The 224,061-nt window shown below is 70.2% G+C and carries 214 protein-coding genes, 1 tRNA gene and 1 pseudogene (2 of these 216 only partly in view); 105 read left to right on the top strand and 111 right to left on the bottom strand.

Going from position 1 to position 224,061, the window contains the following annotated elements; genetic code table 11:
* The 6 genes from AC07PU_RS03655 to AC07PU_RS03630 all read right to left on the bottom strand — a co-directional run.
* Positions 1-126, bottom strand: partial view of a cytochrome c biogenesis protein DipZ gene (locus AC07PU_RS03655; protein ID WP_495315302.1) — the 5' portion only. Its footprint begins 1,695 nt before the window's first position; the window shows 126 of its 1,821 coding nt (coding positions 1-126); its start codon is at positions 124-126; the stop codon falls past the left edge of the window.
* 30 nt (positions 127-156) lie between these two features.
* A complete protein-coding gene (gene msrB / locus AC07PU_RS03650) occupies positions 157-669 on the bottom strand; it encodes a peptide-methionine (R)-S-oxide reductase MsrB (protein WP_495315300.1) in 513 nt (170 codons plus the stop codon).
* Positions 670-847: 178 nt separating this feature from the next.
* Positions 848-1,672, bottom strand: a complete 825-nt coding sequence (locus tag AC07PU_RS03645; RefSeq protein ID WP_495315298.1) for an anti-sigma factor family protein — start codon at positions 1,670-1,672, stop codon at positions 848-850.
* The gene (locus tag AC07PU_RS03640; RefSeq protein WP_495315296.1) at positions 1,669-2,232 is read right to left on the bottom strand and encodes an RNA polymerase sigma factor; all 564 of its coding nucleotides are present in this window, start codon (positions 2,230-2,232) and stop codon (positions 1,669-1,671) included. The genes AC07PU_RS03645 and AC07PU_RS03640 overlap by 4 nt, the downstream gene beginning before the upstream one ends.
* A gap of 43 nt (positions 2,233-2,275) precedes the next feature.
* Complete coding sequence (locus tag AC07PU_RS03635) at positions 2,276-3,766, bottom strand: YncE family protein (protein ID WP_495315294.1); 1,491 nt, start codon at positions 3,764-3,766, stop codon at positions 2,276-2,278.
* Between the two features lie 44 nt (positions 3,767-3,810).
* On the bottom strand, positions 3,811-4,146 hold the full coding sequence (locus AC07PU_RS03630) for a DUF305 domain-containing protein (RefSeq protein WP_495315808.1): 336 nt from the start codon (positions 4,144-4,146) through the stop codon (positions 3,811-3,813).
* Positions 4,147-4,490: 344 nt separating this feature from the next.
* On the opposite strand from AC07PU_RS03630, the gene msrA reads away from it, so the two are divergent.
* Positions 4,491-5,243: a peptide-methionine (S)-S-oxide reductase MsrA gene (msrA, locus tag AC07PU_RS03625; protein WP_495315293.1), complete on the top strand. Its 753-nt coding sequence runs from the start codon at positions 4,491-4,493 to the stop codon at positions 5,241-5,243.
* Positions 5,244-5,279: 36 nt separating this feature from the next.
* Here msrA and cuyB read toward each other — a convergent pair whose 3' ends face one another.
* From cuyB to AC07PU_RS03575, 10 genes are all read right to left on the bottom strand, one after another.
* Positions 5,280-6,026: a cysteate racemase gene (cuyB, locus tag AC07PU_RS03620; RefSeq protein WP_495315291.1), complete on the bottom strand. Its 747-nt coding sequence runs from the start codon at positions 6,024-6,026 to the stop codon at positions 5,280-5,282.
* Positions 6,023-6,712 carry an aspartate/glutamate racemase family protein gene (locus AC07PU_RS03615; RefSeq protein ID WP_495315289.1) on the bottom strand — a complete coding sequence of 230 codons (690 nt, stop codon included), beginning with the start codon at positions 6,710-6,712 and terminating at the stop codon, positions 6,023-6,025. Before AC07PU_RS03615 ends, cuyB begins: the two co-directional genes overlap by 4 nt.
* Positions 6,709-8,220: a dihydropyrimidinase gene (hydA, locus tag AC07PU_RS03610; RefSeq protein WP_495315287.1), complete on the bottom strand. Its 1,512-nt coding sequence runs from the start codon at positions 8,218-8,220 to the stop codon at positions 6,709-6,711. Before hydA ends, AC07PU_RS03615 begins: the two co-directional genes overlap by 4 nt.
* A gap of 20 nt (positions 8,221-8,240) precedes the next feature.
* Positions 8,241-9,176: an N-carbamoyl-D-amino-acid hydrolase gene (locus tag AC07PU_RS03605; RefSeq protein ID WP_208507618.1), complete on the bottom strand. Its 936-nt coding sequence runs from the start codon at positions 9,174-9,176 to the stop codon at positions 8,241-8,243.
* Between the two features lie 45 nt (positions 9,177-9,221).
* The gene (locus tag AC07PU_RS03600; protein ID WP_495315285.1) at positions 9,222-9,908 is read right to left on the bottom strand and encodes an amino acid ABC transporter permease; all 687 of its coding nucleotides are present in this window, start codon (positions 9,906-9,908) and stop codon (positions 9,222-9,224) included.
* 21 nt (positions 9,909-9,929) lie between these two features.
* Positions 9,930-10,610 (bottom strand): amino acid ABC transporter permease, encoded by a 681-nt coding sequence (locus tag AC07PU_RS03595; RefSeq protein WP_093349652.1) that lies wholly within the window; start codon positions 10,608-10,610, stop codon positions 9,930-9,932.
* A gap of 21 nt (positions 10,611-10,631) precedes the next feature.
* Positions 10,632-11,381: an amino acid ABC transporter ATP-binding protein gene (locus tag AC07PU_RS03590; protein WP_093349649.1), complete on the bottom strand. Its 750-nt coding sequence runs from the start codon at positions 11,379-11,381 to the stop codon at positions 10,632-10,634.
* Between the two features lie 52 nt (positions 11,382-11,433).
* Positions 11,434-12,285, bottom strand: coding sequence for a transporter substrate-binding domain-containing protein (locus AC07PU_RS03585; RefSeq protein WP_296782369.1), 852 nt, complete (start codon positions 12,283-12,285; stop codon positions 11,434-11,436).
* 266 nt (positions 12,286-12,551) lie between these two features.
* A complete protein-coding gene (locus tag AC07PU_RS03580; protein WP_093349644.1) occupies positions 12,552-13,466 on the bottom strand; it encodes a LysR family transcriptional regulator in 915 nt (304 codons plus the stop codon).
* A gap of 55 nt (positions 13,467-13,521) precedes the next feature.
* On the bottom strand, positions 13,522-14,163 hold the full coding sequence (locus AC07PU_RS03575; RefSeq protein WP_093349641.1) for a GntR family transcriptional regulator: 642 nt from the start codon (positions 14,161-14,163) through the stop codon (positions 13,522-13,524).
* A gap of 499 nt (positions 14,164-14,662) precedes the next feature.
* Here AC07PU_RS03575 and AC07PU_RS03570 point away from each other — a divergent pair, with 499 nt between their 5' ends.
* The 14 genes from AC07PU_RS03570 (at position 14,663) to AC07PU_RS03505 (ending at position 26,907) form a co-directional block, all read left to right on the top strand.
* Positions 14,663-15,613 carry a TauD/TfdA family dioxygenase gene (locus AC07PU_RS03570; RefSeq protein ID WP_281077003.1) on the top strand — a complete coding sequence of 317 codons (951 nt, stop codon included), beginning with the start codon at positions 14,663-14,665 and terminating at the stop codon, positions 15,611-15,613.
* 134 nt (positions 15,614-15,747) lie between these two features.
* Positions 15,748-16,707: a Bug family tripartite tricarboxylate transporter substrate binding protein gene (locus AC07PU_RS03565; protein WP_495315282.1), complete on the top strand. Its 960-nt coding sequence runs from the start codon at positions 15,748-15,750 to the stop codon at positions 16,705-16,707.
* 73 nt (positions 16,708-16,780) lie between these two features.
* The gene (locus AC07PU_RS03560; RefSeq protein ID WP_495315280.1) at positions 16,781-17,656 is read left to right on the top strand and encodes an ABC transporter substrate-binding protein; all 876 of its coding nucleotides are present in this window, start codon (positions 16,781-16,783) and stop codon (positions 17,654-17,656) included.
* Between the two features lie 15 nt (positions 17,657-17,671).
* Positions 17,672-18,811 carry an amino acid ABC transporter permease gene (locus AC07PU_RS03555; protein WP_495315278.1) on the top strand — a complete coding sequence of 380 codons (1,140 nt, stop codon included), beginning with the start codon at positions 17,672-17,674 and terminating at the stop codon, positions 18,809-18,811.
* A 15-nt stretch (positions 18,812-18,826) separates the two neighbouring features.
* A complete protein-coding gene (locus tag AC07PU_RS03550; protein WP_296782379.1) occupies positions 18,827-19,570 on the top strand; it encodes an amino acid ABC transporter ATP-binding protein in 744 nt (247 codons plus the stop codon).
* 63 nt (positions 19,571-19,633) lie between these two features.
* Positions 19,634-20,353: a histidine utilization transcriptional repressor HutC gene (hutC, locus tag AC07PU_RS03545; protein ID WP_296782525.1), complete on the top strand. Its 720-nt coding sequence runs from the start codon at positions 19,634-19,636 to the stop codon at positions 20,351-20,353.
* Positions 20,354-20,376: 23 nt separating this feature from the next.
* On the top strand, positions 20,377-21,147 hold the full coding sequence (locus AC07PU_RS03540) for an AraC family transcriptional regulator (protein WP_490876079.1): 771 nt from the start codon (positions 20,377-20,379) through the stop codon (positions 21,145-21,147).
* Between the two features lie 33 nt (positions 21,148-21,180).
* Positions 21,181-21,978, top strand: a complete 798-nt coding sequence (locus tag AC07PU_RS03535) for an NAD(P)H-dependent oxidoreductase (protein WP_495315275.1) — start codon at positions 21,181-21,183, stop codon at positions 21,976-21,978.
* Positions 21,979-22,000: 22 nt separating this feature from the next.
* Positions 22,001-23,176: an NAD(P)/FAD-dependent oxidoreductase gene (locus AC07PU_RS03530; protein ID WP_495315273.1), complete on the top strand. Its 1,176-nt coding sequence runs from the start codon at positions 22,001-22,003 to the stop codon at positions 23,174-23,176.
* A 13-nt stretch (positions 23,177-23,189) separates the two neighbouring features.
* Complete coding sequence (locus tag AC07PU_RS03525) at positions 23,190-23,963, top strand: SDR family NAD(P)-dependent oxidoreductase (RefSeq protein ID WP_495315271.1); 774 nt, start codon at positions 23,190-23,192, stop codon at positions 23,961-23,963.
* A 3-nt stretch (positions 23,964-23,966) separates the two neighbouring features.
* Complete coding sequence (locus AC07PU_RS03520; RefSeq protein ID WP_093349617.1) at positions 23,967-24,419, top strand: VOC family protein; 453 nt, start codon at positions 23,967-23,969, stop codon at positions 24,417-24,419.
* A 16-nt stretch (positions 24,420-24,435) separates the two neighbouring features.
* Entirely contained in the window at positions 24,436-25,200 is a 765-nt protein-coding gene (locus AC07PU_RS03515; protein WP_495315268.1) for a LamB/YcsF family protein, read from the top strand.
* A gap of 8 nt (positions 25,201-25,208) precedes the next feature.
* Positions 25,209-25,910, top strand: a complete 702-nt coding sequence (locus AC07PU_RS03510; protein ID WP_495315266.1) for a 5-oxoprolinase subunit B family protein — start codon at positions 25,209-25,211, stop codon at positions 25,908-25,910.
* Positions 25,903-26,907, top strand: coding sequence for a 5-oxoprolinase subunit C family protein (locus AC07PU_RS03505; RefSeq protein ID WP_495315264.1), 1,005 nt, complete (start codon positions 25,903-25,905; stop codon positions 26,905-26,907). The genes AC07PU_RS03510 and AC07PU_RS03505 overlap by 8 nt, the downstream gene beginning before the upstream one ends.
* A gap of 6 nt (positions 26,908-26,913) precedes the next feature.
* On the opposite strand, the gene AC07PU_RS03500 is transcribed toward AC07PU_RS03505, so the two are convergent.
* Entirely contained in the window at positions 26,914-27,846 is a 933-nt protein-coding gene (locus AC07PU_RS03500) for a LysR family transcriptional regulator (protein WP_431514093.1), read from the bottom strand.
* A 109-nt stretch (positions 27,847-27,955) separates the two neighbouring features.
* Between AC07PU_RS03500 and AC07PU_RS03495 the strand changes: the two genes are divergently transcribed.
* Genes AC07PU_RS03495 through AC07PU_RS03485 form a run of 3 tightly spaced genes read left to right on the top strand, consistent with a single transcriptional unit; the run spans position 27,956 to position 30,577 of the window.
* Complete coding sequence (locus tag AC07PU_RS03495) at positions 27,956-28,492, top strand: thiamine pyrophosphate-binding protein (protein WP_093349604.1); 537 nt, start codon at positions 27,956-27,958, stop codon at positions 28,490-28,492.
* On the top strand, positions 28,492-29,088 hold the full coding sequence (locus AC07PU_RS03490; RefSeq protein WP_495315261.1) for a thiamine pyrophosphate-dependent enzyme: 597 nt from the start codon (positions 28,492-28,494) through the stop codon (positions 29,086-29,088). The genes AC07PU_RS03495 and AC07PU_RS03490 overlap by 1 nt, the downstream gene beginning before the upstream one ends.
* A 10-nt stretch (positions 29,089-29,098) precedes the next feature.
* Positions 29,099-30,577, top strand: coding sequence for an aldehyde dehydrogenase (locus AC07PU_RS03485; RefSeq protein ID WP_495315259.1), 1,479 nt, complete (start codon positions 29,099-29,101; stop codon positions 30,575-30,577).
* 12 nt (positions 30,578-30,589) lie between these two features.
* Here the strand turns inward: AC07PU_RS03485 and AC07PU_RS03480 are convergent, their stop codons facing one another.
* Positions 30,590-31,849, bottom strand: coding sequence for a putative Na+/H+ antiporter (locus tag AC07PU_RS03480; protein WP_495315257.1), 1,260 nt, complete (start codon positions 31,847-31,849; stop codon positions 30,590-30,592).
* Positions 31,850-32,130: 281 nt separating this feature from the next.
* Here AC07PU_RS03480 and AC07PU_RS03475 point away from each other — a divergent pair, with 281 nt between their 5' ends.
* The 5 genes from AC07PU_RS03475 (at position 32,131) to AC07PU_RS03455 (ending at position 47,639) form a co-directional block, all read left to right on the top strand.
* Positions 32,131-32,778, top strand: coding sequence for a secretin and TonB N-terminal domain-containing protein (locus AC07PU_RS03475; protein WP_495315255.1), 648 nt, complete (start codon positions 32,131-32,133; stop codon positions 32,776-32,778).
* On the top strand, positions 32,775-33,317 hold the full coding sequence (locus AC07PU_RS03470; RefSeq protein ID WP_495315253.1) for an RNA polymerase sigma factor: 543 nt from the start codon (positions 32,775-32,777) through the stop codon (positions 33,315-33,317). The genes AC07PU_RS03475 and AC07PU_RS03470 overlap by 4 nt, the downstream gene beginning before the upstream one ends.
* A gap of 36 nt (positions 33,318-33,353) precedes the next feature.
* Positions 33,354-34,355: a FecR family protein gene (locus AC07PU_RS03465; RefSeq protein WP_495315251.1), complete on the top strand. Its 1,002-nt coding sequence runs from the start codon at positions 33,354-33,356 to the stop codon at positions 34,353-34,355.
* Positions 34,356-34,494: 139 nt separating this feature from the next.
* A complete protein-coding gene (locus AC07PU_RS03460; protein ID WP_495315249.1) occupies positions 34,495-47,076 on the top strand; it encodes a filamentous hemagglutinin family protein in 12,582 nt (4,193 codons plus the stop codon).
* A gap of 14 nt (positions 47,077-47,090) precedes the next feature.
* Positions 47,091-47,639, top strand: coding sequence for an RNA polymerase sigma factor (locus AC07PU_RS03455; RefSeq protein ID WP_495315247.1), 549 nt, complete (start codon positions 47,091-47,093; stop codon positions 47,637-47,639).
* Between the two features lie 3 nt (positions 47,640-47,642).
* Here the strand turns inward: AC07PU_RS03455 and AC07PU_RS03450 are convergent, their stop codons facing one another.
* A complete protein-coding gene (locus tag AC07PU_RS03450) occupies positions 47,643-48,515 on the bottom strand; it encodes an SDR family oxidoreductase (RefSeq protein WP_495315245.1) in 873 nt (290 codons plus the stop codon).
* Positions 48,516-48,559: 44 nt separating this feature from the next.
* Positions 48,560-49,054, bottom strand: a complete 495-nt coding sequence (locus AC07PU_RS03445; protein WP_495315243.1) for a low affinity iron permease family protein — start codon at positions 49,052-49,054, stop codon at positions 48,560-48,562.
* 298 nt (positions 49,055-49,352) lie between these two features.
* Between AC07PU_RS03445 and AC07PU_RS03440 the strand changes: the two genes are divergently transcribed.
* Positions 49,353-49,610, top strand: coding sequence for a DUF2934 domain-containing protein (locus AC07PU_RS03440; protein WP_177239467.1), 258 nt, complete (start codon positions 49,353-49,355; stop codon positions 49,608-49,610).
* A gap of 81 nt (positions 49,611-49,691) precedes the next feature.
* Positions 49,692-49,901: a DUF3606 domain-containing protein gene (locus AC07PU_RS03435; protein WP_093349572.1), complete on the top strand. Its 210-nt coding sequence runs from the start codon at positions 49,692-49,694 to the stop codon at positions 49,899-49,901.
* A 21-nt stretch (positions 49,902-49,922) separates the two neighbouring features.
* Here the strand turns inward: AC07PU_RS03435 and AC07PU_RS03430 are convergent, their stop codons facing one another.
* From AC07PU_RS03430 to AC07PU_RS03415, 4 genes are all read right to left on the bottom strand, one after another.
* Positions 49,923-52,217: an FdhF/YdeP family oxidoreductase gene (locus AC07PU_RS03430; protein ID WP_495315240.1), complete on the bottom strand. Its 2,295-nt coding sequence runs from the start codon at positions 52,215-52,217 to the stop codon at positions 49,923-49,925.
* A gap of 67 nt (positions 52,218-52,284) precedes the next feature.
* Positions 52,285-52,467 carry a DUF3606 domain-containing protein gene (locus tag AC07PU_RS03425; RefSeq protein WP_093349567.1) on the bottom strand — a complete coding sequence of 61 codons (183 nt, stop codon included), beginning with the start codon at positions 52,465-52,467 and terminating at the stop codon, positions 52,285-52,287.
* 51 nt (positions 52,468-52,518) lie between these two features.
* A complete protein-coding gene (locus tag AC07PU_RS03420; RefSeq protein WP_093349564.1) occupies positions 52,519-52,725 on the bottom strand; it encodes a hypothetical protein in 207 nt (68 codons plus the stop codon).
* 2 nt (positions 52,726-52,727) lie between these two features.
* Positions 52,728-53,195 (bottom strand): ferritin-like domain-containing protein, encoded by a 468-nt coding sequence (locus tag AC07PU_RS03415; protein WP_093349562.1) that lies wholly within the window; start codon positions 53,193-53,195, stop codon positions 52,728-52,730.
* 236 nt (positions 53,196-53,431) lie between these two features.
* Between AC07PU_RS03415 and AC07PU_RS03410 the strand changes: the two genes are divergently transcribed.
* Positions 53,432-53,809: a hypothetical protein gene (locus AC07PU_RS03410; RefSeq protein WP_495315236.1), complete on the top strand. Its 378-nt coding sequence runs from the start codon at positions 53,432-53,434 to the stop codon at positions 53,807-53,809.
* Between the two features lie 55 nt (positions 53,810-53,864).
* The gene (locus AC07PU_RS03405; RefSeq protein ID WP_208513436.1) at positions 53,865-54,083 is read left to right on the top strand and encodes a hypothetical protein; all 219 of its coding nucleotides are present in this window, start codon (positions 53,865-53,867) and stop codon (positions 54,081-54,083) included.
* A 37-nt stretch (positions 54,084-54,120) separates the two neighbouring features.
* On the opposite strand, the gene AC07PU_RS03400 is transcribed toward AC07PU_RS03405, so the two are convergent.
* The 3 genes from AC07PU_RS03400 to AC07PU_RS03390 all read right to left on the bottom strand — a co-directional run bounded on the left by AC07PU_RS03400 (position 54,121) and on the right by AC07PU_RS03390 (position 56,573).
* Positions 54,121-54,609: a hemerythrin domain-containing protein gene (locus AC07PU_RS03400; RefSeq protein ID WP_495315233.1), complete on the bottom strand. Its 489-nt coding sequence runs from the start codon at positions 54,607-54,609 to the stop codon at positions 54,121-54,123.
* Positions 54,610-54,726: 117 nt separating this feature from the next.
* Positions 54,727-55,491: a meso-2,3-butanediol dehydrogenase gene (budC, locus tag AC07PU_RS03395; protein ID WP_495315232.1), complete on the bottom strand. Its 765-nt coding sequence runs from the start codon at positions 55,489-55,491 to the stop codon at positions 54,727-54,729.
* A gap of 131 nt (positions 55,492-55,622) precedes the next feature.
* On the bottom strand, positions 55,623-56,573 hold the full coding sequence (locus tag AC07PU_RS03390) for a LysR family transcriptional regulator (protein WP_208513439.1): 951 nt from the start codon (positions 56,571-56,573) through the stop codon (positions 55,623-55,625).
* Between the two features lie 103 nt (positions 56,574-56,676).
* On the opposite strand from AC07PU_RS03390, the gene AC07PU_RS03385 reads away from it, so the two are divergent.
* On the top strand, positions 56,677-57,051 hold the full coding sequence (locus tag AC07PU_RS03385) for a nuclear transport factor 2 family protein (RefSeq protein WP_495315230.1): 375 nt from the start codon (positions 56,677-56,679) through the stop codon (positions 57,049-57,051).
* Between the two features lie 22 nt (positions 57,052-57,073).
* Here the strand turns inward: AC07PU_RS03385 and AC07PU_RS03380 are convergent, their stop codons facing one another.
* Positions 57,074-58,021 carry a GlxA family transcriptional regulator gene (locus AC07PU_RS03380; RefSeq protein WP_495315227.1) on the bottom strand — a complete coding sequence of 316 codons (948 nt, stop codon included), beginning with the start codon at positions 58,019-58,021 and terminating at the stop codon, positions 57,074-57,076.
* Between the two features lie 137 nt (positions 58,022-58,158).
* On the opposite strand from AC07PU_RS03380, the gene AC07PU_RS03375 reads away from it, so the two are divergent.
* Both AC07PU_RS03375 and AC07PU_RS03370 read left to right on the top strand, forming a co-directional pair.
* Positions 58,159-58,992, top strand: coding sequence for an isocitrate lyase/PEP mutase family protein (locus AC07PU_RS03375; RefSeq protein WP_495315225.1), 834 nt, complete (start codon positions 58,159-58,161; stop codon positions 58,990-58,992).
* Between the two features lie 10 nt (positions 58,993-59,002).
* Positions 59,003-60,187, top strand: coding sequence for an MFS transporter (locus AC07PU_RS03370; protein ID WP_495315223.1), 1,185 nt, complete (start codon positions 59,003-59,005; stop codon positions 60,185-60,187).
* Here AC07PU_RS03370 and AC07PU_RS03365 read toward each other — a convergent pair.
* Positions 60,182-61,099, bottom strand: a complete 918-nt coding sequence (locus tag AC07PU_RS03365; RefSeq protein ID WP_495315221.1) for a DMT family transporter — start codon at positions 61,097-61,099, stop codon at positions 60,182-60,184. The genes AC07PU_RS03370 and AC07PU_RS03365 overlap by 6 nt on opposite strands.
* Positions 61,100-61,267: 168 nt before the next feature.
* Between AC07PU_RS03365 and AC07PU_RS03360 the strand changes: the two genes are divergently transcribed.
* Complete coding sequence (locus tag AC07PU_RS03360; protein WP_495315219.1) at positions 61,268-62,986, top strand: thiamine pyrophosphate-dependent enzyme; 1,719 nt, start codon at positions 61,268-61,270, stop codon at positions 62,984-62,986.
* A gap of 14 nt (positions 62,987-63,000) precedes the next feature.
* Complete coding sequence (locus tag AC07PU_RS03355) at positions 63,001-63,723, top strand: MgtC/SapB family protein (RefSeq protein ID WP_431514642.1); 723 nt, start codon at positions 63,001-63,003, stop codon at positions 63,721-63,723.
* A 15-nt stretch (positions 63,724-63,738) separates the two neighbouring features.
* Here AC07PU_RS03355 and AC07PU_RS03350 read toward each other — a convergent pair whose 3' ends face one another.
* Positions 63,739-68,112, bottom strand: a complete 4,374-nt coding sequence (locus AC07PU_RS03350) for a DEAD/DEAH box helicase (RefSeq protein ID WP_495315217.1) — start codon at positions 68,110-68,112, stop codon at positions 63,739-63,741.
* A 155-nt stretch (positions 68,113-68,267) separates the two neighbouring features.
* Positions 68,268-69,179 carry a LysR family transcriptional regulator gene (locus AC07PU_RS03345; protein WP_495315215.1) on the bottom strand — a complete coding sequence of 304 codons (912 nt, stop codon included), beginning with the start codon at positions 69,177-69,179 and terminating at the stop codon, positions 68,268-68,270.
* Between the two features lie 85 nt (positions 69,180-69,264).
* Here AC07PU_RS03345 and AC07PU_RS03340 point away from each other — a divergent pair, with 85 nt between their 5' ends.
* Entirely contained in the window at positions 69,265-70,041 is a 777-nt protein-coding gene (locus AC07PU_RS03340) for an SDR family oxidoreductase (RefSeq protein ID WP_495315213.1), read from the top strand.
* Positions 70,034-70,432 carry a GlcG/HbpS family heme-binding protein gene (locus AC07PU_RS03335; protein ID WP_495315211.1) on the top strand — a complete coding sequence of 133 codons (399 nt, stop codon included), beginning with the start codon at positions 70,034-70,036 and terminating at the stop codon, positions 70,430-70,432. The genes AC07PU_RS03340 and AC07PU_RS03335 overlap by 8 nt, the downstream gene beginning before the upstream one ends.
* Positions 70,433-70,471: 39 nt before the next feature.
* Here the strand turns inward: AC07PU_RS03335 and AC07PU_RS03330 are convergent, their stop codons facing one another.
* On the bottom strand, positions 70,472-71,356 hold the full coding sequence (locus tag AC07PU_RS03330) for a LysR family transcriptional regulator (RefSeq protein WP_495315805.1): 885 nt from the start codon (positions 71,354-71,356) through the stop codon (positions 70,472-70,474).
* Between the two features lie 154 nt (positions 71,357-71,510).
* On the opposite strand from AC07PU_RS03330, the gene AC07PU_RS03325 reads away from it, so the two are divergent.
* Positions 71,511-71,954: a VOC family protein gene (locus tag AC07PU_RS03325; protein WP_495315209.1), complete on the top strand. Its 444-nt coding sequence runs from the start codon at positions 71,511-71,513 to the stop codon at positions 71,952-71,954.
* 74 nt (positions 71,955-72,028) lie between these two features.
* Here the strand turns inward: AC07PU_RS03325 and AC07PU_RS03320 are convergent.
* Positions 72,029-72,105 (bottom strand) — tRNA-Arg (locus AC07PU_RS03320).
* A gap of 101 nt (positions 72,106-72,206) precedes the next feature.
* Entirely contained in the window at positions 72,207-72,821 is a 615-nt protein-coding gene (locus AC07PU_RS03315) for a TetR/AcrR family transcriptional regulator (protein WP_495315207.1), read from the bottom strand.
* A gap of 149 nt (positions 72,822-72,970) precedes the next feature.
* Here AC07PU_RS03315 and AC07PU_RS03310 point away from each other — a divergent pair, with 149 nt between their 5' ends.
* The 10 genes and pseudogenes from AC07PU_RS03310 to AC07PU_RS03265 all read left to right on the top strand — a co-directional run bounded on the left by AC07PU_RS03310 (position 72,971) and on the right by AC07PU_RS03265 (position 82,485).
* On the top strand, positions 72,971-73,729 hold the full coding sequence (locus AC07PU_RS03310; protein ID WP_495315205.1) for an SDR family NAD(P)-dependent oxidoreductase: 759 nt from the start codon (positions 72,971-72,973) through the stop codon (positions 73,727-73,729).
* A gap of 54 nt (positions 73,730-73,783) precedes the next feature.
* Positions 73,784-74,776: an SDR family NAD(P)-dependent oxidoreductase gene (locus AC07PU_RS03305; protein ID WP_495315803.1), complete on the top strand. Its 993-nt coding sequence runs from the start codon at positions 73,784-73,786 to the stop codon at positions 74,774-74,776.
* Between the two features lie 61 nt (positions 74,777-74,837).
* A pseudogene (locus tag AC07PU_RS03300) lies at positions 74,838-75,035 on the top strand (tyrosine-type recombinase/integrase); the annotation flags it as partial.
* Between the two features lie 184 nt (positions 75,036-75,219).
* The gene (locus tag AC07PU_RS03295) at positions 75,220-76,404 is read left to right on the top strand and encodes an acyl-CoA dehydrogenase family protein (protein WP_495315203.1); all 1,185 of its coding nucleotides are present in this window, start codon (positions 75,220-75,222) and stop codon (positions 76,402-76,404) included.
* Positions 76,405-76,410: 6 nt separating this feature from the next.
* Positions 76,411-77,544 (top strand): acyl-CoA dehydrogenase family protein, encoded by a 1,134-nt coding sequence (locus AC07PU_RS03290; protein WP_495315201.1) that lies wholly within the window; start codon positions 76,411-76,413, stop codon positions 77,542-77,544.
* Entirely contained in the window at positions 77,541-78,437 is an 897-nt protein-coding gene (locus tag AC07PU_RS03285) for an enoyl-CoA hydratase-related protein (RefSeq protein WP_495315199.1), read from the top strand. The genes AC07PU_RS03290 and AC07PU_RS03285 overlap by 4 nt, the downstream gene beginning before the upstream one ends.
* The gene (locus AC07PU_RS03280; protein ID WP_495315197.1) at positions 78,434-79,957 is read left to right on the top strand and encodes an acyl-CoA synthetase; all 1,524 of its coding nucleotides are present in this window, start codon (positions 78,434-78,436) and stop codon (positions 79,955-79,957) included. The genes AC07PU_RS03285 and AC07PU_RS03280 overlap by 4 nt, the downstream gene beginning before the upstream one ends.
* A 1-nt stretch (position 79,958) precedes the next feature.
* Positions 79,959-80,963, top strand: coding sequence for a phosphotransferase family protein (locus tag AC07PU_RS03275; RefSeq protein WP_495315195.1), 1,005 nt, complete (start codon positions 79,959-79,961; stop codon positions 80,961-80,963).
* 17 nt (positions 80,964-80,980) lie between these two features.
* Complete coding sequence (locus AC07PU_RS03270; protein WP_495315193.1) at positions 80,981-81,349, top strand: DUF6285 domain-containing protein; 369 nt, start codon at positions 80,981-80,983, stop codon at positions 81,347-81,349.
* The gene (locus AC07PU_RS03265; RefSeq protein ID WP_495315191.1) at positions 81,346-82,485 is read left to right on the top strand and encodes an acyl-CoA dehydrogenase family protein; all 1,140 of its coding nucleotides are present in this window, start codon (positions 81,346-81,348) and stop codon (positions 82,483-82,485) included. Before AC07PU_RS03270 ends, AC07PU_RS03265 begins: the two co-directional genes overlap by 4 nt.
* A gap of 37 nt (positions 82,486-82,522) precedes the next feature.
* On the opposite strand, the gene AC07PU_RS03260 is transcribed toward AC07PU_RS03265, so the two are convergent.
* From AC07PU_RS03260 to AC07PU_RS03230, 7 genes are read right to left on the bottom strand one after another with little or no spacing between them, the layout of a single operon-like run.
* The gene (locus tag AC07PU_RS03260) at positions 82,523-83,659 is read right to left on the bottom strand and encodes an acyl-CoA dehydrogenase family protein (protein WP_495315189.1); all 1,137 of its coding nucleotides are present in this window, start codon (positions 83,657-83,659) and stop codon (positions 82,523-82,525) included.
* Between the two features lie 28 nt (positions 83,660-83,687).
* Complete coding sequence (locus AC07PU_RS03255; protein ID WP_495315188.1) at positions 83,688-84,686, bottom strand: NADPH:quinone oxidoreductase family protein; 999 nt, start codon at positions 84,684-84,686, stop codon at positions 83,688-83,690.
* The gene (locus AC07PU_RS03250) at positions 84,683-85,549 is read right to left on the bottom strand and encodes a MaoC/PaaZ C-terminal domain-containing protein (RefSeq protein WP_495315186.1); all 867 of its coding nucleotides are present in this window, start codon (positions 85,547-85,549) and stop codon (positions 84,683-84,685) included. Before AC07PU_RS03250 ends, AC07PU_RS03255 begins: the two co-directional genes overlap by 4 nt.
* Positions 85,550-85,596: 47 nt before the next feature.
* A complete protein-coding gene (locus AC07PU_RS03245) occupies positions 85,597-86,388 on the bottom strand; it encodes an enoyl-CoA hydratase/isomerase family protein (RefSeq protein WP_495315184.1) in 792 nt (263 codons plus the stop codon).
* Positions 86,385-87,422 carry a DUF7064 domain-containing protein gene (locus AC07PU_RS03240; RefSeq protein WP_495315182.1) on the bottom strand — a complete coding sequence of 346 codons (1,038 nt, stop codon included), beginning with the start codon at positions 87,420-87,422 and terminating at the stop codon, positions 86,385-86,387. The genes AC07PU_RS03245 and AC07PU_RS03240 overlap by 4 nt, the downstream gene beginning before the upstream one ends.
* A 14-nt stretch (positions 87,423-87,436) precedes the next feature.
* Complete coding sequence (locus AC07PU_RS03235) at positions 87,437-88,210, bottom strand: SDR family NAD(P)-dependent oxidoreductase (protein WP_495315180.1); 774 nt, start codon at positions 88,208-88,210, stop codon at positions 87,437-87,439.
* Positions 88,211-88,269: 59 nt separating this feature from the next.
* Positions 88,270-89,934, bottom strand: a complete 1,665-nt coding sequence (locus tag AC07PU_RS03230) for a long-chain-fatty-acid--CoA ligase (RefSeq protein ID WP_495315178.1) — start codon at positions 89,932-89,934, stop codon at positions 88,270-88,272.
* Positions 89,935-90,125: 191 nt separating this feature from the next.
* On the opposite strand from AC07PU_RS03230, the gene AC07PU_RS03225 reads away from it, so the two are divergent.
* On the top strand, positions 90,126-91,295 hold the full coding sequence (locus AC07PU_RS03225; RefSeq protein ID WP_208513464.1) for a thiolase family protein: 1,170 nt from the start codon (positions 90,126-90,128) through the stop codon (positions 91,293-91,295).
* 2 nt (positions 91,296-91,297) lie between these two features.
* Positions 91,298-91,696, top strand: a complete 399-nt coding sequence (locus AC07PU_RS03220; RefSeq protein ID WP_495315175.1) for a Zn-ribbon domain-containing OB-fold protein — start codon at positions 91,298-91,300, stop codon at positions 91,694-91,696.
* A gap of 62 nt (positions 91,697-91,758) precedes the next feature.
* On the opposite strand, the gene AC07PU_RS03215 is transcribed toward AC07PU_RS03220, so the two are convergent.
* The 7 genes from AC07PU_RS03215 to AC07PU_RS03185 all read right to left on the bottom strand — a co-directional run bounded on the left by AC07PU_RS03215 (position 91,759) and on the right by AC07PU_RS03185 (position 97,692).
* Positions 91,759-92,277, bottom strand: coding sequence for a GNAT family N-acetyltransferase (locus tag AC07PU_RS03215; protein ID WP_495315173.1), 519 nt, complete (start codon positions 92,275-92,277; stop codon positions 91,759-91,761).
* Positions 92,278-92,574, bottom strand: coding sequence for a type II toxin-antitoxin system TacA family antitoxin (locus tag AC07PU_RS03210; protein WP_093349396.1), 297 nt, complete (start codon positions 92,572-92,574; stop codon positions 92,278-92,280). It abuts the gene before it with no gap.
* A 112-nt stretch (positions 92,575-92,686) separates the two neighbouring features.
* Positions 92,687-93,727: a Bug family tripartite tricarboxylate transporter substrate binding protein gene (locus AC07PU_RS03205; RefSeq protein WP_495315171.1), complete on the bottom strand. Its 1,041-nt coding sequence runs from the start codon at positions 93,725-93,727 to the stop codon at positions 92,687-92,689.
* A 26-nt stretch (positions 93,728-93,753) separates the two neighbouring features.
* Positions 93,754-94,965: a CaiB/BaiF CoA transferase family protein gene (locus AC07PU_RS03200; protein WP_495315169.1), complete on the bottom strand. Its 1,212-nt coding sequence runs from the start codon at positions 94,963-94,965 to the stop codon at positions 93,754-93,756.
* Positions 94,958-95,854 (bottom strand): CoA transferase subunit A, encoded by an 897-nt coding sequence (locus AC07PU_RS03195; RefSeq protein ID WP_495315167.1) that lies wholly within the window; start codon positions 95,852-95,854, stop codon positions 94,958-94,960. The genes AC07PU_RS03200 and AC07PU_RS03195 overlap by 8 nt, the downstream gene beginning before the upstream one ends.
* An 11-nt stretch (positions 95,855-95,865) precedes the next feature.
* Positions 95,866-96,687 carry a CoA-transferase subunit beta gene (locus tag AC07PU_RS03190; RefSeq protein WP_208508779.1) on the bottom strand — a complete coding sequence of 274 codons (822 nt, stop codon included), beginning with the start codon at positions 96,685-96,687 and terminating at the stop codon, positions 95,866-95,868.
* A 138-nt stretch (positions 96,688-96,825) separates the two neighbouring features.
* Entirely contained in the window at positions 96,826-97,692 is an 867-nt protein-coding gene (locus AC07PU_RS03185) for a FadR/GntR family transcriptional regulator (protein ID WP_495315165.1), read from the bottom strand.
* Positions 97,693-97,857: 165 nt separating this feature from the next.
* Here AC07PU_RS03185 and AC07PU_RS03180 point away from each other — a divergent pair, with 165 nt between their 5' ends.
* Positions 97,858-100,107, top strand: coding sequence for an acyl-CoA dehydrogenase family protein (locus AC07PU_RS03180; RefSeq protein WP_495315163.1), 2,250 nt, complete (start codon positions 97,858-97,860; stop codon positions 100,105-100,107).
* A 22-nt stretch (positions 100,108-100,129) separates the two neighbouring features.
* Here the strand turns inward: AC07PU_RS03180 and AC07PU_RS03175 are convergent, their stop codons facing one another.
* The gene (locus tag AC07PU_RS03175; protein ID WP_296782475.1) at positions 100,130-100,858 is read right to left on the bottom strand and encodes a FadR/GntR family transcriptional regulator; all 729 of its coding nucleotides are present in this window, start codon (positions 100,856-100,858) and stop codon (positions 100,130-100,132) included.
* Between the two features lie 160 nt (positions 100,859-101,018).
* On the opposite strand from AC07PU_RS03175, the gene AC07PU_RS03170 reads away from it, so the two are divergent.
* The 3 genes from AC07PU_RS03170 to AC07PU_RS03160 all read left to right on the top strand — a co-directional run bounded on the left by AC07PU_RS03170 (position 101,019) and on the right by AC07PU_RS03160 (position 104,990).
* Entirely contained in the window at positions 101,019-102,002 is a 984-nt protein-coding gene (locus tag AC07PU_RS03170) for a Bug family tripartite tricarboxylate transporter substrate binding protein (RefSeq protein WP_398493122.1), read from the top strand.
* Between the two features lie 45 nt (positions 102,003-102,047).
* Positions 102,048-103,223: a PDDEXK nuclease domain-containing protein gene (locus AC07PU_RS03165; protein ID WP_495315160.1), complete on the top strand. Its 1,176-nt coding sequence runs from the start codon at positions 102,048-102,050 to the stop codon at positions 103,221-103,223.
* A 159-nt stretch (positions 103,224-103,382) separates the two neighbouring features.
* Positions 103,383-104,990, top strand: coding sequence for an MFS transporter (locus tag AC07PU_RS03160; RefSeq protein WP_495315158.1), 1,608 nt, complete (start codon positions 103,383-103,385; stop codon positions 104,988-104,990).
* 24 nt (positions 104,991-105,014) lie between these two features.
* Here the strand turns inward: AC07PU_RS03160 and AC07PU_RS03155 are convergent, their stop codons facing one another.
* Entirely contained in the window at positions 105,015-105,716 is a 702-nt protein-coding gene (locus AC07PU_RS03155; RefSeq protein ID WP_495315156.1) for a nitroreductase, read from the bottom strand.
* 252 nt (positions 105,717-105,968) lie between these two features.
* Between AC07PU_RS03155 and AC07PU_RS03150 the strand changes: the two genes are divergently transcribed.
* From AC07PU_RS03150 to AC07PU_RS03110, 9 genes are read left to right on the top strand one after another with little or no spacing between them, the layout of a single operon-like run.
* Positions 105,969-107,288: a Rieske 2Fe-2S domain-containing protein gene (locus AC07PU_RS03150; RefSeq protein WP_209539590.1), complete on the top strand. Its 1,320-nt coding sequence runs from the start codon at positions 105,969-105,971 to the stop codon at positions 107,286-107,288.
* Complete coding sequence (locus AC07PU_RS03145) at positions 107,285-108,256, top strand: PDR/VanB family oxidoreductase (RefSeq protein ID WP_495315153.1); 972 nt, start codon at positions 107,285-107,287, stop codon at positions 108,254-108,256. The genes AC07PU_RS03150 and AC07PU_RS03145 overlap by 4 nt, the downstream gene beginning before the upstream one ends.
* A gap of 16 nt (positions 108,257-108,272) precedes the next feature.
* A complete protein-coding gene (locus AC07PU_RS03140; RefSeq protein WP_495315151.1) occupies positions 108,273-109,022 on the top strand; it encodes a FadR/GntR family transcriptional regulator in 750 nt (249 codons plus the stop codon).
* 31 nt (positions 109,023-109,053) lie between these two features.
* Entirely contained in the window at positions 109,054-110,034 is a 981-nt protein-coding gene (locus AC07PU_RS03135; RefSeq protein ID WP_495315149.1) for a Bug family tripartite tricarboxylate transporter substrate binding protein, read from the top strand.
* 11 nt (positions 110,035-110,045) lie between these two features.
* A complete protein-coding gene (locus AC07PU_RS03130; protein ID WP_495315147.1) occupies positions 110,046-111,338 on the top strand; it encodes a CaiB/BaiF CoA transferase family protein in 1,293 nt (430 codons plus the stop codon).
* Positions 111,335-112,516, top strand: a complete 1,182-nt coding sequence (locus AC07PU_RS03125; RefSeq protein ID WP_495315145.1) for a thiolase C-terminal domain-containing protein — start codon at positions 111,335-111,337, stop codon at positions 112,514-112,516. Before AC07PU_RS03130 ends, AC07PU_RS03125 begins: the two co-directional genes overlap by 4 nt.
* Positions 112,513-112,968, top strand: coding sequence for a Zn-ribbon domain-containing OB-fold protein (locus AC07PU_RS03120; RefSeq protein ID WP_495315143.1), 456 nt, complete (start codon positions 112,513-112,515; stop codon positions 112,966-112,968). The genes AC07PU_RS03125 and AC07PU_RS03120 overlap by 4 nt, the downstream gene beginning before the upstream one ends.
* Positions 112,961-114,709, top strand: a complete 1,749-nt coding sequence (locus AC07PU_RS03115) for an FAD-dependent oxidoreductase (RefSeq protein WP_495315141.1) — start codon at positions 112,961-112,963, stop codon at positions 114,707-114,709. Before AC07PU_RS03120 ends, AC07PU_RS03115 begins: the two co-directional genes overlap by 8 nt.
* A complete protein-coding gene (locus tag AC07PU_RS03110; protein ID WP_495315139.1) occupies positions 114,706-115,815 on the top strand; it encodes a CaiB/BaiF CoA transferase family protein in 1,110 nt (369 codons plus the stop codon). The genes AC07PU_RS03115 and AC07PU_RS03110 overlap by 4 nt, the downstream gene beginning before the upstream one ends.
* A gap of 15 nt (positions 115,816-115,830) precedes the next feature.
* Here AC07PU_RS03110 and AC07PU_RS03105 read toward each other — a convergent pair whose 3' ends face one another.
* From AC07PU_RS03105 to AC07PU_RS03095, 3 genes are read right to left on the bottom strand one after another with little or no spacing between them, the layout of a single operon-like run.
* Entirely contained in the window at positions 115,831-116,466 is a 636-nt protein-coding gene (locus tag AC07PU_RS03105) for an aspartate/glutamate racemase family protein (RefSeq protein WP_495315137.1), read from the bottom strand.
* Positions 116,463-117,368, bottom strand: coding sequence for a polysaccharide deacetylase family protein (locus AC07PU_RS03100; protein WP_495315135.1), 906 nt, complete (start codon positions 117,366-117,368; stop codon positions 116,463-116,465). Before AC07PU_RS03100 ends, AC07PU_RS03105 begins: the two co-directional genes overlap by 4 nt.
* Entirely contained in the window at positions 117,365-118,675 is a 1,311-nt protein-coding gene (locus AC07PU_RS03095) for an MFS transporter (protein ID WP_296782499.1), read from the bottom strand. The genes AC07PU_RS03100 and AC07PU_RS03095 overlap by 4 nt, the downstream gene beginning before the upstream one ends.
* An 89-nt stretch (positions 118,676-118,764) precedes the next feature.
* On the opposite strand from AC07PU_RS03095, the gene AC07PU_RS03090 reads away from it, so the two are divergent.
* The 3 genes from AC07PU_RS03090 to AC07PU_RS03080 all read left to right on the top strand — a co-directional run bounded on the left by AC07PU_RS03090 (position 118,765) and on the right by AC07PU_RS03080 (position 120,528).
* Positions 118,765-119,697, top strand: coding sequence for a LysR family transcriptional regulator (locus tag AC07PU_RS03090; RefSeq protein ID WP_495315132.1), 933 nt, complete (start codon positions 118,765-118,767; stop codon positions 119,695-119,697).
* Between the two features lie 113 nt (positions 119,698-119,810).
* Entirely contained in the window at positions 119,811-120,083 is a 273-nt protein-coding gene (locus AC07PU_RS03085) for a hypothetical protein (protein ID WP_495315130.1), read from the top strand.
* Between the two features lie 4 nt (positions 120,084-120,087).
* Positions 120,088-120,528, top strand: a complete 441-nt coding sequence (locus AC07PU_RS03080) for a hypothetical protein (RefSeq protein ID WP_495315128.1) — start codon at positions 120,088-120,090, stop codon at positions 120,526-120,528.
* Between the two features lie 24 nt (positions 120,529-120,552).
* On the opposite strand, the gene AC07PU_RS03075 is transcribed toward AC07PU_RS03080, so the two are convergent.
* The 11 genes from AC07PU_RS03075 to AC07PU_RS03025 all read right to left on the bottom strand — a co-directional run bounded on the left by AC07PU_RS03075 (position 120,553) and on the right by AC07PU_RS03025 (position 131,932).
* Positions 120,553-121,524 (bottom strand): tripartite tricarboxylate transporter substrate binding protein, encoded by a 972-nt coding sequence (locus tag AC07PU_RS03075; RefSeq protein ID WP_093349327.1) that lies wholly within the window; start codon positions 121,522-121,524, stop codon positions 120,553-120,555.
* Between the two features lie 109 nt (positions 121,525-121,633).
* Positions 121,634-122,569 carry a LysR substrate-binding domain-containing protein gene (locus tag AC07PU_RS03070; RefSeq protein WP_495315125.1) on the bottom strand — a complete coding sequence of 312 codons (936 nt, stop codon included), beginning with the start codon at positions 122,567-122,569 and terminating at the stop codon, positions 121,634-121,636.
* A 66-nt stretch (positions 122,570-122,635) separates the two neighbouring features.
* The gene (locus tag AC07PU_RS03065; protein WP_495315123.1) at positions 122,636-123,847 is read right to left on the bottom strand and encodes a CaiB/BaiF CoA transferase family protein; all 1,212 of its coding nucleotides are present in this window, start codon (positions 123,845-123,847) and stop codon (positions 122,636-122,638) included.
* A 46-nt stretch (positions 123,848-123,893) separates the two neighbouring features.
* Positions 123,894-124,700 (bottom strand): enoyl-CoA hydratase-related protein, encoded by an 807-nt coding sequence (locus tag AC07PU_RS03060; RefSeq protein WP_495315121.1) that lies wholly within the window; start codon positions 124,698-124,700, stop codon positions 123,894-123,896.
* Positions 124,701-124,805: 105 nt separating this feature from the next.
* Positions 124,806-125,783 (bottom strand): branched-chain amino acid ABC transporter permease, encoded by a 978-nt coding sequence (locus tag AC07PU_RS03055; RefSeq protein WP_495315119.1) that lies wholly within the window; start codon positions 125,781-125,783, stop codon positions 124,806-124,808.
* Between the two features lie 10 nt (positions 125,784-125,793).
* Complete coding sequence (locus tag AC07PU_RS03050; protein WP_203207150.1) at positions 125,794-126,681, bottom strand: branched-chain amino acid ABC transporter permease; 888 nt, start codon at positions 126,679-126,681, stop codon at positions 125,794-125,796.
* A gap of 4 nt (positions 126,682-126,685) precedes the next feature.
* The gene (locus tag AC07PU_RS03045) at positions 126,686-127,393 is read right to left on the bottom strand and encodes an ABC transporter ATP-binding protein (protein WP_495315116.1); all 708 of its coding nucleotides are present in this window, start codon (positions 127,391-127,393) and stop codon (positions 126,686-126,688) included.
* Positions 127,393-128,172 (bottom strand): ABC transporter ATP-binding protein, encoded by a 780-nt coding sequence (locus tag AC07PU_RS03040; RefSeq protein WP_422098975.1) that lies wholly within the window; start codon positions 128,170-128,172, stop codon positions 127,393-127,395. The genes AC07PU_RS03045 and AC07PU_RS03040 overlap by 1 nt, the downstream gene beginning before the upstream one ends.
* Positions 128,173-128,254: 82 nt before the next feature.
* Positions 128,255-129,460, bottom strand: a complete 1,206-nt coding sequence (locus AC07PU_RS03035) for an ABC transporter substrate-binding protein (protein WP_093352225.1) — start codon at positions 129,458-129,460, stop codon at positions 128,255-128,257.
* Between the two features lie 107 nt (positions 129,461-129,567).
* Positions 129,568-130,512: an NAD(P)-dependent oxidoreductase gene (locus tag AC07PU_RS03030; RefSeq protein WP_495315801.1), complete on the bottom strand. Its 945-nt coding sequence runs from the start codon at positions 130,510-130,512 to the stop codon at positions 129,568-129,570.
* Positions 130,508-131,932 carry an aldehyde dehydrogenase family protein gene (locus tag AC07PU_RS03025; protein ID WP_495315799.1) on the bottom strand — a complete coding sequence of 475 codons (1,425 nt, stop codon included), beginning with the start codon at positions 131,930-131,932 and terminating at the stop codon, positions 130,508-130,510. Before AC07PU_RS03025 ends, AC07PU_RS03030 begins: the two co-directional genes overlap by 5 nt.
* Before the next feature lie 146 nt (positions 131,933-132,078).
* Between AC07PU_RS03025 and AC07PU_RS03020 the strand changes: the two genes are divergently transcribed.
* On the top strand, positions 132,079-133,032 hold the full coding sequence (locus tag AC07PU_RS03020) for a LysR family transcriptional regulator (RefSeq protein WP_495315113.1): 954 nt from the start codon (positions 132,079-132,081) through the stop codon (positions 133,030-133,032).
* A gap of 27 nt (positions 133,033-133,059) precedes the next feature.
* Here AC07PU_RS03020 and AC07PU_RS03015 read toward each other — a convergent pair whose 3' ends face one another.
* From AC07PU_RS03015 to AC07PU_RS02995, 5 genes are all read right to left on the bottom strand, one after another.
* The gene (locus tag AC07PU_RS03015) at positions 133,060-133,458 is read right to left on the bottom strand and encodes a cupin domain-containing protein (RefSeq protein WP_495315111.1); all 399 of its coding nucleotides are present in this window, start codon (positions 133,456-133,458) and stop codon (positions 133,060-133,062) included.
* 40 nt (positions 133,459-133,498) lie between these two features.
* Positions 133,499-134,401, bottom strand: a complete 903-nt coding sequence (locus tag AC07PU_RS03010) for an ABC transporter permease (protein ID WP_431514162.1) — start codon at positions 134,399-134,401, stop codon at positions 133,499-133,501.
* Positions 134,391-135,200, bottom strand: a complete 810-nt coding sequence (locus AC07PU_RS03005) for an ABC transporter ATP-binding protein (RefSeq protein ID WP_495315109.1) — start codon at positions 135,198-135,200, stop codon at positions 134,391-134,393. Before AC07PU_RS03005 ends, AC07PU_RS03010 begins: the two co-directional genes overlap by 11 nt.
* Positions 135,197-136,279 (bottom strand): ABC transporter substrate-binding protein, encoded by a 1,083-nt coding sequence (locus AC07PU_RS03000; RefSeq protein WP_495315107.1) that lies wholly within the window; start codon positions 136,277-136,279, stop codon positions 135,197-135,199. The genes AC07PU_RS03005 and AC07PU_RS03000 overlap by 4 nt, the downstream gene beginning before the upstream one ends.
* A 147-nt stretch (positions 136,280-136,426) precedes the next feature.
* Positions 136,427-137,329, bottom strand: a complete 903-nt coding sequence (locus AC07PU_RS02995) for a LysR substrate-binding domain-containing protein (protein WP_495315105.1) — start codon at positions 137,327-137,329, stop codon at positions 136,427-136,429.
* Between the two features lie 108 nt (positions 137,330-137,437).
* Here AC07PU_RS02995 and AC07PU_RS02990 point away from each other — a divergent pair, with 108 nt between their 5' ends.
* A complete protein-coding gene (locus AC07PU_RS02990; protein ID WP_431514166.1) occupies positions 137,438-138,061 on the top strand; it encodes a helix-turn-helix domain-containing protein in 624 nt (207 codons plus the stop codon).
* Positions 138,062-138,090: 29 nt separating this feature from the next.
* Here the strand turns inward: AC07PU_RS02990 and AC07PU_RS02985 are convergent, their stop codons facing one another.
* Positions 138,091-138,879 (bottom strand): SDR family oxidoreductase, encoded by a 789-nt coding sequence (locus tag AC07PU_RS02985; RefSeq protein WP_495315103.1) that lies wholly within the window; start codon positions 138,877-138,879, stop codon positions 138,091-138,093.
* Positions 138,880-139,075: 196 nt separating this feature from the next.
* Between AC07PU_RS02985 and AC07PU_RS02980 the strand changes: the two genes are divergently transcribed.
* The 7 genes from AC07PU_RS02980 to AC07PU_RS02950 all read left to right on the top strand — a co-directional run bounded on the left by AC07PU_RS02980 (position 139,076) and on the right by AC07PU_RS02950 (position 145,760).
* The gene (locus AC07PU_RS02980; RefSeq protein WP_495315101.1) at positions 139,076-140,047 is read left to right on the top strand and encodes a Bug family tripartite tricarboxylate transporter substrate binding protein; all 972 of its coding nucleotides are present in this window, start codon (positions 139,076-139,078) and stop codon (positions 140,045-140,047) included.
* 32 nt (positions 140,048-140,079) lie between these two features.
* Positions 140,080-140,883, top strand: a complete 804-nt coding sequence (locus AC07PU_RS02975) for an aldolase (RefSeq protein WP_208513091.1) — start codon at positions 140,080-140,082, stop codon at positions 140,881-140,883.
* On the top strand, positions 140,880-141,671 hold the full coding sequence (locus tag AC07PU_RS02970; protein WP_495315099.1) for a hydroxypyruvate isomerase family protein: 792 nt from the start codon (positions 140,880-140,882) through the stop codon (positions 141,669-141,671). Before AC07PU_RS02975 ends, AC07PU_RS02970 begins: the two co-directional genes overlap by 4 nt.
* 85 nt (positions 141,672-141,756) lie before the next feature.
* Complete coding sequence (locus AC07PU_RS02965; RefSeq protein ID WP_495315097.1) at positions 141,757-142,578, top strand: isocitrate lyase/PEP mutase family protein; 822 nt, start codon at positions 141,757-141,759, stop codon at positions 142,576-142,578.
* 205 nt (positions 142,579-142,783) lie between these two features.
* Positions 142,784-143,002, top strand: coding sequence for a hemin uptake protein HemP (hemP, locus tag AC07PU_RS02960; protein ID WP_495315797.1), 219 nt, complete (start codon positions 142,784-142,786; stop codon positions 143,000-143,002).
* Between the two features lie 129 nt (positions 143,003-143,131).
* Complete coding sequence (locus AC07PU_RS02955) at positions 143,132-143,545, top strand: ferric uptake regulation protein (protein ID WP_093352239.1); 414 nt, start codon at positions 143,132-143,134, stop codon at positions 143,543-143,545.
* A gap of 91 nt (positions 143,546-143,636) precedes the next feature.
* On the top strand, positions 143,637-145,760 hold the full coding sequence (locus AC07PU_RS02950; RefSeq protein ID WP_093352242.1) for a putative bifunctional diguanylate cyclase/phosphodiesterase: 2,124 nt from the start codon (positions 143,637-143,639) through the stop codon (positions 145,758-145,760).
* A gap of 19 nt (positions 145,761-145,779) precedes the next feature.
* On the opposite strand, the gene AC07PU_RS02945 is transcribed toward AC07PU_RS02950, so the two are convergent.
* The 8 genes from AC07PU_RS02945 to hutU all read right to left on the bottom strand — a co-directional run bounded on the left by AC07PU_RS02945 (position 145,780) and on the right by hutU (position 156,845).
* Entirely contained in the window at positions 145,780-148,326 is a 2,547-nt protein-coding gene (locus AC07PU_RS02945) for a PAS domain S-box protein (protein ID WP_495315093.1), read from the bottom strand.
* 119 nt (positions 148,327-148,445) lie between these two features.
* Entirely contained in the window at positions 148,446-150,038 is a 1,593-nt protein-coding gene (locus AC07PU_RS02940; protein WP_495315091.1) for a hypothetical protein, read from the bottom strand.
* A 238-nt stretch (positions 150,039-150,276) separates the two neighbouring features.
* A complete protein-coding gene (locus tag AC07PU_RS02935) occupies positions 150,277-151,248 on the bottom strand; it encodes an NADPH:quinone oxidoreductase family protein (RefSeq protein ID WP_093352255.1) in 972 nt (323 codons plus the stop codon).
* Positions 151,245-152,432 (bottom strand): CaiB/BaiF CoA transferase family protein, encoded by a 1,188-nt coding sequence (locus tag AC07PU_RS02930; protein ID WP_495315089.1) that lies wholly within the window; start codon positions 152,430-152,432, stop codon positions 151,245-151,247. Before AC07PU_RS02930 ends, AC07PU_RS02935 begins: the two co-directional genes overlap by 4 nt.
* A 7-nt stretch (positions 152,433-152,439) precedes the next feature.
* Positions 152,440-153,234, bottom strand: coding sequence for an ABC transporter ATP-binding protein (locus AC07PU_RS02925; protein WP_093352261.1), 795 nt, complete (start codon positions 153,232-153,234; stop codon positions 152,440-152,442).
* Positions 153,231-154,124: an ABC transporter permease gene (locus AC07PU_RS02920; protein WP_495315087.1), complete on the bottom strand. Its 894-nt coding sequence runs from the start codon at positions 154,122-154,124 to the stop codon at positions 153,231-153,233. Before AC07PU_RS02920 ends, AC07PU_RS02925 begins: the two co-directional genes overlap by 4 nt.
* A 10-nt stretch (positions 154,125-154,134) precedes the next feature.
* Positions 154,135-155,091 (bottom strand): ABC transporter substrate-binding protein, encoded by a 957-nt coding sequence (locus AC07PU_RS02915; RefSeq protein ID WP_093352266.1) that lies wholly within the window; start codon positions 155,089-155,091, stop codon positions 154,135-154,137.
* A gap of 17 nt (positions 155,092-155,108) precedes the next feature.
* On the bottom strand, positions 155,109-156,845 hold the full coding sequence (hutU, locus tag AC07PU_RS02910; RefSeq protein WP_495315084.1) for a urocanate hydratase: 1,737 nt from the start codon (positions 156,843-156,845) through the stop codon (positions 155,109-155,111).
* Between the two features lie 150 nt (positions 156,846-156,995).
* On the opposite strand from hutU, the gene AC07PU_RS02905 reads away from it, so the two are divergent.
* Positions 156,996-157,958 (top strand): LysR substrate-binding domain-containing protein, encoded by a 963-nt coding sequence (locus tag AC07PU_RS02905; protein WP_495315082.1) that lies wholly within the window; start codon positions 156,996-156,998, stop codon positions 157,956-157,958.
* On the opposite strand, the gene AC07PU_RS02900 is transcribed toward AC07PU_RS02905, so the two are convergent.
* The 3 genes from AC07PU_RS02900 to AC07PU_RS02890 form a co-directional block, all read right to left on the bottom strand.
* Positions 157,936-159,960 (bottom strand): putative bifunctional diguanylate cyclase/phosphodiesterase, encoded by a 2,025-nt coding sequence (locus AC07PU_RS02900; RefSeq protein WP_495315080.1) that lies wholly within the window; start codon positions 159,958-159,960, stop codon positions 157,936-157,938. The genes AC07PU_RS02905 and AC07PU_RS02900 overlap by 23 nt on opposite strands.
* Before the next feature lie 161 nt (positions 159,961-160,121).
* On the bottom strand, positions 160,122-160,745 hold the full coding sequence (locus tag AC07PU_RS02895; RefSeq protein ID WP_495315078.1) for a nitroreductase family protein: 624 nt from the start codon (positions 160,743-160,745) through the stop codon (positions 160,122-160,124).
* Positions 160,746-160,850: 105 nt separating this feature from the next.
* Positions 160,851-161,639: an SDR family NAD(P)-dependent oxidoreductase gene (locus tag AC07PU_RS02890; protein ID WP_495315076.1), complete on the bottom strand. Its 789-nt coding sequence runs from the start codon at positions 161,637-161,639 to the stop codon at positions 160,851-160,853.
* Positions 161,640-161,732: 93 nt separating this feature from the next.
* On the opposite strand from AC07PU_RS02890, the gene AC07PU_RS02885 reads away from it, so the two are divergent.
* A complete protein-coding gene (locus AC07PU_RS02885; protein WP_495315074.1) occupies positions 161,733-162,623 on the top strand; it encodes a LysR family transcriptional regulator in 891 nt (296 codons plus the stop codon).
* A 33-nt stretch (positions 162,624-162,656) separates the two neighbouring features.
* On the opposite strand, the gene AC07PU_RS02880 is transcribed toward AC07PU_RS02885, so the two are convergent.
* From AC07PU_RS02880 to AC07PU_RS02870, 3 genes are all read right to left on the bottom strand, one after another.
* A complete protein-coding gene (locus tag AC07PU_RS02880) occupies positions 162,657-162,896 on the bottom strand; it encodes a hypothetical protein (protein ID WP_495315072.1) in 240 nt (79 codons plus the stop codon).
* 135 nt (positions 162,897-163,031) lie between these two features.
* Positions 163,032-163,319, bottom strand: coding sequence for a type II toxin-antitoxin system RelE/ParE family toxin (locus AC07PU_RS02875; protein WP_495315070.1), 288 nt, complete (start codon positions 163,317-163,319; stop codon positions 163,032-163,034).
* Positions 163,316-163,609 carry an antitoxin of toxin-antitoxin stability system gene (locus AC07PU_RS02870; protein WP_495315068.1) on the bottom strand — a complete coding sequence of 98 codons (294 nt, stop codon included), beginning with the start codon at positions 163,607-163,609 and terminating at the stop codon, positions 163,316-163,318. Before AC07PU_RS02870 ends, AC07PU_RS02875 begins: the two co-directional genes overlap by 4 nt.
* A 285-nt stretch (positions 163,610-163,894) precedes the next feature.
* Here AC07PU_RS02870 and AC07PU_RS02865 point away from each other — a divergent pair, with 285 nt between their 5' ends.
* The 5 genes from AC07PU_RS02865 (at position 163,895) to AC07PU_RS02845 (ending at position 173,081) form a co-directional block, all read left to right on the top strand.
* Entirely contained in the window at positions 163,895-164,932 is a 1,038-nt protein-coding gene (locus tag AC07PU_RS02865) for an alpha/beta fold hydrolase (RefSeq protein ID WP_495315066.1), read from the top strand.
* Positions 164,933-165,176: 244 nt separating this feature from the next.
* Positions 165,177-166,310, top strand: coding sequence for a non-hydrolyzing UDP-N-acetylglucosamine 2-epimerase (gene wecB, locus AC07PU_RS02860; protein ID WP_208510019.1), 1,134 nt, complete (start codon positions 165,177-165,179; stop codon positions 166,308-166,310).
* 49 nt (positions 166,311-166,359) lie between these two features.
* On the top strand, positions 166,360-168,579 hold the full coding sequence (locus AC07PU_RS02855; RefSeq protein ID WP_495315064.1) for a cellulose biosynthesis cyclic di-GMP-binding regulatory protein BcsB: 2,220 nt from the start codon (positions 166,360-166,362) through the stop codon (positions 168,577-168,579).
* 18 nt (positions 168,580-168,597) lie between these two features.
* Positions 168,598-170,295 (top strand): glycosyl transferase family protein, encoded by a 1,698-nt coding sequence (locus tag AC07PU_RS02850; protein ID WP_261211215.1) that lies wholly within the window; start codon positions 168,598-168,600, stop codon positions 170,293-170,295.
* Entirely contained in the window at positions 170,292-173,081 is a 2,790-nt protein-coding gene (locus tag AC07PU_RS02845) for an NfrA family protein (RefSeq protein ID WP_495315061.1), read from the top strand. Before AC07PU_RS02850 ends, AC07PU_RS02845 begins: the two co-directional genes overlap by 4 nt.
* A gap of 7 nt (positions 173,082-173,088) precedes the next feature.
* Here the strand turns inward: AC07PU_RS02845 and AC07PU_RS02840 are convergent, their stop codons facing one another.
* Positions 173,089-174,021 (bottom strand): DUF4434 domain-containing protein, encoded by a 933-nt coding sequence (locus AC07PU_RS02840; protein ID WP_495315059.1) that lies wholly within the window; start codon positions 174,019-174,021, stop codon positions 173,089-173,091.
* Positions 174,022-174,355: 334 nt separating this feature from the next.
* On the opposite strand from AC07PU_RS02840, the gene AC07PU_RS02835 reads away from it, so the two are divergent.
* Positions 174,356-176,539 (top strand): TonB-dependent receptor, encoded by a 2,184-nt coding sequence (locus AC07PU_RS02835; protein ID WP_495315057.1) that lies wholly within the window; start codon positions 174,356-174,358, stop codon positions 176,537-176,539.
* A gap of 23 nt (positions 176,540-176,562) precedes the next feature.
* Positions 176,563-177,303 (top strand): cobalt ABC transporter substrate-binding protein, encoded by a 741-nt coding sequence (locus tag AC07PU_RS02830; protein ID WP_431514196.1) that lies wholly within the window; start codon positions 176,563-176,565, stop codon positions 177,301-177,303.
* Positions 177,304-177,356: 53 nt separating this feature from the next.
* Here AC07PU_RS02830 and AC07PU_RS02825 read toward each other — a convergent pair whose 3' ends face one another.
* From AC07PU_RS02825 to prpR, 3 genes are read right to left on the bottom strand one after another with little or no spacing between them, the layout of a single operon-like run.
* Positions 177,357-177,689: a HigA family addiction module antitoxin gene (locus AC07PU_RS02825; RefSeq protein ID WP_057592730.1), complete on the bottom strand. Its 333-nt coding sequence runs from the start codon at positions 177,687-177,689 to the stop codon at positions 177,357-177,359.
* Between the two features lie 48 nt (positions 177,690-177,737).
* Positions 177,738-178,007: a type II toxin-antitoxin system RelE/ParE family toxin gene (locus AC07PU_RS02820; RefSeq protein ID WP_208510080.1), complete on the bottom strand. Its 270-nt coding sequence runs from the start codon at positions 178,005-178,007 to the stop codon at positions 177,738-177,740.
* A gap of 59 nt (positions 178,008-178,066) precedes the next feature.
* Positions 178,067-180,022 carry a propionate catabolism operon regulatory protein PrpR gene (gene prpR, locus AC07PU_RS02815; RefSeq protein WP_495315053.1) on the bottom strand — a complete coding sequence of 652 codons (1,956 nt, stop codon included), beginning with the start codon at positions 180,020-180,022 and terminating at the stop codon, positions 178,067-178,069.
* 163 nt (positions 180,023-180,185) lie between these two features.
* Here prpR and AC07PU_RS02810 point away from each other — a divergent pair, with 163 nt between their 5' ends.
* The 7 genes from AC07PU_RS02810 to AC07PU_RS02780 all read left to right on the top strand — a co-directional run bounded on the left by AC07PU_RS02810 (position 180,186) and on the right by AC07PU_RS02780 (position 186,855).
* Positions 180,186-181,382 carry a CaiB/BaiF CoA transferase family protein gene (locus AC07PU_RS02810; protein ID WP_495315051.1) on the top strand — a complete coding sequence of 399 codons (1,197 nt, stop codon included), beginning with the start codon at positions 180,186-180,188 and terminating at the stop codon, positions 181,380-181,382.
* Between the two features lie 8 nt (positions 181,383-181,390).
* Entirely contained in the window at positions 181,391-182,335 is a 945-nt protein-coding gene (locus AC07PU_RS02805) for a hydroxymethylglutaryl-CoA lyase (protein WP_495315049.1), read from the top strand.
* On the top strand, positions 182,332-183,324 hold the full coding sequence (locus AC07PU_RS02800) for a tripartite tricarboxylate transporter substrate binding protein (protein ID WP_495315047.1): 993 nt from the start codon (positions 182,332-182,334) through the stop codon (positions 183,322-183,324). The genes AC07PU_RS02805 and AC07PU_RS02800 overlap by 4 nt, the downstream gene beginning before the upstream one ends.
* 2 nt (positions 183,325-183,326) lie before the next feature.
* Positions 183,327-184,193 carry an isocitrate lyase/PEP mutase family protein gene (locus AC07PU_RS02795; RefSeq protein ID WP_495315045.1) on the top strand — a complete coding sequence of 289 codons (867 nt, stop codon included), beginning with the start codon at positions 183,327-183,329 and terminating at the stop codon, positions 184,191-184,193.
* Positions 184,194-184,229: 36 nt separating this feature from the next.
* On the top strand, positions 184,230-185,264 hold the full coding sequence (locus AC07PU_RS02790; RefSeq protein WP_495315043.1) for an alpha/beta hydrolase: 1,035 nt from the start codon (positions 184,230-184,232) through the stop codon (positions 185,262-185,264).
* A 33-nt stretch (positions 185,265-185,297) separates the two neighbouring features.
* Complete coding sequence (locus AC07PU_RS02785; RefSeq protein ID WP_495315041.1) at positions 185,298-186,284, top strand: Bug family tripartite tricarboxylate transporter substrate binding protein; 987 nt, start codon at positions 185,298-185,300, stop codon at positions 186,282-186,284.
* Positions 186,285-186,351: 67 nt separating this feature from the next.
* A complete protein-coding gene (locus AC07PU_RS02780; protein WP_495315039.1) occupies positions 186,352-186,855 on the top strand; it encodes a hypothetical protein in 504 nt (167 codons plus the stop codon).
* A gap of 42 nt (positions 186,856-186,897) precedes the next feature.
* On the opposite strand, the gene AC07PU_RS02775 is transcribed toward AC07PU_RS02780, so the two are convergent.
* Positions 186,898-187,767: an AraC family transcriptional regulator gene (locus AC07PU_RS02775; protein WP_495315037.1), complete on the bottom strand. Its 870-nt coding sequence runs from the start codon at positions 187,765-187,767 to the stop codon at positions 186,898-186,900.
* Positions 187,768-187,865: 98 nt separating this feature from the next.
* Between AC07PU_RS02775 and AC07PU_RS02770 the strand changes: the two genes are divergently transcribed.
* The 4 genes from AC07PU_RS02770 to AC07PU_RS02755 all read left to right on the top strand — a co-directional run bounded on the left by AC07PU_RS02770 (position 187,866) and on the right by AC07PU_RS02755 (position 190,433).
* Positions 187,866-188,411, top strand: a complete 546-nt coding sequence (locus AC07PU_RS02770) for a carboxymuconolactone decarboxylase family protein (protein WP_495315035.1) — start codon at positions 187,866-187,868, stop codon at positions 188,409-188,411.
* A 44-nt stretch (positions 188,412-188,455) separates the two neighbouring features.
* On the top strand, positions 188,456-189,016 hold the full coding sequence (locus AC07PU_RS02765; RefSeq protein WP_495315033.1) for a peroxiredoxin family protein: 561 nt from the start codon (positions 188,456-188,458) through the stop codon (positions 189,014-189,016).
* Between the two features lie 94 nt (positions 189,017-189,110).
* The gene (locus tag AC07PU_RS02760) at positions 189,111-189,296 is read left to right on the top strand and encodes a hypothetical protein (protein ID WP_495315031.1); all 186 of its coding nucleotides are present in this window, start codon (positions 189,111-189,113) and stop codon (positions 189,294-189,296) included.
* Between the two features lie 246 nt (positions 189,297-189,542).
* On the top strand, positions 189,543-190,433 hold the full coding sequence (locus tag AC07PU_RS02755; protein WP_495315029.1) for an SDR family NAD(P)-dependent oxidoreductase: 891 nt from the start codon (positions 189,543-189,545) through the stop codon (positions 190,431-190,433).
* Positions 190,434-190,624: 191 nt separating this feature from the next.
* Here AC07PU_RS02755 and AC07PU_RS02750 read toward each other — a convergent pair whose 3' ends face one another.
* The 5 genes from AC07PU_RS02750 to AC07PU_RS02730 are packed head-to-tail and all read right to left on the bottom strand — an operon-like array spanning position 190,625 to position 195,027.
* Entirely contained in the window at positions 190,625-190,789 is a 165-nt protein-coding gene (locus AC07PU_RS02750; RefSeq protein ID WP_495315027.1) for a hypothetical protein, read from the bottom strand.
* A complete protein-coding gene (locus AC07PU_RS02745) occupies positions 190,777-191,055 on the bottom strand; it encodes a GNAT family N-acetyltransferase (RefSeq protein ID WP_495315025.1) in 279 nt (92 codons plus the stop codon). The genes AC07PU_RS02750 and AC07PU_RS02745 overlap by 13 nt, the downstream gene beginning before the upstream one ends.
* A gap of 41 nt (positions 191,056-191,096) precedes the next feature.
* Positions 191,097-193,190: an acetate--CoA ligase family protein gene (locus AC07PU_RS02740; RefSeq protein ID WP_495315023.1), complete on the bottom strand. Its 2,094-nt coding sequence runs from the start codon at positions 193,188-193,190 to the stop codon at positions 191,097-191,099.
* The gene (locus AC07PU_RS02735) at positions 193,187-193,996 is read right to left on the bottom strand and encodes an enoyl-CoA hydratase/isomerase family protein (RefSeq protein ID WP_495315021.1); all 810 of its coding nucleotides are present in this window, start codon (positions 193,994-193,996) and stop codon (positions 193,187-193,189) included. Before AC07PU_RS02735 ends, AC07PU_RS02740 begins: the two co-directional genes overlap by 4 nt.
* Positions 193,997-194,031: 35 nt before the next feature.
* On the bottom strand, positions 194,032-195,027 hold the full coding sequence (locus tag AC07PU_RS02730; RefSeq protein WP_495315019.1) for a Bug family tripartite tricarboxylate transporter substrate binding protein: 996 nt from the start codon (positions 195,025-195,027) through the stop codon (positions 194,032-194,034).
* Positions 195,028-195,170: 143 nt separating this feature from the next.
* Here AC07PU_RS02730 and AC07PU_RS02725 point away from each other — a divergent pair, with 143 nt between their 5' ends.
* The 4 genes from AC07PU_RS02725 to AC07PU_RS02710 are packed head-to-tail and all read left to right on the top strand — an operon-like array spanning position 195,171 to position 197,727.
* Positions 195,171-195,989 carry an IclR family transcriptional regulator gene (locus AC07PU_RS02725; RefSeq protein WP_495315017.1) on the top strand — a complete coding sequence of 273 codons (819 nt, stop codon included), beginning with the start codon at positions 195,171-195,173 and terminating at the stop codon, positions 195,987-195,989.
* Positions 195,990-196,008: 19 nt separating this feature from the next.
* On the top strand, positions 196,009-196,965 hold the full coding sequence (gene pip, locus AC07PU_RS02720) for a prolyl aminopeptidase (protein WP_495315015.1): 957 nt from the start codon (positions 196,009-196,011) through the stop codon (positions 196,963-196,965).
* Between the two features lie 56 nt (positions 196,966-197,021).
* Complete coding sequence (locus tag AC07PU_RS02715) at positions 197,022-197,324, top strand: type II toxin-antitoxin system Phd/YefM family antitoxin (RefSeq protein ID WP_495315013.1); 303 nt, start codon at positions 197,022-197,024, stop codon at positions 197,322-197,324.
* Positions 197,325-197,340: 16 nt separating this feature from the next.
* Positions 197,341-197,727, top strand: coding sequence for a type II toxin-antitoxin system RelE/ParE family toxin (locus AC07PU_RS02710; protein ID WP_495315011.1), 387 nt, complete (start codon positions 197,341-197,343; stop codon positions 197,725-197,727).
* Positions 197,728-197,760: 33 nt separating this feature from the next.
* Here AC07PU_RS02710 and AC07PU_RS02705 read toward each other — a convergent pair whose 3' ends face one another.
* The 3 genes from AC07PU_RS02705 to AC07PU_RS02695 form a co-directional block, all read right to left on the bottom strand.
* Positions 197,761-198,750, bottom strand: coding sequence for a Bug family tripartite tricarboxylate transporter substrate binding protein (locus AC07PU_RS02705; RefSeq protein ID WP_495315009.1), 990 nt, complete (start codon positions 198,748-198,750; stop codon positions 197,761-197,763).
* Positions 198,751-198,812: 62 nt separating this feature from the next.
* Positions 198,813-199,727 carry an NAD(P)-dependent oxidoreductase gene (locus tag AC07PU_RS02700; RefSeq protein WP_495315006.1) on the bottom strand — a complete coding sequence of 305 codons (915 nt, stop codon included), beginning with the start codon at positions 199,725-199,727 and terminating at the stop codon, positions 198,813-198,815.
* Between the two features lies 1 nt (position 199,728).
* Positions 199,729-201,189 (bottom strand): aldehyde dehydrogenase, encoded by a 1,461-nt coding sequence (locus AC07PU_RS02695; RefSeq protein WP_495315004.1) that lies wholly within the window; start codon positions 201,187-201,189, stop codon positions 199,729-199,731.
* A gap of 251 nt (positions 201,190-201,440) precedes the next feature.
* On the opposite strand from AC07PU_RS02695, the gene AC07PU_RS02690 reads away from it, so the two are divergent.
* Entirely contained in the window at positions 201,441-202,376 is a 936-nt protein-coding gene (locus AC07PU_RS02690) for a LysR family transcriptional regulator (protein WP_495315002.1), read from the top strand.
* Positions 202,377-202,382: 6 nt separating this feature from the next.
* On the opposite strand, the gene AC07PU_RS02685 is transcribed toward AC07PU_RS02690, so the two are convergent.
* Genes AC07PU_RS02685 through AC07PU_RS02630 form a run of 12 tightly spaced genes read right to left on the bottom strand, consistent with a single transcriptional unit; the run spans position 202,383 to position 214,523 of the window.
* Positions 202,383-203,606, bottom strand: coding sequence for a CaiB/BaiF CoA transferase family protein (locus AC07PU_RS02685; RefSeq protein ID WP_495315000.1), 1,224 nt, complete (start codon positions 203,604-203,606; stop codon positions 202,383-202,385).
* Positions 203,607-203,610: 4 nt separating this feature from the next.
* Positions 203,611-204,429 (bottom strand): SDR family NAD(P)-dependent oxidoreductase, encoded by an 819-nt coding sequence (locus AC07PU_RS02680; protein WP_177239516.1) that lies wholly within the window; start codon positions 204,427-204,429, stop codon positions 203,611-203,613.
* Between the two features lie 49 nt (positions 204,430-204,478).
* A complete protein-coding gene (locus AC07PU_RS02675) occupies positions 204,479-205,576 on the bottom strand; it encodes a CoA transferase (protein ID WP_495314998.1) in 1,098 nt (365 codons plus the stop codon).
* Positions 205,569-206,903, bottom strand: a complete 1,335-nt coding sequence (locus AC07PU_RS02670) for an AMP-binding protein (RefSeq protein WP_209539684.1) — start codon at positions 206,901-206,903, stop codon at positions 205,569-205,571. The genes AC07PU_RS02675 and AC07PU_RS02670 overlap by 8 nt, the downstream gene beginning before the upstream one ends.
* Positions 206,857-207,540 (bottom strand): TetR/AcrR family transcriptional regulator, encoded by a 684-nt coding sequence (locus AC07PU_RS02665; protein ID WP_093352379.1) that lies wholly within the window; start codon positions 207,538-207,540, stop codon positions 206,857-206,859. Before AC07PU_RS02665 ends, AC07PU_RS02670 begins: the two co-directional genes overlap by 47 nt.
* A 24-nt stretch (positions 207,541-207,564) precedes the next feature.
* Positions 207,565-208,728 (bottom strand): acyl-CoA dehydrogenase family protein, encoded by a 1,164-nt coding sequence (locus AC07PU_RS02660; RefSeq protein ID WP_093352381.1) that lies wholly within the window; start codon positions 208,726-208,728, stop codon positions 207,565-207,567.
* Positions 208,725-209,729, bottom strand: a complete 1,005-nt coding sequence (locus AC07PU_RS02655; protein ID WP_208510032.1) for a branched-chain amino acid ABC transporter permease — start codon at positions 209,727-209,729, stop codon at positions 208,725-208,727. The genes AC07PU_RS02660 and AC07PU_RS02655 overlap by 4 nt, the downstream gene beginning before the upstream one ends.
* A complete protein-coding gene (locus AC07PU_RS02650) occupies positions 209,729-210,601 on the bottom strand; it encodes a branched-chain amino acid ABC transporter permease (RefSeq protein ID WP_093352387.1) in 873 nt (290 codons plus the stop codon). The genes AC07PU_RS02655 and AC07PU_RS02650 overlap by 1 nt, the downstream gene beginning before the upstream one ends.
* Positions 210,598-211,344: an ABC transporter ATP-binding protein gene (locus AC07PU_RS02645; protein ID WP_495314994.1), complete on the bottom strand. Its 747-nt coding sequence runs from the start codon at positions 211,342-211,344 to the stop codon at positions 210,598-210,600. The genes AC07PU_RS02650 and AC07PU_RS02645 overlap by 4 nt, the downstream gene beginning before the upstream one ends.
* A complete protein-coding gene (locus tag AC07PU_RS02640; protein ID WP_495314992.1) occupies positions 211,341-212,153 on the bottom strand; it encodes an ABC transporter ATP-binding protein in 813 nt (270 codons plus the stop codon). Before AC07PU_RS02640 ends, AC07PU_RS02645 begins: the two co-directional genes overlap by 4 nt.
* 7 nt (positions 212,154-212,160) lie before the next feature.
* Positions 212,161-213,312, bottom strand: coding sequence for an ABC transporter substrate-binding protein (locus AC07PU_RS02635; protein WP_495314990.1), 1,152 nt, complete (start codon positions 213,310-213,312; stop codon positions 212,161-212,163).
* Positions 213,313-213,356: 44 nt separating this feature from the next.
* Positions 213,357-214,523, bottom strand: coding sequence for an ABC transporter substrate-binding protein (locus tag AC07PU_RS02630; protein WP_495314988.1), 1,167 nt, complete (start codon positions 214,521-214,523; stop codon positions 213,357-213,359).
* Between the two features lie 235 nt (positions 214,524-214,758).
* Between AC07PU_RS02630 and AC07PU_RS02625 the strand changes: the two genes are divergently transcribed.
* From AC07PU_RS02625 to AC07PU_RS02590, 8 genes are read left to right on the top strand one after another with little or no spacing between them, the layout of a single operon-like run.
* Complete coding sequence (locus tag AC07PU_RS02625; RefSeq protein ID WP_203207048.1) at positions 214,759-215,526, top strand: SDR family NAD(P)-dependent oxidoreductase; 768 nt, start codon at positions 214,759-214,761, stop codon at positions 215,524-215,526.
* A 46-nt stretch (positions 215,527-215,572) separates the two neighbouring features.
* Positions 215,573-216,337, top strand: a complete 765-nt coding sequence (locus AC07PU_RS02620) for a crotonase/enoyl-CoA hydratase family protein (protein WP_296798944.1) — start codon at positions 215,573-215,575, stop codon at positions 216,335-216,337.
* Between the two features lie 4 nt (positions 216,338-216,341).
* Complete coding sequence (locus AC07PU_RS02615) at positions 216,342-216,731, top strand: Zn-ribbon domain-containing OB-fold protein (RefSeq protein WP_495314987.1); 390 nt, start codon at positions 216,342-216,344, stop codon at positions 216,729-216,731.
* Positions 216,728-217,888, top strand: a complete 1,161-nt coding sequence (locus AC07PU_RS02610) for a thiolase family protein (protein ID WP_431514235.1) — start codon at positions 216,728-216,730, stop codon at positions 217,886-217,888. Before AC07PU_RS02615 ends, AC07PU_RS02610 begins: the two co-directional genes overlap by 4 nt.
* 7 nt (positions 217,889-217,895) lie before the next feature.
* Positions 217,896-218,756 carry a MaoC/PaaZ C-terminal domain-containing protein gene (locus AC07PU_RS02605; protein ID WP_495314984.1) on the top strand — a complete coding sequence of 287 codons (861 nt, stop codon included), beginning with the start codon at positions 217,896-217,898 and terminating at the stop codon, positions 218,754-218,756.
* 11 nt (positions 218,757-218,767) lie between these two features.
* Positions 218,768-220,009, top strand: coding sequence for a CaiB/BaiF CoA transferase family protein (locus AC07PU_RS02600; RefSeq protein ID WP_495314982.1), 1,242 nt, complete (start codon positions 218,768-218,770; stop codon positions 220,007-220,009).
* Positions 220,006-220,986, top strand: a complete 981-nt coding sequence (locus AC07PU_RS02595) for an NADPH:quinone oxidoreductase family protein (RefSeq protein ID WP_495314980.1) — start codon at positions 220,006-220,008, stop codon at positions 220,984-220,986. The genes AC07PU_RS02600 and AC07PU_RS02595 overlap by 4 nt, the downstream gene beginning before the upstream one ends.
* Positions 220,987-220,990: 4 nt before the next feature.
* Entirely contained in the window at positions 220,991-222,064 is a 1,074-nt protein-coding gene (locus AC07PU_RS02590; protein ID WP_495314978.1) for an NAD-dependent epimerase/dehydratase family protein, read from the top strand.
* Between the two features lie 18 nt (positions 222,065-222,082).
* On the opposite strand, the gene AC07PU_RS02585 is transcribed toward AC07PU_RS02590, so the two are convergent.
* Together AC07PU_RS02585 and AC07PU_RS02580 are read right to left on the bottom strand one after the other, a co-directional pair.
* Positions 222,083-223,072: a Bug family tripartite tricarboxylate transporter substrate binding protein gene (locus tag AC07PU_RS02585; RefSeq protein ID WP_296798957.1), complete on the bottom strand. Its 990-nt coding sequence runs from the start codon at positions 223,070-223,072 to the stop codon at positions 222,083-222,085.
* A 52-nt stretch (positions 223,073-223,124) separates the two neighbouring features.
* Positions 223,125-224,061, bottom strand: the 3' portion of a protein-coding gene (locus AC07PU_RS02580) for a cyclase family protein (RefSeq protein WP_495314975.1). 86 nt of this gene lie beyond the right edge of the window; 937 of the gene's 1,023 nt are visible here — the last part of the coding sequence; the start codon falls outside the window, past its right edge; the stop codon is at positions 223,125-223,127.

Genomic DNA, 224,061 nt, shown 5'->3' with positions numbered 1-224,061 from the left:
CAGTGGCAGCCCGTTCTTCATGAACGGCCGGTCGCCACGCGCGAACACGAAGGGCAGCACCGGCAGGATGCAGGGGCTCAGGATGGTCAGGACCCCGCCCAGATAGGCGACGACGAACAGCAGCATGGTGGAAGGCCCGGGTGCGCGGGGGCGGAATCAGGCGGCGCCGGGCGCGAATTTCATGGCCAGGCCGTTCATGCAGTAGCGCAGGCCCGTGGGCTGGGGTCCGTCGTTGAAGACATGGCCCAGGTGCCCGCCGCAACGGCGGCAATGCACCGCCGTGCGGGTCATGCCGTGCGAGCTGTCGCTCGTCTCGCCGACGGCGTTCGGCAACGGCTGCCAGAAGCTGGGCCAGCCGGTCTTGCTGTCGAACTTCGTCTTCGAGGAGAAGAGATCGAGCGCACAGCCCGCGCAGGCGAAGCGGCCCTCGCGATGTTCGTCGTTGAGCGGGCTGCTGTAGGGCCGCTCGGTGCCGTCCTGTCGCAGCACCGCGTACTGGTTCGGCGTGAGCAGCTTGCGCCATTCGGCGTCGGTCCGGGTGACCTCGAACTTGCCGGGCTCCGCGGCCTGCGTGGCACCGGAGCGCCAGCCCCAGGCGGCGGCCACCGCGGCCCCGAGCGTCGAGGCCGAGGCGCCGAGGAAGAAACGACGATCCGAACGATGGGTCATGACAACTCCTGGACGATGGGGCGGATGGCGGCCATCGATATGTACTGTTGAATATAACGAAGCACGCGCGAGACGCCAGCTTGGCGCAACGCCGCCGCTTCGAAGGCTAGTTCGGCTGCCAGGGGCAAAAGGTTACGCCCCGGCATCCGGCTCGACGGGCCGGCCGCTTGCCGTGGACCTACCCCTTGAGCTCCTCGCCGATCTGGCGCCGCATCTCGTCGGCCAGCGGATGCAGCACGCGCGCCTCGTTCGCCCCCACCACGCCGTAACCCAGTCCGCGGTCGGCCCAGGCATAGCCCGTGTGCGGGCCGTCGATCCGCTTCATCGTCGGCGTGTCCTGGTCGACGGCCATCGGCCGCACCATCAGCGAGAGCCGCGTGGCCTGCGCGTCCTGGTAGATGAAGAGGCCGGCCGGGCCATGCTCGGTCATGACCAGGCGGCCGCCCACGAAGCCGTAGCCCGCGGCCGCGAGGTCGGGGATCGCGACCTGCCTTCCCAGTCGCGACGAGACCCAGCTGACGAGCTCCGCGCGCTGCGAAGGCCCCATCTCCACAGGGCGCGTGGCATCCGATGCGTAGATGTCGTAGCCGCGCGCCGCCTCGCGCCCCAGCGCGAAGATGCCGCTTGCCTCGGGGGCCTGCGCGCCACGCAGCGACCATCCCGCACCGCCGCCGACGCCGAGCGCGAGCACCAGCGCGGCCGCCATGCCCCAGGGCCATCGCCGCGCGGGCTCGCGCCGTGCCTGCGCTTCCTGCCCATCGTGCTCGGCCACCATGCGCGCGAGGTTCAACCCGGGCGGCAGCGGTTCCTCGGCGATGGGGGCCAGCGCTTCGCGCAGCGCGCGCCGGTGCCGTGCATGGGCCTCGACCTCGTGGGCGACATCGGCGTGCTGCCGCAAATACGCCCGCACCTGGTCATGGCGTCGCGGGTCGAGCACGCCATCGACGTAGGCATGCAGGTCTTCTTCGAGAATGGGTCGGGCGTCGGGTGGATCGACGTTCATTTGAGTCTCCGCAGGTGAGGGCGTGCCGCAGGCTCGGCATGCGACGGGTCGGCCGGCGGCATCGCCTCGACACCGTCGAGCATGCGATGCAGCCGCTGGCGCGCGCGGGCCAGGCGCGACATGACGGTGCCCACCGGAATGCCGAGCGCCGCGGCGGCTTCGGCATAGGACAGGTCCTCGACGGCGACCAGCAGCAGCACCGCGCGCTGGTCTTCCGACAGGCCGTCGAGCGCGCGCATCAGTTCGTGATGCCGCACGCGGTGTTCCTGCTGCGCGGGCATGCCCAGCGCCTCTTCGTCGATCTTGTCGATCTCGTCGATGGCCAGGTGCAGGCCGCGGCGCGACTGCTGGCGCATGCGCTGCACCGCGAGGTTGTGCAGGATCGCGAAGACCCAGGAACGCGTGTCCTCGGCCTCGCGCCGCTGCGCCCAGCGCGCGATCACGCGCTCGAGGCAGTCCTGCACCAGCTCGTCGGCCGATTCGCGATCCCGCAACAGCGCGCGCGCATAGCGCCGCAAGGCGGGAATCATCGGCTCGACGAGCAGGATCAGGTCGCTCATGGATGCGCGAAGCGCTGAGGGGTCAGGGGAAGGCCCGATGCCATCAAAGGTCCTGGATCTGCACCGGGGCCGAGGGCTTGCCGCCGACCTGCGGCGCGATCACCAGGTAGCGCCGAGTATCGCCCGCGGGGCCGTCCTTCACCTGCTGGCGGATCGGCCCGATGGCATTCACGATGGCGGCGCCCGCCGGGTTGGTCATGAAGCTGGCGAGCGGCTGCAGCGTGCCGCTGCCGTCGGGCTTGTCGGCCAGCGCGAGCACATAGGGCTGCTTCGGCTCCAGGCCCGTGGCCGAGGCCTGCAGCACCTGCAGCAGGCCCTGGTCGAACAGCGCGACGCTGGTCGGTGCGCCAGCCGGGGTTGCTTCCTTGCGCGGTCCGGCCGGCACCAGCGAGAGGTGGGCGACCTGGCCGGCCAGTCCCGGCGGCTGCAGGCCCTGCGTGCCGTCGCCCGCATCGGCCGGCACCGCGTTCGGTACATAGGCGATCGCCTGCGGCGCCTGGCCGATGGGCACGTTCGCGACCACGGTGTTGGTGGCCGTGTCGATCGCGGCCAGCGCATCGGCGTTCTCGAGTCCCACGTAGATGCGCTTGCCGTCGCCCGAGGGCCACACGCCGTGCGGCAGCTTGCCGACGGGAATGGTCGCGACCTGCGAGAAGTCGTCGGTGCGGAACACCTTGACCTGGTTGAGGCCGCCTACGGTCACGTAGGCGAAGCTGCCCTTGGCGGTGGTGGCGAAGTTGACGTGGTTCGTGATCGGCCCGGTGTCGAATGCCCTGATCGGCGCGAACGGCGGCTTCGCGTCGAACACCATCGTGCGGCCGATGTCCTTGAGCGTGAACCAGACCTGCTTGCCGTCGGGCGTGGCGGCGATGTTGGGACAGAACGGGCTGTCCTGCTTCACGCGGCCCACGACCTGCTTGCTGGCGGTGTCGATCACCACGGTCTCGGGATTGAACGAGGAGCAGATGTAGCCGTACTTCCCGTCGGGCGAGAAGATCTGCATGCCCGGGCCGTTGGGCGTGGCGATGCGCGTCTTCTCCTCGAAGGTGGCGGCGTCGAGCACCGCCACATGGCTCTCGCCGCGCACCGTGACCCACACCTCCTTGCCGTCGGGCGTGTAGAAGGCCTCGTGCGGCGAGCGGCCCACGTAGGTGGTGTGCTTCACCGCGTTGGTCGCGGTGTCGATGAAGCTCACCGAGTTCGAGCCGATCGACACCACCGCGAGCGTGCGATGGTCGGGCGAGAAGCCCATGCCGTGCACCAGCACCTGGCCGCGGTACAGCGGGCTGAAGTTGCCGGGTGCGGGATCGCCGAGGCGGATCACGCCCAGCAGCTTGTTGTCGACGGGATCGGTCACCGACACCGTGTTGGAGAACTGCTCGGCCGCATAGACGCGGTCGCGGTGACTCATCGCGATGTCGGCCTCGGCGGCGGCACGCGGCGCCTGGCCGGCCTGCGCGCAGGCGGCCGAGGCCAGCAGCGCAATGGCGGTCAGCCAGCGGGGGAAGAAGAGGAGAGAGGGGCGGTTCTTCATGGTGTTCTGGAGCTCGAAGGGAAGTGAAGGTGGACCTGGCGGCGCTACGGGCGAGCAGGCTGCGTGGGTGCGGGCATGGAGGGCGGCAGCGGCTGGTCGAGCGCCAGGCGCATCGCGGCGATCTCCTGCTGCTGCTCGACGATGATTTCCTGCGCGATGCGGCGCAGCTGCTCGTTGCTGCCGTGGCGCAGCTCGGCCAGCGCCATGTCGATGGCGCCCTGGTGGTGCGCGATCATCATCTCGGCGAAGTCGCGGTCCACGTCACCGGAGGACTTGATGTCCATGCCGGCCATCATCCGGGCCATGGCTGCGTCGTTCTCGGCGGCGAAGCCCGCCTGCGCGGGGTCGCGCGAAGTGCAGACGTCCATGAGCCGGGCCATCAGGCCGGCATCGCCGCCCTTGCCGGACGGCGTCGTATGCCATGCGCCGAAGGCCGCGGCCGCGCAGGCCAGCGCCGCGGCGCCGAGGAACAGGGCGCGAGGGCGCCGCAAGCGGGAGGGAAGCGTCATCAGCATCGAAAGTCCTCGAAAGAGAGGGTTGTTGCAGACGTAGACGCCGCCGCGGACCGCTTATTCCATGCGCTGGAACTTTTCTTTTGCGCAGGTTCGCCGGTTCGCTCGCGACGCGGTGTAACCGACGGCGCGATGCGTTCGAACTAGGAACAGGCGAGCCCGGCCGGCTCGTGCCGCACGGCCGCACGCCCATCAACGAAAGGTCCCGTCCCATGAACGATTCCCCGACACCCATCGAGCCCGCGTCCTCCGGTCGCTCCCTGTCGCGCCGTGCCGCGTTGTGGGCCGCCGCCGGGCTGGCCGGCCTGGCCGCCTTCAGGCTGGTGCCCAGCCTGGCCGCCGAAAGCGCCATCGTGATTCCCGCGCCCACGGTCGATGCCGCCGCCCCGACCGCGGCCACCGAGGTCGCGGTCATCGCCGGCGGCTGCTTCTGGGGCGTCCAGGGCGTGTACCAGCATGTGAAGGGCGTCGTCAGCGCGGTGTCCGGCTACGCCGGCGGCGACGAGAAATCCGCGCAGTACGAGATGGTCGGCACCGGAAGAACCGGCCATGCCGAAGCGGTCGCCATCACCTACGACCCCCGGCAGATCAGCTACGGACGCATCCTGCAGATCTATTTCTCGGTGGCCCACGACCCGACCGAGCTGAACCGGCAGGGCCCCGATCGCGGGACCCAGTACCGCTCGACCATCTTCGCGCAGAACGCGGAGCAGGCCCGTGTCGCCAAGGCCTATATCGAACAGCTCGGGCAGCTCAAGAGCTTCGGCCAGCCGATCGTCACGACCATCGAGATGCAGAAGCGCTTCTTCCCCGCGGAGGCCTATCACCAGGACTACCTGACGCGCAATCCCTCGCAGCCGTACATCGTCTTCAACGACCTGCCCAAGATCGAGAACCTCAAGAAGGTGTTCCCGGATCGCTATCGCGCCGCGCCGGTGCTGGTGGGCAGTCGCGCGGCCGGCTGACCGGCTCGCGCGGCCGCCCGTGATGGATCTGCCGGTCTACCTGCGCGACATGGACGCGTGAGCCGACGCATCGGCGGGCCGCATCAGCCCGATGGCCTCGCGCGCCAGCGCGTCGATCGAATCGGTCAGCACGATGTCGAACTCGCCGCGCCGCGCCGCCGGAACGGCCAGCGGCAGCTCGGTGCACCCGAGCACCACGGCTCGCGCGCCTTGCTGCGCGAGCGCGCGAATGCCTTCGGCCGCGGGTGCGAAAGCCTCGTCGATGCGGTTGGCCTTCACGGCCGCGATCGCGGGCACGCACAGGCGCTGCACCTCCTCGGGCGAAGGCTCGATGGTCTCGTAGCCGGCGTCGCGCAGGTGGCGCTGGTAGAGCCCCATCGCGATGGTCGCGGGTGTGCCCAGGATGCCGACCTTGCCCTCGGTCACGCCCTGGCGGCGCAGGTCCGCCACCACGGCCTCGACGATGTGCAGCAGCCGCGTCGGGCTCGCGGCCTGCAGTTCGTCGAACCACAGGTGGGCGGTGTTGCAGGGGATGGCGATGCAGTCGGCGCCGCCGGCCACCAGCGTGTCGATGCCGCGCAGCATGCCGGGCAGCGGGCTCGGCCCCTGGCCGAGGAAGGCCGAGGAGCGGTCGGGGATGGCGGGGTCGTTGCACAGCAGCACGGGGATGTGCTGCTGGTCGTTGTCGGCCGGCGTGAGCTGCACCATGCGCAGCGCGAAGGCGGCGCCGGCCAGCGGGCCCATGCCGCCGAGCACGCCCAGCCGCTGCGGTGGGCTCGTCACGTGGCGGCTCCGTCGCGCCAGGCCCGCGCGAGCCGGGCCGAGAGTTCGGCCGCCGCCTCGCAGGGATCGATCACGGGCACGCCCACCGCGGCTTCGAGCGGGGCACGCAGTTCGGCCATGCCGGCGCAGCCGAGCAGCACCACGTCAGCGCCGTCCTCGTCGACCAGCAGGCGCGCCGCCGCGATCATCGGCGCCAGCGCATGGGCGGCATCGCCCGACAGGTGCACCGGCAGGTCGAGCGGCCGTTCGGCCACCACGCGCTCGCGCACGCCCAGCGCTTCCCAGTAGCGCAGGTGGCGCGGGATGGCGGCACTGGCAATGGCGATCACGCCCACGCGCTCGCCGCGCGCCATGGCGGCACGGATGCCGGCTTCGCCCAGGCCGACGACCGGGCGCTCGCTGTGCGTGCGCGCGGCGGCGATGCCGGGGTCGCTGAAGCAGGCCAGCACGAAGGCATCGGCCTCGGCGGCATGCGCGGCCACGTCGTCGGCAGCGAGGCGCGCGCCATGCTCGAAGTCGTCCTGCGTGACGATGCCCGGCGGGCCCTCGTGCGCGGTGACGCAATCGAAGTCGCATTGCGCGGGCGGCACGGTGGCGCGGAATGCGCGTGCCACGGCCTCGGTCACCGAGACGCTGCTGTTCGGGTTCAGCACGCGCACGCGCGGCGGGTTGGCGCTGGTGTTCATGCCTTCTCCTCCCCGAGGCCGATCAGCGCCTTCAGCACACGGCCATGCGGGCGCTGCGCGGGCGCCACCGGTGCGCGGCGCCTGAGGTCCGGCGCGCCGCGGCGCAGGTACTGGCCGCTGCCGCGCTCGGCATGCAGCGTGTCGTCCTCGATCACCACGCGGCCGCGGCTCACGACCACCTCGGGCCAGCCCTGGATGGTCCGGCCCTCGTAGGGCGTGTAGCCGGCGTTGTCGTGCAGCATGGCGGCGCTGATGGTGGTCTCGCGCTCGGCGTTCCACACCGCGATGTCGGCGTCGGCGCCCAGCGCGATCGCGCCCTTGCGCGGCGCCAGGCCATAGAGCCGGGCATGGTTGGTGGCGGTGAGCGCCACGAACTGGTGGATGTCGATGCGCCCCTTGAGGAAGCCTTCGCTGAACAGCAGCGGCAGGCGCAGCTCGATGCCGGGCACGCCGTTGGCCATTTCCTTGAAGGTGGTGGCGTCGCCCTTGGGCAGCTTGCCGGTCTCATCGAAGCGGTAGGGCGCATGGTCCGACGAATAGGTGGCCAGGGTGCCGTCGATCAGGCCGCGCCAGATGGCTTCCTGCGCATCGGCATCGCGCGCGGGCGGCGAGCAGCAGAACATCGCGCCTTCCAGGCCCGGTCGGTCCATGTCGTCGGCCGTCAGGAACAGGTACTGCGGGCAGCTCTCGGCCAGCACGTTGGCGCCCAGGGTCTGGGCCTGGCGAATCACTTCCACGGTGTCGCCGCCGGCCACGTGCACCAGCAGCAGCGGCACGTCGACCAGCCGCGCGAGCGCGATGGCGCGGTAGGCGGCCTCGGTCTCGGCCAGCGGGTCGTGCGCCACGCCATGGAACTTGGGCGCGGTGTGGCCGCGGTCGATCAGGCGCTGCGCGATCCAGCGGATCATGTCGTTGTTCTCGGCATGCACCATCACCAGCGCGCCCTCGGCCCGCGCCAGCGCGAGCACCTCGAGCAGCTGGTAGTCCTCGAGCTTCATGCGGTCGTAGGTCATGTAGACCTTGAGCGAGGTGATGCCGTCGCGGATGGCCGCGGGCAGGTCGGTCGAGAGCGTGGCATCGTCGGGATTCGCGAGGATCAGGTGGAAGCCATAGTCGATCACCGCCTTCTCGGCCGCGCGCCGGCTGTAGTCGGCCAGCACCTCGGGCACCGACATCTCGCGGTGCTGCGCCGCGAAGGGCAGGATGGTGGTGGTGCCGCCGAAGGCGGCCGACACGGTGGCCGAGTAGAAATCGTCGGCGCACATCATGCCCATGCCCGAGCGCTGCTCGACATGGCAATGGCTGTCGATGCCGCCCGGCAGCACCCAGCGGCCGGTGGCGTCCACGTCGCGGCGGCCCGGCGGCAGCGAGCCGCCGATGGCGGCGATGCGGCCGTCGCGCACGCCGAGGTCGCCCTCGACCACGCGGCCGTCGGTGACGATGCGCCCGCCGCGGATCGTGAGGTCGAAGGGTTCTTCGCCGATCAGCGAAGCGATGGTGGTGTCCATGAGGGGTTCCGTGCGCGCGTTCAGACCAGCGGCTCGCCCGCGCCCGTGCGCTCGACGATCAGGCGGTAGTGCTCGGGGCGGCGGTGCTTGGCGAAGTTGAACACGTGCTGGCGGAAGTATTCGCCCAGCGACATGTCGGCCTTCACGCAGATCACCTCGTCCTCTTCCGTGAGCGAGCGCGCCACGATCTCGCCCGTGGGCGCGACGATGGCCGAGCTGCCGATCATGTGGTGGCCGTCCTCCGAGCCGCACTTGGCGGCCGCGGCCACCCAGATGCCGTTCTGGTAGGCATTGGCCTGCAGCGACACCAGGTGCGTGGTGGTGCGCAGGTGCACCGGCTCGTTCCAGTGGATGTTGAGCGAAGGCGTGTTGTAGCCCAGCACCACCACCTCGGCGCTCTGCAGCGCCATCACGCGGTAGGTCTCGGGCCAGCGCCGGTCGTTGCACAGGCACATGCCGAAGCGCGTGCCCATGGTGTCGAAGACGCGGAAGCCCAGGTCGCCGACCTCGAAGAACTTCTTCTCCAGGTGCTGGAACGGTGCCTCGGGCTTGTGCTCGGAATGGCCGGGCAGGTGGATCTTGCGGTACTTGCCGACGATGGCGCCCGCGCGGTCCACGATGATCGCGGTGTTGTAGCGCGTGCCCTCGGGCGTGCGCTCGGCATAGCCCAGGTAGAAGCCCACGCCGAGCGCCTTCGCCTCGTCGAACAGCGGCTGCACCTGCGCATTGGGCATGGCCGGCTCGAAGAAGCGGGCCTCGGCCTCGGCCTCGTCCATCCAGTAGCGCGGAAAGAAGGTGGTGAGCGCGAGCTCGGGGAACACGACCATCTCGGCACCGCGGCCCTTGGCGTCGCGCATCAGCTCGACCATGCGGCGCACGACCGCCTCGCGGGTGTCCGCCAGATGTACCGGGCCCATCTGGGCGACGGCCAGGCCCAGGGTACGTTTGCTTGTCATCATTGCTTCCTCAATCAGCGTTGGTGGTTGTAGGGGTCAGGCGCCTCAGGCGGCCTTGGGATTCGGGCGGCGCTGGCGTTTCTCCAGCCGCCCCAGCAGCACGACCAGCGGCCACAGCAGCGCGAGATAGATCAGCGCGGCCAGCACGATGGGCGTGGGGTTGTAGAGCATCGATTGCGCGGAGCGCGCGGCATACAGCATCTCGGGCACCGACACCACGCTGGCGATCGTGGTGAGCTTCACCACCTCGATCATGTTGCTCACGAGGTCGGGGAACACGTTGCGCACCGCCTGCGGGATCTCCACGAACAGCAGGCTGGCCGGGCGGCCCATGCCGGTGGACAGCGCGGCCTCGCGCTGGCCGCGCGGCACCGACTCCAGGCCCGCGCGCAGGATCTCGCCGAAGTAGCTCGAGTTGTTGAACATGAAGCCCAGCGCCACGCAGGCCATGGGCGAGAGCTCCAGCCCGAGGTAGGGCAGGCCGGTGTAGAGGAAGATCAGCAGCACCAGCGGCGGGAAGGCGCGGAAGAAGTCGATGTAGACCACGAGCAGCGCGCGCACCAGCCGGTTGCGGATCACGAAGCCGGCCAGCGCCAGCACCATGCCGGCCACCAGCCCGAGCGGGATCACCCAGGCCGACAGCAGCAGCGTGTTGAGCAGGCCCTGCAGGATGTAGGGCCCGACCTCGCGCACCACGCCGAGGTTGAAGAAGTACTGGAGGATGAGTTCCATGGAGGGCTCCGTTCGGCGGCGTCAGTGGCGGCCCGCGCCGTGGCGCCGCTCGATGTAGCGCCCGGCGACCACCACGGGCAGGAAGATCACGAGGTAGCCCAGCGCGCCCATCATCAGCGGCGTGGGATTGCCCGCGAAGCTGGTGGCCGAGGTGGCCTGGTTCAGGATCTCGTTGAGCGCGGCCACCGAGCCGTAGGCCGTGCCCTTGGTGATGGCGATCACGCGGTTGGTCAGCGGCGCCACCATCAGCCGGCACGACTGCGGCAGCAGCACGTGCACCATGGCCTGCGTGTGGCTCAGGCCGGTGGAGCGTGCGGCCTCCATCACGCCGCGCGGCTGCGACTCGATGCCGGCCCAGAACACCTCCTCGGAGAAGGCCGCGAGCACCAGCGTCAGGGCCAGCCAGGTCGAGGCGAAGGCGCCAAGCGACAGGCCCAGGAAGGGCAGCGCGTAATAGAACAGGATGATCAGCACCAGCGGCGGCAGCGCGCGCAGGATGTCGACCAGCGTCGACACCAGCAGCGGCAACCCGCGCACCGGCAGGCTGCGCAGGTAGGCCAGCACGATGCCCAGCGCCAGGCCGGCGGCGATCACGGCCAGGCCCAGCTCGATCGTCACGCGCGCGCCGTCCAGCACCTGGGGCAGGTAGCGCGCGGCGATGTCGCCGTTGAAGAAGGTGAAGACGAGCTTGTCGAACTGCATGCGGCGCTTCCGGTCGGTCGCTCAGAGCGCGCGGCTGCCGATGCTGGCGATGAAGGCCGCGGTGCGCGCATGCACCGGCGCCTCGAACACCTGCGCGGGCGAGCCCTGCTCGACGATGGCGCCGCCGTCCATGAACACCACGCGGTCGGATGCCGCCTTGGCGAAGCCCATCTCGTGCGTCACCACCACCATGGTCATGCCGTCGGCGCGCAGCTCGCGCATCACCTGCAGCACGCCGCCGACCATCTCGGGGTCGAGCGCGCTGGTCGGCTCGTCGAACAGCACCAGCGCGGGCTTCAGCGCGATCGAGCGCGCGATGCCCACGCGCTGCTGCTGGCCGCCCGACAGCTGGGTGGGGCGCACGCGCGCCTTGTGCTCCATGCCGACGCGCGCGAGCGCCTCCATGGCGCTGTGCTCGGCCGCGTCGCGCGCCATCTTCTTGACCTTGCGCAGCGCCAGCGTCACGTTGCCCAGCACGTCGAGGTGCGGGTAGAGGTTGAAGGCCTGGAACACCATGCCCACGCGCTCGCGCAGCCGGTTCAGGTTGGCGCCGCGCGCATAGATGTCGTGGCCCTCCACGCGCACCTCGCCGCGGCTCGCGTCCTCCATGCGGTTGCAGCAGCGCAGCAGCGTGCTCTTGCCCGAGCCCGAGGGCCCGATCACCGAGACCAGCTCGCCCGCCTGCACATCGAGGTCGATGCCGTTGAGCACGGGAACGCTGCCAAAGGATTTGTGCAGGTTGCGGACTTGCAGGAGCGGGGAGGACGTCACGGCGATGCTCGGCTGATGGGGGACGGGGTGGACGGGGAGGGCAGGGGCGCGCTTACTTGCAGACCGGCTTGGCGCTCGTGGCCTCGTAGCCGAACAGGCCCGGGATACCGTGGCCGGCCGGCGAGACCACCGTGGCCGAGTCGGCCGCGGGCTCGGCGCCGAACCACTTCGTGTGCAGCTTCTGCAGCGAGCCGTCGAGCTTCATGCACTTGAGCACGTTGCTCACCTGGTCGCGCCCGGCCTTGTCGTCGATGCGGAACGGAATGGCCCAGACCGAGCCGGTCTTGATGACGAAGGTGGTCTTGATCGCCGGCGCGCTCTTCACGGCCCAGGCCGAGGGCGTGACGCCCGCGAGGTTGGCGTCGCCGCGCCCCGAGATCACGGCCTGCACCGCGTCGGCGTTGGTGCCGTAGACGGCGATCTCGTAGCCGTACTGCGCCTGGTTGTTGCGCGCCCATTCCTCGGGGCCCGAGCCCTTGTTCACGGCGATGGTCTTGCCCTTGAGGTCTTCCAGGCGCTGGATGTCGTTGCGCTCCTTCTTCACGACCAGCGTGAAGTTGTTTTCGAGGTAGCCCTCGGTGAAGAGCACCGACTTCGCACGCTCGGGCGACACCGTGGTCGGCGCCATCAGGAAGTCGAACTTGCCCGCGTTGAGCGCCGGGATCAGCGCCGAGTACTGCGCGCCCTCGATCTCGATGCGGCGGCCCAGGCGCTTGGCGATCTCCTCGCCGAGCTCGACGTTGAAGCCCTGGTAGCCGCCGCTGAGCTTGGGGAAGGCATGCGGTGGGAAGTTGGGATCGACGCCGGTGCGCAGCGGCGCGGGCTGGGCGGCGGCGGTGCCGGCGGCACCCGCGATGAGGGCGAAGGCCAGCGGCGCCAGCAGGGACTTGAGGTGACGGAACATGGGCTTTTCTCCAGAAATAGTCGCGATCAAAACGGCGGGGTTCGCGGGGAGCGAACTGCACCGCGTTGGTGTGCGGTGGCGATGCGACGAATTATTTCGAGCGAGAAAAGCGGCGTCGATTGATGCTTTGTGCGGCGTCCTTACGCGCTGGTTAACACCTGGCCCCGGGCTGGTGCGCCATGTTTCGGCGTGCCTATATGCGGTGCGAAGCGCATGCTATTGGGGCATTCCCTGGCTTCGAGCGCCAGGCCCGACGACAGCGACCGTCAGTCTTCCTGCGCTTGCGGCGCGGCGAGCCCGCGCTGCATCAGCACGCTGCGCAGGGTGCGCACGAAGGCTTCGGCGGCCGGCGAGAGCGGGTCGGTGCGCAGGTGCACGAGGTGCGCGACCAGCGGCTCGATGCCCTCCACCGGCAGGATGCGAAAGCGCGCGTCGGGCCAGGCCTGCAGCGAGAACTCGTCGACCAGCGCGATGCCCGCGCCCAGGTGCGTGAGCGCGCAGGCGTTCTGCGGCGAGCCCACCTCGAGCATGGTGCGCGGCGCCTCGTCGAGCGACGCGAAGAAGTGGCGCACCAGTTCGCCGAAGGGCGTGCCGCGCGGGTACGACATCAGGTCGTAGGGCAGCAGGTCCTGCGCGCCGACCGCGTTGCGCGCGGCCAGCGGATGCGTGTGCGGGCAGATGCACACGATGCGGCAGCGCGCGACCGGCATCGTGATGAGGTTCGGATGGTCCACCGCCTCGAGCGAGATGCCGAGGTCGAAGTGCCGGCTCAGCAGGCGCTCGCGCAGCAGGTCCTGGTTGAGGCACTTGAAATGCACGCGCGTCTCGGGGTTGGCCTGGTGGTAGTGCGCGATCGCCATCGGCACCAGCATGTGGCCGATGCCCGGGCTCGACACCACGCTGATCAGGCCCGAGCGGCGCGCCATGAGCTCGTGCGAGAGGTCGCTGATGCGCTGCACGCCCTGGTAGACGTCCTCGACCTCGTGGTAGAGGCGCCGCGCCTCGGCGGTGGGCGACAGCCGGCCCTTGATGCGCATGAAGAGCGGAAAGTTGAGCTGGGTCTCGGTGTGCGAGAGCACCCGGCTCACGGCGGGAACGGACACATGCAGCAGGCGGGCGGCATCGCTCACGGAGCCGGTGGCCATGATGGCCCGGAACACTTCGATTTGACGCAGATTCATGGCGCGGAACTTTAGCGCTACATCGCGCCGGCCACCGGGACCGCGCCGCGGGCGGCTATTCCTGCAGCGCCGCCTGCGTGTGTTCGATGTGCTTCTCGAGCAGCTCCACCGCCAACGGGATGTTCTTGGCGATGCAGGCCTTGAGGATCTGCGAATGCTCGGACTGCGAGGACTTGCGCCCCACCTTGTGCGACTGCAGCGCGCGCAGGTGGCGCGCGATGCCGCGCACGCTTTCCTCGATCATCTTGAGCAGCTTGTCGCGCCCGCAGGGGCGATAGAGCGTCAGGTGGAACTCGAGGTTGAGGTCGGCCCACTCCTGGGGCGATTCGCTGCCGTCGTAGCGCGCGATGATCTCGCGCGCGGCGCGGTGGTGCGCGGGGCGCAGGTGCGGGATCGCGAGCTTGAGCGCGCGGGTCTCGAGCGCGATGCGGATGTCGAGCGCCTCGACCAGGTCCTTGATCGACTGCGACGCCACGGTCGAGCCCGCGTGGGCGCGGTGCTCGATCAGGCCTTCGGCCTCCAGCCGCTTGAGGGCCTCGCGCACGGGAATGCGGCTGACGCCGAAGCGCTCGGCCAGCGCCTGCTGCTTGAGCTGCACGCCGATCCCCAGTTCGCCGCTCAGGATCAGTTGCCGCAAGGATTCCGTGACGGAATCGGCCGAGAGGATCTGCTCGCCGGTCGGTGCCTGGGCCACCATTCGAACTCCCTTGTTGTCGTCGCCATGAACTGCGGGGGATTCTACGGAAGATCCCATTTCGGATCCCTTGGGCAGGGGTGCCCGGGACATCCTGTATAGCCGGCGGCGGCCGCAACGGTTAAAACCTAGATCCTGGATTGGATCCAATCTGGAACGCTTCTTGCTCGCCGTTTTTCCGAAGTCCGGAGGGGGCCTGCCAGACGCCGAATGTGTGCTTTGCGCCCCACATTGGATCCAATCCTGAATTCAATCATGGAGCCATTTGTAGGTATTTCCCCTTGATTTGCCCTCGTGCCCGTTGCGGTGGAAGCGAATGGCTGCCTAACATCTGTACCTGTCTATACATCAGTAGACAAAGCCCAATCATCTTTCTGGAGAGTTCATGTCCGAGTCGAGTTATCTGAGCGGCGCCTGCGTTTGGTCGGGTGCCGAGATGGGCCAAAACCATCGGTGGGTCAAACAGTTTCCCGCCGTCGTTCTGGATCAAATCGATACTGCGTTGCAAAAGACCGAGGGCCTCGACTGGCGCAGGATCGACCGCCAGAACTTCCCGCTGCCCGATGCCAAGGCCTTCTTCGACGAGGTGCGCGAGGAGCTCGAGAACGGCTCGGGCATGGTCAAGATCCGCGGCCTCGAGGTCGGGCGCTACCAGCAGGAACAGCTGCGCCGGATCTGGTACGCGCTGGGCGCACACCTGGGCACGCCGATGTACCAGAACTACCGTGGCGAGGTGATGCGCGAGATCAAGGACGAGGGAATGGGCGTCGGCGCCAAGCTCTACGGCGCGACCGTCGACGAGCACGGCAAGCAGTTTCTCTCGTCGGGCGCGCGCACGCTGTCGCCGGGACAGCTGCGCTTCCACACCGACCGCTGCGACGTGGTCGGGCTGCTGTGCGTGCGCCAGGCCTCCGAAGGCGGCGTCAGCAAGCTCGCGAGCAGCGCCACCGTCTACAACCGCATCCTCGAGCGCCGGCCCGATCTGCATGCGCTGCTGTGCAGGCCGATTCCGCGCAGCCGCTTCGGCGAGGAAGCCGGTGGCGAGCACGTGGCCTACGACCTGCCGATCTTCGGCGTGCGCGATGGCAAGCTCACGAGCCACTTCTCGCTGACCTACATCGAGAACGCGCAGATGCTGCCCGACGTGCGCAAGCTCGGCGAGGCCGAGCACGAGGCGATCCAGCTGCTGATGGCGGTGGCCGAGGAGGAGTGCTTCGAGATGCGCTTCGCGCCCGGCGACATCCAGCTGCTCAACAACCACGTGATCTACCACGGCCGCACCGCCTTCAAGGACAACGTGCAGACCGGCGAGGACCGCATGCTCATGCGGCTGTGGCTGTCGGTGCCCAATTCGCGCGCGCTGCCGCCCGACCATGCGGTGCTGTGGGGCGATGTCGGTTCGGGCAAGCCGCACGGCGGCATCGCGCAGCCCGCGGCGGCGCTGCCGGTCTGAAGCGGCACCGCGCCGCCCGATGCCCGCGCGGGCCCGGGCTCTCGGTCTTTCTCTTCGCTGCAGGACTCCTTCGCCAAGGAGTGCTGCCTTCTGCAACCTGCATGAGTTCTCTAGAGGTTTCTATGAATCGATGGATGCGATGGCTGGCCGTGGCGTTCCTGGTCTGCACGGCCGGCGCGGCTTCGGCGCAGGACTGGCCGAGCCGGCCGATCCGCTTCGTCGTGCCCTGGCCGCCCGGCGGACTCAACGACACCATCGCCCGCGCGTTCAACGACCGCGTCGGGCAGGCGCTGGGGCAGCCGGTGGTGCTGGACTTCAAGCCCGGTGCCGCGGGCCGCATCGGCGTGTCGGACGTGGCGCGCTCCGCGCCCGACGGCTACACCGTCGGCATGGGCAACCTCGGGCCGCTGACGATCCATCCGGTGCTCTACAAGCAGATGCCCTACGACGTGAAGAAGGACCTGCTGCCGATCGCGATGTTCGCCGCCTCGCCGCTGGTGCTGGTGGTGCCGGCCACCTCGCAGTTCAAGTCGGCGCGCGAGCTGGTCGAGGCGGCGCGCGCGAAGCCCGGCGCCTACAACTTCGCCTCGGTCGGACTCGGCAGCCCCGCGCACCTGACCTTCGAGCTGGTGAACGCCAAGGCCGGCATCCAGATCGTCCACGTGCCCTACAAGGGCACCAACGAGGCCCTGCCCGCGGTCATCGCGGGCGACGTGCACGCCACCTTCGACACGCTGTCGAGCCTGCAGCCCTTCATCAAGGCCGGCAAGCTGCGGCCGCTGGCCGTCACCACGGCCGAGCGCGTCGCGCAGTTCCCCGAGGTGCCGACGCTCAAGGAGCTCGGTCTGCTCGATGATCCGGTGCTGTCCTGGTATGCGCTGATCGCGCCGGCGCGCACGCCGGCCGCGATCGTCGCGAAGCTGTACAAGGCCTATGGCGAGGCCGCGCAGACCCCGGAGATCCAGAAGCTGCTGGCCGCGCAGGGCCTGATCTACCTGCCGATGTCCTCGGCCGAGTTCCAGGCCGGCATCGACAAGGAGACCGCCCGCTGGGGCCGGATCATCCAAGACCACCGCATCGAAGTCACGCCCTGAACACCACGCATCTCTCGCCACCCGGACCGCTTTTTTTTCCCCTCGATTCCAACCAACCCAACGGAGCCCCGACATGAAATCCCTCAAGCGCCAGCGAACCACTTCCCACGCCAGGCCGCTCGCCTCGGCACTCGCAGCCCTCCTCGTGAGCGCCGCCTCGTTCGCGGCTTCCGCGGCACCGGACTACGGCAAGTGCGAAGTCACGGGCCAGCGCGGCTCGGTGAAACTCGAGACCGTGGTGCCGGGCGCTCTGTCCGTGCGGCCCGTGCTGCCCTCGCCGGGCTGGTGGAACGGCGACTCGATCGACACCATCAAGGACGGCTTCGAGTACTGCATGGCCGCCAACATGGCCTACCGCGCCGGCCTCGACAAGGTGGTGGTGGTGAACCGCTCGTTCGCGCAGATCCTCACCGGCCAGGCGCAGGGCTTCGACATCGCGCTGAGCCAGATCACCATCACCGACGAGCGCAAGAAGGTGGTGAACTTCACCGAGCCCTACTTCAGCTCGGACCAGGGCATCCTCGTGAAGGCCGGCGTCAAGGTCGACAAGGAGAGCATCAAGAAGCTGCGCCTCGGGGTGAAGCAGGGCACGACCATCCTTGGCTACCTCGCCGACAACGTCAAGCCGGTGGAACAGCCCAAGGTCTTCGCCGAGGCGGCCGCGATGTACGCAGCGCTGGCGGCCGGCCAGGTCGATGCCGTGCTCTACGACACGCCCAACCTGCTGGCGCGCGCCAAGCAGTCGAACGGCCTGTTCGAGGTGGTCGGCCGCTACGACACCGGCGAACGCTGGGGCGGCCTGGTCAACAAGGACTCCGCGAACATGGCGACCTTCAACAAGCTGATCGACGAGATGAAGCGCGACGGCACCTTCGCGCGCCTGGCGAACCAGTACCTGACGCCCAGCCTCGGCGCCGATCCCACCAAAGTGCCCGTCTTCAATCCCTGAGACCGAGATCCGACCATGAACAGTGCAACGCAGCAGTCCGCCGGCCTGCCTTCGCCCGTCGCGGGGCAGGAGCGCCGCCTGAACATCGGAGGCATGCCGAAGGTGCCGCTGATGCTCTTCCTCTTCGCGCTGGCGGGCGTGATCCTGGTCGTCGCGGCCAGCTGGTACACCCTGCAGTCCCTGCGCGAGGCCCTGCGGGGCAGCGCCTGGGACGGCTGGTGGATCACGGCCGGGGCCGGGGTCCTGGCGCTCGCGTCGCTGGCCGTGGTCCGGCCGCTGTGGCGCGCCTTCCAGCGCTGCCGCGGCGTTCGCGCGGCGGCGCTGCGCATGGACATCGTGGCGGCGCGCATCGAGCGCTCCGACGCCTGCGTGCAGAGCTGGATCGCGCTCGGCCACACGCTGGCGCAGTTCATCGTGGTGCTGGGCTTCCAGTTCCTGCTGGCCAACAACCAGGCGGTCGCCAAGACCTTCTTCCTGGTGCCGCTGATCGTGAAGACCTTCCCGCTGGTCCTCGATGCGTTCTGGGTCAACGTGAAGATCTTCCTGATCGCCGAGGTGCTGGTGCTGGTCTGGGGCCTGATCGTGGCGCTCGCGATGTTCGCGCCCGGGGCCGCCGGCAAGCCGCTGCGCTTCATCGCCACGGCCTACGTCGACGTGTTCCGCTCGATCCCCGCGGTGCTGGTGATCTACCTGGTCGGCTTCGGCCTGCCGTTGACGGGCGTGCCCATCCTCAAGGACCTGTCGCTCACGACCTATGTGGTGATCGCGCTGACGCTGACGGTCGGTGCCTACGTGGCCGAGATCTACCGCGCGGGCATCCAGAGCGTGCACTGGAGCCAGACGGCCGCTTCGCGGTCGCTCGGGCTGTCGCACATGCAGACACTGCGCTTCGTGGTCGTGCCCCAGGGCGTGCGCCAGATCATTCCACCGCTGCTCAATGCCTTCATCGCGCTGCAGAAGGACACCGCGCTGGTCAACGTGGTCGGGGTGGTCGACTCCTTCAACCAATCGATGATCGTGGCCTCCAACTACTACAACCTGTCGGCCGCGACCACCGTCGCGCTGCTCTTCATCGTCATCTCCATCCCGCAAACGCGCTTCGTGGAGCGCATGGCCCGCCGCGATCGCGCCCGCATGCGCGCTGGCAACGCATAAACCGAGTCCCCACACATGTCCTTCATCGAGATCAGGGAAATTTCGAAGTCCTACGGCGAGCTGCCGGTGCTCAACCGGCTGGCGATGGCGGTCGAGGAGCACCAGGTGGTGAGCCTGATCGGTCCCTCGGGCTCCGGCAAGTCGACGCTGCTGCGCTGCATCAACGGCCTGGAGCCCATCGACGCGGGCGAGATCCGCGTGCACGGCGACCGCATCACCGGGCCGGGCGTCGACGTCAACTCGCTGCGCCGCGACATCGGCATCGTGTTCCAGGGCTACAACCTGTTCCCGCACATGACCGTGCTGCAGAACGTGACGCTGGCGCCGATCCAGGTGCTCAAGCAGTCGCGGGAGGAGGCCGAGGACCGCGCGATGGCGCTGCTCAAGCGCTTCAGCCTCGCGCACAAGGCGAAGGAATATCCCGACCGCATGTCGGGCGGCCAGCAGCAGCGCGTGGCGATCGTGCGCGCGCTGGCCATGGACCCGATGGTTCTGCTGCTCGACGAGATCACCTCGGCACTCGACCCCGAGCTGGTGTCGGAGGTGCTCAACATCGTGCGCGACCTCGCCAACGAAGGCATGACCATGCTGCTGGCCACGCACGAGATGGGGTTCGCGCGCGAGGTCTCGTCCAAGGTCTGCTTCCTGTGCGACGGCGTCGTCTGCGAGGAGGGACCGCCCGAGCAGATCTTCGCCGAGCCGCAGCAGGACCGGACCCGTTCCTTCCTGCGCAGCATCCGAGAGGCGAAGCGCATCTAGATGAGCGACCGAAGCGCCCGCCGGCCGCGCCGCGACGCTCCGGACGAGGAGGGCGGCCGTGGCATGCTCGAGGGAATGACGACGACCCTGCACGAGCGAATCAAGGCCCATGTGACGCAGGGCATCCTCGACGGCACCTGGCAGCCGGGCCAGAGGCTGCCTTCGGAGCTGGAGCTGGTCACGCAGTTCGGCGTCTCGCGCATGACCGTCAACAAGGCGCTGCGCGAGCTCGCGAACGCGGGCCGGATCGTGCGCGTGGCGGGGGTCGGCACCTTCGTGGCGGAGAAGAAGCCGCAGTCCACGCTGCTGCAGATCGCCAACATCGCGAGCGAGATCCGGGCCCGCGGCCACGAGCACCGGTGGCGTGGCCTGTCGCGCGAGCGCGTGGCGGCCGCGCCCGACATCGCGGCCTGGCTCAACATGCTGCCGGGCCAGTCGATCTTCCGGCTGCAGAGCGTGCACCTCGAGAACGGCGTGCCCGTGCAGCTCGAGGACCGCTACGTCAACCCGAAGATGGCGCCGGCCTTCCTCGACCAGGACTTCTCGGACATCACGCCGGGCGAGTACCTGCTCTCGCTGGTGCAGGCCGATCTCGTCGAGCACGTGGTCGATGCCGTCATGCCGACGGCGGAGCAGGCGCGCATCCTCGAGATGAAAGCCACCGAGCCCTGCCTGCAGCTGACGCGGCGCACCTGGCTGCGCGAGGTGCCCGTGACCTGGGTGCGCTGCCTGAACCCGGCCTCGCGCTACAGCCTGGGCAGCCGGTTCCGGCCCTCGCCCTGAACCGCGCCGGGCCGGGACACACGATGCGACTCGACGAACAGGTGCAGGCGTGGCTCACGCGCACGCCCGGGCTGATCGAGACCCTGTTCGACCGGCTGCCCGACGTGCTGTTCTACGTCAAGGACCAGCAGGGCCGCTACCTCTGGGCCAACCAGACGCTGATCGACCGCGCCGGCCTGCAGGACGGCGAGAGCGTGGTGGGCAAGACCGCGGACCAGCTGTTCCCGGCCAGCGGCCTCAGCACGGTGGCGCAGGACCTCGAGGTCATCGACAGCGGCCGGCCGATGCGCGAGCTGCTGCGCCTGTACCAGACCTGGCGCGGCGACCGCTACTGGTGCCTGAGCTCCAAGTTCCCGCTGCTCGATGCCGACGGCCGCATCGTCGGCCTGGCCGGGCTGTCGCGCGACCTGCCGCGCCCCAACGAGCGCCATCACAGCTACCGGCGGCTGCGGCGCTTCCTCGACTTCATCGACGCCGGCCTCGATGGGCCGGTGCTGATCGCCGAGGCGGCCGCCCATGCCTCGGTGTCGATGGACACGCTGGCGCGCCTGGTGCTCGAGGTCTTCCACGTGACGCCCAAGCAGTTGCTGATGAAGAAGCGCATCGACAAGGCCTGCCAACTGCTCGAGGAGACGCCGGCCTCGATCACGGAGGTGTCGGCCGCCTGCGGCTATGCCGACCACAGCGCCTTCTCGCGCCAGTTCAAGGTGGCGACGAACATGACGCCGGCGCAGTACCGAGCCTCGCGCCGCGACTATGCAGAAAACCGCAACCCGGTGCGCCGTACGTTCTAGCTGCGCCTGAGCCCGGCGCTCAGAATTCGCGGCATGAACTGCCTGATCGTTTATGCCCACCCCGAACCCGCATCGTTCAACGGCGCACTGAAGGACGTCGCGGTCCGAGAGCTGGAGCGCGTGGGCCATTCGGTGGTCGTCAGCGACCTCTACCGCATGGGTTGGAACCCGGCGCTGGGCCCCGACGATTTCGAGGGCGGGCGCGCGAACGCCGACTACCTCGATCTTTCGAAAGAGCAGGAACACGCCTTCGCGGCCGGCACGCAGCACCCCGCGGTGGCGGCCGAGCAGGCGAAGCTGGCGGCGGCCGACTTCGTGCTCCTGCAGTTTCCGCTGTGGTGGTTCTCGATGCCCGCCATCCTCAAGGGCTGGGTCGATCGCGTGCTGAGCCGCGGCTTCGCCTACTCGGCGGGGCGCAAGTACGAGACCGGGCATTTCAGGGGCAAGCGCGCGATGCTCAGCATCACGACGGGCACGGCCTCCACGCTCTACGAGCCGAACGGCATCGACGGCGATCTCCATCACGTGCTCTGGCCGATACACAACGGCATCCTGGCCTATACCGGCTTCACGGTGCTGCCGCCCTTCGCCGCCTGGATGCCCGCGCGGCTGTCGCCGCAGGAGCGCCAGGCCTGCCTCGACGCCCATGCCGAGCGCCTGCGCGGCATCGAGCGCATCGAGCCGCTGTTCTTCCATCCCTGGAGCGACTACGACGAATCGCAGCGGCTCAAGCCGGGCGTGGCCGCGCGCTCGGGCGTGCAGTGGAATCCGCGCGCCGGGCAGGGCTTCGAGGCCTCGGCATCGGCCCTCGCGGCGGCGTCCGACGCTTGACCGGCCTGTGCAGGAAACCCGCATGTCCTCCTCCAACACACCCCGCGTCGTCATCGTCGGCGGCGCCATCATCGGCAGCTTCTGCGCCTGGTCGCTGCGCCAGGCCGGCTTCGCGGGACCGATCACCGTGGTCGAGAAGGACGCCTCGTACCAGTTCTCGTCGACGGCGCTGTCCGCGGCCTCGATTCGCACCCAGTTCGGCACGGCCGCGAACATCCGGATGAGCCTGTACGGCGCCCAGATGTTCCGCGACATCAAGGCCGTGTTCGGCGACCAGGCCGACATCGGGTACCGCGAGCGCGGCTACCTGATCCTCGGCGGCCACGACCAGGTCACGCAGCGGCTGGAAGCCGTGCGGATGCAGCGCAGCCATGGCGCGGACATCCGGGTGCTCGATCCCGACGAGCTGGCCGCGCGCTATCCGGGCGTGGACTTCGGCGACGTCGGCATCGGAACGCTGGGCGTGCAGCACGAAGGCTGGTTCGATGCCTGGAGCCTGCTGTCGGAAGTGCGCCGCGCGGCGCGTCGGCTCGGTGTGGACTACGTGGAGGCGACGGCCAGCGGCTTCCGCACCAGTGGCGCGCGCGTGACCGGTGTCGAGCTGTCGAACGGCGAAGTGCTGGCCTGCGACTTCTGCGTGCTGGCCGCGGGCGCGCTGTCGGGCCGTCTGGCCGCCTTGCTGGACATCGCGCTGCCCGTGGTGCCGAAGAAGCGCACCGTGTTCTCGTTCAAGACGCCGTTCAAGGCGAGCGAGCTTCCGATGCTGTTCGATTCGAGCGGCATCTGGGTGCGGCCCGAAGGGGAGGGCTTCATCGGCGGCATCCAGCCGCCGGCCGAGATCGACGGGGACGCCGACGGCGACTTCGAGCCGCACCACGACCTGATGGAGTCGCTGTTCTGGCCCCTGCTCGCCAAACGCATCCCGGCCATGGAGGAACTGCGGCTGCAACGCGCCTGGGCCGGGCACTACGAGGTCAACACGCTCGACCACAACGGCGTGGTCGGCCCGCATGACGAGCTCGGCAACCTGATCTTCGCGACCGGCTTCTCGGGCCATGGCGTGATGCACGCGCCGGCGGTCGGCCGCGGCGTGGCCGAGCTGATCACGACGGGCGCGTTCCGCAGCATCGACATGAGTCCCCTGGGCTGGGCGCGCATCCGCAGCGCCACGCCCTTGTTCGAATCCATCGTTTACTGAAAAGGAGATCGCCATGAGACTGGCAGGCAAGGTGGCAGTGGTGACGGGCGCCGCGCGCGGCATCGGGCGCGCGACGGCGGAACGGCTTCTGGCCGAGGGCGCGAAGGTGGTCGTGTCGGACATCGACGCGCAGACCCTCGAGAAGACGGCCGCCGAGATCGGCCCGGCGGTCAACGTCTTCGCGGTGCGCGCGGACGTCTCGAAGAAGAGCGAGGTGGTCGGCCTGGTCGAGGCGGCGGTCCGGCATTTCGGCAGCCTCGACATCATGGTGAACAACGCCGGCATCGCGCCGGTGGTGGAGTTCCTCGACGTCACCGAGGAGATGCTCGACCGCGTGCTCGACGTCAATCTCAAGGGCGCCTTCTACGGCACCCAGGCCGCGGGCCGCGAGATGGTCGCGCGCGGCAAGGGCGGCGTGATCATCAACATGTCCTCGATCAACTCGGGGCTGGCCAATCCCAACGTCGCGCCCTACGCGATCTCCAAGGGCGGCATGAACCAGGTGACCTCGACCGCGGCGGTGGCCTTCGCGCCGCACGGCATCCGCGTGGTCGGCGTCGGGCCCGGGACCATCATGACCGACATGGTGGCCGGGGCCTTCGTGCAGAGCGCGGGCAACCACGCCATCCTCTCGCGCACGCCGCTGGGCCGCTATGGCCAGCCCTCCGAGATCGCCTCGGTCGTGGCCTTCCTGGCGAGCGACGATGCCTCCTACATCACCGGCGAGACCATGTACGTGGACGGCGGCCGGCGCGTGCTGAACTACGTGGTTCCGGTGAAGGCCTGAGCGATGACGCATCCCTTCGCCAAGCTGCATCACCTCTGCATCGTGGTGCACGACATCGACCGGACGCAGGCCTACTACGAGTCGATCGGCATCGGCCCCTGGACCGAATACCCGCCGCTGGCCGAGTACGAGGAGCTCGAGGCGCCCAGCAAGCCCGGCTTCCTCGCGCTCAAGTACCGCGTGTGCAACCTGCCGACCGTGCAGCTCCAGCTGTGCCAGCCCGGCGACGAGCCGACGCCGCAGCGGCTGCACCTGGACAGCAAGGGCGAGGGCGTGTTCCACGTCGGCTTCGAGGTGCCCGACGCCGATGCCGCGCAGGCGCAGGCCACGGCACTGGGCCTGCCGGTGCTGATGCGCGGGCGCCGCGCGAACCGCACGGGCTTCACCTACTACGACAGCGCCGAGGGCGCGGGCGTCACGCTGCTCACGCGGGCGACCCACCATCCGGGCAAATAGCAGCGAGGAACGGGCCATGCGGATCGATCTGAATTCCGACCTGGGCGAGGGCTATGGCCCGTGGACGATGGGCGACGACGCGCGGATCCTCGACTGCGTGACCAGCGCGAACATCGCCTGCGGCGGCCATGCGGGCGATGCGGAAACCATGTACCGCACCCTGCGTCTGGCGGCGGAGCGCGGCGTGAACGTCGGCGCCCATCCGGGCTACAACGACCGCGAGGGCTTCGGGCGGCGCGTGATCCCGATGCCGCCCGCCGAGATCGGCCGCATGGTCGCGGCGCAGGTCGGCGCGCTCGTGGCGATGGCCCGGCTCGCGGGCACCGAGGTGCGCTACGTCAAGCCGCATGGCGCGCTCGGCAATCTCGCGGCCGCGGACATGGGCGTGGCCCAGGCCATCGTCGCCGCGCTCGAGAAGGTCGACCCCGCGCTCGCGATCCTCGCCATCTCGGGCACCTGCCTCGAGCAGGCCGCGCACGCACAGGGGCTGCGCGCCTTCTCGGAGATCTTCGCCGACCGCGCCTACCTGCCCACTGGCCAGCTGGTGCCGCGCGGCCAGCCGGGCGCGGTCCTGCACGATGCCGAGGCAGCCGCGGACCGGCTGATCGGCTTCGTGCGAACCGGAAGGATGCCGGTGCAGGGCGCGGCGCCGATCGCGTTGAAGGCCGACTCGGTCTGCGTCCATGGCGACAACGCCGAATCGGTCGAGATGGCGCGGCACATCCGCAAGCGGCTGACGGCCGAAGGGATCGTGCTGGCCTCGTTCCTCGACCAGCCGTAGGCCCGCCGATGCCGAACCCCGAATGGCCGCGCTACACGCCGGTCGCGGACCACTCGCTGCTGGTGTCCTTCGGCGACGCGATCGCCGACCCGGCCAACGCGGCTGTGCTCGCGCTCGACCGGGCCCTGGCCCATGCGCCGCCCGAGGGCCTGCTCGAATGCATCCCGGCCTTCGTCAGCCTGCTGGTCGTCTTCGATCCGCTGGTCACCGATCACGTGCGGATCCGGGAGGCGGCCGAGACGCTGCAGCGCGATCCGCCGGCCGGCCTGCCGGCGGGAGAAGCGCGCGAGGTCGAGGTCTGCTACGACGACGACTTCGCGCCCGACCTCGAAGCGGTGGCACGGGCTTCGGGCCTGGGCATCGATGCGACGATCGAGCTTCACCTTCGGGGCGACTACCGGGTGCGCATGTACGGCTTCGCGCCGGGCTATGCCTACATGTCGGGCGTACCGACGGAGATCCAGGTGCCGCGCAAGCCCTCGGCCCTGCGCGACATCGCCGCGGGCAGCGTGCTGATCGCGGGGCCGCAGTGCCTCGTCACCACATTGCGGATGCCCACGGGCTGGTCGATCGTCGGCCGCTCGCCCACGCGCATCCTGACGCGCGACGACAGCACGCCCTTTCTCTTCGGCGTGGGCGACCGCGTGCGCTTCAAGCGCATCGACCGCGCGCAATACGAAGCAAGGCTGGAGAACGAAAGCCATGGCTGAAGCCAGGCTGCGCGTGCGCGCCTGCGGCCCGCTGGTCACGTACCAGGACGGCGGCCGACCGGGCATGCTGCGCTTCGGTGTGCCCGCCTCGGGCCCGATGGACCGGCTCGCGCATGCCGCGGCCCATGTCGCGCTCGGAAACCCGGTGGATGCCACCGCGATCGAGATCTCCCTGGGCGGGCTGGAGCTGCTGTGCGAGGCGGGCGAGGTGAGCTGCGGCATCGCCGGTGGCGAGTTCCAGGTCCGCCATTCGGGCGCGGCGACGGGTTCGTGGTGCGTGCGAACGCTGCGCGCGGGCGACACGCTGTCGATCCGTCCGGGCCGCTGGGGCAGTTGGGCCTATCTGGCGTTCAGCGGCGAGCCCGTGTGCGGGCATTGGGCCGGGCACAGCGCCACGCATTCGGCCTCGGGCCTCGGCGGCGGCAGCCTGGTGCCCGGTGCCGAGATCGTGCTGCGCGACACGCGGGTCGTGCAGGAGCGCGAGGGAGACCGCACGGCACCCGCACTGGCCGGTCCGCGCCCGCTCGTTCGCGTCGTGCTGGGGCCGCAGACCGACAGCTTCGAGGCGGCCTCCGTGGCCGCGTTCCTCGACGCGGGCTTCTCGGTCACGCCCGCCCGCGACCGCATGGGCATGCGCCTCGCGGGGCCGACGCTGACCTTGAAGGATGCCCTGTCCATTCCCTCCGAGCCGATCGTGCGCGGCTCGATCCAGGTCGGTGGCGATGGCGTGGCCTCGGTGCTGCTGGCCGACCACCAGACCACGGGCGGCTATCCGAAGATCGCCACCGTCCTGTCCTGCGACCTCGATGGCCTGTCGCAGCTTCGGCCCGGCGACGGGCTGCGCTTCCGGGCCGTGGACCCGGCGGAGGCGATCCGGCTGGTGCGCCTGGAAGCACCGCCGAGAAGCCGGTTCCTGCAGGAGATGGCCCAGCCGCCGGGCAGCCTGCCGAGCCGCCTGATGGCCGAGAATCTGATCAGCGGCTTCGTGCTCGCATAGCGCGCCTCAGGCGCCGAGCCAGCGCCCCTCGGGCCAGGCACCGGCATCGATCGCGCGCCGCGCCTCCCGCGTGAGCACGTCGACCGCGCAGCGCACATGCCGCGCGATCGGCCGGTTGACGGGCAGGGCCAGCACGATGGTCCGGCGGATGCCCGGATCGGCCAGCGGCGCGCCCCTGAGCTTCTGCGTGCGCAGGTCCTCCGCGACCGCGATCGGCGGCAGGATGGTCAGGCCATGGCCGCCGAGCACCAGGCTTCGCTGCACGCTCAGCGCGTTGGTCTCGGCCGACAGGTCGAGCGTCACCTGGGCCACGGCGCAGGCATGCTCGACCAGCGTGCGGATGCCGTGCGGCGCGCTCGGCAGCACCAGCTTGTGGCCCGCGAGCTCGGCCAGCGCCACCGGCCGGTCGGGCCGCAGCTTGCTGCTCTTCGGGCCGATGACCCACAGCGCCTCCTCGATCAGCGGCGTGGTCTGGATGTTGGGCGAGCGCTCCGCGCCATAGAGCAGCGCGGCATCGACCTCGCCCGATTCGAGCCAGCGCAGCAGCGTGCCCGCGTAGCCCATCGCGATGCGCACGCGGATGCCCGGGTAGTCGGCCGCCAGCGTCGCCACCAGCGGGCTCGAGAGGATGTCGATGGTGCTCGGCAGCAGCCCCAAGGTGACCAGCCCGCCGATGCTGTTGTCGACGGTGCCGATCTCGGCCCGGGCCCGGTCCAGCTCGAGCAGCGCGCGGCGCGCATAGCCCACGAGCGCCAGCCCCGCATCGGTCAGCACCATGCCGTGGCGCTCGCGCTCGAACAGGGGCGCGCCGATGTCCTCCTCGAGCAGGCGGATCTGCCGCGACACCGCGGGCTGCACCAGGTGCAGCACCTCGGCCGCGCGCGTGACGTTGCCGGTCTCGGCCACCGTGAGAAAGGCGCGCAGTTGCTTCAGGTCCATGTGGCTGCCTCCATGCACAAACGTGATCGTGGAATCTCGATTTTCTATTTCACATTCCCAGGCATCAAATTCTATGATTTCTGGCACTTTCACCAACCCACCCCGATTCATGAACCAGACCACCCAGGCCGCGCCCGACTGGCAGCAGGCCGCCTTCCGCGTGCTCAAGGCGGGCGGCGTCAGGCAGATCGCCTACGTGCCCGACGCCGGCCATTCGCACGTGATCCGCAGCGCCATCGCCGACCCCGACATCGAGGACGTGGTGCTGACCACCGAGGAGGAGGGCGTGGCGCTGGTGAGCGGCGCCTGGCTCGGCGGCCAGCGCGCCGTGCTGCTGATGCAGAGCAGCGGCGTGGGCAACTGCGTGAACATGTTCTCGCTGCTGCAGGCCGCGGACTTCCCGTTCTTCACGCTCGTGACCATGCGCGGCGAATACGCCGAGTTCAATCCCTGGCAGGGCCCGATGGGCAAGGCCACGCAGGCCGCACTCGAGCTCATGGGCATCCACGTGCTGCGCGCCTCGAAGCCCGAGGAGGTCGAGGAAGTCGTCAGCGCGGGCTTCGATGCCGCCTTCGAGGCCGGCGAGAAGGTCGCCGTCCTGCTGGGACAGGAACTGATCGGCCGCAAGAAGTGGGAGCGCAAGTGATGAACACGAAGACCCCGGCGCAGCGCGCCGACCGCCGCGAATTCGTGGCAAAGCTGATCGCCGCCATCCCCGATGCCCTGATCGTCACGGGCCTGGGCTCGGCCTCCTACGACGTGTTCGCCAGCGGCGACCGCGAGCGCAACTACTACCTGTGGGGCGCCATGGGCGGCGCCGCCTCGCTGGGGCTGGGCCTGGCGCTCGCGCAGCGCGACAAGTCGGTGGTCGTCATCACCGGCGACGGCGAGCAGCTGATGGGCATCGGCAGCCTCGGCACCATCGGCGTCAAGCAGCCGAAGAACCTCAGCATCGTGATGCTCGACAACGGCCATTTCGGCGAGACCGGCATGCAGCGCAGCCACTCGAGCCTGGGCGCCGACCTGGTGGCGGTGGCCAAGGGGTTCGGCATCGCCGATGCGTTCTCAGTCGACAGCACCGAGGCCTGCGAGGACCTGGCCGAGCGCATCAACGCGCGCCGGCAGACCACCTTCGCGCAGGTGTTCATCGATGCCAACGAGCCGCCGCGCGCGCTGCCGCCACGCGACGGCTCGTACATCAAGAACCGCTTCCGCGCCGCGCTGGGCTTCGCGCCCTTCTGACGGGCACGCCATGCAACGCTATTCATTGCACATCGGGGGCGAAGCCTGCGAGCCGCACGGCGGCACCTGGTTCGACACCCAGAACCCTTTCACCGGGGAGAGCTGGGCGCAGATCCCGCGCGGCGACGCGCAGGACGTCGACCGCGCCGTGCGCGCCGCGCACCAGACGCTGACCAGCGGGCCCTGGTCGGAACTGACCGCGACGCAGCGCGGCGCGCTGATGCGCAGGCTCGGCGACCTGATCGCGCGCGACGCGGCCAGGCTGGCCGCCACCGAGGTCCGCGACAACGGCAAGCTGCTCGCGGAGATGCGCGGGCAGCTCGACTACCTCCCGCAGTGGTTCTATTACTACGGCGGCCTGGCCGACAAGGTGCAGGGCAGCACGCTGCCGCTCGACAAGAAGGGCTACTTCGCGTTCACGCGCCACGAGCCCGTGGGCGTGGTGGCCGCCATCACGCCCTGGAACTCGCCGCTGCTGCTGCTGGCCTGGAAGCTCGCGCCGGCGTTGGCCGCGGGTTGCACCGTGGTGGCCAAGCCCTCGGAGTTCACCTCGGCCTCGACGCTCGAGTTCGCGCAGCTGTTCGAGGAAGCCGGCTTCCCACCGGGCGTGTTCAACGTGGTGACGGGCTTCGGCGCCGAGGTGGGCACGCCGCTGGTCGAGCATCCGCTGGTGGCCAAGATCAGCTTCACGGGATCGGATTCGACCGGCCGCCTGATCAACGAGCGGGCCGGGCGCCTCTTGAAGCACACGGCCATGGAGCTGGGCGGCAAGTCGCCCAACGTGGTGTTCGAGGACGCCGACCTCGAGCAGGCCGCGTTCGGCGCGATCTCGGGCATCTTCGCCGCCACCGGCCAGACCTGCATCGCCGGCTCGCGCCTGCTGGTGCAGGACAGCATCCACGACGCCTTCGTCGAGCGCCTGCTCGCGGTGGCGCGCACCGCGCGCATGGGCGACCCGATGAGCCCCGAGACGCAGGTCGGCCCGATCACCACGCCGCCGCAGTACCGCAAGGTGCTCGAGTACATCGACATCGCGCGCGCCGAGGGCGCGACCGCCGTGCTGGGTGGCGAAAAAGGCACGGCCCCCGAATGCGGCACGGGCTGGTTCGTGCAGCCCACCATCTTCACGGGCGTGCGCAACGACATGCGCATCGCCCAGGAGGAGGTCTTCGGCCCCGTGCTGTCGGTGATCCGCTTCAAGGACGAGGCCGATGCGCTGCGCATCGCCAACGACGTGCGCTTCGGCCTGGCCGCGGCGGTGTGGACGCAGGACATCGGCCGCGCCATGCGCATGTCCGAGAAGCTGCAGGCCGGCACGGTGTGGATCAACACCTACCGCGCCGTGAGCTTCATGGCCCCGTTCGGCGGCTACAAGGACTCGGGCCTGGGCCGCGAGAACGGCATCGACGCGGTCCGCGAGTACCTGCAGACCAAGTCGGTGTGGATCAACAGCGGCGCGGCGACGGGCAATCCCTTCGTGATGCGCTGAGCGCGCCGAGGCTCACAGGAACAGGAACACCGCCGCCGCGACAGCGGTCGGCCCCAGCGCACCGAGCAGCAGCCCGCCCGCGCCGATGGTCTCGTCGGCGAAGCCGCGCTTGAGCAGCGCCACGCCCGCGGGATTGGGCGCGTTGGCGATCACCGTCAGTCCGCCCCCGGCCACGGCGCCCGCCACCAGCATGTACTTCGATTCGTCGGAGATGCCGACGATCAGCGAGCCCAGGTAGGTGAGGGCGGCGTTGTCGGTGATGGCGGTGAGGCCCAGGGCGCCGAGGAACAGCGCGACGGGCGCGAGCGCCGAGACGATGGGCTGCAGCCACCACTGCTGCATGCCGCCCAGCACGACCAGCCCGGCGAGGAAGAAGCCGACGAGCAGCGCCTCCTTGAGGATCGGCGGGCTCTGGTGGCGCTCGTAGGCCTGGGCGAAGCCGAGGAACATCAGGAATAGGCCGAGGAACACCACCGGATGGTGGGCGAACAGCACCACGCCCGCGAGCAGGCCCAGGTGCACCGCGACCACGGGCAGCGGAACGCGCGCTTCGGGCGCCGCGCCCTCGTCGCCCGCCGCGGGCTGCAGATGCTTGCGCAGCACCCAGGTCGCGACGGTGGCGTTCAGCAGCACCGCGAGCGCGGCCTTCCAGCCGAAGGTGGCGAGCATGAAGGCGCTGTCCCATTGCCAGGTGGTCGCCACCATCAGCACCGGCGGCGCGGCATAGGAGGTCAGCGTGCCGCCGATCGAGATGTTGACGAACAGCACGCCCAGCGCCAGGTACTTCACGGCCTCCGGCACGCGCGGGCGGAAAATCTGCGGCGCGAGCATCAGCGCGGCGATGGTCATGGCGGCGGGCTCGGTGATCAGCGAGCCGAGCAGCGGCACCGCCGCGAGGCCCAGCCATGCGCGCGCGACCGGCGTGGGCACGGGCGCGATGCGCGCGAGCGTGTCGACCAGCGACATCGCCGTGCGCAGCACGGGACGCGAGGCCGCGATCACCATCACCACGAAGACGAACAGCGGCTCGGTGTAGTTGCGCGACTCGGCATAGTCGAGCGCGGTGCCGCCGCCGGCGAACAGCGCCATCGACACGACCAGCACGATGGCCCAGAAGCCGAACACGACCTCGACCTCGCCGAGCAAATGGAACAGGCCGGCATGGCGTGGATGGCGGTGGGAGAGGCGCTCGAACTGCCTGGCGCTGAAGGTGTGGAGCAGGGCGACGGCAAAGATGGCCGCGGCGATCCATTGGATCGGGGTGTGGGACATGGGATTCCTCGACGAGGCGAAACCGCGAGGCGGCCCGACCTGCGCAAATCCTGGAATGCCCGAAACGGCATGCCACCCAGCGCGCATTTTACCCGAGGGCCTCAAAACCCCGGCCGCGAAGGGCCGGTCGCGACGCTCGCCGTCATCTGAACGTCACGAAGCATTCCTAGCATCCGCCTCGACATGCCCCCCGGGCGGCGGCCTTCGCCGGGCGTATCGACTTCATGCGGCATGCACCTCCTCTTCCTTCCTCCCTGGCAAGCTGCGTGCTCGCGGCGTGCATGGCCTTTGCGGCCGTGAATGCGCGCGCGCAGGCCGAGGCGATGCGCTTCGACATCGCGCGGCAGCCGCTGACCGCGGCGCTGGAGCAGTACGGCCTGCGCACCGGCCTGCCGGTGTTCTTCGATGCCGAACTGGTGGCGGGCCGCGACGCCTCGCCGGTGCAGGCCACGCTCACGCCGGCCGAGGCGCTCGCCTTGCTGCTGCAGGGCACGGGCCTGGTCGCCGACTACGCGGGCACCGGGCCCGGCGCCGCCTTCGTGCTCAAGCCGCTGCCCGACGAGGCGGCGTTGCGCGAGCGCGCGCTGGCGTCCCGCGCGGCGCCGGCGGACCCGCAGCCCGGCTACGACGGCCTGGTGCAGACGCGCATCTGGGAGGCCTTCTGCGGCAATCCGCGCACCTTGCCCGGCGGCTACCGCGCGGCGATGCGCTTCGTGGTCGACGGCAGCGGGCGCATCGCCAATGCCTTCCTGCTGCACACCAGCGGCGACCGAGCGCGCGACGGCGCGATCCTGGAGACGCTGCGCCAGGTGCGCATCGACCGCGCGCCGCCGCCCGAGATGGCGCAGCCATTGACGATGCTGATCCTGCCGCGCGCGCAGACACCCGGGCTCGAGTGCCCCGGGCGGCACGGAGGGCCCGATCGATGAGCGTGCCCGAGAACGCGCTGCCGGCGCTGCGCAACTTCCTGGTCTCGCGCTACGACGAGCTCAAGCAGCGGCTCGCGCGGAGGCTCGGCAATGCCGAGCAGGCCGGCGACGCGCTGCAGGACACCTGGCTGCGCCTCGAAAGCCGCGACGACATCGACGGCGTGCGCGACCCGGCCTCCTACCTGCTGCGCGTGGCGGTCAACCTGGCCTACGACCAGCTCGGCCGGCAAGGCCGGCTGGCCAGCGCCGAGGAGATCGAGGCGCTGCTCGACGACGCGCCCGACCCCGCGCCCGGCCCGGCGCAGATCGCGGAGGACCGCTCCGAGATGGCGGCGCTCGCGGCGCTCATCGCGCGCATGCCGGCGCGCCGGCGCCAGGTGCTGGTGATGGTGCGCTGGGAACACCTGCCGCAGCGCGAGGTGGCGGCGCGGCTGGGCATTTCGCTGCGCACGGTCGAGAAGGAACTCAAGGATGCGCACGACTTCTGCGCCGCCCGCATGGGGCGCGCGCTCGCACCGAAGGCTTCGCATGAAAAATAAAACGCGGTTCGCCGCGCGCCTGGCCGTCTTATGGATATGAACATTCCCGCCGAGTCCGGCCCCGCCGATCAGCCGCAGCGCGAGGCGCAGGCCTGGCTGCGCCGGCTCACCTCCGGCGCGGCCACGCAGCGCGACCTCGAAGGGTTGCGCCGCTGGCAGGCCGCGAACCCCGTGCATGCGCAGGCCTTCGCGGAGGCGCGGCGCCTGTGGAAGGCGCTGGACCCCGCCATCGGCCAGATGATGTCGGAGCATCCCGCCTTGCTGGCCGCGCACCGCCAGGCCTCGGGCCAGCCCGCGCGCAGTCCCGCGCTGCCGCGCCGCGCCTTCCTGGGCGCGGCCGCCGGTGCCGCCGGCGCGGCGGGTGTGGCGCTGGCCGTGTACCCGCCGCTCGGGCTGTGGCCCGCGCTGGGCGAATGGAATGCCGACTTCCGCACCGCCACCGGCGAGCAGCGCACGGTGGCGCTGTCCGAGGGCGTCGACCTGGTGCTCAATACGCAGACCAGCGTGCAGCGGCGCATGCGCGACGGCCGCACGGTGGGCATCGCGCTGATCGAGGGCGAGACGGCGGTGGACCTGTCCGCGGCGGGTCCGGGCTTCAGCGTCACGGCCGGCGCGGGCCGCGTCGAGGCGCAGGCGGGGCGCTTCGAGGTGCGCTACCTCGATGGCAGCGCCTGCGTCAGCTGCGTCGAGGGCAGCGTGCGCGTCGCGCATGCGATGGGAACGCAGGTGCTGCAGCCGCGCCAGCAGCTGGTGTACGACGCGGGCTCGATCGGCGCGCCCGAGGCCATCCGCGACGCCGATGCCTCGGCCTGGCGCACCGGCGTGCTGGTGTTCCGCCAGACGCCGCTGTCGCGCGTGATCGCCGAGATCAACCGCTACCGGCCGGGCCGCGTGCTGCTGCTGGCGCGCGGCCTCTCGGAGCGCGCGGTGAACGGGCGTTTCGCCATCGCCGCGCTCGACACCGTGCTGGTGCAGATCCAGCGTTCGTACGACCTGCGCGCGCGGGCCCTGCCGGGTGGCGTGCTGCTGCTTAGCTGAGTCGTGTGACAGCTTGATTGGCCCCCGCGTCCGATCAGGTTTGAGAAAGTTAGCGGTTTTGTTTGCGTTGCCCGGTCTGTCCTGTGAGAGGCATGGATTCCTGCCATGCCAGTGCATTGCATTTCTTACCGGGCGCCAGATGAACACACACGAGGGACACCGCAGCCGCCAGCCGGCCGTGGTGCGAACGAGGAACTTCCGCATTTCGCCGCTGGCGCAGGCCATGGCCCTCGCGCTGGCGGGCGCCGCCTCCGCGGTCGCGCCGCCGGCCCATGCGCAGCGCGCCTTCAGCGCGGGCTGGATGGCGCAGAAGAACATGGCGCAGAACATCGCCATCGCGACCGGCCGCCTGCCCAACGGCACGCCGGCATCGAACCTCACGAGTCCGCAGGCCCAGCAGCAGCGCGCCAGCGAGCAGCTGCAGCGCTCGATCGGCAACCTGAACCTCGCGGCGCAGGCGATCGCGGCGCAGCAGGCCGCGCAGGCGGCCGCACGGCAGGCGGCATTGGACGATCCGTCTTCCGCGCCCGATGGCCTGGCCGATGGCGGCTTGAAGGTCGACACCAATTCGCTGACCGCGGGCTGGCTCAATGCGCAGGCGCCCGTGCAATCGCAAGGCGGCGATGGCCGTACCACGGTCACGATCCAGCAGACAGGCGACCGCGCGATCCTCAACTGGGAGACCTTCAACGTCGGCAAGCGCACCACGGTCGATTTCAAGCAGCAAGCCGATTGGGCGGTGCTCAACCGCATCAACGATCCGCAGGCCAGGCCTTCGCAGATCCAGGGACAGATAAAGGGCGACGGCACGGTGCTGATCGCGAACCGCAACGGCATCGTGTTCAGCGGCTCGAGCCAGACCGACACGCGCAACCTCGTGGCGGCGGCTGCGAAGATCAGTGACGAGCAGTTCAAGGCACGCGGCATCTACAGCGAACAGGCCAGCGGCGCCTACACGCCGAGCTTCACCGAAGCACTGGGGGCCGTGAAGGTGGAGGCGGGCGCGCAGCTCACGACCCGCACGCCCGCCTCGGTCACGCGCGGCGGCGGCTATGCCTTGCTGCTGGGCGCCGAGGTCGACAACGCGGGCACCATCACCACGCCGCGCGGGCAGGTGCAGCTCGCCGCGGGCGATGCCTTCGTGGTTCGCGCGGGGCAGGGCACCGACGCCAACCAGTCCTCGACCACGCGCGGCAACGAAGTGGCGCCGCTGTTCGATGCCGGCAGCACGGCCGGCCAGGTCAGCAACCACGGCCTGCTGCGAGCGAGCGAGGGCGACATCACGCTGACGGGCCGCAAGGTGGTGCAGGACGGCGTCGCGGTGGCCACCACCACGGTCGACACGCGCGGCACCATCCACCTGCTGGCCTCGGCCTCGGACAAGGACAGCAGCATCACCGTCACGCAGAAGGCGCTCAACGCGATCCTGCTCGACGACCAGAACGGCCGCACCGCGCTCGACAGCCAGCGCGATGCCCTGATCGCCGAATCGGCCAAGCTGGACTTCGCGCGCCGGACCACCGCGCAGGGCGTGTTCGACAACCTGTCGCTGCAGGACGACCGGCGCGACCAGTCGCGCATCGAGATCGTCTCGGGCGGCGGCGTGCTGTTCGAGGGCGGCTCCACCACGCTGGCCACGGGCGGCCAGCTCGCGGTCAGTAGCGGGGCGGCGGGCGGCCGCAGCACGGTGGCCGACGGCGCGCGGCTCGATGTCTCGGGCGCGGTCGGCGTGCAGGTGGCGATGGCCTCGAACAACATCGAGATCAACATCCAGGGCAACGAGCAGCGCGATGCGCCGCTCAACCGCGACACCACCTGGCTCAACAACGCCAATGTGTGGATCGACCGCCGCCAGCTGGTTCACGTGGCGGCCGGCGTGGGCGGCTACGACAAGGAGCGCTGGTACACGGCGGGCGGCCTGCTCGAGGTCGGCGGCTACCTGGGCCTGCAGGGCCACACCATCGGCGAATGGTCCGCGCAGGGCGGCAGCGTGAGCTTCACGGGCGGCGAGGTGGCCACGCAGCGCGGCTCGAACATCAACCTGTCGGGCGGCACGCTCGACGTGCAGACCGGCACGATCCGCCAGAGCTGGCTCAAGGGCGCGGACGGGCGCCTGTACGAGGTGTCGAAAGCGCCGGCGGACCTGAGCTACACGGGCCTGTACAAGGGCTTCGAGGACGAGCACAAGCGCTGGGGCGACAAGGCCACGGGCTTCTTCTACAACCCGCTGATCGGACCGCAGCAGCGGCTCGAGAGCGGCTACACGGTCGGCCGCGACGCGGGCCGGCTGGTGATCGCCACCAGCGCCGCGACGCTCGGCGGCGACATCACGGCCGATGCCTTCCAGGGCCCGCGCCAGGCGCAGAAGGCCGATGCGGGGCTGGAGGACGGCTACGACCAGTCGCACAACGCGGTGGCGCATGCCGGCCAGCTGATCCTGGGCCGCTACGACTCGGCGCTCAACACCGATGCGAAGAACGGCCCCGTCGGCCTGTTCCACAACCTCACGCCGACGCTGGCGCACATCGTGTTCGACGCCGAGCCGGACGGCGCGGCCGCCGACCCGCAGGGCACGCTGCGGCTGGACGCGGACGGACTGACGCGCATGGGCCTCGGCGCCATCGTGGGCAGCGCGAAGGAGGACATCGCGGTGCAGGCCGCGCTCGCCGTGACGCCCGGCGGACAGATCGCGCTGTACGCGCCCACCGTCAAGGTCGATGCCGGCCTGACGGCGCGCTCGGGCCGCATCCTCCTGGGCGACGTGGTGCCCATGGTGTCGCCGGAGAACGGCATCTCGAGCGACGTACAGCTGGGCGCGCCCGCGGGCACCACGCCCGGCGTCGTCATCGGCGGCGGCGTCACGCTGGACGCGCGCGGCATCTGGAGCAACCTGCAGCAGGACGCGGACGACCGGCGCTACCTGCCTTACCTCGACGGCGGCACGGTGGCCGTGCGCAACACGGGCGACGTGACGCTGCAGGCCGGCGGCGTCATCGACGTCTCGTCGGGCGCGATCCTGCGCGCCGACGGCAGCCTGCAAGGCGGCACGGGCGGCGACGTCACGCTGGCCGCGGGCTATGTGGTGAACGCGGCCGCGGCCGGGCCGGGCGGCCTGCTGCGCGTGGACGGCGAGGTGCGCGCCTATGGCGTGAACGGCGGCGGCACGCTGACCATCGAGGCCGCGCAGGCGATCGGCCTGGGCCTGGCGCCGGTGGGCGGCAACGGAACGCTGGCGGCGGGCCAGGCCTCGTCCGCGGGACTGCGGCTGGCCAACGACTACCTGGTCGAGGCGGGCAGCGCGATCCCGTTCGGCTTCTCCGCGACCGTGACCCGGGTCGCGCCGGGGCAGAAGATCGGCGGCCCCCTGGTGCCGATCATTTCGGCGCAGAAACCGCTGACGCTGGCCGCGGACTGGGTGGTTCCGCCGGGCGTGGCTTCGGCGCAGTTCAGCACCGCGCCTTTCTTCGCGGGACCGGGCACGCGCGTGCCCAAGGGTGCGGTCATGACGGCCCTCAACCTCGCGGGCAGCGCCACGGTCACGGTGGCGGCCGATGCCTTCCCCGACGGCATCCCGGTCAAGCCGGTGACGACGGTGTACGCGGCCGGCGCCATCGTCGCGCAGCCGCTGGTGATCGCGGCCGGCACGCTGCTGCAGCCCGGCACGACGCTGCCGGTCGACGTGGCGGTCAAGCCGGTGCTGACGCTGCGCGGCGCGCTGTTCGAGAGCGGCTTCGCCCACTACGAGATCCACGGCCATGACGGCGTGACGCTGCCCGCCGGCGCGACGCTGGAGGTGGCCATGCCGGTCTACCGCTGGGACGGCAGCCGGCAGGCGCCGGCCACCGGCACCGACCCCGCGCAGGCCCTGCAGCGCTGGACCCCGCCGCTGTACGAGGAACATCCCGACAGCGCCCGGCTCGCGCAGCGCCTCGGCGCCGACCTGGTGCTGCTCGCCGGCTCCGCGTACGACGCGAGTTCGCCGATCGTGCTGGGCGAGGGCTCGACGCTGTCGGTCGATCCCGGCCAGTCCATCTCGCTCTTGAGCAGCGGCGGCCAGGTCACGCTCGAGGGCCGCGTGAACGCCTGGGGCGGCGCGATCGCGGTGAACACGCGCTACCCGTTCTTCCACGGGGCGGCCAGCAGCTTCGTCGATGGCCGGTCGATCTGGGTCGGCGAGCATGCGGTGCTCGATGCCGCGGCGCGCGCCTACGTGGCGCACGACAGCGAAGGCCGCGCCTACGGCGTCGCGCCCGATGGCGGTTCGATCACGCTCGGGCCCACCGACGACTTCGTCGTCATCCGCCCGGGAGCGCTGCTCGATGCCTCCGGTGCGCAGGCGACGGTCGACCTGGCCGCGGGCAGCGGCCCCGGCGCGATCGCGCAGCCGACCGTGCTGGCCGGCGCGGGCGGCAGCATCGCGCTGGAGTCGAACACGGGCATCTACATCGACGGCGATCTGCGCGCCCGGGCCGGCGGCGCCGGCGCGGCAGGCGGCGCGCTGACGCTCCTCATGGACGGCCGCGCCTACAGCGGCGCCGACTACGACGCCACCGGCACCTTGCCCGAGGCGGTGCAGCACATGCACGACATCACGCTGACGCAGGTCCGCCCCGGCAGCCGCCTGCCCGCCGACCTGGCACCGGGCCAGGCCGACCGCAGCCTCGCCGTCGGCGACACGCGGCTGGGCATGGACCAGGTCGTCGCCGGCGGCTTCGACGCCCTGACCCTGGGAACGCAGGACCTGTTCGTGTTCCAGGGCGACATCGACCTGTCGCTGGGCCGCAGCCTGAACCTCAAGGGCGGCGTCTACACCGTGGACGCCGCCACGCCCGACGCCCGCGTGAACCTGCGCGCGCCCTATGTGCGCCTGGACGGCGGCTACCCGATCCGTCCCGACGACCAGCCATGGGCCGGCACGGTCGGCTTCTATTCGCCCGGGCTGATCAACAAGGACGGCGCGCTCATGGCATCGAGCGTCAGCGGCAGCAGCGCGCTGACCATCGAGGCCTCGCTGATCGACCTCTACGACACCCTGCTCTCGGGCACGGGCGGGATCCAGGGCGACGGCGGGGGCCTGCTGAACGTGCCGTCTCGACCCGTGGACCTCCCGGGTTTCGCCAGCCTGAACCTGAAGGCATCGGGCGACGTGCGGCTGGGCAACACCCGGCTGTACGCGAGCGGCGACATCGCCATCGAGTCGGCGCAGCTCTATCCGATGAGCGGGGCCAGCGCGACCATCCTCGCGGGGCGCATCACCGTGCCGAACGAATTCGGCAACCCGATCGAGCAACTCGATTCGCGGCGCACGCTGACCCTTCGCTCCAGCGGCCAGGATGCGCCGATGCCGGCCTCGGTGTTCGGCAAGCTGCTGCTGCGCGCCGGCACGGTGGACCAGGGCGGCACGCTGCGCGCGCCGCTGGGCACCATCACCATCAACGACAGTCCGTCGCCGCTGGGGGCGCCGCTGAACGAGAAGACCACGGACGACACCACGGTGGTGCTGCGGCCGGGCAGCGTGACCTCCATCAGCGCCGCGGGCCTGGTCATGCCCTACGGCGGCACCACCGACGGCCTGGACTACCGCGGTGCCCCCGCCTTCACGGGCCTGCCCGGCGGCGTCAAGGACGGCGGCGAGCTGCTCTCGGGCATCAGCCTGGGCGGCCAGCACGTCGTGGTCGAGGCGGGCGCGACGCTCGACGTGTCGGGCGGCGGCGACCTGCGCGGCCAGGGCTTCGTCACCGGGCGCGGCGGTTCGGTCGATGTGCTGGCCACGCCGCTGTACAACGCCAATCCCGCGGGCAACCGCTACAGCGCGGCCTCCAACCAGGTCTATGCGGTGCTGCCCGGCTATGCCTCGGCCTATGCGCCCGTCATCGCCGACAAGGGCGCCGGCGATCCGGCCATCGGGCGGCAGATCCAGATCGGCGCCGGCGTGCCCGGCCTGCCCGCCGGCACCTACACGCTGCTGCCCTCGAGCTATGCGCTGCTGCCGGGCGCCTTCCGCGTCGAGGTCGCCACCGGCCCGTCCGCGACGCCGGGGCTGGCGCGGCAGCCCGCCGTGGCCGTGCCCAACGGTTCGTGGCAGACCAGCGGCGTGCTGTCGCTGGCCGGTACCGGCATTCGCGACAGCCTGCCCACCGCCGTGCTGGTGACGCCGGGCGCCGCGGTGCGCCGGTTCTCGCAGTACAACGAGACCAGCTACTCGGACTTCGCCATCCAGCAGGCGGCCCGCTTCGGCCGCGTGCGGCCGCTGCTGCCGGCCGACGGCAAGATCCTGCGCTTCGACCTGATGCGCTCGGACGCGGGCGGCGACGCGCTCAGCTTCGAGGGCCAGGCGCTGATGGGCGGCGCGCCGGGCGGCGGGGCCGGCCGCGTGATCGTGACCGGCAACGCGGCCATCGACGTCACGGCCGATGGCGCCACGCCCGTGCCGGGGCGCATCACGCTCGCGGCGAGCGACCTCAATGCGATGAATGCCGCGTCGATCTCCATCGGCGGCTGGACCAGCTATTTCGACGGCAACACCAACCAGAGCGACAGCCCGCGCGTCTACTTCACGATGGGGGGCGCGGGCACGGTCCACGTGGGCGAGGGCGCGGCGCTCAAGGCCGGCCAGATCTTCCTGATCGGCAACGACCTGTCGGTCGACACCTCGGCCGTGCTCGACACCCGAGGCTTCGCCGACCCGGCGGCCGACTCCAGCCTGGGCTATCTCTATGCCAACTTCCTGGCCCCCACGGCCAGCGGGCCCGCGGTGCTGGCGGTCGCCAACGGCTTCCTCGACTTCCTGCCCGCGCAGGGCACGGGCCGCATCCGCGTGGCCGACGGCGCCAGCCTGCTGACCACCGGCACGGTCGCCTTCCTGGCGCCGGGCGACCTGAGCCTGGGCAACGTCAACCTGGGCGCGCGCTTCGTGACGGTGGCGCAGCACCAGATCAACATCGGCAACGACGCGGCGCTGGCGCAGGCCGATGCCGCCGGCGTGCTGCCCACGGGCTGGCGGCTGACGCAGGACGTGCTCGCGCGCCTGCTGCGGCCCGCCACCGACAGCGGCCTGCCCGCGCTGGAACGGCTGGCACTGACCGCCGACACCCTCAACTTCTACGGAACGGTCACGCTCGACACCGGGGAGTCGAAGGTGCAGCTGGCCATCAACACGCCGGCCTTCTACGGCTGGGGCAACGCGGGCGACGAGGTGCGCCTGGTCACCGACACGCTGGTGTGGAACGGCGTGCGCTCGGGCCTGGGAACGACCACGTCGCCTTATGCGAGCGCGGACCCGGTGGCGACCGTGCCCGGCGGTCCGGGCTCCGGCGCGGGCCACCTCGTGCTGGACGTCAACACGATGATCTTCGGCTACGACGCCCATGCCCGCGCGCAGAGCCAGACCGCGCTCGACCGCGTGGCGCTGGGCTTCGCCGACGTCACCATCGACGCCGCCCAGGCGGTGACCGCCAACAACAAGGGCTCGCTGTCGGTGGGCCTGACGCGCGATGCCTCGGGCACGCTGCAAGGCGGCGCGCTCGACATCCGCACGCCGCTGCTGACCGGCGCCAGCGGCTCGACCATGCGCTATGCGGCCGGTGGCGACATCCATGTCGCGCTGCCCGAGGGCGCGACGGCGGGCCGCACGAACGAGGTGCAGGACCTGGGCGCCTCGCTGGCCTTCAGCGGCCGCAAGGTGACGCTGGACACGGCCATCGCTTTGCCCACGGGCAAGCTCGACGTGCAAGGCACGGGCGACATCGTCTTCGGCGCGAATGCCGCCATCGACCTGAGCGGGCGCCACGTGACGTTCTACGACGTGGCGCGCGATTCCTGGGGCGGCGCGCTGACCGCGACCAGCACGGGTGGCAGCATCGCGCAGCAGGCCGGATCGACCATCGACGTCTCCGCCGCCGCGAGCGACGCGGGCTCGATCCAGGCGAGCGCGCTGGCCGATGGCGCCACCGTGCAATGGAACGGCACGCTGCGCGGCAGCGGCGGGCAGGGCTTTGCGCAGGGCAGCTTCATCGAGCAGGTGGGCGCGCTCGACAACGCCGGCTTCGCCGCCCTGAACACCCAACTCAACGACGCCGGCTTCACCGCGCTGCGCGGCTTCCGCATCGCGCATGGCGACCTGGCGGTCGGCGACGGCGTGCGCGCCAACAAGATCGCGATCGTGCTCGACGACGGCAGCCTGACGGTGAACGGCAGGCTCGACGCATCGGGCCGCGGGCCCGGCAGCATCGCGCTGACCGCCAGCGGCGACCTGACGCTGGGGGCCTCGTCGGTGCTGGACGTGCATGCCACGCAACTGGCCGTCGACAGCAACGGCCAGCCGATCGACGCCTCGAACCGCGCGCACATCGCGCTGAGCTCGACGCGCGGCAGCGTCACGCTGCAGCCCGGCGCCACGCTGGACCTGAGCACGCCCGACGGCATCGCGCGCGGCCAGGTGGAGATCGGCGCGCCGCGCCGCGGCCCCGATCCGGCCGATGCGTCCCGCGACAACGACATCGCGATCCAGGCGGCCGGCCCCTTGAACATCCGCGGCGCCGCCTCCATCGCGGTGGTGGGCTTCCGCACCTACACGCTGGCGGACGGCACGGTCATCGACCAGCAGTTGCTGGACGGCATCGACGTCGACAGCCGCCGCTTCATCGACGCGGCATGGGCCAACGACGGCCTGCAGGGCCGCCTGGCCGGCCTGCGCGCCTACGGCGCGGCCTATCACCTGCGCCCCGGCGTCGAGCTCGACGGCACGGGCAGCCTGTCGACCGAGGGCGACATCGACCTCTCGGGCTACCGCTACGGCCCCGGTGCCGACCCGGCCCTGCGCGGCTCGGGCGAACCGGGCGTGCTGGTGCTGCGCGCCACGGGCGACCTGAAGATCAACGGCAGCATCAGCGACGGCTTCGCGCCGCCCGGTGCCTCGCCCGACGACAACGGCTGGGGCGTGCAACTGCCGGTCGGCACCTTGACCAGTGCGGTGAACATCCCCACGCCCGTGACGGTGCAGGCCTTCACCTTGTTCCCGTCCGATGCCACCTTGAATTTCGCGATCACGATCACCGATCCGGGCTTCTTCTACAGCATCGCCGTCAACCCCAACGCGACCCTGCCGGCGGAGGCCCAGGTGCTCGAAGCCTTCTTCTCCTACGACACGGTGGCGACCGCCAATGTGTACAACGCCGACGGCTCGGTGCTGTACCGCAAGGGCGAGGTCATCCCCGCGCAGACCGTGCTCAACCAGGGCCAGACCTTCGGCGCCGGCTTCAACGTGGGCATGGGATCGGTCGTGCTGTCGGCCATCACCATCCCGGCGGGCACGCCGCTGGGCTTCCTGACCAACGGCGCCTTGCTGACGGAGGACTACACGCTGCCGGCCGGCTCCATTCTTCCCGTCAACACCGTCGTGCAGGGCTACGTGGGCGGCGCCATCGCGCCGACGCGTCCGGTGGGACCGGACGGCACCCAGGGCCGGCAATGGGCGATGGCGCCGATGCTGGCGCCGGGCATGCAGTCGTGGTCGATGCGGCTGGTGGCGGGCGCGGACCTGGGCAGCGCGGACACGCGCGCGCTGCACACGGCGAGCCAACTGGCGGGCATGGGCAACATCACGCTGGAGGACGCGCACCTGATCGGCCTGGCATCGCCCGTGGTCTCGATCGGCAGCAGCGTGATCCGCACCGGCACCGGCGACCTCGAGCTGCTGGCCGGCGGCAACTACGTGCAGAAGTCGCCGTTCGGCGTCTACACCGCCGGCACCGCCATCGACGGCGCGGCGAGCGCGCCGTTCAACCTGGACCGCGGGCTGCAGACCGACGGCACCGTGCTCGGCGCGGCCAACGGCGCCTACGAGCCCACACTCGACAGCACGCGGATGTGGATGCCCGCGCAGGGCGGCGACTTCACGCTGGCCGCGCAAGGCGACATCCTGGGCTTCCAGGCCCGGGACAGCCAGTCGATCGGCACCTGGCTGTGGCGCCAGGGCGGGGCGGGCCTGGACCAGCCGACCGCCTGGGGCATCAACTTCGGCACCTACTCCTTCAACAGCGCCGCGCCCTTTCCCCAGTTGCTGGAGCTGCCCGCCTTCACGGGCGTGGGCACGCTGGGCGGCGGCAACGTCACGGTGCGCGCGGGCGGCAACATCGGCCTGCCCGACGGGGCGACGCTGGGCGAAGGCAACCGCAGCCTCGTGGTGGCGGCGGCCGGCAGCGGCCGCGTGGTGGACGGGCAGTTGCTGCAGACCGGCGGCGGCGCGCTCGACGTGAGCGCGGGCGGCCAGGTCAACGGCGGGATGTTCGTGGGCCTGCGCGGCGATACCACCGTGACGGCCGGCAGCGTGGGCAGCGAACGGCTGCAGGGCTATGGCTATCGCTTGCGCGACCAGCGCCCGCTCGACCCCTACACCCCCTATGCCAGCCGCTCCAGCGGCGAGGCCAGCTTCGCGCCGGGCGACGGCGCGGTGCGCGTGCGCACGCTGGGCGACCTGGCGGTGAACACCTTCACCGATCCCGGCCGCGACACGCCCGTCAGCGAAACCGCGGGCACCAACGCGGACGGCATCACCGGCTTCGGATCGACCTGGTTCACCCTGTGGACGCCGGCCACGCAGATCGACCTGGTGTCGGCCGGCGGCAACCTCACGCCCATCGTCAAGAGCGGCAATGTCGTGCCCTCGGTGCTGCGCGCGGCGGCGCTGGGCGGCAGCATCTACTACGCGACCGGCGGCGAGGTGCTGCTGATGCCGTCCTCGCACAGCGCGCTCGAGCTGCTGGCGCGCGACCTGATCAGCGGCGATGCCGCCAACAACGTCTCCAACGGCTCCTCCCCGATCGCCATCCTGGGCGCCTCGGCGAACAGCATCGCCACCCCGCTGAATCCGGCCTGGCGCCTGGGCGGGGAGCTCGACAGCCGCGGCCGCAAGGTGCTCGACTCCAACTACTGGGGCAACGCCGATACGCCGCTCGACCGCGTGGTCATCGAGGGCACGATGTTCATGTTCGGGCCCAACAACGTCGTCGACGACAGCACGCTCGGCGGCCAGGGCACGCGCATCTATGCGCTGAAAGGCGACATCGTCGGCATCCAGTCGGGACGCATCTACATGACCGACGCGCTCGCCACGGGCGGCCTCTCGATGCCGTACTACCAGTCCGCCGGTCCGCTGCGCATGGTGGCCGGCGGCGACATCGTCGACACCCGCGGCCTGATCGTGCAGAACGGCGCCAACGACGTGTCGATGATCGCGGCGCAAGGCAGCGTGCTGTTCACCGGCTGGACGATCGCCGGCCCCGGCTCGCTCGAGGTCTCGGCGGGTGGGCAGATCTACCAGGGCAGCCAGGCCAGCCTGACCAGCCTGGGCCCGCTGGTCCCCGGCGACACGCGGCCGGGCGCGGGCATCACGCTGCAGGCGGGCCTGGGCGCGGGCGCGCCGGGCGAGGGCACGGTCGACTACACCGGCTTCGCGCGGCGCTACCTGGACGCAACCCGGCTCGCCGCCACCGGCCAGCCGCTGGCCGACCAGCCCGGCAAGGTCGCGCGCACCTACGAGGCCGAGCTGGCCCAGTGGCTGGGCCAGCGCTACGGCTATGCGGGCCCGGGCGGGGCCGATGCCCTGGCCTACTTCCTCGCCTTGCCCGCCGAGCAGCAGCGCATCTTCGTGCGGCAGGTCTATTTCGCCGAGCTCACGGCCGGCGGGCGCGAGTACAACGACGCCGACAGCCCGCGCTATGGCAGCTACCTGCGCGGGCGCGACGCCATCGCCACGCTGTTCCCCGACACCGACGCGGCCGGCCAGCCGATCCGGCGCGCGGGCGACATCACGCTCTACCAGGGCGTGGACAGCAACGCGGGCATCCGCACGGTCGTGGGCGGCGGCATCCAGACCCTGGCGCCGGGCGGCCAGACCGTCGTCGGCGTGGAGGGCGTGACACCCTCGATCAAGGAGGACGCGGTGCCCGCGGGCCTGCTGACCCAGGGCGAGGGCAGCATCCAGATGTACAGCCAGGGCAGCATCCTGCTGGGCCTGTCGCGCATCATGACCACCTTCGGCGGCGACATCCTCGCGTGGTCGGCCACGGGCGACATCAATGCCGGCCGGGGCTCGAAGACCACCGTGGTCTACACGCCGCCCAAGCGCGAGTACGACACGCTGGGCAACGTGAAGCTCTCACCCAACGTGCCGAGCACCGGTGCCGGCATCGCGACGCTCGATCCGATTCCGGAAGTACCGCCGGGCGACGTGGACCTGATCGCACCCTTGGGCACCATCGATGCGGGCGAGGCTGGGATTCGCGTCTCGGGCAACGTGAACCTCGCGGCCTTGCAGGTGGTCAACGCGGCCAACATCCAGGTCAAGGGCGAATCGGCCGGGCTGCCGGTGGTGGCGTCGGTCAACGTGGGCGCGCTCACCAACGCGAGCGCGGCCGCCTCGCAGGCCGCGATGGCGGCGCAGGACACGGTGCAGCGCGAACGCAAGTCCGCACGCCAGGCCTTGCCCTCGGTGTTCACGGTGCGGGTGCTCGGCTTCGGCAACGAGCCCGCGGCCGGTCCGGGCGGTGGAGGCGGTACACAAGGCGGGGAGGGCGGCGGGCCGGTGCCGCGCAAGCCGGCGGAGCAGGCCAGCTACGACCCCTCGGGCTTCATCCAGATGCTGGGGCATGGCGCGCTGACCGACGCGCAGATCGCGCGGCTGACCGAGAACGAACGCCGCGGCCTGCCGCGCGGACGCTAGCCCGGCCACCCGCCATGAACTCGCCGATGTCCGTGTCCTGCGGCGATGCCGCAGGGATCGACCGTGCGCCGTCGCCGGACTTCCAGGCGCTGCTGGTGACGAACTACGCGCAGCTGCACCGCCGGCTCGCACGCCACCTGGGCAGTGCGGACGCGGCCAGCGAAAGCCTGCACGATGCCTGGCTGCGGCTGGCCGGCACGGCCTTCGCGGGCGTGCAGAGCCCGCTGGCCTATGTCTACCGCGTCGCCTGCAACGCGGCCATGGACCGGCTGCGCGCGGAGCGTCCATGGCAGGGGGCGGACGGCGCGCAGGAAACGCTCGAGCACCTGGCGGACCAGTCGCCCGGACCGGAGCTGATCGCCGAGGCGCGCTCCGACCTCCAGGCCGTGGAGCGCGCGATGCGCGTGTTGCCGCTGCGTCACCAGCACATCCTGGTGGCGCTGCGGGTGCACGAACTCACGCGCGAGGAAGTCGCGGTGCGCCACGGCCTGTCGCTGCGGCGGGTCGACACCACGCTACGCCAGGCGCTGCTGCACCTGCCGCTCGCGCGTTGCGCGGCCTAGGCTTCAGAGGAAGGGCACGCCGCCGGTCACGGGAATCGTCGCGCCGGAGATGTAGCTGCCCTCGTCGGAGGCCAGCAGCACGTAGACCGCCTGCAGCTCACGCGGCTGGCCCGGTCGCTTCATCGGCGTCTGCGTGCCGAACTCCCTGACATTGCCGGCCGGCAGGGTCGAGGGAATTAGCGGGGTCCAGAACGGCCCCGGCGCCACGCAGTTCACGCGGATGCCCTTGTCGGCAAGCAGTTGCGCCATGCCGCCCGAGAGGTTCTGGATCGCGCCCTTGGTCGCGGCATAGGCCACCAGCGTGGCATTGGGCTTGTCGGCATTGACCGAGGCGGTGCTGATGATCGAGCTGCCGGGCTTCATATGGGGCACCGCGGCCTTGCAGAGGTAGAAGTTCGCGTAGACGTTGGTGCGGAAAGTGCGGTCGAACTCCTCGGCGCTGATCTGCTCGAGCGACTTGTGCGACATCTGGAAGGCGGCGTTGTTCACCAGCACGTCGATGCGCCCGAAGTGCTCGAGCGTGGTGGCCACGAGGGCCTGGCACTGCGCCTCCTCGCGGATGTCGCCGGGCGCGAGCACGCACCGGCGCCCGGCGCCCTCGACCAGGCCGCGGGTAAGCTCCGCATCGGAGTCCTCTTCGGCCAGGTACGAGATCACCACGTCCGCGCCTTCGCGCGCGAAGGCCAGCGCGACGGCGCGGCCGATGCCGCTGTCGCCGCCGGTGATCAGGGCGGCCTTGCCCAGCAGCTTGCCGGCGCCCACGTAGGAGTTCTCGCCGAAGTCGGGACGCGGCGACATCTCGGATTCGAGGCCGGGCGGTTGCTGCTGGGGGGTCGAGAAGGGCGGCCTGGGGCCTGCTTCGCGGGGATCGGTCATGGCGGGTCCTCTGTGGATGTCAAGGGAAGAAAAGGGGGAAGTTCTCAGGGGCGCGCCGCGGGCTCCGACCGTCCCGCGCACTTGGCCATGTCCCTGCCCATCGCCACCTTCTGCGCGGCCTCGGACGTGAGGTTGCCGGCCTTGGCGCGTTCCGCGAGACGGGCATAGAACGCGGCCACGCGCTGCAGCTCCTGCTCGTCGAGCGCCTCGATGCCGATCATGCGGTTGCTCGCGCGCTGGCTGGTGGCGAGCAGTTCGTCGAGCTTGAGGTGCACGGCCACGCTGTCCTTGTTCTGGCTCTGCTGGATCAGGAACACCATGAGGAAGGTCACGATCGTCGTGCCGGTGTTGATCACCAGCTGCCAGTTCTCCGAGAACTTGAACAGCGGCCCGCACAGCGCCCAGGCGGCCACCGCCATCAGGGCGACGCAGAAGGCGGTCGGCGTGCCGGCCCAGCGCGTGACGCGGCTGGCGAAGCGATCGAAGCGCGCGAGCCAGAGCGACTTGCCGGCATAGGCGACGGTGGCGGTGTTGGGCATGCCGCCCACGGGGCCATCGTCGTCCTCTCGAGGGTGGGGGCGTGGGAAAGGCTGGATATCTGACATATGGGCGAGTGCTCCTGCGATCCGTCGCAGCGTGCGTGCGCAGGCGGCCTGCCCGCGACATCCTCGCGCGCATCCTCTTGCAGGAGTGCGCCTGCGCCCGCGGCGCGCGCGCCGCCGACGGCATGTCGGCGCGGGGGCGACCTGCTCCTACGAGATTGTTCGCAAAGAAGAGACGGAGCCGCCGGCTGGCCGGCTTACCGTCCATCGAACCCAACACTGCAAGGAGCCTCAGATGGCAAGTTCGAAGAATGGCGGCGACCAGCCCCTGGTCGCGCCGGCGGGTGGCGCGAACCCACCGGTCGATTCGCTCACCGAAGGCCTGGACGACGCCGCGGCGGCCGCGCCGAAGGAAACCGGCGAGACCGACCGGGAACAGGCGATCCGCGAAGCCGCCTATGCCGCCTACGAGCGCCGCGGAAAGACCGAGGGCAATGCCGAGCAGGACTGGCTGGACGCGGAGGCCGAGGTGAAGGCCCGGTCCGGGTCCTGAAGACCGGTGGCCGCGCGGTCGTCGCAGCTTTGCGGCGCTGGCCCGCGCCTTTGTTTACAACCCGATTTCCGGAGCACTTTCATGACCCTTCACAACGATGCCTCGCCGAAGATCGATGCCAAATCCGCCGCGGACGTCGCGCAACTCGCCCGCAAGCTGGACGCCACCGTCGAGCAGGTCGAGGAGGCCATTCGTGCCGTCGGCCCGAATGCCTCGGACATCGAACTCCACCTCAAGGGCTCGCGCAGCACCACCAATGCGGAGCGCACCGACGCCACCGGCAAGGACTGACGATGACGCCGGCCGCGGCGTTCAGGCGACCGGGCTGCGCGCCACGCGCACGGGAATCGCCTTCGCCGCGGGCACCATGCTCTGGCGCGCGAAGTGCTCGAGCGGAATCAGCGGATTGCACTCCGGGTAGTAGCCGCCCACGCAGCCCTCGGGCAGGTCGTAGGGCGTGACGCGCAGGCCCGTCACCCGGCGCTCGGCGTCCTCGAACCCTTCGGCGTTCACATCGACCATGTCGCCCTCGGCCAGCGCCAGCCGCGCCATGTCGCGCGCGTTCATCAGCAGCACGCGGCGCGTGCCGTGGATGCCGCGGAAGCGGTCGTCGAGGCTGTAGATGGAGGTGTTGAACTGGTCGTCGCTGCGCAGGGTCATGAGCCGCAGCACCTGCTGCGATGGCGCCGCGCCCTCGCGCAACAGGCCGTAGCCCTTGAAGTTGGCCTTGCCGTTCTTCGTCTTCCACACGCGCTCGCGCGCGGGCAGCGGCCGAGGAAAGCCCGCCGGATCTTCGAGCCGGGCATTGAAGTCGTGGAACACCTCGGGCAGCACCTGCGCGATGTGCTCGCGGATGCGCGCATAGTTCTCGGCCCAGGCCTCCCAGGGCACGGCCGGGTTCGGCGGCAAGGTGGCAAGCGCGATGCGCGCGACGATCGCGACCTCGGAACGCAGCGTGTGGGCGGCGGGCTCGGCCACGCCGCGCGACGCATGCATCACGCCGGTGGAGTCCTCGACCGACACCGACTGCTCGCCGCCCGCCTGGCGGTCGATCTCGATGCGGCCCAGGCAGGGCAGCAGGTACGACACCTCGCCGTGCACCAGATGGCTGCGGTTGAGCTTGGTGGCGATGTTGACCGTGAGCCGCAGCTTCTTCCATGCGGGCTCGATGCGGTCGGTGTCGGGCACGGCGCGCGTGAAGTTGCCGCCGAGCGCGACGAAGGCGCGCACCGAGCCGTCGAGCACGCCGCGACAGGCCTCCACCGTGTTGAGGCCCTTCTCGCGCGGCGGCTCGAAGCGGTAGAGCTTCGCCATCGCGTCGAGCGGCGCGAGCTCGGGCTTCTCGGTGATGCCCACGGTGCGCTGGCCCTGCACGTTCGAATGGCCGCGCACCGGGCAAATGCCCGCGCCAGGGCGGCCGATATGGCCGCCGAGCAGCAGCAGGTTCGACACCATCTGCACGTTCGCGACGCCCTCCACATGCTGGGTCAGGCCCATGCCGTAGATGCCGATTACGGCGCGCGACTCGGCGAAGGTGGTGGCGGCCTGTTCGAGCGCCTCGCGCGTCAGGCCCGATTCCGCGGCGATGACGGTCCATGAGACCTCGCGCAGCCAGGCCACGAAATTCTCGAAGCCCTCGGTGTGCGCGGCGAGAAAGTCGGCATCGAGCACGCGAGGTGCGCCGGCCGCGAGCGCCGCGTCATCGGCCACCACCAGCGCCTTGCACAGGCCCGCGAGCGCCGCGAGGTCGCCGCCGTTGCGCACCTGCAGGTACTGGGTGCTGAGCTGCGTCTCGGCGGGCGTGAGCATCTGCACCGGCGACTGCGGATTCGCGAAGTGCACCAGCCCGGGTTCGCGCAGCGGATTGAAGGTCACGATCTTCGCGCCGCGCTGGCGGGCTTCCTGCAGCTGGTGCAGCATGCGCGGGCTGCTCACGCCGGTGTTGTGGCCGAAGATGAAGATCGCGTCGCAATGTTCGAAGTCGTCGAGCCGCACCGTGCCCACGGGCACGCCGATGGTCTCGGGCAGCGCCACCGAGGTGGTCTCGTGGCACATGTTCGAGCTGTCGGGCAGGTTGTTGTTGCCGTACAGGCGCGCCAGCAGCTGGTAAAGGTAGCTGGTCTCGAGCGAGGCGCGGCCCGAGGCATAGAACACCACCGAGGCCGGATCCTCGCGGCGCAGCGCGCGCAGCTCGGCGCCGATCTCCGCGAAGGCGTCGTCCCACGAGATTTCGAGGTAGCGGTCGCTCGCGGCGTCCCAGCGCATCGGCCGCGTGAGACGGCCGCCGGCTTCGAGTTCGTGGTCGCTCCAGCCGAGCAGTTGCGTGACCGTGTGCTGCTCGAAGAAGGCCGGCGGCATGCGCTTGGCCGTGAGTTCCCAGGCCGTGGCCTTGGCGCCGTTCTCGCAGAACTCGGCCGTGCGCGGATGGCCGGGCTTGGCCCAGGCACAGCTCACGCAGGCGAAGCCATCGGGCTTGTTCTGCTGGAGCAGGGCCCGCGCGCCCAGGATGGGAATGTGCTCGCGCAGCAGGATGCTGCCCACCGCCTTCAGCGAACCCCAGCCGCCGGCCGGGTGTTCGTAGGTCTCGAAGCTCGCCGCGTCGTTCACTTCGTCGAGCGCTGGCCGGGACCGGGATGGGGCTGCCGCGCGAGGTCCTCGCGCCGCCGAAGACGCTTCATTTGAGTTTCTCGGCCAGGTACTGGCGGACCTCGTCGGCCGAATTGCCGACGGCCTTCACCGCGTCGCGAAGCTGGGTCTCGGTGCAGCCCAGGCTCTGGGTCCACGAACGGACTTCATGGGGTTCGTGCAGCGCGATGAGCTTGCGATCGAGCGCGGTCTTCTTGGGATCGTCTGTCATGGGACCTCCTGAGGGATTGACTCGATGAGCAGCGAAGGCGCCCGCCACTGGCTAGGCCTTCTCGCCGTTGCGCCGGGTCTGTGCGGGCGGCTTGGCGCCCTCGGTGCCGGGCGGAGGCGCATCGTGGCCGCGCTCGCCCGGATCGCCCGAAGGCTTGCCGGCCTCGCGGCCCATGCGGCTGCCGTCCAGCGGCGTGTCGATGCCGACCTCGCGGTTCTGCTCGATGTTCACGGGCGACATGGGCTTGCGCGTGGCCATGCTCAGCCCTTGGCCTTGTACTGGTCGCGCAGGTCGCGGATCTGGTCATGGTTGCGCTGGGCACCGTCGGCCTGTCGCTGCACGACGGCGAGCACTTCGGCGGGCAGGTCGTTCTTCAGCGCCTTGCGGTAGCGCGCGACGGCCGAGTCCTCGCCGCGTTCGCACTCCTCGAGCATCGACAGGGCGCTGTCGGCACCCAGCGTGCCCTTCACATGAACCCAGCCGCGGTGCAGCGCGCCGCTGACGCTGCCGCCCTGGTCCGCCTTGCCGCCGAGCGCGCGGATCAGGGTGGCCAGCTCTTCGGCGGCCGCGGCGCATTGGACCGCGCGGTTCTCGAAGACCTGCTTGACCTGCGTGTCTTCGACTTCGTCGGCGCAGGCGCGGAATCCGTATTCGCCGTCGCGCGAGTTCTCGAGCAGGTCGTTGAGGATCGACAGGACTTCGTCGCTGGTGATGGATGCGGTGGTCATGGTGTAGCTCCTGGGTGGGTTGGTTGACTGATCGATGCCTCACGGTGGGGCTCGGGCCCGGGGCGCCGTGTAGGTGCCCGCCGCGCCAGCTCGTCGTGGCGCACCGACGGCCCCGGCATGCGCAGGGCGCCTGGACGTCGCGGGAACCGGAAACGCGCCTACGCCTGCCGCGCCGCGCGCGGCCGATAACTTGGCCCACGGGGCCAGGATTCGACTTCGATCAGGAGGTGGCAGGAATGCGTGCGAAGACCCTCAGCGACCGGCAGCAGCGGGTGCTCGTCAGCATGAAGCTGCTGGCCACCTTCTGGCAGCGGCGGCTGCCGGCCGAGTCCACCTCGCGCGACGAGATCGAACAGCTGCTCTCGCTGGAGGCCGCGGGCCTGGTGCGCGCGACCTTCGATCGGCCGCTGCGGGAGCGAACGGGCGAGTTCTACATTCCGCGCGCCATCGTGCTCGAAGTGACCGCCGAAGGGCTCTCGGCGTTGACGCGCGCGCAGCGTCAGCAACCGGGCATCCTCGGGGAAGCGCAAGGCCGCCGACCCGCGCGGTCGAGCCGGGGGCCCAAGGCCGGAACGCGCGCGGAGTCCATTCCCGGACCCTCGATAGTGAAATGACATGGCGCAAGCCCCGCGGTCTTGGCTATCATCCGCGCCCGTCGGAGGTCTCCCCATGCCGATGGATTTTTTACGCCGTATCGAGGATTCGCAGTTTCCGCTCGCGCTTCATGAAGAGGCCGACATCCGCAACGCCATCGTTCTCGAGGCCGCGGGCCTGATCGAGGCGCGGCTTCCGCCGCCGGGTGTTCCATTGACCCAGGCCCCCTCGATCATCTTTCGGGTGACGCCGGAGGGCAGGGCCGCCCTCTCGAAGGCCAAGCGCCCGGATTAAGCCCGCACGCGGCGGGCTCGATCCAGGGCGCGACGACTCAAGCCGCCGCCGTGAGTTCGGCCATCAGTTCTTCCTTGCGCGCCGCCATCAGCTCGCGCATCGTCACGAGGTCCAGGCCCTTAGCCGCGCGTGCCTTGGGGAACATCTCGTTGCGCTCTTCCTTGACGTGGTGGTCGATGTATTCGCCCAGCACCTTGACCTTGGCATCGAACATCTCGTCGATCTCCTCGGCGTCCTGGATCTGGGCGATCAGGTCCTTGGCGCTGGCGTGCTCGACCTCGGCCTCGTCGAGCAGGTCGGTTTCCTTGATCGCTTCGCGCACCGCCGGATAGAAGATCTCTTCCTCGATCTGGGTGTGCACCGTGAGTTCGGCGCAGATCTGCTGCGCCAGCTGGCGCTTCTTCGCGCTCGCGCTCGCGGCCTTCGAGCCGACGAGTTCGTCGTAGGCCGTGAACAGCTTCTTCACGTTCTTGTGGTCGGTATCGAGCAGGCTGCAGGCATCGGGTTCGGCGCGTTTGGTGGTCATGTGGGGCTCCTGGTTGGGTTTCGTGGGAGCCATGACACTCGGTTCGGGGTTGCCCGCATCGCGTAGGCCTGCAGCGCATCGCCACGCAGGAATGACGCATCCCGCGAGCGCGCCGCCTCAGGCCATGTTGGGCTGCCCGTTCGAGGCCATGAGTCCGCCGTCCACCGGCAGCGCCACGCCCGAGACGAAGCTCGCGTCGTCGCTCGCCAGGAAGGCCACGACCGCCGCGATCTCCGAGGGCTCGGCCCCGCGCCCCAGCGGAATGCGCTCGCGGAATTTCGCCATCAGCTTGCGGTCGCCCTTCATGTCCTCGGTCATCGGCGTGAAGGTCAGGCTCGGGCAGACGGCGTTGACGCGCACGCCGTCCTTGCCATGGTCGAGCGCGAGGGCCTTGGTGAAGTTGACGATCGCGCCCTTCGAGGCGTTGTAGAAGCCGAGCGCCCAATCGCCGCCGAGCCCCGAGACCGAGCCGGTGTTGACGATGCAGCCGCGGCTCGCGATCAGGTGCGGCATGGCCGCGCGGCAACCGTGGAACACGCCGCCGACGTTGGTCGCCATGGTCTTGGCCCAGCCGTCGAAGGGTGCCTCGGTCACGCTGCCCTCGACCGCGATGCCCGCGTTGTTGAACAGCACGTGCAGCGCGCCGAAGCGCTTGATGGTGGCGGCCACCAGCGCCTGCACCTGCTTGTAGTTCGACACGTCGGTGACCTTGACCAGCGTGCGCTCCGGCGGCAGGTCGGCGGCGACGCGCTCGAGTTTGGCCTTGGTGTCGCCCGCGAGCACGACGCTGGCGCCCTCCTGCGAGAAACGACGGGCCGTGGCCTCGCCGATGCCGGAACCGGCGCCCGTGACGATGACGACACGATCGATGAAACGTTGCATGCTGCTGCTCCTGGACGTTGAAGCGCCGCAGCTTGTGCAGGCGAAGCGGCGCGCGGTGTCGGTGCGCGGCGATTGCGTTGTCGGACACACGCCTGCGGGGCGGTGGCTGGCAAAGGTCGCGCGGTGCCTGCTCAAGCGCGTTGCCGGCAGGCTGCGTGTCCCTCGGATTGTGGCCCGGGCATCATGCGCGCGACGAAGTCGATGAACGCCCTGACCTTGGCCGGAACGTGCTCCCTGCCCGGGTAGTAGACATAGAGCGGGAAGGTCTCGTCGGGCCAGTCCGTCAGCACCGGCACCAGCGTGCCCGCGCGCAGGTGCGCTTCGATGCCGAGGTCGATCACCTGCGCGATGCCGTAGCCCGCGAGGCAGGCGCCGATCTTGGTGCCCGCATCGGTGACCGTCAGGCTGCCGCGCACGGCCACCTTCAGCTTCTCGTCGCCGCGCCAGAACTCCCAGTCGAAGAGCCGGCCGGTGGACGGGTCGATGGCATGGATGCATTCATGGCCGCCATCGACCAGATCCTGCGGCGACGCCGGCCGGCCGCGTTGCGCGAGGTAGGCGGGCGCGGCCACGGTCAGGATCCGCGGGCTGTAGAGCCTGCGGCAGACCAGCGTCGACACCGACGGCGCTCCGAACCGGATGGCGAGATCGAATCCGTCGCTCACCAGGTCCGGGAGATCGTTGCGCGTCTCCAGCTTCAGTTGGAGCGCGGGGTGGCGCTGGAGGAACTCGGCCAGCTCCGGCGCCAGCACGAGGCGGGCGAACACCGCATCGCAGGCCACGCGCAGCGTTCCGTCGACGACCGAGGTCTGAGCCGACGCACCGACCGTCGCCTCCTCGATGCCCTGAAGCAAGGGCAGCACCTTCGCCAGCAACGCGTGCCCCGCATCCGTCACTTCGACCTGCCGGCTGGTGCGATGCACGAGCTTCGCGCGCAGCCGGTCTTCCAGCCGCTGGATGGCGCGGCTCACCGCGGGCTGTGTCCGGCCCAGGCGCGAGGCGGCACCACTGAAGCTCTTGCAGTCGGCGACCGCGGCCAGCACCAGCAACCCGCCTACGAGTCCTCCATCGAGGTCTTCCATGATCCATGTGTTCCTGTAATGGCAGCGATGCCCGATTCGCGGTAGCGGGGAAGGGGAGGAGCTTTCACCATACGAAGCTTCCATCCCTTGAAGAGATTTCGCAATGACCCAGACCCAAGCCGTCGCCGCCCTGATCGACGACTATTTCCATCTCGCCTACGAGCCGAAGAGCCGCGACTTCCACCAGGTCTTCCACCCGAGCTGCCTCGTCCAGTGGCTTCAGGACGGCGAGCTGCAGACCCTGTCGTCGACCGACTATGCGGCGCTCATCCGCGGGAGGCCGAGCCCCGGTTCGACGGATTCGCCGCGCGAGGAGGCGATCCTCTCGATGGCGCACATCTCGGACAGCCTCTCGACGGCCATCGTGAAGGTGCGGATCGGCCAGAAGCTGTTCAACGATCACTTCGTGATGCACGAGGTCGAGGGCCGCTGGTCGATCACGAACAAGTCGTCGTTCGTGGCGCGGACCTTCGACTGAGACGCGCGGCGGCATGCCTGCCTCAGGCGCGCCGCGCCTCCGACCGATTGGCCCGGCGAATGACCTGCGGCGGCTGCCCATAGGCCCGCAGGAAGGCCCGGCGCATGCGGTCGGGGTCGCCGAAGCCGGTGTCGCGCGCCACGGTCTCGATCGGCAGCAGCTGCGACTCGATCATCAGCCGCGCGGTCTCGGTGCGCAGCCGCTCGATCGCCTTGGCGGGCGTCTGGCCGGTCTCCTCCCTGAACACGCGGCCGAACTGGCGCGGGCTGAGGCTGGCGGCCTCGGCGAGCTCCTCGAGCGAGAGCTCGTTCGTCAGATGGCTCTTCGCATAGGTGAGTGCCTTCTGGATGCGGTCGGTGCGCGGTCGCAGCTCGAGCAGCGCGGAATGCTGCGACTGGCCGCCGGTGCGCCGGTGGTACACGACCATGCGCTTCGCCACCAGCTTGGCGACATCGGCGCCGCAGTCCTCCTCGACCAGGGCCAGGCCGAGGTCGATGCAGGCGGTGGCGCCGGCCGAGGTCCAGACGCTGCCGTCCTGCACGAAGATGCTGTCCTCCTCGAGCAGCACCTCCGGGTGATGGCGCCGCATCTTGAGCACGTGGGCCCAGTGGGTGGTCGCGCGCTTGCCGTCGAGCAGCCCGGCCTGCGCGAGGTTGAAGGCGCCGGTACAGGCCGCCCCCATGCGCCGCGAACGGCGCGCCGACTTGCGCAGGAAGGCCAGCATGGCGGGGGAGCCCTCGGTCACGACGGTATCGCCGACCACCAGCACGGTGTCGTAGCGCGCGTTGCCGAACGGCACCGTGCCGACCTCCACGCCGCACGAGGACCGGACCGGCCCGCCGTGCTCGGACAGCAGGGTGTGGACATACAGCGGCTCGGCCAGCGACATGTTGGCGTACTCGAACACCGAGACCACTGCCAGGGTGAGCAGCTGAAAACCGGGATAGATCACCACGCCGACACGAATCATCCGACACCTCGTTGCACGGTGCGCACAGGGCGAGCCCATGGCGCAAAAAGACGGAAACCTGACCTTAACGCCATCGAAGTTTAGACCGAAGATCCATGCCTGTCACCCCGCGAGGGGCCCCACTTCAGGAGCACGCATTGACTTCCCCCCACCTCGACCCGGCGAGAAACACGGTCGCGCATTTCCGCCAGCTTCACCGCGCCGCCACGCCGCTGGTTCTGCCCAATGCCTGGGACGCTGCCTCGGCCCGGCTGTTCGAGCACGCCGGTGCCGCGGCCATCGCCACCACCAGCGCGGGGCTCGCCTGGTCGCTGGGCCATGCGGATGGCCGGGCGCTGCCGGTCGACGAAGCCGTCGGTGCGGTCGCGAGGATCGCCAGGGTGCTCACGGTGCCGCTGTCGGTCGACATCGAGAACGGCTATTCGGACGACCCGAAGGCCGTCGTCGATCTCGTGCAGCGGCTGCTCGACCTCGGCGTGATGGGCATCAACATCGAGGACGGACGGGACGCCCCGGCGATCCTGGCGGCCAAGATCGAGGCGATCCGGGCCTTCCTGCACCGGACGAACGCCGACCTGTTCGTGAACGCGCGCACCGACGTCGTCCTCGCCGGGCTCGCGGAGCCCTCGGAGCGCGTGGAGGAGACGATCCGGCGCGCGACGCTGTACTCGGCCGCGGGTGCCGATGGCCTGTTCGTGCCGGGCCTGCGCGAGCCGACGGAGATCGAGGACGTCGCCCTCGCCACGCGGCTGCCGCTGAACGTCATGGCCTGGGGTGGCCTGCCCGGTGCGGCCGCGCTCTACAAGCTCGGCGTGCGGCGCCTGAGCGCGGGCTCCGCGATCCCGCAACTGGTATGGGGGCAGGCCGAGCGCGCCGCCCGGGGCTTCCTCGAGACCGGCCACTCCGATCCGCTCTCGGCCGACGCGAAGCCGTTCGCCGAGGTGCAGCAGCTCTTCCTTGCATCGCGCTGAAGGAAAAGCCATGGACAAGCGATTGCTGGTGCTGGCCCTCGGGATGTTCGCGCTCGGCACGGACACCTTCGTGATGGCCGGCATCCTGCCGCAACTGGCGCACAGCTTCGACGTCGACATCGCAGTGGCCGGCCAGTTGACGACGCTCTATGCGATCGCCTATGCGCTGCTGGCGCCGACGATCGCCGCCGTCGCGGGCAACGTCCCGCGCAAGCAGCTGATGCTGGCGGGGCTCGGCATCTTCGTGCTCGCGAACCTCGCCACGGCGCTCGCGCCCAGCTTCGCGGTCGCGCTGGTGTCGCGCGTGTTCGCCGGACTGGGCGCGGCCATGTACTCCCCGACCGCGACCGGGACGGGCGCGAGCATCGTGGCGCCGAACCGCCGCGGCCAGGCGATCGCCGTGATCGTCGCGGGCCTGACGGCGGCCACGGCGCTGGGCTCGCCGATCGGCACCGTGCTCGGGGGGCTCGGCGACTGGCGCTGGACGATGTACTTCGTCTCGGCCGTGGGGCTGGCGGCGGGCCTGGGCATCCTGGTGCTGCTCAGGCAGGTGCCGCTGACGCCGCGGATCGGTCTCAGGGCGCGCCTGGCGCCGCTGAAGGATTCGCGCATCGGCTGGACCCTGCTGACCACCTACCTGGGCATGGCGGGCAACTTCCTGGTCTACGTCTACTTCTCGGTCGTGTTCGATCGCGTGCTGGTCAACGCGCTGGTGTTCGGTGCGCTGCTGGTGGTCTGGGGCGCCAGCGGCACGCTCACCAACATCGCGCTGGCGCGCGTGCTCGACAGGACCAGTCCGACGAAGGTCATGTTCGTGGTGCTGGCGGCCCAGGCGGTGGACATGGCCTTCCTGCCCTGGACCAGCGCCTCGCTAGGGCCCGCCGTCGTGGCCGTCGCGATCTGGGGGGCGACAGGGTGGGGCATCCAGGGGCCGCAGCAGTATCGGCTCGTCAATATCGCGCCGCCCATCGCGCCGGTGCTGCTCGGCCTCAATACCGCGGCGACCTACCTCGGCGTGACGACGGCCGGCATCCTGGGCGCCGTGGGCATCCATCTGCTCGGCGCCCACTACCTGAGCCTGCTGAGCGTGGGCGTCTTCATGCTCGCGATCTTCACCTCGCACATGGCCGGCCGCCGGATCGCCGGGCACCGGACCGAGGGGGTTGCGAGCGCCGCGCTGCCGGCGCGCTCATGACGAGGGGCGCGTCGCGGAAGCCGCCGGCTGCTGCTTGTTCCGGGCCGATCGCGATGCTTCGCTGCGCGCCAGCCACAGGCCGCTCGCGACGATCAGCGCGCCGCCGCCCAGGGTCCAGGCATCGGGCACGGCCTGCCAGAACAGCCAGTCGAGCAGGATGGCCCAGGCCAGCGCGCTGTACTCGAAGGGCGCGATGGCGGCGGCCTGGCCATGGCGGAACGCCTCGGCGATCGCCAGTTGCCCGAGGAAGCCGCTGAGGGCGAGGCCCGCGAGCATCCATGCGTGCTCGGCGCGGATCGGCACCCATTGCGGCGCCGCCAGCAGGCTGCCGCCCAGGGCCATGCCGACGGTGGTCCAGAACACCAGCGCGGCGCTCGGCTCGGTGCGGCTGATGAGCCGGCCCAGCATGTTCGACAGCGCATAGCAGACCGCGGCCACCAGGATCGCGATGGCGCCCGCCGAGAGGAAGGCGCCCTGCTCGGGCCGCAGCGCGATCACCACGCCCGCGAAGCCCAGCCCGATGGCGATCCAGTGCCGCGCGTGGATCGATTCGCCGAGCATCGGCACGGCGATCAGCACCATCAGCAGCGGCGCGATGAAGGTCAGCGTGTAGGCCTCGGCCAGACCCAGCGTCTTGAGGCCATGGACGAAGAGCACGAGCATCGCCATGTTCAGCGCGGCGCGCAGCAGGTGCAGGCGCCAGCGCAACCGGCGGTTGAAGACCCCGGCCGCCTCGCGGCGCCACGCGACGTAGAGGCAGACCAGGGGCAGCGCCGTCAGGCCGCGCAGCGCCATCACCTGCGCCGGCGGATAGTGGCCGGCCAGGGTCTTGAGCAGCGCGTCCATGCAGCCGAAGAAGGCGCAGGCCAGCAGCATCGCGGCGATGCCGCGCAGGGTTCCGGTCGATTGCATCGGGTGGGTCGTCTCGCGACGGGGCGGGTGCTCGCCGCCGTCGGGCTTTGCGGATGTTTGGCGCATTCTGCCTGCGCGGCGAAATCCTACCCATGGTTTCGACCGCTGCCCACGGGCCGCGCGAGGCGGGTGCGTAGCCTCTTGTCTTTGTCGCAAAGGAAGCTCCGCATGGCCCACAAGAAAGTCGCCGACCTCGTCATCGAAACCCTGCAGAAGGCCGGCGCCAGACGTTGCTACGGGATCGTCGGCGACACGCTGAACCACGTGACCGACGCGATCCGCCGCAGCGAGATCGAATGGGTGCATGTGCGCCACGAGGAAGCGGCCGCCTTCGCCGCCGGCGCGGAGTCGTACCTGACGGGCGAGCTGAGCCTGTGCGCGGGTTCGTGCGGGCCGGGCGGGCTGCACTTCATCAACGGCGTCTTCGAGTCGAACCGCAACCGCGCGCCGGTGGTGCTGATCGCGAGCCAGATCGTGACGGCCGAGCTCGGCATGGAGTTTCCGCAGGAGGTGGACTTCAAGTCGCTCTATGCGGGCTGCAGCGTCTTCTGCGAACAGGTGCAGTCGGCCGAGCAGGCGCAGCGCGTGGTGGCGCTGGCCGCGCAGGCGGCGTTGTCGCGCCGCGGCGTGGCCGTCGTCATTTTGCCGAGCGACATCGCGCAGACCGAGGTGAAGGAGGGCCTGGGCTTCTCGGTGCACCGCGCCGCGCCGGTGATCCGGCCCAACGATGCCGAACTCGCGCAGCTGGCGGCCCTGATCGGCAAGGGAAAGAAGATCGCGATCTATGCGGGCCATGGCTGCGAGGGCGCGCACGAGATGCTGCTGGCGCTCGGCCAGTGCCTGAAGGCGCCGATCGCCCACACCTCGCGCGCCAAGGATTTCGTGGAGTACGACAACCCCTTCAACATGGGCATGACCGGCATCTTCGGCGTGGAATCGGGCTACCGCGCGCTGCAGGAGTGCGACACGCTGCTGCTGCTGGGCGCCGACTTCGCATGGAGCCAGTTCTATCCGGCCAAGGCGACCATCCTGCAGATCGACGTCGACGGCAGCCATCTCGGGCGCCGCCATCCGGTGGCGCTGGGGCTGGTGGGCGACATCGCGCACACGGTCGAGGCGCTGATTCCCCTGCTCGAGGAGCGCGCCGACCGAAGCTTTCTCGACGACTGCCTGCGCCATCGCAAGGCTTCGCTGGAGACGCTGCGCCGCGACGAGCGGCCCGGCAAGGCGGGGCTGATCCATCCGCAGCACCTCACGCGCGTGATCGACGAACTGGCGGCCGACGATGCCGTCTTCACCGCCGATGGCGGCAGCCCGATGGTGTGGTCGCTGCGCCACCTCACGATGAACGGGCGCCGCCGCACGCTCGTGAGCCTGCTGCACGGGACCATGGCCAACGCCATGCCGCAGGCGCTGGGCGCGCAGAAAGCCTTCCCGGGCCGGCAGGTGATCTCGCTGTCGGGCGACGGCGGCATCGCGATGCTGCTGGGCGACCTGATGACGGCCGTGCAGGAGAAGCTGCCGATCAAGGTCGTGGTCTACAACAACGCGAGCCTGAACTTCGTGGAGCTCGAGCAGAAGGTCGAGGGGCTGCTCGACAACTACACCGACCTGCTGAACCCCGACTTCGCGCGGCTGGCGGAGGTGATCGGCTTCTACGGGCAGAAGGTGGAGCGTGCCGAGCAGCTGCCCGATGCCGTGCGCGCCTTCCTCGCGCACCCCGGGCCGGCGCTGCTCGACGTGAAGGTCAACCGCACGGAACTGGTGATGCCGCCGAAGGTGGAGTTCAGCCAGGTCGCGGGCACGATGCTGTATTCCGCCAAGGCGGTGCTCGGCGGGCGCTCATCGGACGTGGTGGACCTGATCAAGGACAACTTCACCGAATGACGCCGGCCCTGTCCATGCTGCACGGCAACGTTCTTCTGTCCCATGGCGAGACGCTGCTGCGCCTGTTCGTCGCGGCCGCGCTCGGCAGCCTCGTCGGCCTGGAGCGCGAGCGATTGCTGTGGGCCGCGGGCATCCGCACGCACATGCTGGTGAGCGTGGGTGCCTGCCTCTTCATGCTGGTGTCGGCCTATGGCTTCGCGGACAGCCTGCGCGGCGAGCACGTGGTGCTCGATCCGTCGCGCGCGGCCGCGCAGGTGGTGTCGGGCATCGGCTTCCTCGGTGCTGGCGCGATCCTCGCGCGCGGGGAGATCGTGCGCGGGCTCACGACCGCCGCGAGCATCTGGACCGTGGCCGCGATCGGGCTCGCGGTCGGCGGCGGGCTGTACTTTCCGGCCGCCGCCTCCACCGTGATCATCCTGGTGATCCTCGCGGGCATCAAGCCGCTGGAAGAGGCCTACCGCGCGCGCAGCCAGAGCTGCCGGCTGCGCGTGGTCGCGACACACGGCGCGGTGAGCCCGGAGTCGCTGGAGCAGGGGCTCGAGCTGCAGCCCGCGCGGTTGCGGCGTTTCCTGGTCGCGGTGCGACCGGGCGGTGAGCTCGACGACATCACGGTGCAGCTGGTGCGCGTGTCCTCGGCCGACATCGGCAATTTCGTGCGGCGGCTCGAGACGCTGGAAGGCGTGCAGTCGGTCGAGGTGGTGACGCGCGGCGGCGGGCACGGCGCCGAGGCCAGTTGAGGCGGTCGCGCGGACTCAAGCCGACGGCTGCGCGGCGAGTTGGTGGGTGCGCAGCGAGGGCTCGAGCGAGAGCGCACGCCTCGCCGCCTGCGCCCGCGCGGCATCGAGCTCGACCAGCAGGCTGATCTCTCCCGCCACGCTGGTCGCGATCGGCACGCCGTCGCAATACAGCACGCGCGAGCCCGCGACCCGCGGCACCTTCGGACCGTTCACGACGGTGCCCAGCAGGTTGGCCGGGTCGCTGGCCGCGAGCGCGATCAGCGCGCCGTCGCCCGGCTCGCGGCGCACGCGCCGCATCGATGCCACCGCCTCGGGCAAGGCGAACTGCTCGCCCGACACGCCGGCGATGAAGCGACCGCCACGGATCTCGCCACGCGCCTCGAGCCGGCGGCACACGCGCACCAGCTCGCGCCAGGGCGGCAGCCACGCGGCTTCGCGCTCGAGCAGCCGCCAGCAGACGACGCCGTAGCGGCGCAGCAGCAGGTGCACCACCTGTTCGATGGCCTCGGCGGAGCTGGCCACCATCGCTTCGGCGGCGGCGGGCGGCCGCACCAGGGTCCAGCGCCCGGCGTCCTCGATGCTGAAGAGCGGCGCGCGCCGGCGGCGCCGCAGGTCGGCCGAGGCGCGCTTGGCGGCCGGCACCAGCAGGGCGCGCAGGCCAGCGTAGCTGTCGCAGCGCGCGCGGCCCTTGGCGACCAGTTCGGTCAGCGCCTCCTCGATCTCGACCGGCAGCAGCCGGGTGCCATGCGCGATCTCGTCGAAGAAGCAGGCGCCGTGCTGGGCCAGGTGCGTGGCGACGCGTGAAGCGCGCGAGCCCAGGTTGTCGTCGTCGGCAGGTGCGGGCGCGAGCGTGGTCCACAGCGCCGAACTGCGGCGCGGCAGCAGCACCACCGGCGTGGCGCGCAGCGACAGGCTGCCCGCGCCCTTGCGCCCCTCGGTGGCCGTCGGCCGCAGCCGCGTCCACAGCACGCGCCCGGCGGTGCACAGGTCGTCGAGCCAGGCGCCCGCGTAGTCGCTCACGCGCGCGGGCAGCAGCTCGGCCTCCCACAGCGGCGCGGGCGCTTCATAGCCTTCGAGCTGCGAGAGGATGCCCGACAGCGCTTCCGGGCCACTCACGCGCGAGCCCGCGCCGATGTGCTGCCATTCGAAGAGGAAGCGCACGAAGTCGCGCGGCTCGACCGGTTCGATCTCGCGGCGCAGGCGCCCGAGCGTGTAGCGGTGGATGCGTGCCAGCAGATGGCGCTCGCACCATTCGGGCTCGGTGCCGCCGGGCGTGAAGCGGCCCTGCAGCACGCTGCCTTCGGCCTGCAGCGCGAGCAGGGCGCCTTCGACCTCCGCGGCCGACAGGAAGAGCGGCCCAGCGAGCTGCGCGACGGTCACGGGGCCGAGCCCGCCCAGGCGCGAGCGCAGCAGTTCGCGCAGCGCGATGTCGCGGTCGGCGGGCTGCTCGGCGTCGTCCGGCGCGACGATGGCGGGCTGCATCGGCGTATCGGGCGCCACGGCGCGCAGCAGGCCGAGCCGCTCGGCCGTCACCCACAGGCCGCGCGCTGCGCGCCCCTTGCCTTCGAAGATCAGGCGCGTCGCGCGGCCGGCCTTGGCCAGTGCCGTCAGCCATTTCTTCCAGTCCGCCTGCTGCGCCACCTCGTCGTCGTTCAGGGCACCGAGCATGCCTAGCGCCTCGTGCATCTCGTCGGCGCCGCGCGGCTGCGGCCATGCCTCCTCGCGCACGCTCGCAATGGCCTGCGCGTCGAGCTGGCCGACGTCGTCGGCGCTCTGCGGATCGGTGTAGCGCCGGTTCTGCACGGCCTGCGTGCGGCGCTCCTCCAGCGGCGCGTCGTCGAGGAAGGCATAGGGCCGCGCGTTCAGGGCCTCGAGCGCGAGCGGCGAGGGCGCGGGCAGGTCGCGCGCCAGCACGCGCACCGCGCCGGCCTCCATGCGCCGCAGCAGCGCGAGCCAGCCGTCGGCGTCCATCGCGTCGTGCAGGCAGTCGTCGAGCGTCTGCGCGACCAGCGGATGCTCGGGGATCTCGCGCTCGCCGACGATGTTCTCAGCGCACGCGACCTGGTCGGGAAAGACGGCCGCGAGCAGGTCCTCGGAACGCATGCGCTGCAGCTGCGGCGCCACCTTGCGCCCGCCGGTGAAGCGCGGCAGCGCGAGCGCGGTGGTGGCGTTCCAGCGCCAGCGCACGCCGAACAGGGGCGCGTCGAGCAGCGCCTGCACCAGCACGTGCAGCGCCGAGGCCGAATGCAGGTAGCGCGCCACCTCGTCGAGCGGGAAGCTGTGGCTGGTCGAGAGCGACAGCACGATCGCGTCCTCGGTCGCCGCGGCCTGCAGCTCGAAATTGAAGGTGCGGCAGAAGCGCTTGCGCAACGCCAGGCCCCAGGCGCGGTTGAGCCGGCTGCCGAAGGGCGCGTGGATCACCAGCTGCATGCCGCCCGAGGCATCGAAGAAGCGTTCCATCACGAGCGTGTGCTGCGTGGGCAGGTCGCCGAGCACGGCGCGCGCCTGCGCGAGGTGCGCGACGATCTGGCGCGCGGCCTCGTCGTCGAGGCCGATGGCCTGCGTCAGCAGCGCCATGGCCGCGTCGTTGCCGCCCGATGCGAGCGCCTGCGATACCTCCTCGCGCAGCCGCGACACGCCGAACGACAGCTCGTCGCTGCGCCCCGGCGCCTCGCCGAGCCAGAACGGGATGTTGGGCGCCGCGCCCTGCGCGTCCTCCACCCGCACGCGGCCGGGCTCGATCTTGAGGATGCGGTAGCTGGTGTTGCCGAGCTGGAACACGTCGCCCGCGAGGCTCTCGACCGCGAAGTCCTCATTGACGGTGCCGATCTTGTCGGCCTGCGGTTCCAGCACGACCGTGTAGTCGCCGGTCTCGGGGATGGTGCCGCCGGAGGTCAGCGCGGTCATGCGCGCGCCCTTGCGTTCGCGCAGCAGGTGGTGCACGGCGTCGCGGTGCACATAGCCCGCGCGCTGGCCCTGCCGCGTGGCGAAGCCCTCGGACACCATGCGCACCACCTCCATGAAGCGCGCCTGCGACAACTGCGCATAAGGCCAGGCGCGGCGCACCAGGGCGAACAGTTGGTCCTCGTTCCATTCGCGGCAGGCGGTCTCGGCCACGATCTGCTGCGCCAGCACGTCCAGCGGCGCCGGCAGCACGCGCAGCGCATCGAGCTCGCCGCGGCGGATGCAGTCGAGCAGGGCGGCGCATTCGACCAGCTCGTCGCGCGACTGCGCGAACAGCCGCGCCTTCGGCACGCCGCCCACCGCATGGCCCGAGCGTCCGGCGCGCTGCAGGAAGGTGGCGATGGCGCGCGGCGAGCCGAGCTGGCACACGAGGTCGACATCGCCGATGTCCAGGCCCAGCTCGAGCGAAGCCGTGGCGACGAGCACCTTGAGCTCGCCGCGCTTGAGGCGCTGCTCGGCGGCCAGCCGCGTTTCCTTCGACAGGCTGCCGTGGTGCGCGGCCACCGCCTCCTTGCCGAGGATGTCGCCCAGGTGCCGCGCCGCGCGCTCGGCCATGCGGCGCGTGTTGACGAACACCAGCGTGGTCTTGTGCAGCCACACGAGCTCGGCCACGCGCGCATAGACCTGCGTCCACTGGTCGCCCGACATCACGGCCTCGAGCGGCGTGGGCGGCAGCTCGAGCGCGAGGTCGCGCTGCTTGGCATAGCCGATGTCGACGATCTCGCAATCGGCCGTGCCGTCGGCGCGCAGCGCGCCCGCGCCGACCAGGAAACGCGCCACCTCGTCGATGGGCTTCTGCGTGGCAGACAGGCCGATGCGCACCGGCCGCGCGCCGCCTTGCGCCGTGCAGAGCTCCTGCAGCCGCTCCAGCGACAGCGCCAGGTGGCTGCCGCGCTTGCTCGCGGCGATGGCATGGATCTCGTCGACGATCACGCTGCGCACCGTCGACAGCATCTTGCGGCCCGAGGCGGAGCCCAGCAGCACGTAGAGCGACTCGGGCGTGGTCACCAGCACGTGCGGCGGCCGGCGCAGGCTCTGCTGGCGCTCGCGCTGCGGCGTGTCGCCGGTGCGCACAGCGGTGCGGATGTCGACCTCGGGCAGCCCCAGCGCCGCCAGCTCGGCGCGAATGCCCGCGAGCGGCGCGTCGAGGTTCAGGCGGATGTCGTTGGACAGCGCCTTGAGCGGCGAGACGTAGACGACGGCGGTCTCGTCGGGCAGGCCGGCGGGATCGAGGCCGCGGCGCACCAGGTCGTCGAGCGCCGCGAGGAAGGCCGTGAGCGTCTTGCCCGAGCCGGTGGGCGCGGCCACCAGCGTGTCGCGCCCGGCACGGATCGCCGGCCACGCCTGGGCCTGGGCCGAGGTGGGGCCGGGGAAGGTTCGCAGGAACCAGCGGGCGACGGAGGGGTGAAACGAGTGCAGGTCCACGGGAAGTGCAGGCTACGACAACGATCGCGGGGGCGCAACGCGCGCGCCGTAGACCCTGCAGGTCGGGACGTTGCGGGGCAACTCAAGAGGGTTCGAACGCGACCGGTCGCGATGCCTGGTGCGCTCTCGCGAAATTCCCGAGCGAGGAAGCGTCCTCACGAGGCCCCGTCGCGCACCATGTCGATCAGTGCACGCAAGGCACCGGAGACGTGGCGGTGTCCCGGATAGTAGAGACACAGGCCCGGATAGGCGGGACACCATTCATCCAGCACGCGTTCGAGCCTGCCGTCGCGCAATGCCTCCAGGGCGAGGTGATCGGGCACGAAGGCGATGCCGATGCCCTCGATCGCGGCATCGACCATCAGCGGCTGGTCGGTGAGGGTGATCGGCCCCTTGACGTCGATGCTCTCCTCGACGCCATGGCGGGCGAACTCCCAGCGATAGAGCGCACCGCTCTCGAAACGGAATCGGATGCAGTCGTGCTGGTGCAGGTCCTGCGGCACGGCAGGCCGACCGCGCGCCGCGAGGTAGCTCGGCGAGGCAACGGCGGCAAAACGCACCGGCCCGCCCACGCGCACCGAAATCATGTCCTGCGGCACGGCTTCGAACAGGCGAATGCCCGCGTCGAAGCCGTCGGCCACGACGTCGCCGAGCTTCCCGTCGCAGACGATGTCGAGATGGACCCGCGGATAGGTGCGCACGAAGCGCGCGAGCAGGGGCCGCAGCACCAGGCGAACTGCGCCTTCGCTGGAATTGATGCGTATCGTGCCGCTCGGGGTGTGCTGAAACTCGTCGACCTCCTGCAATGCCTGCGTGAGCGACGACAAGCTGGGCCGCAGCTTGACCGCCAGCCGCTCCCCGGCATCGGTCAACGACATGCTGCGCGTGGTCCGGTTCAGCAGTCTCACGGCCAGGCGCTGCTCGAGCATCTTGATGGAGTGGCTGACGGCCGATGCCGTGATGTCCAGCTCCCGGCCCGCGGCACGAAAGCTGCGGTGCGCCGCGACCGAAAGAAAGACATTCAGGGCGAACAGATCGCAGCCCTTGAATTGATGAACGGGATTCATCGGAGCAACAAGCGTTGGTGGGATTGTCCGAATGGTATGGCCTTCCTAGACTGGCTCGCACAGTCACACGAAAGGTATTCGAACCATGTCCCAGAAGATCTTGATCACGGGTGCGAGCTCGGGCTTCGGCCGCGGCTCGGCCATCGAACTGGCCCGGCAAGGCCACCAGGTGGTGGCCGCCGCCGAAACCTGGCCGCAGGTCCGCAGCCTGCGCGCGGATGCCGCCGCCGCCGGGGTCGAGATGGAGGTGATCAAGCTCAACCTGCTCGACGGCATCGACATCGCGCACGCGGGCTCCTTCGATCCCGACGTGCTGGTGCTCAACGCCGGCGTCATGGAGGGCGGCTCGATCGCCGACATCCCGATGCAGCGCGTGCGCGAGTCGTTCGACATCAACGTGTTCGGCCATCTGCAGCTGGTGCAGGCCATCCTGCCCAGGATGGTGGCGCGCCGCGCGGGCAAGGTGGTGTGGACCTCGTCGATGGGCGGCATCCTGGTGGTGCCTTTCCTCGGCATCTACTGCGCGACCAAGCACGCGATCGAAGCCATTGCCGGATCGATGAAAGCGGAGCTCGCGCCCTTCGGCATCAAGGTCGCGACCGTCAACCCCGGCGTCTTCGGCACCGGCTTCAACGACACCGGGGCCGAGAGCTTCGTGCAGTGGTACGACGCCGACAAGGCGGTCGTGCCGATGCCCGACTTCAGCGGGAGCCTGCTCGATCAGGCCGATCCGCAGGAAATGATCGACGCGATGGTCGAGATCATTCCCGCCGACGAGCACCTCTATCGCACGATGCGTCCGCTGGCGACGATCGATGCCGCCAGGCAGTGGCAGGCGACGGAGTGGTCGCAGAATGCCTGACATCGCCATCGACCATGCCCACCGCGTGGTGGCCCGGGGCCGGCAGGCCGCACAAGAGGCCGGCGTGAACGCGGTGTTCGCGGTCCTCGACCGCGGTGCGAACCTCGTCACCTTTTCGCGCATGGACGATGCGTGGCTCGCCTCGAGCGAACTGGCCATCGCCAAGGCCCGCGCCTCCGTGATGTTCAGGATGCCGAGCGAAGCGCTGAATGCGCCGCTGCAGGTGGGGATACCGGCGCCGCACTTCGACCACATCCACGCGGGCGGTCTGCTGCTGATGGGCGGCGGCTTGCCGCTGTTCGATGGCGACGGTGTGTTGATCGGTGCGCTGGGGGTGTCCGGCGGAACACCCGATCAGGATGCGGCACTCGCACGCGCGGCGGTGGCGTGATCGACGCGGGAGGGCATGCAGGCGTCGATGCCCTCGCGTTCAAGCCTCGGGCGGCACCGCGCCATAGGCATCGGTGATCAGGTGCGCGAGCGCGCGCGAGGCTTCGTTCATGTTGCGCTTGCTGCGATGAACCAGGCCGATGTCCCGATGAAAGGTGTCTTCCTCGAGGTCGATGACACGGACCGCCGCGGGCCAGCGGCGGTTGCGCATCGTCTGCGGAACCAGCGACGCGCCCAGGCCGAGCGCGACCAGGCGGATCAGCGCATCGAGTTCGTCGGCCTCGCAGACGTCCCTCACCGCAATATGTTCGCGCCGCAGGAACCGGTCCACCTGCCGGCCGGCCAGCGATGCGCGGTCGTAGCGGATGAAGGGGATCGTCATGAGCAGCTCCCGCCAGCCGATGTCCGGCGCATCCCTCGGAACGATGAGCCGGAAAGGCTCCTGTGCCAGCGTGGTCCATCTCAGGTCGCTGTGCAGGGAGAAGGGCGGCCGGATGACGATCGCCATCTCGAGTTCGCCGGCATCGACGAGCTGGGCCAGGTCCATCGAGAGGCCCGGCACCAGCCGGGTCCGGACCTCCGGAAACTGCCGATGGAAGCGCGCGATCGCCTCGGGCAGCAGGTGCGATTGCGCCGAAGCGATCGAGCCGATGCTGAATCGGAACGAGGTCGGCGTTCCGATGTTGCCGGCGCACAGGTCCGAATACATGCGGAGGAGCTGCTCGGCCTGGCCGACCATCTGGTGCCCCCGATCGTTGAGGCGGGCGGTGCGGCCGGCGCGGTCGAAGAGGTCGTGGCCCACCTCGGCCTCGAGGCGCTGCATCTGGGCGCTGATGGCCGACTGGGTGAGTCCGATCTTGTCGCCGGCGGCCGAAAAGGTGCCCTCGCTCGCGACCGCCAGAAGGGTCTTCAGTTCTCGGATCATGGAAGCGATCTGCTGTTCTCGAGCGCCGGGGGCAAGCCCGGGCCTCTCGGCTTCATACAAAAATTATTTGTCTAAAGCCGCAATATTAATTGCTTTTTTTATTGCATCGGCATGCCTATCGTTCGGGCCTGTACAACCACACCGAGGACCCCCGATGCTTGCCCCCCGCACCAACCCCGCGATGCTGTCGCCGTTCCATGTCGCGTTTCCCGTGCATGACCTCGCGCTCGCGCGCCGGTTCTATGGCGAGACCCTCGGCTGCCCCGAGGGCCGCAGTTCCCCGGACTGGATCGACTTCAATTTCTACGGCCACCAGATCGTGGCCCATCTCGCGCCCGAAGAGGCCGGAGTCGCGCAGAAGAACGATGTCGACGGCAAGGGCGTTCCGGTGCGCCACATGGGCATCGTGCTTCCGCGCGCCGATTGGGACGCGATGGCGGACCGGCTGAAGACGGCCGGCATCCGGTTCATCATCGAACCCTACATCCGCTTCAAGGGCGAAGCGGGCGAGCAGGCGACGATGTTCTTCCTCGACCCATCGGGCAACGCGATCGAGATCAAGGCCTTCGCCAACATCGAGATGCTGTTCGCCAAGTAGTCGCGAAGGTCGCGCACAAAGAAAAACGGGCTAGACGCCTGAACGTCTAACCCGTGGTTCTAGAACCGAAATTCTGGTGCGGCTGGCAGGAATCGAACCCACGACCCCTTGGTTCGTAGCCAAGTACTCTATCCAGCTGAGCTACAGCCGCGAAGCCTTCGATTATAGCCCGGAAATCGGCACCTACCCTTGCGGGCCGGCCCGTGCACCACGCCGACGATCTGGCGGCTGGCGCCCAGCGAGGATTCGCCGTCACCCCTGCGACTGTCTGCCCGAGGACCGGCCGCTGCCCGGCCAGGTGGCAAGCGCTTGATCGGCGACGGCCTCCAGCACGTCGCGGCTGAAGCCCGCCTTGGCCTGCACCGCCATGCCGTGGCACACGGCGCAGACATAGGCCGCCAGCGCATCGCACTTCGCATCGGAGGGCAGGTCACCCTCGCGCTTGGCGCGCTCGAAGCGCTCTTGCAACGTCGCTTGAGCTGCGGCACGGGCCTCGACCAGTGCTCGACGCACCGGCTCCGCGTCGTCCGACCCGGCCAGCACGCCGTGTATCGCCAGGCAACCGGTGCGTTCGGGGTCGCGGGTGTTCAGTTCCGCCGTGTTGTAGAGGATGTGCGCGGCAACCTCGCGCGAGGTCGGCAACTCGAGCGCGGCGGGGAAGAACGCGAGATAGTGGGCGTAGTAGCGCTCCAGCGCCTGCCGGAACAGGGCTTCCTTGTTGCCGAACGCCGAATAGAGCGCCGGGCGTTCGACGCCGATGGCTTGCGTCAGATCGGTGTACGAGGTGCCCTCGTAGCCCTTGCGCCAGAACATGGTCAGCGCGGCGTCCAATGCCTGCTCCACATCGAATTCGCGCTGACGTCCCATGAGTCGCACCACCTTGGTTTTTTCGTAACGATCGATATTAAACCGCTTGACGCTTCTCGTCCATTTCCATATCGTTCGTTACGATACCGATCGTTATGAATTCCCGATGCCCGGGACACGGCGCGCGGTTGTCTTCGAAAGAGCATGTCATGCAGCAATTCTTGAAGGGCAAGCTTGCCCTCATCACTGGCGGTTCGCGGGGGCTGGGCGCCGCGACCGCGGAAGCGTTGGCCGACCTCGGTGCCGACATCGCGATCACCTACGTGGCCTCTGAAGAAAAGGCGAATGCGGTGGTGGAGAAATTGAAAGCCAAGGGCGTTCGGGCCCTGGCCCTCCAAAGCGACCAGGCCGACACGACCGCAGCGAAGCCCATGGTCGACCAGGTGCTGTCGCACTTCGGCCGGATCGACATCCTCGTCAACAACGCCGGCATCGCCGTGCAAGGCAAGACCGTCGACGATCCCGCACTCGACACGGTCAACCTCGACCGGCAGTGGCAGGTCAACGTGATGGGAACGGTGGCCACCACGCGCGCGGCAGCACCGGTGCTTTCCGATGGCGGGCGCATCGTCTTCATCGGCTCCCTGCTGGGCACCCATGTTCCGTTCGCCGGAGCAGCCGACTACGCGGGAAGCAAGGCGGCCCTGGTCGGCTACGCGAAGGGCGTGGCGCGCGACCTCGGCAGTCGCAACATCACCGCCAACGTCGTGCAGCCGGGCGTCATGCCGACCGACATGGCGACCGAGGTCCTCGGCGACGGAGTGCCGGAGGCGCTCCTGAATCTGCATCCGATACGCCGCATCGCGACGCTCGAGGAAGTGGCGGCCCTGGTCTGCTTCCTGGTCGGACCGAACGGCGCCTACATGACGGGCAGCGTGATCGACGTGGCCGGCGGCCTGGCCGTCTGAGCTTCAGCGGCTCTGCCAATGAAATTCGAACTGAACAACGTGCAAGGACCAGACATGAGCAAGAAATTTGATGCGAAATCGACCGCCCAAGACGTGCTGGCGGGTGCCGATCTGAAGGGCAAGCGCTTCCTCGTCACGGGAACATCGGCGGGGATCGGTGTCGAAACCGCGCGTGCGCTCGTCTCGCGTGGCGCCAGCGTTGTGGGACTGGTCAGGGACCTGGCCAAGGCCCGGGCGGCAACGGCATCGGTACGCGATGCGGCGGCGCAGGCCGGAGGCAGCTTCGAGCTGGGCGAACTCGATCTCGCATCCCTGCGAAGCGTGCGCGCCAGCGCCGACAGACTGCTCGCCGACGGTCGTCCGTTCGACGCCATCATCGCCAACGCCGGCGTGATGGCCACGCCCTTCGGTCTGACGGAGGACGGCTTCGAGATCCAGTTCGCGACCAACTACCTGGGCCACTTCGTTCTGATCCATCGGATCGAACCGCTTCTCGTCGACAACGGTCGCCTGGTCATGCTGTCGTCCCAAGCGCACCGCGTTGCCGATGTGGACCTCGACGATCCGAACTTCTCGGAACAGCCCTACGACCCGTTCGTCGCGTACGGTCGATCGAAGACGGCGGAGACCCTGTTTGCGGTGGCGTTCGACAAGCGTCATCGCCATCGTGGCGTCCGGGCGGCTGCGGTCATGCCCGGCAACAGCCTGACCGAACTGCCGCGCAACTTCTCGGCAGAGCAATTGCAAGGCCTGTTCGAAACCGTGGGCAAGGCGCGTGCCGAAGCAGGTCTTCCTCCAGGGCAACTGAAAGCTGTCGGGCAGGCAGCGGCGACTTCGGTCTGGGCGGCAGTCGTGGCCGACGCGGACGAGATAGGAGGCCGCTATCTCGAGGACTGTGCCGTCGCTCCAGTGAACGATTCGCCTAATCCGTTCGCCGACGGTGTCAGGTCCTATGCACTCGACGCTGGACGCGCCGAGCAACTTTGGGCCAGGACACAGGCACTTCAGGCCGATCGGATTGCAGGTGCCGTGCCCATCGGTACGTAATGCATCTCATGGGCAAGGGCGCAAAGACGGCCAAGGTGGCCTTGCCCTCGCTGGCCCGCTCGCCGAAAAGCTCCGCCTCGCCAGTCCGCACTGGATGCGTCACACGCACGCGACCCATGCGCTGGCGCGGGGGGCCGAGCTCACCATCGTTCGCGACAACCTGCGGCACGCCTCCCTGCAGACCACGTCGATCTACCTGCACGCCGATGAAGTCGCGCGTTCACGGCAGATCGACGAAGCATTTCCGTCTCGGGACTGATTGCTGAGCGTCACGGCCAAACGGGCCAGAAGCACACCCACCAACAGAATCATTGATTTTACATAACACTCATTGGATGAATTCGGCGTCGGGAGGGCATCGACCTGAAACGCAATGGTTGATCCAATAAGAAGTCCGGCATATGATGGCCCGAGCCCACTCTCAGCCACCAGCGCTTCGCCCGATGGATCTAGACACGCCCCCCGATCAAGCCACTTTCCGCAGCGAGGTCCGCCAGTTCATCAAGGACCGGCTTCCCGCCGACATCCGCGAACGCCTGCGCCTGGGCCATCCGCCGCGCAAGCAGGACACCGTCACCTGGCAGCGCATCCTCAACGAGAACGGCTGGGCGGCGCCGCACTGGCCGCGTGAGTACGGCGGCGCCGAGCTCGGCCAGGCCGAGCGGCTGATCCTGCTCGACGAGTTGTTCCGCGCGTCCGCGCCGCTGCCGCAGGTGTTCAACGTGGGCATGCTCGGGCCGGTGCTGCTGAAGTTCGGCACCGAGGCGCAGAAGCGCTTCTTCATGCCCAAGCTCGCGAACCTCGACCTCTGGTTCTGCCAGGGCTTCTCCGAGCCGGGCTCGGGTTCCGACCTGGCCTCGCTGCGCACCTCGGCCAGGCGGGAGGGCGAAGGCGAGGACGAACACTACGTCGTCGACGGCCAGAAGATCTGGACCACCACCGCGCACCTGGCCGACTGGGTGTTCGCGCTGGTGCGCACCGACGGCACGGGCAGCAAGCAGCACGGCATCTCCTTCCTGCTGATCGACCTGCGAAGCCCCGGCATCACGATCCGCCCGATCACCTCGATCGACGGCCAGCACCATCTCAACGAGGTCTTCTTCGATGCGGTGCGCGTGCCGGTCGACAACCTCGTCGGCGAGGAAGGCCGCGGCTGGGACTGCGCCAAGTATCTGCTGATGAACGAGCGCACCGGCATCGCCAACGTGGGCCTGTGCCGCGAGCGGCTGGACCATGCGCGCGAGCTGGCCGGCCGCCTCACGCAGGCAGGCCGGCCGCTGCTCGACAGCCCGCGGCTGCGCGCCGAGATGGCCGTGCTCGACGCCGAGATCCGCGCGCTCGAGGTCACGAACTGGCGCTTCCTGCTGTCGAACGACACGGCGCGGAAGAACCCGGGCTTCGCCTCCGTGCTCAAGCTCAAGGGCACCGAGCTGCAGCAGGAGATCGCGCAGCTGCTGCAGCGCATCGCCGGCCCCGCGGCAATGGAGCGCCGCGCGCACGACGGGGCCGGCGCGGAGCACTGGGCCGGACCGCTCGCGATGCGCTACTTCTACAGCCGCGCGGCCAGCATCTACGGCGGCACGAGCGAGGTCCAGAAGGACATTCTTTCAAAGACGATCCTGGGATAGGCCCGCATGAACTTCGAACTGAATGAAGAGCAGCAGGCGCTGCAGGCCAGCCTCTCACGCCTGCTCGGCGATGTCTATGGCTTCGAGCAGCGCCGCGCGATCGCCGCCACGCCCGCGGGCTGGAGCGAAGCGGTGTGGCGACAACTGGCCGAGCTGGGCCTGACCGCCCTGCCCTTGCCGCAGGCCCACGGCGGCTTCGGCGGCGGCGCCGTCGACCTGCTGCCGGTGATGCAGGAGCTCGGCCGTGCGCTGTCGCTCGAGCCCTTTCTCGCCACGATCGTGCTCGGCGCCACCGCGCTGCGGCTCGCGGGCGACGACGTCCTGCAGGCGCGGTTGCTGCCCGGCGTGGCCAGCGGCGAAGTCCGCCTGGCCTGGGCCCACGACGAAGCGGCCGGGCACCAGGCCCCGCTGTGGATCGAGACCGTCGCGCGCCGCGATGGCGAGCGTTGGCGGCTCGACGGCGCGAAATGCAACGTGCTGCATGCCCCGGCCGCTCACCATGTCGTGGTGAGCGCGCGCGTGGCCGGCGCGCCCGACGATGCGCAGGGCCTCGCCCTGTTCCTGGTCGATGCCGAGGGCCCGGGCGTGCAGTGCCGCGCCCATCGCCTGGTCGACGACACGCCGGCCGGCGAACTGCGCTTCGAATCCGTCACGGCGCTGCCGCTGCACGATCCGCACGATGCCGCCACCGCGCTGCGCGCGCTCGAGGGAACCCTGGCCGCCGGCACCGCCGCGGTCTGCGCCGACGCGGTCGGCCTCATGGAGTCGGCCTACCGCCTGGCCGTCGACTACCTGAAGACGCGCCGCCAGTTCGGCCGACTGATCGGCGAGAACCAGGCATTGCGCCACCGCGCCGCGGAAATGCTCGTGAGCCTCGAGATGTGCCGCAGCATGGCGCTGGTGGCGGCGGTCGCCGCCGACGATCTCGACGCACCCGGCGCGCGCGCTGACCTCGCGCGCGCCAAGCTCATGATCGGCCGCCACGGCCGCAGCCTGTGCCACGCCGCGATCCAGTTGCACGGCGGCATCGGCATGACCGAGGAATACGCGGTGGGCCACTGCCTGCGCCGCCTCGCGCTGCTCGACCAGCTCTTCGGCGATGTCGACGCGCAGTCGGCTCGGCTGGCGGCGATGGCATGAGCGGTTCCACTTTCGAGACCTTGCGCTGGGACCTGTCGGGCCCGGTGCTCACGCTGACGCTGCACCGCCCCGAGCGCATGAACGCGATGACGCGCGCCATGCGCCGCGAGCTGTGCCGGGCGCTCGACCTCGCGGATGCACAGGACGCGGTGCGCGCCATCGTGATCACCGGCGCGGGCCGTGCCTTCTGCGCCGGCTTCGACCTGTCGGAAGGCGCGCAGGCCTTCGACCCGGCCGCGGCCGCGCGCGACGCCGAATCCGGCGAGGAACCGGGCCGCGACGGCGGCGGCGTGCTCGCGCTGCGCCTGTTCGCGAGCACCAAGCCGCTAGTCGCCGCCGTGAACGGCGCGGCGGTCGGCATCGGTGCGTCGATGCTGCTGCCGATGGACATCCGCATCGCCTCGCGCGACGCGCGCTTCGGTTTTGTCTTCGCGCGCCGCGGCATCGTGCCCGATGCCTGCGCGAGCTGGTTCCTGCCGCGCGTGGCGGGCATCTCGAAAGCATTGGAATGGAGCATGGGCGGCCATGTCTTCGATGCCGAGGAAGCCCGCGCGGGCGGCCTCGTGAGCGAGCTGTGCGAGCCCGGCGAGCTGCTGGCGCGCGCGCAATCGCTGGCCGCCGAGATCGCCGCGCATGCGGCGCCCGTGTCGGTGGCACTCACGCGGCAATTGATGTGGCGCATGCTCGGCGCGGCGCATCCGATGGAGGCCCATCGCCTCGAAAGCGCCGCGCTGCGCTCGCGTGGCGCTTCGGCCGACGCGGCCGAGGGCGTGGCCTCGTTCCGCGAGAAGCGGCCCGCGCGCTTTCCGGATGCCGTCAGCACCGGCATGCCCGCGCCCTACCCCTGGTGGACGGAGCCGCCGTTCGCCTCCATCGGAGACACGACGACATGAGCCAGGTGATCCTCGACGGGCGCGCCATGGCGCGCGACCTGCTGACCCGGCGCGCGCTGCAGGCCGCGCGCGGCCTCGATGCGCTCGGCGTGCGCGAGGGCGACGCGGTGGCGCTGCTGCTGCGCAACGACTTCGCCTTCCTCGAGGCGCAGCAAGCCGCGGCCGCGCTCGGCGCCTACGCCGTGCCCATCAACTGGCACGGCAAGCCCGAGGAGGTTCTCTACATCGTCGAGGACGCGCGCCCGCGCGTGCTCGTGGGCCATGCCGACCTGCTCGCACCGGTGTGCGACCGCATCCCCGCGGACATCATCGTCGTGACAGTACCGACGCCACCCGAGGCAATTCGCGCCTTCTCGTTGACCGAGGAAGACGCCGCGCCACCGACCGATGCGCTCGAATGGAACGCCTGGCTCGAGGGCTTCGCGCCCTGGGACGGCCCGCCGATGCGCAGCCGCGCCACCATGATCTACACCTCGGGCACCACCGGCCGCGCCAAGGGCGTGCGGCGCGAGGCCGCCACGCCCGAGCAGGCGCGCGCCTATGTCGAGCTGCTGCGCAGCGTGTACGGCCTGCAGCCCGGCGTGCGCGCGCTGATCGCGGGGCCGCTGTACCACGCCTCGCCCAACGCCTACGCACGCCAGGCACTGCCCGCCTGCGAGCTGCTGGCGATGCAGACCAAGTTCGATCCCGAGGCCGTGCTCGCCGCGATCGAGCGCCACCGCATCAGCCACATGGTGGCGGTGCCCACGATGTTCGTGCGCATGCTCAAGCTGCCCGAGGCGGTGCGCCGCCGCTACGACCTGGGCTCGCTGCGCTGGGTCACCCACACCGGCGCGCCCTGCGCGCCCGAGACCAAGCGCGCGCTCATGGACTGGTGGGGACCGGTGGTGTACGAGACCTATGGCGGCACCGAGGTCGGCACCGCCACGCTGAGCACGCCGCAGGACTGGCTGGAGTTTCCGGGCAGCGTGGGTCGGCTGACGCCCGGCGCGCGCATGGCGCTCTACGGCGAGGACGGCCGCCTGGTCGCACCGGGAGAGATCGGCGAGATCTTCGTGCGCGTGCCGGCCTATGCCGACTTCACGTACCACAACCATCCCGAGAAGCGCCGCGAGGTCGAGCGCGACGGGCTGATCAGTTGCGGCGACGTGGGCTACGTCAAGGACGACCACCTCTACCTGTGCGATCGCCGCGCCGACATGGTGATCTCGGCCGGCGTCAACATCTATCCGGCCGAGATCGAGGCCGTGCTGCTGCAATGCCCCGCGGTGCGCGACTGCGCGGTGTTCGGCATCCCCGACGACGAGATGGGCGAATCGCTCGCCGCGGCCATCGAGTGCATGCCCGGCGCCGCGCCCGATGCGGAAGCGATCCGCGCCTTCATCGCCGAGCGGCTGGCCCGGTACAAGGTCCCGCGCCGCATCGATTTCCACGCGGCGCTGCCACGCGAGGACAGCGGCAAGATCTTCAAGCGCCGCCTGCGCGACCCGTTCTGGCAAGACGCCGGCCGCAGGATCTGAGATGGAGCCCGCCACGGAAGCGATGGCGCAACGGCTCGCCGCCGCGCTGAGCCGCCATGCGGGACTGCACGGCCGCGTCGAGGCGCTGCGCCGCCTCACGGGCGGCGCGACCAAGACCACCTGGTCCTTCGAGCTCGCGACCGTCGACGGCCCTGTCGCGCTGATCCTGCAGCAGGCACCCGCGGCCACACCCGAGAGAAAGGAATCGTCGGCGCCCAAGCTCGATGCCGCCGACGACGCGCGGCTGATGATCGCCGCGCGCAGCCACGGCGTGCCGGCGCCCAGGGTGCGCGCCATCCTCGACCTGCACGACGGCCTCGGCCGCGGCTACGTCACCGAGCATGTGGAAGGCGAGACGCTGGGGCGCAAGCTGGTCTCCGATCCCGCGCATGCCGGTGCGCGCGCCGCGATGACCGAGCAGGCCGGGCGGATCCTCGCGACGATCCATCGCATGCCCACCACCGGGCTGGATTTCCTGCAGCGGCTCTCGCCCGCGCAGGAACTCGCGGTGTACGCGGGCCTGCTCGACGCCACGGGCTTCCGTCATCCCGCGCTCGACTTCGCGCTGCAATGGGTGCGCCGCCATCTGCCCGCGGACGATGCCGACGCGCTGGTGCACGCGGACTTCCGCACCGGCAACCTGATCGTCGGGCCCGAGGGCATCCGCTGCGTGCTCGATTGGGAGATCGCGCGCCGCGGCGATCCGATGCAGGACCTCGGCGTGCTGTGCATGCGGACCTGGCGCTTCGGCGCCGCGCCCGAGGTCGGCGGCTTCGGTGCGCGCGAGTCGCTCTACGCAGCCTACGAGCGCGCCGGCGGCGCGCCTGTCGATCCCGCGCGCGTGCGCTTCTGGGAGGCCTTCTCCAACCTCAAGTGGGCCATCGGCTGCGTACGCCGCGGTCTCGCCACGCGCGACGACGGCACGCCCGCGAGCCTCGAGCTGTGCGCCGTGGGCCGGCGCATGGAAGAGCCGCTGTGGGACTTCTTCCAGCTCGTTGATCGTTGAAGAAAGGAGCCGCGGCCATGTCCGACAGCGTACCGCCCGCCCCCACCCTGCTCGCGGCGACCGCGCGCTATCTCGAGGACGAGCTGATGCCCTCGCTCGAGGGCTACCACCGCTTCCAGACCCGCATCGCGATCAACGTGCTGCGCATCGTCGAGCGCGAGCTGCGGCTCGGCGCCGCGCACGACGCGGCAGCGCGTCAGCGCCTGCTCGCATTGCTGCAGGGCGATAGCTTCCCCGCCTCCCCGTCCCTCGCGCTGGCCGATGCGCTGCGCGACGGCCGGCTCGACCCCGACGCGCCCGGCGTCGCGACGCACCTGCGCGCCGCGCTGGCCGAGGCGCTTGCCATCAACAACCCCCGCTGGATCACCAAGGACCTCCTCCCATGAACTTCACCGAAGAACAGATCGCCTTTCGCGACAGCGTGCGCCGCATGGTCGAGCGCCACGTGGCGCCCATCGCCGCCGAGATCGACGAGAACGACCGCTTTCCCGAGGAGCTGATCCCGATCTACGGCGACATGGGACTGCTGCAGCTGTGGGTGCCCGAGGCCTACGGCGGCCCGGGTGCCAACCTCACGATGGTGTGCATCGCGCGCGAGGAGATCTCGCGCGTGTCGGAATCGTGCGCGCTGATGGCCGGCATGAACACCATGTTCGCACTGCCGCTGATGCACTTCGGCACCGAGGAACAGAAGCAGCGCTTCCTGCCGCTCCTGGCCGAAGGCCGCACGGTGACGGCGATCGCGCTGTCGGAACCCGACTGCGGCAGCGACGTGGGCGGCATGCGCACGCGCGCGGTGGCCGACGGCGACAGCTACGTGCTCAACGGCCAGAAGCAGTGGTGCACCTTCGGCAGCCGCGCCGACTACATCCTGGTCTTCGCCAAGACCGGTGAAGGCGGCGGCGCCGACGACATCAGCCCCTTCATCGTCGACGTGAAGAACAGCAAGGGCCTGAGCTTCGGGCGCAACGAGCGCAAGATGGGCATGAAGGGCACGATCAACGTGCCGATCTACCTCGACAACGTGCGCGTGCCGGCCGAGAACCGCCTCGGCGAGGAAGGCAAGGGTTTCCGCTCGGCGATGCGCGCGCTCGACCTCAACCGCCCCGCCATCGCCGCGGCCTCGGTCGGGCTGGCGCAGGGCGCGCTCGACGCGGCGCTGGCCTACGCCAAGCAGCGGCGCCAGTTCAAGCGCGCCATCATCGAGTTCCAGGGCATCCAGTTCATGCTGGCCGACATGGCAATGCAGATCGAGGCCGCGCGCTGCCTGGTCTACGAGACCGCGCGCCTGGCCGACGCCGGCGACTGGGCCGCGCTGCCCAAGTTCGCGAGCATGGCCAAGTGCTTCGCGAGCGACGTCGCGATGAAGGTCACGACCGACGCGGTGCAGGTCTTCGGCGGCTACGGCTACGTGAGGGACTATCCGATCGAGAAGATGATGCGCGACGCCAAGCTCAACCAGATCTTCGAAGGCACCAACCAGATCCAGCGCGTGGTGATCGCACGCGAACTCATGCGGTGAAGCCGGGCGCGGGCGCCGCGCCCGCGCCGGCCCCGGCTCAGGCCAGCAACTGCCGCGCGATCATGTTGCGGTGGATCTCCGAGGCGCCCTCGTAGATGCGCAGCACCCGCAGGTCGCGGTACACGCGCTCGACGATGGTGCCGCGGCAGTAGCCCGAGCCGCCGAAGATCTGCAGCGCCTTGTCGGCGATGCGGCAGGCCGCCTCGGTGCAGATCACCTTCACCATCGAGGCCTTCATGCGCGCATCCTCTCCGCGCATGGCGCGCCACACGGCCTCGAACAGCACCATGCGCGCGGCATGCAGGTCCATCGCCATGTCGGCGATCATGTGCTGGATCGCCTGGTGCTCGGCCAGCGCCTGCCCGAAGGTGACCCGCGTACGCGCATGCTCGATGGTCTCGTCGAGCGCGATCTGCGCCGGGCCGAGTGCCTGGCAGCCCACGTTGAGGCGGCCCTCGTTGAGCCCCGACATCGCGTACGAGAGGCCGCGGCCCTCCTCGCCCAGCAGGTTCTCCACCGGGATGCGGCAGTCGGTGAAGGTGATCTCGCAGAGGCTGTCGTCCATCCAGCCCATGGTCGGCATGGTGCGCGCCACCTCGAAGCCCGGCGTGGTGGTGTCGAGCAGGAAGGCCGAAATGCCGTGCTTGCCGGCCGCGCGGTCGGTCGAGGCCAGCACGGTGATCGAGTGCGCATGGTTGGCGTTCGAGATGAAGGTCTTCGTGCCGTTGAGCACGTAGTGATCGCCCTCGCGCCTGGCGGAGGTCAGCATCCGCGCCGCGTCGGAGCCCGCATGCGGCTCGGTGATCGCGATGCAGTTGCGCGAGCGGCCCGAGGCGATCTCGGGCAGCCACTTCTTCTTGAGGGCCTCGCTGCCGTGGTCCACGATGATGTGCACGCCGGGCCCGATGGCCGAGCGCACGAAGGGCCAGAACTGCGGCGGCAGCCGCGCGAGCTCGAGTTGCACCGCCACGCTCGTGAGGTGGTCCACCGGCATGCCGCCGTAGGCCTCGGGGATCGCCATGCCGTAGAAGCCCATCTCGCGCAGCGTGCTCTCGACCTGCTCGGGCACCTCCCCGGTCTCGTGGTAGCGCGGTTCGAGCTTGAGCAGCGCGTCGACGGCGTCTCGCGTGGCGACGCGCATCTCCTCGGCGTCGGCGGGCAGGTTGAAGTCCATCATGTCTCCTTTGGTAGAACCATTGATTCTACGCAAGCGAATTCGATCCTGCACGTTCCGTCGGCGACATCGCGAGGATCGCCTTGCCGCAGGTGCGGCGCTGAGCCAGGGCGGCCAGCGCCTCGGGCAGTCGCGCGAAGTCGAAAGCCGTGGCTTCGAGCGGGCGCAGCCGCCCTTCGCGCCACCAGTCGCGGATCTCCTGCGCCAGCCGGCTCGCCAGGGCCGGCTCGCGTTTGCGCACCTCGCCCCACAGCACGCCGATGGCCGAGGCATTGGCCAGCAGCAGCCGATTGGCCGGCAGTTGCGTGAGCGTGCCGCCCGCGAAGCCGACCACCAGCAGGCGCGCGCTGAAGCCGAGGCAGCGCGCGCTTTGCGCACCGACCTCGCCGCCCACCGGATCGAAGACGAGGTCCACGCCCCGCGGCACGAGCGCGCGCACCGCTTCGACCCAGTCGGCATCGCCGTAGTCGGCCACCGCATCCGCGCCCAGTGCCCGGCAGAGCTCGCGCTTGAAATCGCTGCCCGCCGTGGCGATCACGCGCGCGCCCATGGCCTTGCCCAATTGCACGGCCGCGCTGCCCACGCCGCCCGCGCCCGCATGCACCAGCAGGGTCTCGCCGGCGGCCAGGCGGCCCGCATGGCGCAGCGCATACAGCGCGGTGGGATAGTTGCCTCGCAGCGCAAGCGCCACGCCGGGCGGCACGTCGGCCTCGAGCGCCACCGCCTCGGCGCGCGGCACGAGCGCGCATTCCGCGAAGCCGCCGAAGCGCCCCGATGGCGTCGCGGCCGCCACGCGCAGCCCCGCGTCGGCCCCGCCGACCACGGTGCCGACCACCTCCATGCCGGGCGTGAACGGCAGCGCGGGTCGCACCTGGTAGCGGCCCTCGACCAGCAGTGTGTCGAGGAAGTTCAGGCCCGCCGCCTCGACCTTCACGAGGTACTCGTCGGCGGCCGGTGTCGGCGTGGGCACGTCGGCGAGGCGCGGGCCGGCCGGATCGCCGATCGCCTCGACGCGCCAGGCCTTCATCGCAGCTCGGCGCGGCCGTGCGTCAGCACCAGCACGTCGCGCTCGAGCGCGCGTGCGCGAAACGCCACCTCGTTGCCGTTGCGCCAGCTCTCGAGGCGGATCGTCTCGCCCGGATAGACCGGTGCCGACAGGCGCGCGCGCATCGCCACCAGCCGCGCCGGATCGAGGCCGGCATGCGCCTCGAGCAGGCCCCGGCCCGCGATGCCCCAGGTCGCGAGGCCGTGCAGGATCGGTTTCGCGAAGCCCACCTTGGCCGCGAAGGCCGGCTCGGCATGCAGCGGGTTGAGGTCGCCCGAGAGCCTGTAGAGCAGCGCCTGGTCGGGCCGCGTGGGCAGGTCCAGCACATGCTCCGGCGCGCCCTCGGGCGTGGCCGGCGCCGGCGCGGCGGCTTCGTCGCTGCGCCCGTCGGCCCGGGAGAAGCCGCCGTCGCCACGCAGGAAATACACGCTCTCGACGGTGGCGAGCGCCCGGCCCTCGACGTCGGCCAGTTCCTTCTCCACATGCAACACCGCGCCCTTGCCTTCGCCCTTGTCGACCACGCGCGTCACGCGCGTGCGGCCGAGCACCGTGCCCGATGGCGGCAATGGCGCATGCAGGCGCAGCGCCTGTTCGCCGTGCACCAGCTTCATGAAGTCGATGCCGATCTCGCGCCGCTCGCGCATCCAGAAGCCCGGCGAGGCAAGCACCGCCGCCATGGTCGGCAGCGCCGCGAGTTCCTTCTCGTAGACGAAGCGCAGCTGCCGCTCGTCGAGCGGGTCGGCGCCCAGGCCGAGGCCGAGCGCATAGAGCATGGTGTCCCTCGGTGCGTAGTCGTGGCGCACCTCGCCGGATTGCCAGTCGCGGGCCTTCTGATAGTCGAGCATCGTTGCTTGCCTTGTCGTGTCGGTGAATCTGTCGGGGTCGCCGTGCTTCACGCTGCAGGCGGCCAGCGGAACTGCGCGGGCTCGCGCGCCGCGAAGCGCCGCACCGCCTCCTTGGCGTAGTCGCTGTTCGAGGCCAGCGCCTGGCCGGACGATTCGATCTCGAGCAACGTCTGGAGATCGCTGCCGAGCGAAGCCTGCAAGGCGCGCTTGGCGATGCTCATCGCCACCGGCGAAGCGCCCGCGAAGCTGCGCGCGATCGCCTGCGCGCGCGCGGCCAGCGCCTCGGCGGCCACGACCTCCATCGCCAGGCCCAGCCGAAGCGCCTCGGCGGCATCGATCTCGCGCGCCGAGAAGATCAGCTCCTTCGCGCGCTGCAGGCCCACCACGCGCGGCAGCGTGTAGAAGGCCCCCATGTCGGGCACGAGGCCGATGCGCTGGAACACCATGCACAGGCGCGCGCGTTCCGAGAGCAGCACGATGTCGCACATCAGCGCCAGGCTGAAGCCGGCGCCGTAGGCCACGCCGTCGACGGCGGCGATCACGGGGCGGTCCAGCGCCATCAGTTCGGTGCAGATGCGCGTGTAGCGCGCCATGCCGGCGCGCCGCTTCTCGGGCGTGCGCGGTCCGCCCTGCCCCATGGCCTTGACGTCGCCGCCCGCGCAGAACGCGCCGCCGGCGCCGGCGAGCACCAGCACCCGCACGGCCTCGTCGGCGCGGATCGCGGCCAGGCATTCGCCGAGTTCGTCGGCCATCGTCGGGTCGAGCGCGTTCTTCGCCTCGGGACGGTTGAGCGTGAGCGTCGCCACGCCATCGTCGAGCCGGTAGTCGAGGGTTTTCATCGCATCACCGCCTCGCGCACCGAAATCGGCACGCCGTCCACCATCAGGTCGCAGTACTCCGACATGCCCAGCGCGCTACGCCCTTCGCAGCGGTACTCGGTGATGCCCTCGGTGATGCGCGTGTAGTCGCCGGTGCCGCCGGCCGCGCGGCGATGCCGCAGCGGCACCAGTGCGCCGACCTTCCCGGTCAGGGTGTAGCTGCGCTCGGCCGTGCGGACCTGCGCGGTGAAGGCGCGCGGATAGTGCTGTGCGTCGTAGTCGGTCTCGATGCGCCCGTCGACCACCGGCTCGTAGCGGCCGTCGCGCAGCACGTTGCCGCTCACGTGGTTCGGTTGCCCCTTGCGACCCTTGATCGACAGCAGCACGCCGAAGTCGTCGCCGAAGGTCACGGGCAGCCACTTGTACCAGTAGAAGCTGTGCCAGTGGCGCGGGCCCCAGGACTTGTCGCGGTAGCCGTGCCCGGCGATGTCGAAGCGCTGGCCGTCCACCGCGATGTGGCCGGCCACCGCCATGTTCTGTTCGATGTGGCCGCGGTACACCGCATGCTCGGGGTCCAGCGCGATCGGGCTGCCGTCGAGCGCGACGATCTCGCCGCCGTGCATCGGCGAGACGCCGCGGAAGTCGAGCGCGATCGAGGCGGGCCGCTTCGGATAGCGCTTGAAGGCGCTGCTCGGGTCGGCCATCGCATGCGGGTCGTCCATCAGCAGCAGCTCGCCCTCGTAGTGCACGCGCAGGTGCCTGAAGGGCTCGATCACCTCGAAGCGCATGCCGCCCGCGTCCAGCGCCTCGTTGTGCTCGATCTTCGGGCGCTGGTGCATGAAGCCCACGCGCCCGTCGGGCAGGTAGACGCAGCAGCTGAGCTCGGCATGCCCCTCGTGCGGCCGGTTGCCCAGGCGCATCCAGGCCCCGATGCCGCGCGCGCTGTCGAAGGCATTGAAGTACGCGCTCTCGTTGTAGTTGGACACGGCCTCGGGCGCGTGGTTGTACTCGTCCTGCGGATCGAGCTGCAGCTTGCTGTGGGGCGGCATGTACATGGTTCGCCCCGTACCTACAGGCTGATGTGGAAGCCGCCGTTGACCCCCAGGTGCTGTCCGGTGATGTAGGAGGCCGCGTCCGACATCAGGAAGCACACCGTCTTGACCACCTCCTCGGGCGTGGCCCAGCGGCCCAGCGGAATCTGCGCGAGCATGCCGTCGCGGAATTTCTCGCCGCGCACCACCTCGGTCATCGGGGTCTCGACCACGCCGAAGCAAATCGAGTTGGTGCGGATGTTGTAGCGGCCCCATTCGCGCGCCGCCGTCATCGTGACGCCCAGCATGCCGGCCTTGGCGGCCGCGTAGTTCACCTGGCCGATCGAGCCCTTGCGGCCGGCGTCGGAGGAGATGTTGACGATGGCGCCTCCGCTGGTGTCGCCCGCCTTGGCGCGCGCCACCATGTGGCGGCCCACGGCCTGCAGCCAGTAGAAGGTGCCGGTGAGGTGCACGTCGATCACCTCCTGCCATTGCTGCGGCGTCATCTTCTCGATCATGGCCGGGCGCGTGATGCCGGCGTTGTTCACCAGGCCGTGCACGCCGCCGAAGCGCTCCACGGCCGTGGCGACGGCGCGCGCGGCGAGCTCCGCGTCGGTCACGCTGCCGACCACCTGCTGCACGCGGTTAGCGGGCAGCGCCGACATCGCCGTGCCCAGCGTGTCGGGGTTGAGGTCGAGCGCGACGACGTTGCCGCCGAGCTCCACGGCGAGCGTCGCGATCGCCTTGCCGATGCCCTGCCCGGCGCCGGTCACGACGATGGTGCGGCCTTCGAGATTGACGAGGTTCTGCATAGGTCTCCGTTGGATGATGGATGGGGGTTGAACTGGGTATGCGAGGCGATGCGGTTCGCTCAGGCGGACGCCATCGAGGCCTTCGCGCGCTCGGCGTCCTGCAGCTGACGCCAGGCGATCTTTCCGGTCGGCGACTTGGGCAGCTCGCGCACGAACTCGACCAGCCGCGGGTACTTGTAGGCGGCCATCTTCTGCTTCGCCCATTCGATGACGTCGGCCTCGCGCACATGGCCCGCATGCGCCTCGCGCAGCACCACCACCGCCTTCACGGTCTCGCCGCGGTAGGGATCGTGCGCGGCGATCACGCAGGCCTCGGCGATGGCCGGATGCTCGTGCAGCATCGCCTCGACCTCGGCCGGCCAGACCTTGTAGCCCGAGGCATTGACCATGCGCTTGAGCCGGTCGACGATGAAGAAGTAGCCGTCCTCGTCGCGCCGCCCGAGGTCGCCGCTGCGCACGAAGCGCCGCCCGTCGATCTCCAGCAGCGCCGCGCGCGTGGCCTGCTCGTTGCGCCAGTAGCCCGTGAAGACCTGGGGGCCCGACATCACGATCTCGCCCACCTCGCCGGGCGGCAGCTCGCGCAGGGTCTCGGGGTCGACGATGCGCAGGTCGGTGCCGAACAGCGGCATGCCCAGGCACTGACGCTTGAACGCCTGCGGTGGGTTGCCCGAGACATGCGCCGTTTCCGACAGGCCGTAGCCCTCGAGGAAATCGAGGCCGGTCAACTGCTTCAGGCGCTCGCACACGGCCTCGGGCATGCCCGCGCCGCCGCCGCCGATGCGGCGCACGGAGCTCAGGTCGTACTCGGCCAGCCGCGGGCTCGCGAGGAAGTCGATCACCATGGTCGGCATGGCCGTCCAGTGGCTGACCCGGTGCCGCGCGATCAGCGCCGCGGCCTGGTCGCGGTCCCAGCGCTTCATCAGCACCAGCGTGCCGCCGCCGTAGATCGGCGCGTTCAGCAGGTTCTGCATGCCGGTGATGTGGAAGTACGGCAACGCCACCAGCTGAACCGAATGCGGAACCATGCCCATCCAGTGCGCGACCGCGACCGTGCTGGCATTGAGCGTGCGGTGCGTGTGCATGCAGCCCTTGGGCACGCCGGTGGAGCCCGAGCTGTAGAGGATCAGCGCGAGCGCATCCGGCAGGTGCTCGAGCGGGGCGGCGGGCGCGCGGGCGGCCGCCAGCACCCGGCGCAGGCCGATGGTGCGCGACGCGCCGGATGCCGCCTCGGAAGGCTCGGCGGCTTCCACCAGGTCGTCCACCGGCCCCGGGCTGCCGACGATCACCACGCGGCGCAGCCGGTGCGCGCCCGGCACGGCCAGCAGCTCCGCCACGTTGTCGGCCCCGCAGAAGGCCACCACCGCCTCGCTGTCCTCGAGGTAGTGCGGCAGCTCGTCGCGCTTGTTCATCGGGTTGACGGGCACCACGACCGCGTTGATGCGCAGGATCGCGAAGTAGGCCGCGATCCAGCCACGGCCGTTGGGCAGGTAGAGCAGCACGCGGTCGCCCAGCCGCACCGCCAGCTCGTTCTGCAGGAAGGCGGCGATGCGCTCCACCTGCTCCACCAGTGCCGCGTACGACAGGCTGCCGAAATCGTCGACCACCACCGCGCGCTGCGGAGAACGCATGGCCGACACCAGCAGGTTCGCGCACAGGTTGGTGGGCGGAACGTCGATGTCGCGCGGCAGGGCGCGCGGCCAGTGCTTGGAGTCGTGCGGGGTCATGGCTGTCGTCCTTGGTCTTCGCCGGGCCGCGGCATCGCGCGAGAGACAGCGCCGCCGATTTGCCTGTTGATTTATTTTGGTTGAACCAATGATAATCAGCCTCGCGACACAGCGTCAAGGCGGGACGGCGATGATCCGGCCGGCGCGACGCACCCTGAGCCCGCAACGGGCGATCACACGGAGCCATTGGAATGAGCATCAAGCGACAGGCCTGCATCGCGGGCGCTTTCGAACACCCCACGCGCAAGGCGCCCGACAAGACGGTGCCGCAGCTGCATGCCGAATGCGCGCGCGGCGCGCTGGCCGACGCCGGCCTGTCGCTGCAGGACGTCGACGGCTATTTCTGCGCGGGCGACGCGCCGGGCATGGGCCCGCTGAGCATGGTCGACTACCTCGGCCTCAAGGTGCGCCATGTCGACAGCACCGACACCGGCGGCTCCGCCTACCTGGTGCAGGTCTCGCATGCCGCGCAGGCCATTGCCGCGGGCAAGTGCAACGTGGCGCTGATCACGCTGGCGGGACGCCCGCGCAGCGAGGCCAGCGGCGTGGGCACCGGCCCGCGCAACGTGACGGCGGCCACGCCCGACGTGGCCTGGGAAATGCCCTATGCGCCGGTCACGGTCAACATGTACGCGCTGGCCGCGGCGCGCCACATGCACGAGTTCGGCACCACCAGCGAGCAGCTCGCCTGGATCAAGGTCGCCGCCGCCGCGCATGCGCAGCACAACCCGAACGCGATGCTGCGCGATCCCGTCACGGTGGAGGAGGTGCTGGCCTCGCCGATGATCTCCGACCCGCTGCACAAGCTCGACTGCTGCGTCGTGAGCGACGGCGGCGGCGCGCTGCTGGTGGTGCGCCCCGAGATCGCGCGCTCGCTCGCGCGGCCCGTGGTCAGCGTGCTCGGTGCCGGCGAGACCGTGAAGGGCCAGGCCAACGGCCAGCTCGACCTCACCTACTCGGGCGCCGCCGTCTCGGGCCCGATCGCGTTCGCCGAGGCCGGCGTGACGCCGGCCGACATCCAGTACGCATCGATCTACGACAGCTTCACCATCACCGTGCTGATGCAGCTCGAGGACCTGGGCTTCTGCCGCAAGGGCGAAGGCGGCCGCTTCGTGGCCGACGGCAACCTGATCTCGGGCGTTGGCAAGCTGCCGTTCAACACCGATGGCGGCGGCCTGTGCAACAACCATCCCGCCAACCGCGGCGGCATCACCAAGGTGATCGAGGCCGTGCGCCAGCTGCGCGGCGAGGCGCATCCGAAGGTGCAGGTCCCCGGCTGCGGTCTCGCGCTCGCGCAGGGCACGGGCGGCCTGCTCGGCTCGCGCCACGGCAGCGCCACCCTGATCCTCGAAAGGAATTGAAGATGAGCACCCCCTATCAGGAACGCGCGCTGGCCGCGCCGATCGTCGACGCCGCCACCGAGGCCTACTGGAACGCCGCGCGCGAAGGTGTGCTGCGCATCAAGCGCTGCACCGCCTGCGCCAAGGTCCACTGGTATCCGCGCGCGCTGTGCCCCTACTGCCTGGGCGACACCGCCTGGGAAGACGCCAGCGGCCTCGGCACAATCTACAGCGTGAGCGTGACCCGCCGCGCCGGCCCGATCCCCTATGCGATCGCCTACGTCACGCTCGACGAAGGAGTGACGATGCTCACCAACATCGTCGATGCCGATCTCGATGCGCTGCGCATCGGCGATCGGGTGAAGGTGTGTTTCAAGCCGGCGGAAGGCGGGTTCGCGGTGCCGATGTTTGCGCCGGCTTGAGCACGACCAGACGAGCGCACGATTGAGAGCTCCCGCAAAGTGACCCGGTCGGGCCGGATGACCTAAGCGAACAGCCCGGCAATTTGCGACATGGGCAGAAACAGCCGCAATGGCGTTTGCTGGAACGGCTGGAAATCGAAATGCCGATAGAAGCTCTCGGCCTGCTCGTCCTTCGCATCCACGACCACCGCCATGGCTGCGATCTGCTGTGCGGCCTCCAGGCTGCGTCGCATTGCGTCCACCAGAAGAAACTCTCCCACGCCCTGCCCGCGGGCCGAGCGATCCACGGCCAGGCGCCCGAGCAGCGTGACGGGCAACTGTCCATAGCGCGGCAGCCGCTTCATCAGATCCGCCGGTAGCTCTCCGGCAGGAATGATCGAGGACGAAAGGGTGTAGAAGCCGAGCACCTTCGGAGCGCCTGGTTGCGTGAGCACGAAAGGCGCGGCCACGCGCTTTTCGGCGTCCTGCCGCGCCTGTTCGCGCAAGTAGCGATTCAGGTCCTCGTTGCCGCAATCGAACGACTTGCGGTCATGCGCCTTCTCGAGTGGGCCGATGTGCTCCGGTGCGAGGATGAGCGCCAATCACAACCCCGCCTTCCGACGATAGCCTTGAACCGCCTTCTTCAGGCGTGGGCCCGGCTCGGGAGGCGCCAGCAAAGCGGTGACGAAGGCGATCTGCTCCTCCCGGCTCAAGCGAATGACTTCGTGCTCCTGCACGATCTTCGTTGCCGCCTCCTGCGTACTGTCGATGACGAGTTCGCTCAGGGTGCGCCCCGTCAGGGTTGCCGCGCGCTGGAAGAAGTCCTTCTGGTCACTGGACACGCGTGCTTCCAGCCGCGCGTTGCGCGGCTTTTCTTGGGTTTCGGGCGTATTCAGCATGGATGACCTCGCGAAGGATCGGGATGACCTGCATCGCGGAATGTACGCCATTTGTCCGTACACGTCAAGGCGATGCCCCGCCCTCGATGCCCAGTGACGCGGGCTTGTCCAACTAATCCGTCCTGATGTTGGCCTCCCGAATCACCGAAGTCCACGTCGCATACTCCTCCGCGATCCGCGCCCCGAGCTGCTCGGGCGTGCTGCCGGTAGCCGCCGCCCCGGCGGTCTCGAACTTCTCCTTCACCTCGGGCAACGCCAGCGACTTCACGATCGCGTCATTGAGCCGGGCCACCACCTCGCGCGGCGTGCCGGCCGGAGCGAACAGGCCGAACCAGACCTCGGGGTTGAAGCCCGGCAGCGTGTTGGCGATCGGCGGCGCGCCGGGCGCGAGCGGCGAAGGCTGCAGCGAGGACACGCCGAGCAGGCGCACCCTGCCCTCCTTGATGAAGGCATTCATCTGCGACGAGCTCGTGCTCAGCAGCACCTTCGACTCGCCGGTCAGGATGGCCTGGGTGGTCGGGGCCTGGCCCTTGTAGGGGATGTGGGTCATCTCGACGCCGGCGCGCCGGCTGAAGAGCTCGGTGGCCAGGTGGCCGAAGGAGGCCGGCCCGGCGGTCGCGAAGTCGAGCTTGCGCGGATTGGCCTTCGCGTAGTCGATCAGCTCCTGCACCGACTTCGCGGGCACCGAGGGATTGATCGCGAGGATCATCGGCTGCAGCGAGACCAGCGACACCGGCGCGAAGTCCTTCAGCGGCGCGTAGTCGGCCTCCTTCGAGACCTGCGGCGAGATCACCAGGCCGTTGTTGGGGAACAGCAGGGTGTAGCCGTTGGCCGGCGCCTTGGCGACGAACTTGGTGCCCAGCACGGCCGAGGCGCCGGCCTTGTTCTCGATGATCACGGGCTGCTTGAGGAAGCGCTGCATCGGCTCCTGCAGCACGCGCGCGAGCACGTCGGTGGTGCCGCCCGGCGGATAGGGCACGACGATTGTGATCGGGCGGTTGGGAAAGTCCGATGGCGCGGACTGCGCGATGCCGGCCTGCGGCAGCGCGAGCGCGCCGGCCGCGAGCAACGCCGCCCAGAAGCCCCGGGCCGCGGCGCGCATCGGGTCCTTCGCCTTGCCGGCGACTCCCGGCAGGCGCATCCAACTGTTCATCATGTCTGTCTCCTTCGTTGTGTGTCTCAGCCGCGCACGTGCAGCGCGCGGCTCTCGCGCAGCGCCGCGATGCGCTCCTCGCCCAGCCCGAGCAGGCTGCCCAGCAGCGCGGGGCCATCGGCACCGAGCTCGGACACGCTGCCGCGCGCATGCGCCGCGGTGCGGGCGAAGCGGAAGGCGGGGTTGGGCACCTGGAAGGCGCCGGCGCCGTCGTCGATGGTCTGGAAGGCCTGGCGCTCCACCAGCGGCGGCAGCTTCATCGCCTCGCGCACGGTGAAGTAGCGCGAGCACGGCACGCCCGCGGCATTCATCTCGGCCTCGCACTGCGCGGCGCTGCGATCGGCGGCCCAGTCGTCGAGCAGCTGCATCAGCGCGCCCCAGTGGTGCTCGCGCTCCTGGCTGGTCGCGAAGCGCGCGTCGGTGATCCATTCGGGATGGCCGGTGCCGCGCGCCAGCGCCTCGAAGTTGTTCTGGCTCACGGGCGCGATCAGCAGGAAGCCGTCCTTCGCCTTGGTGGGGCGATAGAGCGGGCGGCGCCGCTCGGCCGGGAACTGCGCCTCCTGGCACTCGTAGACGAGCAGGCCCAGCATCGCGTCCATCAGCGCGAGGTCGATGTGGTCGCCCTCCCCGGTGCGCGCGGCGCGGAACAGCGCGCTCTGGATCGCGCCGAAGGCCAGCGAGCCGCCGAGCACGTCGGCCACGAAGATGCCGTTCTTCAGCGGCCGCTCGACGTCGCCCTCCTGGTAGTCGAGGTTGGCCATGTCGTAGCCGCTGGCCGCGTGCAGCACCGGCGCGTAGGCGCTGCGGCCCGACCAGGAACCCTCCTGCCCGAAGCCCGAGATCGAGCAGTACACCAGCCGCGGGTTCAGCGCCGAGAGCGTCGCGTAGTCGAGGCCCAGGCGCTGCATCACGCCGGGGCGATAGTTCTCCACCAGCACGTCGCACTGGGCGACCAGTTCCCGCACCAGCGCGACCGCCTCGGGCTTCTTGAGGTCGAGCGCGAGGCTCTTCTTGCCGGCGTTGAGCTGCGCGAAGTAGGTGCTGCGGCCCTGGCGCCGCGGCGGCCGCAGCCGGATGTGGTCGCCCTCGGGCGGCTCCACCTTGATGACCTCGGCGCCGAGGTCGGCCATCAGCCGCGTGCAGTAGGGGCCCGACATCATCGCGGTGAAGTCGAGCACGCGCACGCCGTCGAGCACGCCGGGCTTCGCGGCGGTGGGGTTGGCGGTCGGCTCAGCCAAGGTTGCTCTCCGTCACGGCGAGGCCGGCCAGGCGCGCGCCGCCGAGCGCGTCGAGGTAGTCGGCATGCGCCGCAGCGCCGCGCGCATAGCGCGCGAGGTAGGCATCGAAGGCCGCGTCGTCGGCACTCGCCTTCACGTACTCGCGCAGGTGGCGTTCGTCGGCGCGGTACAGCGTGGGCGAGGCGCTCGGATGGGCGCCGTAGGGCGCCTCCACCACCGCGTCGACCATCACGCTCGGCAGCTTGGTCAGGTGGTTCGAGCGGCGGATGGTGTCGGACGACACGATGCGGTCCACCGAGACGATCACGTGGCGCGAAGCCTGCGCGAGCATCGCGTCGAAGAACGGCGTCGCGAGGTACTGCACGTTGCCGTGCTCGTCGGCCTGCTGCGCATGGAGCAGGCACACGTCGGGCTTGATCGCGGCGGCGGCGAGCATCTTGCGTTCGCCGGGCTTCGAGGGCAGCGGCCAGTAGTGCTCGGGCGTGTGGCGCGGCAGGTCGGTGCCCAGGTCGGGTATCGCGGTCCAGGGCATGTCGCAGATGCCGGCGCGCAAGCCTCCGGCGATGCCGGGCCCGTCGAGCTCGTACACCTTCAGCGTGCCGGCCTCGGCGCGGCGGCGGAAGTGCGGCGCGAGGCCGAACTGCTCGAAGCTGATGAACACGCAGGCGGTGCTGCGCGCGCAGCCAGCGCCGATCAGCATGTCCGGTGCGATCGAGCCGGGCGCGGGCACCAGGTCGAGGTCACGCGCGCCCTTGCGGATCAGCGCGCGCACCAGCGCCATCGGCTGGGCATTGAAGATCCAGCCGCCCAGGCCGACGCGTTGGCCGTCCTGGATGACCGACACGGCCTCGTCGAGGGTGGTCAGCTTGCTTCTGTTGTTGGGGCTCATGGCTCGTCTCTTCAGGGGAACTTGCGGCGCAGGGTGCCGCGCGTGTCGACGCGGGTGCGCAGCAGGCGCAGCTCCTCGGGCTCGGGCATGCGCGTGACGGGCGGCGTGCCCTCGACCACCAGCTCGAAGCCGGTGGCCTTGCGGATCTGCTCGAGCGTCACGCCCGGATGGATAGAGCGCACGCGCATGGCCTTGCTCACGGGCTCGAAGTCGAACACGCCCAACGGCGACACCACCAGGCGCGGCCCGCCCGGCGGCAGGCCGGCCTCCTCGCGCGAGTTGCCGCCTTCCATGTGGCCCGGTCCGCAGAGGAAGTCGACGCGCGGCACGAAGGCGCCGGGATCGTGGCGCGTGAGCGCGACGTAGAAGCGCTTGGCGAGCCCGCACAGCGCGCTGATGCCCACCGTGCCGGGGCCGCGCACCTTGGGCCGGGCCTGGTCGCCGACCACCACCGTGTTGATGTTGCCGAAGCGGTCGACCTGCAGCGCCGAGAGGATCGCGAAATCGAAGAAATGGATCTTCCAGTCGATGAAATCGATCATGTTCGGCAGGTCCATCCAGGCCTCGGAGGACTCGATGTTCTCGGAGTCGGCCGTGGACAGCAGGTGGTCGCGCACCGGGTTCACCATGCCGCCCGGGCCCGAGATCCACCACAGCCGCGGCGCCTGCATCTCGCGCGCGAGGTTGCAGGCGGCCAGCTGGATGTCGGAGTTGGTGCCGATGATGACCTTCTCGCCATCGGCGAAGTCGCGTGCCAGCAGCACGGCGAGCAGCTCGCCGGTCGACGGCTTGTCGTCGACCGGTGTTCTTTGCTTGATATTTGGTTCAACCATTCATTGATCCTAGGAATCAACCATGGCACTGTCAAGCGGGATTCACCTGCCGGGCGCGCAAGAACGAAGGACCGCGCGCCTTGCGGCGGGCGGTCCCTGGCGGATAGGGTGAAGGGCGGCGGCGCGCGCCGCGTCGCCTCAGCGCGTGGTTTTCGCAGCGCGGCTGGCGGACTTGGCCGCGGCCTTCACGGCCGGTTTCTCGGCCGGCGCCTTGGCCGCCGCCTTGCGCGGCGCGGCCGGGGCTTCCTGCGCGGCGTCCTCGCCCACCTTCGACAGGTAGCTGCGCTGCAGCCGCTTGAGGCTGGACTCCATCTCCGCCGCGGCCGCGTCGGCGTCCTTGGCCGCGAGGTGCTTGAGGAAACGGCGGCGCGAGGGCAGCACGTAGGCGTTCTCCTCGTGGCCGATCTGGCCGATGAACTCGGCCAGCACGTTGAGCACGCCGTTCATCACGATCACCATGATCGGATTGCCGGTCATGCGCGCGAGGATGCGGTGGAACTCGAGGTTGGTCGCCGCGCGCGCGGGGAAGTCGTCGCGCCGCAGCGCCTCCTCGGCCGCGTCGATGTTGGCGGCCAGCGCCTCGAGGTCGGCGGGCGTGGCGCGCGCGCAGGCCTCGCGCACCAGGATCGACTCGAGCCAGATGCGCGCCTCGGTAAGCTGCGCCGGCTGGATCGCGCCCATGTGGTACATGTCCATCAGGCCGGTAGCGATCGCATCGCCGCTGCGCCCGCTGATGAAAGCGCCGCCGCTGGCGCCCTTCTGCAGCCGGATCAGGCCCGCATGCTCGAGCGAGCGCAGCGCCTCGCGCAGCGTGTTGCGCGACACGCCGAACTGCTCGGACAGCGCACGCTCCGACGGCAGCCGCGTGCCGACCTTGAGCCGGCCCTGCGACAGCTCGCCGCGGATCTGCTGGGCGATCTCCTCGAAGGCACGCGCGGAACGGATGGGCTGGAACTTGGCGCTCCGTGCGTCGGCCGCGGGCGGCGACGGTTCTTTGGCGTCCATGGGGAATCCTCCGTTGGAAAAACTAAAAGTTGGACCTTTGAGCCAAATGATAAGGGGCGGCGTTGCGCAGGCCGCTGCAGCCGAGCCCTCGCGACCATTGCCGTTGCCGAATCTCATTAATGGTTCTACCATTCAATTTTTCCGAGACTCAGGAGAGACACGTCCATGCCCCCGACCACCCTTCCCGGCGACGAAGAGCGCGCCCTGCTGCGTGACTCGGTGCGCGGCTTCCTCGAGCGCCACTGGCCGCCCGCCACCGCCGTGCCATGGGCACGCGAACCCGCGCGCGTGCAGGCGCTGTGGCAGCAGCTCGCGGCCCAGGGCCTCGCCTCCTTGGGATCGGATCCCTCGGAGGGCGGCCTGCGCGAGATCGCGCTGGTCATGGAGGAACTGGGCCGCGCGGGCTGCACCCTGCCACTGCACCACGGCACGCTGCTGAACCTCGCGGCGCCGCGCACGCCGCAGGGCGAGGAGCCCGCGCTGCTCGCGCTGCAACGCGCCGGCGAGGCGCGCGTGGTGCTGTGCTTCGGGGCCTTCGACGGCGACCGCGGCGCGGGCCAGGCGCGCATCGACGACGACGGCAAGCTCCATGGCGAACTCGCCTTCGTCGAGCATGCCGACAGCGCCACCCACCTCGCGGTGGTGGTGGATGACCCCGCGCTCGCGCTGGTCGACCTGCGCGCGGTGGGCGTGCGCATCGAGGCCACGCCCGCGATGGGAACGCAGGGGCTGTTCCGCGTCGCGCTGGACGGGATCGCCGCCACCGTCCTGCCCTTTTCCGAAGACAAGCTCCGCGCGCTGCACGCAATGGCCCGCCTCGCGCTGTGCGCGCGCGCCACCGGCGCCGCCGAACGCGCCTTCGAACTCGCCGTGGCCTATGCCGGCGAGCGCCGGCAGTTCGGTCGCCCGATCGGCAGCTTCCAGGCGATCCAGCACAAGCTCGCCGACGGCCACATCGCGCTGCTCGGCGCTCGGCTCACGCAGGCCGGCGCCGCGCGCCAGCACGACCTCGGCGCCGACAACTGGCGCGTGTTCGCCGAAGCGGCCTGCGCGCTGGCCGCGGCGACGCTGCGGCGGGTGTCGCTGGAGACGCAGCACACTTTCGGCGCCATCGGCTACAGCGAGGAGCACGAGGCACCGCGCCATTTCAAGCAGGTGCACCTCGACGTGCTGCGCCACGGCGGTGGGCGCCGCGCGCGCGAGGCACTGGCCGATCATTTCCTCGGCGAGACGCCGCGCACGCTGCCCGAATACGACCTGGGCCCGGCCGGCAACGCCTTTCGCGAGGAGGTGCGCGCCTGGCTGCGGACGCACTGGTCGGGCGAACGCAAGGCCGCGCACGAGGCGCTGGACTTCAAGGCGCGCGAGTACGACCGCGAGTTCGCGCGCGCGCTCGGCCGCACCGGCTGGATCGGCCTTTCGTGGCCGCAGCGCTTCGGCGGCCAGGCGCGCGGCGCCTTCGAGCAACTGGCCTTCGTCGAGGAGATGGAACGCGCCGAGGCGCCGCGCGTAGGCGCGCCGGTGCAGGCCGCCATGCTGCAGGTGCACGGCAGCGCGGCGCAGCAGGCGCGCTACCTGCCCGAGATCCTGCGCGGCGAGGCGATCTACGGCATGGGCTACAGCGAACCCGACGCGGGCTCCGACCTCGCGTCGATGCGCACCCGCGCGGTACGCGACGGCGACCACTACGTGATCGACGGCCAGAAGATCTGGACCACCACCTACTGGGGCGACTACATGCTGCTGGCCACGCGCACCGACCCCGAGGCGAGCCCGCCGCATGCCGGCCTGAGCCTGTTCATCGTGCCGATGGACACGCCCGGCATCACCATCCGCACCTCGACCACGATGTACGGCGGCAGCTTCGCCAATGTCTTCTACGACGGCGTGCGCGTGCCGGCCGAGGCGATGGTGGGCGAGCTCCACGGCGGCTGGAAGGTGCTGGTCGGGGCACTGGCCACCGAGCGCGGCTTCATCGGCGGCGGCATCGTGATGAAGGTGGCGCATGCCTTCGAGCAGCTGTGCGAGCACCTGCGCGGCGCGACCGGGGCCGACGGCCGGCCGATGCGCTTCGATCCGCTGGTGCGCGAGCGCATCGCCGATCTCGCGGGGCAGATCGAGGCCGGGCGCCGCATGATGATGCACTGCGCCGAGCGCGTCGACGCGGGCGAGACGCCGCTGCACGACGCGGCCGCGAGCAAGGTCTATTCGGGCGAACTGATGGAGCGCTTCGGCGAGGTGGCGCTCGACCTGCTCGGCATGGAAGGCACGCTCGGCGAGGGCAGCCCCGGCGCGGTGCTGCGCGGGCGCATCGAGCAGAACCTGCGCCATGCGCTGATGTGGGTGATCAGCATCGGCACCAACGAGATCCAGCGCAGCCTGATCGCGCAGCGCGGGCTCGGCCTGCCGCGCTGAACGGGCCCCGGGCCGGCGCGGCTCAGCGCGCCGGCTTCTTGCGCTCCATCTCGAGCAGCAGCACGTTCAGGGCATTGAGGTGCTTGGCCAGCGCGGCGCCGGCCTTGTCCGCATCGCGCTCGCGCATCAGGCGCAGCACCTTGCGGCGCACCTGCACCACGTTGCTGTGCGGCGTCTGCAGCTGCGCGATGAGGCCGCGCAGGATCTCCGACAAGGCGTCGATCAGCATCACGATCACCTCGTTGTGGGTGGCGCGGCCGATCAGGCGGTAGAACTCCGTGATCTGGCCGCTGTCGCGCACCGGCCGGCCCTGCTTCACCAGCTCGGCGAAGCGCTCGATGTCGGCCTCGATGGCGGCGAAGTCCTCCTCGGTCGCTCGTTCGCAGGCCAGCCGGATCGCCAGCCCGCACAGCAGGATGCGGGCCTCGGTCAGGTCCGACACCGGCACCTGCTTGAGCGCCACCATGTCGCGCACCGCCTGCGTGATGCCCTCGGGATGCGACTGCTTGATGTAGAAGCCGCCGTTGATGCCGGTCACGGCCTCGACCATGCCGGCCATCTCGAGGCTGCGCAGCGCCTCGCGCACGCCGCTGCGGCTCACGCCGAACTGCTCGGACAGCTCGCGCTCGCTGGGCAGGCGGTCGCCGGCGCTCAGCGCGCCCTCCACCACCTGCTGGCGGATCTGGTCGCAAATCGCCTCGAAGGCGCGGCGCATGCGCACGGGCGCGAAGACTGGTGCGGATTCCGACATGGCTCCTTTCCTCCTCTGGATCACGAACGTCGATGGCTGGATGCCGAGCCGATAGTGTGCCTGTGCCTGCCCTGGCACAGGCTCCAATTGACCATCATCCCTGGTTTCGCTATGGTTCAACCAATTACATCATAAACCATCCGACCAGGAGACAAGCCTCATGACCCACTCCCGCCGCCACGCGCTGGCCACCGGCCTCGGCCTGCTGGGCGCCTCGGCGCTGCCCGCCTTTCCCCTGGCCGCGCGCGCCGCGCCGGGCTATCCCGACAACGTCATCAAGTTCATCATTCCCACGCCGGCCGGCGGCGGGCACGACACGATGATGCGGGTCATCGGCCAGAAGCTCACCGAGTCCTGGGGCCAGCCCTGCATCGTCGAGTCGAGGGCCGGCGCGAGCGGCGCGATCGCGGCCTCCGCGGTGGCGCGCGCCACGCCCGACGGCTACACGCTCGGCGTTAGCTACAGCGCGCTGATCAGCAACCTCGTGCTGCAGCCCGCTCAGCAGCCCTACAAGCTCGCCGACCTCGCGCCCATCAGCATGCTCGCGCTCACGCCGATCGCCATCGGCGTGCGCGAGTCGCTCAACGTCAGGACGCTCGACCAGCTGGTGGCGCTCGCCAAGTCCAGGCCCGGCAAGGTCTCGTACGGCTCCTACGGCCCCGGCTCGGGCGGCAACTTCGTGGGCGAGCTGCTGAACATGGCCGCGGGCATCGACACCGTACACGTGCCCTACAAAGGCGAGGCGCCGGCGCTGCAGGACCTGATCGGCGGCCAGATCGACACCGCCGTGGTGTCGCTGGGCGGGGTCTCGCGCTACCCGGGCAAGATCCGCGCGCTCGCGGTCGCGAGCCCGACGCGCTTTCCGCTCTATCCCGACGTGCCCACCTTCGCCGAGGCCGGCTTCCCCGACGTGAACATGCCGGGCTTCGGCGCGCTGTTCGCGCCGGCTTCCACGCCCAAGGCCATCATCGACAAGCTCGATGCCGAGATGGCGCGCATCGTGAAGCTGCCCGACGTCGCACCCAAGCTGCTCGAGCTGGGCTTCGAGCCCGCCGGCTGGGGCCCGCAGAAGCTGTCGAGCTTCCTGGCCGAGCAGCTCGCGCTGACGCAGAAGCTGGTCGCGACCGGGCGCATCAAGGTCTGAGCGGGCGCCGCATGCGGCGCAGCGGGCCTGGCCTATAGTGCACGCATGACCTTGCCCAGCGGCGAAGCTGCCGACTACGCATCCTTCATCGAGGCGCTCAAGGAGCGTGTCGCGGCGGCCCGCCAGTCCGCGGCCCGCGCGGTCAATCACGGCCTGATCGCCTTGTACTGGGACATCGGCGAAGCCATCCTCCACAAGCAGCAGGCGCAAGCCTGGGGCGAGGCCGTGGTGGAACGCATCGCCCGGGACCTGCGCGCGGCCTTTCCCGGCACACAAGGTTTCTCGGCACGCAATGTCTGGGACATGCGGCGCATGGTCGAGGCTTACAGCGAGCCCGGATTTCTGCGACAGCTTGTCGCAGAAAGTTCCAAGGACAAGGCCTCGGGCCGAAGCATCGAACGCTCCGCCGACAAGCAGAAACCCGGGATCTTCGGCGGCAACGAACCTCTGCGACAACTCGTCGCAGAAATCCCCTGGGGCCATCATCTCCAGATCCTGGGCAAGACCGACGACCCGGCGCAGCGCCTCTACTACCTGCGCGCCAGCGCGGCGCTGGGCTGGAGCCGCAACATTCTGCTCAACCAGATCAAGGCCGGCGCCTGGGAACGCTCGCGCGCGGAGGGCAAGAGCCACAATTTCCCGCGGGTGCTGCCACCCGCCATGGCCGAGCAGGCCGAAGAGGTCCTCAAGAGCAGCTACAGCCTCGAGTTCCTGGGCATCCGCCAGGCGGTGAAGGAACGCGAGCTGGAAACCCGGCTCCTCGACAGGCTGCGCGACTTCATCCTCGAACTGGGCTACGGCTTCTGCTTCATCGGCCGCCAGCACCGCCTCGTGCTGGGACGCAAGGAATACTTCATCGACCTGCTCTTCTACCACCGCTTCCTCAAAGCCCTGGTCGCCGTGGAACTGAAGGTCGGCTCCTTCGAACCCGAGTACGCGGGCAAGATGGACTTCTATCTCAACCTGCTCAACGACAGGGAGCGCGCGCCCGGCGACGCTCCGTCGATCGGCATCATCCTGTGCGCCGAGAAGGACAACCTGGAGGTCGAGTTCGCCTTGCGCAGCAAGACCAATCCTATCGGCGTGGCGGAGTACCAGTTGCAGGCCGCCCTGCCGGCGGAATTGCGCGGCAAGCTGCCTTCGGTGCGCCAGCTCCAGCAGGTGGTGCGCGGTGCGCTGCCGCCTCCGGTCGCTACACAGAAGCGACGCGACAAAGACTGAGCGGCGCCGCCGGTTCGCTACGAGGTCACTCCTCGACCCAGCGCGCGGCGTCGCCGACGGCCGCGCGCGAGGTGCGGAAACCGTTGGCCGGGCGCGCCGCGAGCGGGCCGGCGCATGCATCTATATGATTTGCCTCGCCCGCCGCCGATCGCCCCGCGCTTGAATCCCAGCAATCCCACCGCCCCGAACGCAGCCTCGCTCTGGAGTCCGCTCGCCCAGCCCGCCTTCCGCGGGCTCTGGGGCGCCGGCAGCCTGTTCTTCGTCGGCAATGCGATGCAGAACATGGCGGCTTCGTGGCTGATGATCGAGCTCACGGCCTCGTCCTTCCTCTCGGCGCTGGTCCAGACCGCCTCCTTCCTGCCGATGTTCCTGCTGTCGCTGCCCGCCGGCGTGCTGGCCGACACCATCGACCGCCGGCGGCTGATGCTGCGCATCCAGGGCGTCTACGGGCTCGCCGCGCTGACGCTCACGCTGCTCGCGCTGGCCGGCTGGATCGGCCCGGGCGGGCTGCTGTTCTTCACCTTCCTGCTCGGCGTGTGCACGGCGCTGCAGTCGCCCTCGTGGAATTCCGCCGTCAGCGACACGGTGGCGCGCACCGAACTGCCGCTGGCCATCACGCTGGTGTCGATGACCTTCAACGGCGCGCGTGCCGTCGGCCCCGGACTCGCGGGCGTGCTGTTCGCGCTGACCGGCGGCGCCGCCGTGTTCGCGGTGGCGGTGCTGACCGCCTTCGGCATGAGCTGGGCCACGCGGCGCTGGCCGCCGCGGCCGCCCTCGCCCGGGCGCCTGCCGGCCGAGCGGCTGTGGGGCGGCATGCTCAGCGCGCTGCGCTATGCGCGCCATTCGCCCGCGATCTTCGCGCAGCTGGTGCGCACGGCCGGCTTCAGCGGGCTCGGCTCGGCCCTGTGGGCCCTGCTGCCGGTGATCGCGCAGCAGCGGCTCGGGCTGGGCGCGGCGGGCTACGGCCTGCTGATGGCCTGCCTCGGCACGGGCGCCGTCGCCGCCGGCTTCTTCGTCGGGCGCATCCGTTCGCGCTTCTCGCTCGATGCGCTGGCCGCCGGCTGCTGCCTCGTGTTCTCGAGCGCGATGCTGGTGGGCGCGCTCTCGACCTGGCGGCCGCTCGTGTGCGCCAGCTTCGTGCTCGGCGGCGCGGCCTGGATGACGATGATGTCGACCTTCAACGCCGCGACCCAGACCAGCGCGCCGTCTTGGGTGCGCGCGCGCGCCGCGTCGATGCACACGCTGTGCTCGCTCGGCGCCTTCGCGCTCGGCTCCGCGCTGTGGGGCGCGATGTCATCGCTGATCGGCCTGAGCGCGGCGCTGTGCCTGTCGGCCGCGGGCATGCTCGCGAGCATCGCGCTGGCGCGGCCGTATCCGCTGCGCATGGGCGCGGACGACGAGGTCACGCTGGCGCCGCTGCACGAGGAGTTCTCGGTGCAGCACGAACCCGAGTTCGAGGCCGGGCCGGTCGCCGTCGAGGTGGTCTACCGCATCCGCGATGCCGACGCGCGGCGCTTCCTCGATGCGGTGCAGCAGCTCGCGGTGCCGCGCAAGCGCGACGGCGCCACCTTCTGGCGCGTCTACCGCGACCTCGACGACCCGAGCCGCTACGTCGAACGCTTCATCGTCACCTCGTGGGCCGACTACCTGCGCCAGCGCGCGCGGGCCACCGTCGCGCGCCACGAGCTGGAGGCGCTCGCGCGCAGCTTCCAGGTGCCGGAGGAGCCGGTGCTCACGCGACACTACCTGGCCGAACGCAGCCCCTGAGCGCGGGCCGCGCCGCCATCCAGATCAGTCCTCCACCCAGCGGGCAGCATCGCCGACGGCCGCGCGCGAGGTGCGGAAACCGTTGGCCGGGTGTGCCGGGTCCTCATAGCCGAAGGAGATTCCGCAGACCACCTGGCGGTCGTCCGGGATGTCGAACCAGCGGTGCAGGAACTTCGCGCGCGAAGCGAGCGCAGCCTGCGCGATGCTCGCCACGCCGCGGCTGCGCGCGGCCAGCATGAAGTTCGACACGTAGGCGCCGCAGTCCAGCGCGCCATAGGCGCCGAGCGCGGCATCGGTGTGGATCAGCGCCACGTGCGGCGCGCCGAAGAACGAGAAGTTCAACAGGCCCTGGCGCGCCGAGGCCTCGCGGTCGCCATGGGCGATGCCCACGCTGTCGTAGAGCTGGAAGCCGCATTCGCGGCGGCGCTCGCGGTAGACGCCGCGGTATTCGGCGGGCGGCGCGATCTCGAAACCCTGGTCGACCAGCGCCTCGGGCGTGGCCATCGCCGCGCGCAGGCGCTCGGTGGCGGCCGCGCCGGTCACGACCACCTGCCAGGGCTGCGAGTTGCACCACGAGGCCGTGCGCTGGGCGGCGCGCAGGATCGCGTCGACGACGTCGCGCGGCACCGGGTCGGCGAGGTAGCCACGGCAGCTGTAGCGCGCGTCGAGCACGGTGTCGAGGGCCGCGGCGAGATCCGGCGCGGGAACGGGCGGGGAAGTGGTCATGGCTCGGGCAACGGGATGAAGACGAGGGAGCCTAACCGTGCCGGCGCGCTCGCGCTGGCGACGCGGCGAAAGACATGCGCGACGGCGGCCACCTCGCTCGCTTCGACCATCTATGGTTGATCCATTCACAAGGTTATTGAGACAAAAGCTTTGCATCGCGCAGGCTCGAATTTAGCATTGGTCCTACCAATCTGGTCATCCAAGGTGGTCCACCACGCCGGATGGCCCTGCCCCACAAGGAAAACCGCAGCCATGCTCTCGCAAGAAGACAACGAAACCCTCGTGCGCGTCGGCGCCGGCACGCCCATGGGCGAGCTGATGCGCCTCTACTGGATCCCCTTCCTGCCCAGCCGCGACCTCGAGACCGACGGCCAGCCGCAGCGCGTGCGCCTGCTTGGCGAGGAGCTGATCGCGTTCCGCGACAGCGAGGGCCGCGTCGGCCTGATCGACCATGCCTGCCCGCACCGCGGCGCGCCGCTGGTGTTCGGCCGCAACGAGGACTGCGGCGTGCGCTGCATCTATCACGGCTGGAAGTTCGGTGTCGACGGCCGCGTGCAGGACACGCCGGCCGAGCCCGCGCAGAGCCGGCTCAAGGACACGGTCACGATCAAGAACTACCCCTGCCGCGAGCGCAACGGCATCGTCTGGACCTACATGGGGCCCGACCGCGAGAACCCGCCGCCGCTGCCGAACCTCGAGTGGAACCTGGTGCCCGAGGAGAACGTGTACGTGAGCTTTCGCGTACAGGAATGCAACTGGCTGCAGGCCGTGGAGGGCGAGATCGACTCGGCCCACGCGCCGATCCTGCACGGGCGCATCGACCAGCAGGGCGCGATCAGCGACTGGACCGCGAAGAAGGACCTGCGTCCCACCTTCGAATGCAAGCGCCAGGACTTCGGCATGAGCGTGGCCTCCAAGCGCGTGCTCGACGAGAACACGCATTACTGGCGCGTCAACCAGTTCCTACTTCCCTTCTACACGCTGGTGCCGCCGCAGTCGAACTACCCCGAGCTCAGCGGCCACGCCTGGGTACCGCTGGACGACCACCACACGCTGTGCATCATGTTCTCGTACACGCCGGCGCAGAAGTTCTACGAGAAGACGCGCAAGCTGTTCGACAACGGCCACGGCGGCCGCGAGACCGGCCACCCGAGCATCAACGCCTATGCGCCGCGCCCGGCCACCGAGCCCTTCGCGAAGTACTGGACGAAGTTCAACCTGCAGAGCGCCTTCCTCTTCAACTACGACGCGCAGACCAAGACCTGGTTCTCGGGCCTGCCCGGCCTGTGGGTGCAGGACGCGGCCTGCCAGTCGGGCGTGGCGCCGATCTACGACCGCTCGAAGGAGCACCTGGGCATGAGCGACACCGGCATCGCGATGACGCGGCGCCTGCTGCTCGAGACGGTGCGCAACCTGTCGGTGCGCCAGCAGCGCCCGCCGCGCATCGAGGACCCCGACCTGCCGATGGTGCGCGCGGTATCGCTCACGCTGCCGGCCGGCGAGGCCTGGAGCGAATCGGGCCGCGAGCTGATGACCGCGCGCCTGGGCGCCGACTTCGGCTACACGCCATGAGCCTGGGCAACCCCGCGCCGCTGGACCTGTGCCTGCGCCAGATCCGGCTGGAGGCACGCGGCATCGCGTCGTACGAGTTCGTGTCGGCCGACGGCCGGCCGCTGCCGCCGTTCACGGCCGGCGCGCACATCGACCTGCACCTGCCGCGCGAGATGATCCGCAGCTATTCGCTGCTCAACGCGCCCTCGGACGCCGTGCGCTACGTGGTGGCGGTGCAGCGCGACGCGCAGGGCCGCGGCGGCTCGGCCTGGATGCATGCGCAGCCGCGCGTGGGCGACCGCATCCGCGCCAGCCTGCCCGGCAACGACTTCGCGCTGGCCGAGGAGGCTGCGCACTCGGTCTTCATCGCCGGCGGCATCGGCATCACGCCGATCCTGTCGATGCTGCACCGGCTCGAGGAACTGGGCCGGCGCTGGCAGCTGCACTACGCGGGCCGCTCGCCCAAGGAGACCGCCTTCGCCGACACGCTGCGCGCCATGCAGGGCGGACGCGGCCGCGGCGAGGTCGAGTTCTGCTTCGGCGACTCGCGCGCCGAGCGGCTGGACATCGCGGCCATCGTGCGCAACGCGCCCGCCGGCGCGCACCTGTACTGCTGCGGCCCGGCGCGCATGATCGATGCCTTCGTCGAGGCCTGCGCCGGCCGGCCCGCGCACACGGTGCACTTCGAGCGCTTCGCCGCCGGCAGCGCGGCCGCCACCGAGGGCGGCTACGAGGTGGTGCTCGAGCGCAGCGGCCAGCGCCTCGCGGTGGCGCCGGGCAAGACCATCCTCGACACGCTGCTCGACAACGCGATCGACGTGCCCTATGCCTGCAGCGCCGGCGTGTGCGGCACCTGCCGCACGCGCGTGATCGCGGGCGAGCCCGACCATCGCGACGACTACCTGGATGCGCAGGAGAAGCAGTCGAACGAGGCCATCATGATCTGCTGCTCGGGCTCGCGCTCGAAGACGCTGGTCCTGGACCTCTGAGGCAAGGGAGCAGTCCATGACGACCCGGCTCGACACCACGGCGGAACCGCAGGAGGCCAGTGCCTCCAACGCGGCGGGCGCGGGCAACGGCGCCATCGCCGGCATCCTCGCCTATCTGCGCGACCGGCGGCTGCAACCGGGCGACCGGCTGCCCTCCGAGCGCGATCTCGCCGAGCGCCTCGGCGTCGGCCGCAACGCGGTGCGCGAGGCGCTGGCCACGCTGGTCACGCTGCGCATCGTCGAATCGCGGCCCAACTCGGGCATCTACCTGCGGCACGTCGAGCGCGAAGGCAGCTTCGAGGCGCTGGTGATGCTCACCGACATGGGCGCCGTGCCCACGCCGGTGGAAGTGACAGAGACGATGGAGGTGCGCGGCCACCTCGAGGTGCTGGCCGCGGGCCTGGCCTGCCAGCGCCGCACCGAGGCCGACCTCGCGCGCATGGAAGCCGTGCTGCAGCGTACCGAGCAGGTGCTGGCCGAGGGCGGCAACATCGCCGCGGCCGACACCGAGTTCCACGTCGCGCTGGTCGATGCCACCCACAACTCGGTGCTGGTGCGCGTGCTGCATGCCTTCTACCGCTTCACCGGCCGGCGCCGCGAGGCGATGTTCGCCGACACGGTACAGGGCCGCGCCTCGCTGCTCGACCACCGCCGCCTGCTCGGCCACATCCGCGCGCGCGACGCGGCCAAGGCGCAGTTGCTGATCCTGCGCCACATGGACCGCGCGCGCAGCTACTGGTCGAGCGTGCTCGGCGCCACGGATTGACACGACACCCACGAACCCAAGGAGACACCCGATGACGACCACTTCCCTCCACCGCCGCGCGCTGCTGGGCGCCGCCTGCGCCACGCTCGCGCTCGGCGCCCTGCCCGCCTGGGCACAGGGCGGCTACCCGAACAAGCCTATCCGCATGATCGTGCCCTATGCGGCCGGCGGCAGCACCGACCAGCTCGCGCGCGCCATCCAGCAGTCGATGAGCGAGACGCTGGGCCAGACCGTGATCGTCGAGAACAAGCCCGGCGCGGGCGGCACCATCGGCACCGACTACGTGGCCAAGGCCGCGCCCGACGGCTACACGCTGGTGTTCGGCAACACCGGCCCGAATGCGGTGGTCTCGCTGATGCGCAAGGTGCCCTACGACGAGCTCAAGGACCTGCGCCCGATCTCCACCGTGGCGATCACGCCGATGATCCTGGCCGTGCCCGCCGACAGCCCGGCGAAGACGCTGAAGGACTTCCTCGCCTATGCGAAGAAGAACGGCAACGCGCTCAACGTCGGCTCGGTCGGCAACGGCTCGCTGTCGCACCTGACGGCCGAGTACTTCAACGAGGCCGCGGGCCTGCGCATGCAGCACATCCCCTACAACGGCGGCGCGCCGATGATGACCGCCTTCGCCGGCGGCCAGCTGCAGGCCGCCTTCGTCACCGGCCTGGACGGCGCCACGCTGGTGAGCTCGGGCCGGGTGCGCTACCTGGCCGTGGGCACGCCCAAGGCCACCGACACCGTGCCCGGCCTGCAGGCCATCGCCGACGAGGTGCCGGGCTTCCGCAGCTCGGCCTGGTTCGGCGTGCTCGCGCCGAAGGACACGCCCGACGAGATCGTCACGAAGCTGCACGACGCGATCGTGACCGCGGTCGCGCGGCCCGAGGTGCGCAAGATGTTCTCGGTGCGCAACGTCGAGGCGCGCAGCAGCACGCCGCAGGAGCTCGAGAAGCTCATCCGCGACGAGATGGGCCAGTGGGGCCCGGTCGTGCGCAAGGCCAACATCCAGATGTGAGAACCGCCTCCATGCTTGAAAACCTGGAATCCGATTTTCCCGAGCACCAGCCGCGCCCCGCGGGCGCGCCGCAGGCGCTGGCCGGCATCAAGGTGGTGGACTTCACCCACTTCATCGCCGGCCCCTTCGCCACCATGATCCTGGCCGACATGGGCGCCGACGTGATCAAGATCGAGGCGCCCGGGCGCGGCGACGACTTCCGCCAATACCCGCCGGTGCACCCCGAGCTCGCGCAGGGCGCGCCCTTCCTCTGGTCGAACCGCAACAAGCGCAGCGTAGCGCTGGACCTGAAGACGCCCGAGGGCCTGGAGGTGGCGCGCGCACTGATCGCGAGCGCCGACGTCGTGGTCGAGAACTTCTCCACCGGCGTGATGGAGCGCTTCGGACTCGACTACGAGAGCTGCCGCAAGGCCAACCCCGAGCTCGTCTACTGCTCGGTGTCGGCCTACGGCCGCGAGGGCGCCTTCGCCGACCGCCTGGGCTTCGATCCGATCGCGCAGGCCGAGAGCGGCTTCGTCTCGATGAACGGCTATGCCGACCGACAGGGCGTGCGCGCGCTGTCGCCGGTGATGGACATCAGCACCGCGATGATGGCGGGCAACGCGATCCTCGGCGCGCTGGTGGCGCGCGAGCGCACGGGCCGCGGGCAGGCGGTGGAGGTGGCGCTGTTCGACAACGCGGTGCTGATGACCGGCTATGCGACGCTGCAGCACGTGTTCAGCGGCGCCGAGCCGCAGCGCCACGGCAACACCAGCCCCGACACCTGCCCCTCGGGCGTGTTCGAGGCCCAGGACGGCTCGTTCTACATCAACTGCGGCAACAACAAGATCTTCCAGCGCCTGATGACGCAGGTGCTCGAGCGGCCCGACGTGGCCGCGGACCCGGCCTATGCCAGCGGCCGCGAGCGCTCGCAGCGGCGCGAGCTTCTGTTCGCGCTGCTCGGCGAGGCCTTCGCGAAGCAGCCCTGGTCGCACTGGCAGTCGCGCATGCGCGCGGCCGGCGTGCCCTGCGGCCAGGTGCGCTCGGTCGGCGAGGCCATCCGCTCGCCCGAGGCGCGCGAACGCCGGCTGGTGACGCGCATTCCGCATCCGCAGGTGGGCTGGGTGCCGAACATGGCGCTGCCGATCCGCTATTCGCGCACGCCGATCGCCGACCCGGTGGCCGCGCCCACCGTCGGCCAGCACACGCAGGAGGTGCTGCGCGAGGCGCTGGGCTACGACGAGCAGCGCTTCGCGGCGCTCGCGCGCGCCGGCGCCTTCGGCCCGCCCGCCGAGCGGCACGAACCCGCCGGCACGCCGGCATGACCAGCCGCACGCTGCGCGGCCGGGTCGCCGTGGTCGGCATCGGCGAGACCGCCTACTACCGCCACGGCCAGTCGCCCGACGCGGAGTTCAAGCTCGCGCTCAAGGCCATCCTCGCCGCCTGTGCCGATGCGGGCCTCGATCCGCGCGAGATCGACGGCTTCGCCTCGTACAGCGACGACCGCAGCGAGGCCTCGCGGCTGGCGGCCGCGCTGGGCATCCACCGCCTGCGCTCGGCCACCATGCAGTGGGGCGGCGGTGGCGGCGGCTGCGCGGCCGCGGTGGCCAACGGCGCGGCCGCCATCGCGGCCGGCCTGGCCGACTGCGTGATTGTGTTCCGCGCGCTCGCGCAAGGCCAGCACGGGCGCTTCGGCCAGGTCGGCGGCATCGACACCATCTCCGGCGAGAAGGCCTACCTCATGCCCCATGGCGTGCTCTCGCCGCCGCAGCGCTTCGCGATGCGCGTGCGGCGCTTCATGCACGAACACGGCGTGCGGCAGGAGGCGCTGCGCGCCATCGCGCTCGCCTCCTACCACCATGCGCAGGCCAATCCACGCGCCGTGATGCACGGCAAGCCGCTCGACGCTGCGAAGTACGACGCCTCGCGCTGGATCGCCGAGCCCTTCCACCTGTACGACTGCTGCATGGAGAACGACGGCGCCGCCGCGATCGTGCTGGTGGCGGCCGAGCGTGCGAAGGATTTCGCGCACAAGCCCGCCTACCTGCTCGGCGCGGCCTCGGGCTCGGGCTTTCGCGCCGGCGCCCATCCGCACAATGCGCCGCGCTATGCGAGCGCGGGCTTCGACACCGTGGCACCCGATCTCTACGCCATGGCCGGCATCGCGCCGGCCGACGTGGGCGTGGTGCAGAACTACGAGAACTTCACCGGCGGCGTGGCGATGGCGCTGGCCGAGCACGGCTTCTTCGAACCCGGCGAGGCCAATGACTTCCTCACGCTCGAGAACCTCGTCGCCCCCACGGGCCGGCTGCCGCTGAACACCAGCGGCGGCAACCTCGCCGAGTGCTACATGCACGGCTTCGAGCTGGTGCTCGAGGCGGTGCGCCAGGTGCGCGGCAGCTCGACCAGCCAGGCGGCGCGCAGCGACGTGGCGCTGGTGATCGGCGGCCCCATGGTCACGCCCGCGAGCGACCTGCTGCTGGGATCGGAGAACGTGCTGTGAACGAGACGAACGACGAGAAGCGCTACCTGCCCGCGGGCCTGCCGATCCCCGTGTCGGAGCCCGACGGATTGTCGGAACCCTACTGGCAAGGCCTGCGCGAGGGCGTGCTGCGCGTGCAGCGCTGCGCCCACTGCGGCACCTGGCAGTTCGGCCCCGAGTGGATCTGCCACCGCTGCCATGCCTTCGATCCCGCCTGGGTGGACGTCGCGCCGCGCGGCCGCATCTACAGCTGGGAGCGCGTGTGGCATCCGGCGCATGCGGCACTCAAGGAGCATGGCGCCTACCTCGTGGTGCTGGTCGAACTGCCCGGGGCCGGCAACGTACGCATGGTCGGCAACCTGCTCGGCGATTCGATGCAGGCGGTGGAGATCGGCGCCGAGGTCGAGGGCGTGTTCGAACACCATCCGGATGCGCAGCCGCCGTACGCGCTGCTGCAGTGGCGGCGTGCCTGAGTCCGCGCGCACCGAAGGCCCGAAAGGCCATACCTGCGACCTGCTCGTGATCGGCGCCGGCGCGGGCGGCATGAGCGCCGCGCTCTCGGCAGCGCTCATGGGCCTCGACGTGGTGCTGTGCGAAGCCGGTGAACAGGTCGGCGGCACCACCGCCACTTCGGCCGGCACGCTGTGGGTGCCCGGCAATGCGCAGGGCGCTGCCGCGGGCTTTGCCGACTCCGCCGCCGAGGCCGCGCGCTATCTCGACGCAATCCTCGGCGAGGACGATCCGCGCGGGCTGCGCGCCGCCTATCTCGCGAGCGCCCCCGAGGCGATCGCCTTCCTCGAGGCCCGTTCGGAACTGCGCTTCGCCTCGGCCGGCCGCCATCCCGACTATCTCGCGCTGCCCGGCGCTGCCGTGGCGGGACGCGCGCTCTCGCCGCTGCCCTTCGACGGCCGGCGGCTGGGCCGCGACTTCGAGCGCATCCGCGCGCCGATGCCCGAGTTCATGGTGCTCGGCGGCATGATGGCCAACAAGGCCGACGTGCAGGCCCTGGCCTACCGCTGGCGCAGCATCGCGAACTTCCGCCATGCCGCGCGGCTGGTGCTGCGCCATGCGCGCGATCGGCTCACGCATGCGCGCGGCACGCGCCTGGTGCTGGGCAATGCGCTCGTCGCGCGGCTGTACTTCAGCCTGCGCCAGGCCGGTGTGCCGGTGCGCTTCGGCATGCGGCTGCGGCAACTCGATATCTCGGCGGGCCGCGTCACGGGCGGCGTGTTCGACCACGAGGGATCGACGCGGCGCATCGCGAGCCGCCTCGGCGTGGTGCTCGCCACCGGCGGTGTCGGCCATCATGCGGCGTTGCGCGCCCAGCTGGCGCCGGCCGGCGTGTCGCCGCGCACGCTGCGGCCGCAGTCCTTCGAAGGCAACCGCGGCGAGGGCCTCGATGCCGCGCTGCGGGCCGGGGCGCGGCTCGAACGCCATCGGGGCGACTTCTTCTGGCAGCCCGTCTCGCTGGCACCGCGCGCCAACGGCGAACCCGGCCTGTTTCCGCACCTGTACCTCGACCGCGCCAAGCCCGGGCTGATCGCGGTCGACACCGACGGGCGCCGCTTCGTCGACGAGAGCGCTTCGTACCACCACTTCGTCGAGGCCTTGCTAGCGCGCATGCGCCCCGGCGCATCGACGCCGCCGGCCTGGCTGGTCTGCGACGCGGCCTTCGTACGCGCCTACGGCCTCGGCACGATCCCGCCCGACACGCGCGCGAGCGCGCTGCGGCGGCACGAGGCATCGGGCTATCTCGTGCTCGCGCACGACATCGACGCACTGGCCACGCAGCTGGGCATCGATGCGCGCACGCTGGCCGCCACCGTCGCGCGCCACAACCGCCATGCAGAAACCGGCGAGGACCCGGACTTCGGCAAGGGCAGCACCGAGCTCGGCCGCTTCAACGGCGATGCGGCGCATGCGCCCAACCCCTGCCTCGGCCCGATCGCGCAAGCGCCGTTCTGCGCGCTGGCGGTCTGGCCCGGTGAAGCCGCATCGAGCGCGGGCCTGGCCACCGATACCGACGGGGCCGTGCTCGACACGAACGGGCAGCCCATCGCGGGCCTCTACGCCTGCGGCAACGACATGGCCTCGATCATGCGCGGCGCCTATCCGGGGCCGGGCATCACGCTCGGGCCCGCGATCGTGTTCGGCTGGCGCATCGCGCGGCATGTGGCACGACGCAACCCCCACACACCTTCCTCCCCACGATGAATCCCACCTCCACTCCCCACGAGGCCAGCGGCCCGCTCGCCGGCCTGCGCGTGGTCGAATTCGCCGGCCTCGGGCCCGCGCCCTTCGCCTGCATGCTGCTGTCGGACATGGGCGCCGACGTGATCACCATCGACCGCCCCGCGCGCCGCCTCGGCGACCGCAGCGACATCACGGGCCGCGGCCGCACCGTGGTGCTGGCCGACCTCAAGGACCCCGGCTCGCGCGAGGAGGTGCTGGGCCTGCTGGCACGCGCCGACGTGCTGGTCGAGGGCTTCCGGCCCGGCGTGATGGAACGCCTGGGCCTGGGCCCCGACGAGGCGCTGCGGCGCAATCCACGGCTGGTCTACGGCCGCATGACGGGCTGGGGCCAGCACGGCCCGCTCGCGCAGGCCGCGGGCCATGACATCAACTACATCGCGCTGACCGGCGCGCTGCATGCCATCGGCCCGGCCGGCGGCGCGCCGATGCCGCCGCTGAACCTCGTGGGCGACTACGGCGGCGGCAGCCTCTACCTCGTCGTCGGCCTCCTGGCCGCGCTGCTCGAAAGCCGGCGCTCGGGGCAGGGCCAGGTGGTCGACGCGGCCATCGTCGACGGCGTGAACTCGCTGATGAGCCTGTTCGCCACCAGCGCGATGCGCGGCACCTTCTCCGAGGAACGCGGCACCAATGCGCTCGACGGCGGCGCTCCCTACTACGGCAGCTACGCCACTGCCGACGGCCGCCATGTCTGCATCGGGCCGATCGAGCCGCAGTTCTTCGCCGAGCTGTGCGAGCGCCTGGGCGTCGACCCCGCGCTGCGCGATGCGCAGCACGACCGCGCGCGCTGGCCCGCGCTGCGCGCCGAGTTCGAGCGCTTGTTCCTCACCCGCTGTCGCGACGAATGGGCCGCGCTGTTCGACGGCAGCGATGCCTGCGTCGCGCCCGTGCTCGCGCTGAGCGAAGCGCCCGCGCATCCGCACCAAAGTGCGCGCGAGGCCTTCGTCGATGTGGAAGGCGTGCGGCAGCCGGCACCGGCGCCGCGTTTCTCGCGCACGCCGTCGCGGGTGCAGGGGCCGGCGGCGCGCGAGGCGACGCCGGCTGCGCGGGTTCTCGCGCGCTGGGACTGAGCGGGCGTCGGCGCTTCAGCCCTCGCCGAGCCAGGCGAGCAGGTCCGCCACCGGATCGATCACCTGCCGCATACCGGCATCGCGCAGGCCCGCGGCGAGCCCGATACCAACCACGCCAACCACGAAAACCGGCTGCCGCCCACCGAAGCCCTCGCAGCGCTCGCGCAGCGCATCCAGCCCGATCTCGGGCTGCGCGGCGATGACGGCCGGCGCGAGATCGATCACCTGCCAGCCGTCGATCACGCACGCATGGCCGGTCGCCTCGAAGGCTGCCTCGTAGAGCGCCGTCATGCCGCGGTCGAAGGTCACGATGTCGAGCCGATGCCCGAGCTTCCGGTGCAGCGCCAGCACGCTGCGCGTGAAACCATGGGCCGCATCGCCGAAGCGCTCGCGCACGATCTCGTAGCCCGTGTCGACCGACGACATGGCCACCACCCGGTCGAAGCCTTCGCTCAGGCCCGGCAATGCACGCGCCAGCGCCGCCTCGGCCCGCGCGTTGTCGGCGGCTGAGCCGATGATCCGTGGCGCCGCCTCGACTTCGGCTGCAGCCCAGCACCCGGACGGCCAGCCGCCACGCGCGATGTGGCGCCGCAGCGTGGCCGTGATCTCGCGGCTCGAGTTCGGATTGAGGAACAGCGTCCTCGCCGTCATGGCGTGGCCGGAAAGCGATGCCGCCAGAACTGCGCGATGTCGCGCCGCCGGCAGAACCAGACATCGGGGAATTCGGAGGCCGCGAGCAGGAACTCGCGCAGCGCCTCCGTGCGCCCGGGCCGCCCGGCCAGACGCAGGTGCAGGCCGATCGACATCATCGACGCCTGCCGGCGACCTTCGCGCCGCAGGCAGGCGAGCGTGCGCCGCAGGTGGTCGGTGAAGTCGTCGGGCGTGTCGAAGCCCGGCGCCGAGGCGAAGCGCATGTCGTTGCAGTCGAAGCTGTAGGGCAGCACCAGATGCGGCTTGTCCCCGACGCGCGTCCAGTACGGCAGGTCGTCGTTGTAGGCATCCGAGTCGTACTGCAGCCCCTGCTCGACGGCCAGCGCGCGCGTGCGCGGGCTGACGCGGCCGGTGTACCAGCCGACCGGGCGTTCGCCGCACAGGCGTTCGAGCACGTCCAGCGAACGGGCCATGTGCGCGCGCTCGGTCGCCTCGGGCACCTCGTCGTAGTCGATCCATCGCGCGCCGTGCGAGACCACCTCGTGCCCGGCCTCGACGATCGATCGCGCGGCCTCGGGATGCTTCTCGAGCGCGCCCGACACCGCGAAGTAGGTGGCCGGCACCCGGCATTCGGCGAGCAGGTCGAGGATGCGCCAATGGCCGGCCCGGCTGCCGTACTCGTAGTGCGACTCCACCACCAGGTTGCGGCGCCCGGCGCGCGCCGTCGCGCCCGACACGTCGCTGTTGAGCACCTCCGAGAAAGTATCGCCCTCGAGCACGCAGTTCTCCGCGCCCTCCTCGTAGTTGACGACCACGCTGAGCGCGACGCGTCGCCCACCCGGCCATTCGAAGTCCGGACGCGCGCGCCCGTAGCCGATGAAGTCGCGCACCGCCTCGCTCATCGCTGCACCTTCGCCTTCGCCACGCAGACCCCGATCAGCAGCAGGCCGAGGGTGCAGTAGATCGAGATCGACAGCGGGCTGTCGAAGCGGTCGAGCAACCAGACGCAGATGCTGGGCGCGAGCGCGCCGCCGAAGACCCCCGCGAGCTGGAAGCCCAGCGATGCGCCCGTGCACCGCACCCTGGACTCGAACATGTCGGGGATGAAGGCCGCGAGCGGCGCCCACAGCGAGGCCTGGCAGACCATGCCGATCACCGAGGCGAGCACCACCAGCGAGGGATTGCGCGTCTCCAGCAGCGGGAAGTACGCGAACGACCAGACGATCGAGGCGGCCACGCCGAGCAGCAGCATGGGCTTGCGGCCGAAGCGGTCGGACAGCGCGCCGAACAGCGGGATCGCGACCACGCCGACCGCCGCGCCCCACAGCACGGCGTTCAAGGCCACCTGCCGCGGCAGGCCGAGCCGGTTCGGCACGTAGATCAACAGCAGCAGCGAGAACACATACCAGATGACGCCCTCGCCGGCCCGCACCCCGATCGCCAGCAGCACCTGGCGCCAGTGCTTGCGCAGTGTCTCGGCCAGCGGCGCCTCGGCCTTGTGGTCGCTCTTCTCGAGGCTCTTGAAGACCGGGGATTCCTCGATCGTGCGGCGGATGAAGTAGCCGATGCCCACGAGCAGGATGCTCGCGAGGAAGGGCACGCGCCAGCCCCAGTCCATGAACTGCGCGTCGGTGGTGACCGTGTTCATGAAGCCGAACATCGCATTGGCGATCAGCACGCCGATCGGGCTCGCGACCTGCACCAGGCTGCCGTAGAAGCCGCGGCGGCGCCCGCTGGCATCGAACTCGTTGACCATCAGCGCCGCCCCGCCCCATTCGCCGCCCAGCGCGAGCCCTTGGGCGAAGCGCAGCACCGCCAGCAGCAGCGGCGCGAGCAGCCCGACGTGCTCGTAGGTCGGCAGCAGCCCGATCAGGAAGGTCGACAGGCCCATGACCAGCAAGGTCGAGACCAGCACGAAGCGCCGCCCGAGCTTGTCGCCCAGCGAGCCGAAGATCGCGGCCCCCACCGGCCGCGCGACGAAGGCGATGCCGTACGACAGCAGCGACAGGATGGTCGCGACGAAGGGATCGGTCTGCGGGAAGAACAGCTTCGGAAACACCAGCGCCGCCGCCGTGCCGAAGACGAAGTGGTCGTAGAACTCCAGCGTGGTGCCGACCAGGCTCGCGGCGGCGACACGACGCGGACTGGTCGAGGATGCGGGCCGGTCTTCGGCGCGCGGGGCCGTGTTCGCCGTGGCGGATGTCGTCATGGGGATGCTCCTGATCGATGGACGGCGCCATTGCAGCACCGGCTCAATGCTTGGACAATCAGAATGATCCGAACGATTATTCGCCAAAGATGAATATTACGCTGCGCCAGATCCGCGCCTTCCTCGCGGTGGCCGAGGTCGGTGCCTTCGCGCGCGCGGCCGAGCGCATGCACCTCTCGCCCTCCGCGTTGTCCACGCTGGTCAAGGAACTCGAGGAGCAGATCGGGCTGCGGCTGTTCTACCGCAGCACGCGCGTGGTCCAGTTGACCGAAGCGGGCGCCGAGTTCCTGCCGCTGGCGCGCAAGGCGCTCGAGGACCTCGAGGCCGCCGTCGCCGGGTCGCGCGCGCTGGCCGAGGTCAAGCGCGGCCGGGTCACGGTGGCCGCCTCCATCGTGATCGCGGCCACGCTGCTGCCCTGGGTGATCCAGTCGTTCCAGCAGCGCCATCCGGGTATCCAGTGCATCCTCAAGGACGGCTTCGAGGAGACCATCCGCGACCAGGTGCGCCGCGGCGAGGTCGACCTCGGCGTCGGCACGCTGGTCGAAGGCGAGCCGGGGCTGACGGAGGTCACGCTCTACCAGGACCATCTGGTGGCGCTGGTGCCCGATGGCCATCCGCTCGCGGAGCGCGGCGCCGTCACCTGGCGCGAGCTCGCCAAGCATCCGCTGATCAGCCTGTCCGACCAGAGCCCGTCGCGCGCGCTGGCCGACGCGGCCTTCGATTCCGTCGGCCTGCGACCGGTGCCCGCGCATGTCGCGACCTTCTCCTCCACGCTGATCAGCATGGTGGCCGCGGGCATGGGCGTGGCCGCGCTGCCGGTCAACGTGCGCCAGCTCTCGCGCCGCACCGGCGTGCAGATGCGGATGCTGGTGCGGCCGACGGTCAAGCGGAACATGGGCGTCTATTCGCGCAGCGACGCGGAGCTGACGCCGGCGGCGAACGCCTTCCTGAAACACATGCAGGCGTTCGTGAAATCGAAGGGGAGCCTGCCGGACGAGGCGGCCGAAGCCGCCGCGCATTGAAAACCGCATCGAAGAGCGAAAGACGTTTCCGCTGTGTCAATCTGTTCCAGGCCGTTGACGCCCGCGCGACCCCGTCGCTACATTCGTTCGACCCCCTCCCCAGAGCACACCCATTGCACGGCCCCCTCCCCTACGTCCTCGCAGCCATCGCCATCGCGGTCCTCGCGGGCGACCTGGCCGCAACGGTCGTGGTGCTGCGCAGTGATTTCTACTCGGGCCGGCAGCGCGCATGGCAGCTGGCCCTGGTATGGCTCATCCCCATCGTCGGCGCCGCCTGCTGCCTGAGCTTCGCGGCCATCCACAGGCGCGCGATCCCCAAGCCTTCTGATGCATTCCCCGGCTCCGATACCTACAACCTGCCCGGTGGTGAAGCCAACAGTTTCTGAACCCGTGCGGCGCCTTGCCAGTGCCACCCTTCTGCTCGCGATGTTCGCCTGCCCGCCAGCGCTGGCGCAGACGCCTTCGCGCGATCTCCCGCCATCCATCGGGCCCGACCACAGCGCATCGCTGACGGTGGAAGACTTCCTGCGCGGCGCGCAGGTGCTCGGCGAGGTCGGTCCCGAGCGCGCCGAGCAGAACGCCGACTACGTGGCGGCGATCCGCGGGCTGGCGAACATCGGCGACAACTACCGCACCGATGTGCTCAAGGCCAGGGCCGCGGGCACCACGATCGACAGCTGCCCCGGCAAGTCCGCGAAGATCACCACCGACACGCTGATCCCCTTCCTGCTGAGGCTGCCGCCCGAACAGCGGACGATGCCGATGGAGCAGGCGTTCCGGCTGCACATGCGCGAGCTCTACCCATGCCCCGGGAAGGGCGCAACGCGGTAACCGCAAGCTCGCCCGATCGAGCGCCTACTCGGGCTTGATCCCCTGCTCGCGCACCACGCGCGTGAACTGCACGATCTCCTGCGAGACCAGCTTGTCGAGCGCCTCGGGCGACCCGCCGATCACGCGCCCGGCCTGGGTTTCCATGCGTGCCTTGACCTCGTTGTCGGCCAGGGCCGCGAGCGTGGCCTGGTGCAGCTTGTCGACCACGGCCTGCGGCGTGCCGTGCGGCACGAAGGTGCCGATCCAGGTGTCGGATTCGTAGCCCGGCACCGATTCCGCGATGGTCTGCACCTCGGGCAGCAGCGGCGAGCGCTCCTTCGAGGTCACGGCGATCGCCTTGAGCTTGCCGCTGCGGATGTGCGGCAGCGCGCCGCTCAGGGTGCCGAACACCGCGGGCACCTGGTTGCCCACCACGTCCGCGATCGCGGGTCCCGCGCCGCGGTAGGGAATGTGCTGCAGCGAGAGCTTGGCCATCGACTGCAGCAGGCCGCCCGCGAAGTGGCCCGGCGAGCCGATGCCGCCGGTCGCGTACTGGCGGTACCGCGGATCGCGCTGGCCCAGCGCGATCCACTCCTTGAGATTGCTGGCCGGCACCGACGGATGGACCGCGAGCACCTGCGGCAGCGCACCGATCAGCGTGACCCCGCGCAGGTCGCGCTCGGTGTTGAAGGGCAGCGAGGGGTACAGGGCCTGGTTGATGCTGTGCGAGGAGACGGTGAACAGCACCGTGTAACCGTCGGGCGCGGCCTTCGCGACGTAGTCGGTGGCGATCGATCCGCCAGCGCCGGGCTTGTTCTCCACGATGACCGTCTGGCCGAGCTTCTCGCTCATCTTGGCGTTGAGCGAGCGCGCGATGGTGTCGGAGCCGCCACCCGGCGCGAAGGTCACGATCAGGCGCACGGGTTGGCGCGCGGGATAGTCGGGCTGCGCGCCCGCCAGCAGGGGCATGGCGATCAGCGCCCAGGATACGAGCCGTGTGGCCCTGAGGATGTTCATGGTGTCTCCGTCGATTTGTGCAGTCGACTGTAGGGACGGCCTCCCGAACTGAACACTACGAAATCCTGCTACCGGTATAGCGCCGACCGATGGCGCCGCACGCACGCGCTCAGCTGCCGGCCACCAGCCGCGCCCCGTCCCAGCGGCGGGAGCGCACCAGCTCGCGCACCACGCTCACGATCAGTGCGTGCACGCAGGCGGCGGCGGGCTGCAACCGGTTCAGGCGCGAATGCGCGAGCGTCGCGCGGCGCACGATCTGCGGCTCGATCGGGGTCTGGCGCAGCAACTGCGCGGCGGCATGCCAGGCCAGCGCCGAATGCGGGATCACGGTGCCCGCGCCGCCCTGCGCGACCATGGCCAGCACGGTGTGGATCGAGCTCGCCTCGGCCTTGATCTGCGGCGCCACGCCCGCCTCGGCGAAGGCGCGGTCGACCAGGTCGCGCAAGGTGGTGACCTGTGTCGTGAGCATCAGCGGCACGCTGGCCACCGCCCGCAGGTCGATGCTGCGGCCCGCGCGCACCAGCGGCTTGCGGCGCGGCTGCACGAAGTACAGCGGCTCGTCCACCAGCGGCACGGCCTCGATGCCGGGCAGCGCCACGTCGTCGACCAGCACGCTGAGCTCGACGCGCTCGTTGATCAGGTGCGCCGCGAGGAAGGTGCTGGGGCTCTCGTAGACCTCGAGCACGATCTGCGGATGGCGCTCCTCGAGCGCGGCGATCAGCGGCCCGACCAGCACCATCGCGATGCTCGACGGCAGCCCGAGCCGCACGCGCCCGCTCAGGCCCGCGTCCGACGCCTTCACCACGTTCTTCGTGTCGCCCGCGAGCTTGAGGATCTGCTGCGCATGGCGGTACAGCGCCTGTCCCGCATCGTTCGGCGTGACGCCCTTGACGCTGCGCTGCAGCAGCTGGGTGCCGAGCTCTTCCTCGAGCTGGGTCATCTGCTGGCTCAGCGCGGGCTGGACGATGTGGACCAGCGCCGCCGCGCGCGAGAGCGAGCCGCTGTCGACGATCGCGACGAAGTAGCGCAGCTGGCGTATTTCCATGGCGAGAAGGGGTGATGGCCGCCCGGGCGCGGGGGCAGGCCGATGGTGGAAAGAAGGGGGCCGAACTCAGCCGAGCCCGTGTTGGCTCACGACACCGTCGGCGAGCCAGGCGTCGATCCGCTCGCGACCATAGCCGAAATCCCGCAGCACTTCGACCGTGTGTTCCCCGAGCAGCGGTGGCGGCAGGCGCACGCTGCCCTCGCGCAAGCCGTCGATGCGCACCGGGTTGCCGACCTGCCGCATGGGCCCGATGACGGGATGGGTGAACTCCTCGACCAGCCCGCAGTGCTGCACCTGCGGATCGGCGAACACGTCGGCGATGTCGTTGATCGGCCCCGCCGGAATGCCCAGCGCGACCATCTGCGCGGTCCAGGCCGCGCGCGGCTGCGTGCGCAGGCGTTCCTCGAGCAGCTCCTTGAGCGCGATGCGGTGCTGCATGCGCGCCGCGTTGTTGACGAAGCGCGGATCCGACAGCAGCGCCTCCAGGCCGAGCAGGCGCGCGATCTTCACCCATTGCTCCTGCGTGGCGCCACCGATGTTCAGCGGCCCGTCCTGCGCCTCGAACACGCCGTACGGCGCGATCACCGGATGCACGTTGCCCACCGGCGCCGGCACCTCGCCGAGCGACAGGTAGCGCTGCCCCTGCACGCTGAGCAAGCCGACCAGGCTCGCGAGCAGCGAGGTCTCGACCTTCTGGCCCTGGCCGCTGGCCTGGCGCTGGATCACCGCCGCCAGGATGCCCATGGCGGTCCACATGCCGGAGGTGAGATCGCCGATCGCCACGCCCACGCGCTGCGGGCCGGACTCGGGCGTGCCCGTGAAGCTCATGAAGCCCGAGAAGCCCTGCGCGATCTGGTCGAAGCCCGGCCAGTGGCCCTTGGGGCCGTCGCTGCCGAAGCCGGTGATGCTGCCGTGGATCAGCCCGGGGTTCAGCGCCATGAGCTCGGCCTGGCCCATGCCCATCTGCGCCATCACGCCAGCGCGGAAGTTCTCCACCAGGATGTCGGCCTTCGCTGCCATCTCGCGCACGATCGCCAGGCCCTCGGGGTGGCGAAAGTCCAGCGCCAGGCTCTTCTTGTTGCGGTTGCCAGAGAGGTAGTAGACGCTGGTGTCCTCGGCGAAGGGTCCCCACTGGCGCACCATGTCGCCGTGCGGCGCCGGCTCGATCTTCACGACCTCAGCGCCGAAGTCGCCGAGGATCATCGAGCAGAACGGGCCGGACAGCGCCCGCGAGAGGTCGAGCACGCGGAGGCCCGCGAGGGGCAGCGCTTGGGTCATGAGCAGCTTTCTTGAGAGGCGATCGGCACGGTGCCGGTCAGGGTTGCTAGCGGCCGATGAATTCGGGATGGGTCTTCTCGCGGAAAGCGCGCAGTCCCGTGCGGTAGTCCTGCGTGTCCGCGAACGCATAGCTCGCCAGGCGCTCTTCCCGCGTCACGGGACTCGGGTCTTCCATCAGCCGGCGCAGCTGCCGCTTGAGCGCGCGAACCGCCAGCGGCGCGCTCTGCGCGACGGCCTCGGCGGCCGCCTGGGCGCGCCGCTCGACATCCGCATCGTCGACCACGTCGGTCAGCAGGCCCTTGGCCCACGCGGTCTGTGCATCGAGCATGCGGCCTTCGAACAGCAGCTCGGCCGTGAGCGCGGGACCGGCGAGCCGGTAGAGCCATTCCATCTCGCCGAGCGCGAGCGGAAAGCCCAGCAGCCGGATCGGGATGCCGAGGCGGGCGCCGCGGCCCGCGATACGCAGGTCGCAGACCGAGGCGATCTCCAGGCCGCCGCCCGCGCAGGCGCCCTCGATCAGCGCGATCACCGGCACGGGCAGGTCGTGGATGGCGCGCAGGGCACCGGACACGCACTGCTCGTGAAACTCCGTCACCTGCTCGCGCGTGGCACGCACCTGCTCGAACTCCGAGATGTCGGCGCCGGCCGCGAAGTTGCCCGCCGCACCGCGCAGCACCACGCAGCGCAGCGTCTCGCTTTGCCGCAGGTCGGCGAACACCGCCCGCAGCGCCTCCCACATCGCCACCGTCAGCGCATTGCGCCGGCCGGGGTTCTCGATGGTGACCGTGGCGATGAAGCCCGATTGCGACAGCCCGATGCGGCCAGGGGCGCGAAGGCCTTGTTCTTCATTCATGTGGCACGGATCCTAGGATCCGCGCGCGGCGCCGAAAACTACAACGTATTGATACCACCATAGGTTTTTCTGATGGCATCGTCGCTGGGCGCGCGCTCGGGCCGGCTACGGGCGGCGCCGTTCCATGAACGCCACCACCTCGCCCATGATCCCCTTGCGGAAGGCCAGCACGCACACCACGAAGATCAGGCCCGTGACCATGGTCACCGACTCGCCCAGCGTGTTGAACCACTCGATGGTGGTGAGGCGCGCGAGCAGGCTGCCGAACTCGCCGAGCTTGTTCTCCAGCAGCACGACCACGGCCGATCCCACCAGCGGGCCCGACAGCGTGCCGAGTCCGCCCACCAGCGTCATCAGCACGACCTGGCCCGACGCGGTCCAGTGCACGTCGGACAAGGTGGCGAAGCCCAGCACCAGCGTCTTGAGCGAACCCGCGAGGCCCGACAGCGCCGCCGAGATCACGAAGGCCAGCAGCTTGAAGCGGCTGACGTCGTAGCCCAGCGAGAGCGCGCGCGGCTCGTTCTCCTTGATGCCCTTGAGCACCTGGCCGAACGGCGAATGCACGGTGCGCACGATCAGCAGGAAGGCCAGCACGCACACGGCGAGCGCGACGTAGTACATCGTGAGGTCGTTGCCCAGGTCGAGCAGGCCGAACAGCTTGCCGCGCGGCACGCCCTGCAGGCCGTCCTCGCCACCGGTGAACCTCGCCTGCAGCGCCACGAAGAACATCATCTGCGCGAGCGCCAGCGTGATCATCGCGAAGTAGATGCCCTGGCGGCGGATCGCCAGCGCACCGAAGACCCAGCCGAGCAAGGCACCGGTGAGCGTGCCCGCGAGCAGGCCGAGCTCGGGCGTCAGGCCCCAGGCCTTCATGGCCTGGCCCGCGACATAGGCCGAACAGCCCAGGAACGCCGCGTGCCCGAAGGACAGCAGGCCGGCGAAGCCCAGCAACAGGTTGAAGGCGGCCGCGAACAGCGCGAAGCACAACAGCTTCATCACGAACACCGGATAGGCGCCGAGGAAAGGCGCGAGCAGCAGCCCGGCGAGCAGCAGCGGATAGAGGACGAGAGAGATCTTCTTCATGACCGCGGACTCACTTTTCTTTGCCGAACAGGCCGGCCGGGCGCACCAGCAGCACGATGACCATGATCACGAACACGACCGAGGACGAGGCCTCCGGGTAGAACACCTTGGTGAGGCCTTCGATCACGCCCAGGCCCAGGCCGGTGAGGATCGCGCCCATGATCGAACCCATGCCGCCGATCACGACGACGGCGAACACCACGATGATGAGGTTCTGCCCCATCAGCGGCGAAACCTGCATCACCGGCGCGGCCAGCACGCCGGCGAAGGCGGCCAGGCCGCAGCCGAAGGCATAGGTCAGCGTGATCATCAGCGGCACGTTGACGCCGAAGGCCTCCACCAGCCGCGGGTTCTCGGTGCCCGCGCGCAGGTAGGCGCCCAGCCGCGTCTTCTCGATCGCATACCAGGTGGCGAAGCACACGGCGAGCGAGGCCACGACCACCCAGGCGCGGTAGTTGGGCAGCACCATGAAGCCCAGGTCGCTGGCGCTGGCCAATGCCGTGGGCGTGTCGTAGCTCAGGCCCGAGACACCGTAGACCGAGCGGAATGCGCCTTCGATCAGCAGCGTGAGGCCCAGGGTGAGCAGCAGGCCGTAGAGATGGTCGAGCTTGTAGATCCAGCGCAGGAACAGGCGCTCGATCAGCACGCCGAGCAGGCCGACGACCAGCGGCGCCACGGCGAGCATCGCCCAGTAGCCGATGCCGAGGTAGCTCATCGCCATCCAGCTGAACACCGCGCCCACCATGAACAGCGCGCCATGCGCGAAGTTGATGACGTTGAGCAGCCCGAAGATCACAGCGAGCCCGAGGCTCAGGATCGCATAGAACGACCCGTTGACCAGGCCCAGCAGCAGTTGGCTCAGCAGGGCCTGCACGGGAAAACCAAAGACAGTCGTCATCGCCTCAGACTCCCAGCAATTCGTTGAGCACGGGCATCCTGGCTTCGAGCTCGTCGGCGCCGAACTTCAGGACGATGCGGCCGTGCTCCATCACGTAGAAGCGATCGGCCAGCGGCGCCGCGAAGCGGAAGTTCTGCTCCACCATCACGATGGTGTAGCCCTTGGAACGCAAGGTCGTGATCATTCGCGCCAGCGCCTGCACGATCACTGGCGCCAGGCCTTCGGAGATCTCGTCGAGCAGCAGCAGCTTGGCGCCCGTGCGCAGGATGCGGGCGACCGCGAGCATCTGCTGTTCGCCACCCGACAGCCGCGTGCCCTGACTGTGGCGGCGCTCCGCCAGGTTCGGGAACATCGCGTAGATCTCGTCGACCGACATGCCCTGCCCCGCACCCTTGAGCTCGGGCGGCAGCATCAGGTTCTCCTCGCACGACAGGCTCGCGAAGATGCCCCGCTCCTCGGGGCAGTAGCCGATGCCCAGGTGCGCGATGCGGTGCGTGGGCATCGCGATCGTCTCCCGGCCATTGACCTCGATGCTGCCCTTGCGCGCGCCGGTCAGGCCCATGATCGCGCGCAGCGTGGTCGTGCGGCCCGCGCCGTTGCGGCCCAGCAAGGTCACGACCTCGCCCGGCTGCACAACCATGTCGACGCCGTGCAGCACATGCGATTCGCCGTACCAGGCCTGCAGGCCCTTGATCTCGAGTGCGGCGGTCATCAGTGGGCTCCCTGCAGTTGGCCGTCGGTGGTGCCCATGTAGGCCTCCATGACCTGCGGGTTCTTCGAGACTTCCGCGTAGGGGCCTTCGGCCAGCACGGCGCCACGCTGCAGCACGGTGATGGTGTCGGCGATGGTCGAGACCACGCTCATGTTGTGCTCGACCATCAGGATGGTGCGGCCCGCCGACACGCGCTTGATCAGCTCGGCCACGCGGTGCACGTCCTCATGGCCCATGCCCTGCGTGGGCTCGTCCAGCAGCATCAGCTCGGGCTCCATCGCGAGCGTGGTCGCGATCTCGAGCGCGCGCTTGCGGCCATAGGGCAGGTTCACGGTCTGCTCTTCGGCGAGTTCTTCGAGGCCCACCTCGGCGAGCAGCTCGCGCGCCCTCGCATTCAAGGGCTCGAGCGACTTCTCGCTCTTCCAGAAGTGGTACGAGGTGCCCAGCCTGCGCTGCAGCCCCAGGCGCACGTTCTCCAGCAGCGTGAGGTGCGGGAACACGGCCGAGATCTGGAACGAGCGGATGATGCCGCGCCGCGCGATCTGCGCGGGGCGCTCGCCCGTGATGTCCTGGCCGTTGAAAAGGATCGTGCCGCTGGTGGGCTCGAGGAACTTCGTGAGCAGGTTGAAGCAGGTCGTCTTGCCTGCGCCGTTGGGGCCGATGAGCGCGTGGATCGAACCGCGCACGACCGAGAGGTCGACCTTGCTGACAGCAGTGAAGCCCTTGAACTCCTTGGTGAGCTGGCGTGTTTCGAGAATGATGTCCGTGCGATACGACATGGAAAAGAGAGTGGGGCAAGGAAAAATAGCCGTGCGGCCGCGCGCCGCGCGAAACGCGGCGGCGGCACGGCTTCGGCGCGGATCAGCTCTTGGGCATCAGGTGGCAGGCGCCGGGCTTCGTCGGCGCATAGGCTTGCTCGCCCGGGATCTTCGAGACCACCTTGTAGTAGTCCCACGGCTGCTTCGATTCGCTGCGCTTCTTGACCTGCATCAGGTACATGTCGTGCACCATCGCGCCATCCGCGCGGATGTAGCCCTGCGCGAACATGTCGTCGATCTTGAGCGACTTGAGCGCGGCCATCACCTTGTCGGCGTCGGTGCTCTGCGCCGCTTCCACCGCCTTCAGGTAGCTCAGCGTGGCCGAGTAGTCGCCGGCCTGGAAGGTGGTGGGCATCTTCTTGTGCTTCTCGTAGAAGCGGGTCGCGAAGGCGCGCGACTTGTCGTTGAGGTCCCAGTACCAGCCATCGGTCAGGTACATGCCGCTGGTGGTGTCGAGGCCGAGGCTGTGCACGTCGGTGATGAACACCATGAGACCCGCGAGTCGCATCTTGCTGCTGATGCCGAACTCCTTGGCCGTCTTGATCGAGGTGATGAGGTCGCTGCCGCCGTTGGCGAGGCCGACCACCTGCGCGCCCGATGCCTGGGCCTGCGTCAGGTAGGACGAGAAGTCGCTCGCGTTCAGCGGATGGCGCACGCTGCCCTTGACGGTGCCGCCGCTGGCCTGGACCACGTCGATGCTGGCCTTCTCGAGCGAATAGCCGAAGGCATAGTCCGCGGTCACGAAGTACCAGCTCTTGCCGCCCTGCTCCACCATGGCCGTCGCCGTGCCGCGCGCCTGGGCCGAGGTGCTGTAGGTGTAGCGCACGAGATAGGGCTGGCAGGCCTCTTCCGTCAGGCTGTCGGCGCCCGCGCCGGCGGAGATGAAGACCTTCTTCTTTTCCTTCGAGATGTTGCTGATCGCCAGCGACGCCGAGGAGTTGGACCCCGCGATGACCAGCTCGACCTTGTCCTGGTCCCACCACTGGCGCGCCTTGTTGGCCGCGATGTCGGCCTTGTTCTGGTGATCGGCGGACAGCACCTCGATCGGCCGGCCCAGCACCTTGCCGCCGAAATCCGCGATCGCCATGCGGACCGCGTCGAGCCCGCCGGCGCCGTCGAAGTCGGAGTACGGCCCCGACATGTCGGTGACGAAGCCTATCTTGAAGCGATCGGGCGCGGCTTGCGCGCTGGCGTTCTGGATCCAGGGCAGTCCCGCGAGGACGGCCAGGGCGATGGCATGCATTCTCATTGTTTGTCTCCTGGGCAGCCGATGCTTCGACTGCGCTTTATGTTGATCGGGAAGCTAGGGATCGAGCCTCTTGCCGGACTCGTTTCGTTCGAAAGCGCTGGCCGTCGTCAGGCTGCCTTCCAGCCCGCGGGCACCCGTGCGCGCTCGATCCTCGCGAGGTCGCAGACCGCATCGGCGATGCCCGAGAAATCGATCTTTCCGTACTCGCTGGCGCGCGCCAGGCTGAACGATTCGAAGACCGCGGCGGCCACCGGCATCGGCACCCTGGCCGCGTGCGCCGCGCCCATCACCAGCGCCATGTCCTTGTGCGCGAGGTCGATCGTGAAGCCCGGCGTGGTGTCGCCCACCAGCACCTTGTTCGGGAAGTTCAGGCGCAACTGCCCGTTGGTCGCCGAGGTGCCGTAGAGCACCTGCAGGGTGCGGGTGATGTCGAGCCCGAAACGCTGCGACAGCGCGAGCGCCTCGGCGTTGACCTGGCACAGCGTGACCGCGACGTAGTTGTTGACCAGCTTGGTCCGGCCGCCCGTGCCGACGTCGCCGCAGTGGTAGACGGTCGAGCCCATGACATCGAGCAGCGGCCGCACGCGGGCGAAGTCCTCGTCGGTCGCGCCGACCATGAACAGCGATTCGCCGCGGTCCGCGTGTTCGGCCAGGCGGCCGACGGGCGCATCGACCACGGACTGCCCGGCCGCGCGCGCCGCCGCGGCCAGCCGGTCGGTGGCCAGCGGGTCGATGGTGCTCATGTCGAGCAGGATGTTGCCTTTGCGCGCGTTGGCGAAGATGCCCTCCGCGCCCAGGGCCACCTGCTCCACTTCGGTCGAGCTGGGCAGCATCGTCGCGACGATCGAACACTCGCGCGCGATCTGCGCGATGCTCTGCGCGCTCGCCGCGCCGGCATCGACCAGCTCGTTGACCGCCGCGGCGTTCAGGTCGTGGACCACCAGCGGGTAGCCCTGTTTTCGCAGGTTCAGGGCCATGGACTTGCCCATGCGCCCGAGCCCGATGAAGCCGATTTTTTCCATTCGATGTCTCCGGTGGTTCCTGGTATCAATGCCCGATGTAGGCGGTCTTGGTCAGCGTGTAGAAATCGGCGGCGTAGCTCCCCTGCTCGCGCGGGCCGAAGCTCGAGCCCTTGGTGCCGCCGAAGGGCACGTGGTAGTCGAGGCCCGCGGTCGGCAGGTTGACCATGGCCAGTCCGCTCTTCACGTTCAGGCGGAAGTGGGTCGCGTGCTTGTGGGACTGGGTGCAGATCCCGGCCGACAGGCCGTATTCGGTGTCGTTGGCCAGCGCGAGCGCTTCCTCGTAGCCGCGGGCACGGATCACCGTGGCGAACGGGCCGAACACCTCCTCGCGGTTGATGCGCATGTCGTTGCGGGTGTCGACGAACAACGCGGGCGCCATGAAGAACCCGGGTGTCGAACGCTCGAGCACGGCACCGCCTTCGATGAGCCGGGCGCCCTCGTCCTTGCCGACCGCGATGTAGCGCTGGATCATGTCGAGCTGGCGCTGGTTGATCACCGGGCCGATGTCGGTGCCGGCCGCCAGGGCGTGGCCCACCTGAACTTCGCGCATGCGCGCGCGCAGGGCCTCGACGAAGCGGTCGTGGATGCCGTCGGTGACGATCAGCCGGCTGGAGGCGGTGCAGCGCTGGCCGGCCGAGAAGAAGGCGCCGTTCAGCGCGCACTCCACCGCCTGCGGCAGGTCGGCGTCGTTGAGCACGACGAGCGGGTTCTTTCCGCCCATCTCGAGCTGCACGCGCACCATCTTCGCGACCGCGGCCTGGGCCAGCTTGCGGCCGGTGGCGACGCTGCCCGTGAAGCTCAGCGCATCGACGCCGTCGACGATGGCCGCGCCCGCGACCGCGCCATGGCCGTTCACCAGGTTGGCGACGCCCGCGGGCAGGCCGTTGCGCTCCAACACCCGGAAGAGTTCGCTCGCCACCGCGGGCGTCTCTTCGGAAGGCTTGAGCAGCAGCGTGTTGCCGAAGGCGAGCGCGGGCGCGATCTTCCATGCGGCGATGGCGATGGGGAAGTTCCACGGCGTGACCAGGCCCACCACGCCGATCGGCTCGCGGCTGGTCTGCACGCCGATGTTCGGGCGCACCGACGGGAGGTTCTCGCCGCCGTAGCGCACGGCCTCGCCGGCAAAGAAGCCGAAGATCTGGCTGGCCCGCGTGACTTCGCCGATGCCTTCGGCGCGGGTCTTGCCGGCTTCGCGCGAGACCAGCTCGCCGATCTGCTCGCGGCGCGCGAAGAGTTCGTGCGCCGTGCGTTGCAGCAGGTCGCTGCGGACCTGCGTGGTCGTTGCCGCCCAGGCCGGCTGGGCGGCGCGCGCGGCCGCCACGGCCTGGCGGACCTGTGCCGCGTCGGCGAGCGCGAAGTGGCCCACCACGTCGTGCGTGTCCGACGGATTGATGCTGGCGATCGATTCCTGGCCGGCGATCCATTCGCCGCCGATGAGGTTCTTCTGAATGTCCATGGTCCTGTCTCCTGGGCTGCCGGGTCACTCGCGGATGCGGGTGCCGGTATGAAGTGGGCGGATCATAAATTTGCATTTCACATGCCGTCGAATTACCATTTCTGATCGGTAAATCACTTTTTTTGCTGGCAGGAAACGCGATGGATACGCGGCAGATTCGGGCCTTTCTGGCAATCGCGGACACCGGCAGCGTGACGCGCGCCGCCGAGCTCCTTCATGTGGTGCAGCCCGCGATCTCGCGGCAGCTCAAGCTGCTGGAGGACGACCTCGGCGCGCTGCTCTTCGAGCGCAGCCGCGGCGGCATGGTGTTGACGGAGGCGGGCCGCACGCTCGTGGAGTACTCGCGGCGCGCGCTGCGCGAGCTCGACAACGCGAGGTCGGAAATCCAGCCCTCGGGCCCGTCGATCGCGGGCATCGTCCACGTGGGACTGCTGCCGAGCAGCTGCGAGCTGCTGGCCGCGCCGCTGGTGCTGGCGCTCAAGGAGCGCTACCCCGGCGTGCAGGTGTCGCTGTCGGTGGGCTACACGGACCATCTCGCGCGCTGGCTCGAGACGGGCGAGCTCGACATGGCGCTGCTGTACGACGCCCCGCAACGGCCGAGCGTGAGTCTGGAGCCCTTGCTCAAGGAGGTGCTGTGCCTCACCGCGCCGGCGGCGCACAGTCTCTCGCTGAAGAAGCCCGTGAAGGTCCGCGCGCTGGGCCAGGCGCCGCTGGTGCTGCCGAGCCAGCCGCACATCCTGCGCGGACTCGTGGAGCATGCATGCGCGGTCGCCGACGTGCCGTTCAGGATCGCGGCCGAGACGAATGCGCTGTCGGTCCAGCGCGACCTCGTCGTTCAGGGCGTGGGCTTCTCGGTGCTGCCGGCGGTCTCGATCCGCAGCGAGCTCGAACGCGGCCTGCTGTCGGCCGCCCCGATCGCGGCGCCCGAGTTCGCGCGCAGCATCTACCTGGCGCTGCCGACGACGCGCCGCACTTCCACCGCGGGCCAATGCGTGGTCGGCGAACTCAAGCGCTGCATGGAGGCCGCGGTCGAGAGCGGCGAATGGACCGGGGCGAAATGGATCCGCTCATCGGGCGAGCACGGACGAACCTAGTCGCGCCCGCCGTGCGGGGCCTCATGCTCAGAAGCCCTTCGTCTCCCCCGATGCGGCGTGGAAGAAGATGTTCGGCTTGCGATAGACCGCGAACACCACGGCGCCGGTCCTCGAGCTGTTGTCGTGGAACGAACCGGGCTTGCGCCAGATGTAATCCCCCGCCTGCGCCAGGCCGTCGTGGTCTTCCACCGAGCCCGACAGCACCAGGGTCTGCTCGAGCTCCGGGTGCTTGTGGAAGGGGATGTAGGCGCCCGGGTCGAGCTTGAGCAGGCAGGTCATCTCGCCCTGCTCGGGGTTCTCGTAGAGGACCTTGATCATGACCTTGTCGAAGCGCGTGGGCTTCCACTCGATGCGCTCGGGCTGGACGTAGATCGATCCCCCGATCGTGGGTTCCTGCTTGTGCGGCTTGCCGGCGATGGTGTTCATGGTGTCTCTCCTTCGAATGAATGAATGGATGGGGCGGCGCTCAGTGCGCGTCGCGGAACTCGGGCGACCACTTCATCGTTCGCTGCTCGACATGGCGAATGGCGGAAACGAGCACGATGCCCAGCACGGACAGCACCGTGATGGTGGCGAACATGTCGGTGGCGTTGAGCGTCGACAGCGAGGTGATGATCAGGTAGCCCATGCCGCGGTCCGAGCCCACGAACTCCGAGATCACGACGCCGATCAGCGAGAACGCGACCGCGTTCGGCAAGGCGGCGAACATCCAGCCCGAGACGAAGGGAATGCGCACGCTCCACAGCAGGTTCGAGCGCGAGGCGCCCAGGGTGCGGCAGAAATTGATCACGTGCGGCTCGATGCTCTGGCCGCCCTTGAAGGTGTTGAAGAACACCAGGAAGAAGACGATGAACCAGGCCGTCACCACCTTCGACGCCAGCCCCAGGCCGAAGATCATGGTGATCAGCGGCACGAAGGCGATGCGCGGCAGCGAGTTGGCGCCGGTGATGAACGGCGCCAGGATGCGGGCCAGCCTCGGGCTCTGCGACAGGCCCAGCCCGGCGATGAAGCCCGTGACCACCGAGACGACCAGGCCGATGGCCGTGGCCAGCACCGTCGATGCCAGGTGCGGCCAGATGAAGCCTGCCTTGCTCCCGAGCGTCCATTCGTAGATGCGCTGCGCGACCAGCGAGGGCCGGCTGATGAAGAAGGGGTCCATGAAGGTGTTGCTCACGAACCAGGGCACGCGGGTCAGCCCTTCCCACAGCGCGAGGAAGCCCGCGAAGATCGCGCACTGCCAGGCGAGCACGCCGAGGGCCTCCCGGCGCGCGGCCTTGCGCGCGGCGGCCGCGAAGTCCCGGCTGCGCAGGGCCGCCGCATCGTCCTGCGCGCCTTGCAGCGCGCGAGCGGCATCGTGTTCAGGCGACATGTGCCACCCCCTGTCCCTTGGTGCGCCCCTGCGCGGCCTGGAACTCGCGCCCGAGCACGGCCCAGATCGCGCGCACGTGATGGCTGAAGTCGTCCGAGTCGCGGAGCCCGAATACGTCGCGCGGCCGCGGCAGGTCGACACGGTGGTCGAGCACCACCCGGCTGGGCGGCGCCGACAGCACGATCACGCGATCGGACAGGCTCACGGCCTCGTCGAGGTCGTGCGTCACCATCACGACCGTCTGGCCCAGCTTCTGCCAGATGTCCAGCAGTTCCCGGTGCAGCGTCATCTTGGTGTTGCTGTCGAGCGCGCCGAAGGGCTCGTCGAGCAGCAGCACCTCGGGCTCGCAGGCGAGCGTCATCAGCAGCGCGACGCGCTGGCGCATGCCGCCCGACAGCTGGTGCGGCAGCATGTCCTCGCAGCCCGAGAGGTTCGCGAGTTCCAGCAGCCTGCGGACCGTTGTGCGGATCTCGTGGTTCGGCACGCCGCGGAACTTCAAGCCCAACCCGATGTTGCGGCCCACGGTGTGCCAGGGCAGCACGGTGTCCTTCTGGAAGATGTAGCCCAGCCGGTCGGGAATCGTTCCGTGCCGCACGGCACGCCCGCCGATCTCGATGCGGCCCGCGCTCGGTGCCATGAAGCTGCCCATCATGTTGAGCAGCGTGCTCTTGCCGCAGCCGCTCGGGCCCACGACCGCCACGAACTCGCCCTTGGCCACGCGGAACGAGACGTCGCCGATCGCCCAGGTCTCGCGCGTGGAACTCAGATAAGCCTTGCTCACGTGCTGCAGCTCGATCATGCGAGGCCCCGCGCGCGCTTGACGAAGCTCATGTTCACCATCTTCTCGTAGGGCACCTGCTTCATCTCCTGCGGCGTGATCTGCCGCCCGCCCATCACGTCCATCAGGCGCGCGTAGTGCTGCGGCGTGATCAGGTTGTCGCCGCTCCAGATCTTCTTGAACACCGACACCGAGTCGATGGAAAGCTGCCGGCCGTAGCCCGGCAGGTACTCCTCCTCGATCAGCGACACGATGTCGCCCGGCGCCGTCTGGCGGATGAAATCGGAGGCCTTGACGATGCCCGTGACGAGTGCCTGCACGGCCTCGGGGCGCTTGTCGATGCTGTCCTGCATCACGTAGAGGCCGACGCCCGGCACGTCGCCGCCGAAGGTGGAATTCCAGCTGGCGTCGTCCGTCACGTCGAACAGCGGAACGCCCCAGCCCTCCTCCTTCGCCTTGTTGAGCATCGAGTAGGTGGCCGTGCAGCAGTCGACCGACCCGCTCTTCACGGCGCCGAGCATGGTCGAGAAATCGCCCAGCGCCCGGACCTGCACCTTGTCCTTGATGCCCGCGCGGTCCGCCAGGTACACGGCCATGAGCCAGGTCGCCGACTGGGGCTGGGTCACGCCGATCGAGCGGCCCGCGAGCGACCTGATGTCCTTGAGGCCGCCCTCGTGGAGCTTCTTCGTGGTGAGGATGTTGGCGAACGCGATCCGGTTGTCGAAGCCCGCGACCAGCACCGCCTGCTTGCCCGCGATGGTCAGCGAGACCGGATCGTTCACGCCGGAGGTCGCGGCGAACAATTGCCCCGCCGCGAGCATCTGCTTCGCGCGCGGCCCGCTTTGCGCGTTCAGCGGCCGCACGTCGAGGCCGGCCTGCGCGAAGTAGCCCTTCTTCGCGGCGACATAGGCCATCGCGTAGAGCGGATCGATGCTCGCCACGCCGTAGTCCGCGGTGCCCAGCTTCGCCGACTGCGCGAGGGCCGTCCCCGGCATGAGGAACGACGAGAGCGCGGGCGCGATCGACGCGCCGGCGATGCCGCCGAGAAAACGGCGGCGGCTCCTCGACGAAGGGCTGCGGGCATGGCGGGGAGATGGCATCGGGGTGCTCCTGCTGGCGGGTGGACGGGGACCGTCTGGCGGCATGCCGCGCGACGTGCATTCAGTGTGCGAGGCGGTGCGTTCGCGGGCCAATACTTATGGCGACGGGCGTGATGCCGCGGCGGCATCAGGGCGCATCACGGCGCATCAAGGCGACATGGCGAACTGCGCGGGAAAGCTGCGCCGCGCTGCATCGACGAATCCGCCGACGAGCGGATTGGTGTCGTGCGCCCGCCAGGCGATGGCGATCTCGGCGCGTTCCTCGAGGTCGTTCAGCGGCCGGTATTCGACGCCGTCGGTGTGCAGATGCCGCGCGGCCTCGGGCACGATGGCGACACCCACGCCCGCGCCCACCATGCCCAGCATGGCCTGCGAATCGCCCACGTCGTGCATCGCGCGGGGCTCGAAACCGGCGTCTCGGCAGAAGCGCAGCGTGAGGCCGCCGAAGCTCTTGCCCGGACCCGCGGGCAGCGAGACGAAATCTTCGCACGCGAGGTCGCCGACCGCGAGCGACTCGCTGCGGCACAGCGGGTGCCCCTCGGGCAGCGCGACGACGAAGCGCTGCCGCTGGATGACATAGCTCGCGATGGCGACGTCGGGCTTCAGCAGCCGCAAGATCGCGACGTCGATGTCCTCGCGCAGCAGCGGCTCGAACTGCTGCAGCACCTGGAACTCGTTGAGCTTCACGTCGACGTTCGGGAACTCGCTGCGGAAGCCGCGCACGAGCATCGGCAGGAATTCGCTGGCCACCAGGCTGATGAATCCCACCCGCAGGTGCGCGCTGCAGCCGGCGGCCGCGCGTTGCGCGAGCCCCGGCAGTTGCTGCATCAGTCCGAGCACGGTGCGCGCCTGCTTGAGCACGGCGTCTCCCGCGGGCGTCAGCGCGACGTGCCGCTTGTCGCGCTCGACGAGCAGCACGCCGAGCCGGTCCTCGAGCTGCTGGATCTGCCGGCTCAGCGCGGGCTGGGCCACGTGCAGCCGGTCGGCGGCCCGGCGAAAGCTAAGCTCGTCGGCGACCGCCACGAAATAGCGCAACTGTCGAACATCCATGTGAAGGCGCTCCGGGATATCGAACGAACAATGCAAGAAGCGCGCCGAACGCGCGGCCGCCCTCCTCGCGCGGACCGGGGGCTGCTTCGTCTATGACAAGATCGGGCCATGGACCTGGAATCGTCGAAACCGCCGTCTGCCGGCGCAGCCCGCCCATCGAAGAAAAGCAAGGGCGACAGCGCGCCGCTGTCGCCCGCGGCGCTGGGACTGCGCATCCGCGCGCTGCGCAAGAGCAGGCAACTGACCGTGGAAGCCCTGGGCGAACTGGTCGGCGTGCACAAGACGCACCTGTCGCGCATCGAGCGGGGCCTCAAGGCGCCTTCGCTGACCATGATCTCCAAGCTGGCCAATGCACTGGGCTGCGGCATCGGTCACTTGGTGGGCGAGGTGATCCACGAAGAGGCGATCGTCGTGAGCCGCGGGGAGGAGCTGCATCCGCGCTTCATGGCCGACGAGCAGCACCAGTTCGCGGCCCTGCTGCAGGATGCGCGCTCGAGCAGCTTCGGCGCCTTCATCCTCTACCCCGGCACTTCCGACGGACCGATACAGGCCCAGCACGAAGGCCATGAGCTGCTGTACGTGCTCACGGGCAGCGTGGACATCCATTTCCAGGATCGTGTCGAGCGGCTTCGCGCCGGGGACTGCATCCATTTCCCGGGCTACCTCACGCACCGGATCGTCCGCGTCGGCCGCGCCAAGGCCAGCGCGCTGCTCGTGATGTCCGCCACCTGACCATCTCCCCGTTCGCGGCGGGCTGCGGACTAGCCCCGGCCGATGTACGGCATCTTGGTGGCGAGGAGGGTCTGAAACAGGATGTTGGCCTCCAGCGGCAGGCCGGCCATGTGCAGCACGGCGTCGGCGACGAGGTTCACATCCATCAGCGGCTCGCTCGCGAGCTGGCCGTTGGCCTGCAGGATGCCGCGCGCGAACTGGTCGGCCATGTCGGTGGCCGCGTTGCCGATGTCGATCTGCCCGCAGGCGATGTCGTAGGCCCGCCCGTCGAGCGAGACGGCCTTGGTCATGCCGCTGACCGCATGCTTGGTCGCCGTGTAGGCGATCGCGTTGGGCCGCGGCGCATGGGCGGCGATCGAGCCGTTGTTGATGATGCGACCGCCCATCGGGCGCTGGTCCTTCATCGTCCGGAATGCCTGCTGCAGGCAGAAGAACATGCCGTTCAGGTTCACGTCGACGACCTCGCGCCACTGCGTTGCACTCAGCGCGTGCCACTCGACCGGCGGCGCGGAGATGCCGGCATTGTTGAAGAGCACGTCGACCCGGCCCCAGCGTGACCTGACCCGCTCGAACATCTCGCCGACCGCATCGGCGTCCGTCACGTCGGTCGGCACGACCAGCGCGCGGTCCGGCACCGCCGAGCGGGCCGCCACCTCGGCGAGCACCTGTTCGCGGCGCCCCACGAGCGCCACCCTGTAGCCGGCCTTCAGCATGGCGAGCGCCACCGCCTTGCCGATGCCGCTGCCGGCGCCCGTCACCACCGCCACCTTGGGCGGGTTGCCTTCCGTCTCGTTGCGCGATTCGTCCAATGCCGTCAAAGCCGTTCTCCTTCTGCGGGCCAAACCGTCCTCCGACCGGAGGACCTTCGTTGCGGCAAAGAATATCCGTTTTGGTCAACGTGTTGACTAGTAGACACCCTGTGTTTAATACTCGCGCCCAATTCGGCCCGCGCACATCCGCTCGCACGCCGCCCGCATTCGTGAAGGCAATTTCGCCAGCAACCGGAGAGAAGGCATGTTCGACATCGATCGCCGCAGGTTTACCCTGCTTGCCGCAGCAGCGGGCGCGGCCCCCCGACTCGCGTTCGCGCAGAACGCATGGCCGTCCAGGCCGATCCGCATGGTGGTGCCCTTCGGCGCCGGCATGTCGATCGACGCGCTCGCGCGGCTGCTCGGCGACGGGCTCGGCAAGGCGCTCGGGCAGACGGTGATCGTCGACAACAAGCCCGGGGCCGCGGGCCTGATCGGCACGGCCGATGCCGCGCGCAGCGCACCCGACGGCTACACGCTGCTCGCGGGCGTGACCTCCGTGATGAGCATGAGCCCGCACGTCTACACGAAGATGCCCTACCAGGCATTGCAGGACTTCACGCCCATCGTCAGGACCGCGAACTTCGCGTTCGTGCTGCTGGCCGGAATGGCCCAGCCCTACAAGACCCTGCCCGAGCTGATCCAGCAGGCGAAGGCGAAGCCGACCTCCATCGACTACGCCTCGGTCGGCGTCGGCACCGCGCCGCACATCCTGATGGAGATGTTCGCCAGCCTGGCCGATGTGAAGCTCACGCACATTCCCTACAAGTCGCCGTTCCTGTCGGACCTCATGGGCGGACAGGTGGCGATCGGCTTCGAGCCGACCACGACCGCGATTCCCCTGATCCGCAGCGGCAAGGTGCGCGCGCTGGCCATCGGCAGCAAGGCCAGGAATCCGCAGCTACCGGACGTGCCGGCGCTGTCGGAGTTCTTCCCGGGCTTCGAGGGCGACAACTGGCACGGCCTGTTCGCGCCGCGCGGCACGCCCGACACCGTGATCCAGCTCGTGAACACGGAAATGAACCGCGTGCTCCAGACCAACGAGATCAAGAGCCGGCTGGCCGACCTCGGACTGCAACCCGGTGGCGGTTCGAGCAGCGAGTTCAGGGACTACTTCCGCGCCGACTACGCGCGCTGGGGCGAGGTCATCCGGCAATTCAACATCCGCATCGATTGATCGATGCGCCCTCCCCACTCCCGAAAGAAGCAATGAACCCAGAGACACAACGCTCGGAACAGGACATCAAGGAAGCCTATTACCGCGAACTGCGCGCCAAGGCGCCGGGCATCGCCTACAGCGAGCTCGAGCAGCTGGTCCTGGCCGCGCGCATGCTGGCGGCCGAGGGCCATTGGGCCAACGGCATCGCGGGGCAGATCACCGCGCGCGCCGAAGCGCCGGGCACCTACTACACGCTCAAGTTCGGCATCGGTGCCGACGAAGCCACGCCCGACGGCTTCATGGTGACCAACGACGCGCTGCAGGCGCTCGATGGCCGCTCCCTGCCCAATCCGGCCACGCGCTTCCACACCTGGGTCTATCGCGCCAACCCCGAGGTGAAATGCATCATCCACACCCATCCGCCGGCCGTGCAGACGCTGGCCATGATCGGGCAGCCGCTGATCGTCGCGAACATGGACGCCTGCGTGTTCCACGACAACTGCAGCTACCTGGAGGAGTGGCCCGGCCTTCCCATCGCCGATGAGGAGGGGCGCATCATTTCGCAGGCGCTGGCGGGCCGCAAGGCGCTGCTGCTGGCCCACCACGGGCTGCTGACCGCGGGCACGAGCATCGCCGAGGCGGCCACCCTGGCCATCTGGATGGAGCAGCAGGCGGCGAACCAGTTGCGCGCGTCGGCGGCGGGGACCATCCGTCCGGTGCCGGACCACCTGGCGAGCGAAGCGCGCGACTTCCTGCTGAAGCCGCAGGTCATCGACATGGCCTTCCTCTACTTCGCGCGGCGCGTGCTGCGCGACGATCCCGATTGCCTCGCGGCGAATCGGCAGCCCGCATGAGATTCGCGGCCAACCTGTCGACGCTGTTCGCCGAGTTGCCGCTGCTGGCGCGCGTCGAGGCAGCGGCGTCTCTCGGGTTCGCGGGCGTCGATATCTGGTTCCCCTACGAGGTGGACGCGAAGGTGCTGCGCGCGGAACTGGCGCGCCACGAGGTGCAGTGCGTGACGATGAACACGCAGCCCGGCAACGTCGACCGGGGCGACTGGGGACTGGCTGTCGACGCCACGCGCCGGGCCGAGTTCCTCGCGTCGGTGGAGATCGCCGCCGCCTACGCGGCCGAGATCGGTTGCCCGCGGATCCATGCGATGTCGGGCGGCGTGCCGCAGGACGTGACCCGCGAGGCATCGTGGGAGGTCTTCGCAAGGAACATCGACGACGCCTGCGTCATCGCCGCGCGCCACGGTCTCAGCATGATGATCGAGCCGCTCAACGCGATCGACCGGCCGAACTTCCTGCTCACGCGGCAGGCCCAGGCCATCGCGCTGATCGAACAGCTGGGCCGCGACAACCTCAAGATCATGCTGGACCTGTTCCACCTGCAGCGCGGCGAAGGGAACCTCATCGAGCGCATGCGTCAGAGCCTGCCGCATGCGGCGCATGTCCAGATCGCGGACGTGCCCGGTCGGCACGAGCCGGGCAGCGGCGAGATCAACTTCGCGATGGTGTTCCGGACCTTGAAGCAGCTCGGATGGACGGGCTGGATCGGCTGCGAATACTTTCCCAGCGAGAGCACCCTGGCCAGCTTCGGGTGGCTGGAAGCGCACGGCATCGAGCTGCGGGCGCGCTGAGAACAGCAGTTTTTTCCAAGCCGCGACGGCGCGTCGCTTCTACGCTGCGGTCACTTCCAACCCCCTCCTCACGGAGCCAGTGACCATGCAACGCAACGACGACACGCCATCCAGGACCGACCTCTTCCATCGCCTGCACACGGGCCCCGCGCCCCTGATCCTCGTGAACGCCTGGGACGCCGCCAGCGCCCGCCTCATCGAGCGCGCGGGCGCGAGCGCCATCGCCACCACCAGCGCGGGCATCGCGTGGTCGCTCGGCTACGCGGACGGCGAACTGATCGCGGCCTGCGCGCGCATCTGCCGCGTGGCGCGCGTGCCGGTGAGCGTGGACCTCGAACGCGGCTACGGCGACAGCACGCAGGCGGTGCGCGACGTGGCGGCCGCGCTCATCGATCTGGGCGTGGCCGGCATCAACATCGAGGACGGTACGCGGCCCGGCACGCGCGAGCTGGTGCCGCCCGACGTGCTGTGCGAGCGCATCGCCGCGATCCGCGCGCTCGATGCGCGCTTCTTCATCAATGCGCGCACCGACACCCACATCGTCCCCTGGGACGACCCGGCGGCGCGCTTCGAGGAAACGCTGCGCCGCGCCGCGCTCTGCGCGGCGGCGGGCGCGGACGGCATCTTCGTGCCCGGCCTGTCGAGCCCCGAGGAGATCGAAGGCCTGTCCCGCGCGGTGGCCCTGCCGGTGAACGTGTACGCGGGCTATGCCGGCGCGCCCACGGCCGAGAGTCTTGCGCGGGCCGGCGCGCGCCGCATCAGTCTCGGCTGCGGCCCGCTGCAGGCGGCGCTGGGCCTGGTGGGCCAGCTCGCGAGCGAGGCCTTCGCGCACGGCCGCTTCGATGCGATGGACGAACGCATGCTGTCGGTCGGCGAGCTCAACGCGCTCTTTTCACCCACCGCATGAAAATTCAGTTTTCATTAATGCGAATCACTCTCATTCAGTGCTATAGTCGAGCCAAGTCACCAACCAGCTTCATCCCGAAGCGACCACCGCCACCATGCAAGCTCTCCTCTCTCAAGGAAGCCAACCGTCCCCGTCGGGACTGACCAGCCACCGCCCGACCCTGCGCGTACGCCGCGCGGCCGCGCCGCAGCCCGTCGCCCTGACGGTGGAGGCCTTCGTGCACGAGCCGGTGCTCGCGGACGAAGTCGCCCGCGAAGCCGCCGCGCCGGAGGAGGTTCGCCCATTCGACGACGCCGCGCTGGTGACGGCCAGTCTCGACAGCGCTGCGCTGCTGCGCGGCCAGAAGGTGGTCGAGATCTCGCACAACGGATTCGTGTACAGGCTGCAGGCCACCAAGCTGGGCAAGCTCATCCTGACCAAGTAGTTTCAGTTTCATCGTGGGGCGACTCCGAGACTCAACGGTCTCCAAGGGTCGTTTTTTGCTAGCCATCGGTTCACCGGCCAGCCATGCATTTTTTTCCCACGCCGACGAACATCGACCGGACGCACGCGCATGGATGAGCACGCCGCCGCTCCCGACCTGAAGCAGACCGGGCTCAAGGCCACCCTGCCGCGCCTGAAGGTGCTGGACCTGTTCCGCACCAGCAAGCAGCGGCACATGGCGGCGGAAGACGTCTACCGCCAGCTGCTGGCCGAACAGACCGACCTGGGCCTGGCCACCGTCTACCGCGTGCTGGCCCAGTTCGAGCAGACCGGCCTGCTCAAGAAGAGCCAGCTCGGCAACAACAAGGCCGTGTACGAGCTCAACGACCGCGAGCGCCACCACGGCCACCTGGTGTGCACCAAGACCGGCGACGTGCTCGAGTTCTTCGACCCCGAGATCGAGAACCGCCTCAAGGTCATCGCGGCGGAACTGGGCTTCGAGCTCTCCGACTACGTGGTCACGGCCTTCGGCGCGCGGCGCTAGTGGCCGGCCCTCGCGACGTGAGGCGACCACGCCCCAGCGGGTCGTACCCCCGCATCAACCCCTTGTTACATGCTCGCGAGATACTCGGGAGGTGAACGCCCCGTCCCTTTTTCTCCCGTCCCACCACGACCCGCTGATCGTCGCGGCCTCCCTGCTGATCGCCACCCTGGCCTCCTTCGTCGCGCTCGACCTGTCGCGGCGCATGCGCGGGCCCGGCGGAAATTTCCAGCCGCTGTGGTGGAGCGTCGGCTCGGTGGTGCTGGGCACGGGCATCTGGTCGATGCATTTCGTGGGCATGCTGGGCTTCACGCTGCCGATCGAGCTGGGCTTCTCGGGCTGGTACACCTTCCTGTCGTGGGTCGCGGCGGTCGCGGCCTCCGGGGTGGCGCTGTGGGTCGCGAGCCGGCCCAACTACAGCCTCGGACGGCTGGGCGTGGCCTCGCTGGTCATGGGCGGCGGCATCTGCGGCATGCACTACATCGGCATGGCGGCGCTGCAGATGGCGCCCGGCATCCTGTGGCAGCCGGTGATCGTGGGGCTGTCCGCGCTGATCGGCATCGGCGCCTCGGCGGTGGCACTGCTGATCATGCGCAACCTGGTCCGCGTGAGCGCCGCCCGGCGCCCGGCCGTGCAGCTGCTGGCCGCGCTGGTGATGGGCGTGGCGATCTGCGGCATGCACTACACGGGCATGGCCGCGGCCAATTTCGCGCCCGATTCGGTCTGCCTGAGCGCCGGCGAGCTGCATGGCACGGGGCTGACGGTCATCGTGGTGCTGGCGTCGTGCGTGCTGCTGCTGGGCACGCTGCTCGGCTCGATCCTCGAGGCGCGCATGCAGATGGTCACGCAGCGCCTGGCGCTGTCGCTCGAGGACGCCAACGCCGAGCTCACCCACGCCAACCGCGAGCTGCAGCGGCATGCCTTCACCGACGCGCTGACCGGCCTGCCCAACCGCGTGCTGTTCGAGGACCGGCTGGAACACGCGCTGGCGCGCATGGCGCGCGTCAACCAGCCGCTGCTGAAGGAACGCGTGGCGATCCTGTTCGTCGACCTCGACGGCTTCAAGCCGATCAACGACTCCTTCGGCCACGCGGCCGGCGACGAGATCCTGCGTGCCGCGGCCAAGCGGCTGATGGACGTCGCGGGCGACGGCGACACGGTGGCGCGCATCGGCGGCGACGAGTTCCTGCTGCTGCTCGAGGGCGTGAGCGATGCGGCCGAGGCCGCCCAGGTGGCCAACCGTGCGTTGCGCAAGCTGGCCGAGCCCTTCTCGCTGCAGGACAAGCCGCTGCAGATCGCCTGTTCGATCGGCATCGTGGTCTACCCCGGCCAGGGCGAGCCCGACAAGCTCGTGGCCAATGCCGACGCCGCGATGTACATCGCCAAGCGCGCCGGCGGCGCGAACTACGTGATGTTCGAATCACACATGGGCTCCGACGTGGCGGCGCAGCTGCGGCTGCAGAGCGACCTGCGCCGGGCCGTCGACCTGAACCAGTTCGAGCTGCACTACCAGCCGAAGATGGACGGCCGCGACGGCTCGCTCAGCGGCGTGGAGGCGCTGGTGCGGTGGAACCACCCCGAGCTCGGCCTGATCGGGCCGGCGCAGTTCATCGGCCTGGCCGAGCGCTTCGGCATGATCGTGCGCCTGGGCGACTGGATCCTCGACGAGGCCTGCCGGCAGATCGCCCAGTGGCGCACGCAGGGCCTGTCGATGCCGGTGGCGGTGAACCTGTCGGTCATGCAGTTGCGCGAGGTGGATTTCGTCGAGCGCGTCGAGCGCGCGCTGGCCCGGCATGCGGTGCCGGCCTCGCTGCTGCTGTGCGAGATCACCGAGTCGGTGGCGATGGAGGACATCCGCGCCACGCACCGCACCTTCGAGGGCCTGGCGGCCGTGGGCGTGTTCCTGTCGATCGACGATTTCGGCACCGGCTACTCGAGCCTGAGCCAGTTGCGCCGGCTGCCGGCGCGCCAGGTCAAGATCGACCGCAGCTTCGTGCAGGACCTCGAATCCAAGGAGGATTCGCGCGCCGTGGTCGACGCCGTGATCCGGCTCGCGCATGCGCTGGGCCTGAGCGTGGTGGCCGAGGGGGTCGAGAACGAGATCCAGCGCGACATCCTGCTGACGATGGGCTGCGACGAGCTGCAGGGCTTCCTGTACTCGCGCGCGCTGCCGGCCTCGCAGCTGTTCGACTGGCTCGCGGTGCGCGCCGCGGCCTGAGCGCGGCTTGCCCTGAGATCTAAGAGGCGTCGAGCACCTCGCGCACGCGCACCGCCAGCTCCTCGATCGTGAAGGGCTTGCCGATCAGGTGCACGCCCGCGTCGAGCACGCCGTTGTGGACCACCGCATTGCGCGTGTAGCCGGTGGTGAACAGCACCTTGAGTTCCGGCCGCCGCCGCAGCGCCTCGTCGGCCAGCTTGCGGCCATTGGTCTCGGGCATCACCACGTCGGTGAAAAGCAGCTGGATCTCGGGATGGGCATCGATCAGCTTCAGCGCCGCCACGGCGCCATCGGCCTGCAGCACGCGGTAGCCGAGCTCGGTGAGCGCCGCGACCGTGAGCTGCCGCACCGCGGGCTCGTCCTCCACCACGAGGATCAGCTCCTCGGTGCCGCCCAGCGGCGTGTCGGGGGCGGCCTCGGCCTTCTCGTCCTCGGCGGGCGCGCCGAGCAGACGCGGCAGGTAGACCTTCACGGCCGTGCCCTCGCCGACCTCCGAATAGATCTTCACGTGGCCGCCCGACTGCTTGACGAAGCCATAGACCTGGCTCAGGCCCAGCCCCGTGCCGCGGCCCACCTCCTTGGTGGTGAAGAAGGGGTCGAAGGCCTTGGCGACCACCTCGGCGGGCATGCCCGAGCCGGTGTCGCTGACGGCGATCATCACGTACTGCCCGGACGAGAGGCCGAGGTGCTCGACGGCATAGCGCTCGTCGAGGTGGGTGTTGGCGGTCTCGATCGTGAGCCGCCCGCCGTCGGGCATGGCGTCGCGCCCGTTGACCGCGAGGTTGAGGATCACGTTCTCGAGCTGGTTGGGGTCGGCGTGCGTGCGCCACAGGCCGCCGGCCAGCACGGTCTCGAGCTGGATCGCGCCGCTGAGCGAGCGGCGCAGCAGGTCCGACATGCCCGCCACCAGCCGGTTGGCATCGAGCGACTCGGGGCGCAGCGGCTGCTGGCGCGAGAAGGCGAGCAGGCGCTGCGTCAGCAGCGCGGCGCGCTTCGCGCCGTCGCGCGCGGCCTCGACGTAGCGCCGGGCGCGAACGTCGTCGGCCGCGAGCTGGCGCCCCAGCAGGTCGAGCGAGCCGATCACCACCGCGAGCATGTTGTTGAAGTCGTGCGCGATGCCGCCGGTGAGCTGGCCCACCGCTTCCATCTTCTGCGCCTGGCGCAGCGCCTCCTCGGTCTTGAGCCGCTGCGCGACCTCCTCGGCCACGCGGTGCTCGAGCGAGTCGTTGAGCTCGAGCAGCGCGCGCTCGGCGCGGTGGCGCTGGGTCACGTCCTGGAACAGCACCGCGACCTGGCGGCGCTCGGGCGGCTCGACGCGGAAGGCGGCCAGCTCGAGGAAGCGGCCGGTGCGCACCAGCTCGCGCTCGAAGCGCACCGGCTCGCCCGTGAGCAGCACGCGGCGGTAGATGTCGACCCAGCCGTCGGCCTCGTCGGGCACCATCTCGCGCACCCGCTGGCCCACCACGTCGGCGATGCCGGCATTGGCCAGGTAGGCCGGGTTGGCCGTCACGTGGACGTAGTCGCTCATCGGGCCGTGCGGGCCATCGAGGAATTCGATGACGCAGAAGCCCTCGTCGATGGTCTCGAACAGGGTGCGGAACTGCCGATGGCTCTCGCGCAGCGCGAGCTCGGAGGCCTTGCGCTCGCTCAGGTCGAGCATGGCGCCGATCATGCGCAGCGGCCGGCCCTGCGCATCGCGCAGCACGGTGCCGCGGTCGAACACCTCGGCATGGCTGCCGTCCTTGCGCAGGAAGCGGTACTCCTGCGTCCAGGCGGTTCCGCCGCCGTCGATCACGGCATGGATGCCGGTCTCGACGCGCGCGCGGTCCTCGGGATGGATGTGGTCGAGCCACCAGTCGGCGCTGGTCTCTTCCTCCGTGTGGCCGAACAGCGTGGTCAGCGCCTGGTTCCAGACCACGTGGCCGTCGGACAGGCGCCAGTCCCAGACCGCGTCGTTGGTGGCCAGCACCGCGAGCCGGTAGCGCTCCTCGGTCTCCGTGCGCTGGGCCTGGCGCCGCGTCGCTTCGTCCTCCTTGTCGGCCAGCCGGCGCCGGGCCAGCACCTGGGCGGTGGTCTCCCAGACGGTGCACAGCAGGCCGCGCACGGCGCCCTGTTGGTCGCGCAGCGGCGCATAGGAGAAGGTGAACCAGGTCTGTTCCTCCAGCCCGTCGCGGTTCACGACCAGCGGCAGGTCCTCGCGATGGACCGGGCTGCCGGCCAGCGCCGTCTCGACCAGCGGCCCGACCTCGGACCAGATCTCCGCCCAGACCTCGGCCAACGGCGCGCCCATGGCCTGGGGATGCTTGCCCCCGAGGACCCGGGCGTACGGCTCGTTGTAGACCATGCCCAGGCCGTCGCCCCAAGCCAGCCACATCGGCAGGGCCGAATCGAGCATCAGCGACACCGCGTAGCGCAGCGTGCCGGACCAGCCCTGCGGCGGACCGAGCGCCGAGCGCGCCCAGTCGTGCTCGCGCAGGAAGGCGGCGGCGAGCGTGCCGTCGGGCCGGAAATGTCCCCCGTGCTGCAGTGCGGTGCCGGGCCCGCCGTGTGTCTCGCCGTTCTTCATGAGTGCGTCCGCGTGCTGGGCGTATCCCTTGGTGCGCCTGTCCAGGGTCGGTATCGTAGGGGCGCCGCGGGCTGTGCCGCGTCGGCGGGCAGGCCGTCTCGCGACCGGTCCGGGGCGATCTAGGGGCCGGACGTCGGCGGCGGCACCGCCCACGGGTTCGCGGATCCCGGCGGTCTCAGCACGGACGGCGCGGAAGGATCGGAGGACGGCATCGTCATGCTCGGCGGCGAAGCCATCACCGGACGGACCGGTGCCGGCCGGGGCATCACGGGCAGGGGCGACAGGCCCCGGATCTCCGACAGCCCCGCGGTCGCATCGCCCGCCCGCCGCCCGAACTCCCGCTTGATCGCCCGGTCGATCAGCGGATAGGGAAACATCGCGAGCTTGCCCGTGAGGCAGTTGATCATCAGGCTGTCGAAGGAGCGGCCGAACGATCCCTTCTCGAATTCCCTGGCATGAAGCTCGAGGATGCGGATCGCGTCGTTGCACTTGAGCACGTCGGCCTTGCCCTTGCCGAGCGAGGCGGCCAGCTTCCTTGCCTCCGGCAGCGTGGCGTAGGGCTGCTGCACCAGCGCGGCCGGTGCGATGGCCGGTGCCGTCGGCGCCGGAGGTCGCGCCGGCGCCGCGGCCAGGGGCAACAGCGACGAAGGTGCAAGCGCCGGGAACGAAGCCGCCGGTGCGCTCGGCGCGCGCGGCAAGGGTGCCAGCGTGCGATGCGGCGCCGGAGCCGGGGCGGGCGGCGTCGAGAGCCTCGACAGCGTCGACGCGAGCCCCATCATGCCGACCAGGCACATCACCACCACCCACGGATTGCTGGCGGACGCCGCGTTGCCCGTAGGCACCGGCCGCGCCTTGGGCCGCGCGGGCGCGAACGCCACGAAGCGCCGCCACGCCGGAATGGCCGCTTCCCATGCGCGCCAGCGCTCGATGTTCGAGGGGTTGGTGACGATGTGCAGCCAGTGGGGGAAGTTGCGCACGGCCTGCTCGGCCAGCGGCAGCGACTTCGCGAGCCGGCGCACGCCCGGCTTGTCCGGCGAGCGCAGCTGCCGGATCGGTTCGCGCAGGCGCTCGCGCGTGCCCTCGGGCAGGCTGTCGTACGCATCCAGCTCCTGGATCGCGTGGTCGATGATGACGCCGGAACGGCCCAGCCTCGAGAGCGACGCCGCTTCCTCGCGCCAGCGGAAGGCGCCGACGGCCGGGGCGAACACCTTCTCGTGCCCGGGGCGCCAGCCGTTGGCCAGCCACGAGGCCACGCCCAGCTCGAACAGGAACCGTGCATCCATATCCAGCAGCCGCGGGTCCTCGAGCGCGGCATCCAGCGCCGCCCGCGCTTCGTGCCGGTCCAGTGTCCCGGCCGCGGCGAGGCGGGCCATGAGGGCATCGAACACCGCGCGGGCGTAGTCGTCGGACCGCTGCATCCGGGACGGCGCAGCGGCGTTGTCGACCGGGCCGCTCGCAGGTGCCGCCGGGGTCGGCGCAGCCTCCTCCGGCGAAGCAGGTGTCTGGTCCGGCGCATCGCGCGCGGCGGCATCGCGGTGCGCGAGCCAGGCCAGCACGAGCTCATAGCGCTCGCGCAGCGCCTGGAACCGCGCGGGCTCCGCGGCGACGTCGATCTGCTTGAGCTGCGCGGCATAGGCGCGGCGTACCGCCTTGCCGTCCGTGTCTTCCGAAAGGCCGAGCGACTGCAGGGCCGCGAGCACCTGCGCGTTCATGGCCGGGCACGCCCGTCAAGGGGACACGGGCGCACCGCGTCCCCGGATCCCCGCGCCTGGCACCCCGCCATCCGGCTGCTGGCGATGCCCCGTTCCTTGCCGACCGTCATCCTCGCCCCTCGTGTTCCGCTTTCGTGGCGAATGTATACGAGCGAGGCGATGGCCAGCGCTCGCGCCGGGTCGAAGCGTCGGAGGATCTGCGCGGGACCTGGGCTTGCCCGGGCCGCCGAACGCCGGGTCAGGGATTGCCGTCGGGCAGGAGCACCAGCTTGCCGAAGGTGCGCCGCTCCTGCAGATCGGCCAACGCGCGAGGCAACTCGCTGAAAGCGTAGCGGCCGCCCACGTCGGCGTGCAGCTGCTGGTGCCTGAAGCCGGCCAGCACGTCGTCCAGCGCCTGCCCGATCAGCGGCAGGTCGCGCTCGTGGCTCCAGTAGATGCCCAGCGCCGACGCGCTCTTGAGCAGGAGACGGTTGGCGCGGATCTCGGGAATGCGTCCGCTCGAGAAACCCACGAGGCACAGGCGCGCGCCATGGGCCAGGCACTTGACGCTGCGGTCCGTGATATCGCCCCCCACGGGATCGATGACCACATCCACGCCCTTGCCGCCGGTGGCCTGCATCACCTGCTCGACCCAGTCGTCCTCGCGGTAGTCGATGCAGACCGAAGCCCCGCGCTCCCTGCAATGCGCGAGCTTGTCCTGGCCGCCCGCGGTGGCGATGACGCGCGCACCGGCCCGAACCGCGAGCTGGGTGGCCGCCAGCCCGACCCCGCCGGCGGCCGCGTGCACCAGCACCGTCTCGCCCGCCTGCAACCGGGCCCGCGCGAACAGGGCGATCCACGCGGTCGGCCAGACCACCGGCAGCACGGCGGCCTCGGCCAGCGGGACTTCCTCGGGCACGCGCACCAGCCACGAGGCCTCGGCCACGGCGAACTGCGCGAAGCCGCCCCACATGACCTTGGTGGCGACCCGATCGCCGGGGCTGAAGGCGCCACCGCCCGAAACGCTCTCGACGATGCCGCTGATCTCCTGGCCCGGGGTGAAGGGCAGCGGCGGCCGGATCTGGTAGGCGCCGCGCGTCATCAGCACGTCCGAGAAGTTGAGTCCGGCAGCGGCCACCCGCACCAGCACCTGGCCCGGCTTGGGATGCGGCAGCGGCATCTCCATGAGCTCCGGCGGCTGCGTGACGTCCCTGACGATCCACGACTTCATACGGCCCCCCGCGCGCGCAGTTGCGCAAGATCCGCCGGCGCGATGCCGATGCCCTGCAACACCTCGTCGGTGTGCGCACCCAACAAGGGGTCGGCCTGGACCTTCGCCGGATCTCCCGAAGAGAACACGGCCGGCTGCAGCACGAACGGCCAGGGGCGCTCGGCGTCCTGCGCCTGGGCGACCCGCCCTCGATCCTGCCGCGCGGACTGCGCATGGGCCTGCTGCAGATCCCAGACCGGGCCTGCGGGAACGTCGGCCTCCAGGCAGGCCTGGACCACCTCGTCCACGGTCCGCTCGCGCGACCATGCCGTGATCGCCGCCTTCAGCGCCGGCTCGTTGCGCGCGCGCTGCAGGTTGTCGACGAAGCGCGGGTCCTCGACCCATTCGGGCTTGCCGATCAACGGCGCGAAGCGGCGGAAGAACCCGTCGTTGCTGACCACGATCACCACCCAGCCGTCGCGGGCCTCGAAGCAGTCCACCGGCGAGGTCACGGGATGGCGGTTGCCCACGCGCTGCGGCGCCGTGCCGCTGGCGAACAGACGGCTCGCGCTGGTGAGCTGCAGGGCCAGCATCGCATCGAACATCGACAGGTCGATCTGGCGCCCCTGGCCATCCCGCTCGCGGGCGAACAACGCCGTCATCAACGACCAGGCACCGAACAGGCCCGTCACGAGGTCCGCCACCGAGTCGCCCACGCAGGTGGGCTCCTGCCCGGGACGGCCCGTGGTGCTCATGAGCCCGGACATGGCCTGGATGATCAGGTCATAGGCCGGCCGCCCCTTGAATTCGCCCTGCTGTCCGAAGCCCGAGATGCTCAGGTAGACCAGCGAGGGATTGCGCGCCTTCAGCGTCGCGTAGTCCACCCCCAGCCGCTGCGCGACGCCGGGGCGGAAGTTCTCGACCACCGCATCGGCGGTATCGATCAGCGCATACAGCATCTCGCGCGCGCGCTCGTCCTTGAGATTGAGCGTGACACTCTTCTTGTTGCGGTTCAGCAAGGAGAAGTAGACGCTGCGGCCGTCGACGAAGGGGCCGAAGTGGCGCGAGTCGTCGCCGGTCACGGGCGTCTCGATCTTGATCACCTCGGCCCCCACGTCGGCCAGCAGCGCGGTGCAGTAAGGCCCCGACATCACGCGCGACAGGTCGACGATCCGCAGGCCGTTCAGAAGTTGTTGTTGGGTCATGAGAGGGTCATCCCAGAAGAAGGCTGTCGTCGCTGAGTTCCTTGCCGCTGCGCTGGGAGAACAGCGCCAGCAGGTCGGGAACATCGAGCCGCTCGCGTTCGCTGCCGGCGATATCGAAGACGATGCGCCCCTGGTGCAGCATGATGGTCCGGTCGCCGTGATCGAGCGCCTGGCGCATGCTGTGCGTGACCATCAGCACCGTGAGCTTGAGCTCGCGCACGAGATCGTCGGTGAGCTTCATCACGAACTCCGAGGTGCGCGGATCGAGCGCGGCCGTGTGTTCGTCGAGCAGCAGCAGGCTCGACGCGTTGAGCGACGCCATCAGCAGGCTGATCGCCTGGCGCTGCCCGCCCGAGAGCAGGCCCATGCGGTCGTGCAGCCGGTTTTCCAGGCCGAGGCCGAGCCGGGCCAGCGCCGCGCGGATGCGCTCGCGCCGAGGCGCCGTCACCGCGTGACCCAGTCCGCGCGCATGGCCGCGCGCCAGGGCGATGGCCATGTTCTCCTCGATCGTCAGTTCCTCGCAGGTGCCCGCCAGCGGGTCCTGGAAGACACGGGCGATGGCCCCGGCGCGACGCGCGACCGGCCAGCCGGCGATGGCTTCGCCATCGATCGTGACGGCCCCGCCGGTGGGGGTCGTCTCTCCCGCGAGCACATTGAGCAAGGTCGACTTGCCGGCGCCGTTGGAACCGATCACCGTGATGAACTGCTGCTGGGGGATGTCCAGCGACAGGCCGCGCAGCACGTGGTTCTCGAGCGCGGAGCCGGGATTGAAGACCACATCGAGCTTCTCGACCCTGATCATGCTTTTCTCCCGCGCAATGCACCCGCCAGGCCCACGCCGGGCGCAACCAGTGCCAGGGCCACGAGCGCCGCGGTCACCATGTTCAAGTCCGAGGGCGTGAGCCCGATGCTGTCGACGTCCAGGGCCAGCGCCACCGCGATGCGATAGAGCACGGCGCCCACCAGCGCGGACAAGGTCGCGCGCACGATGGTCGTGTTCCTGATCAGCACCCCGCCGCCGATCACGGCGGCAAAGCCGACGACCACCACGCCGCCGCCCATGTTGACGTCGGCCGAGCCCTGCGTCTGCGCGAAAAGCGCACCGCCGAGGGCGGACAGCCCGTTCGCCATGGCGAGCCCCAGCCAGGTCATCCGGCCGGTGTGGATGCCGTAGGCGGCCGCCATCCGCGGATTGGCGCCGGTCGCCCGCAGGGCCAGGCCGGTTTCGGAAGCGAGGAAGCGGTTGAGCAGCAGGACGATCGCCACGCACAGCAGGATGAGCACGAGCGGCACCGCATAGGCACTGCCGACGAAGTGCGCGCCCAGCCCCGTGAACACCGTGTCCGTGCCCAGCAAAGGCGTGTTGGGCCGCCCCATGATGCGCATGTTCACCGAATACATCGCGACCGAGGCCAGGATGCCGCTGAGGATGTGCAGGATGCGCAGCCGGACGTTGAGGAAGGCCGTGAGGGAGCCCGCGAGCATGCCGGCGACGAAGGCCAGCAAGGTGGCCAGGTAGGGATTGGCTCCCGCGACGATCGATGCGGCGGCCACGGCACCGCCGAGCGGGAAGCTGCCCTCCACCGTGATGTCGGGGAACTTCAGCAGGCGAAAGGTGATGTAGGTTCCGAGCGCGACGAAGCCGAAGATCAGCCCCGTCTCGAGCGCGCCCAGCAAGGCGTAGAAATTCATCCCGCCCTCCTCAGCGATTGACGATGTTGGCCTGGCGGGCCACGTCGTCCGGAATGCTCAGGCCCGCGGCCTGCGCGGCGCGCTGGTTCACGACCGTGCGAAACACCTGCGGCGTTTCCACGTCGATATCGCCGGGCTTCGCGCCCTTGAGGATCTTGACGACCTGGCGGGCCGCTTCCTCGCCGACGGCGTTGTAGTCGAAGCCGATCGAAGCCACCGCGCCGCGCTCCACGGTGCGGGTCTCGGCCGTGAACACGGGAATCTTCTGCTCCTGACCGATGCGCACCGCCGATTCGAGCGCCGCGTACACAGTCGGATCGTTGGGAATCCAGACCACGTCCGTCTTGCCCACGAGCGAACGCATGGCCGAACCGACCTCGTTGGAGGTGGGCGCGTTCGCCTCGACCAGCGTCATGCCATGGGCCTTGAGCAGCGGCTTGAGCACCTCGATCTGGTAGCGCGAGCCATCGAGCCCGGTGTTGTAGATCACCCCCAGGCGCCTGGCCTGCGGCATGAAGGCCTTGATCAGGCGCAGCTGCCGCTCGATCGGCGCGAGGTCGGAGATGCCGGTGGCATTGCCGCCCGGACGCTTCAGCGACGGGACCACCTTGGCGCCGAGCGGATCGGTCACCACGGTGAAGACCACGGGCACCGTCCTCGTGGCCGACAAGGCGGCCTGCGCCATCGGCGTGGTGATGGTGACGATCACGTCGGGCGCATCGCCGACGAACTTGCGCAGGATCTGCGTGGCGATGCCCGCGTTGCCCTGGGCCGACAGGTAGTCGAGCCTGAGGTTCTGGCCTTCGACGTAGCCCGCGCCGCGCAGTGCGTCCACGAGCCCGGTCTTGACCTGGATCAGCTGGGGAATGTCGACCATGTTCGCGATCGCCACGTGCCTGGTCTGCGCCGAGGCCATCGACGCGCCGACGACGAGCCCGAGGGCCAGGAAGTACCTTGTCCATTTCATGACGTGCTCCTTCAGAGTCAGGCTGCCAGCGAAGGCAGGTCCAGTTGGCGCTCGCGCGCGGTGCGCGCGGCGATCTCGTAGCCCGCGTCGGCGTGGCGCATCACGCCGGTGGCGGGATCGTTCCAGAGCAGCCGCGCGATGCGCTCGTCGGTGCCTTGCGCGCCATCGGCCACCAGCGCCATGCCCGCGTGGATCGAATAGCCCATGCCCACGCCGCCGCCGTGATGGATGCTGACCCAGTCGGCCCCGCAGGCCGTGTTGAGCAGCGCATTCAGGAGCGGCCAGTCGGCCACGGCATCGGAGCCGTCGAGCATGCCTTCGGTCTCGCGGTTCGGGCTGGCCACCGAGCCCGAGTCCATGTGATCGCGGCTGATGGCGATCGGCCCGCTGAGCTCGCCGTTGCGCACCATTTCGTTGATCGCGAGCCCGGCGAGATGCCGCTCGCCCAGGCCGAGCCAGCAGATGCGCGCGGGCAGGCCCTGGAACCTGACGCACTCGCGTGCCATCGTGAGCCAGCGGCCCAGCGCCTGGTCCCGCGGGAACAAGGCGCGCAGGCGCTCGTCCGTCTTGTAGATGTCCTGCGGATCGCCCGACAGCGCGACCCAGCGGAAAGGCCCCTTGCCCTCGCAGAACAGCGGCCGGACATAGGCCACCACGAACGACGGAAAGTCGAAGGCCTGCGCCACGCCTTCATCGAGCGCGACCTGGCGGATGTTGTTGCCGTAGTCGAACACCACGGCGCCGCGCGCCTTGAAGTCCAGCATCGCGCGCACATGCAGCGCGATCGATGCGCGCGCCGCCTGCTCGACCGCGCGGGGGTCGCTCGCGCGCGCCGCCTCCCAGCGCGCCACGTCCCAGCCGGCGGGCAGGTAGCCGTGCAGCAGGTCGTGCGCGGCGGTCTGGTCGGTCACCACGTCGGGACACAGGCCGCTGCGAACGATCTCGGGCAGGACCTCGGCGGCATTGCCGCACAGCGCGATCGATAACCCGCGGCGCTGCGCACGCGCCTCGTCGACGAGTTCGAGCGCATGCGCGAGATCGCGCGCCTGCACGTCGAGGTAGCCAGTGCGCAGGCGCATGTCGATGCGGCTCTGCTGGCACTCCACCACGAGGATCGCGGCCCCCGTCATCCGCCCGGCCAGGGGTTGCGAGCCGCCCATGCCGCCGAGCCCCGCAGTGAGCATCCATCGGCCCTCCATCGAGCCGCCGAAATGCCGACGCCCGACCTCCGAATAGGTCTCGTAGGTGCCCTGCACCGTGCCCTGGCTGCCGATGTAGAACCAGGAGCCGGCCGTCATCTGGCCGAACATCATCAGGCCCTTGCGCTCGAGCTCGTTGAAGTGGTCCTGCGTGGCCCATTTGGGCACGAGGTTGGAATTGGCGATCAGTACGCGCGGCGCCATCGCATGGGTACGGAACACGCCCACGGGCTTGCCGGATTGCACCAGCAGGGTGTGGTCCTCGTCCAGCCGCTCGAGCGTTTCGACGATGCGATCGAAGGCCTCCCAATTGCGCGCCGCGCGCCCCACGCCGCCATAGACGATCAACTGCGCGGGATTCTCCGCAACGTCCGGATCGAGGTTGTTCATCAGCATGCGCAACGGCCCTTCCGTGCGCCAGCTGCGGGTTCGAAGTTCGGTCCCGCGGTCGGCGCGAACGACCCGGGGCAACGATGTCTCGTGAGGCAATTTCTTCTCCTGTGCGGTCCATGCCAAGGCGGCCGATTCAGCGTCGCCACCAATTCCATTGCTCATGGATCCGGAGAAAGATGGCGTGCCTGAAAACGATGGGAATTACGCCTGTTCTCCCTAGAATGCGGCGTGTCCGCGACGATTATGAAAATTGCGTTGCACGGCCGAAAGCGATTTTTCCTCCTTGGTGGATGACCAACGCTCATGCATTGAATGCGAACCCACACGCCCTCCCTTTCGTGCCTGCTGGCGTTCGAGGCCAGCGCCCGGCACCACAGCTTCACCCGCGCGGCCGACGAGTTGTGCGTGACGCAGGGCGCGATCAGCAAGCTCATCAAAGCCCTGGAGGACGAACTCGGCACGCTGCTGTTCGTGCGTGAAGGCAAGCGATTGACGCTCACGCCGGCGGCCGATGCGTACCTGCGGCGCATCCAGCCGCTGCTGCACAAGCTCGAGGCCGCGTCGGTCGAGCTCAAGGCCGGTGGCCGCAGCAGCGGCCGTTTCAACCTCGCGGTGCTGCCCAGCATCGCGGCCCGGTGGCTGATGCCGCGCTACTCCGATTTCTCGGCACGCCATCCCGACGTCATCCTGAACCTCACCACCCACCTGTCGCCGTTCAACTTCCACATCGAGGACATCGATGCGGCCATTCATTTCGGCGCCAAGTCCTCATGGAGCGGCGCCGAGATGGAGTTCCTGCTGCAGGACGCGGTGGTGCCGATCTGCAGCCCGGATTTCCTGCGCCGCTACGGCCCGTTCGACGAGCCGCGCCGGCTGCTGGACTACACGCTCGTGCACCTGGCCTCGCGCATGGACTCGTGGAACTTCTGGCTCGGCAGCCTGGGCGTGGAGATGGGACACACGCCGCCGGGACCGGTGTTCGAGCACTACCTGATGATCGTGCAGGTGGTCACCGCCAGCCTCGGCATCGGGCTCGCGCCCTACTTCCTCGTGGCCGACGACATCGAGCAAGGGCGGCTGGCCGTGCCCTATCGCCACTTGGCCAGCGAGGACCTGGCTTACTACCTGGTCTATCCCGGCGAGAAGAAGGACTATCCGCCGCTGCGTGCGTTCAGGGGCTGGCTGGCGCAGGAGCTGGTGGCGACGCAGCGCTCGATCGACGGCTTCCGTGCAAGCTGCCCGCATCCATCGCTCAGGACCTCGACGCCATCGTGACGGGAAGGGAGTCCCGGCGCCGCTGCGCCCACGCCACCACCTGCCCCAACGGCGCCGGCCGCATGAAATAGAACCCCTGCAGCAGCGGACACCCAAGCCGCGTGAGCGTCTCGAACTCCTCCTGGCTCTCGACGCCCTCGGCCACCACCTCGATGTCCATCGAGCGCCCCAGCCGCACCACCGCCTCCACCATCAGGCAACTGGCCGGCGAGGAATCGAGGCCGAACACGAAGCTGCGATCGATCTTCACCTGGTGCACGTGCTCGCCGCGCAGCGAGGCCAGCGAGGAGTAACCGACGCCGAAATCGTCGATCGCGACCGCGACGCCGGACTCGGCCAGCGCGCGCAGCCGGGCGCGCGCGGTCGAGGTGTCGAGCGCGACCTCCTCGGTGATCTCGATCTGCAGGCGGCGCGGCGGCAGGCCGTGCGCCGCGAGCACCTGCGCGGTGATGACATCGACCGGCAGCTGCGACATCTCGCGCGGCGATACGTTCATCGCCACCGGCAGCTCGGCGAAGGCGCCGCCGATGCCACCGAGTTGCACCAGGCCATGGCAGACCTCCTCGAGGATGTGGCGCAGCAGGCGCTCGGCCAGGCCCGTGCTCGCGGCCGCGAAGATCACTTCGCCGGGCGCGACCCAGCCGTGCTTCGGATGCCGCCAGCGCAGCACGGCCTCGAGGCTGTGCAGGCGCTGCCCGCGGTCGGCGAGGATCGGCTGGTACCAGGCGCAGATGGCGCGCGTCGCCATGGCCTCGACCATGTCGCGCTCGATGTCGCGCCGGCGCAGCAGGCGGCCATGCAGCACCTCGTCGAAGCGGTGGCAGCGGTTGCGCCCGCGCCGCTTGGCCTCGTAGAGCGCCTCGTCGGAGAAGCTCAGCATCTCCTCGGCCGAGCGGTCGAGGCTGGTGCAGATGCCCACGCTCACGCCAAGCTGCCCGCCGTAGTGCGAGGTGGCATGGCCGATCGAGTCGATGAGCCCCTGCGCCACGTGCTCGGGCGCATCGGCCGCGCCTTGCGGGCGATAGAAGACCGCGAACTCGTCGCCGCCCCAGCGGCCGACCACCGCGTCATGCTGCGCCAGCCGTTGCTGCAGCCACCGGCCGACGTCCTGCAGCACGCGGTCGCCGGTCTTGTGGCCGAAGGCATCGTTGATGGCCTTGAAGCCGTCGAGGTCCAGCATCAGCGCCGCATGCGGCGCCACGTCGGCCTGCGCGACCTCGAAGCGCGCGGCCGCCTTCGCGAAGCCCTCGCGGTTGAGCAGGCCGGTCAGCGAATCGTGGTTGGCGCGAAAGTCCAGCTCGCGCGTCGCGCGCGTGGACTCGGCATGGGTGCGCTGCAGCTCGGCCGCCATGAACAGCGCCTCGTTCTTCAGCCGGCTGCTGGCGCGAAACGCGCGCTCGCCGCGTCGCGAGGCGTAGACCAGCGTGCACAGGTAGACGAAGACCATCGCCGCGAGCGCGTTGTGATGAAAGCCGCCGGCATGGAGCAGCCACGCGGTGACCGCGGCCAGCGCGGGCGTCACGAAGACGATCGGCACCGGCGCATAGGCCGCGCTGAAGATCACGGAGCCGGCGCAGACGCCGCAGACGATGGTCAGGAAGAACAGCGTTTCCGATGGGTTCTCGCTGTCACAGAACAGCGGCAGCAGCGCCCACACGCATCCCGACAGCAAAGACGACGAGGTGATGCGGCGAAATCGCCTCGCGAGTTCGCGCTCGTCCATGCCGGCCACGGCCTGCTCGACCGCGCGCAGCGACCGGCAGACATGGGCCCGGTAGGCATTGGACAGAACGACCAGCAGCAGCCAGGCGGCCGGCCCGGCCCAGTGCACCGAGGCATAGAGCGCGACGCCGGCGGTCACGCAACCCACGGCCATGCCAGAGGGCACGACGGCACGCACGCTGCGCTGCACCGACAGTAGCTGATCGCTCCTCACCCGCCGCGAGAGTTCGTCGGACGACGGGCCGCTCGAGGGGTCGTGACCTGATGGGAGATCGACCATGGTGGGCAACTGGTGGCGGGAGTCCTCACCCCCTTAACCCATTGCGCACCGGATGCCAGGCGTCGCCCTTCGTCCTTTTGCCCTTCGGGGCGTCGGCCTGCGCCGACAGGGGCGGCTCGGGCCGCGTCGCCAGAGGCACGACTCGAATCCAGCGCCGCGACTCAGACCAGCTGCAGCACCTGCGCCAGCGGCCGGCGCGGCTTGCGCGGCCAGTTCTGGGGCGTGGCGTAGCCGATGGCCAACAGCAGCACCGGGATCTCGTCGGCCGCCAGCGCGAAGGCCTCGGCGACCGCGGGCGCATCGAAGCCGATCATCGGCGCGGAGCCCAGCCCCATCGCCTGCGCCGCGTAGATGAGCGCGCCGGCGCCGAAGGTCGCGCTGCGCACCGCCTCGTCGCGCTGGCGCTGCGGCTGCTCGAAGTAGAGGCTCTTGGCCGCGCCTTCCCAGCCCGGGACCATCTCCGCCGGCATGAAGCCGGCCGCGACGGCGCCCGCGAGGCGATCGGGCAGCGTGCGATGGTCGGCGAGCTGGCCGCAGACGATGAAGGTCACGGCGGCTTCGCTGACCTTGGCCTGGTCCCAGGCCAGCGCGCGCAGCCGCGCCTTCTGTTCAGGCGTGCGCACGGCGACGAAGCGCCAGTTCTGCAGGTTGAACGAGGTCGGCGCGGTCGTGGCCAGGCGCACCAGTTCCTCGATGCGCTCGTCGCTGATGCCGCGCGCGGGATCGAACAGATTGGTGGTGCGGCGCTCTTCGATGGCCTGGAGGATCGGGTACGGATGGGACATGGGAATCTCCTTGGAGGAAGCTTGCGGACGAGCCCCGTCCTCCGCCCGCGCGCGGCGGCGCGGGCGGCTGGAACGGGACGAAGGGGATCGGGGAAGAAAGAAGCGCTAGACGATGCTGTCGACCACGCCACCATCGACGCGCAGCGCGGCGCCGGTGGTGGCCGAGGCCTGCTCGGAGCTGGCGTAGAGGATCATGTTCGCGACCTCTTCCACGCGCGCGGCGCGGCGGATGATCGACGAGCCGCGGTGCGTGGTGACGAAGTCCGCCGCGACCGCCTCCAGGCCGCGGCCCGAGGCCTCCACCCCGGCCTGCAGCATGTCGGCCACGCCTTCGGACAGCGTGGGTCCGGGCAGCACGGCGTTGACCGTCACGCCGGTGCCGGCCAGCCGCTTCGCAAGGCCGCGCGAGACGGCGAGCTGCGCGGTCTTCGAGAAGCCGTAATGGACCATGTCGGCCGGGATGTTGAGCGCCGACTCCGAGGACACGAACACGATGCGGCCCCAGCCGCGCGCGACCATGCCCGGTGCATAGGCGCGCGCGCAGCGCACGCCCGACATCACGTTGGTCTGGAAGAAGCGGTCCCATTCCGCATCGGGCGTGTCGAAGAAGTCCTGCGGCCCGAAGACGCCGAGGTTGTTCACGACGATGTCGAACTCGGGATGACGCGCCTGCAGCGCCGCGCAGGCCTCGGGCGTCGAGAGATCGCCCGCGAAGCCGTGGGCGCGCGAGGCCGCGTCGCCCAGCCGCGCGAGCGCGGCCGCCACGCCGGCCTCGCTGCGACCGTTGATCACGACCTCGGCGCCCGCGGCCAGGAAGCCCTGGGCAGTGGCGAAGCCGATGCCGTTGGTGGAGCCGGTGACGAGCACGCGGCGGTGGTTGAAGTGGATGTTCATGGGGTTCCTTGGTCGATGGCCGCGATCGTATTTCTGCATCGATCCATTGATAATCCGGCTCATCTCCAAATCACCTTTCGACATCCTCGAACAATGGACCGGATCGACGCCCTGCGCCTGCTGATCGATGTCGCCGAATGGGGCAGCTTCTCGGGGGTCGCGCGCCAGCGCGCCGTCGCCACCTCGACCGTGACCCTGGCCATCAACCAGCTCGAGCAGGAGGTGGGCGCACGGCTCATGCAGCGCTCGACGCGGCGGCTGGCCTTCACCCACGAGGGCGAGGCGCTGGTGGCGGATGCGCGCCGCATCGTCTCGGAATGGGATGCGGCGCTGGGCGGCCTGCGCCAGCAGGGCGAGCTGTCGGGCCCGGTGCGCGTCACCGCCACCAACGACTTCGGCCGCTCGCAGCTGCGGCCGCTGCTCGACGCCTTCCAGCAGCGCCACCCGCGCGTGCGCATCGGGCTGCATCTCAGCGACAGCACCATCGACCTGATCGAGACCCACATGGACCTCGCGATCCGCTTCGGTCCGCTGCCCGACTCGAACCTGCAGGCCCGCCTGCTGGTGCCCGGCGAGCGCCTGGTCTGCGCCGCGCCGGCCTACTGGAACTCGCGCGGCCGCCCGGCGCACCCAAGCGAACTGGCGCAGCACAACTGCCTGGTGCTCGCGCGGCCCGGTGCGCCGCTCGCGGCCTGGACCTTTCGCGACGGCGGTCGGCCTTTCAACGTCAAGGTGTCGGGCGACCGCGAGGCCAGCGACGGCTCGGTGCTGCGCGAATGGGCCGTGAACGGCGTGGGCGTGATCTTCAAGAACCGGCAGGACATCCGGCACGAGCTCGAGGCCGGTGCGCTGGAAGGGGTGCTGGGCGGCTACGTGGCGGGGCCGATTGACCTGTTCGCGGTCTTTCCGGGCGGTGCGCCGAGCCGGCGCGTGGCGGCCCTGGTGGATTTCCTCGCGGCCGCGCTGCGATCGCCGCCAGCCTGAGCCTGCCGAGGCTCGGCGCTCAGAGCGCGAAACTCAGAACTGGCCCTGCGCGTCGCCCGTTCGGTCGTGCACCCATCGCATGGCCTGCAGCTGGGCTTGCCGCAGCGCCTCCTCGGCACTGCCGTGCCCGAGGTCGTCCGCGGGCAGTTCATCGGCAATGAAGGCGGGGCCGCCCGCATAGTCGAGCCGCGCCAGGTAGCGGCCGCTGCCGTCGGGTTCCGCACGGCAGATGAACGCGTGTTCCCACAGGTCGATTCTTTCCTCGAAGCTCATTCGGATGGTCCTCTCGTTGTCCAGGTCTTCAATGACTGGAAACGAGTCTATGGACGGCGCAGCCGCGCCGCGTAGGAGCCGCCCGCGTGGGTGGGTGGGTCGGCAGGCGAGACGCGCGAATGCGACAAGCCCGGCTCAACGCGCGGGCGGCCACTGCCGAGCCGTGTGCAGCAGCGTCAACACCCAAACGGTTTGCGCGACATCGTCCACCTCGTAGACCATGCGATAGCTCTCGTGCGGAATCAGCTCCCGGGTCCCGGCGATCCGCCCTCGCTTGCCGAGCAATGGAAAGTCGATCAGCCGGGCAGCGGCGGCGCCGAACAATTCGTCCATCGCGATCGCCGCGTGCACGTTGTCGGCGGCGATGTAGGCCAGGATGTCTTCCCGATCGCCTTCGGCCTGACGGGTCCAACGAACCCTCACGCGTCAGCCTTGGTGCTCCGCTCGAGCAGTTGCTTGCGCCGAGCGGCGAAGTCGGCCTCGACCTCGTCATGCGAGCGTCCATCTCCAGCTCGCATGTCGCGGCGGCCGGCTTCCACCTTTCGCGCCACGAAGGCTTCATGCTCCTGCGCCTCGCGCTGATTGCGTACGAACTCCCGCATCAGATCGCGCACCACCTGGGATGCCGGACGGTCCAGCGCCTGGGCGGCGGCCATGAACTCGTCGCGCAGCTCGGGCTCGAGCTTCATCGTGAATACGGCTTCCTTGGACATGGCACTCCTTGTACTGACCAGGTATATACATCGTCATTATCACGACAAACCTGGTCGGAAGCGTTCCTCGACCCCTCACGTCCTTTCAGGTCGAAGCACATCCCTCGCGAAAAACGAAATTTACTGTCTGCGAACCACCCCGGGATACACAGCGATACGCAGCCCCCGCCCCCGGGCACTCCCGCGAATGAACATCCGCGCCATCGATCGCCAGGCACCGCGAACGACACCGGCGCGACAGGCCTTCGGCCCGATGCCATCCACCACCATTCGCAAGGAGTTCCCATGACGCTTTCCTCCCCGCTCGAGCGCCGCTCGTTCCTCGCCAAGGCCGCCATCGGCCTCGCCACGGCCCAGTTCGCGGCGGTCGTTCCCGCGTTCGCGCAGTCGAACACGCCGTCCGCCGGCGGCACGCCGCGGCGCCTCGAGCCGCTCAAGCACATCGATGCGGGCGTGCTCAACGTCGCCTATTTCGAGGCCGGCCCCGCCAACGGCGCGCCGGTGCTGCTGCTGCATGGCTGGCCCTACGACATCCACATGTTCGTCGACGTCGCGCCGCTGCTCGCGGCCGCGGGCTTCCGCGTGATCGTGCCCTACCTGCGCGGCTACGGCGCCACGCGCTTCCTCTCGGCCGACACGCCGCGCAACGGCCAGCAGTCGGTGGTGGCGGCCGACATCTTCGCGCTGATGGACGCGCTGCAGATCCGCAGCGCGACGGTCGCGGGCTGCGACTGGGGCGCGCGCACGGCCTGCATCATGGCGGCGCTGCAGCCCGAGCGCGTGAAGGCGCTGGTGTCGGTCAGTGGCTACCTGATCGGCAGCCAGGAGGCCGGCAAGAACCCGCTGCCGCCCGAGGCCGAGTTCCAGTGGTGGTACCAGTACTACTTCGCGACCGAGCGCGGCCGCCTGGGCTACGACAAGAACCGCAACGCGTTCTCGAAGCTGATCTGGCAGCTCGCCTCGCCCCAATGGAACTTCGATGCCGCGACCTTCGAACGCAGCGCGCGCGCCTTCGACAACCCCGACCACGTCGCGATCGTGATCCACAACTACCGCTGGCGCCTCGGCCTGGCCGAGGGCGAGGCCAGGTACCAGCCGCTCGAGGACCGGCTCGCCAAGGCGCCCGTGATCACCGTGCCGACCATCACGCTCGAAGGCGATGCCAACGGCGCGCCGCACCCCGAGCCCGCCAGCTACGCGAAGAAGTTCTCGGGCTTCTACGAGCACCGGCAGGTCGACGGCGGCATCGGCCACAACCTGCCGCAGGAAGCGCCCCAGGCCTTCGCGGCCGCGGTGGTGGACGTGGCGCGACGCGCGGGCTGAGCGGGCGGGCCGCCGACTCGGCGGCCCAAAGTGCCAAAAAGTAGACACTTCCGTTTTCAATCGTTGATGATTTGTTAAATCTTTAGTTACACTGTCGGCTTCGAGGGTCAGACGGCGCAGACCGGTCCCGCCCTGAGGGGGTACGCGAGTACCCCTTTATTCATTTGTTCGTGTCCGGCTTGCCGCCGCCTTGCGTCCACACGCGGGGAGGCTGTGCGTCGGCACCAGCCACTGACTCCTCGAAATGCACGTACTGTCGATCTTCGGGACCCGTCCCGAGGCCATCAAGATGGCCCCCCTCGTCGCCGCCCTGCGCCGCGAGCCGCGCGTGCGCAGCACCGTGTGCGTGACCGGCCAGCACCGCGAGATGCTGACCCAGGTGATGTCGCTGTTCGACCTCGAGGCCGACCACGACCTCGACGTGATGCGGCCCAACCAGTCGCTCAACGGGCTCTACGGCCGCCTGATCGCGGGCGCCGACGCGGTGCTCGAGGCCGAGCAGCCCGACTGCGTGCTGGTGCACGGCGACACCACCACCGCCGCGGCCTGCGCCATGGCCGCCTTCCATCGCCGCATTCCGGTCGGCCACGTCGAGGCCGGCTTGCGCAGCGGCGACATCCGCTCGCCCTTCCCCGAGGAACTCAACCGCCGCTTCGTCGATTCGGTCAGCAGCTGGATGTTCGCGCCCACGCCCTCCTCGCGCGACGCGCTGCTCGCCGAGAAGCCGCCGGGGCGCATCTGGGTCACGGGCAACACGGTGATCGACGCGCTCGCGGCCACCGTCGAGCGGCTCGAGTCCGACCGCCCGCTGGCCGCCACGCTCGAGAAGCGCCACGGCTGGGTCGATGCCAGGCGCCGGCTGGTGCTGGTCACCGGCCACCGCCGCGAGAACTTCGGCGAGGGCTTTCGCAACATCTGCGCCGCGCTGCGCGAGCTGGCGCAGCGCGACGACGTGCAGATCGTCTACCCGGTGCACCTGAACCCCAACGTGCACGACGTGGTGAAGGCCCAGCTGTCGGGCCTGCCCAACGTGCACCTGATCGCGCCGCTGGGCTACCTCGACTTCGTCTGGTTCATGCAGCGCGCCTACCTGATCCTGACCGACTCGGGCGGGGTGCAGGAAGAGGCGCCCTCGCTGGGCAAGCCGGTGCTGGTGATGCGCGACGTGACCGAGCGCCCCGAGGCCGTGGCCGCCGGCACCGTGCGGCTGGTGGGCACCTCGCCCGAGCGCATCGTGGGCGAGGCACGCCGCCTGCTCGACGACCCCGCCGTGCACGCCGAGTTCTGCCGCCGCGGCAATCCCTACGGCGACGCGCGCGCGAGCCAGCGCATCGTGGACGTGCTGTGCGAACGGCACACCGCCGAGTTCGTGCCCTGAGCGCCGAACGCCGCCCCTCTTTTTTCAAGTTTTCCTGCCGAGTCTCTCCATGCCTTCTCTGTTCTCACGACGGATCGCCCTCCTCGCACCCACGGCCCTGCTCGCCCTCGGTGGCCTGAGCACCTCCTTCCTCGCGCACGCCAGCCCCGCGAGCGACGCGCTGCAGCGCCTGCAGGGCGAGACCTGGGTCAACCGCAGCTTCGCGCTGTCGGACCTGGGCATCGGCGACACCGTGCTGCTCAACGGCTTCGACAGCCGCCAGGAGTTCTACCTGCCGGTGCCGCGCGGCCTCGCGCTGGCCGAGGCCAGCATCGACTTCAGCGGCCGCTATCACAAGGCCGAGGGCGGCAGCACCTCGATGCTGCTGACGGTCAACGGCCGGCCGGTGCAGGCGCGCCGCATCGAGGCGGCCGAGGGCGACGCGAGCCAGAACCTCAAGGTCGACACCGGCGTCGCGCGCAGCGCGAACTTCGTGCGCCTCGGCGTCCAGTGGTCCAACAACGTGGCGCGCCGCGTCTGCGAACTCGAGCGCTCGACCGGCAACGTGCTCGCGATCTCGCCCGAGACACGCTTCAACTACCGTTTCAACAGCGGCGCGCTGACCAGCCTCGCCGACGCCTGGGCCACGCTGCCCGCGCGCCCGGTCCTGCTGGTGGCCTCGCGCAATCTCTCGAAGACCAGCTACGACAGCGCCTGGCGCCTCGGCGTCGCGCTCGAGCAGGCCAACCGCCGCGTGCAGATCCAGGCCTTCCCGGTGGCCGGCGACATCGTCGACACCTCGGGCTGGCAGGTGCCCGCGGGGCTGGCCGCGCTGCCGGCCTTCGCCGGTCTCGCCAGCGGCAATGCGCGCTACGAACTCAAGAACGAAGCCGAGGTCGGCGCGCTGCTGGTGCTCGGCGCCACCGCGGCCAGCGGCGATGTGCTAGTGGTCGATGCGGCGCTGCGCCAGCAGATCGCCAAAGCACTCGAGGCGCTGGCCGTGCAGTTCGCGGGCGACGCCGACGCGCTGCGCGCCTTCGCGCTCTGGCGCGAGCAGCAGACCGCGCTCGCCGCGGATGCCGCCAGCGCCGGCCAGGTGCGCCTCGCCACGCTCGGCGCGCATCCGGTGATCGTGGTGCCCGAGAACGCGGGCGCGCAGGCGGCCGGCGTCTTCGCCGAGACCTGGCGCAACCTGCTGGTGTCGCGCCAGGCCGGCGTGCGCACGGCCGACGCGCCCGATGCGAGCGAACGTCCGGCGATCCGCCTCAACAGCCTGGGCGCCAGCGAGGCCGGCTTCGACGTGGTGTCGCGCGGCGAGTGGACCGCCACCCTGCCGCTGGGCGTGGTCGCGGCCAACGGCCGCATGCCTTCCGAGCTGGTGATCGACGTGGCCGCCGCGCCCGGCGCTTCGTCCACGCGTCCCGTGGCCTCGGTGTTCTGGAACGACGTGCTGCTGTCGGCCAAGCGCCTGGAGGCCGATGGTCGACCCGAGCGCCTCGATGCGCGCATCCCCGGCTATGCGCTGGGCCTGAGCAACGTGGTGCGCGTGTCCTTCCAGCGCCAGCCCTATTCGAACGACTGCCAGGAGATGCCGCAGGGCTTCCCGGTCAACGTGCTGCCCACCAGCTTCGTGCGCGCGGGCGATGCGCAGCCCGACGGCAGCTTCGTCGGCCTGCTGCCGCTGATGTCGGGCAACCCGCAGGTCGCCGTGCCGCAGGCCTGGCTGGCCGACGCGCCCGCGAGCCTCGCGCGCCTGGTGCGCATGGCCGTGGCCGCCGGCGTGACGCCGGTGCGCTCCGAGCTGGTGGTGACCCAGTCCGGCGCCTTCTCGCCGAGCAAGCCCTTCCTCGCGCTGCAGGTGGCGGTCGACGGCGCCGCCTCGAAGGTCGAGGTCAAGGACGCGAGCCTGCGCATCCATGGCCGCAAGGCGCCGTGGCTCGAGGTCGACGACCTGTCGCAGCTGAGCGCCATCGAGGTGAGCCGCGCCCATGGCCAGGACGGCATGCAGTGGCAGCCGATCGGCGCGCGCCCCGTGGTGCCGGCCAAGCCCTTCGTGCTGAACCGCGGCGACATCGCGATGCTCGGCGTCGACGGCCCCGTGAGCTGGCTCGACAGCGGCAATCCCGCGGACGCGAGCGCGCGCCGCGGCGGCGAAGGCGCGTTCTTCGAATGGCGCTCGTACGCCGCCTGGGGCATGCCGGTGATCGGCGTGGCCGTGTTCGCGCTGCTGCTGCTGATCCTGCTGGCCTGGCGCGCGCGGCGCCGCCATGCGGCCAAGTCGCAGCACTGAGGACCCGACCGAAGCCGCATGTTCGAGCTCTACGGACCCTTCCTGCTGGCCGACTACTACCGCGGTCTGGAGATCGTGACCGCGGTCGTCGGCGTGGTGATCCTGCTGTCGAGCATCGACGACCTGTTCGTCGATGCCTGGTACTGGGTGCGCGAGATCTACCGCTCGCTGACCGTGCGCCGCCGCTACCGGCGCCTGACCGCCGCGCAGCTGCGCGCGGCGCGCGAACAGCCGATGGCCATCATGGTGCCGGCCTGGCTCGAGTACGACGTGATCGCGCCGATGCTCGCCAACATGGTGTCGACGCTTGAGTACAAGAACTACGCCATCTTCGTCGGCACCTACCGCAACGACGCGCGCACCATCGCCGAGGTGGAGCGCATGCGCCGGCGCTACCGCCAGCTGGTGCGCGTGGAGGTGCCGCACGACGGCCCGACCTGCAAGGCCGACTGCCTCAACTGGGTGGTGCAGGCGCTGTTCCAGCACGAGCGCACCATGGGCGAGCCCTTCGCGGGCGTCGTGCTGCACGACAGCGAGGACGTGCTGCATCCGCTCGAACTCAAGTACTTCAACTACCTGCTGCCGCGCATGGATTTCATCCAGCTGCCCGTGACCTCGCTCGAGCGCCACTGGTTCGAGCTGGTGGCCGGCACCTACATGGACGAGTTCGCCGAGTGGCACAGCAAGGACCTCGTGGTGCGCGAGAGCCTGTCGCGCATGGTGCCCTCGGCCGGCGTCGGCACCTGCTTCTCGCACCGCGCGCTGCAGACGCTGGCCGCGGAGCTCGACAACCAGCCCTTCAACACCGCCAGCCTGACCGAGGACTACGACATCGGCGCGCGCCTGGGCCGGCTCGGCATGAAGCAGATCTTCGGCAAGTTCGACGTCGAGTACGTGACGCGGCGCACCGCCTGGTTCGGCGCCGGCCGCGAGAAGCTCGGCTCGCTGCGCATGCCGCTGGGCGTGCGCGAGTACTTCCCCGACACCTTCCGCACCGCCTACCGCCAGAAGGCGCGCTGGACCCTGGGCATCGGCCTGCAGGGCTGGGAGCAGATGGGCTGGGCCGGCTCGCTGGCCACCAAGTACCTGCTGTTCCGCGACCGCAAGGGCTTGTTCACCGCCTTCGTGGCCATCCTCGGCTATCTGCTGATGCTCAATTTCCTGCTTTTCTTCTTCGCCGACGCCATGGGCTGGTGGACCGTCTATTACCCGTCGATCTTCCAGTCGGGCGGCTGGCTCATGACGGTGATGGAGCTCAATGCCGTGGCGCTGCTGCTGCGCTTCGCGCAGCGCTTCCATTTCGTGTCGGCGCTCTATGGCTGGGAGCACGGGCTGCTGTCGATACCGCGCATGGTGATCGGCAACTTCATCAATGCCATGGCCGCGGCGCGCGCGTGGAAGCTGTTCCTCTCGCACAAGCTGTTCGGCAAGCGGCTGGTGTGGGACAAGACCATGCACGACTTCCCCTCGGCCGACCAGCTGGTGCAGCAGCGCCAGCGGCTGGGCGAGGTGCTGCTGTCGTGGCGCGCGATCGACGAGACGCAGCTCGACAACGCGCTCACGATCCAGCGCGGCACGGGCCGCAAGCTCGGCAGCATCCTGCTCGAGCAGGGCTGGCTCGACGCGGGCACGCTCGAGGAGGCGATCTCGTTCCAGCGCGGCGATTCGGTGCTGGCGCCGCTCGCGCCGCAGGGCGCGCAGGGAGTGCCGGCATGAAGAGGTTCGACAACCGCACGCTGCTGGCGGTCGCGCTGGCCGCGGCTTGGCCCGCGGTGCCCGCGTTCGCCGCCGTGCATTCGCTGCCGGCCGCGCCTTCGCCCTCGACTTCGACTTCAACCGCTTCCGCGCCCGGCGCCGCGCCGGTGCCGACGCGCACCGCGCCGCGCAAGCGCTCGTCGCACGGCCGTGCCTGGCAACTGGCCGACCAGGCCTTCAAGGCCTATGGCCGCGGCGACTTCGAGACCGCGCTCGCGCGTGCCGACGTCGCCTTGCGCCTGCAACCCGCGGCGCAGCGCGTGCACCTGCTGCGCGTGTATGCGCTGCAGAAGCTGGGGCGCAACGACGAGGCCGCGCGCGCGGCCGAGCGCGCCATCGACCAGGGCCATGGCAACGCGGCGCTGCGCACGGCACTGGCCAACCTGCGCGCCACGCCCGCCGACGGCACGCCCGGCACCGAGGCCTACCGCGCGGGCTTCTCGCTCGCGGCGCAGGCCTACCGCGACTACGCCGAAGGCCGCGATGCCGAGGCGGCGAAGTCGGCCGAACAAGCGGTGCGCGCCGATCCGAGCCAGGGCCCCTGGGCACTGCTGTGGCTCGACGCGCTCGCGCGGCAGCAGCGCCACGACGAACTCGTGCAGGCGGCAGCCACCGCGCTGGACCTGGGCGCGCCGAACGCCGCCGAGATCGCCGCGCGCGTGCGGCAGGGCAGCCGTTCGATCGCGCAGCGGCATGCGCAGAAGGCCTACGACGCGCTGTCGCGCCAGCAGCCGCGCGCGGCCGTCGACGAGGCCCGCGAGGCGGTGCGCCTCGCGCCCGATGTCGCGAGCCACCGCCAGTTGCTGATCGATGCGCTGCAGGCCGTGCCCGACATCGAAGGCGCCGAACAGGCCACCACCGAGGCAATGGCAGCGCAGGACGACAGCGCGGCATTGCGGCTGCAGCGCGCCTACCTGCGCCAGCAGCTGTCGCGCGGCGGCGAGGCGCAACAGGATGTCGATGCCGTGGTCGCCGACGCGAAGGTCGACGAGGCACAGCGCCGCGACGCACGCCTGATCGGCGCCGATCTCTCGCTGGCCGCGCGCGACGGCGAGCGCGCGCGTACGCTGCTCGCGCCGCTGCCGCCCGACGACGCGCAGGTGCGCTCACGCCGCCAGCGGGCCGAGGATGCCGCGAGCGGTTGGGGCTCGCCCGCCACGCCGCCCGTTACCGCCTATGCGCCCGTGAAGCTCTGCAACGACACGCCCGAGGGCCCGACCTGCGCGCTCGCGCCCTGGGACTCGCCGAAGGCCGGCGATGCCGCCACGCGGGCCTACGCGGCCTATGCGCAGAAGCGCTATCCCGAGGCCATCGCGCTGGCGAAGCAGGCCGCGGCCGAACGGCCCGACGACGCATCGCGCCAGAAGCTGCTGACCACCACGCTCGCCGCGGGCACGACCGCGGAACGCCAGCAGGCGGTGCAGCGGCTCGACACCGCGATCGCCGCGCAACCCGCGGACGCCACCCTGTTGCGTCAGCGCGGCTACCTGCACATCGCCAACAAGGACCCGGCGCTCGCGCTGCAGGATTTCGTCGCGGCCCGCCACACCGGCCAGGCCCCGCGCAGCAACCTGCTCGACGAGGCCCAGGCGGCCGCCGGCACCGGCGACCGCGCCGGTGCGGCCGCCACGCTGCGCCAGGCCGTCGACGACGAGGACGTGGGCTGGCTCTCGCTCGACCGCCAGCAGCTCCACGACCTGCGCAGCACCATCGCCAGCTATGCGCGCGAATGGGGCGTGAACAGCACCGTGGGCTACCGCGGCGCGCATGCCGCCTCATTCGGACTGCCCGGCCAGCCGGTGGCCGTGCCCGGCAACGCGAGCTTCAACACCACCGAGGTGTTCTGGCGCCCGAGCGGCATGCTCAACACCAACCGCAGCATCTTCGACGTCTACGGCCGCCTCTCGACCACCCTGCACGCCGGCACCGACGTGACCGCCGCGCAGCTCGTGCAGAACCCCTGCGGCGGCATCGGCATCACGCCCGAGCAGCGCACCCGCGGCATCGCCGGTCTGCCCTCGACCAGCGGCGCCCTCGGCGTGCGCTACACGCCCGACACCGCGACCGGACTCACCTTCGGCCTCGAGCGGCAGTTCATGCTGGGCAGCGCCACGCGTTCCGGCGCCATCGATCCCGCGCCCGCGAGCCTGCGCTGTCAGCTCAACAACCGCTCCGCGGCCCTCGACTACCGCGCAGACACGGGTTCGGGCGGCTGGCAGGCCTACCTGCTCTACGGCTTCTACGAGGGCACCGGCCGGCGGCTCGACACGCGCAGTTGGTTCACCATGGAAGGCTACCTGCAAGCCGGCTACACCCTGCTCGACATGCCGGCCGCCTACACCGTGCGCGACACCGCCGGCAACGTGCTCGCCGACGGCAGCGGCCGCCTCAAGCGCGGCCAGGGCTTCGCCGCGGGCGAGGTGCGCATCGGGCGCAGCTTCGTCACCGACTACAACGACCGTCTCGTGTTCTTCCCCCACGTCACGCTCGCCGCGGACTGGTTCTCCAACCGGAACCGCGCGAGCGGCGTACCGATCGCGGGCTTCGACAGCGTGGCCCTGTCCGACCGCGGATCGAGCTGGTCGGCCGGCGCGGGCGTGGGCATCAACCTGCGCTACTGGTTCAACGAGGACCGCTACAACGCTCAGCGCTCGCATGTTGATGCGAGCTTGCAGTACCGGACCACGCTGGGAGGGGTGGCGGGGCGGGCGAAGGGGGTGTTCTTGAACCTGACGTTGTCGTACTAGGCACGGGTCAGGGCGCAACGCCCCAGTCCTCGCGCAGCCGCTTCGCCTCGGGTGTATCGCCCACCACCCACGGATCGATCGCGAACGCGATCACGCGCTCGGCGCCATAACCGCGCGCGATCTCCATCTGCCGTCGCACGCGCTCGGGCGTCGCGGCACGCGCCTTGAAGCCCTCCTCGCCACCCGGCGCGACGGGCAACTGCTCGAACAGCTCGACCACCAGATCGAAGGCCACGCCACGCCGCTGCAGCAGCGCGCGCAGCGGCTCGAGCCCCGCGAGGTTGTCCATGCCGCCCACGCCCACGCCGTCCTGCAGCATCGGACGCAGCGACACGCGGTCGAGGATCTGCGACCAGAGTTCCGCGAGCGAGCCCTCGGTCGGCAGCCGGCTGAAGAAGGTCGACACCGCGAGCGGCTGGCCGCCCGTGCGGCGGGCGACCGTTGCGATGCCGTCGAGCCAGTCCACCAGTTGCTGCCGCCGCTCGGCCGTCGCCCAGTTGTACTGGTCGATCTCGTAAGGTAGGTACCAGCCGCGAAAGCCCGGCAGCTTCGGCCAGCGGGCCGATTCCATGAACGGCAGGCAGCGATCGCGCGCGGTGGCCAGCAAGGACGGCAACACCGCCGGGTCCTTCGACCCCATGGCCTTCCACCAGCCTTCGTCGTAGGGCAGGCCCATGCGGATGCCCATGCCCTCGCGCGCGGCCTCCTCGAACAGCATGGCGAGCAGGCTGTCGGGCGGCGCCCAGTCGAACGCGCCGCCGTACAGGGCGCTCCACTGCAACACGATCTCGTCGCAGCCCAGCGCGCGCGTGATGCGCAGCCTGCGCCGCCATTCGTCGATGGAGAGCGATTCGTGGCTCTTCCAGGGCTGCAGGAAGCTACCCTGGAACCTCGGCGGCGGCGCGGTGCAGGCGCTCAGCAGCGCGGCCGCGGCCAGCATCAGGCAACTGCGTCGGCGAAGCAACGGGAGCGGCGGAGGCACGGGGATGGGAGGCATCGGCCCACAGTATCGGCGCGTCGCCGCGCGAGGCTTCGCGCCGCGGCGGCGGGCCGCGGGCGGCTGTGGTCTTGAGGACACATTTGTCCACAAAGGTCAAAAGGCATAGGAAGGTTTGCAGCGACCTCAACCTATGATGAGAATAGTTTTCATTCATAACAAGCTCGCCAGAGCCCGGCCACGCTGGCCCACCAGCGTCGTGCCGTCCCGATTCCGACCTCGCCCCGCCCCCGCACCGGCTCGCCGGTGCCTGCCTTTTCTCGCCGATTCCTGACCGATGCCCTCGTCCGCCGCTTCCTCGTCCCGCACCGCTTCTTCCCTTCCGCCCTCCTCCCTCCGCCCGCTGGCGCGCCATTGCCTGGCCGCCTGCCTGGCCTTCGCGGCCGCGAGCGCCGCGGCCCAGACCGCCACCGCGCCCGCGCAGGGCCAGCTTGGCGAAGTCGTCGTCTCGGGCGAAGCCGAAGCCATCGGCGGCCTGCAGAAGACCTATGCCGGCGGCCAGTTCGCGCGCGGCGGCAGCCTCGGCATCCTGGGCATCACCGACCTGATGAACGTGCCCTTCAGCACCACCAACTACACGGCCGAGCTGATCCAGAACCAGCAGGCGCTGAGCGTGGCCGACGTGGTGATGAACGACGCCTCGGTGCGCCCGCTGACCTCGCGCGGCGGCTTCGGCGATGAATTCCAGATCCGCGGCTTTACCGTGCCCAATGCCGACATCGGCCTCAACGGCCTGTTCGGCCTCACGCCCACCACGCGCGTGCCGCTCGAGATGATCGAGCGCGTCGAGGTGCTCAAGGGCCCGGGCACGCTGGCCAACGGCGTCGGCCCCAGCGGCAGCGTGGGCGGCAGCATCAACGTGGTGACCAAGCGCGCGGCCGACGCGCCGCTCACGCGCCTGACCACCACCTACATGAGCAAGGGCCAGCTCGGCACGCACCTCGACGTGGGCCGCCGCTTCGGCGACGAGAACCAGTGGGGCGTGCGCGTCAACGGCGTGTTCCGCAACGGCGAAGGCAACATCGACAACGGCAAGCAGAAGCTCGGTCTCGGCTCGCTGGGCCTCGACTACCTCGGCACGCGCCTGCGCTGGTCGCTCGACGCCTTCGCGAGCAAGGGCGAGACGCGCGAGTTTCGCCCGCAGACCAGCTTCGCGGCCGGCATCACGCGCATTCCCGAACCGCCGTCGGCACGCCTGAACTTCTACCCGGGCACCGAGCTGAGCGACAACGTCAAGACCGCCATCTCGCGCGTCGAGTACGACATCAGCGACAGCACCATGGTCTACGGCAGCGTGGGCTACACCGACCTCGACTACCAGCAGGTGTTCCCGAGCGGGCGGCCCAATTCGCTGGGCAACTTCAACGTCTCGAACGCCTACTACGACTTCTACAGCAAGACCACCGCGGCCGACGCCGGCGTGCGCACGAAGTTCAAGACCGGCAGCGTGGGCCACACGGTGGCGCTGGGCGTGAACCTGCTCGACCAGGAGTCGGGCTTCTTCTATGCAACCTCGCGCACCACGAATCCGTCGAGCCTGTACTTTCCCTCTGCGCTGCCGCTGGTGACCACGCCGCGCACGCCCGCGGTGAAGTCGGCCGAGCTCAAGCAGTCGAGCGTGGTGCTGGCCGACACCCTGTCCTTCGCCGACGGCCGCTTCCTCGCGACACTGGGCCTGCGCGACCAGACCATCGAGCAGGAGAACTTCTCGCAGGCCTCGGGCGCGTCGACCAGCCGCTACAAGGCCAGCGCGACCTCGCCGCTGGTGGGCCTGGTGTTCAAGCCGGTGCAGAACGTCTCGGTGTATGCCAACTACACGGCCGGCCTCACGCGCGGCGGCACGGCCGGCCCGGGCACCGCCAACGTCGGCGAGACCTTCGGGCCGCAGAAGTCGAAGCAGTACGAAGCCGGCGTGAAGGTCGACTGGGGCCGCCTCACGACGCAGGCCGCCGTCTACCAGATCACGCGGCCCAATGCCCTCACCGACCCGGCCACGCTGGTCTACAGCTTCGGCGGCGAGCAGCGCAACCGCGGCCTCGAGCTCACGGCCTACGGCGAGCTCCAGCAGGGCCTGCGCGTGATGGCCAGCGCGGCCTTCAACGACGCCAAGCTCACGCGCACCGCGGGCGGCACCAACCAGGGCAAGGACGCGGCCGGCGTGCCCGACCGCACCTTCAACCTGGGCCTGGACTGGGACACGCCGTGGGTGGCGGGCCTGAGCCTGAACGGCCGCGTGATCCACACGTCTTCCGTGTATGCCGACGCCGCCAACGTCCTGCGCGTGCCGGGCTGGACGCGACTCGACATCGGCGCGCGCTACGCCACGAAGATGGGCGGCAAGCCCGTGACCTTCCGCGCCAACCTCGAGAACGTGTTCGACAAGAACTACTGGGTGACCAGCACCTACGTCACCGTGGGCGCGCCGCGCACGCTGATGCTGTCGGCCACCGTCGATTTCTGAACCTGAACCAAGGAGCTTTACGCATGAACCGCATCACCGCCATCGCCACCGCCGCCTTCGCCCTGCTGGGCTTCGCGGGTGCCGCGCAGGCGCACCAGATCTGGATCGAGCAGCCGGCCGGCGAGAAGACCGCCGTCGTGCGCTTCGGCGAATTCGGCGAGAACCTGCGCGAGGTCTCGCCGGGCCTGCTCGACAAGTTCGGCAAGCCCACCGCTACCCTGGTGTCGGCCAAGGGCGAGCAGAGCGTCGACGCGCAGAAGACCGCCAGCGGCTTCGCGTTGCCCTTCGGCGCCGCGGCCGGCGAGAGCATCGTGGCCGAGGACGCGGGCTATCCGCTGTTCAACCGCAAGCAGGGCGACAAGCAGACCGTCGGCCGCTACCACCCGGCCGCGCGCCTGGTCACCGGCTTCGCGCCGCTGCAGCCAAAGCTGGTGCTCGACATCGTGCCCGCGGGCCATGCCGGCGAGTTCAAGCTGTTCTTCAAGGGCCAGCCCAAGGCCAAGACCAAGGTCGCGCTGGTCACGCAATCGGGCTGGGCCAAGGAAGGCCACACCGATGAACAGGGCCTGGTGAAGTTCGACCTGCCGTGGCAGGGCACGTACGTGGCCGAGGTCAGCGTCAGCGACGCCGTGGCCGGCGAGCGGCCCGGTGCCAACGGGCCCGAGAAGTTCGACAGCGTGAGCTATGTGACGACGCTGACCTATGTGAAGGCGGACGGCATCGCGGCGCTGCCGGCGGGGCCTGCGGCGGCGCCGAACAAGTAAGTCGACGGGACCGAGGGCCCGCGGCCCTCGTGCCTCCGACCGCCAGTGCGCTCCTACGAGGTGAGCGCCAGGCGGTCGTCGTCCGCAGCCCGCGGCGAGACCTCCTTGGAGATCGCCTTGCCTACTGCCTTGGCGACGATCTTGAAGTCGTAGGTCGCCTGCATGGTGATCCAGCCCTGGGCATCAGCCTCTTCACCGCCGAAATAGCGCACCAGGCGCAGGGCCGTGTCCGGCGTGATGCCGCGACGCTCGAGCACGATGTCGTTGATGCGCGAAGCGGGCACGTGCAGCGCCTTCGCCAACGCGTTCGCCGTCATGCCGAGCGGCTTCAGGTAGTCCTCGCGAAGGACTTCACCCGGATGGACCGGGCGCATTCCATTCTTCATGTCGCACTCCATTGCGTAAGAACAATCAGCCAGCCCAGGCTGGTCTGATCAGTGCGGGTCGTCGATCCTGACGTCGTGGGGCCCCGCTGGACCCCATTTGAAGATCAACCGCCACTGCTGATTGATCCTGATGTGCCATGCATCGTCGTAGAACTTCAGGTCATTGCCGGGCGGCATCTTCATGAAGGTCAATGACGGCGCGGAGTCCAGTTGCGTCAACTTGCGCGCCGCGACATCCCTGATGTTCGCGAACTTGGCGCTCTTGCCGGTCGTGAAGAGCGCTTCGGTATCGGGGCAAGAAAACGACTGGATCGGCATCGGTGAATCGTATACCGTTTAACGGCAGACGGTAAACTTTTGCCCCGATCTCCCTGGTGTCATGTCGCCTCGGCATTCTCCATCTCCCGCACCCACCGCCACAAGGTCGACCGGCTCACGCCCAGCTGCCGCGCGGTCTGCTGCCGGTTGCCGCCGTTCGCGGCCAGCAGTTCGCGCCATTGCGACTTCGCGGGCACACCGCTCACCTCGACCGGCGCGGCGCTCTCGTCCGCGAACAGCTCCGGGCACTCGTGCCGCAGCTCCTCCCAGCGAATCTCCTCGATGCGCTCGAACTGCATGAGGAACACGGCGATGCGCTCGCCCACGTTCTCGAGTTCGCGCACGTTGCCGGGCCAGCCGTAGGCCAGCAGGCGCGGCATCAGCGGCGCCAGCGCACGCCGCGCATCGAGCACGCCATGGCCCTGCCGCTGCAGGCAGCGCTCCACCAGCACCTGGGCCAGCAGCGCGACGTCCTCGCGACGTTCTCGCAGCGACGGCAGCACCAGGCGCAGCGTGTTGATGCGGTAGTAGAGGTCCTGGCGAAAACGCCGCTCGGCGATCATCTGCTGCAGCGGCTGATGCGTGGCGGCGATCACGCGCACGTCGACGGGGATCGGCGCGGTCGCGCCCAGGCGAGTGATCTCGCGCTCCTGCAGCACGCGCAGGAGGCGCGTCTGCAGGTGCAGCGGCATGTCGCCGATCTCGTCGAGGAACAGGGTGCCGGTGTGCGCGGTCTCGAACAGGCCGCGCTTGCCGCCGCGGCGCGAACCGGTGAACGCGCCCTCCTCGTAGCCGAACAGCTCGCTCTCGAGCAGCGCCTCGGGAAAGGCCGCGCAGTTCACCGCCACGAAGGGGCGGCCCGCGCGCGTGCTCTCGTTGTGGATCGACTGCGCGAAAAGCTCCTTGCCCACGCCGCTCTCGCCCGCGATCAGCACCGTGAGGTCGTTGCGCGCGAAGCGCTGCGCGGTCTGCACGGCGCGCGCGAACGCCGGGCTGTGGCCCACCAGGCTCGCGAAGCGGTGCCGCGCCGCGCTCTGGCGGCGGCCGTGCTGCATGCGCAGGCTGGTGTCGGCTTCCTGGATCGCGCGCGCGTCGTAGAGCGTGAGCGCGGCGCCGACGATCTCGCCGTGCTCGCGAATCGGCGTGCGGTTCACCACCCAGTCGCGCTGCGCGAAACGCTGCACCAGGGCACGTTCCTCCAGGCCCTGGTCGAGCGTGGCCCGCAGGGACAGCTCGGGCTGCATCACCCCGAGCGAGCGGCCCAGCAGCCGCGCGGGCGCATGGCCCAGCAGCAGCTGCATCGGCGGGTTGACCGCGATGATGCGGTTGTCGCGGTCGACCGCGAGCACCGCCTCCTGCAGGTTGTGCAGCACGCCGTTGAGCTGCTCGTAGCGTCCGGCCTCGAGCCGCGCCACGCGCGCGAGTTCCATCGCGTCCTCGAAGCCCTTGCGGATGCTCGCGAGCGAATAGGCCAGCAGGCCGTGCAGCCCCGCCTGCTGCGCCAGCTCGACCACGAGGCTCGAACCCACGATCACGTCGAAGCCCTCGCGGCGCAATGACTCGAAGCGCTGGCGCGCGTCGTCGGGCGTGCGGTAGGCGTACTGGCTGACCTCGATGTTGAGCAGGTCCTTGACCTCGTCGAGCTCGGGAATGGTCTGGCCGTACATCACCACGCCCACGCGCTTGGCGATGCGCCGCGCCTTGATCAGCGCCTGCATCAGGTCGAAGCCGCCGAGCTGGATCGTCGCCACCGGCGCCTCGAGGCCGGCGCGCAGGATGCTCGCGTTCGAGCCCGCGCTGACGAAGGCATCGACCAGGCCGCGCTCGAGGCGGTCGCGCGCGATCGCGAGCGCATCGCCGAAGGTGCCGTCGACCACCTCGATCTCGGCGCGGCCGACGTACTCGGCCACCACGGGCAGCGCGAATTCGCGGATCTGGCGGTAGCTCAGGAAGCACAGGCGCGGCAGGCCGCGGCGCGCGGGCGAGGCCGGGTCGGAGGGGAGCGGACGTTCCATCATGCGTTGCATTGAAACATGCCAAGCGCTTCATTGATGTCGCACAAGACACAGTGAAAACCCGAGCCTCTTGAGAAATCTCCTTTCACATCAACGACTTGCCTCCAGGCCAACGCGCTGGCACATGCCGTGCAACACGAAGGTCTTTCAGGAGACACACGACTTGGCACTCGAACACATCACGGTGCTCGACCTGACGCACATGCTGTCGGGCCCCTACGGCACCATGCTGCTGGCCGACCTCGGCGCGCGCACCATCAAGGTCGAGCCGCCCGGCAGCGGCGAAGGCACCCGGCGCCTGCTGGAGAACGATCCCGACTACGCGCGCGGCGGCATGGGCGCCTACTACCTCACGCTGAACCGCAACAAGGAGAGCGTCTGCGTGGACCTCAAGAGCCCCGAGGGCAAGGCCGTGTTCCTCGACCTGGTGCGCCGGGCCGACGTGGTGTTCGACAACTTCAGCGTCGGCGTCACGCAGCGCCTGGGCATCGACTTCGAATCGCTGTCGCAGGTCAACCCGCGCATCGTGACCTGCTCGGTCACGGGCTTCGGCCAGACCGGCCCCGAGACGCAGCGTCCGGCCTTCGACCAGGTGGTGCAGGCGATGGGCGGCGGCATGTCGATCACCGGCACGCCCGAGAGCGGCCCCACGCGCAGCGGCATCCCGATCGGCGACCTCGGCGGCGGCCTGTTCGGCGCGATGGGCGTGCTGGCGGCGCTGGCCGAGCGCGAGCGCACCGGGCGCGGGCAGCACGTCGACATCTCGATGCTCGACGCGCAGATCTCGCTGCTCAACTACATGGCGACCATGCACCTGATGTCGGGCCACGTGCCCGCGGGCATCGGCAACGGCCACTTCGTGCACGTGCCCTACAACAGCTATCCCACGGCCGACGGCCACATCATCATCGCCTGCATCGGCGATCCCTTCTTCGAGCGCTTCGTCGAGTTCATCGACCTGCCGGCGTTGCGCGACCCGGCCTACCGGCAGCAGCCGGTGCGCTTCGCGGCCAAGGCCGAGATCGACGCGCTGATCGCCGACGAGTTGCGCAAGCAGCCGACCGCCCATTGGCTCGAACGGCTGCGCGAGGCGCGCATTCCATGCGGACCGGTCAACGACTTCGCGCAGGCGCTGAGCGACACGCAGGTGCTCGCGCGCGACATGGTGGTCGAGGTGCCGCTGCACACCGGCGAGACCGTGCGCATGCCGGGCAACCCGATCAAGCTCTCGGCCGCCGCGCCCCAGGCCTACGGCAGCCCGCCGTCGCTCGGCGAGCACACGCGCCGCGTGCTCGGCGACTGGGTCGGCTATTCCGACGCGAAGCTGGACGCGCTGCGCCAGGCCGGCACTATCGCCTGAAGATGCCGATGGAAGCCATCCACATCACCGACGTCGCGCCGCGCGACGGCCTGCAGAACCAGCCGGTGCACCTTGGCGCCAACGACAAGCTGCGCCTGGTGCAACTGCTCGCGGCCGCCGGCGTGCGCAGCGTCGAGGCCACCAGCTTCGTGTCGCCCAAGGCCGTGCCGCAGATGGCCGACGCGGCCGAGCTGCTGCCGCTGGTGCACGTGGCGCTGCCCGAGCTGCGCTGCTCGGTGCTGGTGCCCAACCTCAAGGGGCTGGAGCGCGCGCATGCCGCCGGCGCGGCCGAGATCGCGGTCGTGCTCTCGGCCACCGAGACCATGAACCAGCGCAACATCAACATGGGCCTGGAGCAGGCCACCGAGGTCGGCGAACGCACGCTGGCCGCGGCGCAAGCGCTGGGCCTGCGCACGCGCGCCTACGTGGCCGTGGCCTTCGACTGCCCGTTCGAGGGCGAGACGCCGCTGGCCGAGGTGCTGCGCCTCGCGCGGCGCATGCAGGCCGCGGGTGCCGGCGAGATCGTGATCGCCGACACCATCGGCTCGGCCTCGCCGGGCATGGTGAAGCAGCGCATGCGCGTGCTCGCCGAAGCGATCGCGCCCGAGCGGCTCGCGATCCACCTGCACGACACGCGCGGCATGGCGGTCGCCAATGCCTGGGCCGCGCTCGAGGCCGGCATCCGCCGCTTCGACGCCAGCGTGGGCGGCATCGGCGGCTGCCCGTTCGCGCCGGGCGCGGCCGGCAACCTCGCCACCGAAGACCTGGTGCTGATGGCCGAGCGCAGCGGTTTCGCGACCGGCATTTCGCTCGACGGCCTGCTCGAGGCGATCGACTTCGCGCAGGAACGGCTGCAGCGACCGCTGGGCGGCCGCGCGATCGCCTGGCTGCGGCGCCAGCGCGAGAAGACGAATTCATCCAACAACACATCCCCGGAGACAGCCAAGACATGACGAACCCATCGACTCCCTTCACCGCGCATCCCACCCGCCGCACGGCGCTCGCCGCGCTGGCGGCCCTGGCCGCGACCGGTGCCTGGGCGCAGGCACCGGCCGCCAAGTTCCCGACCAAGCCCGTCACGCTGGTCGTGCCCTACTCCGCGGGCGGCGGCACCGACATCGTGGGCCGGCTGATGGCGCAGCGCCTGTCGGACCTGTGGGGCCAGTCGGTGGTGGTGGACAACCGCACCGGCGCCAACGGCGTGATCGGCTCGAACTTCGTCGCGCGCGCGCCGGCCGACGGCCACACGCTGCTGCTGGTGGTGGGTTCGCACGCGGTCAACCCGGTGCTGATGAAGAGCCTGCCCTACGACACCGACAAGGCCTTCACGCCGATCACCAACATCGCGAACTCGCCCTCGGTGCTGGTGGTGCAGGCCAACGGCCCCTACAAGACGCTGCGCGACGTGATCGAGGCAGCGCGCAAGGAGCCGCTGGGCGTGGGCTATTCCGAGGGCCAGACCCGGCTGACCGGCGAGATGATCCGCCAGGCCGGCAAGCTGCAATCGACCGGCGTGCCCTACAAGGGCGGCGCGCCGATCATGGTCGACATCATCGGCGGCCACCTGCCGATGGGCGTGACCAGCGTGCTGACTGCCCTGCCCCATGTGCGCTCGGGCGCGCTGCGCGTGGTCGGCGTGGCCGACACCCAGCGCATGGCGCTGTTCCCCGATGCGATGACCTTCAAGGAGGCCGGACTCGACGGCGTGGAGTCGCTGAGCTGGTACGGCCTGTTCGGCCCGGCCGGCCTGCCCGCGCCCATCGTGGCGCAGATCAACCAGGACCTGAAGAAGGTGGCGGCCGACCCGGCCGTGCTCAAGCAGATGGAGGACCAGGGCGCGCACATCACGCTCACGCCGCCGGCCGAGTTCCGCAGCTTCCTCGCGGCCGAGACGAAGAAGTGGACGCTGGTCGCGCAACGCGGCGGCATCCGGGCCGAGTGACGATGGCCAGCCCCCTTCTGCGCGAGAAGCTCGAGCGCCGCGAGTTCATCGTCATCCCCGGCCTGCAGGACATGATCGCCGCCACCATGGCGGCCAAGGTCGGCTTCGACATCGTCTACGGCTCGGGCTTCTGGCTCACGGCCTCGAGCCTCGGGCTGCCCGACGCGGGCATCGCCACCTACACGCAGATGCTCGACCGCATGGCGACGCTGGTACGCAGCAGCGGGGGCGCGGCCGTCATCGCCGATGCCGACACCGGCTACGGCGGCCTGCTCAACGTGCACCACACGGTGCGCGGCTACGAGGCGGCCGGCGTCACGGCCATCCAGCTCGAGGACCAGGAGTTTCCGAAGAAGTGCGGCCACACGCCGTTCAAGCGCTGCGTGCCGGTGCAGGACATGGTCGACAAGATCCGCGTGGCCGCCGAGGCGCGCGAGGATAAGAAGAACTTCCTGATCATCGCGCGCACCGATGCGCGCGCCGAGCTCGGCGTGGACGAGGCGCTGCGCCGGCTCGATGCCTATGCGCGCGCGGGCGCCGACATCCTGTTCTTCGAGGCGCCACAGTCCGAGGACGAGATGCGCCGCGCCTGCGAAGCCTTCGAGCTGCCGATGATGGCCAACATGTCCGATGGCGGGAAGACGCCGATGCTGGGCGCGCAGGCGCTGCAGGAGATCGGCTTCTCGCTCGCCATCTACCCGTCGATGACCAGCCTCGTGGCCGCGGCCGCGATGGAGCGCGCGCTGCGCCACCTGAAGGCGAGCGGCGGCAGCCTGGCACCGGGCGACGATCTGTTCGACTTCAACGAGTTCTGCCGGCGCATCGGCTTCGAGGAGGTCTGGGACTTCGAGAAACGCTGGGCGCGATAGCGCGCTCCTTCACACCGACAACAACGGAGACAAGAGATGAGAAATGCATGGAAGCTCGCGCTGCTCGGCATCGCGGCCGCGGCCCTGGCCGGCTGCTCGACGGGCGCGCTGCAGGTGGCCGACGTCGGCAGCTACCACGTGGGCGGACGCGCCGTCACGCTCTCGGGCCTGCCCGAGAAGGAGCTGGTGTTCACGCCCGGCGCGCCGCCGCTGAAGTTCGACCCCAACGGCGACTTCGAGGTCGAGGGGCTCTATGCGCGCTACACGCGCCTGGCGAACCCGAAGGGCCGCTATCCGCTGCTGCTGTGGCACGGCGGCGGCCTCTCGGGCGTGACCTGGGAGACCAAGCCCGACGGCCAGCCGGGCTGGGAGAACCACTTCCTGCGCGCCGGCTGGGACGTGTACGTGAGCGACGCGGTCGAACGCGGCCGCGCCTCGTGGGCGCGCTATCCCGAGATCTTCAAGAGCGAACCCTTCTTCCGGCCGAAGAAGGAAGGCTGGGAGCTGTTCCGCATCGGCGAGACCGGCTCCTACGACACCGATCCCGCGAAGCGCCGCGCGCTGCCGGGCACGCAGTTCCCGGTGGCCAGCTTCGACCAGTTCGCGAAGCAGTCGATACCGCGCTGGAGCACCAACGACGCGGCCACGCAGGCGGCCTACGACGCCTATGTGCAGAAGGCCTGCCCCTGCGTGATCGTGGTCCACAGCCAGGGCGGCAACTTCGCCTTCAATTCGGCGCTCAGGTACCCCGACAAGGTCAAGGCCATCGTCGCCGTCGAGACCTCGGGCTCGCCGAATCCCGAGACCACCGACTTCGCGCGCCTCAAGGGCGTGCCCATGCTGTGGGTGTGGGGCGACAACCTCGAGCGCTATCCGTTCTGGGCCCGTATCACGGCGCAGCAGGAGAACTTCCGCCAGCGGCTGATCACGGCCGGCGGCACCGGCGACCGACTGCTGCTGCCCGAGCTCGGCTGGCGCGGCAATTCGCACATGCTCATGATGGACCGCAACTCCGATGCGATTGCCGAGCGCGTCGACCAGTGGCTCGCGAAGCAGGGCCTGAAGCGCTGAACGACAACCAAGAACGAACGAAGGAGACAAGCGATGAATGCCTGGAAGAACACACTGGCGCGCCTGCTCGCGGCCGCGCTGCCGCTCGCGCTGGCCATGGGCGCCGCGAACGCGCAGCAGGACTACCCGAACAAGCCGATCCGCCTGATCGTGCCCTTCACGCCCGGCGGCGTGACCGATACCGGCGCGCGCGTGGTGGCCGACAAGCTCGGCGCGCGCCTGGGCCAGAGCGTGGTGGTCGACAACCGGCCCGGCGCCTCGGGCAACATCGGCACGCAGATGGTGGCCAGCGCGGCGCCCGACGGCTACACGCTGCTGCTGGGCTTCGACGGCACGCTGGTCATCAATCCGCATGTCTATGCCAAGGTGCCGTTCGACACCCTCAAGGACTTCGTGCCGGTCAGCAAGATCGGCGACGCGGTGCTGATCATCGTCGTGCACCCGTCGGTGCCCGCGAAGACGCTGTCCGAGCTGGTGGCCTATTCGAAGACCAACCCGGGCGGCGTGTCCTACGGCAGCGCGGGCACCGGCAGCACGCCGCACCTGGCCGGCGAGCTGCTCAAGGCCCGTACCGGCGCGAACTTCGTGCACGTGCCCTACAAGGGCGGCGGCCAGTCGATGACCGACCTCGTCGGCGGCTCGCTGCCGATGCTCTACACCGCGGTGGCCGGTGCCTATCCCTTCGTGCAGAAGAGCCAGATCCGGCCGATCGCCGTGTCGAGCGCGCAGCGGCTGGCCTCGCTGCCCGAGGTGCCCACGGTCGCCGAATCGGGCGTGCCGGGCTTCGAGTCGAGCTCGTGGATCGGCATCCTCGCGCCCGCGAAGACGCCGCAACCCATCGTCGAGCGACTGCAGCGCGAGCTGCATGCGGTGGTGCAGTCGCCCGAGGTGCGCGAGCGGCTCGCATCGCTCGGCATCTCGGCGCTGGGCAACACGCCCGCGGAGTTCGGCCAGCAGATCCGCGCCGACCTCGCGAAGTACGACCAGATCGTGAAGGCGGCCAAGGTCCGGGTCGATTGACGCCGGGCGCGGGACACGGCACCGCACAATGCACGGGCACGCATCCTCGTGCGACCGCCGCCGCCCCATGAACCCGATCGAGATCCGCGCCCTGCCCGCGCATGCCCTGCTCGCCCGCTACGAGGGCACGGGGGCCTACACCGACTGCCACGCGCTCGCCGTCGACGGCCGCGTGCCGCTGGCCGCCTACGTCGAGGCCTTCTACACCTCGCCGGCCTTCAGGCCCGAGCGCTGGCTGCTCGGCGTCGTGCTCGGGCGGCGCGCGAACGATGCCGATGCGGCCGCGCTGGCCGCGGGCCATGTCGACACCTTCTCGGCCTGGCGCGTCGAGGCGCGCGCGGCCGACCAGATCGTGCTGGCGACCGGGCGCACGCGCAGCTGGCTCATGGTGGCACCACGAGCGGACGGTGCGGCGCCGCAGACCACGCTGTTCTTCGGCTCGGCCGTCCTGCCGCGCGCGCAGGGCGGCCTCGGCTGGACGATCGATGCGCTGACGGGCTTCCACAAGCTCTATTCGCGCGTGCTGCTGCGCGCTGCGGCGAAGCGCGTGAAGGCCAGATCCAGCATCTGATCGCACCCGCGGCCCCTCGGCCGGCCCTGGACCGGCGACGCGTCAGGAGCCTTCGCGCCGTGCGGCCAGCCACTCGCGCGGCGACACGCCCAGCTTCTGCGCGAACACGCGCGACAGCGCCGAGGCATTGGCATAGCCGAGCTCGTCGGCAATGGTCTTCACCGAGGCACCGCAACGCAGTTGCGCCTGCGCGATGCTGAGCCGCCAGAGCGCGAGGTAGTCGGCGGGCGTGGTGCCCACCACCTCGCGAAAGCGCTGCGCGAAGGCGCTGCGCGACAGGCCCGCCTCGCGCGCCATCTGCTCGAGCGGCCAGGGCTCGCCGGGCCGTTCGTGCAAGCCGACCAGCACGCGCGCGAGCCGGGGATCGCCGAGCCCCGTCAGCAGGCCCGGCGGCAGTTCGCTGTGCTCCGGATGATCGAGCAGCCAGCGCAGCAGCTGGATCAGCACCACCTCGAACAGGCGGTCGGCCAGCAGCCGGTGGCCGCACTGCACGCGCGTGGTCTCGGAGAACAGCAGCGCGAGCGACTGCTCGAGCCCCTCGACCTCGCGCAGCGGCAGGCGGATCAGCGGCGGCAGCGCGCGCGCCAGCGGATGGGTCTCGCCGCCATCGAAGTCCAGCGTCGCGCAGACGAAGTCCGAGCCTTCGACGGGCGCATTGTGGAAGTGGTGGGACAGCGGGCGCGGATAGAACAGCAGGCTTGGTTCCTTCACGACCAGCTTGCGCGGCGCGCCACTGCGCGCGGCATGCGTGACCACCATCTCGCCACGGCGCAGCACATGCAGGAAGCCGCGCCCCGGCTCGGCCGCGAAGCTGGTGGTGCCGCACAGCGGGCCGTTGTGGAACAGGTGCGCGCGCACGCGGAAGCGCTCGAGCAGCGAGGACAGCCTGTCGATGGGAGGTGGTGCGGCCATTCGGACGAAAAGATATGTTTGATGGATAAAACGATCCGAATCATACGAGGACCGGCAGCAAACTTCCTTCACCGACACAACCCCTGAAGGAAAGCACCATGTCCCGCATCCCCCTCGTCTCCCCCGCCCAAGCCACCGGCGACGCCCAGGCCCTGCTCACACAGATCCATGACGCCTTCGGTGCCACGCCCAACATGTTCCGCGCCGTCGCCAACTCGCCGGCCGCGCTCCAGAGCCTGTGGGGATCGTTCGGCGCACTCGGCGGCGGCGTGATTCCCGCGCAGCTCGGCGAGAAGATCGCGGTGGCGATCGCCGACCGCAATGCCTGCCACTACTGCCTGGCCGCGCACACGGCGCTGGGCCGCAAGGCCGGCGCCTCGTCGGCCGAGATGACCGCCGCGCAGCACGGCGAGTCCGCCGATCCGCAGACCGCCGCCGCGCTGCGCTTCGCGCTCGCGGTGGTCGAGCAGCGCGGCCAGATCGACGCCGCCGAGGTGCAGGCGCTGCGCGACGCGGGCTTCGACGACCGGCAGATCGTCGAGCTCCTCGCGCACGTGGCCTTGAACCTGTTCACGAACTATGTGAATGTCGCCTTCGACGTGCCCGTCGACTTCCCGGGCGTGAAGCTGCGCGCGGCCGCCTGAGCGGCGGCGCCGGGGCCTTGCCATTGCACTGGAGCCAATCACCCATGTCGAGAATCCATCCCTCGGCGCCCGAACTGCAGGTCGAGCGCTGGCTCAACACCGAGGTCCCCGTCACGCTCGAATCGCTGCGCGGCAAGGTCGTGGTGCTGCATGCCTTCCAGATGCTGTGCCCGGCCTGCGCCACGCACGGCCTGCCGCAGGCGAAGAAGACCCGGCAGCTGTTCGCCGCGAAGGACGTCGCGGTGATCGGGCTGCACTCGGTGTTCGAGCACCACGAGGTCATGACGCCCGCGGCGCTCGAGGCCTTCGTGCGCGAGTACCGCTACGTGTTTCCGATCGGCATCGACCGGCCCTCGCCCGACAGCAGCATTCCGCAGACCATGCGCGTCTACCAGTTCCAGGGCACGCCGAGCGTGGTGCTGATCGACAGGCAGGGGCGGCTGCGGCTGAGCCACTTCGGCCTGCTCGACGACATGTCGCTGGGCGCGGCCATCGGCCAGCTCGCGGCCGAGGACGTCGCCGCGCCGTTGATCGCCGATGCGGTTCGCGAAGAAGAAACGGCCGCGGGCGAAGGCTGCGGCGACACAGGCTGTCCGGTTGGCTGACGTCGCGCACTGGCGCGCGTCCGACAGCCGCGCCCGTGTGGCCTGTTAACTTGGAGTTCCCCGCACCGCGGTACTACAGACAGAGAGGGACACCATGCCGACCGGAACCAGCCAGGGACAGAACCACCAGAAGCCCGGCATCGTGATGTGGAGCGCGATCGCCGCGGTCGCCGTCGTGCTGGTCGTCTACGCACTGACGTGGGTGAGCAGCGAGCGGGACAAGCCCGCGCCCGCGACGCAGGGCGCGCCCGTCGCCACCGCGCCGGCCAAGGGCAAGTAGCGGGCCGCGCTGGCGCCCAGGGGCGCCGAAGGCCCGCGCCCACCGACCACCTTCGACCACTCCTCGCGAGGCCACTGCACACTCTTGCATTACCCCCATTGGCCGATGGTCAGGCCCGTGCGGTGCCCCCACAATGACCGAGGCGCACGCCACGCCCGCGGCCTCGTCGGAGCAGAACATCCGAATCCAACACACCGACACGCGCCGCGGGATCCCACTCCGCTCCACGTCAAGGAAAGCTTTCAGATGTACTTCGAGAACAAGACCGCATGGGTGACCGGCGCTTCCTCCGGCATCGGCGAGGCCCTCGCACTCGCGCTGCTCGAGCGCGGCGCGCGCGTGATAGCCTCCGGCCGCCGCCCCGAGCCGCTGGCCGCCCTCGCGGCGCGCGCCCCCGAGCGCGTGCTGGTACTGCCCTTCGAGGCCACCGACTACGACGCCCTGCCGGCCATCGTCGAGCGCGCCGCCGGCTGGCAGGGCCAGATCGACGTGCTGATCAACAACGCCGGCATCGCCCAGCGCAGCCTCGCCATCGACACCGACCTCGCCGTCTATCGCCGGCTGATCGAGGTCGACTACCTCGCACCCGTCGCCCTCACCCAGCTCGTGCTGCCACGCATGGCCGAGCGCCGCAGCGGCCACATCGCCGTGATCGGCTCGGTGGCCGGCAAGGTCGGCGCACCGCTGCGCACCGGCTACAGCGGTGCCAAGCATGCGGTGCAGGGCTACTTCGATGCCCTGCGCGCCGAGGTCGAGCAGGCCTACGGCATCCGCGTGAGCGTCGCGCTGCCGGGATCGGTGCGCACTGCGGTGTCGATCAATGCGCTCGGCGCCGACGGCAGCGCGCGCGGCCGTTCCGACGCGAACATTGACCAGGGCATGGAGCCCCAGGTCGCGGCCGGCCTGCTGCTCGACGGCATGGCTTCGGGCCAGCGCGAGATCGAGATTGCCGCGGGGCTGGAAGCGGCCGCGCTGCAACTGCGCCGGCACGACCCCAATCGCCTGTTCGACATGGCCGCGCAGGAAGGCGCGCGGCTCGCGACGCAGCGTGAACAGCAGGGGGCGGGGGCGAGCTTCGATCCGGCGGATGTGCGGGCGGCGGGGACGTACGGGCAGGATGCCTTGAAGGCAGCTTGAGCGTTGCCGGGCCGGAAGGAGTGGGGTCGGTCTTCCGATCACGCTCCTCCTTGTTTTTTCCCGCGCGCCCCGATTACCTCGCGCCGCCCTGGATCGGGTTGAGGCCGCGGGCACGAAGGCACGAACGCCAGGAAATCTCTCTCAACCGTGTTGAGAGTTTCGAAATCGGCTGCTTCGAGCAGCCGTCAACCTCAATCCCGTGAGGTGTAGAGATTCGGGAAATACCGCTCCATCAACGACTGCGGCCTCAACGGCGCCGTGAACCCGAACCGCTCGTAAAGCCCGTGCGCATCGCCCGTCGCCAGCGTGAAGCGACGCAGCCCCTGCAGCGCGGGAAAGCCCATCACCGCCTGCATGAGCGCCTTGCTGTACCCCTCCCCCGATGCTCGGGCAGCACGAACACGTCGACCAGGTTCGCGAAGGTCGCGTGGTCGGAGATCACGCGGGCGAAGGCCACCTGGTCGGCACCGATGAAGCCGCTGAAGCACAGAGAGTGCTCGATCGAGCGCTGCATGGTGGCCAGCGGAACGCCTCGGCCCCAGGTCGAGCTCTCGCTGAGGAAGCGGTGAACCAGGGCGACGTCGATCGCCGCTTTGTCGGTGGTGATGCGCAGTTCGGTCATGGTCGTTCGAGGATAGCGCAGGCCTGCTGATCGAACGCTCGTCAGCCCCCCGCCAGCACCACCACCCCATCCGCCGCCTTCACCCCCTGCCCCTTCGCGAGCACGAACAGCGGATTGATCTCGGCCGTCTCGAGCCGCGCGCCCAGTTGCCCCGCCATGCGCGAGAACGCGACGATCGCGTCGACCAGTGCCTCGACATCGGCCGGCGCCCGGCCACGGTAGCCGTCGAGCAGCGGCCAGGTCTTCAGCTCGCGCAGCATCGCGGCGGCCTCCTCGCGCGCCAGCGCACCGCCCGGCGGCACCATGCGCAGCACGGTGTCGCCGACGAGCTCGGCGGTCACGCCGCCCATGCCGATCAGCAGCGCGGTGCCGAGCGCATCGCGGTGCAGGCCGAGGATCATCTCGGTGCCGCCCGTGACCATCTCCTGCACCAGATAGCCCTCGGGCGCCTGGCCGGTGGCGGTCGCCACGTCGTCGTGCATGCGCGCCACGCGCGCGGCCACCTGCGATGCGGGCACGGCCACGGCCACGCCGCCGACCTCGGTCTTGTGGGTGATGCGGCGCGAGAGGATCTTGAGCACCACCTTCTCGCCCAATGCAGGCGCGGCCTCGGCCGCCTGCCGCGCATCGCACACCGCGACCTCGCGCACGCCCGGCACGCCGAAGCGCGCGAACAACGCCTTGGCCTCGGCCTCGTCGAACGAGCCCTGCGCGGGCAGGCCCGCGAGGTCGACGATGGCGCCGGTCGACGCGGTGTTCACCGGCGCCGCGCCGCCTTGCATCAGCATGCCCTGCAGCGCCACGGTGCAGCTCTCGGGCGCGCTGAAAGCCGGCACGCCGCGACCGTTGAGCAGCGCGGCCACGGCCGGCGCATGCGGGCTCACGTAGGCCAGCACCGGCTTGCTCGTGCCCGGCAGGCAGTCGCGGATCGCATCGGCGACGAGGTCCGGCATGGCCAGCGCCGAGGAGCCGACGATGACCACCACCGCGTCGTAGCCCGGGCTGTCGAGCAGCGCGCCGAGCGCGCGGCGCAGCAGTTGCGGCTGCAGGCCGGCCAGGGTCACGTCGATGGGATTGCGGTCGAGCACCGAGGGGCCGTCGGCCTGCAGCGTGCGCAGGACCTCGGCGGTGGCCGCGTCGGGCGGCGGCGCCTCGAAGCCGGCGACGCCGAGGCTGTCGGCCACCAGCGTGCCGGCACCGCCGGTCGAGGTGAGGATGGCCACGCGGCGCCCGCCGAGGCGGCGGCCCGTGGCCAGCGCAGCCGGCAGGTCGAGCAGGTCGGAGAAGTCGCGCGCGCGGATCGCACCCACCTCGCGGAACAGCGCGTCGTACATGCGGTCGGCACCGGCCAGCGCACCGGTGTGCGAGGCCGCGGCCTGCGCGCCCGATTCGGAACGGCCGATCTTGAACACCACCAGCGGCTTGCCCGCGCGCCGCGCCTTGGCGGCGGCGGCGCGGAACTTCGCGACGTCGCGCACGCCCTCCATGTAGAGCGCGATCACGCGCGTGGCCTCGTCCTCGGCCAGGTGGTCGACGAAATCGGCGAGGTCGAGGTCGGCCTCGTTGCTGGTCGAGACCAGCTTCGAGAAGCCGATGCCGCGCGCCGCGCCGCGCGAGAGCAGCGAGCCCAGGATGCCGCCGCTCTGCGACACCACGGCGATGCCGCCGGCCACCAGGTCGTCGGCCTCGAGCGCGCCGCTGGCCGACAGCGTGATGCCGTCCGTGAGGTTCACCAGCCCGATGGTGTTGGGCCCGAGCAGTCGCATGCCGCCGGCCGCCTCGAGCAGATCGCGCTGGCGCTGCTGCCCCTGCGCGCCGGTCTCGGCATAGCCGCTCGCGAGCACGATCGCCGCGGCGCAGCCGCGCGCCGCGAGTTCGTGCACCGCGGCCTGCGCGCGCTCGGCCCCCAGCAGCACGATCGCGACGTCGGGCGCCTCGGGCAGCGCGCCGATGTCGGGATAGCAGCGCAGGCCCGCGATGGTCTCGGCCTTCGGGTTCACCGGATAGATCGCGCCCGCGAAGCCATGCTTCTGCAGATAGGCGACGGGCCGGCCCGAGGTCTTCGCGAGATCGGCCGAGGCGCCGATCACCGCCACGCTGCGCGGGCGGATCAAGCGGAAGATGGCATCGCTCATCGCGCGCCCTCCTTGGCCGCCGACTTCGCGAGGAAGGCTTCGACCGAAGCGCGGTGCTCGTTCGAGGTGTAGCAGATCGCCTGCGCCTGGCTGCCGAGGCCGAAGACCTGTTCGGCCTGCAGCTCGAAACTCTGGTTCAGGATGCCCTTGGCCAGCGCGACCGCGGTGCGCGAGCCCGCGCCGAGTTCGCGCGCCCAGCCCGTCGCGTCGGCCAGCAGCGCCTCGGGCGTGCTCAGGCGGTCGGCGATGCCGAGTTCGATCGCCTCGCTGGCGCGCACGGTGCGGCCCGTGAAGATCAGCGCCTTGGCGCGCGCCAGGCCCACGCGGCGCGGCAGGAAGTACATGCCGCCGCCATCGGGAATCAGACCGCGCAGCACGTAGTTCCAGGCGAAGCTGGCATGCGGCTCGGAGGCGATCACGAAGTCGCAGGCCATCGCGAGGTCGGTGCCCAGGCCGGTGGAGGCGCCGTTCACCGCGGCGATGGTGGGCTTGGGCAGGTCGTGCAGCGCGCTCAGCGCATGGTGGGTGCGCTGCTGCCGCGCCCAGCCGTTGTAGGCGATCTCGCCGGCCGGTGCCTGCATGCGCTGCTGCATCGCGCGGATGTCGCCGCCCGCGCAGAAGGCCTTGCCCGCGCCGGTGAGCACCAGCGCGCGCACGCTGTCGTCGCGGTTCACGCGCTCGAGCGCGGCCATGAGTTCGCCGCGCATGGCGTCGTCGACGGCGTTGCGCACCTCGGGTCGGTCGAGCGTGAGGATGGCGACGCCGTCCTCGGTGCGAAGCTGGATGGAAGAGGTGGGAGTGGTCATGTCGGCAAGGGGATGGAAAAACAGGGAAGGCTCGCTCAGTCGAGCTGGATATGCGCCTCGCGCACCAGCTGGCCCCAGCGGGCCTGCTCGGCGGCGACATAGCGCGTCAGTTCCTCGGGCGGCGAGGCGATCACCACGATGCCCTCGTCGGCGATGCGCTTGCTGAAGGTCTCGCTGCGCGCCGCCTTGCGGATCGCGGCATTGAGCCGCGCCACCACCTCGGTGGGCGTGCCGGCCGGCGCATAGAGCCCGTACCAGCTCTCGGCCACGTAGCCGGGCACGCCGCTCTCGGCCACCGTGGGCACCGGGGCCATGGCCGGCGAGCGCTGCGGCGAGGTCACGGCCAGCGCGCGCAGCTTGCCGCTCGCGATATAGGGCGCCACGCTCGCGGCGGTGGTGAACATCAGGTCGATCTGGCCGCCGAGCAGGTCGGTCAGCGCCGGCGCCGAGCCGCGGTACGGCACGTGCGTGAGGTCGACCTGCGCGAGCCGCTTGAAGAGCTCGCCCGCGAGGTGCGCCGAGGTGCCGTTGCCGAACGAGCCGTAGCTGAGCTTGCCCGGATGCGCCTTCGCGAACGCGAGCAGGTCGGCCACCGAGCGGAAGGCGCGGTCGCTGCGCACCACCAGCACATTGGGCGAGCGGCCGACCAGGCTCAATGGTGCGAAGGCCTTGGCCTGGTCGTAGGGCAGCCTGGGCTGCAGGCTGGGATTGACCGCGTGCGCGAAGGTCGCCATCAGCAGCGTGTAGCCATCGGGCGCGCTCTTGGCGACGTACTCGCTGCCGATGATGGTGCCGGCGCCGGGCTTGTTCTCGACGATCACTGACTGCTTCAGTTCGGCGCCGATGCCCGCGCCAAGCACGCGCGCGATCACGTCGGTGCCGCCGCCGGCCGCGAACGGCACGACGAGGCGGATCGGTTGCTTCGTGGGAAAGGCCTGCGCGGCCGCGTTGCCCATCGCCATGGCGAAGACCAGGCCGGTTGCCAGGCTCATGAGCACGCGCCGCGCGCGCTCGTCGATTCGAAATTGCATGCTGTCTCCTTCTCGGCGCGAACGGAAAAAGCTCGCCGCGCCATAGGGGAAAAGCATAGGCACGAGGGCCTGCGCATACACTCCCCCAATTCCAAGCAATGGAATCGAAACCCAGGCCGGGATGGAGACCACATGGAGCCCGCATGAGCCGCATGACCCCCTCGCTCGAGCAGAAGCCCGGCATCTCGCCAGCCAACCGTTCGCTGGAACGCGGCGTGGAGATCCTGCGTGCCTTCCGTCCGGGCTCCGAGCTGCTGGGCAATGCCGAACTCGCCGACCGCACCGGCCTGTCGCGTTCCACCGTGAGCCGACTCACGCAGACGCTGGTGGGCGCGGGCATGCTGCAGGTCGATGCGGGCCAGCGCGCCTACCGGCTGGCGCCCGCGGTGCTGAGCCTCGCGCATGCGATGCGCTCGGGCTCCAGCGTGCTGTCGCTGGCCGCGCCGAAGATGCGCGCGCTGGCCGAGTCGCGCCGCATCAACGTCGGCCTGGCCGCGCCAGACCGCGACGAGATGGTCTACCTCGAGTCGATCCGCTACAACCGCCGCGTGTCGCTGCGCAACGTGGTCTCGGGCCAGCGCGTGCCGATGGAGCTCACCTCGCTCGGGCGCGCCTGGCTGGCCACGGCCGGCGAGCCGCGGCGCAAGGCGCTCTATGCGCTGTTCAAGCAGCGCCGACGCGAGCAGTGGCCTGCCCTGCGCGAGCAGATCGAGGCCGCCATCGCCAGCGTGAACGCGCGCGGCTTCTGCGCCGCCGCCTGGCAGCCCGAGGTGGTGGCGCTCGCCGCGCCGATCCGCCTGCCCGCCGCGCAGCCCGACGAAGCGCCGGGCGCCTCGGGCTATGTGCTCAACCTCAGCGTCTCCAGCAGCGAATCGCTCGCGAGCGTGGTGCGCGAACTCTCGCCAGCGCTGCTCGCGCTGGTGGCCGACGTGGAACGCGCGCTCGCGCGCGGCTTTGCATGAACCCCGAAGGAAGCATCGAATGACCGACACCCTGCGCCAGCCCTATCCCCCGATCGAACCCTACGAGAGCGGCATGCTCGACGTGGGCGACGGCCACCGCATCCGCTACGAGCGCGTGGGCACGCCCGGCGCCAAGCCCGCGGTGTTCCTGCACGGCGGCCCCGGCGGCGGCATCTCGCCCGAGCACCGGCGGCTGTTCGATCCCGCGCGCTACGACCTGTTGCTGTTCGACCAGCGCGGCTGCGGCCTGTCGGAGCCGCATGCGGGCCTCGAGGCCAACACCACCTGGCACCTGGTGGCCGACATCGAGCGCCTGCGCGCGCTGGTGGGCGCCGAGCGCTGGCTGGTGTTCGGCGGTTCGTGGGGTTCGACCCTCGCTCTGGCCTACGCGCAGAAGCACCCCGAGCGCGTCAGCGAGCTGGTGCTGCGCGGCATCTACACCGTCACGCGCGCCGAGCTCGACTGGTACTACCAGTTCGGCGTGTCGGAGATGTTCCCCGACCGGTGGGAGCAGTTCCAGGCCCCGATCCCCGAGGCCGAGCGCGGCGACATGATCGCGGCCTACCGCAAGCGGCTGACCGGCGACGACCCGGTGGCCCAGATCGAGGCCGCGCGCGCCTGGAGCGTCTGGGAGGGCCAGACCATCACGCTGCTGCCGAGCCCCGCGCTCGCGGCCTCGCATGCCGACGACCATTTCGCGCTGGCCTTCGCGCGGCTGGAGAACCACTACTTCGTGCACGACGCCTGGCTCGAGGACGGCCAGCTGCTGCGCGACGCGCACCGGCTGCACGGCATCCCGGGCGTGATCGTGCACGGCCGCTACGACATGCCCTGCCCCGCGCGCTACGCCTGGGCCCTGCACAAGGCCTGGCCCGAAGCGGAGTTCCACCTGATCGAGGGGGCGGGGCATGCGTATTCGGAGCCCGGGATCCTCGATCGCCTGCTGCGGGCGACGGATGGGTTTGCTGGGCGCTGAGGCGGAATCTCTATAATGTGCAGAATTCTGTACAAATCAACCTCAAGGAGCCGGCCATGGCCATCTCAGCCGCTGACGTGATTCCGCTGTCGCAGGCCAGGGCGAACCTGTCCGAACTGGTCGACGAAGTGAAGGCCGGAGCCGAGAAGATCATCACCAAGAATGGCGAGAGCTATGTGGCCATCATCGATGCGCAGCGGCTCGACTACTACCACCAGCTGGAGCGCGAACGCATCCACCTGCTGCTGATCGAAGATGCCAGCCGGGGCCTGGCCGACGTCGCTGCCGGCAAGGTCAAGGACGCGCGAAGCGCTCTGTCCGCCATCCAGCGTCGCCGCGCGGCCAAGACCGCCCGGTGACCGACGACGCCGCACCGTGACCGCGAAGAGCACCGTCAAGCTCACAGCGAACTTCGAGCGAAACCTCGAAGAGATCGAAGCCTTCCTGATCGACGCCGAGGCGCCGCACGCTTTCGACACGCTGCTGGAGGAACTGGCGGACACCGTCATCCCCAACCTCGAGAGCTTCCCTAGCATGGGGCGCTTGTTCCTCGAGCGACCGGCCCGCTCTGTGGAAGTCGCCAATGGCACGGCACGGCTGATCAAGCAGCTCGGCGCACTCGCCAAGGACGGCGAGCTGCGCGAGTACGTGATGACGCACTACCTGCTGCTCTATGCGCGAATCGATGGCCGGATCCATCTGCTCTCGATTCGCCACCAGCGGCAGCTCTCCTTCGATTTCATGGCCTTGTGGCGGCGCTGAGTACATCGGACCACGCGGCCCCGGGCCAACGAGTCAGTCTTGGCCTTCGGCCCCCGCAGCCTTCACGATCCGCCCCCACTTCTGGTGCTCCGCCGCGATGAATCGCTTGTACTCGGCCGGCCCCAGGTACTGCGGATCGGCCCCCACCTCGGCCAGCGCGGCCTTGATGTCGGGCGCCTGCCAGGCCTTCTCGAGCGCGGCCGAGAGGCGGTCGATTGCGGACTTGGGCACGCCCGCGGGCGCGGCCACGCCGAACCAGATCGAGACGTCGTAGCCCGGCACGCCGGCCTCGGCGATCGAGGGCACGCCGGGGAAGGCGGGCGACTTGCGCGGGCTGGTCACGGCCAGCGCGCGGATCTTGCCGGCCTTGACGTAGGGCGCATGCGTCGAGGCGGTGTCGAACATCATGTCGACGCGGCCCGCGAGGAAGTCCGACAGCGCGGGCGCGGAGCCCTTGTAGGGCACGTGCAGCATCTGCGTGCCGGTCATGCTCTCGAACAGCGCGCCCGACAGGTGGCTCGAGGCGCCGATGCCGGCCGAGGCGTAGGTCAGCTTGCCGGGGCTGGCCTTGGCCAGCGCGATCAGCTCGGCCACCGTGTTCGCCTTCACCGAGGGATGCACCACCAGCACATTCGAGGCCGAGGCCACGTTGCCGATGGGCTCGAAGTCGGTCAGCGGGTTGTACTTGAGCTTGCGGTAGATGAAGGGGTTGATCGCCATCGTGCCGGTGGTGGTGAAGAACAGCGTGTAGCCATCCTTCGGCGCGGCCAGCGCCACCTCGGCCGCGATCGCGCCGCCGGCACCGCCGCGGTTGTCGACCACCACGGGCTGGCCCAGCTCCTTCGAGAGCCGGGTCGCGGTGAAGCGCGCCATCGCGTCGGTGGCGCCGCCCGCGGGGAAGGGCACGACGAGCGTGATGGGCTTGTCGGGAAAGGCGGCGGCCGCGGAGGCGGCGAGGCCCAGCGCAAGCAGGCCGCCGAGGGCGGCGCGCCGCGAGAGAAGAAAGAGGAAGGAAGCGGTCATGGCTGTCTCCTGCCGCTGGTGCGGCATGCGTTGTGATGAATCGGGAGAAGAAGAGAAAGACTTCAGTCGTTCGCGGGGTCGCGCGGCGGCGCGGCCGACACGAGCTCGTAGAGCGCCGGGTAGTAGCGGTCGCCCCAGCCCGCGTCGATCGTGCGCCGCAGCGTAGCCGCGGTCTCGCGCGCCATTGCGGCCTCGAGCCCCACGGCCTGCGCGAGCTCGAGCGCGAGGCTCACGTCCTTGAGCGCATAGCGCGTCGCGAAGCGGCCCTCGGGATAGTGGCGCGGCAGCAGCGCCTCGCGGCCCTGCACGCGCGCGGCGCGGCTGTCGGCCGAGCCCAGCTCGATGGCATCGAGCAGCACCGCGCCGTCCACGCCATGCGCGCGCGCCACGGCCATCGCCTCGGCCAGGGCCTGCACGGCCTCGAACAGCACGGTGTTGTGCAGGATCTTGACCACCTGGCCCGCGCCGGTGCCGCCGCAGTGCGTGATGTCGCTGCCCATGCAGCGGAAGTGGGGCATCAGCGCGCCCACGTCCTCGGCCGTGCCGCCGGCCATGATGCTCAGCGTGCCCGCGATGGCGGCCGCGGGCATGCGCGCCACCGGTGCGTCGACGAAGCGGTGGCCGGCCTGCGCGAGCCGCTCGGCCATGCGGCGCGTGGCCAGCACGCTGGTGGTGCCCATGTCGACCACGGTGCGGCTGCCCTCGCTGCCGTCTCCGTCCTGCCAGGCCTCGGCCAGCGCCTCGACCACCGACTCCGCCGCCTGCGCGCTCGCGAGGCAGAGGAACACCACCGAGGCCTCGTTCGCCAATGCGCGCAGCGAGTCCGCCGGCACCGCGCCGCGCTCGGCCAGCCGCCGCATCGGCACGGCATCGAGGTCATGGCACAGCACGCGCGCGCCGCTCTTCGCCGCGAGGTTGGCGCACATGGGCTCGCCCATCACGCCGAGGCCGACGAAACCCAGGGTCTGCAGCGTCATCTCAGAGCCCCACCATCACGGTCTTGGCCTCTTGATAGGTGCGGATGCCGAAGAAGCCCTTCTCGCGTCCCGAGCCGCTTTCCTTGAAGCCGCCGAAGGGCACCGACACGCTGAGCGTCTTGTAGGTGTTGATCCAGACCGTGCCGGCCTCGACCGCGCGCGCCACGCGCCAGGCCTTGGGAAAGTCGCGCGTCCACACGCCCGCGGCCAGGCCGAAGAAAGTGTCGTTGGCCTGCGCGACGAGGTCCTCCTCGTTGTCGAAGGGCATCACGCACAGCACCGGGCCGAACACCTCCTGCTGGCAGATGCGCGCATCGTTCGTCACGCCGCCGATGAGGGTGGGCAGGTAGTAGGCGCCATCGGCCAGCGCCGGATCGGCCGGGCGGCTGCCGCCGGCCAGCACCTCGGCGCCGTCCTCGCGCGCCATGTTCACCATGGCCTCGACCTTGTCGCGGTGCACGAAGGACGACAGCGGCGCCACCTGCGAGCGCGCATCGTCGGGCGGCCCCACGCGCAGCGCCTTGGCGGCCTGCACCAGCCGCGCGACGAAGGCGTCGTGGATGCCGCGCTCGACGAACAGCCGCGTGCCCGCGATGCACGACTGGCCGCTGGACGAGAACACGCCGTGCAGCACGCCCTGCAGCGCCTTGTCGAGGTCGGCATCGGCGAACACGATGTGCGGCGACTTGCCGCCGAGCTCGAGCGCCACCGCGGCCATGCGGCCCGCGGCCTCGCGCGCGATCGCCTTGCCGGTGGCGGTGCCGCCGGTGAACGAGATCAGCCGCACCTCGGGATGCGCGACCAGCGCCGAGCCGGTCTCGGCGCCGAGGCCGGTCACGACATTGAGGATGCCCGGCGGCAGGCCGGCTTCCAGCGCAAGCTCGGCCACGCGCAGCGCGATGGTGGGCGTGAACTCCGAAGGCTTGAGCACCACCGCGTTGCCGGCCGCGAGCGCCGCCGCCACCTTCTGCGACTCGAGCGTGAGCGGCGAATTCCAGGGCGTGATCGCGGCCACCACGCCGAAGGGCTCGTAGAGCACCATCGACAGGTGGTCGCCGCGCGAGGGCGCCACTTCCGCCGGCATGGTCTCGCAGATCGAAGCGAAGTAGCGGTACGCCGCCGCGCCGCCGGCCGCCTGTGCCACGCATTCGGCGCGCAGCTTGCCGTTCTCGCGCATCTGGCGCTCGGCCAGCTCCTCGGCGTTGGCCTCGATCAGGTCGGCGATGCGGTGCAGGATCGCCGCGCGCCGGTGCGGCAGCATCGCGCGCCACTCGGGCCGGGCCTGCGCGGCCTTGGCGGTGCGCACCGCGAGGTCCACGTCCTCGCGGCTCGCGCTGCCGATCAGGCCGTTCCGCGCACCGTTGGCGGGATTGATCGATTCGAAGGGCGTGCCCTGGCCTGTTGTCCAGGTGGCGCCGATCAGGAAGGGCCTGACGCCCGCGCTTTGCGTGCTCGCGCTCATGGAAGTCTCCTTGGGGCCGTGATGGCCGCTGTCTCGGTGGATAGGAAGAATGGATGCATGGTAGGAAGGGCGCGCGGCTCGCGACACCGCTCGATTCCAAGCAGTGGAATGGTGTGAGAGGACCGGCGCAGGCTACGCAGCAGAGCGCGCGGCGACAAGGCGCCGGCGCTGCATGGGCTTGCAAGCCCGGCTAACAGATCGCGGGGCCGCCACTAGACTCGGCGCTTCGATTTCGCAATGGAGAGCGCCGCATGCGCCAGGACCTGCTGGATGGACTCGTCGCCTTCATCGTGGCGGCGGAAGAGCGCGGCTTCTCGGCCGCCGCGGTGCGCCTGGGCGTCACGCCCTCGGCCGTGAGCCAGTCGATCCGCAGCCTCGAGCGGCGCCTGGGCATCGCGCTGTTCAACCGCACCACGCGCAGCGTGAGCCTCACCGAGGTCGGCGAGCGCTATCTCGAGAAGGTGCGGCCGGTGGTGTCGGAGCTCGCCGCGGTCTCCGAGGAGCTGGGCCGCGAGGCCGACCATCCGAGCGGCCTGCTGCGGCTCAACGTGCCGCGCGCGGGCTACACCATCGGCCTGCAGCCGGTGCTGCGGCGCTTTCTCGATCGCTTCCCCGACGTCAAGCTCGAGCTGCGGATCGAGAACCAGCTGGTGGACATCGTGGCGCAGGGCTTCGATGCCGGCATCCGCTTCGGCGACCTGGTCGAGAAGGACATGATCGCGGTCAGGATCGGGCCGCGCATCGAGGCGCACGTGATCGCCTCGCCCGACTACCTCGCGCGCCACGGCACGCCCGTGCATCCCACCGAACTGCTGGCGCACGACTGCATCGGCTTTCGCCACGTCAGCACCGGCCAGGTCGAGCGCTGGCAGTTCGCGCGCGGCGACGAGACGCTGCAGCTCGCGGTCGACGGCCGGCTCGTGCTCAACGACTCGGCCGCGCTGGTGCGCGCGGCGCTCGACGGCATCGGCGTCGCCTACATGATCAACGGCTACATCGAGCCGCTGATCGAGCAGGGCCTGCTGGTGCGGCTGCTGGCGGACTGGAGCCCGGTGCTGCCGGGCCTCACGCTCTACTACCCCGACCGGCGCCGCGTGCCCGCGAAGCTGCGCGCGCTGATCGACTTCCTGCGCGCGGAGCTGCCCGCGGCCTCGGCGGTGCCGCCGCCCGAGCTGCGCCTGGCCTGAAGCCGATCAGATGACGCGGCTTGCCGCGAGCCGGTCGATCCGCCCGGCATCGCAGCCGAGCTCCTCGGCCAGCACCTCGCGCGTGTGCTGGCCCAGGGTCGGCGGCGCGCGCCGGTAGGCCACCGGCGAGGCCGACATCCGGATCGGATTGGCCACCAGCGGAATGGCGCCGGCCGTGGCGTGCTCGACCTCGATCTTCATGCCGCGCGCGATCACCTGCGCGTCCTCGAACACGCGCGCGAGGTCGTTGATCGGGCCGCAGGGCACCTCGGCCGCCTCGAGCACGGCCACCCATTCGTCGGTGGAACGCGTCAGCGTGCATTCGCGCAGCAGCCGAATCAGCTCGACGCGGTGCGCGATGCGCGCGAGGTTGGTCGCGAAGCGCTCGTCGGTGGCCAGCGCCGGCCGGCCGATGGCCGTGCACAGCCGCGCGAACTGGCCGTCGTTGCCGACCGCGATGATCACGTCGCCGTCCGCGGTCGGGAAGTCCTGGTACGGCACCACGTTGGGATGCGCATTGCCGAGCCGGCCCGGCGAGCGGCCGCCGTAGAGGAAGTTCATGCCCTGGTTCGCCATGCAGGCCACCTGCACGTCGAGCAGCGAGAGGTCGATGTGCTGGCCCTGGCCGCTGCGCTCGCGGTAGGCCAGCGCGGCCAGGATCGCGTTCGAGGCGTACAGGCCGGTGAACAGGTCCGCCACCGCGACACCGACCTTGAGCGGCCCGGCGCCCTGCTCCGATTCCGTGCGGCCGGTGACGCTCATGAGCCCGCCCATGGCCTGCACCAGGAAGTCGTAGCCCGCGCGCGGCGCGTAGGGGCCGGTCTGGCCGAAGCCGGTGATCGAGCAGTACACCAGCCGCGGGAACTCGGCATGCAGCGTGGCGTAGTCGAGGCCGTACTGCGCGAGGCCGCCGACCTTGTAGTTCTCCACCAGCACGTCGCACTGTGCCGCGAGCTCGCGCACCAGCTGCTGGCCCTCGGGCGTGGTGATGTCGATGGTGACCGAGCGCTTGTTGCGGTTGGCGCACAGGTAGTAGGCCGCGTCGGGCGTGGGCTGGCCGTCGCGGTCGTGCAGGAAGGGCGGGCCCCAGCTGCGCGTGTCGTCGCCGCTGCCGGGCCGCTCGACCTTGATCACGTCGGCGCCGAGGTCGGCGAGCATCTGCGAGGCCCAGGGCCCGGCCAGCACGCGCGACAGGTCGAGCACCTTCACATGCGAGAGAGCGCCGTCCATCGCTTCAGGCCGCCAGCATGTGCAGGCCCGAGCCCAGGTGGGCCGCGCCGTCGATCTGGATCAGCTGGCCGGTCATGAGGTGCGCGGCCGGCGTGGCGAGGAAGGCCACCAGCTCGGCCACCTCCTCCACGCTGGTGGCGCGGCCCATCGGCGTGGCGTCGACCAGCCGGTCGAGCATCGCCTTCGCGGCCTCGCCGGCCAGGCCCTCGGTCAGCACCGCGCCGGGGCCGATGCAGTTGAGCGCGATGTCGTCCCTGGCCCATTCGAGCGCCAGCGTGCGCATCAGGCCCAGCACGCCGGCGCGCGCGGCGATCGAATGCGCGATGCCCATCGAGCCGCGGTCCACGCCCGACAGCGAGATGTTGACCACCGAGCCCTTGCGCGCCTTGAGGAAGGGATAGGCGGCCTTGGTCACGACGAAGATGGCCGACAGGTTGACGTCGATCACGGCGTCCCAGCCCTTGCGGCTGATGCCGGTGGCGGGCGCGAAGAACTGGCCGCCCGCGTTGTTCACCAGCAGGTCGATGCCCTGGCGCTGGCCGACGCGCGCGACCAGCGCCTCGATCGCCTCGGTGTCGCGCACGTTGCAGGTCTCGAAGCCGAAGCGGCCCGCGAGGCCCTCGGCCAGCTGGCCGGTCTCCTCGAGCGCCTCGGCGCGGCGGCCGGTGCCGAAGACGTCCATGCCCAGCGCCATCAGCCGTAGCGCGATCGCGCGGCCGATGCCGGAGCCGGCGCCGGTGATGAAGGCCGAGCGTCCCTGGTGGACGCCGGGCCGCATGACCCGCAGCGCGTCGGCGGCGGGAAGGGAAGAAGTGCTGGCCATCGAAGGCTCCTCGGATCGGAAGGATGGAAGAAGGGGAAGGAACGCGGCTTCAGGCGAAGCGCAGGCCGCCGCCCACGTGCGGCGTGGCGCTGCGCGGCAGCCGCTGCCCGTCGAACAGCGCCGGGAACGCGGGCACGTGCTCGCCCGAGGGCAGCGCCTGCGAGACCGCGCCGGGACGCAGCGCGCGGATCATGGCCAGCGCCTCCTCGGGCGGCCGCACGTTGCCGGCCGGTATCTGCAGCGCCCGCATCTGCGCCAGCACCTCGTCGCGCCGGCGCGGCAGCGTCCAGGCCTCGACCTGGGCGTCGAAATGCGCGGCGCGCGCGATGCGCTCCTTGATCGGCGCGTCGTCGGCGCCCACCAGCGGCCGCAGCCGGCGCCAGTAGGCGTCGAGCCCGCCGAGGATGTAGACGTGGCCGTCGGCGCAGCGGTAGATGCTCGATGGCGCGGAGGCACGGTCGCGGTTGCCCATCGGCGGATCGAGCGCGTCGCCCTCGCTGACCGCGAGCATCGCCGGCCCGATCAGCATGCTGGCCGCGACCTCCATCATCGACAGGTCGACCAGGCAGCCTTGCCGCGCGGGGTCGAGCATGGCCATGGCGCAGCTCATGCCGGCGTACATGCCGCAGAACATGTCGATCGGCCAGCTGGTCGACAGGCGCGGCGAGCCGTCCTCGTCGCCGTTGAGCAGCGCGAAGCCCGACTCGCACTGCGCGATGGTGTCCATGCAGATGCGCGCATCCTGCTGGCCGTAGCCCGAGATCAGCACGATCACCAGCCGCGGGAAGCGTTCGCGCAGCGTCGGCCCGTCCAGGCCCAGGCCGGTCAGCGACGCGGGCGCGAGGTTGCAGACGAAGGCGTCGGCCTCCTCGAGCATGGCGTCGAGCGCCGCGCGGTCGGCGGCCTCGCGCAGGTTCAGCACCCGGCTGGTCTTGCCGGTGTTGAAGCTGCGCGCGTAGTAGCTGCCGAAGCCGTTGCCCGGCAGGGTGCGCACGCCGTCGCCCTGCGGCGACTCGACCTTCGTGACCTCGGCGCCGAAGTCCGCGAGGTACTGGGCCGCCGTGGGCCCGGCGATGAACTGCGACAGGTCGACCACGCGCCGGCCGGCCAGCGGGCGCGGCAGGCCCTGGGCCCGCGCCTCAGGCATGCACCACCCGCGTGGCCTTGTGGATGGTGCGCGGCAGGGTGCCGGACTCGACCACCTCGACATGGAAGCGCACCTGCAGCTTCTCGCGCAGCCGCTGCGACAGCCGCTCGCCGAGGTCGGCCGGCGCGCCCGCCGCGCGCTCCACGCGCAGCTTCACGCCGGTGAGGAAGCCGGTGTGCGGGTCCTTCACGCTGTCGTCGAGCACCAGCAGGTACTCGTTGCTCAGGCCCGGGAAGGCGCGCACGATGTCCTCGACCGCCGAGGGGAACAGGTTCACGCCGCGGATGATCAGCATGTCGTCGGCGCGGCCCAGCACGCCGCCGGCCAGGCGCGCATGGGTGCGGCCGTCGGGCGCGGTGCGGCTGTCGCGCACCACCATGTCGCCGGTCCACCAGCGCACCAGCGGGCAGGCCTCTTTGTCGAGGTGGGTCAGCACCAGCACGCCGCGCTCGCCGTCGGCCACCGGCTCCTTGGTGTCGGGATGCAGCACCTCGACGTAGATGAAGTCCTCGGCCAGCGTCGGGCCGAGCTGCGCGGCGGTGTCCCAGCCGATCGGCTGGCATTCGAGCGCGCCGTAGCAGTCGAACATCTTCGCGCCCCACTGGCGCTCGATGCGCTCGCGCGTGCCGGGGATGCTGGCGCCGGGCTCGCCGCCCACGCAGACCATCTTCACGCGCGAGGTCGTCAGGTCGCGCCCCAGCTTCTCGGCCGCCTCGGCCATGTGGGCCATGAACGAGGGCGTGCCGATCACGCACTGGCTGCCGTACTGGAAGATGGTCTCGATCTGGCGCTCGGTGTCGCCCGAGGAGGCCGGGATCACCAGCGCGCCCAGGTGCTGGGCCGCAAGCGTGGCGCCGAGGCCGCCGACGAACCACGCGTAGTTGAACATGCACTGGAAGATGTCGCCGCGCCGCAGGCCCTGCGCATAGAGGTAGCGCGCGTAGAGGTCGGCCCAGCGTTCGATGTCGGCCTGGGTCCAGAGCACCGGCGCGGGCCGGGCCGTGGTGCCGGAGGAGAAATGCACCCGCACGGCCTCGCCGGGTTCGACGGCGGCCAGGGCGCCGAACGGGGGCTGCGCCTCGAGGCCGGCGACGTAGTCGGCCTTGCGCGTGAACGGCAGCCGGCGCAGGTCGGCGAAGCTCTTCAGGTCGCCGGGCTCGAAGCCGACCTCGGCGAACACCTTGCGGTAGTGGCTGCTGGTGCGCCCCACGCGCTCGAGCTGGCGGCGCAAGGCATCGAGCTGGAAGGCCTCGATGCGGTCGCGCGACCAGGTCTCCCTCTCATCCCAGATGGTCTCGGAAAAGGGCTGTCTTTCTTGCTGCTTCATGGTTTGGATCCTTGAGAAGCCCGCGCAGCGCGAAGGCTGCCAGGGCATGTGCGATGTCGTCCACCGCCTCGGCGCTCTGCAGCCGCCGCTGGCTGTACCAGACGGTGGCCCAGTTGAGCGCGCCGAAGAAGGGCTTGGTGATGAGCTTCGCCGGCTGGTCGACGAACAGGCCCGCGCGCACCCCGTCGTCGATCACCTCGACGAACATCTGTTCGTAGTCGTCGCGCATCTTGACCACCGAGCGCAGCCGCTTGGCGCCCGAGGAGGCGCCCAGCAGGTGCCGCTCCAGCCCCTGCACCGCCACCTTCTGCATCGGCAGCTCGGTCAGCAGGATCTGGGTATGGCGCAGCGCCATCGCGGACAGGCGCTCGAGCGGGTCGCCCGCGCCGCGCGCGATCGGCTCGACCTGCTCGTTGAGCCGGTTCATCGCGGCGATCTGCACGTCGAAGAAGAGGTCGGCCTTGCTGCGGTAGTGGTGGTAGATGCGGCCCTTGGTGGCGCCCAGGCGCTGCGCCACCGCGTCGATCGACGTCGCCGCATAGCCCAGCTCCATGAAAAGTTCCGCCGCCGCCTGCAGGATCTCGTTGCGCGACTCATTGCCGCCCGGATCCACCACTGCCTGTTGTGCACTCGCCATCGCCAACCTCTTCTCTTTCGTGATTCACTTCACCCGATCTTCCGCCTCCTTGCGCACGGCACGTGACAACACCAGCCGCTGGATTTCGGACGATCCCTCGTAGATCTCGAGGATGCGCTGGTCGCGGTACAGCCGTTCCGCGACCGTCGGCTTGCAGTAGCCCATGCCGCCCCAGATCTGGACCGCATTGTCCGCCGCCCGGTGGGCCACCTCGGAAGTGAAGAGCTTGGCCATGGCGCCGAGGTTCGAGACGTCGGCGCCGGCGTCGTAGGCGCGCGCGGCCTCGTACAGCATCATGCGGGCGGCCGAGATCTCGGTGGCCATGTCGGCCAGCTTGAAGCCGATGCCCTGGTTCTCGCCGATCGGCTGGCCGAAGGTACGGCGCTCGACGGCGCGCTGCGAGGCCTCGCGGAAGGCCGCGAGCGCCAGCCCCATCGACTGCGCCGACACCATGATGCGGCCCACGTTGAGCGTCTGCAGCGCCAGGCGCAGCGCACGGTTGAGCTCGCCGATGCGCGCGCTGTCGGGCACCACTACATCGACGCGCAGGTTCGAGGTCTGGGTGCCGCGGATGCCCATCTTGTCGGACAGCTCGTCGACCACCGCGCCGGGCTTCTCCTTGTCGACCATGAAGGCCGAGATGCCGCGCCCGCCCGCGGCCGGGTCGGTCTTGGCGAACACCACGTAGTAGCGCGAGGCGCCGCCGTTGCCGATCCAGTACTTCTCGCCGCGCAGGCGCCAGCCATCGCCCTCGCGCACCGCCGTGGCCTCGATGGCCGCGGCATCCGAGCCCGCCACGCGCTCCGACAGCGCGAAGCTGGTGGCGCGGCCCTGCGTCATCTCGCGCAGGTAGAAGTCCTTCTGCGCGTCGGTGCCGGCCAGCAGGATCGGGAAGGCGCCGAGCTGGTAGGCGCACATGATCGCGGCGGTCGACGCGCAATGCATGCCCAGCGTCTCGACCGCGGCCACGGTGGCGGTCAGGCTCTGGCCCTCGCCGCCCCACTGCGTGGGCAGGAACAGGCCGGTGAAGCGGTGCGCCACCAGCGCCTCGATGGTCTCCCACGGATAGCGCTGGTCGCGGTCGAGCTCGGGCGCCAGCGGCGCGAAGCGTTCGCGTCCGAGGCGGTCGGCCAGTTGTTGCCAGCGGGTGGCGGCGTCGTCGAGCGAGGGGGTCCAGATCACGGTCACTTGGGAGTCTCCAGGGTGGTCAAAGAAGGTGTGGCCGGGGCGGCGCGCGCACGGAACAGGCGGCCCAGCGGACGCGCCAGGCCCATCAGCCCCTGCGGGAAGAAAGCCAGGATCAGCACCAGCACGCTGCCCAGCACGATCTTGTCGACGTAGCCGCCGAGCGAGAAGAACTTCTCCTGCACCAGCACCAGCGCCGTCGCCAGCAGCGGGCCCAGCAGCTGCCGGCGTCCGACCAGCACCACGGCCGTCAGCATCAGGATCAGGAAGTAGTTCTCCAGGATGTCGGCGCTGACGTAGGCGCGCTGGTAGGCATAGAGCCAGCCGGCCAGCGCGCTGATCGGCGCCGAGAACAGGAACACCTGCAGCCGCACGCGCGCCGGATCGATGCCGCCGATGGTCGCGAGCCGCGGGTTCAGGTGGGTCATGATGGCCGCCGCGCCGAGCTGCGAATGGCGGAAGCGGTCGACCAGGTAGATCACCGCCACCAGCAGCGCGAAGGCATAGGGCCAGAGCTCCTTGTCGTTGCGCGCGGTCAAAGTCAGCGGCCCGATCGAGAGATCGAGCATCGGCAGCCCGCGCACGCCGTCGGAGCCGCCGAGGAAGGCCCAGTTGGCCGCCAGCGTCATCGCCACCACCGCCATCGCGTAGGTGACGAGCGAGAACACGAACTCGCGCAGCCGCAGCGTCACCAGCCCGATGGCCGCGGCGAACACCAGCGCCAGCGCGATCGAGGCGCCGAGCGTGGCCCAGGAACCCGCACCGGCGCGCGTGGACAGCAGTGCCGTGGTGTAGGCCCCGACCGCGAAGAACACGGTGTGGCCGAGGCTGACCTCGCCGAGGTCGGAGACGATCACGTCGAGGCCATAGGACAGCACGGCCAGGATCGCGATCAGCACGGCCGCGCTGTAGACCGAGGCGCCGCCGCCGAGCCAGCCCGGCGCGAACAGCACCAGCACGGCGACGATGGGCAGCGCGGCGCGCTGCGGACGCAGGCGGGCCATCAGTGCACTCCTCCGCGCGCGCCGGCGCCCAGGCCGCCGGGCCGCAGCACCAGCACCGCGATCAGCACCAGGAAGGCCGCGGCCGTGGTGTAGGCCGGCGAGACCAGCGCGCCGAACAGCGCCGTGAAGATGCCCAGCGCCACGCCCGCCACATAGCTGCCCGCCACGCTGCCGATGCCGCCGAGCACCACCACCACGAAGGTCATGATGACCTCCTCGAAGCCCATCGAGGTGAGGATCGGCGTGCGCGGCGCGACCATGCCGGCCGCGAACGCGACCGCCGCGCCCTCGAACGCGAACACGCCGTAGTAGACGCGCCGCACGTTGACGCCGGCGAGCTGCGCCAGCTTCGGGTCCTCCGCCACCATGCGCACCAGCCGCCCGGTGCGGGTGCCGTCGAGCGTCCACTTCAGGCCGATGAAGACCGCGATCGCGGCCAGCACGATGGCCGCGTCCTGCCAGGTCAGCCAGAGATCGCCGATGTCGATCTCGCGCTGCGACAGCGCGGTCTCGAGGATCTGGCCGGTGGAGCCGAAGATCAGCGCCGCCGCGCCCTGCAGCACGTAGCCGAAGCCCAGCGTCATGATCATGATCGAGACCAGGTTCTGCTCGAAGGTGGCGCGCAGCATCACGCGCTGCATCGCCACGCCGAAGGCCGCGCCCACCGCCATGGCGATCGGCAGCGCCAGCGCGTAGGGCACGCCGGCGCGCGTCACGGCCCACCAGCTGACGAAGGCGCCGAGCATGTACATCTGGCCGTGGCCGAAGTTCACCAGGCGCGCCACGCCCAGCAGCACGGTCCAGCCGATCGCGACCAGCGCGTAGGCATGGCCGAGCACGATGCCGTTGATGAGTTGTTGCAACAGGTTCATGCCGCGTGGGCTCCGAGGTAGGCTTGCGCGATGCGCGGGTCGTTGCCGAACTCGGCCGCCGGTCCCTCGAGGACCACGCGGCCGCGCTCCAGCAGCACGAGGCGGTCGACCACCTCCATGGCGGCGCGCACGTTCTGTTCGACCAGCAGGATGGAAAGGCCCGAGCGGGCCAGCGTTCGCATGGTCTGCAGCACCTGCGAGACCAGCATCGGCGCCAGGCCGATCGAGGGCTCGTCGAGCAGCAGCAGGCGCGGGCCCATCATCAGCGCGCGCCCGATGCCCAGCATCTGGCGCTCGCCGCCCGAGAGCTGCGCGCCCAGGTGGCCGCGGCGCTCGTGCAGGCGCGGGAACAGGCCGTAGATCTCCTCGCGCGTGTAGACCTTGCGCCCGGGCGCGGCGAGCGGCGCGAAGGCGGTCGAGAGGTTCTCCTCCACGCTCATGCGCGAGAACACCAGCCGCCCCTCGGGCACCAGCAGCAGGCCGGCGCGCACGCGATCGTGCGTGGGCCAGGCATCGATGCGCTCGCCGTTCAGCACCACCTCGCCGGTCACGCGCGGATCGCCGCGCGACCAGCCCGCGAGCGCGTTCACCAGCGTCGACTTGCCGGCCCCGTTGGCGCCGATCACGCCGAGGATCTCGCCGCGTCCCACGCGCAGCGCGTCGAGCGCCACCGCGCGGTTGCCCGCGTAGGAGACCGCGAGGCCGCGCACCTCGAGCACCGTGTCCTGATCCGTGCGGCTCATTGCGCCTTCCCCAGGTAGGCCTCGCGCACGCGCGGATCCCGCTGGATCTCGGCCGGCGTGCCGTAGGCGAGTTGGCGGCCCAGGTCGAGCACGCAGATGCGGTCGGCCACGGCCATGATCAGTTCCATGTGGTGCTCGATCACCACCAGCGCCACGCCCTCGCGCTTGAGCGCGGACAGCAGCGCGACCAGCGCCGCCATGTCCTCGCCGCCCAGGCCCGCGGCCGGCTCGTCGAGCAGCAGCACGCTGGCGCCCGCGCCGTAGGCCAGCGCGATCGACAGCATGCGCTGCACGCCGTAGGGGATCTCCTTCGGGCTCATCGCGTGATAGAGCGCCGGGATGCCGAAGCGCACCAGCTGGCGCGCCGCGAAATCCTCGGCCTCGCCGCGCCGGCGCGCGGCGCCGACCGGATTGAGCACGCTCGACCACAACCCCGAGTGCGCCTGCGCGCCGAGCACGGCGACGAAGTTGCCGAGCACGCTGAGGTCGTCGAAGAAGGCGTTCTGCTGGAACGCGCGCTTCAGGCCCAGGCCCGCGAGGCCATAGGGCGGCACCGCCGTCACGTCGCGCCCGTGCAGGCTCACGCGGCCGCCGCGCCGCACCATCGCGGTCACGGCGTCGTAGCACGAGCTCTTGCCGGCGCCGTTCGGGCCGATGATGCCCAGCAGCTCGCCGGGCGCCACCTCCCAGCCCACGCCGTCGAGCGCGACCAGCGCGCCGTAGCGCACGCCCAGGCCTTCCACGCGCAGCGCGGGCGGGGCGGTGGCAGTGGCGCTGGCGTTGGTCGGGTTCATCGCGTCGCTGTGCATGCCCGGCTCACTGCTGCACCACGATCTTGCGGCCGTCGACCCTGAACAGGTAGTGGTGCGACAGCAGCTGGCCGTTGGGCTCGAAAGTCAGGTCGCCCATCACCGTGCCCTTGAAGCTGCCGCCGCGGATGCGCTTGGCGATCGCCTCGCGGTCCAGCGTCTTGAGCTCGTTGGCGGCCATCGCCCACACCTGCAGCGAGGTGGCGCCCAGCGCCATGAACTTGTCGGGCGTGTACTTGAAGAGCTCCTGCGTCTTCGCCACGAAGCGCTGGTTGGCGGGGTTCGAGACGAAGGGCTCCACGGCCGGGAAGTAGATGTCGGCGCTGACCAGTCCGTGCGCGGCATCGCCGGCCACGTCGATCACGCTGGGCGCGACCGTGCCCACCGCGGCCACCAGCGCGCCCGGCAGCCGCGACTGCCTGGCCTGGCGGATGATCGCGGGCATGCCCAGGCCCTCGTTGGCGTTGATCGCCACCGTGATGTCGGGATTGGCGGCGCGCACGTTGGTCAGCGCCACGCGGAAGTCGGCCTGCGCGAACGGGAATTTCTCCTCGGCCACCTTCTCGTAGGCATAGCCGAGCTTCTTGAGCTCGCCCTCGATCGATTCCTGCGCGCCGTTGCCGTAGGCGTCGTTCTCGGTCAGGAAGGCGACGCGCTTGGCCTTCACCACCTTCGCGATGTAGTTCGCGATCACCGCGCCGTCCTGCGAGTTCGAGCTGTTGAGCCGCACCGCCAGCGGATTGCCTTCGCCCGAGAGGATCGGGTCGGCCTTCGACACCGCCGTGATGTCGAGCACGCCGGCGCGCGCGATCACCGGCTGCATCGCGAGCGTGACCGGGCTGTTCCAGCCCTCGATGATCACCGCGACGCCCGAGCTCACGAGCTCGGTGGCGCGCGAGACGCCCACGGCCGGCGTCGATTCGTCGTCGCGCGAGACGATCTCGATGCGCCGGCCCAGCACGCCGCCGCTCTCGTTGATGACCGCCGCCATCGCCTGGATCGCCTGCGTCACGTGCTGCCCCTGCGGGCCCGCGCCGCCCGACAGCGGGAAGATGGTGCCGACCTTGACGGTCGGCGGCGTCTGCGCCTGGGCCGGCGCGAGGCCGAACAGCGCGAGGCCCAGGCCCGCCGCCGTCATCAGGTTCCGAATCAGCTTCATGGTGTGTCTCCAGCTCGTTATGGAAGGGAAAGGCTCTGCGTCGTCTATCGGCCGGCCGGCTTCTGCACGACGATCGCGCCGTTGCTGACCGTGAAGGCATGGGTGGGCAGCTGCAGCTGCCCGTTGGGCGCGAAGCTCACGTCGCCGAACACCGTGCCCTTGAAGCTGCCGCCGCGGATGCGGCGCGCCAGCGGCTCGCGCTCCAGCGTCTTGAGTTCGTTCGCCGCCATGGCCCAGAACTGCAGCGCGGCCGCGCCCACCGCCATGAACTTGTCGGGCGTGCGCTTGAACATCGTCTGCGAGCGCGCGACGAAGCGCTTGTTGACGGGATCGGAGGCGAAGGGCTCGACGTCCGGAAAGTAGATGTCCACGCCGGCCACGCCGTTGGCGGCCTCGCCCGCCACCGAGATCACGCTCGGCGCCACCGTGCCCAGCGCCGCGAGCAGCTGGCCCGGCACGCGGCCCTGCTTGAACTGGCGCAGGATCGCGGGCATGCCCAGACCCTCGTTGGCATTGATCGCGACGGTCACGTCGGGGTTGGCGGCGCGGATGCTGGTCAGCGCGATGCGGAAGTCCGACTGCGTGAACGGGAACTTCTCCTCGGCCACCTTCTGGTAGTCGTGGTTCAGCGCCTTGAGCCCGGCCTCGATCGCCTGCTGCGTGCCGATGCCGTAGGCGTCGTTCTCGGTCAGGAAGGCGATGCGCCGGCCCTTGAAGCCGGTGGCGATCGCCTGCGCGACCGCGGCGCCGCCCTGCGAGTTGGAGGCATTGAGACGGATCGCGAGCGGGTTGCCTTCGCCGGAGAGCACGGCATCGGCGCTCGCGAAGGTCGTGATGTCGAGCACGCCGGCGCGCGCGATCACCGGCTGCATCGCCAGCGCCACCGGGCTGTTCCAGCCTTCGATGATCACGGCCACGCCCTGCCCGATCAGCTCGTTGGCGCGCGACACGCCGACCGCCGGCGTCGATTCGTCATCGCGCACCAGGATCTCGATCGGCCGCCCGAGCACGCCGCCGGCCTCGTTGATCAGCGCGGCCATGGCCTGGATCGCCTCGGTCACGTGCTGGCCCTGCGGCCCCGCGCCGCCCGACAGCGGAAGGATCACGCCGACCTTGATCGGCGCGGGCGACTGCGCCATCGCGCCCGCTCCCGAAGCCAGTGCCGCCGCGGCGATCGCGGCCATCGAAAACATGCGTCGTGTCGGATCCATCTCGTCTCCTTGCGCGGTGCGCGACCTCGGGCCAGGCGGCACGCGTCGTGCCACGGAGCGAACATACCATTGAGTATTTAATCGGGTCAACGCCATCGCGATGAAAGAACCCTAGGCGAATACCCTATGGGACAGGTGGCATGGGATGCGAATCCATCGCGGTCTCGTTGCAACGATACCCATCGGTATGTATCATGAACCGACGCATCTTCCCAACTGCACAAGGCAAGCACTCATGAACACAGAAGGAATCAGCGCGCTCGTCACCGGCGGCGCATCGGGCCTGGGCCTGGCCACGGTCCATCGGCTGCACGCGGCGGGCGCCAGCGTGGTGATCGCCGACCTGCCCTCCTCGCAGGGCGAGGCCATCGCGAAGAGCCTCGGCGAACGGGTCCGCTTCGCGCCCGCCGACGTCACCAGCGAGGTCGACATGAACGCGGCCTGCGACGTGGCCGAGTCCTTCGGTCCGCTGCGCGTGCTGGTGCACTGCGCGGGCCGCGGCGGCCCGGTGCGGCTGGTCGACAAGGACGGCAGCCCGGGTTCGCTCGAGACCTACGAGAACATCGTGCGCATCAACCTGGTCGGCACCTTCAACACGCTGCGGCTGGCGGCCACGCGCATGGCGCGCAACGAGCACACGGCCGAGGGCGAGCGCGGCGTCTGCGTGTTGACCGCCTCGGTGGCGGCCTACGAGGGCCAGATCGGGCAGATCGGCTATGCCTCGTCGAAGGCCGGCGTGGTGGGCCTGACCATCGTGGCGGCGCGCGACCTCGCGAGCAAGGCGATCCGCGTGTGCACCATCGCGCCCGGCATCTTCGACACGCCGATGCTCGCGCGCGTGTCGGAAGCGGCGCGCCTCTCGCTCGGCGCCTCGGTGCCGCATCCCTCGCGGCTGGGCACGCCCGACGAATACGCGCAGCTCGCGCTGCACATCGTGAGCAACCCGATGCTCAACGGCGAAACCATCCGGCTCGACGGCGCGCTGCGCATGGCGCCGCGCTGAATCGCCCGCCCTCCCCGTCCACCCTTCTCCCCAAGAGGAAGCACCCATGACCGAAGAAGTCCTCGTCGACAGCAGCGACGGCATCCTGACCATCACCATCAACCGCCCGCAGGCGCGCAACGCGGCCACGCTCGCGGTGGCGCGCGGCATCGCGGCCGCGCTCGACGAGCTCGACCGGCGCGACGACCTGCGCATCGGCATCCTCACCGGTGCCGGCGGCACCTTCTGCGCCGGCATGGACCTCAAGGGCTTCCTGCGCGGCGAGCGCCCGAGCATCGAGGGTCGCGGCTTCGGCGGCCTGACCGCGAAGCCGCCGGTGAAGCCGCTGATCGCCGCGGTCGAGGGCTATGCGCTGGCCGGCGGCTTCGAACTGGTGCTGGCCTGCGACATGGTGGTGGCGGCCGACAACGCCCAGTTCGGCGTGCCCGAGGTCAAGCGCGGCCTGGCCGCGACGGCCGGCGGCCTGGTGCGGCTGCCGCGCCAGCTGCCCTACCGCATCGCGCTCGAGCTCGCGCTCACGGGCGACATGTTCCCGGCCGCGCGCGCCTACCACTACGGCCTGGTCAACCGGCTCGCCGCGCCCGGCGAGGCGCTGGCCGAGGCGCGCCGGCTGGCGCAGACCATCGCGGCCAACGGCCCGCTGTCGGTGGCCGCGAGCAAGCGCGTGGTGGTCGAGTCGCAGGACTGGCCCGCCGCCGAGCTGTGGGAACGCCAGGCCGCGCTGACCGAGCATGTGTTCAGCTCGGCCGATGCGCGCGAGGGCTCGGCCGCCTTCGCCGAGAAACGCAAGCCCGTGTGGCAGGGCAAGTGACGCCATGGCCACCGACACCCGATTCGACGGCCCCGGCCCCGATGCGCAGTACCTGCAGGCGCTGCAGGAAGGCCGGCTGATGCTGCAGCACTGCGAGGACTGCGCGGCCGTGCGCTTTCCGCCCGCGCTGGTGTGCCGCGCCTGCGGCAGCCCGCGGCTGCAATGGCGCGCCTCGCCGGGACGGGGCAGCGTGTATTCGCTGACCACCGTGCGCGACCGCGCGGGCGACTACAACGTGGCGCTGGTCGACCTCGAGGGCGGCGCCCGCATGATGAGCCGCGTGGAGGACACAGCGCCCGATGCGGTGCGCATCGGGCAGCACGTGCGGGCACGCATCGTGCCCGGCGAGGAGCCCTTCGTGGTCTTCGCGCCGGCCGAGGGAGACGCGCCATGAGCCGCGCGACGCATTCCCTGCGCGGCCGCGGCGCCATCGTCGGCATCGGCAACACGCGGCGCTGGAACGCGCCCGGCCGCACGCCCTTCGACCAGCTGCAGGAAGCGGCCGTGCTCGCGCTCGAGGACTGCGGCCTGCGCATGTCGCAGGTCGACGGCCTGTTCTGCGCCATGTCGACCTCGGGCCTGCCGGTGCTCAACGTCGCGGAGCGCCTGGGCATCAAGCCCCGGCATGCCGACGGCACCATGGTCGGCGGCGCTTCCTTCCTGTTCCACCTGCAGTCGGCGCTGATGGCGCTCGAACTCGGCCTGTGCGAGGTCGCGCTGATCTGCTATGGCTCCAACCAGCTCACGGCCGGCGGCAAGCTGGCCTCGATGCCCGATCCGCAGCCCTACGAATCGCCGTTTCGCCCGCGCTATCCGCTGTCGAGCTATGCGCTGGCCGCGGCGCGCCACATGCACCAGTACGGCACCACGCGCGAGCAGCTGGCCGACGTGGCGGTGGCCGCGCGCGACTGGGCGCGGCTCAATCCCGACGCCTTCGCGCGCGATCCGCTGAGCCGCGCCGAGGTGCTGGCCTCGCGCATGATCAGCGACCCGCTGACCAAGGCCGACAGCTGCCTGGTGACCGACGGCGGCGCGGCGCTGGTGCTGACGCGCGCCGAGCGCGCGCGCGACATGCCGCGGCCCGCGGCCTACGTGCTGGGCACCGGCGTGGCCGTGAGCCACCGCCAGATCTCGGCCATGCCCGACCTCACGACCACCTGCGCGGTCGAGTCGGGCCAGCGTGCCTATGCGATGGCCGGCGTGGGCCCGAAGGACATCGACCACCTGATGGTCTACGACGCCTTCACCATCAACACGCTGCTGTTCCTCGAGGACCTGGGCTTCTGCGCCAAGGGCGAGGCCGGCGCGATGGTGTCCTCGGGCGCCATCTCGCCGGGCGGGCGGCTGCCGGTCAACACCAACGGCGGCGGCCTGTCGTGCAACCACCCGGGCATGTACGGCCTGTTCACCGTGATCGAGTCGGTCGAGCAACTGCGCGGCAGCGCCGGCGCGCGGCAGGTCGAGGGCGTCGAGATTTCGCTCGCGCACGCCAACGGCGGCGTGCTGTCGAGCCAGGCCACCGCCATCCTCGGCACGGCCGCCACCTTGTGAGGATCGCATGACCATCGACCCCGAACGGCTGCTGGCCGCCCAGATCCCGCGCATCGAGCAGCACTACGACTGGCAGCAATGCATCGTCTACGCGCTGGGCATCGGCGTGGGCCTCGACCCGATGGACGAGGCCGACCTGGCCTTCGTCGACGAGACCCGGCTGAAGGTGCAGCCCACCATGGCCAACGTGATGGGCTACCCGGGCTTCTGGATGCGCGACCTGCCGCTGGGCCTGGACTGGGTGCGCACGGTGCACGGCGAGCATTCGACGCGCATCCACCGGCCGCTGCCCGCCAAGGCCTCGGTGCGCGGCACCAGCCGCATCGTCGACCTGATCGACAAGGGCGAGGGCCGCGGCGCGCTGATCTTCGTCGAGCGCGAGATCGCCGACATGCACAGCGGCGAGCTGCTGGCCACCGTGCGCCAGACGGTGTTCTGCCGCGGCGACGGCGGCTTCGGCGGCGAGCGCCGCGCGCAGCCCGCGCCGCACGCCATTCCGGCGCGCGAGCCCGATGCCGCGATCGAGCTGCCGACCTCGCCGCAGTCGGCGCTGATCTACCGGCTGTGCGGCGACTACAACCCGCTGCATGCCGTGCCGGCGATCGCGCGCGAGGCCGGCTTCGCGCGCCCGATCCTGCATGGCCTCGCGACCTTCGGCGTGGCGGGCCACGGCATCGTCAAGCGCTGGTGCGACGGCAACCCCGCCGCGCTGCGCGAGATGGGCGGGCGCTTCTCCTCGCCCGTGTTCCCCGGCGAGACGGTGCGGCTCGAACTCTGGCGCGAGGGACCGACCCGCGCCGCCTTCCGCGCCAGCGTGCCCGCGCGCGGCGTCGTGGTCATCGACAACGGCCATCTCGAAACCGCCTGAGGACACACCCGATGAGTGGACTGCTTTCGAAAATCCGCGTGCTCGACCTGAGCCGCGTGCTCTCGGGCCCCTGGGCCACGCAGATGCTGGCCGACTTCGGCGCCGACGTGATCAAGGTCGAGCGCCCCGGCATCGGCGACGACGTGCGCCAGCAGGGCGCGCGCCTCAAGGACCGCGCGGGCGGCGAGACGCAGGAGCGCTCGACCTTCCTCGCGCTCAACCGCGGCAAGCGCTCGATCGCCATCGACATGGCAAAGCCCTCGGGCCAGCGGTTGATCCGCCGGCTCGCGGCCTGCGCCGACGTGGTGGTCGAGAACTTCAAGGCCGGCGACCTCGCGCGCTACGGGCTCGACCACGCCTCGCTGGCGCGCGTCAATCCCAAGCTGGTGTATTGCTCGATCAGCGGCTTCGGCCAGTCGGGCCCCTACAGCGCCATGCCGGGCTACGACCTGATCTTCCAGTCGATGAGCGGCGTGATGAGCCTGACCGGCATTCCCGACGGCGAGCCCGGCGCGGGACCGCAGCGCGCGGGCTACCCGGTGTCGGACACCACGGCGGGCTTCTACGCCACCATCGGCATCCTGGCCGCGCTGCACCACCGCGACACGGTCAGCGGGGTGGGCCAGTACATCGACCTCGCGCTGCTCGACGCGCAGGTGGCCGCCACCTCCTCGATGGCGATGAGCTACCTGGTGGCCGGCCAGTTGCCGCAGCGCGTGGGCATCCGCTCGCAGCTGACCTGCCCCTACCAGGACTTCGCCTGCGCCGACGGGCCGATGATGATCGCCGTGGGCAACGACTCGCAGTTCGTCTCGCTCGCGCGCGTGCTCGGCCATCCCGAATGGCCGGCCGACCCGCGCTTCGCGACCACGCCCGAACGCGTGGCGAACCGCGAGGCGCTGGTGCCGGCGATCGCCGACATCCTGCGCCGGCAGCCGCTCGCCCACTGGCTGCCGCTGCTGCGCGAGGCCAACGTGCCCAGCGGGCCGATCAACGACTTCCGCCAGGTGTTCGACGATCCGCAGATCCGGCATCGCGCGATGGTGCGCGAGATCGAGCATCCGCTGTCGGGCTCGCTGTCGGTGGTGGCCAATCCGCTGAACTTCTCGGCCACGCCGGTCGAATACAAGCGGCCGCCGCCGCTGCTGGGCCAGCACACGCACGAGGTGCTGCGCGAGCTGCTCGCGGTCGGCGACGCCGAGCTCGCCGAGTTGGGTGCCGAAGGCGCGATCGCGCAGGGAGAACGGCCATGAGGGCGGTGCTCTGCAAGCAGTTCGGGCCGCCCTCCTCGCTGGTGGTGGAGGAGGTGCCCTCGCCCATGGCCGGCCCGGGCCGGCTGGTGGTGTCGGTCAAGGCCTGCGGCGTCAACTTTCCCGACACGCTGATCATCCAGGGCCAATACCAGTTCAAGCCCGAGCTGCCGTTCTCGCCCGGCGGCGAGGTCGCCGGCATCGTCAAGGTGGTGGGCGAAGGCGTCACGCAGTTCAAGCCCGGCGACCGCGTGATCGCGGCTACCACTTGGGGCGGCTATGCCGAGGAGGTGGTGGCCGAGGCCGCGCGCACGCTGCCGATGCCCGATGGCATGGACTTCGCGACCGCCGCGGCCTTCACGCTGACCTACGGCACCTCGCACCATGCGCTGAAGGACCGCGCCGTGCTGCAGCCCGGCGAGACGCTGCTGGTGCTCGGTGCCGCGGGCGGCGTGGGCCTGGCGGCGGTGGAGCTCGGCAAGGCGATGGGCGCGCGCGTGATCGCGGCGGCCTCGAGCCCGGCCAAGCTCGCCGTGTGCCGCGACCATGGTGCCGACGAGCTGATCGACTACGCCGCCGAGGACCTGCGCGAGCGCATCAAGGCGCTGACCGGCGGCCGCGGCGTCGACGTGGTCTACGACCCGGTCGGCGGCGACTACAGCGAGCCCGCGCTGCGCGGCATGGCCTGGCGCGGCCGCTTCCTGGTGGTGGGCTTCGCGGCCGGCCGCATCCCGAGCCTGCCGCTGAACCTGCCGCTGCTCAAGGGCTGCGCGGTGCTCGGCGTGTTCTGGGGCGCCTTCACGCGCAACGAGCCCGAGCGCAATGCCGCCAACCTGCGCGAGCTGATGCAATGGGTCGGCGACGGGCGGCTGCGGCCGCATGTCTCGGCGCGCTATCCGCTCGAGCGCGCGGCCGATGCGCTCGACGACCTGGTGCAGCGCCGCGTGCACGGCAAGGTCGTGCTGACCACGGAGGACTGAGGCCATGGACAAGGTGCTGGTGGTGGGCGCGCTCGGCGTGGTGGGGCGCGCCGCGATGGAACGTTTCGCGGCCCGGCCCGGCCTGCGTGCCGTGGGCCTGGCGCGCAGACGGCCCGACTTCGCGCCCGACGCGACCTGGGTCTCGGCCGACCTGCGCGATGCACGGGCCACGCGCGAGGCGCTGGCGCCGCACCGCGATGCCACGCACCTGGTCTATGCCGCGCTCAACGAGCAGCCCGACCTGCTGCAGGGCTGGCGCGCGAGCGAGAACATCGAGCTCAACAACCGCATGCTGCGCCACACGCTCGATGCGCTCGAGGGCGCGCCCCTGCGACACGTGACGCTGCTGCAGGGCACCAAGGCCTATGGCGTGCACACGGGCCGGCCGATGCGCGTGCCCGCGCGCGAACAGGACGCGGTGCGCGACCACGCCAACTTCTACTTCGACCAGCAGGACCTGGTGGCCGAGCGCGCGGCGCGCGCGGGCTTCGGCTGGACCGTGTTCCGGCCGCAGATCGTGCTGGGCGTGGCGACCGGCAGCGCGATGAACCCGGTGGCCGCGATCGGTGCCTACGCGGTGCTCGCGCGCGAGCGCGGCCAGCCGCTGGCCTGCCCCGCCCATCCGCACCTGCTGACCGAATGCACCGACGCGCGCCTGATCGCGAAGGCCATCGAATGGGCCTGGCACGAGCCGCGCGCGCACGGCGAGGCCTTCAACATCGCCAATGGCGACGTGGTGGTCTGGGCCAGCCTGTTCGAGCGGCTGGCCGCATTCTTCGAGATGCCGCTCGGCGAAGCCAGCGGCACGCGCCTGCGCGAGGAGATGCCCGCGCAGGCCGCGCTGTGGCAGCGGATCGCGCAGCGCGAGGGCCTGCGCGAGCGCGATCTCGATGCGCTGATCGGCCTATCGTGGCAGTACGCCGAGGCGACCTGGGCCGCGCGGCGCCCGCTCGCGCTGCCGCCGCTGGTGTCCACCGTCAAGCTGCGGCAGGCCGGCTTCGGCGACTGTATCGACACCGAGCAATGCATCGTCGAGCACCTGCAGGCGATGCGCGACTTGCGCTACCTGCCCGGCTAGGCAGGCAGCGCCGGGGACTCACTCCGCCTTGATGTTGAGGCGCGTGATGAGCTCGCCCCACTTCTGGCTCTGCTGCTGCGTCACCTCGATCAGCTCGCCGGGCGTGCTCGCCTTGGCCTCGTTGCCGATCTTGTGCATCGCATCGGCGAAGCGCTTCGAGGTCGTGACCTTGCGCAACGCCGCATTGAGCTTGTCGATCACCGGCTTGGGCGTGCCGGCCGGCGCGAACACCGCATACCAGGTCTCGCCCACGATCGAGGGATAGCCGAGCTCCTTGAAGGTCGGCACCTCGGGCATCAGCGGCTGGCGATCGGCGCTGAGCACCGCGATCGCGCGGTACTTGCCCGCGTTCACGTTCGGCAGCGCGCTCGTGAGCGCCTCCACGTTCGAATCGACGATGCCGCCGATCATGTCCATGGTGGCCGGCGCCGCGCCCTTGTAGTGCACCTGCGTCATCTTCACGTCGAGGCCGGTGGCGATCAGCTCGCCCAGCAGGTGGACCATGCTGCCCTGCCCGTTGGTGGCGTTGTTGATCTTGCCGGGGTTGGCCTTGGCATAGGCCACGTACTCGGCCACCGTCTTCGCGGGGAAGTCCTTCTTCACCACAAAGGCGAAGGGCACGGTCGCGACCGCCGCCACCGGCGCGAAGTCCTCGAGCTTGTAGGGCAGCTTGTCGATCAGGTGCGGCGTGGTGGTGAAGGTGCTGCCGGCCGACAGCAGCAGCGTGTGGCCGTCCTTGGGCGCGCGCGCCACATACGAGGCGCCGATCGCGGTCGCCGCGCCGGCCTTGTTGTCGATGATGAAGGTGCCGCCCATCGCCTCGCCGAGCTGCACAGCGAGCTGGCGCCCCACCACGTCGCTGGTGCCGCCGGGCGGGAACGGCACGACCAGCGTGACGGGCTTGGTCGGCCAGTTGGCCGCGGCATCGGCCTGCGCCGCCGCGGCCAGCGGCAGCAGCGGCAGGGCCAGCGCGGCGGCCAGCGCCAGGGTCTTCGATCGGATTCGCATGTCTCTTGTCTCCTTCGTTCTTCGTCGGTTCGCGCGTGTCGATGCGCGCGCTTCAGACCGTCGCCACCGGCGTGACCGGCGAGCCCACCGCGCCCGGCAGCCGCAGCGGCGGCGCGGTCAGCAGGAAGCTCGAGCGCTTGTGCGCGCGCAGCCATTGCGCGAGCTCGGCGAAATACCAGAGCTCGCCCAGGTGCAGGCCGAGCTTGAAGAGGCAGTGCGCATGCAGCGGCAGTCCCGGGTAGGAACCGTTCGCGCCGGGGCGGGCCGGATAGGCCTCGACCGCGAAGTTGTCGGCGCAGATCGCGACGATGCCCGAGTCGGTGATCCACTGCAGCAGCTTCTCGTCGCGGCCGTCGAGCACCGCGCACGAGCGCGCCAGCACCTCGCCGTCGGGCTGCTTGTTCATCTCGAGGATCAGGTCGGCGAAGCCGGTGTACAGGCACAGGAAGTCGCCCTGCTCCACGCTCGCGCCCTGCGCCTCGAGCGCGGCCATCAGGCCGTCGTAGCCCACCACCGCGCGCTCGCGGCCGTGGATGCGCTCGAGGTCGACCAGCACGCCGCGGCCCTGCACGCCGGCCGTGGCCATGCGCTCGATGCCGATCGAGCGCGCGCCCCAGCCGCGCTCGGCGTCGTCGGGGCCGACGATCTCGATGCCGGCGCGAAAGCCGTTGTAGTAGACCTTCTCGGGCCGGCCGTCGCCGTCGGCGTCGAACATCTGGCCCACGTGGCCGAGGCCGTCCCACTGCGTCGAGTACTGCAGGAACATCAGCACCGCGTCGTCCGAGATCACGTCGCAGAAGCAGTCGTTCACGTTCGACAGCCGGTAGTTGAAGTTGAAGCTGTCGCCGCGCTTCTCGTAGACGAACTTCGGCGCCTTGCGGTGCTGGAACAGCGTGTTGCCGCCCGGATGGTCGAGCGGCAGGCTCAGGCAGAACGCCGTGCCGTGCTCGACCTCGCGGAAGGCGCGCAGGCGCGTGGCCGGTGTCAGC

Source organism: Variovorax sp. GW821-FHT10D07 (assembly GCF_059415325.1).
This window is presented reverse-complemented; position numbering and strand designations above follow the sequence as displayed.

Coding starts and splice junctions, on each gene's coding strand:
- AC07PU_RS03090 (WP_495315132.1), top strand. CDS start 118,765: ATGAATATTACGCTGCGCCAGATCCGCGCCTTCCTCGCGGTGGCCGAG.
- msrB (WP_495315300.1), bottom strand. CDS start 669: ATGACCCATCGTTCGGATCGTCGTTTCTTCCTCGGCGCCTCGGCCTCG.
- AC07PU_RS02965 (WP_495315097.1), top strand. CDS start 141,757: ATGCAACGCAACGACGACACGCCATCCAGGACCGACCTCTTCCATCGC.
- AC07PU_RS03495 (WP_093349604.1), top strand. CDS start 27,956: ATGAACCAGACCACCCAGGCCGCGCCCGACTGGCAGCAGGCCGCCTTC.
- AC07PU_RS02670 (WP_209539684.1), bottom strand. CDS start 206,903: ATGAAGCAGCAAGAAAGACAGCCCTTTTCCGAGACCATCTGGGATGAG.
- AC07PU_RS02915 (WP_093352266.1), bottom strand. CDS start 155,091: ATGAAATGGACAAGGTACTTCCTGGCCCTCGGGCTCGTCGTCGGCGCG.
- AC07PU_RS03040 (WP_422098975.1), bottom strand. CDS start 128,172: ATGTCGTATCGCACGGACATCATTCTCGAAACACGCCAGCTCACCAAG.
- hutU (WP_495315084.1), bottom strand. CDS start 156,845: ATGAGCAATGGAATTGGTGGCGACGCTGAATCGGCCGCCTTGGCATGG.
- AC07PU_RS03275 (WP_495315195.1), top strand. CDS start 79,959: ATGGAGCCCGCCACGGAAGCGATGGCGCAACGGCTCGCCGCCGCGCTG.
- AC07PU_RS02900 (WP_495315080.1), bottom strand. CDS start 159,960: ATGGTCGATCTCCCATCAGGTCACGACCCCTCGAGCGGCCCGTCGTCC.
- AC07PU_RS03565 (WP_495315282.1), top strand. CDS start 15,748: ATGCGATGGCTGGCCGTGGCGTTCCTGGTCTGCACGGCCGGCGCGGCT.
- AC07PU_RS02730 (WP_495315019.1), bottom strand. CDS start 195,027: ATGCAATTTCGAATCGACGAGCGCGCGCGGCGCGTGCTCATGAGCCTG.
- AC07PU_RS03235 (WP_495315180.1), bottom strand. CDS start 88,210: ATGCAGAACCTCGTCAATCTCGAAGGCCGCACCATCGTCGTGACCGGC.
- AC07PU_RS03385 (WP_495315230.1), top strand. CDS start 56,677: ATGACCCAGACCCAAGCCGTCGCCGCCCTGATCGACGACTATTTCCAT.
- AC07PU_RS02880 (WP_495315072.1), bottom strand. CDS start 162,896: ATGAGCTTCGAGGAAAGAATCGACCTGTGGGAACACGCGTTCATCTGC.
- AC07PU_RS03330 (WP_495315805.1), bottom strand. CDS start 71,356: ATGATCCGAGAACTGAAGACCCTTCTGGCGGTCGCGAGCGAGGGCACC.
- AC07PU_RS03205 (WP_495315171.1), bottom strand. CDS start 93,727: ATGAACAGTTGGATGCGCCTGCCGGGAGTCGCCGGCAAGGCGAAGGAC.
- AC07PU_RS02940 (WP_495315091.1), bottom strand. CDS start 150,038: ATGAACGCGCAGGTGCTCGCGGCCCTGCAGTCGCTCGGCCTTTCGGAA.
- AC07PU_RS03360 (WP_495315219.1), top strand. CDS start 61,268: ATGGCCCACAAGAAAGTCGCCGACCTCGTCATCGAAACCCTGCAGAAG.
- AC07PU_RS02990 (WP_431514166.1), top strand. CDS start 137,438: ATGGACCTGGAATCGTCGAAACCGCCGTCTGCCGGCGCAGCCCGCCCA.
- AC07PU_RS02930 (WP_495315089.1), bottom strand. CDS start 152,432: ATGACCCAACAACAACTTCTGAACGGCCTGCGGATCGTCGACCTGTCG.
- AC07PU_RS03410 (WP_495315236.1), top strand. CDS start 53,432: ATGCGTGCGAAGACCCTCAGCGACCGGCAGCAGCGGGTGCTCGTCAGC.
- hutC (WP_296782525.1), top strand. CDS start 19,634: ATGCTCGAGGGAATGACGACGACCCTGCACGAGCGAATCAAGGCCCAT.
- AC07PU_RS03615 (WP_495315289.1), bottom strand. CDS start 6,712: ATGAACACCAGCGCCAACCCGCCGCGCGTGCGCGTGCTGAACCCGAAC.
- AC07PU_RS03230 (WP_495315178.1), bottom strand. CDS start 89,934: ATGACCCCGCACGACTCCAAGCACTGGCCGCGCGCCCTGCCGCGCGAC.
- AC07PU_RS02890 (WP_495315076.1), bottom strand. CDS start 161,639: ATGAACATCCACTTCAACCACCGCCGCGTGCTCGTCACCGGCTCCACC.
- AC07PU_RS03225 (WP_208513464.1), top strand. CDS start 90,126: ATGAGCATCAAGCGACAGGCCTGCATCGCGGGCGCTTTCGAACACCCC.
- AC07PU_RS02675 (WP_495314998.1), bottom strand. CDS start 205,576: ATGCCTGAGGCGCGGGCCCAGGGCCTGCCGCGCCCGCTGGCCGGCCGG.
- AC07PU_RS02605 (WP_495314984.1), top strand. CDS start 217,896: ATGACCATCGACCCCGAACGGCTGCTGGCCGCCCAGATCCCGCGCATC.
- AC07PU_RS03140 (WP_495315151.1), top strand. CDS start 108,273: ATGACGACCCGGCTCGACACCACGGCGGAACCGCAGGAGGCCAGTGCC.
- AC07PU_RS03180 (WP_495315163.1), top strand. CDS start 97,858: ATGCCCCCGACCACCCTTCCCGGCGACGAAGAGCGCGCCCTGCTGCGT.
- AC07PU_RS03560 (WP_495315280.1), top strand. CDS start 16,781: ATGAAATCCCTCAAGCGCCAGCGAACCACTTCCCACGCCAGGCCGCTC.
- AC07PU_RS02855 (WP_495315064.1), top strand. CDS start 166,360: ATGCCTTCTCTGTTCTCACGACGGATCGCCCTCCTCGCACCCACGGCC.
- AC07PU_RS03425 (WP_093349567.1), bottom strand. CDS start 52,467: ATGACAGACGATCCCAAGAAGACCGCGCTCGATCGCAAGCTCATCGCG.
- AC07PU_RS02780 (WP_495315039.1), top strand. CDS start 186,352: ATGAACCCGATCGAGATCCGCGCCCTGCCCGCGCATGCCCTGCTCGCC.
- AC07PU_RS03295 (WP_495315203.1), top strand. CDS start 75,220: ATGGATCTAGACACGCCCCCCGATCAAGCCACTTTCCGCAGCGAGGTC.
- AC07PU_RS03335 (WP_495315211.1), top strand. CDS start 70,034: ATGCCTGACATCGCCATCGACCATGCCCACCGCGTGGTGGCCCGGGGC.
- AC07PU_RS02795 (WP_495315045.1), top strand. CDS start 183,327: ATGGCCAGCCCCCTTCTGCGCGAGAAGCTCGAGCGCCGCGAGTTCATC.
- AC07PU_RS03575 (WP_093349641.1), bottom strand. CDS start 14,163: ATGGTGGCCCAGGCACCGACCGGCGAGCAGATCCTCTCGGCCGATTCC.
- AC07PU_RS03305 (WP_495315803.1), top strand. CDS start 73,784: ATGAGCAAGAAATTTGATGCGAAATCGACCGCCCAAGACGTGCTGGCG.
- AC07PU_RS02800 (WP_495315047.1), top strand. CDS start 182,332: ATGACGAACCCATCGACTCCCTTCACCGCGCATCCCACCCGCCGCACG.
- AC07PU_RS02630 (WP_495314988.1), bottom strand. CDS start 214,523: ATGGATCCGACACGACGCATGTTTTCGATGGCCGCGATCGCCGCGGCG.
- AC07PU_RS03460 (WP_495315249.1), top strand. CDS start 34,495: ATGAACACACACGAGGGACACCGCAGCCGCCAGCCGGCCGTGGTGCGA.
- AC07PU_RS03105 (WP_495315137.1), bottom strand. CDS start 116,466: ATGACGGCGAGGACGCTGTTCCTCAATCCGAACTCGAGCCGCGAGATC.
- msrA (WP_495315293.1), top strand. CDS start 4,491: ATGAACGATTCCCCGACACCCATCGAGCCCGCGTCCTCCGGTCGCTCC.
- AC07PU_RS03485 (WP_495315259.1), top strand. CDS start 29,099: ATGCAACGCTATTCATTGCACATCGGGGGCGAAGCCTGCGAGCCGCAC.
- AC07PU_RS03525 (WP_495315271.1), top strand. CDS start 23,190: ATGAGACTGGCAGGCAAGGTGGCAGTGGTGACGGGCGCCGCGCGCGGC.
- AC07PU_RS03240 (WP_495315182.1), bottom strand. CDS start 87,422: ATGTACATGCCGCCCCACAGCAAGCTGCAGCTCGATCCGCAGGACGAG.
- AC07PU_RS02905 (WP_495315082.1), top strand. CDS start 156,996: ATGCGAACCCACACGCCCTCCCTTTCGTGCCTGCTGGCGTTCGAGGCC.
- AC07PU_RS03640 (WP_495315296.1), bottom strand. CDS start 2,232: ATGAGCGACCTGATCCTGCTCGTCGAGCCGATGATTCCCGCCTTGCGG.
- AC07PU_RS03480 (WP_495315257.1), bottom strand. CDS start 31,849: ATGTCCCACACCCCGATCCAATGGATCGCCGCGGCCATCTTTGCCGTC.
- AC07PU_RS03355 (WP_431514642.1), top strand. CDS start 63,001: ATGCTGCACGGCAACGTTCTTCTGTCCCATGGCGAGACGCTGCTGCGC.
- AC07PU_RS03645 (WP_495315298.1), bottom strand. CDS start 1,672: ATGAACGTCGATCCACCCGACGCCCGACCCATTCTCGAAGAAGACCTG.
- AC07PU_RS03605 (WP_208507618.1), bottom strand. CDS start 9,176: ATGACAAGCAAACGTACCCTGGGCCTGGCCGTCGCCCAGATGGGCCCG.
- AC07PU_RS03510 (WP_495315266.1), top strand. CDS start 25,209: ATGCCGAACCCCGAATGGCCGCGCTACACGCCGGTCGCGGACCACTCG.
- AC07PU_RS02775 (WP_495315037.1), bottom strand. CDS start 187,767: ATGGCCGCACCACCTCCCATCGACAGGCTGTCCTCGCTGCTCGAGCGC.
- AC07PU_RS03050 (WP_203207150.1), bottom strand. CDS start 126,681: ATGACGACTGTCTTTGGTTTTCCCGTGCAGGCCCTGCTGAGCCAACTG.
- AC07PU_RS02745 (WP_495315025.1), bottom strand. CDS start 191,055: ATGACCGAACTGCGCATCACCACCGACAAAGCGGCGATCGACGTCGCC.
- AC07PU_RS02650 (WP_093352387.1), bottom strand. CDS start 210,601: ATGAACCTGTTGCAACAACTCATCAACGGCATCGTGCTCGGCCATGCC.
- AC07PU_RS03065 (WP_495315123.1), bottom strand. CDS start 123,847: ATGACCCAAGCGCTGCCCCTCGCGGGCCTCCGCGTGCTCGACCTCTCG.
- AC07PU_RS02765 (WP_495315033.1), top strand. CDS start 188,456: ATGTCGAGAATCCATCCCTCGGCGCCCGAACTGCAGGTCGAGCGCTGG.
- AC07PU_RS02715 (WP_495315013.1), top strand. CDS start 197,022: ATGGCCATCTCAGCCGCTGACGTGATTCCGCTGTCGCAGGCCAGGGCG.
- AC07PU_RS03000 (WP_495315107.1), bottom strand. CDS start 136,279: ATGCCATCTCCCCGCCATGCCCGCAGCCCTTCGTCGAGGAGCCGCCGC.
- AC07PU_RS03010 (WP_431514162.1), bottom strand. CDS start 134,401: ATGTCGCCTGAACACGATGCCGCTCGCGCGCTGCAAGGCGCGCAGGAC.
- prpR (WP_495315053.1), bottom strand. CDS start 180,022: ATGGAACGTCCGCTCCCCTCCGACCCGGCCTCGCCCGCGCGCCGCGGC.
- AC07PU_RS02705 (WP_495315009.1), bottom strand. CDS start 198,750: ATGACCGCTTCCTTCCTCTTTCTTCTCTCGCGGCGCGCCGCCCTCGGC.
- AC07PU_RS03280 (WP_495315197.1), top strand. CDS start 78,434: ATGAGCCAGGTGATCCTCGACGGGCGCGCCATGGCGCGCGACCTGCTG.
- AC07PU_RS03150 (WP_209539590.1), top strand. CDS start 105,969: ATGCTCTCGCAAGAAGACAACGAAACCCTCGTGCGCGTCGGCGCCGGC.
- AC07PU_RS02610 (WP_431514235.1), top strand. CDS start 216,728: ATGAGCCGCGCGACGCATTCCCTGCGCGGCCGCGGCGCCATCGTCGGC.
- AC07PU_RS03015 (WP_495315111.1), bottom strand. CDS start 133,458: ATGAACACCATCGCCGGCAAGCCGCACAAGCAGGAACCCACGATCGGG.
- AC07PU_RS03440 (WP_177239467.1), top strand. CDS start 49,353: ATGGCAAGTTCGAAGAATGGCGGCGACCAGCCCCTGGTCGCGCCGGCG.
- AC07PU_RS03505 (WP_495315264.1), top strand. CDS start 25,903: ATGGCTGAAGCCAGGCTGCGCGTGCGCGCCTGCGGCCCGCTGGTCACG.
- AC07PU_RS03415 (WP_093349562.1), bottom strand. CDS start 53,195: ATGACCACCGCATCCATCACCAGCGACGAAGTCCTGTCGATCCTCAAC.
- AC07PU_RS03265 (WP_495315191.1), top strand. CDS start 81,346: ATGAACTTCACCGAAGAACAGATCGCCTTTCGCGACAGCGTGCGCCGC.
- AC07PU_RS02820 (WP_208510080.1), bottom strand. CDS start 178,007: ATGCCGATCCAGTCGTTTTCTTGCCCCGATACCGAAGCGCTCTTCACG.
- AC07PU_RS03470 (WP_495315253.1), top strand. CDS start 32,775: ATGAGCGTGCCCGAGAACGCGCTGCCGGCGCTGCGCAACTTCCTGGTC.
- AC07PU_RS02885 (WP_495315074.1), top strand. CDS start 161,733: ATGGACCGGATCGACGCCCTGCGCCTGCTGATCGATGTCGCCGAATGG.
- AC07PU_RS03585 (WP_296782369.1), bottom strand. CDS start 12,285: ATGTTCCGTCACCTCAAGTCCCTGCTGGCGCCGCTGGCCTTCGCCCTC.
- AC07PU_RS02995 (WP_495315105.1), bottom strand. CDS start 137,329: ATGGATGTTCGACAGTTGCGCTATTTCGTGGCGGTCGCCGACGAGCTT.
- AC07PU_RS02655 (WP_208510032.1), bottom strand. CDS start 209,729: ATGGCCCGCCTGCGTCCGCAGCGCGCCGCGCTGCCCATCGTCGCCGTG.
- AC07PU_RS03130 (WP_495315147.1), top strand. CDS start 110,046: ATGCTTGAAAACCTGGAATCCGATTTTCCCGAGCACCAGCCGCGCCCC.
- AC07PU_RS02680 (WP_177239516.1), bottom strand. CDS start 204,429: ATGGCCAGCACTTCTTCCCTTCCCGCCGCCGACGCGCTGCGGGTCATG.
- AC07PU_RS03135 (WP_495315149.1), top strand. CDS start 109,054: ATGACGACCACTTCCCTCCACCGCCGCGCGCTGCTGGGCGCCGCCTGC.
- AC07PU_RS02845 (WP_495315061.1), top strand. CDS start 170,292: ATGAAGAGGTTCGACAACCGCACGCTGCTGGCGGTCGCGCTGGCCGCG.
- AC07PU_RS02945 (WP_495315093.1), bottom strand. CDS start 148,326: ATGAAGAACGGCGAGACACACGGCGGGCCCGGCACCGCACTGCAGCAC.
- AC07PU_RS02935 (WP_093352255.1), bottom strand. CDS start 151,248: ATGAAGTCGTGGATCGTCAGGGACGTCACGCAGCCGCCGGAGCTCATG.
- AC07PU_RS03245 (WP_495315184.1), bottom strand. CDS start 86,388: ATGAAAACCCTCGACTACCGGCTCGACGATGGCGTGGCGACGCTCACG.
- AC07PU_RS03315 (WP_495315207.1), bottom strand. CDS start 72,821: ATGGGACGTCAGCGCGAATTCGATGTGGAGCAGGCATTGGACGCCGCG.
- AC07PU_RS02615 (WP_495314987.1), top strand. CDS start 216,342: ATGGCCACCGACACCCGATTCGACGGCCCCGGCCCCGATGCGCAGTAC.
- AC07PU_RS03175 (WP_296782475.1), bottom strand. CDS start 100,858: ATGTCGGAATCCGCACCAGTCTTCGCGCCCGTGCGCATGCGCCGCGCC.
- AC07PU_RS03210 (WP_093349396.1), bottom strand. CDS start 92,574: ATGCTGAATACGCCCGAAACCCAAGAAAAGCCGCGCAACGCGCGGCTG.
- AC07PU_RS02740 (WP_495315023.1), bottom strand. CDS start 193,190: ATGAGCGATGCCATCTTCCGCTTGATCCGCCCGCGCAGCGTGGCGGTG.
- AC07PU_RS03155 (WP_495315156.1), bottom strand. CDS start 105,716: ATGACCACTTCCCCGCCCGTTCCCGCGCCGGATCTCGCCGCGGCCCTC.
- AC07PU_RS03310 (WP_495315205.1), top strand. CDS start 72,971: ATGCAGCAATTCTTGAAGGGCAAGCTTGCCCTCATCACTGGCGGTTCG.
- AC07PU_RS03380 (WP_495315227.1), bottom strand. CDS start 58,021: ATGATTCGTGTCGGCGTGGTGATCTATCCCGGTTTTCAGCTGCTCACC.
- AC07PU_RS03435 (WP_093349572.1), top strand. CDS start 49,692: ATGACCCTTCACAACGATGCCTCGCCGAAGATCGATGCCAAATCCGCC.
- AC07PU_RS03075 (WP_093349327.1), bottom strand. CDS start 121,524: ATGAACATCCTCAGGGCCACACGGCTCGTATCCTGGGCGCTGATCGCC.
- AC07PU_RS03475 (WP_495315255.1), top strand. CDS start 32,131: ATGGCCTTTGCGGCCGTGAATGCGCGCGCGCAGGCCGAGGCGATGCGC.
- AC07PU_RS03520 (WP_093349617.1), top strand. CDS start 23,967: ATGACGCATCCCTTCGCCAAGCTGCATCACCTCTGCATCGTGGTGCAC.
- AC07PU_RS02690 (WP_495315002.1), top strand. CDS start 201,441: ATGCGCCAGGACCTGCTGGATGGACTCGTCGCCTTCATCGTGGCGGCG.
- AC07PU_RS02620 (WP_296798944.1), top strand. CDS start 215,573: ATGACCGAAGAAGTCCTCGTCGACAGCAGCGACGGCATCCTGACCATC.
- AC07PU_RS03290 (WP_495315201.1), top strand. CDS start 76,411: ATGAACTTCGAACTGAATGAAGAGCAGCAGGCGCTGCAGGCCAGCCTC.
- AC07PU_RS03195 (WP_495315167.1), bottom strand. CDS start 95,854: ATGAGCCCCAACAACAGAAGCAAGCTGACCACCCTCGACGAGGCCGTG.
- AC07PU_RS03465 (WP_495315251.1), top strand. CDS start 33,354: ATGAACATTCCCGCCGAGTCCGGCCCCGCCGATCAGCCGCAGCGCGAG.
- AC07PU_RS03550 (WP_296782379.1), top strand. CDS start 18,827: ATGTCCTTCATCGAGATCAGGGAAATTTCGAAGTCCTACGGCGAGCTG.
- AC07PU_RS03260 (WP_495315189.1), bottom strand. CDS start 83,659: ATGGACTTCAACCTGCCCGCCGACGCCGAGGAGATGCGCGTCGCCACG.
- AC07PU_RS03185 (WP_495315165.1), bottom strand. CDS start 97,692: ATGGACGCCAAAGAACCGTCGCCGCCCGCGGCCGACGCACGGAGCGCC.
- AC07PU_RS02700 (WP_495315006.1), bottom strand. CDS start 199,727: ATGACGCTGCAGACCCTGGGTTTCGTCGGCCTCGGCGTGATGGGCGAG.
- AC07PU_RS03005 (WP_495315109.1), bottom strand. CDS start 135,200: ATGATCGAGCTGCAGCACGTGAGCAAGGCTTATCTGAGTTCCACGCGC.
- AC07PU_RS02895 (WP_495315078.1), bottom strand. CDS start 160,745: ATGTCCCATCCGTACCCGATCCTCCAGGCCATCGAAGAGCGCCGCACC.
- hydA (WP_495315287.1), bottom strand. CDS start 8,220: ATGGACACCACCATCGCTTCGCTGATCGGCGAAGAACCCTTCGACCTC.
- AC07PU_RS03145 (WP_495315153.1), top strand. CDS start 107,285: ATGAGCCTGGGCAACCCCGCGCCGCTGGACCTGTGCCTGCGCCAGATC.
- AC07PU_RS03170 (WP_398493122.1), top strand. CDS start 101,019: ATGACCCACTCCCGCCGCCACGCGCTGGCCACCGGCCTCGGCCTGCTG.
- AC07PU_RS03255 (WP_495315188.1), bottom strand. CDS start 84,686: ATGAAGGCCTGGCGCGTCGAGGCGATCGGCGATCCGGCCGGCCCGCGC.
- AC07PU_RS02735 (WP_495315021.1), bottom strand. CDS start 193,996: ATGACCACTCCCACCTCTTCCATCCAGCTTCGCACCGAGGACGGCGTC.
- AC07PU_RS02665 (WP_093352379.1), bottom strand. CDS start 207,540: ATGGCGAGTGCACAACAGGCAGTGGTGGATCCGGGCGGCAATGAGTCG.
- AC07PU_RS03535 (WP_495315275.1), top strand. CDS start 21,181: ATGAACTGCCTGATCGTTTATGCCCACCCCGAACCCGCATCGTTCAAC.
- AC07PU_RS03045 (WP_495315116.1), bottom strand. CDS start 127,393: ATGACCGCCGCACTCGAGATCAAGGGCCTGCAGGCCTGGTACGGCGAA.
- AC07PU_RS02695 (WP_495315004.1), bottom strand. CDS start 201,189: ATGAGCGCGAGCACGCAAAGCGCGGGCGTCAGGCCCTTCCTGATCGGC.
- AC07PU_RS03600 (WP_495315285.1), bottom strand. CDS start 9,908: ATGGAACTCATCCTCCAGTACTTCTTCAACCTCGGCGTGGTGCGCGAG.
- AC07PU_RS03515 (WP_495315268.1), top strand. CDS start 24,436: ATGCGGATCGATCTGAATTCCGACCTGGGCGAGGGCTATGGCCCGTGG.
- AC07PU_RS03555 (WP_495315278.1), top strand. CDS start 17,672: ATGAACAGTGCAACGCAGCAGTCCGCCGGCCTGCCTTCGCCCGTCGCG.
- AC07PU_RS03345 (WP_495315215.1), bottom strand. CDS start 69,179: ATGAATCCCGTTCATCAATTCAAGGGCTGCGATCTGTTCGCCCTGAAT.
- AC07PU_RS03595 (WP_093349652.1), bottom strand. CDS start 10,610: ATGCAGTTCGACAAGCTCGTCTTCACCTTCTTCAACGGCGACATCGCC.
- AC07PU_RS02830 (WP_431514196.1), top strand. CDS start 176,563: ATGAACCGCATCACCGCCATCGCCACCGCCGCCTTCGCCCTGCTGGGC.
- AC07PU_RS02920 (WP_495315087.1), bottom strand. CDS start 154,124: ATGAATTTCTACGCCTTGCTGGGCGCGCTCGAGACGGGGCTGATCTTC.
- AC07PU_RS03055 (WP_495315119.1), bottom strand. CDS start 125,783: ATGAAGAAGATCTCTCTCGTCCTCTATCCGCTGCTGCTCGCCGGGCTG.
- AC07PU_RS02640 (WP_495314992.1), bottom strand. CDS start 212,153: ATGCACAGCGACGCGATGAACCCGACCAACGCCAGCGCCACTGCCACC.
- AC07PU_RS03020 (WP_495315113.1), top strand. CDS start 132,079: ATGGATACGCGGCAGATTCGGGCCTTTCTGGCAATCGCGGACACCGGC.
- AC07PU_RS03285 (WP_495315199.1), top strand. CDS start 77,541: ATGAGCGGTTCCACTTTCGAGACCTTGCGCTGGGACCTGTCGGGCCCG.
- AC07PU_RS03400 (WP_495315233.1), bottom strand. CDS start 54,609: ATGACCACCAAACGCGCCGAACCCGATGCCTGCAGCCTGCTCGATACC.
- AC07PU_RS02970 (WP_495315099.1), top strand. CDS start 140,880: ATGAGATTCGCGGCCAACCTGTCGACGCTGTTCGCCGAGTTGCCGCTG.
- AC07PU_RS03420 (WP_093349564.1), bottom strand. CDS start 52,725: ATGGCCACGCGCAAGCCCATGTCGCCCGTGAACATCGAGCAGAACCGC.
- pip (WP_495315015.1), top strand. CDS start 196,009: ATGACCGACACCCTGCGCCAGCCCTATCCCCCGATCGAACCCTACGAG.
- AC07PU_RS03635 (WP_495315294.1), bottom strand. CDS start 3,766: ATGAAGAACCGCCCCTCTCTCCTCTTCTTCCCCCGCTGGCTGACCGCC.
- AC07PU_RS03095 (WP_296782499.1), bottom strand. CDS start 118,675: ATGACGACATCCGCCACGGCGAACACGGCCCCGCGCGCCGAAGACCGG.
- AC07PU_RS02925 (WP_093352261.1), bottom strand. CDS start 153,234: ATGATCAGGGTCGAGAAGCTCGATGTGGTCTTCAATCCCGGCTCCGCG.
- AC07PU_RS03365 (WP_495315221.1), bottom strand. CDS start 61,099: ATGCAATCGACCGGAACCCTGCGCGGCATCGCCGCGATGCTGCTGGCC.
- AC07PU_RS03035 (WP_093352225.1), bottom strand. CDS start 129,460: ATGAGAATGCATGCCATCGCCCTGGCCGTCCTCGCGGGACTGCCCTGG.
- AC07PU_RS03580 (WP_093349644.1), bottom strand. CDS start 13,466: ATGAATCTGCGTCAAATCGAAGTGTTCCGGGCCATCATGGCCACCGGC.
- AC07PU_RS03390 (WP_208513439.1), bottom strand. CDS start 56,573: ATGGAAGACCTCGATGGAGGACTCGTAGGCGGGTTGCTGGTGCTGGCC.
- AC07PU_RS02785 (WP_495315041.1), top strand. CDS start 185,298: ATGAATGCCTGGAAGAACACACTGGCGCGCCTGCTCGCGGCCGCGCTG.
- AC07PU_RS03370 (WP_495315223.1), top strand. CDS start 59,003: ATGGACAAGCGATTGCTGGTGCTGGCCCTCGGGATGTTCGCGCTCGGC.
- AC07PU_RS03405 (WP_208513436.1), top strand. CDS start 53,865: ATGCCGATGGATTTTTTACGCCGTATCGAGGATTCGCAGTTTCCGCTC.
- AC07PU_RS03450 (WP_495315245.1), bottom strand. CDS start 48,515: ATGACCGATCCCCGCGAAGCAGGCCCCAGGCCGCCCTTCTCGACCCCC.
- AC07PU_RS03110 (WP_495315139.1), top strand. CDS start 114,706: ATGAATCCCACCTCCACTCCCCACGAGGCCAGCGGCCCGCTCGCCGGC.
- AC07PU_RS03250 (WP_495315186.1), bottom strand. CDS start 85,549: ATGCTCGACTATCAGAAGGCCCGCGACTGGCAATCCGGCGAGGTGCGC.
- AC07PU_RS03340 (WP_495315213.1), top strand. CDS start 69,265: ATGTCCCAGAAGATCTTGATCACGGGTGCGAGCTCGGGCTTCGGCCGC.
- AC07PU_RS02790 (WP_495315043.1), top strand. CDS start 184,230: ATGAGAAATGCATGGAAGCTCGCGCTGCTCGGCATCGCGGCCGCGGCC.
- AC07PU_RS02975 (WP_208513091.1), top strand. CDS start 140,080: ATGAACCCAGAGACACAACGCTCGGAACAGGACATCAAGGAAGCCTAT.
- AC07PU_RS02980 (WP_495315101.1), top strand. CDS start 139,076: ATGTTCGACATCGATCGCCGCAGGTTTACCCTGCTTGCCGCAGCAGCG.
- AC07PU_RS02770 (WP_495315035.1), top strand. CDS start 187,866: ATGTCCCGCATCCCCCTCGTCTCCCCCGCCCAAGCCACCGGCGACGCC.
- AC07PU_RS03540 (WP_490876079.1), top strand. CDS start 20,377: ATGCGACTCGACGAACAGGTGCAGGCGTGGCTCACGCGCACGCCCGGG.
- AC07PU_RS02840 (WP_495315059.1), bottom strand. CDS start 174,021: ATGCTGGCCGCGGCCGCGCTGCTGAGCGCCTGCACCGCGCCGCCGCCG.
- AC07PU_RS03630 (WP_495315808.1), bottom strand. CDS start 4,146: ATGGCCCGGCTCATGGACGTCTGCACTTCGCGCGACCCCGCGCAGGCG.
- AC07PU_RS03530 (WP_495315273.1), top strand. CDS start 22,001: ATGTCCTCCTCCAACACACCCCGCGTCGTCATCGTCGGCGGCGCCATC.
- AC07PU_RS03220 (WP_495315175.1), top strand. CDS start 91,298: ATGAGCACCCCCTATCAGGAACGCGCGCTGGCCGCGCCGATCGTCGAC.
- AC07PU_RS02635 (WP_495314990.1), bottom strand. CDS start 213,312: ATGAAGCTGATTCGGAACCTGATGACGGCGGCGGGCCTGGGCCTCGCG.
- AC07PU_RS02805 (WP_495315049.1), top strand. CDS start 181,391: ATGGAAGCCATCCACATCACCGACGTCGCGCCGCGCGACGGCCTGCAG.
- AC07PU_RS02760 (WP_495315031.1), top strand. CDS start 189,111: ATGCCGACCGGAACCAGCCAGGGACAGAACCACCAGAAGCCCGGCATC.
- AC07PU_RS03500 (WP_431514093.1), bottom strand. CDS start 27,846: ATGGACCTGAAGCAACTGCGCGCCTTTCTCACGGTGGCCGAGACCGGC.
- AC07PU_RS02595 (WP_495314980.1), top strand. CDS start 220,006: ATGAGGGCGGTGCTCTGCAAGCAGTTCGGGCCGCCCTCCTCGCTGGTG.
- AC07PU_RS02750 (WP_495315027.1), bottom strand. CDS start 190,789: ATGCAGGCGGTGATGGGCTTTCCCGCGCTGCAGGGGCTGCGTCGCTTC.
- AC07PU_RS03325 (WP_495315209.1), top strand. CDS start 71,511: ATGCTTGCCCCCCGCACCAACCCCGCGATGCTGTCGCCGTTCCATGTC.
- AC07PU_RS02625 (WP_203207048.1), top strand. CDS start 214,759: ATGAACACAGAAGGAATCAGCGCGCTCGTCACCGGCGGCGCATCGGGC.
- wecB (WP_208510019.1), top strand. CDS start 165,177: ATGCACGTACTGTCGATCTTCGGGACCCGTCCCGAGGCCATCAAGATG.
- AC07PU_RS02850 (WP_261211215.1), top strand. CDS start 168,598: ATGTTCGAGCTCTACGGACCCTTCCTGCTGGCCGACTACTACCGCGGT.
- AC07PU_RS02825 (WP_057592730.1), bottom strand. CDS start 177,689: ATGAAGAATGGAATGCGCCCGGTCCATCCGGGTGAAGTCCTTCGCGAG.
- AC07PU_RS02835 (WP_495315057.1), top strand. CDS start 174,356: ATGCCCTCGTCCGCCGCTTCCTCGTCCCGCACCGCTTCTTCCCTTCCG.
- AC07PU_RS03165 (WP_495315160.1), top strand. CDS start 102,048: ATGACCTTGCCCAGCGGCGAAGCTGCCGACTACGCATCCTTCATCGAG.
- AC07PU_RS02725 (WP_495315017.1), top strand. CDS start 195,171: ATGAGCCGCATGACCCCCTCGCTCGAGCAGAAGCCCGGCATCTCGCCA.
- AC07PU_RS03455 (WP_495315247.1), top strand. CDS start 47,091: ATGAACTCGCCGATGTCCGTGTCCTGCGGCGATGCCGCAGGGATCGAC.
- AC07PU_RS02755 (WP_495315029.1), top strand. CDS start 189,543: ATGTACTTCGAGAACAAGACCGCATGGGTGACCGGCGCTTCCTCCGGC.
- AC07PU_RS03270 (WP_495315193.1), top strand. CDS start 80,981: ATGTCCGACAGCGTACCGCCCGCCCCCACCCTGCTCGCGGCGACCGCG.
- AC07PU_RS02685 (WP_495315000.1), bottom strand. CDS start 203,606: ATGGACGGCGCTCTCTCGCATGTGAAGGTGCTCGACCTGTCGCGCGTG.
- AC07PU_RS03125 (WP_495315145.1), top strand. CDS start 111,335: ATGACCAGCCGCACGCTGCGCGGCCGGGTCGCCGTGGTCGGCATCGGC.
- AC07PU_RS02870 (WP_495315068.1), bottom strand. CDS start 163,609: ATGTCCAAGGAAGCCGTATTCACGATGAAGCTCGAGCCCGAGCTGCGC.
- AC07PU_RS03100 (WP_495315135.1), bottom strand. CDS start 117,368: ATGAGCGAGGCGGTGCGCGACTTCATCGGCTACGGGCGCGCGCGTCCG.
- AC07PU_RS02865 (WP_495315066.1), top strand. CDS start 163,895: ATGACGCTTTCCTCCCCGCTCGAGCGCCGCTCGTTCCTCGCCAAGGCC.
- AC07PU_RS02645 (WP_495314994.1), bottom strand. CDS start 211,344: ATGAGCCGCACGGATCAGGACACGGTGCTCGAGGTGCGCGGCCTCGCG.
- AC07PU_RS03190 (WP_208508779.1), bottom strand. CDS start 96,687: ATGGTTGAACCAAATATCAAGCAAAGAACACCGGTCGACGACAAGCCG.
- AC07PU_RS03445 (WP_495315243.1), bottom strand. CDS start 49,054: ATGCCCAACACCGCCACCGTCGCCTATGCCGGCAAGTCGCTCTGGCTC.
- AC07PU_RS02585 (WP_296798957.1), bottom strand. CDS start 223,072: ATGCGAATCCGATCGAAGACCCTGGCGCTGGCCGCCGCGCTGGCCCTG.
- AC07PU_RS02600 (WP_495314982.1), top strand. CDS start 218,768: ATGAGTGGACTGCTTTCGAAAATCCGCGTGCTCGACCTGAGCCGCGTG.
- AC07PU_RS03060 (WP_495315121.1), bottom strand. CDS start 124,700: ATGAATGAAGAACAAGGCCTTCGCGCCCCTGGCCGCATCGGGCTGTCG.
- AC07PU_RS03490 (WP_495315261.1), top strand. CDS start 28,492: ATGAACACGAAGACCCCGGCGCAGCGCGCCGACCGCCGCGAATTCGTG.
- AC07PU_RS02955 (WP_093352239.1), top strand. CDS start 143,132: ATGGATGAGCACGCCGCCGCTCCCGACCTGAAGCAGACCGGGCTCAAG.
- AC07PU_RS02590 (WP_495314978.1), top strand. CDS start 220,991: ATGGACAAGGTGCTGGTGGTGGGCGCGCTCGGCGTGGTGGGGCGCGCC.
- budC (WP_495315232.1), bottom strand. CDS start 55,491: ATGCAACGTTTCATCGATCGTGTCGTCATCGTCACGGGCGCCGGTTCC.
- AC07PU_RS03070 (WP_495315125.1), bottom strand. CDS start 122,569: ATGGAAATACGCCAGCTGCGCTACTTCGTCGCGATCGTCGACAGCGGC.